The organism is Pseudonocardia parietis, from assembly GCF_017876315.1.
Lineage (GTDB): Bacteria > Actinomycetota > Actinomycetes > Mycobacteriales > Pseudonocardiaceae > Pseudonocardia > Pseudonocardia parietis.
Map to the genome: position 1 here is coordinate 1475828 of NZ_JAGINU010000001.1, position 229686 is coordinate 1705513.

Below are 229686 nucleotides of genomic sequence, written 5' to 3' on the forward strand. Positions count from 1 at the left end.
CCTCGGGTGGTGGGCCCCCTCGTCGGGGCTCGTCGGATCGTGTCGTATCCTCGTTCACGCACCGAGCGAGAGCGACGTGCACCCCGGCTGGTTGCCCGAGCGGCCAAAGGGAGCGGACTGTAAATCCGTCGGCGTAGCCTTCCCAGGTTCGAATCCTGGACCAGCCACAGCAGGACAAAGAGACCCCCGACCAGCGGAAACGCTGGGACCGGGGGTCTTTTTCGTTTCGGGTGGTCACCGCTGGGGCAACAGCCTGGGTACGGCGCGGACGTAGATCACCATTCCGAGGAGCTCGACGAGGGTCTGGGTCACCACGACGGCGGCGGTGATGGCGTACGGGGCGGGCAGTGCGAGGGCCAGGGGGAGCACGACCAGCGAGTTGCGAGTGGCACCGCTGAAGATCAGTGCGCGGCCGGTCGGTGGGTCGAGCCGGAACACCCGCGCGGTGGCCAGGCCGACGCCGGCCATGACGAGCAGGAACGCGGCATAGATCGGGATGACCGCGGCGATCTGGCCGAGCTGGTCACCGACCGCGGGAATCTGGCTGGCGACCACCACGAACAGGGTCAGGGCCATCAGCGGCACCATCGCGGCGTGCATGGCCGCGGTGACCTGCCGGCCGGCGCGGTGGCGCGCGGCGACGATCTCGGTGAGCCCGGCCAGCAGCAGTGGCCCCACGATCAGGACCAGGAACGCCTCGAGGAACGGGCCGACCTCGACGATGTCGACCAGCCCGGGCCCGAGGAACGCGAACAGGAGCAGTGGCAGGGCGATGATCTGGATGAGCATCAGCAGCGGTGACGCGGCGACCAGACGTGGGGCGGCGCCGCCGGCCAGGCCGGTGAACACGATGACGTAGTCGATGCAGGGCGTGAGCAGGGTCAGCAGCACCCCGAGCAGCACCGCCCGGCTCAGCGGCAGCCACAGGGTGAGCGCAGCGACGACCGCAGGGACCAGCACGAAGTTCAGCACCAGCGTGGCGGAGAGGAACCGTAGGTCGCGCAGCGCCCGTGCGATCGCGGTGAAGGGAACCTGCAGGAAGGTGGCGTAGAGCAGCGCGGCCAGGAACGGGTAGATGCCCAGCTCGGCCCAGGGCGCCGCGGCAGGCACGGTGAGGCCGACTGCGGCGCCGGTGACCAGGGCGCCGAGGTAGATCACGATCTGGTGGCGTTCGAGCCGGGCCACGGACACGGAGAGCCGTCCTCACAGCTGGAACTCGGGTACCGGGACCGGTGTGCCACCGTCCGCGAGCGATCGGCCGGCGACCACTCCGACCAACGAGGCGGCGACGGCCGGGCGGACCGGCACCAACGGCGGGGCTCCCTCGTCGATGGTCGCGCGAAAGGCCTGCAGGATCCGGACCGTACCCTCGGCATCGGGCTCGATCGTCCGCCCGCCGAGGACGAGACGATCCGGCACACGCACCTCGTCACGGACCGCGCCGGCCGGGCTCGCCCATGGCTCGGTCCGGAACCGGACCGACCACGCGTCATCGCCCTGCGCGCGACGGGACTCGACGAGCCCGTGCGTCCCGCGTACCGAGACCCAGCTCCAGTGGCTGTCCGGCTCGCCCTGCAGGAAGCCGTGCCGGGTGACGGCCACTGCACCGGTGGACAACCGCACGACCATGACGACAGCCGTCGCCCGTTCCTCCGTGCCGATGCCGTGCGCCGTGACCGTCGTCGGACGGGCACCGGTGATCGCGAGCACCGGACTGAGGGTGTGTGTGCAGTACGCGGTCGGTGAGATCCGGTTGCGCCAGTGATCGGGGGCCCCGAGCAGGCTCCGCAGCGCGTCCGGGGCCAGGCCGTGCAGGTACTCGGCCTCGATCAACTCGACGTCGCCGACCTCGCCCGCCGCAACCGCATCGCTGATCATGCGCACGTGGGGCAGCGCGACGTAGTTCTCGGCGAACGAGTAGGTCGCGCTCGAGTCGTCCGCCGCCGCGACGAGCTGCCGCCCCTCTGCCTCGTCGGCACAGGCCGCGGTCTCGGAGAGCACGTGCACGCCCGCCTCGAGGAACGCGACTGCCCGTGGGGCGTGGGTGTCGAAGTCGTCGGCGAGGACCACACCGTCGAGCCCCATGTCGAGCAACTCGGTCCAGTCCCGCGTGTGGCGGGGCAACTCGGTGCTCCCGAGGTCGCGGATGTCGCAGCCCACGACGACCTCGAACCCGAGCTGTTCGGCCCAACGGGCCAGGTGCCTGCCCTGCACGCCGAGCCCGACGACTCCGATCCTCCGCCCCACAAGGGCCACTGTGGTCGCGGACCGGACGCGGTAGCAAACTACTTCTGCACGCGGAAGCGGAGCGTCGTCACGGGACCCGACTGCGTGTTGCTGATCGGTTCGAGGCCGATCCTGCCGAGCCCGGATGCCGAGAACCGCACGCCGTTGCCGAGCAGCACCGGCAGGACGTACACCAGGATCTCGTCGACGAGGCCCCGCTGCAGGCACTGACCGGCCACGTCGGCTCCGAGGATCTCCAGGTTCTTTCCACCCGCGGCGGCACGCGCCGTGGCGACGGCCTCCTCGAGATCGCAGGTGAGGAAGGTGACCCCCGGCTCCGGCTCGTCCGGTGGCCGGTGGGTCAGGACGAACACCGGGCCCCCGTCGTAGTCGGTGCCCTCGGCTTCGTGGTCGGTGCGCTCGGCTGACATCCGCTTGCCGACCTCGTGGGTGTTCCGCCCGACCAGCATGGCGCCGGTGGCCTGCATGACCTCGGTGAACGCAGTCTCGGTCCGGTACTCGAGGACCCCGTCCATCGCGTCGCCGGGGCCGGCGATGAAGCCGTCCAGCGACATCGCCCTGTTCACGACAACCTGGCCCGGGCCGGCATCCGTATCGCTCATACCGGTGCTGACCCGGCGCACGTCACGAATTCATCGCCTACTCGTCCCACACGATCCCGACCGAGTCCAGGCGCGGCTGGTCGAAGCCCCACAGGAACTCCAGCGTCTCGCGTGGATCGTCGTTGTGGATCCGGTGGGGCACCGCCGTCGGGATCCACAGCGTCGAACCGGGCTCGCCGCGGATGACCTCGTCACCGATGGTGAACTGCGCCGACCCCCGGATGATGTAGTACCACTCGTCGGCGTGCGGGTGATGGTGGAGCAGGTGTACCTCGCCGGGGCTCAGCCAGGCGAGACCGACCATCAGTCGCTCGGAGCCCACGAGCTGCTGCGATACGAGTTCGACCAGCCGTCCCCGATCTCGCGGGTCGCCGCCGGCGCTCATCCAGGACTCGTCGGTGGCGTCGCTCTGGTCGACGACCGGCTGGTCCTGCGCCCTGATGTGGAATCTGCTCATCGGTTTCCTCCGCGTGTCGAAACGTGTGGTCGGGCTGCCGTCGCCCGTGCTTGACTCGATCAGCACTCCGGCCGGAAGGACCCGTCCCGTGATCGAGCTGTCCGCAGCCCTCGGTGTCGTCGTGGTCGCGCTCGGGATGGTCCTGACTCCGGGACCGAACATGGTGTACCTGACGTCGCGGGCCATCTCGCAGGGACGGCGGGCCGGCCTCGTCTCGCTGGCCGGTACCGCGGCCGGGTTCCTCTGCTACCTCGTGGCCGCCACCGCCGGGTTGTCCGCCCTGTTCGTCGCCGTCCCCGCCGCGTACACCACGGTGAAGATCGCCGGTGCGCTGTACCTGGCCTGGCTGGCATGGAGCATGGTGCGCCCGGGCGGGCGCTCACCGTTCGAGCGGCGGGAGCTCGCACCGGAGGCGGATGCGCGGCTGTTCGGGATGGGTCTGCTCACCAACCTGCTGAACCCCAAGATCGCGCTGATGTACGCGGCGCTGCTGCCCCAGTTCGTCGACCCGGCCGGCGGCGCGACCTGGAGCCAGCTCCTGCAGCTCGGGGGCGTCCAGATCGCCGTCGCGGTGACGGTGAACGGGCTCATCGTCCTGACCGCCGCGTCGGTGTCGGGGTTCCTGGCAGCACGCCCGCGTGCCATGACGGTCCAGCGGTGGGTCGCAGGCAGCATCCTGGGAGTCTTCGCCGTACGGACCGCGCTCGGCCGGACGCCCGCGACACCCTGAGCCGCGCCGTGAGGATCAGGCGCAGCGTTCGCGCAGCGTCGCCACACCCGGCCCCTCCAGCTCGTCGCAGTACGACGCGCGCCCGGCCAGCGCCGTCACCAGCGCGACCGAGGGACCGCGGACCAGCGGCCCGGAGCCGTGCGCGAACGGTCCGTCGGTGGCCTCCAGCCGCAACCCGGCCGCCGCCGTGCGGCTGTTCACGGTGAAGTCGCGGCGTACGAAGAACTCGGCGACGGCGGTGAGCGCCTCGATCGACGGGGTCCGGTCCAGGCCGAGCGGCCGCCGGACGTCCTGGCCGTGCACGACGACCTCACCCAGCCAGGCCGGGGTGTGACCGGATGCCGCCGTCGTGCTGCCGACGACGGCGCGGAACCGGTCGAGCGTCGCGGTGGGCGTCGCTCCGAGGTGCTCGGCGAGCCGGCGGTCGTTGTGGACGCCGTCGTCGAACCTCGCCGCGAGCATGCTCCGGAGCCAGCGGAACCCGCCGGTGCTCGCGGCGGCCGTCAGGTGCGCGACGACCTGCTCCACGTTCCACCGACCGCACGACGACGGCGTCGCCCACTGCTCGTCGGACAGGCCGGCCAGGTCCTCGGCCAGGGCGGCACGCTCGGTGTGGATCGCGGCCCACAGGTCGTCGCGGGTCTGCAGCGGCACGGTCGGTCCCCTCATCGGTGGATGTCTCCGATCTTCGGACCGGTCGGGGGCCCGGGACTCATCGCTAACCGTCCCCACCGGGACCCAGCGCCGGGTCCGCCTTGAGCGTGACCCCGGACAGCTTCAGCCGGTTCGCCTCGCTCATCAGCAGCGCGAGCGTCGTGGCGGCCGCCGCGTACTCCGTGCCGTGCGGCGGGCGGATGTTGGAGACGCAGTTGCGCTCGGAGTCGCGGCGGCCGCGGCGGGCGTCGTAGGTGAAGTAGGCGCCGAGCGAGTCGACCGAGCTCATGCCCGGTCGCTCCCCGATCAGCACGAGCACGCTGCGGGCACCGACCGCCGTGGCGATCTCGTCGCCCAGCGCCACCCGCGCCTGGGTGGCGACGACGACCGGGGCCACCCGCCACCCGGCGAGCCGCTCCAGGATCTCGGCGATCAGTCCGGTGGCGTGCTCCTGCACCGCGAGCGGGGACAACCCGTCGGCGACCACGAGCACGACGTCGTGCTCGCCCCGCGGGAGCTCCACACCGGACGCCAGGCGGCGGCCGAGGTCCGGGCGGGCCAGGTACTCGGCCCGGTCGCGCGGGGCACCGGCCGCGCGCAGGGTCCGCACCCCGAGCCCGTCGATCCCGGCCACCACGGCGTCGACGTCCAGCGGGGAGTGGACGGCGTCGCGGGCGGCGGCGTGCGCGGCGCGCAGCTCGAGCAGCCGTGCGGTCGGCAGCGCGTCCCCGGCCCGGCCGAGGGCGACCCGGGCCCGGGTGGAGGCCCGCAGCAGCTCCAGCGGATCGGTGCTCATCGCACACCTGCCGTGAGCGCCCGCAGCGCCGCCGCGGGCAGCTCCCGGACCCGGCCGTCGTCGCCGAGCATGTCCATCGTCGACAGCCAGGACTCGAACTCCGGAGCGGGGCGCAGTCCCAGCACCTGGCGGGCGTAGAGCGCGTCGTGGAACGACAGCGACTGGTAGTGCAGCATCACGTCGTCCCCGCCGGGCACGCAGATCACGAACGAGCACCCGGCGGCACCGAGCAACGTGAGCAGGGCGTCGGTGTCGTCGGCGTCGGCCTCGGCGTGGTTGGTGTAGCAGACGTCGACGCCCATCGGGACGCCCAGGAGCTTCCCGCAGACGTGGTCCTCCAGCCCGGCCCGGGTGATCTGCTTGCCGTCGTAGAGGTACTCCGGCCCGATGAACCCGACGACCGTGTTGACCAGCAACGGATCGAAGGCCCGGGCGACGCCGTACGCGCGGGCCTCCAGCGTCTGCTGGTCGACGCCGTGGTGGGCGTCCGCCGACAGCGCGCTGCCCTGGCCCGTCTCGAAGTACATGCAGTTCGTACCCACGGTGCCCCGGTCCAGTGACAGCGCGGCCTCGTGCGCCTCGCGCAGCAGCTCGAGGGTGACGCCGAAGCCGGTGTTGGCGGCCTGGGTGCCGGCGATCGACTGGAACACGAGGTCCACCGGCGCGCCCCGCTCCATGATCTCGATCGACGTCGTGATGTGCGTGAGCACGCAGGACTGGGTGGGGATCTCGTAGCGGGTGCGGACCTCGTCGATCAGGTGCAGCAGCTCGGTCGCGCGCTGCGGCGAGTCGGTGGCCGGGTTGATCCCGATGACGGCGTCCCCGCAGCCCAGCAGGAGTCCGTCCACGATCGAGGCCGTCACCCCGCCGGGATCGTCGGTCGGGTGGTTGGGCTGCAGCCGGGTCGCCATCGTGCCCGGCAGCCCGACCGTCGACCGGAACGCCGTCACCACCGGGGTGCGGCGCCCGACCGCGATCAGGTCCTGCAGCCGCATCAGCTTCGTCGTCGCCGCGACCATCTCCGGGGTGAGCCCGGGGGCGAGCGCGGTGGTGCCGGTCGACGGCGTCAGCAGGTGCTCGCGGAGCTCCCCGACCGTCATCGAGGCGATCGGCGCGAACACGTCCGCGTCGTGCGTGTCGATGATCAGCCGGGTGACCTCGTCGTCGTCGTAGGGGACGACCTGCTCGGTCAGGAACGTGATCAGGGGCAGGTCGGCGAGCACCCCCTGCGCGGCGACGCGTTCCTGCTCGGAGGCCGCCGCGACCCCGGCCAGCACGTCCCCCGACCGCGCCGGGGTGGCTGCGGCCAGCAGCGCCGCCAGGTCCGTGAACTCGTAGGTGTGGCCGCCCAGGGTGGTCCGCCGCCGTGTCATGTGAGCTCCTCCTCCGCCTTCGCCAGGGCCGCGAACTCCTCGTCCGGGGCGGCGGCCACCAGGTGATGCCGCGAGTAGAGCGCGAAGTAGAGCATGAACAGGGCGAAGGCTCCCAGCGTCGCGCCCGCGGCGATCGGGTCGACCAGGAACGTCGCGATCACCGCCAGCACCGCGATCACCAGCGCGAAACCGGTCGTCGCGACCCCGCCGGGGGTGCGGTACGGCCGGTGCATCTGCGGGGCCCGGCGGCGCAGCACGATGTGGCTGACCATCATCAGGACGTACGACAGCGCCGCGCCGAACACCGCCATGTTCAGCAGCGTGTCGCCCTGCCCGGTCAGGGACAGCGCGAAGCCGACCGCACCCGGCACCACCAGCGCCAGGGTCGGCGCCTTCCGCCCGTTGGTCACCGACAGCACCCGCGGCAGGTAGCCGGCCCGGGACAGCGCGAACGTCTGCCGGGAGTAGGCGTAGATGATCGAGAAGAAGCTGGCGACCAGCCCGGCCAGCCCGATGTAGTTGACGACGACGCCGGCTCCGGTGGCCCCCAGCGCCTCCACCAGCGGGTTCCCGGACTCCGACAGGGCCTCGGCGCCGAGCGCCCCGGTCGCGAGCACCAGCACCGTCGCCCCCGTGACCAGCAGGACCATCATCGCCGCGAGGATGCCGCGCGGCACGTTCCGCTCCGGGTCGCGCGCCTCCTCGGCGGCCAGCGGGACGCCCTCCAGCGCCAGGAAGAACCAGATGGCGAACGGCACCGCCGCCCACACGCCGAGCCAGCCGTAAGGCAGGAACGGTGAGGCCCCCACCGCGTCGGTCGGCGCGATGTCGACCAGATTGGCCGGGTCGAACATCGGGATCGCGGCGACCGCGAACACCACCAGGCCGGCCAGGGCGATCGCGGTGATCACGAACATCGCCTTGAGCGCCTCACCGACGCCGGTGATGTGGATGCCCACGAACAGCAGGTACGCCGCCAGGTAGACCCACCAGCCGTCGGTGATCCCGAACAGGCCCAGCGACTCGACGTAGGCGCCGATGAAGGTGGCGATCGCGGCCGGGGCGATCGCGTACTCGATGAGGATCGCCGTCCCCGTCGCGAAACCGCCCCACGGGCCCAGCGCGCGGCGGGCGAAGGTGTAGCCACCACCGGCCGTGGGCAGCGCCGAGGACAGCTCCGCCATCCCCAGGACCATCGCGATGTACATCGCGGCGATGACGACGGCGGCGATCAGCAGGCCGCCGAACCCGCCCTCGGCCAGTCCGAAGTTCCAGCCGGAGTAGTCGCCGGAGATGACGTAGCTGACGCCCAGCCCGGCGAGCAGGACCCAGCCCGCAGCGCCGGTCCGGAGCCGGCGCTTCGCCAGGTAGTCGTCGTCGGTGGATCCGCTCATGGCCCTGTCTCCGCTCGCTCGGGTGAGCGGATCGTAGGGACGACACCCGGTCGAGCGGGATAGGCCGATGCGAGGGATCTGTGTCGGCGTTCGGTGTCGTCGCCACCCGCCCGTGTCCACGCGACAGGATGACGTGCCGACACCACCGTGGGCGGAGAGATCACCGAGCGTGTTCCGCGGAAAGGATGCGCGTCCGTTCGGGCCCACTGTGGTGACGGTCCGTCGCGGGCTGCGGCCGCACGCGACGTTCCCGCGAAGATCGGGATGCCGGAAGAGAGCAGTATCCTCGCGGAAAGTAATGCCTGTGGTCCGATAGTGGTAAGGAATTCGTTGAATCGAGGGTCGACCGGATAACGTTCTGTGCATCGGCGGGGCTCCCGAACCCGCGCCGAACACGCCGGTCCACAACGGGCCCGTACACAACGGAGAAGTAACTGTGCTGAAGAAGGCTGGAATCGTCACCGCCGGTGTCACCGCCGGGCTGCTCGCCATCTCGCCGCTGGCCTTCGCCGGCGACGGCGGCCACGGTCACGAGCACGGCGGCAAGGACGTGAACGCCAAGCAGATCAACAACATCGACGAGAGCAGCTCGGACAAGCAGTCCGGCCTGGTCAACATCGGTGACGTGAACGCGCTGAACAACGCGAACGTGCTGTCCTGCTCGCTGAACAACGCCGACATCGCGGCCAGCGTGCTGGGCGTGCTGGGCGGCCAGGCCACCAACGGCGAGGACGCCCCCTCCGTCTCCGAGTGCTCCCCGGGCTCGACCTCGCAGACCAACATCGACGACTGATCTGCGAAAAGGTCCGCGGACTCCACTGATTCACGGGGCCGTCTCCCCACGAATCAGCGAGTCGCACCTTTCGCGTGAATCCCCCGCTCTCGAACCGGAGCGGGGGATTCACGCATTTCTCGACCGTGCGACACCCGAACGCGGCACGCCCGGCGCATTCTCGTCAGGGATGGTGCGGCAGTACCACGTGCGACGGGTGCTCCGGCCCGTGCAGCACCTCGTAGCGGATCGTCCGCCCGGTGACCGCCGCGGACATGCGCTCGCCGGTCCCGTGGTTGCGGGCGAACCGGGGGAACGCCGCCGCGGCGATCTGGACCCGGAGCCGGTGCCCGGCCCGTACCCGGTAGCCGGTCGGGCTGAGCGCCATCCGGACGACCGTCGTCCCGTCCGGGGCGGTCGCCTCCCGGCCCGGGACGAGCCGGTGCATCGCGTCGGTCACGTTGTGCGATGCCCCGTCGGGTGCCACGTCGCAGACCCGGACGAACACGTCCCCCTCGCCGGAGTCGGTGCGGACGTACACCACCGCCGACACCTGGCCGAGCAGGTCCAGATCGGACTCCTGCGGTGGCCCGGTGTAGACCAGCACGTCGTCGCGGGCCTCGACGGCGCGGTTGTCGTGCTGCTTGGTCGGCGGCTGCAGCATCGGGCCACCGATCGTCGGCGTGGGATCGGCCGGGTCGTAGACGAACGTGTCCGCCGGCGCGGGCGGGGAACCGGCGCCGGGGGACTCGGGCTGGAGCCGCAACCCGGGGCCCAGGTACCACTCGGTCGGCTGCACCTGCGGCGGCGGCCAGCACGGCAGGTCGGTCCACCGGTCGGCGTGCTGGACGTAGGCGCGGACCGGGGCACGGCCGTCGCCGTCCTCGCCGTGCAGGTGCACCCCGAGCCAGTCGACCATCTCGTGCGCGATCGTCGGCAGCGAGTCCCGGTCGCCGTGGTGCCACGGCCCGATCGTGATCCGAGCGGTCGCCCCGCCGCGTTGCAGCGCGGTGAAGTCGACCAGCTGCCGGTCGAGGAACAGGTCCCACCACCCGGTGACCATGCACACCGGGGGCATCGCGGCGGCGTCGAAGCCGTCGTGCTCGGCCGGTGCCCAGAACTCGCGGGGCTGCTCGGCGTGCTCGACGAAGTCCCGCCAGAAGACCACCGGTGCCCCGGTCAGTGCGACGTCCGCGGCCTGCAGCGGCAGCGCCGCCACCGCGCGGCGCTTACGGCGGCTGAAGACCGGGGTCGCGAGGAAGCCGGTGACCGCACCCAGCCGTTCCTGGCGCCCGATCTGGTTCACCCAGCTCGCCAGGTTCAGCAGGCCGGGGGCGCCACCGGGGTAGAAGGTGCTCGTGAACTCCGACGCCGTGATGTCGGCGTTCATCGAGCGGAGCCCGGGATCGGCGTACGGGGCGACGGCCCACTGCGTGTGCCCGACATAGCTCGGGCCGACCATGGAGACGTCGGAGTCGCACCAGTCCTGCTGCCGGACCCACGCCAGGGTGTCGAGCCCGTCCGAGCTCTCGTGCAGGAACGGACGGAACTGCCCGCCGGACCCGAACGTCCCGCGGGTGGACTGCACCAGCACCTGGAACCCCCGGCGGGCCAGCAGCGACCCGATGAGTGAACCGAGGCCGTCACGGCCGTAGGGGGTGCGCATCAGCACGGTGGGGCGGGGCTCACCCGGGCCCGGCCGGCGGTAGAGGTCGGCGAGCAGCACGACGCCGTCGGACATCGGCACGCGCAGATTCCGTTCCCGCACGTACGGCACCGGGGTGCCGCCGAAACCCAGTCGCCGGTCGATCAGCCGCTCCGCGAGCGCGGCCATCGCCACCTCCCCCCTCGCACCCGCTCGCTGCGGGGGCAGGGACAGATCGTAGGAGAACCCGTCGAACCGGTCGGTCCCGCGGCCGGTGACCACGCAACGTGACCGGCCGCACGCGGAGGGCCGCGTGCCCTCCGGAGCCGGGAGCCGGCCCGCGGCGTCGGCGGGAGCGGGACGGCGGCCCGGACGGCCGGAACTGTCGGGGGGCGCGCGTAGCCTGCCCGCGTGCAGGTCGTGCGGATGTCGTGCTGTGGTCGGGAGTGGGTCGGGCCGGACCGGGCGCACTGCTGTGGTCGCTTCGGTGGCTGCGGCGCCGTGTTCGACGACGCGGAGCTCTGGGACACCCATCGCCCGCGCGGGGTGTGCGTCCACGACCCCGGCGAGCTGGGGCTGGTCGCGACCCGCAACGGGATCTGGCTGCGGGCGCCCGCAGCGGCGGGCCGGGCCGGTTAGGCAGGTCGGGCCGCGGCCCGGGTGATCCCGCGGAACACCGCGTCGGTGGATCCGGGGTTGCGCACGGACACCAGGTCGAGCCCGGTGAACCACAGGACCGAACCGGCGCCGAAGATCCGGCTCCCCCCGGCCGAGCAGCAGAGCTCGATCTCCCCCTGATCGACGACGACCAGCGCACCGCGCCAGTCGTCCTCGTCGTGCGGGCGGGCTTCGCCCGGTGTCAGCGTGACCGTCCGTGTGTGGAAGGAGGGTGCGCCCCGCATCGGTCCACCCCCGTCCTGGAATCGGCTGTCACGGGGGAGACCCGCCGGGCCACCGAAAATCATCGAAGATCGCCCGGCGAGGGGTTCGTGACCCGTCCGGGTCAGGCCGCGGCGAGCAGGTCGAGCACCCCGGACACGGTCTCGTAACCGATCCGGGTGGCGCCGCCGACCCGCTCCCGGTCCGTGGTGAGACCACGGACCCCGGCGGACGAATGCGGGGCCAGGGTCATCAGGTGCGCCCCCACCCGGTCCGGGTGCGCGGCGTCGGTGAGGAGCGAGAGGCACTCGCCGTGCCGCGACGCGTCCTGCGCCATCCGGCCGAGCCCGGGGGCGAGCCGGTCCAGCGACCGGGCCCACAGCGGGGTGCGTGCGTCCGAGGGCGGGGTGACCAGCTCGTCGACGGTGCGGGTCATCAGGGCCAGCACGTGGGTGGCACCGCCGCGCAGTGCCCGCGCCACCGGCAGCGGGTCACCGACCGAACCGTCGATCCAGTCGGCGTCGCCCACCCGCACCGGCGGTCCGGCGAGCAGCGGGATCGTCGCGGTCGCCCGCATCGCCGTCTTCCAGGCGTCGCCGTCGGGCAGGTCGGTCAGCACGTGCGGGGCGAGGTCGGCGGCCCGGGTGACCATGACGTGCAGTGGTACCGGGCTGGTCACCAGCGACGACCAGTCGGTCGGCTTCGACTCGACGAGGATGTGGTCGAGCAGGTGGTCCAGCGAGACCATCGGCCGCCGGGTACCGAACCGGCGCGGGTCGATGAACGCGCGGCACGCCATGTCGTCGGTGAAGATCCGGGCCGCGTCCGCGCCGTGCCCCAGCACCAGCGCCGTCCCGACGAAGGCGCCCGCGGAGCTGCCCCACACCTGGTCGAAGCACCCGGCGAGGCCCGCGTCCTCGAGCGCGTGCACCATCCCGCCTGCGTAGGCGCCGCGCATCCCGCCGCCCCCGACGACGAGAGCGACCCGGTGGCCGTCGTGGTGGCCGCCCGCGCCGCGACCCGCTTCCCGCCGCCGCTCCAGCAGCGCCAGGACCTCGGCGTCGCCGTGGGCCCCGGGTGCGAGGGTGTGGCTGCGCATGCGACCCATCATCGCTTCCGGCCCCCGAGCCCCGGCCGACGCCTGGTGGCACCCCGGTACCGGATCCGTTCGCGAGCCACCCGCCGCCGCACCCACGCCGTCCACCGCCCCGCCCGAACCGCGGGGCGACGTCCTGGTGCGGTGGCCGCGAACCTTCACCGGGACCTCGCGCGCCCGGGCCGGCGATCACCCCGGCAACGTTCGTGGCCACCGCACTAGTAGGTTCCGGCGATCAGGGGGGTGACACCGTGACGCAACGACGCCGGTTGCGGTTGGGGGCGATCGAATCGACGTCGCTCCCGGCTGCGTCCGCCCGCGCCCGCGATGCCCGGCGCCGCCGTCCGGTGGCGCGGGATCCGGCGGCCGCGGGCCTTGCCGATGATCTCGATCTGGGTGTCGCACCCGGACGTGCCGACGAGCTCTGCACACTGCTGCGCGGTGCCGTGCTCGACCACTGGGTGCGGGAGTTCGCCACCGCGAACCCGGCCGGGACGGTGGTGGAGCTGGGGCCGGGGCTCGACGCCCGTGCCGGTCGCCTCGGCGCGGACGGCCCGGAACACTGGGTCGATGTCGAGCTGCCCGAGGTCGCGGACCTGCGCCGCGAGCTGCTGCCCGCGACCACGCACCTGGTGGCGGGCTCGGTCCTCGACGAGGACTGGATGGAGCTGGCCCGCGAGCTGCCCGGGCCGTACCTCGTGGTGTCCGACCAGGTGCTCCCGCTGCTGCCCGAGCAGGGGGTGCAGCGGATCGTGTTCACCGTCGCACGGATGCTGCCCGGGGCGATCCTGGCCACCGACGTGCTCTCCCGGGCGGCCGCAGGCCGGCTGGCCGCCGGGCCGTTGAGCGGGCTGGGAACGGACTGGACCTGCGAGGACCCGCGCGAGCTCGAGCCGTGGGGGCTGCGCCTGCTGGACGCCTGCGAGGCCGGTGCCCCGCCCGCTCCCGTCGCCGCACAGCTGCCGCGCGCCACCCGGGCGCTGGCCGCGGTGCTCGGCGTGGCGCCGGCCCTGCGCGGCCACCGGATGGCCCGCTTCGAGGTGTTGCCGGGGTGAGCACGCCGGCCACCAGGGGTACCGGAGCGCAGTTCGATCATCTCGGGACAGCTGTGCTGTGCTCCTCGTGGCCTCCGGGGCCGCGGGTAGGGTCGGCGCGGTGACGGTTCCGAAGATCGAAGTGGACCCGCTCGAGGTCGGTCTCGACCCGGACCGGCTGGCCCGGGTCGACAGCCATTTCCGCCGCTACGTCGACGACGGCAAGCTGCCCGGCGCGACGATCGCGGTGGTACGGGGCGACCGGCTCGCGCACTTCTCGCACCACGGGCTGCGTGACGTCGAGGCCGGGAGCCCGGTCACCGACGACACGATCTGGCGCATCTACTCGATGACCAAGCCGATCACCTCGGTCGCGACCCTGATGCTCTGGGAGCGGGGCGCGCTCGAGCTCACCGACCCGGTCTCGCGCTACATCCCGGCGTTCGCCGAGCAGCGTGTCTACCGCGGCGGCTCCGCGCTGAACCCGGGGACCGACGCGGCGGTCGAACCGGTACGGATCCACCACCTGCTCACCCACACCGCCGGGCTGACCTACGGCTTCCACCACGCGCACCCGGTCGACGAGATGTACCGGGCGAAGGGCTACGAGTTCGGCGCCCCGCAGGGAGTCGACCTGGCGACGGCGGTGGACCGGTTCGCCGAGTTCCCGCTGCTGTTCCAGCCGGGCACCGAATGGAACTACTCGGTGGCCACCGACGTCCTCGGCCGGGTCGTGGAGGTCGCCTCCGGCAAGCGGCTCGACGAGTTCTTCCGCGACGAGATCACCGGGCCGCTGGGCATGACCGACACGACGTTCTCGGTCGGTCCCGACTCGCCGGAGGCCGACCGGCTGGCCGCCCTCTACAACGCCCGGCCCGGTGGCGGCCTCGTGCTCAACAAGGCACTGGCCCGCGGTGCGACGGCCGAGCCGACCTACCTCTCGGGCGGCGGCGGTCTGCTCTCGACCGCCGGGGACTACCTGCGGTTCGCCCGGATGCTGGCCCGCGGCGGCGAGCTCGACGGCGTCCGGATCCTCGGGCCGCGCACGCTCGCCCGGGCCACCCGCAACCACCTGCCCGGCGGCGCCGACCTGGACACGGTCGGCCGGCCGATCTTCTCCGAGTCCGCGTTCGCCGGGGTCGGGTTCGGGCTCGGCTTCTCCGTGGTGATCGACGGGCCGGGCTCCAAGCAGCTCGCCAACGAGGGCACCTTCGCCTGGGGCGGGCTCGCCTCCACCGCGTTCTGGGTGGACCCGGTCGACGACGTCGTCGCGCTGTTCCTCACCCAGCTCGTCCCCTCCAGCACGTACCCGATCCGTTCCCAGCTCCAGACGCTGGTCCAGCAGGCGGTGATCGACTGATGCGGCAGCCGGGTCCTGCGCTCGCGTTCACCGTCCGGACGCTGGTCGTGGCCGCGTCGCTGTGGGTGGCGACGGTCCTCGTGAGCGGCATCGAGCTGCAGAGCGGGTCGACCGGCGCCCGGATCGGGACGCTGCTCGTCGTCGCGCTGCTCTTCGGGGTGGTGAACGCGATCGTCAAGCCGGTCGTGGCGCTGGTCGGCTGCCCGCTCTACATCCTGACGCTCGGCCTGTTCGCCCTGGTCGTGAACGCCCTGATGTTCATGCTGACCGGCTGGCTGTCCGGGTTGCTGAGCCTGCCGTTCGCCGTCGACGGCTTCTGGTCGGCGTTCTGGGGCGCGATCATCGTGGGGATCGTGTCGTTCTTCCTGCACCTGGTGATCCCGGACCGCTACGACGCGCGTTAGCGCACGGGCCACTCCTCCCGGCGGTAGGCGCCGTCCCAGAACATCCACTCGTAGCGCGACGTGGCCGTGAAGTGCTCGCGCATCAGCCCGAGCTCGGTGTCCGACGCGGTGGCGCCGATCCGGTCGGTGGCGTCCAGCACCGCGTCGACGACGGCCCGGAACTCCTCGCCCGCGTACATGTCGATCCAGCGCTGGTACAGCGGGTCCGGCGACCCCGTGCGAACGAGGTGCTCGCCGACCTCCGCGTAGATCCAGTAGCAGGGGAGCACGGCAGCGACACCCTCGGCGTAGGACCCGCCGTAGGCCGTGGCGAGCAGGTAGCTGACGTAGGCGCGGGTGGCCGGGGCGACCGGCAGCGTCCGCGCCTGTTCCGAGGTGAGGCCGAGGCCCCCGAGCAGGTCGGCGTGCAGCTCGCGCTCGGCGGCGATCGCACCGGCGGCGTGCTCGGCGAACATCAGGGTGTCGTCGTCGGTGGGGGCCTTCGCCGCGCACACCGTGAGGGCCTTGGCGTAGCCGCGCAGGTAGTGCGCGTCCTGGACGATGTAGTGCCGGAACACCTCGTGCGGCAGCGAGCCGTCGGTCAGCCCGCCGACGAACGGGTGTGCGAGGACCTGGGCGTAGATGCCCTCGACGTCCGACCAGAGCAGGTCACGCGTGCGATCAGCCATGGTCCAACCGTAGCCGTGCCGGGGCGCCGGGTATCGGGGTGACGCGATGCGGGCGAACCCTGTCGTCAACCGCCGGATGACGCTGAAGTGAGACGCTGCGCACTCCGGGAGGCGAACAGTGGCCGGTCCGTCACGATGGAGGGAGGCGGACGGCTCAGCGCGGAGACCGTGCCGACATCACGTACCCATCGGAGGAGGTGAGGGCATGAGCGCACCCGCGCCCATGGAACACCACGAGAAGATGCGGATGCGGGCCGCCGCGTTCCGGGCCACGCGTCTCTACCCGGGCCCGGTCGGCGAGCTGATCTCCCGGGAGCTGCTCTCGTGGGAGGACTTCGGCTACCGCCTCGGCGGCAACCGGATGATCATGGACCTCGTCCACCACGTCCTCACGTCGCAGCCCGCCGCACAGCAGACGACGAGATCGGACGCCGCCTGACCGTCACCGGTCCAGGCTGCTGACCGCCACGTCGGCGGCCGCGCCGGTCGGCGGGTTGCCGTCGGCCAGCCCGGCCACGGCCGCGGCCAGCACGACCATCGCCGCCAGCGACGTCAGGCTGCCGGCCCGGGCGAGGACGGTGAACGTCCGCGCCGCCGACGGGAACGGCTGCGGCGCGCCGCGGTGCCGGCCCGGCGCCGACCCGGCACGGGGCGGGCCGTGAACCGGCCGGTGCTCCGGGGCCCGGTACCCGCCGTCGCGGTGCCGGTCGCCGGGCGTGACGCGCGGGGCCGGGACGCCGATCCGGTGCCCGGGTCCCGCGAACGGAGCGGTGAGGTCGACGGGGCGGCGGGGGCCGGGGATACGGACGACGGGCGCGGACATGGCGATCACCACGATCTCGGGGAGTCGTTACGGGTTTCGCAGATCCGGTGCGCGCCGCCGGTTCCTGCTTCTGCCCGTGTTGTCGTGTCGGCTACTCACCCTGTTAGCCGGTGACCGCATCCGCCAACCGCCGGAGTGGCTACTCCACCCGTGTGGTGGGCAGGCGCGCCTGGGCATCCGTCGATCGATGACCGTCCGTGGTCACGGTTCACCCGTTCGGCCTGCTTGCTTTCCGCGAGCCGGTGGGCGGGAGATCAGGCGAGCACCGCCTTCCCGCCGTCCGCGGTGAGTGGCAGGCGGGTGATCCCGTTGATGAACATCGACCGCAGCCGGCGGGGCTCACCGGTGGTCGCGACCCGCGGCGCGCGGCGCAGGAGCTCGGTGAACAGCGCGGTCAGCTGCCGGCGGGCGAGGTGCGCGCCCAGGCAGAAGTGCGGCCCCGGCCCGCCGAACCCGAGATGCGGGTTGGGGGAACGGCGGACGTCGAAGGTCTCCGGCGAGTCGAAGACTTCCGGATCCCGGTTCGCCGACCAGTAGAACAGCGCCGTCTTCGCGCCGGCCGGCAGCTCGGTGCCGCCGAGCACCGCCGGCTCGGACAGTGTCCGGCGCATGTAGATCACGGGTGAGGCCCAGCGGACGATCTCCTCGATCGCGGTCGGGGTCACGCCCTCCGGGTCCGCCAGCCAGGCGGCCCGTTGCCCGGGGTGCTCGGTGAGCAGATGCAGGCCCCAGCTGGTGGCGTTGCGCGTGGTCTCGTTGCCTGCGACGACCAGCAGCACGAAGAAGCTGGCCAGCTCGTCCGGGGTGAGGCCCTCCCCGTCGATCTCGGCGTTCACCAGCGCCGAGGTGACGTCGTCGGTCGGCTCGGACCGGCGGGCCTCCCCGAGGTCGCGCATCAGCGCCGCCAGCTCGCCGCCCGCGGTGAGCAGCGCGGTGACGATGTCGGTGCCCTCGGGGACGTACTCCGGGTCCGCGGCGCCGAGGATCACGTTGGACCGGTCGTAGACGAACCGGTGGTGGCTCTCGGGGACGCCCATCATCTCGCAGATGGTCCGGAGCGGGAGCCGGGCCGAGACCGCCTCGACGCCCTCGCACTCCCCGGCGGACAGCAGGTCGTCGACGATCTCCGACGCCGTCCGCTCGAGCGTGCCCTGCAGGCCGGCCAGCCGTCGCGGGGTGAAGCCGCGCGAGACGATCCGGCGCAACCGCGAGTGCCGGGGGTCGTCGGTATTGATCATCGAACCGAAGAACTCGAGGAACGCCGGCGGCATGTCGGCCACCGACGTCGCTCCCGGCCCGGACCGGAAGACCCCGGGGGCGCGGGAGGCCTCGACTACCTCGTCGTAGCGGGTGAGGGCGTAGTAGCCGGGGCCGGGATCGGGGACGTGCGAGAGCGGCTGCTCGAACCAGGGTATGCCGGGTGACTCGCGCAGTGCCGCGAATCCGGCTGCCCGTTCCCGGATCGGCGCGGCCCAGAAGCCGTCCACATCCGAGAGGTCGATCGTGGTGGTCGCGTCCGGCATCGTCGCCGTCCCTCCTGCTGCACCGGTGGGGCCCGCGCCGACCCCGGGCGGAACCGGGGCCGACCTGCGCGGATCCGGGCCCGGGGACCCCCCGCGCGGGGCACCGGAACCTCGGTGTAAAGTTCTAGCAGTCGGTGAGCGGAGAGCGCAGTACAGCTCCGCGGACCGGCGCTGCCGCCCCCTTAGCTCAGTCGGCAGAGCGTCTCCATGGTAAGGAGAAGGTCTACGGTTCGATTCCGTAAGGGGGCTCTGTGAGACTCGCCATCCTCGGCAGTCTCCGCATGGCGGTGTAGCTCAGTCGGTAGAGCAAGCGGCTCATAATCGCTGTGTCGTCGGTTCAAGTCCGGCCACCGCTACCAGACTGGCGAAGTACCCGAATCACCCTGCTGGGAGGCACCCGCGATGGCCAAGGCCACGGATGTGCGGCCGAAGATCACTCTGGCCTGCGAGGAGTGCAAGCACCGCAACTACATCACCAAGAAGAACCGGCGGAACGACCCCGACCGGCTCGAGATCAAGAAGTTCTGCCCGAACTGCCGCACCCACAAGGCTCACCGCGAGACCCGCTGAGGGTGGTCGACCAGTCCTGGGTCGGGCGTTCGCTCGACCCGGCCGGGCCGTACCAGGTCGGTCGCGAGAAGATCCGCGAGTTCGCCGTCGCCATCGGTGACGGCGATCCGCTGTTTCACGACCTGGACGCCGCCCGCGCGGCCGGACATCCCGATCTCGTCGTTCCGCCGACGTTCCCGGTCTGTTTCACGATGCCGGTCATCGAGGCGTTCCTGCGGGACCCCGACGTCGGGTGGGACTACACCCGGATGGTGCACGGGGATCAGCGCATCGCCTATCACCGCCCGATCCGGGCCGGTGACGAGCTGACCACGGTCGTGCACGTCGACGAGCTCCGTACCCGCGCCGGGAACCACATGCTGACCCTGCGGTGCGAGATCTCCGACGCCGCAGGTGAGTCGGTCGCGACCACGCACTCCATGCTCGTCAGCCCGGCGGGGGAGGACACGTGAGCGAGCCGTCGGGCCCGGCCGGACGACTGAGTCCGGAGACCGCGGCGACGGTGCAGAAGGGTGACGCTCTGCCCTCGTTCGAGGTGCGCGTGACCCGCGCCGACCTCGTCCGCTACGCCGGGGCCTCGGGCGACCACAACCCGATCCACTGGAGCGACCGGGTGGCCGGTGTCGCCGGGCTGCCCGGCGTCATCGCGCACGGCATGCTCTCGATGGCGCTCGCCGGCCGGGTGCTGACGGCCTGGACCGGTGACCCCGCCTCGATCGTCTCCTACGGCACCCGGTTCACCCGCCCCGTCGTCGTCCCGGACGACGACACCGGCGCCACCGTCGAGCTCGCCGGCACGGTGGCCGAGGTCCGTGAGGACGGCGACCGGCGGATCGCCGTTGTCGATCTCAAGGCGGTGTTCGAGGGCCGGACCGTCCTCGGGCGGGCTCGCGCCGAGGTCGTCCTGCCGGGGTGACGGACCCCGGGGTAGGGCTCTGCGGGAGCGGGTGCGTACACTCGATTCAGCCGGGCGCACCGGATGATCGGTCGCGCCCGTCCCACCACCCCCAGGGGCGGATCGGGACATAGGGGTGTAGCTCAATTGGCAGAGCAGCGGTCTCCAAAACCGCAGGTTGCAGGTTCAAGTCCTGTCACCCCTGCCACGACGCCGCAGGTCGCCGGGAGTCCGGTGGCGCGGCTGACGGCACGAACGGCGAAGTAGAGCAGGTTCTCCTCAGGCGGAGGACGTGACCGAGGGCGGGCCACACGCCCGCCGCGTGCGGAGGGCTAACGCGTGAGCGACGAGCACGAGTCGGAGCGGCCCGGGCAGGAGCGCCCGAGCAACGCGGCCGACCGTCGTGGGCGGCGGGCTTCGCGGTCCGGCTCCGGCGGTACTCCGGCCAAGGGGCGTGCCACTCCCACCCGCGCGGCGGCGGCGACCCAGGAGCGGAAGGTCTCCCTGTTCGGGCGGCTGACCCGGTTCCTGCGCGAGGTCGTCGCCGAGCTCCGCAAGGTCATCTGGCCGAACCGCTCCCAGATGGTGAAGTACACCATCGCCGTCCTGATCTTCGTGTCGTTCATGGTGGCTTTCGTGTTCCTGCTCGACTCGGCCTTCGCCGAGGGCGTCGCGCTGTTGTTCGGCGACTGACGCGAGCGAGAACCGGACCGACCGGCGACGACCGACATCGATGAAGGAAGCGAGAAGGACGTGACCTCCGACAGCAACGCGTACGTCGAGGCGGCCGATGAGGCCGCGATCGACGCCGTCGCCGAGCACGCGACCGACGAGACGCTTCCCGAGCAGTCCGTCCAGGATGTGGACGCCGAAGCCGCGCACGGTGACGACACCGGCGCCGACGACGAGACCGAGACCGACGGATCCGAGACCGACGACTCCGAGGCAGGCGAGACCGACGACCAGCCGGCCGCCGACGGTGACGAGCCGTCCGAGGCCACCGACGAGACCTCCGAGGCGGTGACCTCCGAGGAGGAGGTCGTCGAGGAGGAGGCCGACCCGGAGGAGGAGATGCGCGCCGCGCTGCGCCGCGCTCCGGGTGACTGGTACGTCGTGCACTCCTACGCCGGCTACGAGAACAAGGTGAAGTCGAACCTCGAGACCCGGGCCCAGACCCTGGATGTCGAGGACTACATCTTCCAGGTCGAGGTGCCCACCGAAGAGGTCACCGAGATCAAGAACGGGCAGCGCAAGAAGGTCCAGCGCAAGGTGCTGCCCGGCTACATCCTGGTCCGGATGGAGCTGAACGACCAGTCCTGGGGCGCGGTGCGCAACACCCCGGGCGTGACCGGCTTCGTCGGTGCCACGTCCAAGCCGTCGCCGCTGACGATCAACGAGGTCGTGAAGTTCCTCCTGCCCAAGACCGAGGCCCCCAAGAAGGACGCCGAGGCGGGCAGGGCGGCTTCCACGGGCGGCGGCGCCGCCGGTGGTGGCGGCCCCGCGGTCGAGGTCGACTTCGAGGTCGGCGAGTCGGTCACCGTCATGGACGGGCCGTTCGCGACGCTCCCGGCGAGCATCAGCGAGGTCAACGTCGACGCCCAGAAGCTCAAGGTGCTGGTTTCGATCTTCGGCCGGGAGACCCCGGTCGAGCTCGGGTTCAACCAGGTCTCCAAGATCTGAGGCACCGCTGAGGATCGCCCGCGGCAAGGCAGGGCCGCGTGGCGCACATCGATCACTGAGGACAAGGCATGCCCCCCAAGAAGCGGAAGCTCTCCGCGATCATCAAGCTCCAGATCCAGGCCGGCGCCGCGACGCCGGCCCCGCCGGTCGGCCCCGCTCTGGGTCAGCACGGCGTGAACATCATGGAGTTCTGCAAGGCGTACAACGCCGCGACCGAGGCCCAGCGCGGCAACGTCGTGCCGGTCGAGATCTCGGTCTTCGAGGACCGTTCGTTCTCGTTCGAGCTCAAGACCCCGCCGGCCGCCAAGCTGCTGCTCAAGGCAGCGGGCGTCGACAAGGGCTCCGGTGAGCCGCACAAGACGAAGGTCGCCACGGTCACGCAGGCCCAGGTCCGCGAGATCGCCGAGACCAAGATGAAGGACCTCAACGCCAACGACCTGGACCAGGCCGCGAAGATCATTTCCGGTACCGCCCGGTCCATGGGCATCAAGGTCGAGGGCTGATACCGACGACGTCGGTGTCGAGCTAGTCAGTCCCGAAGGGCCCGAGCCCATCGGGGTGCGACGGGGGCGGAGTCCCCCGTCTGGTGTGGGAGAGCCGGGCGCGGCTCGTACCACGACCTGACCTCACAGAGGAGACGAGGACAGATGGCACAGCGCAGCAAGGTCTACCGCGAGGCCGTCGCGAAGATCGACGCGGACCGCCTCTACTCGCCGCTCACCGCGGCGAAGCTGGCCCAGGACACCTCCAGCAAGAACACCGACGCGACCGTCGAGGTCGCGCTCCGGCTGGGTGTCGACCCCCGCAAGGCGGACCAGATGGTCCGCGGCACCGTGAACCTGCCGCACGGTACCGGCAAGACCGCCCGGGTGATCGTGTTCGCCACCGGTGACAAGGCCACCGAGGCCGAGGCCGCCGGTGCGGACGCCGTGGGCGCCGAGGACCTGATCGAGCGCATCCAGGGTGGGTGGCTCGACTTCGACGCCGCCATCGCCACCCCGGACCAGATGGCCAAGGTCGGCCGGATCGCCCGCATCCTGGGCCCGCGTGGCCTGATGCCGAACCCGAAGACCGGCACCGTGACCCCGGACGTCACGAAGGCCATCAACGAGATCAAGGGCGGCAAGGTCAACTTCCGGGTGGACAAGCAGGCCAACCTGCACCTGGTCATCGGGAAGGCCTCGTTCGACACCGACAAGCTGGTGGAGAACTACGGCGCCGCCCTGGACGAGATCCTGCGGCTCAAGCCGTCGGCCGCCAAGGGCCGCTACGTCAAGAAGGTCACCGTCTCGACCAACACCGGCCCGGGCATCCAGGTGGACCCGAACCGGACCCGGAACCTGCTGGCTCCGGACACGGAGGAGCAGGTCTGACCTGAGGGTCTCCTACAGCGACGCCCCCGGCTCCGATCACGGAGCCGGGGGCGTCGTCGTGGTGTGGTCAGGACCAGTCGGCGAGAACGGTGTCGGCGTCCTCCGGGCCGGTCCCGCGTGAGGCCGCCTCGGCGCCGGTGCGCGAGAAGCGCGGCGCCGGTGCCGCCTGCGGGACGCCGTCGACGGTGACGATGGTGTTCCGCGCCCTCAGGTGTGCGTCCTCGCGAGCCTCGGCGAAGGAGAGCACCGGTGTCGTGCACGCGTCGGTGCCGGCGAACACGTCGGCCCACTCGTCGCGCGGCTTCGAGACGAACACCTCGGTGAACCGGGCGCGCATCGCGGGCCAGCCCGCGCGGTCGTACTGCGGGCCGAGCTCGGCCTCGGTCAGACCGAGTCCGGCGATCAGCTGGGCGTAGAACTGCGGCTCCAGGGCCCCGACGGCCATGTACCTGCCGTCCGCGCAGGTGTAGGTGTCGTAGAACGGCGCGTGCCCGTCGAGCAGGTTCGAGTCCCGCTCGTCGACCCAGGCGTCGGCGGCGAGGAAGCTCCAGAACATCTGGTTGAGCATGCTGACGCCGTCCACCATGGCGGCGTCGACGACCTGTCCCACCCCGGAGGTCTTGGCCTCCCACGAGGCGGCCAGCACGCCGATCACGAGCAGCATCGAGCCGCCGCCGAAGTCACCGACCAGGTTCAGCGGGGGAACCGGACGCTCGCCGGCGCGGCCGATCGCGTGCAGCGCGCCGGTCAGCGAGATGTAGTTGATGTCGTGCCCGGCCCGCGGCGCCATCGGGCCGTCCTGGCCCCAGCCGGTCATCCGGCCGTAGACCAGGCGTGGGTTGCGGGCGTGGCAGTCCTCCGGCCCGACACCGAGCCGTTCGGTCACCCCCGGGCGGTAGCCCTCCAGCAGCACGTCGGCCTTCTCCACCAGCCGCAGCACGGTCTCCCGGCCGGCCGGGTCCTTCAGGTCCGCGGTGACCGTGCGGCGGCCGCGGGTGGTCGGGTCCGGCACGTCCGCGGCGCCGAGATCCAGACCGCCCGAAGGCCGGTCGACCCGGACGACGTCCGCGCCGAGATCGCCCAGCACCATCGCCGCGTGCGGGCCGGGCCCGATCCCCGCCAGCTCGATCACTTTCAGTCCGGCCAGCGGACCCTTGCCCCGTGTCACCGGCTACCTCCTCGCACTCGATGTACGAGCGACAGTAACCCGGCGCCGGCGCCCTACCCGGCCGCGTGCCGGGACTGTCGTTCGTAGTCCCAGAAGTCCTTGCCCAGTTCCTGCACCGGATGCCCGGTCTCGTCGCGCTCCTGGATGGTGAAGAAGTAGCGGCCGTGCTGCCAGCCGTCGCGCGCGGCGATGCCCAGCAGGACGGCCTCCGCCCAGGCGTGCCACTCGTCGTAGTCGTGTGGCAGCGGGTCCGGCATGTCGCACTCGATCTCGCTGATCGGGTGCAGCGCGCCGCGCAAGGGCTGCCACATGTGTACGTCCAGCCACAGATTGTCCATCGCCGCCTCCGCCGGTCTCGATCATGACGATCGACACGCAGTATCGGAGGCGGCATCGCTATGCACCCGACAGGACGCCGGTGTACAGCCGATCGGATGAAGATCAGGCCTTGAGCAGGTCGTCCCGATTCTCGGCCTGCAGCTTCGCCTGGTACGGCTTGAACAGCTGCTTCGCCATCGGCAGCAGCGTGAGCAGCTTCGAGACCGGGCCCTTCGCGCGGACGTCGCCCTTGGCCATCGCGACGGGCAGGATCACCTTGCCCAGCCAGAACCGGTTGCCGGTGTCGGCGCTCATGAACAGTTCGATGTTCGGGTCCGGGCCGTTGCCGGCTCCGGTGTGCAGCTGCGAGTTCGGCATGTCGACGGTGATGACCGCTGCCGGATCGGTGTAGGTGATCCGCAGGACGACGCCGGACGACTGCAGCTTGGCCACCAGGTCCGGGTCCTCCAGACCGATCCGGAAAACCCCGCCCAGGTACTCGTAGACCTCGGCCTCGTCGGCGAACACGGCCATCAGCGCCTCCTCGCGAGATGTCGTGGCGGGCACGGACGTGCCGCCACCGGGTGCGAGTCTCGCGGCTGCGACCCGGACGGCCCAGCCGATGACCGGGCCAGCTCTGGCCCGCCCGGGCCGCGCGCGCGGGAGCGGGAGCGACGCCCGGGTCAGCGCCGGTCGGCGGGGTCCTCGTCGAGCAGGCCGCAGCGTCCGGCCAGGGCGGCCGCCTCGATCCGGTTGGCGGCACCCAGCTTGTGCAGCAGCGAGGCGATCATGCGCTTGGCGGTCCGCTCGCTGACCAGCATCGGCCGGGCGATGTCGGCGGTCTCCAGCCCGCGGGCGAGCAGGATCCACAGCTCGACGTCGCGCTCGTTCAGCCGGTCGAGCAGCCCGTCGGCCGTCCGGTCGGACGCGGTGAGCAGTGCGTCGAGCAGCTCGCCGCGCAGCACCCGGACCCCGGCCACGATCGCGAGCAGCGGGGCGACCAGCACCTCGGGGTCCGCGGACTTGCCGAGGTAGCCGTCCGCTCCGGCGCGCAGCGCGGCGGCGGCCAGATCGAGGTCCTCGGTCCCGGACAGCGCCAGCACCCGGGTCGCGGGGTAGGCGGCCTTGATCCGCCGGATCGTCTCCACCCCGCCCAGCGGGGGCAGGGCCAGGTCCACGATCGCGATACCCGCCCGGTGCCTGCCGACAAGTGCGACGGCCTCCTCGCCGGCCGTCGTCGACCCGGCGATCCGGAACGTCTCACCGGCCCGGGACTCGAGCAGGAGTGCGAGCCCCTGGGAGAACAGGTTGTGGTCGTCCACGATGACGACGACGTGCGGCTCGGCTGGCACGGCCGCGAGCCTAGTGTGGACGCTCCGGTGGGCCCCGGACGCCTACCGCACCCGACCGTCCGACCCCGGAGAGCGACCACCGCCATGAGCACCCCCAGCATCCCCGCCGTGCCGGGCCACCGGCGGCGGGAGGAGCTCCCGGAGCGCACCACGGAGGAGCGCACCGCCGTCGTCCTCCGGCTGTGCGTCGTCGTCGCCGCCGCGGTGCTGGTCGCGGTCCGCCCGGACAGCGCCGCAGGCGGGCTCACGGCGGCGGTGGCGTTGATCGCCGCGGCGACGGTGTACGCGCTGGCCCTCGCCGCGGCCGCCGTGTGGCGGGGTGCTCTGCCGGTCCGGCCCGCCGTGCTGACCGGCGTCGACGGGGTGCTCGCCGTCGTCGCGTGCGGGCTCACCGGCGGTGTGCGGAGCCCACTCGTCGCGGCCCTGCCACTGGTCGTCATCGCGATCGCGCTGCGCGGCGGGTCCGGGGTCGGGCGGATCGCCGCGGTCGTGCTCGGCACCGGCTTCACCGCGGCCGGCCTGCTCGGGACCGATCCCGCCGTCGCGGTGGCCGACCGGATCGTGGCCGGCGTGTGGTGGACCGGGTTCCTGCTCGCGACGGCGGTGCTGGTCGGGGTCCTGGTGCGGCTGCTGGAACGCCAGCTCGTCGACATCGCGACCACCCGGGCCCGCGCGGAGGGCGAACACGAGCGCTACCTGTCCGAGCGGGCACTGCGGGACCGGATCGTGTCGCAGAGCCGGGCCCGGCTCGACGGGGCGCGGGTGGTGCTGCACGAGTTCCGGACCCCGGTCGCCTCGCTGACCGCGCTGTCCGCCGACCTCGCCCAGGAGCGGCTGACCGGCGATGCGGCCCGGACCGCCGCCAGGCTGCTCGCCGACCACGCCGCCCACCTGCAGGACATGCTGGACGGCCTGGCCGATCTCGCCGTCGCCGACGGGAGCCCGCTGGGCCGCGACCGGCCCCGCCGGGTCCCGCTCGCGGACCTCGCCGACGGGGTCCTCGACGCCGCCGGGATCTCCGCGCAGCGGCGCCGCCCGGTCGTCGAACCGGCGGACGGGGCGGTCCACTGCGATCCGCAGCGGTTGCGCCGGCTGCTCACCAATCTCGCGGAGAACGCCGCCCGGCACAGCGGCGACGAGCCGGTCGAGCTGTACCTGGAGCACCGGGGCTCGACACTCACCGCCGAGGTCCGCGACCGCGGTCCCGGGCTCCCGGCAGGCCAGGAGGGGTTGGTGACGGCGAAGGGGGTGGCGCTGGGGGAGCGGCGTGGCACCGCCGGCCTGGGGCTGTGGATCGCCGAGGCGCTGGCGTCCGCGATGGACGGCGAGCTGAGCCTGCTGCCGCGCGACGGCGGCGGCCTCACCGCGCGGTTGACCCTGCCGCTGCCCCCGGCCTGACCGCCCTGGCACCCGGGGGCCAGTGCTGGCGCGGACGGCGGGTGTGGCCGCATCGGCGGACGGGCCAGGATCCTGCGTCATGCGGACGACGGCAGCGGTGCTGTGGGAACCCGGCGGCAAGTGGGAGATCGAGGAGGTCGAGCTCGACCCACCGAACGCCGGCGAGGTGATGGTCGAACTGACGGCTTCCGGGCTGTGTCACTCGGACGAGCACCTGGTCACCGGGGACCTCCCCGCGGTGCTGCCGATGGTCGGCGGCCACGAGGGCGCGGGCCGCGTGATCGAGGTCGGCCCGGGCGTCACCGACCTGGCGGTAGGGGATCCGGTCGTGATGACCTTCCTGCCGGCCTGCGGGCGCTGCCCGTACTGCTCCAAGGGCCAGCCGAACCTGTGCAACGACGGCTACGCCGCCACGCTCGGCCCGCAGCTCGACGGCTCCTACCGGTTCCACGCCCGCGGCGAGGACATCGGCCAGATGTGTCTGCTCGGGACGTTCGCGAAGCACACCGTCGTCCCGGTGAAGTCCGTCGTGAAGATCGACGAGGGCTTCCCGCTGGACCTGGCCGCGCTGGTCGGCTGCGGTGTCACCACCGGCTTCGGATCGGCGGTGCGCACCGCCGAGCTCCAGGCCGGTGACACCGCCGTGGTGGTCGGCGTGGGCGGGATCGGCGCGAACGCCGTGCAGGGCGCCCAGGCGGCGGGCTGCCGGTACGTCGTCGCCGTGGACCCGGTGGAGTACAAGCGGGAGAGCGCCCTGGGATTGGGCGCCACGCACGTCGCGGCGAGCATCGACGAGGCCTGGGAGATCGTCAGCGAGCTGACCCGCGGCCAGCTCGCCGACGCCGCGATCCTCTGCACCGGCGTGGCGCGGGGAGCCGACCTGCAGCCGCTGCTGCAGCTGGTCGGCAAGCGGGGCCGGGTCGTGGTCACCGCGCTGGCGAACGCAGTCGAGGAGACGGCGACGCTCTCGCTGCTGGACCTCACGCTCTACGAGAAGCAGATCCGTGGCGCGCTGTTCGGCAGTTCCGCCGCCCAGCACGACATCCCGCGGCTGCTCGAGATGCACAACCTCGGCCGGCTCAAGCTGCGCGAGCTGATCACCAAGGAGTATTCGCTCGACCAGGTCAACGAGGGTTACGAGGACATGCGCGCCGGGCGCAACATCAGGGGTCTCATCCGCTACCAGTAGCGCACGACGACGGCAAAGGAGCCGCATGTTGAGCACCACGAGCACGAGCACCACGGCCACCCGCACGATCGAGCACGGGAAGCGGGACGGGTTCGCCAGCCTGTCCGCCGGACGGCTGCGAGCCGACTCGTTCCCGATGCGGCTGTTCAGCAAGGGCAACGCGAAGCACTGGGACCCGTCGTCGATCGACTTCACGCAGGACGCCGCGGACTTCGCCGCGATGACCGACGACGAGCGCTGGCAGACCTGCGCGCTGGCCGCGCAGTTCCTGGCAGGGGAGGAGTCGGTGACCCAGGATCTGCAGCCGTTCGTGGCGGCGATGGCCGCCGAGGGCCGGCTGGCCGACGAGATGTACCTGACCCAGTTCGTGTACGAGGAGGCCAAGCACACCCAGGCCTTCCGGCTGTGGTTCGACGCCGTCGGCATGACCGGTGATCTGCACGAGTACATCGAGCACAACGAGCACTACCTGGAGATCTTCACCCGCGCCCTGCCGGAGAGCCTGTACGCGCTGGGCGACGACCCGTCCCCGGCGAACCAGATCCGGGCGTCGGTCACCTACAACCACGTCGTCGAGGGCACGCTCGCGCTCACCGGGTACTTCGCCTGGCACAAGATCTGCGCGGAGCGCGGGATCCTCCCCGGCATGCAGAAGGTGATCAAGCACATCGGCGACGACGAGCGCAGGCACATGGCCTGGGGCACCTTCACCTGCCGCCGGCACGTGGCCGGCGACGACTCGCTCTGGGACGTCGTCGACGGCCGGATGCAGGAGCTGATGGTCCCGGCGATGGGCGTCGTCACCGGCACCGTCGACCGGTGGCCGGAGGGGCAGGCCCCGTTCGGCATCGACATCGGCGAGCTGGCCGAGTACGCGATGGACAAGGTCGGACGCCGGCTGGGCGCGATCGAGTCGGCCCGCGGTGCGGACCTGCGCACGATCGACGCCGACGCCGAGCCGGAGAAGCTCGAGGAGCGCTTCCACGCCGAGGACCAGCGCATCCTCGCCGCCGCGGCCGCCACGGTCAGCTCCTAGCCGAAGGTGACCGGCAGCCGCTTGATGCCGTTGATGAAGTTGCCCGCGAGCCACTCGGGCTCGCCGACGGACAGGTTCGGCACCCGGGCCAGCAGCTCGCCGAACAGCGAGCGCAGCTGGGTCCGCGCCAGGTGGCTGCCCAGGCAGAAGTGCGGACCACCGCCCCCGAACCCGACGTGCGGGTTCGGGGAGCGGGTGATGTCGAAGACGTGCGGGTCGGCGAAGACCGACTCGTCGCGGTTGCCGGAGTGGTAGAACATCACGACCCGCTCGCCCTCGGCGATCCGCTGCCCGCGGATCTCGGTGTCCCGGGTCGCGGTGCGCCGGAACGTCAGCACCGGGCTGGCCCAGCGGATGAACTCCTCGACGGCGGGCTCGATCCGCTCGTCGAACTCCGCGGCCAGCACGCGGCGCTGCGCGGGGTTGCGGTCGAGCGCCAGGATCGCGTGGCTCGTGGTCTGCCGGGTGGTGTCGTTGCCCGCCACGCACAGCAGTACGAAGAAGGCCGCGATCTCCTCGTCGGTGAGCGCGTCACCGTCCACCTCCGCACCCACGAGCGCAGTCAGCAGGTCGTCGGCCGGTTCCGCCCGGCGGGCCGCGGACAGCTCGAAGCACGTGGTGTGCAGTGTCATCAGGCTGTTCAGCAGCACGGCCATCGGGTCGGCGTCCCCGATGTGGTCGGGGTCGTTCCAGCCGACGAGCGCGTTCGCGGCGTCGGCGACCTCCTGGCGCTTCCCCTCGGGGATCCCGAGCATCTCCGAGACCGTCCACATCGGGAGCCGCGCGGACACCGCGGACACGAAGTCGGCCTCACCGGGCAGCGCCAGCAGGTCGTCCACGATCCGCCGGGCCTGGTCGGCGATCTGCCCCTCGATCCGCTGCACCCGGCGCGGGGTGAACACCGAGCTGATCACCTTGCGCAGCCGGTTGTGCCGCGGGGCGTCCATCGCGAGGATCGAGTGGGCACTCTCCAGCACGTCCTCCGGGGCGTCCTCGAGCATCACCCCGCCGTACTGCTGGCCGGAGGCGAACGTCGCGGCGTCCCGGCTCACGGCGGTGATGTCGGCGTGGGTGACCAGCGCCCAGAACCCGGGGGCGTCCGGGTCGGGCAGCAGTTCGGTCTCCGCAGGCGGGTGCCAGGAGAGCGGGCGCTCGCGCCGCAGCAGCGCGAAGGACTCCTCGCGGACGTCCGGGGGCCGGGCCCAGAACGCCTGGGTCGAGATGTCGACGGGGTCGTAGGTCCGCTTCTCGGTGGTGGTCACGTCTGCCGCCTCCTGTGGTCGCTTCGTCGGAACCCGTGCGGGTGATCAGCCGGTGATCAGCAGGTCGTCGCGGCCGTCGGCCTTCAGCCGGTCGACGTAGACCGGGAAGAGCTTCTTCGACAGCGGCGCGAGCTGGAGCAGCTTGGTGACGGTGCCGTCGACCTTCACCTGCCCCTTGGCCATGGCGAACGTCAGGTTGACCTTGCCCTGCCAGTAGGCGTTGGCGGTCTCGGTCGACATGGTCATCGTGGCGTGGGCCGCCGGGGCGCCGTGCTCGGCGCCCTTCCAGACCGTGCCGCCTGCCAGGTCGATGACCAGCGCGGACTCCGGATCGGTGCACTGCTGGCGCAGCACCAGGCCGGTGCCGCGGAGCTTCGCTTCGAGCTCGGGGTCGTACAGGGCGGCCTCGAAGATGCCTCCGATGTAGCGGTACAGCTCGTCCTCGTCGGCGAATCCGGGCAACGGAACCTCCACGTCGTCGTGCGAAACGGTGCCTGGAGCCGAAACATAACGTAGATTACGTTACTGTCAACCGGTGTCGGACGCCCGTGAGGGCATCGGGGTGCCACCGCCTCCGGACAGGAGGTTCGCGAGCCCCACCCGACGGCCGGGGTGCGGCGGCCCCTCGCCGTGGCACCCTGAGCCGGCGCAGGCACGACGGCGAGTGGAAGCGGGGCGGCACGAGGTGGCCAGGAGAGCGGGCCGGCAGATCGCCGCCGAGCAGTACTTCGAGTCGGCGATGACGATCCTCGGGCGGGACGGGGCGGCCGGTCTGAAGATCGGGCCGTTGTGCCGCTCGCTCGGCGTGACCAGCGGCTCCTTCTATCACCACTTCGGCGGCTGGGCCGGGTTCGTGCGCGGTCTGCTGCAGTACTGGGAGTCGCAGCAGACCGACCGCGTCGTCGAGCTCGCCCGGGCCACCGCCGATCCGATCGAGCGGGTGCTCGTCGTCAGGCGACTGACCGTCGAGCTGCGCCACGACGCCGAGGCCGCGATCCGCGCATGGGCGCAGATCGATCCCGAGGTCGGCCGCGCGCAGGCGCGGGTGGACGGTCAGCGGCGGATCGCACTGGAGCAGGTGGTCGGCGACGTGGTCGAGAGCACGGAGATCGCCCACCGGCTGGCGATCTTCGGCTACTCGTTGCTCGTCGGGTTCCAGCAGACCTGCGACCCGCGGGACCGGGACCTGCTGCAGCGGCTGCTCGGCGACTACCAGGACCTGATCCTCGCCCACGCCGCGCCGCATCTGCGGCCGGTGACGCCGCCGATCAGGTGATCCTTCGGGTGGGTGTCGTGCGGTGCCCCTGCGTGGAGGCGCAGGCCTCCGGCGGCCGTTCGGAGTAGCGTCGCTGCGCATCCGGGGCCCCTGGTCACCCAGGGTTCGCCATCGCCCGGTGTGGTCCGGAACGCACGGTAAGCATAACGTTGATTACGTTACGGTCCGCTTTCACCGGACCGAATACCACCCAGTAACCCCTCGCCTCCCGGCTCGTTGACCCGTTCAGCACTGCAGAGTGGCCGGCGCTCCCCGCTTTCCCGGCCCCCGGTGCAGATCGAGTGGTCGATGCGCGAGGAGGCGACACGTGACCGGTGTCGAGGTGAAGGTCGAGGGGCTGACGAAGTCCTTCGGCCGGGCCAACATCTGGTCGGACGTGACACTGACGCTGCCTCCGGGAGAGGTGTCGGTGTTGCTGGGCCCGTCGGGTACCGGCAAGTCGGTGTTCCTCAAGTGCCTGATCGGGCTGTTGAAACCGGAGCAGGGCTCGATCGTGATCGACGGTGTCGATCTGGTGCGGTGCTCGGAGTCGAAGCTCTACGAAATCCGGAAGCTGTTCGGGGTGCTGTTCCAGGACGGTGCGCTGTTCGGGTCGATGAACCTGTTCGACAACATCGCGTTCCCGCTGCGTGAGCACACCCGCAAGTCGGAGACGGCGATCCGCGACATCGTCCTGGAGAAGGTCGAGATGGTCGGCCTGATGGGTGCCGAGGGCAAGCTGCCCGGTGAGATCTCCGGCGGGATGCGCAAGCGGGCCGGCCTGGCGCGGGCGTTGGTGCTGGATCCGCAGATCGTGCTGTTCGACGAGCCGGACTCGGGCCTGGACCCGGTGCGCACCGCGTACCTGAACCAGCTGATCATCGATCTGAACGCGCAGACCGACTCGACGTTCCTGATCGTCACCCACGACATCAACTCGGCGCAGACGGTGCCGGACAACATGGGGCTGCTCTACCGCAAGCACCTGGCGATGTTCGGCCCGCGGGAGGTGCTGCTGACCAACGACGAGCCGGTGGTGGCGCAGTTCCTCAACGGTCGCCGTGAGGGCCCGATCGGGATGTCGGAGGAGAAGGACGCCGCGCAGGCGGCCCGGGAGATGGAGGCGGCCGGCGAGCTGCAGGGCCTGCCCCCGATGAAGCCCCAGCTCGAGGCCTCGCCCGGGATGCCGGACCGCCAGGCGGTGCACCGGCGCCGGGAGCGGGTGCTGGCGATGCTGCACGAGTTGCCCGCGCCGGCCCAGCACGCGATCCGCGAGTCCTACGGGCAGGCCCCGGCCTCGGAGTGGGGCCCGTCCCAGGACGGCACGACGCACGCGGTCGCCCGGGACGGCGGTGTCGCCGCCGGCCAGGGCCCGGACACCGACGACCGGCCCACCGACATCCACCCGCGGATCACCGACGACCCGGCCCAGCCCGGTCGTCACCAGCTCGCGGGCGGCGACGAGTGACCGCGCCCAACCCCGTGGCCCGGGTGCTCGGCCCGGTCGGGAGGTTCATCGGGCTCGGCGCCGAGATCGGCAGGCAGGCGATGCGGCGGCCGTTCCAGCTGCGCGAGCTGGTCGAGCAGACGTGGTTCGTCACCAAGGTCTCGGCCCTGCCGACGGCGCTGTTCACGATCCCGTTCGGCGCGACGATCGCGCTGCTGCTCGGTGAGCTGACCCGCCAGTTCGGTGCCCAGTCGCAGACCGGTGCCGGGGCGGTGCTCGCGATCGTGCAGCAGGCCGCGCCGATCGTCACCGCGCTGCTCATCTCCGGCGCGGGCGGGAGCGCCGTCTGTGCCGACCTGGGGGCGCGGACGATCCGCGAGGAGATCGCGGCGATGGAGGTGCTCGGCATCTCGCCGATCCAGCGCCTGGTCGTGCCGCGGGTGCTCGCCATGGGCATCACCGCGGTCGTGCTGAACGGCCTGGCGACCTGCGTCGGCGTGGCCGGCGGCTACTTCTTCAACGTGATCATCCAGGGCGGCTCGCCGGGCGCGTACATCAACAGCTTCTCGGCGATCGCGCAGGTCTCGGACATCGTCGTCTCGGAGCTGAAGGCGTTCCTGTTCGGCATCGTCGCCGGGGTCGTCGCCGCCTTCCGCGGTCTCAACCCGCCGCCCGGCGCGAAGGGCGTCGGGGACGCGGTCAACCAGGCCGTCGTCATCTCCTTCGTCCTGGTCTTCCTCATCAACCTCGTTCTGACCGCCCTGTACCTCGAGCTCGTCCCGCCGAAGGGCTTCTAGACACATGGCCAGCTTGCAACTGGGCGCGCGGGTCCGCCGGGCCGCGCAGGCGCCGCTGAACCAGCTCGAGGAGCTGGGTGACCAGCTGTCGCTCTACGTACGGTCGATCCTCTGGATCCCGAAGACGCTCACCCGGTACAAGAAGGAGGTCGGCCGGCTGCTGGCCGAGGTCTCCTTCGGCTCCGGCGCGCTGATCGTCATCCTCGGGACCGTCGGCGTGATGGCCTCGCTGGCGCTGTTCGTCGGTTCGCTGGTCGGCCTGCAGGGCTTCCGGGCACTCGACGCGCTCGGCGTCGAGGCGCTCACCGGCTTCATCACCGCCTACTTCAACACGCGCTCGATCGCCCCGCTGGTCGCCGCGTCCGCGCTGACGGCGACGCTCGGCGCCGGCTTCACCGCCCAGCTCGGCGCGATGCGGATCTCCGAGGAGATCGACGCGCTGGAGGTCATGGCGGTGCCCTCGGTGCCCTACCTGGTCACCACCCGGGTGGTCGCCGGGATCGTCGCGATCATCCCGATCTACACGCTCGGCCTGCTCGCCAGCTACGCGGCGGCCCGGTTGAACGTGACGCTGGTCAACGGACTGTCCGGTGGGACCTACGACCACTACTTCAACCTGTTCCTGCCGGTCAGTGACGTGTTGCTGTCCTATCTCAAGGTGATCATCTTTGCGACGGTGATCATCCTGATCCACTGCCACTACGGCTACTCGGCCAAGGGCGGACCTGCGGGTGTCGGCATCGCGGTGGGCCGCGCGGTGCGGTTGTCGATCGTGAGCACGGCGGTGCTGGACTTCTTCCTCACCCTGGTCATGTTCGGGACCTCGACCTCGGTGCGGGTGGCCGGATGAGGTCGACGAAGAGGGTGCTGCAGGGACTTGCGTTCGTCACGGTCATCGCACTGCTGATCGGACTGGCGGTGGGGCAGTACGCCGGACTGTTCTCGTCGGGCGTGCCGGTCACCGTGAACGTGGCCCGGGTCGGGACCCAGATGCAGGAACGTGCTGACGTCAAGGTGCGCGGGCTGATCGTCGGCGAGGTCGACGAGGTCACGACCGACGGCGAGACCACCAGCATCCGGATGTCGATGGACCCGGAGCTGATCGACCAGATCCCGGAGAACGTCGCGGCGCAGCTGTTGCCCAAGACCCTGTTCGGCGAGAAGTTCGTGTCGCTCGTCCCGCCGCAGGCCCCGGCGACGGCGCGGCTCGCCGCCGGCACGGTGATCCCGGAGGACCGCAGCCGGGCCGCGATGGAGGTCGAGCGGGTGCTCGACCAGCTGCTGCCCCTGCTGCAGGCGGTCCGGCCGCAGGACCTCGCCACCACGCTGGGTGCGCTGTCGTCGGCCCTGCAGGGGCGCGGTGACCAGCTCGGCCAGACCCTCGAGCAGCTCAACGAGCTGACCCGCGGCCTGAACCCGGTGGTGCCGGACCTGCAGGAGGACATCCGCCAGCTGGCGACCTTCTCCGACAACCTGAACGTCGCCGCGCCCGACCTGCTCGACGCGGTCGACGACCTGGCGGTCACCAGCCGGACGATCGTGGAGAAGCGCGAGGGGCTGCGGAACCTCTACCGCTCGATCACCGGCGCCTCCGACGACCTGGGAGCGTTCCTCGACGCCAACGGCGACAACATCATCGGGTTGTCCGCGGCCAGCCGCCCGACGCTCGAGAGCCTGGCGCGGTACTCGCCGCAGTTCCCGTGCTTCTTCGGCCAGCTCAACGACCTCATCCCGAAGATCAACAATGCGATCCGGCCGGGAACCGACCGGGTCGGTGTGAACATCACGCTCGAGATCGTCGCGAGCAAGGGCAAGTACCTGCCGAACCAGGACGAGCCCGAGCTGACCGACGACCGCGGGCCGCGCTGCTACCCGATCCCCGTCCCGGACGGGACCCAGTACGCGCCGGACGGCCCGTTCCGGGACGGTTCGGTCCCCGGCCCCGCTCCGAAGGGCCAGCCGATGGGCGACCCGGAGGACTTCGGCGTCGAGACCTACGGAACCTACGACGGCACGAACAGCTTCGGGCTGATCGAGGAGCCGGACGGCCGGAACGGCGCGGGCGTGCTCCCGCCGCTGACCGGTGCACTCGGACAGCTCGGTATCGAGCCCAGCTCGCACGAGGCCGGCTCGCCGGAGGCCCGCTCGCCGGAGAACGCAGTGCACCAGGCCGGCTCGGTGGACATGGGCGTCGCGAACTCGCCCGGTGAGCGGCAGGTCGTCTCGGAGCTGCTGGCGGTCCAGCACGGCACGTCCCCGCAGGCCGTTCCCGCCTGGGGCTCCACGATGGTCGGCCCGCTGCTCCGTGGCGCGGAGGTGACGCTGACATGAGCAGGCTGCCGATCTCCGCACTCGTGAAGTTCCTGGTGTTCGCGCTGGTCACCGCCCTGGGAACCACCGTGCTCGGCCTGACGATCGCGAACGCCCGTGGCGGCTCGGTCACCGAGTACACGGCCCGGTTCTCGGACGCGACCGGCCTGCTGGCCGGTGACGACGTCCGGATCGCCGGGGTCGTCGTCGGCTCGGTGACCGACGTCCGGATCGTCGACCAGCGGGTCGCCGAGGTGGCCTTCGACGTCGACTCGTCCACCCGGCTGCCGGCCTCGGTCACCGCCGGGCTCAAGTACAAGAACCTGATCGGCCAGCGCTACCTCGCGCTCGAGCAGGGGGCCGGACCGACCGGCGAGACGCTCCCGGCGCAGGCCCAGATCCCGCTCGAACGGACCCGTCCGGCGCTGAACCTGACCGTGCTGTTCAACGGGTTCCAGCCGCTGTTCCAGGGACTGGACCCGGAGCAGATCAACAAGCTCTCGATGGAGATCATCCAGGTCCTGCAGGGCGAGGGCGGCACGGTGCAGAGCCTGCTCGCCTCGACGTCGTCGCTGACCAACTCCATCGCCGATCGCGACCAGGTGATCGGGCAGGTCATCGACAACCTCAACGTCACCCTGCAGACGGTCAACGAGAACGACCAGGGTCTCAACGAGCTGATCAGCTCGCTGCGGGCCGTGGTGTCCGGTCTGGCCCGGGACCGCGAGCCGATCGGCGACGCGATCGAGTCGATCGGCACCCTGACCCAGGTCACCGGCTCCTTCGTGGAGGACGCCCGGCCGGCGCTGCGTGACGACATCCGCAACCTCGGCGACCTGGCCACCGAGCTCGACCGGGGCCGCCCGGCGATCGAGCGGTTCCTGGAGTACACGCCGTTCAAGCTGAACCGGATCTCCCGCGTCGGCTCGTACGGAAGCTGGTTCAACTTCTACGTCTGCGGCCTCGACGGGCAGGTCGGTTTCTCCGGGATCGTCGAGCCGGTCTCGCTGGAGGACCTGAATCTCGACTTCCCGCTGCAGAACCCGGCGCGCCGCTGCGGCCCGGACCCGTCGGGGATCGGCGCGGGCAACACCGCGCCGATCGAGGGTTCTCCCGGGGCACACGGCGGGCCGGCGAACGACGAGCCCACCACCAGGTCGCTCGAGCAGCTGGTGGACCCGCTGAGCCGGGGCGGGACCGACCTGGGCGCCGACCCGACGGCCGCACTGCAGCCGGGAGGGAACTGACATGGCACGGGTAGGGGAGAAGCGCCCCGTCCTGACGGCCACGATCGGGCTCGTCGTGATCGCGGCGCTGACCCTGGCGGCGTTCAACTTCGAGGCCCTCTTCTCGGGCGCGACCCGCTACCGGGCCGAGTTCACCGAGGCGGCCGGGCTGCAGGCACAGGACCGGGTCACCGTCGCCGGTGTCGAGGCCGGTCGGGTGCAGAGCGTCGAGCTCGACGGCGACCACGTGCGCGTCGAGTTCACGGTGGACGACGCCTGGGTCGGGAACCGGACCACCGCGTCCATCGAGATCGCGACGCTGCTGGGATCGAAGTACCTGGCGCTCGACCCGCGCGGGGACGCCGAGCAGGACGCCGGCCAGACGATCGGGCGGGAGCGGACGAAGTCCCCGTACGACGTCGTCGACGCCTTCAACGGTCTGTCCGGCACCATCGACGCGCTCGACACCGACCAGCTCGCGGCCGGGCTCACCACCCTCGCCGACACCTTCCGCGACACCCCGCCGGAGATCCGCGGCGCGCTGGACGGCCTCTCCCGGCTGTCGACCACGATCTCCAGCCGGGACGCCGAGCTGAAGCAGCTCCTGGCCAACACCCGGCAGCTCTCGACCACCCTGGCCGACCGGCGCGGTGACGTCGTGAAGCTGATCGAGGACGGCAACCTGCTCCTCGGCGAGCTGCAGCGCCGCAAGGACGCCATCGCGAACCTGCTCGACGGCGTGCAGAAGCTCTCCGTGCAGCTGCGCGGGGTCGTCGCGGACAACCAGGAGCAGCTGCGGCCCGCCCTGGAGACCCTGGACAAGGTGCTCGCGGTGCTGGAGGCCAACCGCGACAACCTCGGCGAGATCCTGGACAAGGAAGCGGTGTTCATCCGCGTGTTCGGCAACGCTCTCGGCAACGGTCGCTGGTTCGACCACTACCCCTGTGGCCTGATCCCGCCGGCCACCACACCGCTCGGGGGTGACTGCTGATGGGGACCTGGGCCAACGACCGGCGCCTGCTGCAGCTCGGCGCGCTGATCGCGGTCGTCGCCGTGCTGGCGGCGAGTGCGATCTGGCTGATCACCTCCGGCGGCGGCCGGCCGATCACCGCGTACTTCATCAGCTCGGCTGCGCTGTTCGAGGACAACGACGTCCGGGTGCTCGGCGTCCCGGTCGGCAAGATCGACAAGATCACACCGGAGGGTGACCGGGTGCGGGTCGACATGACCATCACCGACGACGAGGTCCGGCTCCCGGCCGACGTCAAGGCCGCGGTGATCTCGCCCAGCCTGGTCACCGGCCGCTACGTCCAGCTCACCCCGGTCTGGACCGGTGGACCGGAGTGGACCGGCGAGCCCGTTCCACTGGAGCGCACCGCGTTCCCGCTGGGGGTCGACGACCTGACCCGCACCGCGACCGAGCTGTCCCGGGCACTCGGCCCGCAGGGCGCCAACTCCGAGGGGGCGCTCAACGACGCCCTGAACGTCGGCGCGCAGAACCTGGACGGCAACGGCCGCGCCCTGAACGACACCATCCGCAACCTCGGCGGTCTCTCCGCGACGCTGAACGGGTCGAGCGAGGACCTGTTCGGCACGATCACCGAGCTGCAGAAGTTCACCGCGACCCTGCGGGAGAACGACCCGGGCGTCCGCGAGCTGACCGGCAAGCTGGCCGACGTCACCGGCTTCCTCTCGGGCCAGCGCGGTGAGCTCGGCGGGGCGCTGCACGAGCTTTCCTTCGCACTCGGCGAGGTCGCGGCCTTCGTGCAGGACAACCGCGGCGCGCTGAACTCCAACGTCGACAAGCTCGCCGGGGTGTCCCAGGAGCTCGTCGACCACCAGCGGGCACTGGCCGAGATCGTGGACCTCGCGCCCCCGGCGTTGAGCAACCTGGTCAACATCTACAACGGGTCGTCGGAGACGCTGGACACCCGGGCGAACCTCAACGAGCTCGCCCAGCCGCTCGCGGGGGCGCTCTGCGAGGCCGGTCGCGGCGGCACCGCCAACCTCCAGCCGTTGAGCGACGTCGCGCTCGCACCGCTGTGCGAGCAACTGGTGCCGGTCCTCAACAACGCGCTGCCGATCCCGCCGCTGACCGACGTGGTCGGCGGGCTGTCGGGCGGGCTGCCCGCCCCCGGGGGACTCGCCCCGCCGCCCGGGTCGCCGCTGTCGCTGACCGACCCGGGCTCGCAGCTGCGTGCGCCGGGGACCCCGCCGCCGGCGCCGGCCGAGCCGGGCGCGCCCGCGCCGTCGTCGGGCGCCGAGGCGACGCCGACGCCCGTGCCCGTGCCCGAGCCCGAATCCGAGGAACGCGGCGGTCTGTTCGGCCTGTTCGGAGGTGGACGATGACCGGCCGCGTCACGAAGGTCGCGGCGTTGCTGACCGCCGTCGCGGTCTCCGCGAGCGGTTGCGGGGTGCTCCAGGGCGGTCTGCGCGGGGTCTCGCTGCCCGGTGGCGCGAACCTGGGCGACCAGCCGTACCCGGTCCAGATCGCGTTCGAGGACGTGGTGGACCTCGTCCCGCAGTCGATCGTCCGTGTCGGTGACGTCCCGGTGGGCGCCGTCGAGTCGGTGACGATCGAGCCGACCAGCTGGAACGCCCTGGTCATGGTGCAGGTCAACGGGGACGTCGAGCTACCGGCCAACGCCACCGCCCGCGTCCGCACGACGTCGCTGCTCGGCGAGAAGTTCGTCGAGCTGGCCGCGCCGGACGCCCCGGCCGAGGGCGACCTCGCCGCTGCCGGCCGGATCGACGTGCAGGCCACCGGCCGCGCGGCCGAGGTCGAGGAGGTGCTCGGCGCGCTGTCGATGCTGCTCAACGGCGGCGGTGTCGCGCAGATCCGCACGATCGCCACCGAGCTGAACAACGCGCTGTCCGGGCGCGAGCCGCAGATCCGCGAGCTGCTGGACAACCTCGACCTGCTGGTCGGATCGCTGGACGACAGCAAGGACGACATCAACCGGGCGCTGGACAGCGTGAACCGGCTCTCGGCCACGCTGGCCGAGCGCCGGCCGCAGATCCGGACGGCGCTGACCGAGATCAGCCCCGGGCTGCGCGAGCTGGAGGCACAGCGCGAGCAGCTGGTCGGCATGCTGCGCGCCCTGGACCGGCTCTCCGGCGTCGCGACCGACGTCGTCAACCGCTCCCGCGACGACCTGCTCGCCGACCTGGAGGCGCTGCGGCCGGTGCTGCGGAACCTGGCCGACTCCGGGCAGGACCTGCCCGAGTCGTTGCAGCTCCTGCTGAGCATCCCGTTCACCGACGCGGCCACCGACGCCGTCGCGGGCGACTACGCGAACCTCTACATCACGGTGGACCTGGACCTGAAGTCGCTGCTGGAGAACCTGCTGCGCAGCAACCAGCTCGGCCTGCCGCTCGACCCGACACAGCTGGCCCAGCTGCCGCCGAACGCGCAGCTGCTGACCCCGCTGCTCGACGGCGAACAGCCGATCGTCCCCGGGGCGCCCCCGCTCCCGCTGCTGGGTCCGGAGCAGCCCACCCCGGCACCGGCGCCCGGTACCCCCGAGGGCACGGCCACGACGCCCGCCCCGTCCGGGTCGCCGACCGCGACACCCACCCCGGAGTCCGGGTCCGGTGGCGGCGGCGGCCTGCTCGGCGGACTCTTCGGAGGAGGATCGTGATCACGAAGACCGTCCGGTGGCAGCTCATCGCGCTGGTGATCGTGACGATCGTCGGTGTGGGGTACGCCGGGTTCCGCTACGCCGGCATGGACCGGCTCTTCGGCGCGACGACCTACCCGGTCACCGTGGAGCTCGCCGAGTCCGGCGGCATCTTCTCCGGTGCCGACGTCACCTACCGCGGGGTGAGCGTGGGCCGGGTCGGCCCGCTGACGCTCACCGACTCCGGGGTCGACGTCCAGCTGGACATCGAGAACTCGGCGCCCGAGATCCCGTCCGACGCCCGCGCGGTCGTCGGGAACCTGTCGCCGATCGGTGAGCAGTTCGTGGACCTGCAGCCGACCACCGGCACCGGGGAGACGCTCGCCGCGGGTGCGGTCATCCCCCAGGAGCGCACCCGGACGCCGGTACAGATCGAGACCCTGCTGACGAACCTGGACGAGCTGGTGTCCACCGTCCCGCTGGACTCGCTGCGCACCGTCGTCTCCGAGCTCGGGCAGGGCTTCGAGGGCACCGCGCAGCCACTGCAGCAGCTGCTCGACACCTCCGGTGAGTTCACCCGGGCCGCCACCGAGGCGCTGCCGGCGACCACCGGCCTGATCGAGGACGCCCGGCCGGTGCTGACCACGCAGAACGAGATCGCGCCGCAGTTCCAGGACTTCAGCCGCGGGCTGCGCGAGGTCGCCGAACAGCTGCGGGTCTCCGACCCCGACCTGCGCCGGATCATCGACGACGGCCCGCGGGCCGGCGACGAGCTCAGCGCGCTGCTGCGCGAGAGCGGTCCCGGCCTCGGGGAGTCGGTGGCGAACCTGCGGACGACCGCCGAGCTGCTCGAGCCGCGGCAGGCCGGTCTGCGGCACCTGCTCGTGACCTACCCCGGCCTGACCGCCATCGCGCCGAAGGTGGTGCCCGGCGACGGGACCGCGCACCTCGGTCTGGTCGTCAACATCGCCGACCCGCCGTTGTGCACCCGTGGCTACGAGGGGACGGTCAACCGCCCGGGAGCGGAGGTGGCCGAGACACCGGTCAACTCCGCGGCCCGTTGCGCGGAGCCCCCCGGGAGCCCGACCAGCGTCCGCGGGATGCAGAATGTGCCCAGGGCGGCGACCGCGGTCCCGCCCGCCGACGCGGGGGACACCCCGGCTCCGCCGCCCGCCGCCGGCTCGGACGCGACCGCACAGCGCGTCGCCACTCCGGGCCTCGTCTCCGACGCCGCCCAGATCCTGCTGGGTGGGTGAGCACGACGGCCGTGCCTCCCGGGGCCCGGCCGGCACGACGACCGGGTACGTCGCGGCCCGCCCCGGCGGTCGCGGCCCACGGTCGGCCCCTCGGCCGCGCCCCGCGGCCACCGAGCGGCTGTGCCCCGCAGCCGGGAGGAGGAACGCTCCCCGATGAACGTCGAACTGGACGAACGGCCGTCCGCGCCGGACGATCCGCACGACGACGGCACACCCGCGCCGGGGCGGCTCGCCCGCGCTCTGCCGGTGGCCGCCGTCGTCGCGGCGGTGCTCGCGCTGGTGTTCGGTGCCCTGTGGCTGTTCGCGCTCAACAGCGACTCCGTGCAGGTCGCCCAGGCCCGCGACGAGGCCCTGCGGGACGCCAGGCAGGCCGTGGTCAACCTGAACACGCTGAACCACACCGACGCCCAGGCGGGCCTGGACCTGTGGATCCGGTCGTCGTCGGGCTCGGTCCGCGACGAGTTCGTGAAGAACCGCGACGCCTACGCGAAGCTCGTCACCGAGACGAAGCGGACGACCACCGCGAACGTGGCCGATGCCGCCGTGTCCGAGGTGGATCCGCGGTCCGGCACCGCCCGGGTGCTGGCCGGCGTGGACGTGACCGTGACGCCGGAGGGCGGTGAGCCCACCGTGACCCGGCAGCGACTCGAGCTCGGCATGGTCCGCACCGACGACGGCTGGAAGGTCGACGCGCTGGAACCGCTCCTCACGCCCGGCGCGGGCGGCTGAGCGGGCCGATCGGCCCCCCGACCCCGGCGGCTCCGGCCGCTCCGCTCCCAGGTCGACCATCCCAGGAGGTCACCGCATGTCCACTCCGCGACGCCGCCCCACGGGCGGCATCCGCAGGCCCCAGGTCGCCGGCCGCACCCGCGCCGGGCAGGCCGAGGACGCCGACGAACAGACCCGGCACGGCACCATCGCCGTCGACGAGCGTTCCACCGTGGCCGCCCCGGCCGGCGCCGACGACGAGACGGGTGATGCCGCCGGCACTGCCACCGGGATCGGCACCGGCACCGAGGACGGCACCACCGGCACCGGCACGGCGGGCGGGACCGAGCGGGACCGGAAGGACGCCGGCCAGGAGGACGGGGCCGCGCCCCGGGCCCGCAGGCTCCCGTTGCCCTCGGCCCCGGCCACCGGGAAGGGCACCACGGCACTGCTGGCGGTGACCGTGCTGCTCACCGCGGCGGCGGTGTTCTTCGGTTACCAGTGGTACAGCACCCAGTTCACCGGCTCGGCCGCGAACTCCGCGCTCACCGACGTCGGTGCCACCGCCGAGGTGAGCCAGCAGGTCGGCGATGCGGTCACGAAGATCTACTCGTTCGACCACGCCCGGCTCCAGCAGGCCGAGGCCGATGCCGCCGCGGTGATCACGCCTGCGTTCCGGCCCGAGTTCGACCGGATCTTCGGCAGCGTGCGGGAGCTCGCCCCGCAGCAGCAGGCCGTCGTCACCGCGACGATCCCCAAGTCCGCGGTCGCGAGCATCGAGGGCGACCGGGCGACCGTGTACGTGTTCGTCGACCAGGTCATCCGCCGGCAGGCCGACGGCGGCGCCCCGCAGGAGGGGACGGCGGCGGCCCGGCTGCGGGTCGACGCCGAGTTCCTCGACGGCCGCTGGAAGGTCGCGGCGATGACCCCGGCCTGACAGCGCCGGCCTGACGGCCGGGACGCGTCCGGGCGCCCCGCACCCCGGTGACAGCAGGTGCGGGGCGCAGGCGTATCGTCATCCGCGATCCACCGAAGACCGCAGGTCTGCGTCCGGGCTCGCCCGGGCGTACGAAGGTCCCGGAGTTCCGGGCGGCCCGCGCAGGGAGGACGAGGCGATTCCGGGCGCATGCGCCCGCCGATACTTCTCACGCCCCGTGCCCTGCGCACGGGGCGTTCGTCGTCTCTCGGGGTCCGTGCGGTGGCACCTGCAAGGACCAACCACCCGAGAGGAGGGCAGTTATGGCAGCACCTGACAAGATCGCGGCGGTCGAGGAGATCACCAACCGCTTCCGCGAGGCGCACGCCTCGGTCGTCACCGAGTACCAAGGACTCAGCGTCGCCAAGCTGACCCAGCTGCGTCGGGACCTGGGATCGGACGCGAGCTTCCGCGTCGCGAAGAACACCCTGGTCAAGCGCGCGGCCGAGAACGCAGGGGTGCCGGGTCTGGACGACCTGCTCGCCGGGCCGACCGCGATCACGTTCATCCAGGGCGAGGCCGTCGACGCCGCCAAGGCGCTCAAGAAGTTCGCCAAGGAGAACCCGGGCCTGTCGATCAAGGGCGGGTACATGGACGGGCGCGCCCTGTCCATCGCCGAGATCGAGCAGCTCGCGGACCTCGAGTCCCGCGAGGTGCTGCTGGCCCGGCTGGCCGGCGCGATGAAGGCGAACCTGTCCAAGGCCGCCTCGCTGTTCAACCAGCCGGCCTCCCAGGTCGCCCGGCTCGCCCAGGCCCTGGCCGACAAGAAGGTCGAGGGCGGCGAGTCCGCTCCGGCCGAGGTCGAGGCGGAGTCCGCTCCGGCCGAGGCCACCGCCGACGGCGACTCCGCCGAGAGCTGATCACCCCCCCACCGAACGTCTTTCGTAAGAGAAAGGACCAGCCACCATGGCGAAGCTGTCCACCGACGACCTGCTCGACGCCTTCAAGGAGCTCACCCTCCTGGAGCTCTCGGACTTCGTGAAGAAGTTCGAGGACACCTTCGACGTCACCGCCGCCGCGCCGGTCGCCGTCGCCGCCGCGGGTGCCCCCGCCGCCGGTGGCGCCCCGGTCGAGGAGGAGAAGGACGAGTTCGACGTCGTCCTCGAGGCCGCAGGCGACAAGAAGATCCAGGTCATCAAGGTCGTCCGCGAGGTCGTCTCGGGCCTGGGCCTGAAGGAGGCCAAGGACCTCGTCGAGAGCGCGCCGAAGGCACTGCTCGAGGGCGTTGGCAAGGAGGCCGCCGAGGCCGCCAAGACGAAGCTCGAGGAGGCCGGCGCCAAGATCACCCTCAAGTGATCTGAGCGCTCATGCCCGAAGGGGCGGGACCCGATCCGGGTCCCGCCCCTTCTGCGTGTTCCAGGCCATGTTCTGCACTCGGAACAGCCGCGTACGGGCCAGGGCGACCGGTCGTCTCGGGCATTCGACCGCTCATCGACGTTTGGGGACTTGACTCGGTGCGCCGGGCAGGTCACTCTTGGGCCACGGTGGTTGCCTGGATGCTGAAATCGGCGACCTGTCTCGACAGCTGCGTTCGTAGCAGCTATAGTCATTCTTTGCGCTGCCTGCGTCCACGTTCTGCGCGCTCGCCACCGGGAAGTATCCGGGCCGACATGTCGGCCCTCGGAGAGGGTCCGGCGGATCGGGCGTGGAGATGCTGATCCGCACGGCGGCGCCCGACAACAGACGGCGTACGACGTGGCCGACTGCCGGCTCGTGATCCGGGGGGACCCCGAACGGATCGAGAGAGACGGTAGCGCGCGCCATCGGCGTACGCCAGACGAGAAGCGCAGTTCTCGGAAGGACGCATCTTGGCTGTCTCCCGCGCCGCCGCGACCACCTCGACCCTCTCCGCTTCGGCGAACCCGAACTACCCCGGAGCGCCCACCCGGGTCAGCTTCGCGAAGATCGCAGAGCCGCTGGAGGTCCCGGACCTCCTCGACCTGCAGATCCAGTCCTACGAGTGGCTGGTCGGCAGCGAGGGATGGTTCCAGCGCCGGATCGAGGCCGGTGACGATCTGCCGGTCAGTGGGCTCGAGGAGATCCTCACCGAGATCTCGCCGATCGAGGACTTCTCCGGCTCGATGTCGCTGTCCTTCTCCGACCCCCGCTTCGACGAGGTCAAGGCCTCGGTCGAGGAGTGCCGGGACAAGGACATGACCTACGGCGCCCCGCTGTTCGTCACGGCGGAGTTCACCAACAACACCACCGGTGAGATCAAGTCCCAGACCGTCTTCATGGGTGAGTTCCCCGTGATGACGGACAAGGGCACCTTCATCATCAACGGCACCGAGCGCGTCGTCGTGTCGCAGCTCGTCCGTTCGCCGGGTGTCTACTTCGACCACTCGATCGACAAGACGACCGAGAAGGACGTCTACTCGGTCAAGGTCATCCCGAGCCGGGGTGCGTGGCTGGAGTTCGACGTCGACAAGCGCGACACCGTCGGTGTCCGGATCGACCGCAAGCGCCGTCAGCCGGTCACCGTGCTGCTGAAGGCGCTCGGCTGGAGCGCCGAGCAGATCGGCGAGCGCTTCGGCTTCTCCGAGACGATCATGACCACGCTGGAGAAGGACAACACCGCGGGTCAGGACGAGGCGCTGCTCGACATCTACCGGAAGCTGCGCCCCGGTGAGCCGCCGACGCGCGAGAGCGCCCAGGCCCTCCTGGAGAACCTGTTCTTCAAGGACAAGCGCTACGACATGGCCAAGGTCGGGCGTTACAAGGCCAACAAGAAGCTCGGGCTCGACGTCGACCCCGCGACCGGCACGCTGACCGAGGACGACGTCGCCACCACCATCGAGTACCTCGTCCGGCTGCACGCCGGTGAGACCACGATGACGGTCGGGCAGAACGAGATCCCGGTCGAGACCGACGACATCGACCACTTCGGCAACCGGCGTCTGCGCACCGTCGGTGAGCTGATCCAGAACCAGGTCCGGGTCGGCCTGTCCCGCACCGAGCGGGTCGTCCGCGAGCGGATGACCACCCAGGACGTCGAGGCCATCACGCCGCAGACCCTGATCAACACCCGGCCGATCACGGCCGCGATCCGGGAGTTCTTCGGCACCTCGCAGCTGTCCCAGTTCATGGACCAGCACAACCCGCTGGCCGGGCTGACCCACAAGCGTCGTCTGTCGGCGCTGGGCCCGGGTGGTCTGTCCCGTGAGCGGGCGGGCATGGAGGTCCGTGACGTCCACCCGTCGCACTACGGCCGGATGTGCCCGATCGAGACCCCGGAGGGCCCGAACATCGGCCTGATCGGGTCGCTGTCGTCGTTCGCGCGGGTCAACCCGTTCGGCTTCATCGAGACGCCGTACCGCAAGGTCGTCGAGGGTGTCGTCACCCAGCAGATCGACTACCTGACCGCCGACGAGGAGGACCGCTTCGTCGTCGCCCAGGCGAACGCCCGCCTCAAGGAGGACGGGTCCTTCGCCGAGGACCGCGTGCTGGTCCGCCGCAAGGGCGGCGAGGTCGACCTGATCTCGCCGGCCGGCGTCGACTACATCGACGTCTCGCCGCGCCAGATGGTGTCGGTCGCGACCGCGATGATCCCGTTCCTCGAGCACGACGACGCGAACCGCGCGCTCATGGGCGCGAACATGCAGCGGCAGTCCGTGCCGCTGCTGCGCTCGGAGTCGCCGCTGGTCGGCACCGGCATGGAGCTGCGTGCCGCGGTCGACGCCGGTGACGTCGTGGTGGCCGAGCAGGCCGGTGTGGTCGAGGAGCTGTGCGCCGACTACATCACCGTGATGGACGACGAGGGCCAGCGTCAGACCTACCGTCTGAACAAGTTCCGCCGCTCCAACCAGGGCACCTGCAACAACCAGAAGCCGATCGTCGACGAGGGCGCCCGGGTCGAGGTGGGCCAGGTGCTCGCCGACGGGCCGTGCACCGAGAACGGCGAGATGGCACTGGGCAAGAACCTGCTCGTGGGGATCATGCCCTGGGAGGGGCACAACTATGAGGACGCGATCATCCTCTCGCAGCGCCTGGTGCAGGACGACGTGCTCACGTCGATCCACATCGAGGAGCACGAGGTCGACGCCCGGGACACCAAGCTGGGCGCCGAGGAGATCACCCGGGACATCCCGAACGTCTCCGAGGACGTGCTCGCCGACCTCGACGAGCGCGGCATCATCCGGATCGGTGCCGAGGTCCAGCCCGGCGACATCCTGGTCGGCAAGGTGACGCCGAAGGGCGAGACCGAGCTGACCCCGGAGGAGCGGCTGCTGCGTGCGATCTTCGGGGAGAAGGCGCGCGAGGTGCGCGACACCTCGCTGAAGGTGCCGCACGGCGAGAACGGCAAGGTCATCGGCATCCGGGTCTTCTCCCGCGACGACGACGACGAGCTGGCCCCCGGCGTCAACGAGCTGGTCCGCGTCTACGTGGCCCAGAAGCGCAAGATCTCCGACGGTGACAAGCTCGCCGGCCGGCACGGCAACAAGGGCGTCATCGGCAAGATCCTGCCGGTCGAGGACATGCCGTTCCTCGAGGACGGCACGCCGCTCGACATCATCCTGAACACCCACGGTGTGCCGCGCCGGATGAACATCGGCCAGATCCTGGAGACCCACCTCGGGTGGATCGCCAAGACCGGCTGGGAGATCGAGGGCGAGCCGGACTGGGCGTCCCAGATCCCCGAGGAGCTGTACTCGGTCTCGGCCGACACCAAGACCGCCACCCCGGTGTTCGACGGTGCTCGTGAGAACGAGATCACCGGTCTGCTCGGCAGCACGCTGCCGAACCGGGACGGCGAGCGGATGGTCAAGTCGGACGGCAAGGCACAGCTGCTGGACGGGCGCTCGGGCGAGCCGTACCCGTTCCCGGTCGCGGTCGGCTACATGTACATCCTGAAGCTGGCCCACCTGGTGGACGACAAGATCCACGCCCGGTCGACCGGGCCGTACTCGATGATCACCCAGCAGCCGCTGGGCGGTAAGGCGCAGTTCGGTGGTCAGCGCTTCGGGGAGATGGAGTGCTGGGCCATGCAGGCCTACGGCGCCGCCTACACCCTGCAGGAGCTGCTGACGATCAAGTCCGACGACGTCGTGGGCCGGGTCAAGGTCTACGAGGCGATCGTCAAGGGCGAGAACATCCCGGAGCCGGGGATCCCCGAGTCGTTCAAGGTGCTGCTGAAGGAGCTTCAGTCGCTCTGCCTGAACGTCGAGGTGCTCTCCAGCGACGGTGCAGCGATCGAGATGCGGGACGCCGACGACGAGGACCTCGAGCGTGCCGCGGCGAACCTGGGCATCAACCTGTCCAGCCGCCCGGGCTCGGAGTCGATGACGGTCGACGACGTCGTCAACTGACAGTCGGGGGGCTCCGGCCCCCCGACGACCCCGAAAAGCAACTGCGATAAACCGCTTCGAACGGGATTAGAGGACATACGTGCTCGACGTCAACTTCTTCGACGAACTGCGCATCGGCCTGGCCACCGCCGAGGGCATCCGCCAGTGGTCGCACGGTGAGGTCAAGAAGCCGGAAACCATCAACTACCGCACCCTGAAGCCGGAGAAGGACGGGCTCTTCTGCGAGAAGATCTTCGGTCCGACCCGGGACTGGGAGTGCTACTGCGGCAAGTACAAGCGCGTCCGCTTCAAGGGCATCATCTGCGAGCGCTGTGGCGTGGAGGTCACCCGCGCCAAGGTGCGGCGTGAGCGGATGGGCCACGTCGAGCTGGCCGCCCCGGTCACGCACATCTGGTACTTCAAGGGTGTCCCGAGCCGGCTGGGCTACCTGCTCGACCTGGCTCCCAAGGACCTCGAGAAGATCATCTACTTCGCCGCGTACGTGATCACCTCGGTGAACACCGAGCTGCGGCACAACGACATGTCCACGCTCGAGAACGAGATGAGCGTGGAGCGCCGGCGGGTGGAGCAGACCCGCGACGCCGACCTCGAGGCCCGTGCCCAGAAGCTCGAGGCCGACATCGCCGAGCTCGAGGCCGAGGGTGCGAAGGGCGACGTCCGCCGCAAGGTCAAGGACGGTGGCGAGCGGGAGATGCGCCAGCTCCGCGACCGGGCCCAGCGCGAGCTGGACCGGCTCGACGAGATCTGGACGACCTTCACCAAGCTCGGCGTCCAGCAGCTCATCGCGGACGAGTCGATCTACCGCGAGCTGTACGACCGCTACGGCGACTACTTCACCGGTGCCATGGGCGCCGAGGCGATCCAGACGCTGCTGAAGAACTTCGACATCCCGGCCGAGGCCGAGAAGCTGCGCGAGATCATCCGGTCCGGCAAGGGCCAGAAGAAGCTGCGTGCGCTCAAGCGGCTCAAGGTCGTCGCGGCGTTCCAGACCACCGGCAACTCGCCGATGGGCATGGTGCTCGACTGCGTCCCGGTCATCCCGCCGGACCTGCGCCCGATGGTGCAGCTCGACGGTGGCCGCTTCGCGACCTCGGACCTGAACGACCTGTACCGCCGGGTGATCAACCGGAACAACCGCCTCAAGCGACTGATCGACCTCGGCGCGCCCGAGATCATCGTCAACAACGAGAAGCGGATGCTCCAGGAGTCCGTCGACGCGCTGTTCGACAACGGCCGTCGCGGCCGGCCGGTGACCGGGCCGGGCAACCGCCCGCTCAAGTCGCTGTCCGACCTGCTGAAGGGCAAGCAGGGCCGGTTCCGCCAGAACCTGCTCGGCAAGCGTGTCGACTACTCCGGCCGTTCGGTCATCGTCGTCGGCCCGCAGCTGAAGCTGCACCAGTGCGGTCTGCCCAAGCAGATGGCGCTGGAGCTGTTCAAGCCGTTCGTGATGAAGCGCCTGGTGGACCTCAACCACGCGCAGAACATCAAGTCGGCCAAGCGGATGGTCGAGCGCGGCCGCTCGCAGGTGTGGGACGTGCTCGAGGAGGTCATCTCCGAGCACCCCGTGCTGCTGAACCGGGCGCCCACGCTGCACCGTCTGGGCATCCAGGCCTTCGAGCCGCAGCTGGTGGAGGGCAAGGCCATCCAGCTGCACCCGCTGGTGTGCGAGGCGTTCAACGCGGACTTCGACGGTGACCAGATGGCGGTGCACCTGCCGCTGTCGGCCGAGGCGCAGTCCGAGGCACGCGTGCTGATGCTGTCGTCGAACAACATCCTGTCCCCGGCGTCCGGCCGCCCGCTGGCGATGCCGCGCCTGGACATGGTGACGGGTCTGTTCCACCTGACCCGCCAGCGCGACGAGGCCCAGGGCGCCGGTAACCACTACGGCTCCTCGGCCGAGGCGATCATGGCCTTCGACCTGAAGGTGCTCCACCTGCAGGCGCCGATCAAGATCCGGCTCCCGCAGGTCGAGCCGACCGCCGGTGCCGCGTCCGAGACCGTGACGTCCGAAGGCGTCTGGACCGCCGAGACGACGCTCGGCCGGGTGCTGTTCAACGAGCTGCTCCCGGCGGACTACCCGTTCGTCAACGAGCCGCTGCCGAAGAAGCGCCAGGCCGCGATCGTCAACGACCTGGCCGAGCGCTACTCGATGACCGAGGTCGCGCAGGTCCTGGACCGCCTGAAGGACGCCGGTTTCTACTGGGCGACCCGCTCGGGCGTCACCCTCGCCATCGACGACGTCGTGGTCCCGCCGAACAAGCAGGAGATCCTCGACTCGTACGAGACGAAGGCCGACCAGATCAACAAGCGCTACCAGCGTGGTGCCCTGTCGCACCAGGAGCGCAACGACGAGATGGTCAAGATCTGGTCGCAGGCCTCGGAGGAGGTCGCGAAGTCCATGGAGGAGAACTTCCCCCAGGACAACCCGATCCCGACGATCGTGCAGTCCGGTGCCGCGGGCAACATGGCCCAGGTCCGCCAGCTGGCGGGCATGAAGGGCCTGGTGGCGAACCCGAAGGGCGAGTACATCCCGCGCCCGATCAAGTCGAACTTCCGCGAGGGCCTGTCCGTCCTGGAGTACTTCATCTCCACGCACGGCACCCGGAAGGGTCTGGCGGACACCGCGCTGCGGACCGCCGACTCGGGTTACCTGACCCGTCGTCTGGTCGACGTCTCGCAGGACGTCATCGTCCGTGATGTCGACTGCGGCACCGAGCGCGCGATCACCATGCCGGTCACCGAGGAGACCAGCGACGGGCGGCTCATCCCGCACCGTTACCTGCGCACCTCGGTGTACGCCCGGACGTCCGGTGAGGAGGTCACCGCGCCCGACGGCACGGTGATCATCGGCAAGGGCGACGACCTGGGCGACCCGGCGCTGGACGCGCTGGTCGAGGCCGGTATCCGGCAGATCCGGGTGCGCTCGGCGCTGACCTGCGCCTCGGCCACCGGTATCTGCGGGCGTTGCTACGGCCGCTCGATGGCCACCGGCAAGCTGGTGGACGTCGGCGAGGCCGTCGGCATCGTCGCCGCGCAGTCCATCGGTGAGCCCGGTACCCAGCTGACGATGCGTACCTTCCACATCGGTGGTGTGGCCGGCGACGACATCACGACCGGTCTGCCGCGTGTCACCGAGCTCTTCGAGGCCCGGGTCCCGCGCGGTAAGGCACCGATCGCCGATGTCGACGGCCGGGTCCGCATCGAGGACGGCGACCGTTTCTGGAAGATCACCCTGATCCCGGACGACGGCGGCGAGGAGATCGTCTACGAGAAGCTGTCCAAGCGGCAGTGGCTCGGGATGACCTCGGTCGACGGCGCCGAGCGTCCGCTGGCCGACGGTGACCACGTGACGGTCGGTCAGCTGCTGCTCGAGGGCACGGCGGACCCGCACGAGGTGCTGCGTGTCATGGGCCCGCGCGAGGTGCAGCTGCACCTGGTGCGTGAGGTGCAGAAGGTGTACCGCACGCAGAGCGTGGACATCCACGACAAGCACATCGAGGTCATCGTCCGGCAGATGCTGCGCCGGGTGACGATCATCGACTCGGGCGCGACCGAGTTCCTGCCCGGTGCGCTGGCCGAGCGGGGCGAGTTCGAGTCGGAGAACCGCCGGGTCGTCGCCGAGGGCAACGAGCCGGCCTCCGGCCGCCCGGTGCTGATGGGGATCACCAAGGCCTCGCTGGCGACGGAGTCGTGGCTGTCCGCGGCCTCGTTCCAGGAGACCACCCGGATCCTCACCGATGCCGCGATCAACGGAAAGCGCGACAAGCTCGTCGGGCTCAAGGAGAACGTGATCATCGGCAAGCTGATCCCGGCGGGTACCGGCATCAACCGGTACCGCAACATCCAGGTCCAGCCGACCGAGGAGGCCCGCGCGGCCGCCTACGCGCTGCCGAGCTACGACGACGGCTACTACGGCCCCGACGTGTTCGGCACGGGCACCGGTGCCGCGGTGCCGCTGGACGACTACGACTTCGGGCGCGACTTCCGCTGAGTCGTCACCCCGGGGCCCGCGACGGCGGGTCCCGGGGCCCGGAGAGGTCCCGAACGGGGCCGGACACCGCTCTCCCGTGGCGGTGACCGGCCCCATTCGTGCGTTCCACCCCCGGCCGGCCGATCTGGATGCTGGTCCGAGCCGCCGAGCCGCCGAGCCGCCGAGCCGCCGAGCCGCCGAGCCGCCGAGCTCGGCCGACGGTGGTGGGGGTGATTACCAAGTCGGCCGATCGGTGCCACATCTGGCACCGATCGGCACCGATACGACGACCACCCGCACTGCGGCATCTCGGGCCGAGGGTGCGGCGTCCCGCCCCTCGACCGGAGAACAGCTCTCCCTGGAGGGATCGGGGGTGAGGCGACGGTCGCAGGGGCCGGTGCCCGGACGAGGCGAGGTCAGAGCTCTCCCGCGCCACCGCCGTGGCGCCCGAGCGGGTCGTGCCGGCGGGTGCCGGGGGTCGTCGGACGGATCAGCGGGTGCAGTCGGCCCGCAGGGCGAGGCCGAGGGTGAGCAGAGCGTCGTCCGCCTCGGCGAGCAGGCCGGCCAGGGTCGGGAACGCGTGCCACATGCCCTCGGTGCGCTGGTAGCTGACCGGCGTGCCGGCGGCCCGGGCCCGGTCCACGAGGGTGTCGGAGTCGTCGACGAGTATCTCGTCGGCCCCGGCGACCACGTGCAGTGGCGGCAGGCCGGTCAGGTCGGCGTCGAGCGGGCACAGCTCCGGGGCACCGGCCGGATCCTCGGCGTAGTCGGCGACCGCGCCCGCCAGCCACGCCGGGTCCAGCATCGCGTCGCTGGAGGCGTTGCGCGACAACGCGTCGGCCGTGCAGGTGAGGTCCAGCCACGGTGAGATGAGACCGAGTGCGCCGGGCAGATCCTCGCCGTCGGCGCGTAGCCGCAGCACCAGGGACATGGCCAGGCCGCCGCCCGCCGAGTCACCGGCGACCGCGATGCGCCGGGCGGAGTGGCCCGCGGCGCGCAGCGCGTGCCAGGCGGCGAGTGCGTCGTCCAGGGCGGCCGGGAACGGGTGCTCCGGCGCGAGCCGGTACGCCGGCGCGTGCACCGGGGTACCGGTGGCGTGCGCCAGGCCGGCGATCAGCGAGCGGTGCGAGGAGGGCGATCCGACCGCGTAGGCGCCGCCGTGCAGATACAGCACGCGGTGCGGGCCGAACGGCCCGGGCGGAGCGACGACCTCGGTCCGAACACCGCCGAGCTCGCCCCGGGCCCGGCGGGTGCCGCGGGGGAGCGGCAGGGACGCCCCCACGAGGTCGAGTCCGCGCCGGCGCACCGGTACGGGTAGGCTCGGGGACAACAGCGGCGCGACGAGTGTGCGCGTGGCGAAGCGGTTGACCGCGGTCGGCAGATGCATACCGGACGGTAACCCGAGCCACGCCTGCTGTACCCAGGGCGAACCCGGTGCGCCGCACCGATCGTCCACCACCGACCCGGCCGCGTTGAGCGGCAGACGATCTGCGACGAGCGGGTGAGCCCGCTTGCCAGAGGCCGACTCGTGCGGCATCGTCGGGTCACAACAGGTCTCCGACGGGGTTCCACCCCGCCGGATACGAGGACTTCCGAAGCCCCCGGACAGTCCCGATGCAGGTCCGAGAGGGACCCGCTTTGACCGCCTTCAAGAGGGCCGAGTACTCTTATGCCCTGCGCTCGACTTCGGTCGGGCCAGTCCGCGTGCCCCGTAGCGTCCGGATCCGGGTGGTCTCATCTCCTGGGTCGAGGTAGCGCTCCGGTAACGGGCACGGCGGACGTCCCGAAGCCTCGGCGGGGCCTTTCCGGTTCCGAGCGTGCGCGGGACGACACGCCCGACCTCGGGGTCCGGAGCGACGGTGGCGGAAGCGAGATGCCACACCGGCGCCCGGGTCACGGAACACTCATAACGAGAACAGCGACGAGCGAGACAGTCGAGCCACGTCGACGGGAAGAAGTAGACGGTTCATGCCCACGATCCAGCAGCTGGTCCGTAAGGGCCGCGAGGACAAGGTCGCGAAGACCAAGACCGCCGCGCTGAAGGGGAGCCCCCAGCGCCGCGGGGTCTGCACCCGCGTGTACACCACCACCCCGAAGAAGCCGAACTCCGCGCTGCGCAAGGTCGCCCGCGTGCGGCTCTCGAGCGGTATCGAGGTCACCGCGTACATCCCCGGCGAGGGCCACAACCTGCAGGAGCACTCCATCGTGCTCGTGCGCGGCGGCCGTGTGAAGGACCTCCCGGGCGTGCGCTACAAGGTGATCCGCGGGTCGCTGGACACCCAGGGTGTCAAGAACCGCAAGCAGTCCCGCAGCCGCTACGGCGCGAAGAAGGAGAAGAGCTGATGCCCCGCAAGGGCCCCGCCCCGAAGCGTCCGCTGGTCTCGGACCCCGTCTACGGCTCGCCGCTGGTCACCCAGCTGGTGAACAAGGTCCTCCGGGACGGCAAGCGTTCGCTCGCCGAGCGCATCGTGTACGCCGCCCTCGAGGGCACCAGGGAGAAGACCGGTACCGACCCGGTCGTCACTCTCAAGCGCGCGCTGGACAACGTGAAGCCGGCCCTCGAGGTCCGCAGCCGCCGTGTCGGTGGCGCGACCTACCAGGTCCCGGTCGAGGTCCGTGCCTCCCGGCAGACGACCCTGGGTCTGCGCTGGCTGGTCACCTACTCCGGCCAGCGCCGCGAGAAGACCATGATCGACCGCCTCATGAACGAGCTGCTCGATGCGAGCAACGGTCTCGGCGCGAGCGTCAAGCGGCGTGAGGACATGCACAAGATGGCGGAGTCGAACCGCGCCTTCGCCCACTACCGCTGGTGACCGGCCGACCGTCGGGTGCCATCTCGCGATCGAGGGAGAGCTGAGAAGTGGCAGCACAGGATGTGCTGACGGACCTGACGAAGGTCCGCAACATCGGCATCATGGCCCACATCGACGCCGGGAAGACCACCACCACCGAGCGGATCCTGTATTACACCGGGATCAACTACAAGCTCGGTGAGGTGCACGACGGCGCCGCCACCATGGACTGGATGGAGGAGGAGCAGAAGCGCGGCATCACGATCACGTCGGCCGCGACGACCTGCTTCTGGAAAGACCACCAGATCAACATCATCGACACCCCCGGGCACGTCGACTTCACCGTCGAGGTGGAGCGGAACCTGCGGGTGCTCGACGGCGCGGTCGCGGTCTTCGACGGCAAGGAGGGGGTCGAGCCGCAGTCCGAGCAGGTCTGGCGGCAGGCCTCCAAGTACGACGTCCCCCGCATCTGCTTCGTCAACAAGATGGACAAGCTGGGCGCGGACTTCTACTTCACGGTCCGGACGATCCAGGAGCGGCTGAACGCGAGGCCGCTGGCGCTGCAGCTCCCGATCGGGTCCGAGAGCGACTTCATCGGAGTCGTCGACCTGGTCGAGATGCGTGCGCTGACCTGGCGTGGCGACGTGGTCAAGGGCGAGGACTACGCGGTCGAGGAGATCCCGGCCGACATGGCCGACACGGTCGCCGAGTGGCGCGAGAAGCTGGTCGAGGCCGTGGCCGAGACCGACGACGCGCTCATGGAGGCCTACCTCGGCGGCGAGGAGCTCACCACCGAGCAGATCAAGACCGGCATCCGGAAGATCGTGACCGATCGGGTCGCCTACCCGGTGCTGTGTGGCTCGGCGTTCAAGAACAAGGGCGTGCAGCCCATGCTGGACGCGGTGATCGCCTACCTCCCGTCGCCGTACGACCTTCCCCCGGTCGAGGGCTTCCTGACCGACGGCGAGACCCCGGCCAGCCGCAAGCCGGCCAAGGACGAGCCGTTCGCCGCCCTGGCGTTCAAGATCGCCGCTCACCCGTTCTTCGGCAAGCTGACCTACATCCGGGTCTACTCCGGCCGGGTCGCCTCGGGTGCGCAGCTCCTGAACTCGACCAAGGACCGGAAGGAGCGCATCGGGAAGGTCTTCCAGATGCACTCCAACAAGGAGAACCCGGTCGACGAGGCCATGGCGGGCCACATCTACGCCGTCATCGGCCTGAAGGACACGACCACCGGCGAGACGCTCTGCGACCCGCAGTCGCCGATCGTGCTGGAGTCGATGACCTTCCCGGACCCGGTGATCCAGGTTGCGGTCGAGCCGAAGACCAAGGCGGACCAGGAGAAGCTCTCCACGGCGATCCAGCGGCTCGCCGAGGAGGACCCGACGTTCCAGGTCTCCCTGGACGACGAGACCGGCCAGACCATCCTGGCCGGCATGGGCGAGCTGCACCTCGAGGTGCTGGTCAACCGGATGAAGTCCGACTTCAAGGTCGAGGCCAACATCGGTAAGCCGCAGGTCGCCTACCGGGAGACCATCCGGCAGTCGGTCATCAAGCACGAGTACACGCACAAGAAGCAGACCGGTGGCTCGGGGCAGTTCGCCCGCGTCATCATCAACCTGGAGCCGCTCACCAGCGGTGACGGTGCGCTGTACGAGTTCGAGAACAAGGTCACCGGTGGTCGCATCCCGCGGGAGTACATCCCGTCGGTGGACCAGGGTGTCCAGGACGCCATGCAGTACGGCATCCAGGCCGGCTACCCCGTGGTCGGCGTGCGGTGCACCCTGCTGGACGGGCAGTACCACGAGGTCGACTCCTCGGAGATGGCCTTCAAGGTCGCCGGTTCGATGGCGTTCAAGGAGGCGGCCCGCAAGGCGAGCCCCGCCATCCTGGAGCCGATGATGGCCGTCGAGGTCACCACCCCCGAGGACTACATGGGTGACGTCATCGGCGACCTGAACTCCCGCCGCGGCCAGGTCCAGGCCATGGAGGAGCGGGCAGGCGCCCGCGTCATCAAGGCGCTCGTGCCGCTGTCCGAGATGTTCGGCTACGTCGGCGACCTGCGGTCGCGGACCCAGGGCCGGGCGAACTACACGATGGTCTTCGACTCGTACGCCGAGGTTCCGGCGAACGTGGCCAAGGAGATCATCGCGAAGGTGACGGGCGAGTAACACTCGCAGCGAGGGCCGGCCGGGCTCCAGTCCGACCAGCCTGCGAGGTGCGGTCCGCGGATCTGTAAGGTCCGCGGCCCACACCTCACATCCCACAGACCTGCCGTCAGCATGGCGGAGAAGAAGACACAGTCCAGGAGGACCCAGCAGTGGCGAAGGCGAAGTTCGAGCGGACCAAGCCGCACGTCAACATCGGCACCATCGGTCACATCGACCACGGCAAGACCACGCTGACGGCGGCCATCACCAAGGTTCTGCACGACAAGTTCCCGAAGCTCAACGAGGCTTCGGCGTTCGACATGATCGACAAGGCGCCGGAAGAGCGCCAGCGCGGTATCACGATCTCGATCGCGCACGTCGAGTACCAGACCGAGAAGCGGCACTACGCGCACGTCGACTGCCCCGGGCACGCCGACTACGTGAAGAACATGATCACCGGCGCCGCCCAGATGGACGGCGCGATCCTGGTGGTCGCCGCGACCGACGGCCCGATGCCGCAGACCCGTGAGCACGTGCTGCTCGCGCGTCAGGTCGGCGTGCCGTACATCGTCGTCGCCCTGAACAAGGCGGACATGGTCGACGACGACGAGATCATGGAGCTCGTCGAGATGGAGGTCCGTGAGCTCCTCTCGGACCAGGACTACCCGGGTGACGACCTCCCGATCGTCCGCGTCTCGGCGCTGAAGGCGCTCGAGGGCGACGAGCAGTGGGCGAACGCCATCGTCGAGCTGATGGACGCCGTCGACGACGCGATCCCGGAGCCCGAGCGCGACATCGAGAAGCCCTTCCTGATGCCCGTGGAGGACGTCTTCACGATCACCGGTCGCGGCACCGTCGTGACCGGTCGTGTCGAGCGCGGCATCGTCAAGGTCAACGAGAGCGTCGACATCGTCGGCATCCGTCCGAACAAGACCTCGACCACCGTCACCGGTGTCGAGATGTTCCGGAAGATCCTCGACGAGGGGCGTGCCGGCGAGAACGTCGGTCTGCTGCTCCGCGGCATCAAGCGCGAGGACGTCGAGCGCGGCCAGGTCGTCGTGAAGCCGGGTTCGATCACGCCGCACACCCAGTTCGAGGGCCAGGTGTACATCCTGGGCAAGGACGAGGGCGGCCGTCACACCCCGTTCTTCAACAACTACCGTCCGCAGTTCTACTTCCGGACGACCGACGTGACCGGCGTCGTGACGCTGCCGGCCGGCACCGAGATGGTCATGCCGGGCGACAACACCTCCATGAGCGTTCAGCTGATCCAGCCGATCGCCATGGAGGAGGGCCTGCAGTTCGCCATCCGTGAGGGTGGCCGGACCGTGGGCGCCGGGCAGGTCACCAAGATCAACGAGTGAGGTCGCGGGGCGGCGGTGACACCCTCCGCTCCGCACCCACCCCCCGGTCGAGGGGGCCGCACGACCGTGTGGCATCCTTGACGGGTTGCACGATGAACATGGCGCGTGGAAGCGCCGCCCCTGTTCCCGGTTTCCGGTAGTCCAGGAGTCGCGCCCCACGCGCCATGTTCGTTGTGAGGCTCGGTTTCGTGGCCCTGTTCGCAGGGCCCGTGAGATCGAGGAAGATCCAGCAACATGCCCGCCCCACAGGGGGAGGGACGCGGTGACCCGGGCACAGCCATGAGGATCGAGCGCGACACGCCCGACCTCGTGGACCGGAGAGCCCCGGCAGGACGAGTGCTCCAGGCAACTGGACGCGCGGATCCGGAGCCGACAGACCTGAACAGAGCACGGGCCGCAGCCGGCCGCACCGCAGCACTTGCGGTGGCAGCACGGCGCGAGTTCTGCGGGGCCGACACCGCGACACCCCCGCGGCAGGAAGAAGAGGACGACCGACGACCATGGCGGGACAGAAGATCCGCATCAGGCTCAAGGCCTATGACCACGAGGCAATCGACGCGTCCGCTCGCAAGATCGTGGAGACCGTGACGCGTACCGGTGCCCGGGTCGTCGGCCCCGTGCCGCTGCCCACCGAGAAGAACGTGTACTGCGTCATCCGCTCGCCGCACAAGTACAAGGACTCGCGCGAGCACTTCGAGATGCGCACACACAAGCGGCTGATCGACATTCTCGACCCGACGCCGAAGACAGTCGACGCGCTCATGCGCATCGACCTCCCGGCGAGCGTCGACGTCAACATCCAGTAGGCGTGGGGGCGAAGACGATGACGAAGACGACTGCCACCAAGCAGACGAAGAAGGTCACCGGGCTCCTGGGCACCAAGCTCGGGATGACCCAGGTGTTCGACGAGAACAACCGCGTCGTGCCGGTCACCGTGGTCCAGATCGGGCCGAACGTCGTGACGCAGGTGCGTTCCGTGGAGAGCGACGGCTACACGGCCGTCCAGCTGGCCTACGGGGCCATCGACCCGCGCAAGGTGAACAAGCCGGAGACCGGCCACTTCGCCAAGGCGGGCGCCACCCCGCGCCGGCACCTCCTCGAGCTGCGCACCTCCGACGCCGCGGACTACACCCCGGGCCAGGAGATCACCGCGGAGGCTTTCGCGGAGATCGCCGAGGTCGACGTGGTCGGCGTGACCAAGGGCAAGGGCTTCGCCGGTGTCATGAAGCGTCACGGCTTCTCCGGCCTGGGCGCCTCGCACGGCACCCAGCGCAAGCACCGTTCCCCGGGCTCGATCGGTGGCTGTGCCACCCCGGGCCGCGTGTTCAAGGGCGTGCGGATGGCCGGCCGGATGGGCTCCGACCGCCAGACCACGCAGAACCTGAAGCTCCACCGGGTGGACGCCGAGCGCGGCCTGCTGCTCATCAAGGGCGCCGTTCCCGGTCCCCGCGGTGGGCTCGTCGTGGTGAAGACCCCCGCGAAGGGTGATGGCAAGTGAGCACCGTGCAGATCAAGTCGCCGGAGGGCGCCGCGAGCGGCAGCGTCGAGCTGCCCGACCACGTCTTCGACGTGACGGCCAACATCGCCCTCATGCACCAGGTCGTGACCGCGCAGCTCAATGCGGCGCGTCAGGGCTCGCACGACACCAAGACCCGCGGCGAGGTCCGCGGTGGTGGCAAGAAGCCGTACCGGCAGAAGGGCACCGGTCGCGCCCGTCAGGGTTCGGTCCGCGCCCCGCAGTTCGCCGGTGGCGGCACCGTGCACGGCCCGACGCCGCGGGACTACTCGCAGCGGACCCCGAAGAAGATGAAGGCTGCCGCCCTGCGTGGTGCCCTCTCCGACCGGGCTCGTGCCGGCCGGGTGCACGTCGTGTCCTCGCTGGTCGAGGGCGACGCGCCGTCGACGAAGGCCGCCCGCAAGGCCCTTGGGGCCCTGCTGCCGGAGTCCGGTGCGAGCCGGGTGCTGGCCGTCGTCGAGCGGAGCGCCGAGAACGCGCTGCTGAGCCTGCGCAACCTGCCGCAGGTCCACCTGATCGCGCCGGACCAGCTGAACACCCACGACGTGCTGGTCAACGACGTCGTGCTGTTCACGCAGACGGCGCTGGACGAGTTCCTGTCCGGCCCGATCGCGAAGCCGAAGGCCGCGAGCCGGCGGGTTGCAGCTGAGGAGGCCGACAAGTGATCACGGACCCGCGGGACGTGTTGCTCGCGCCGGTCGTCTCGGAGAAGAGCTACGGGCTGCTCGACGAGCGCCAGTACACCTTCGTCGTCACGCCGGACGCGAACAAGACCCAGATCAAGATCGCCGTGGAGAAGGTGTTCGGGGTCAAGGTGACCAGCGTGAACACGCTGAACCGCCCGGGCAAGCGCAAGCGCTCCCGCACCGGCTACGGCAAGCGCAAGGACACCAAGCGCGCGATCGTCACGCTCTCCGAGGAGAGCAAGGCGATCGACGTGTTCGGTGGCCCGGCGAGCTGAGGGAGCGAGCTGACCCATGGCCATTCGTAAGTACAAGCCGACCACCCCGGGCCGTCGTGGCTCGAGCGTGTCGGACTTCGCCGAGATCACCCGGGACCACCCGGAGAAGTCGCTGCTGCGCCCGCTGCACAACCGTGGCGGCCGCAACGTGCACGGGCGGGTCACCACCCGGCACCAGGGCGGTGGCCACAAGCGGGCCTACCGCCTGATCGACTTCCGTCGCAACGACAAGGACGGCGTCCCGGCGAAGGTCGCGCACATCGAGTACGACCCGAACCGCACCTCGCGGATCGCACTGCTGCACTACGTCGACGGCGAGAAGCGCTACATCATCGCGCCGGCGAAGCTGAAGCAGGGCGACAAGATCGAGAACGGCCCCCGGGCCGACATCAAGGTGGGCAACAACCTGCCGCTGCGCAACATCCCGACGGGCACCGTGGTGCACGCGATCGAGCTCCGCCCCGGTGGCGGCGCCAAGATCGCGCGCTCGGCCGGTGTCGGCGTCCAGCTGGTCGCCAAGGACGGGCCCTACGCGCAGCTGCGGATGCCCTCCGGCGAGATCCGCTACGTCGACGTCCGCTGCCGCGCGACCGTCGGCGAGGTGGGCAACTCGGAGCACGCCAACATCAACTGGGGCAAGGCCGGCCGCATGCGGTGGAAGGGCAAGCGCCCGTCCGTCCGTGGTGTCGCCATGAACCCGGTGGACCACCCGCACGGTGGTGGTGAGGGCAAGACCTCCGGTGGCCGCCACCCGGTGAACCCGGCCGGTACGCCCGAGGGGCGCACCCGCCGGAACAAGCCGTCCGACAAGTTGATCGTCCGCCGGCGCCGTACCGGCAAGAAGCGCTGAGCAGGGAGGTAAGAGATGCCGCGCAGCCTGAAAAAGGGCCCATTCGTCGACGACCACCTGCTCAAGAAGGTGGACGCCCTCAACGAGTCCGGCAAGAAGACCGTGGTCCGTACGTGGTCCCGTCGGTCCACGATCATCCCGGACATGATCGGTCACACCATTGCGGTGCACGACGGCCGCAAGCACGTGCCGGTGTTCGTGTCCGACTCGATGGTCGGGCACAAGCTGGGCGAGTTCGCCCCGACCCGGACCTTCCGGGGTCACATCAAGGACGACCGCAAGGCGCGTCGGCGCTAGAAGCCGGCCCGAGTAGCGACTAGGAGAGGTGGAGAAGATGGCAGAGACCACTGCCGAGGCCACCGGCGCTGCGCTCGAGCCGACTCGTGCGCGGGCCGTGGCACGGTTCGTCCGGAGCTCACCGATGAAGACCCGGCGCGTCGTGGACATGGTCCGCGGCCTGCCGGTGGGCGAGGCGCTGGCGATCCTGCGGTTCTCACCGCAGGCCGCGGCCGAGCCGGTCGCGAAGGTCGTGGCGAGTGCCGCGGCCAACGCGGAGAACAACCTGGACCTGAACCCGGACACCCTCGTGGTGGCCGTGGCGATGGTCGACGAGGGCCCGACGCTCAAGCGCATCCGACCGCGTGCCCAGGGGCGCGCCTACCGGATCCGCAAGCGGACGAGCCACATCACCATCGAGGTCGAGTCGGTTCCGCAGAAGGCCGGCCGTCGTGGTGCGAAGGGGAGGGCCCGCTGATGGGGCAGAAGATCAACCCGCACGGCTTCCGCCTGGGCATCACCACGGACTGGAAGTCGCGCTGGTACGCCGACAAGCAGTACGCCGAGTACGTCAAGGAAGATGTCGAGATCCGCAAGATGCTCTCCAAGGGCATGGAGCGGGCCGGCATCTCCAAGGTCGAGATCGAGCGGACCCGGGACCGGGTGCGGGTGGACATCCACACCGCCCGTCCGGGCATCGTGATCGGCCGCCGCGGCGCGGAGGCCGACCGGATCCGGGGCAACCTGGAGAAGCTGACCAAGAAGCAGGTCCAGCTCAACATCCTCGAGGTCAAGAACTCCGAGTCGGACGCACAGCTCGTCGCGCAGGGCGTGGCGGAGCAGCTGTCGAACCGGGTCGCCTTCCGGCGTGCGATGCGTAAGGCCATCCAGTCGGCCATGCGCAGCCCGCAGGTCAAGGGCATCCGGGTGCAGTGCTCCGGCCGGCTCGGCGGCGCCGAGATGTCGCGGTCGGAGTTCTACCGCGAGGGCCGGGTCCCGCTGCACACGCTGCGTGCGGACATCGACTACGGCCTGTTCGAGGCCCGGACCTCCTTCGGCCGGATCGGCGTGAAGGTCTGGATCTACAAGGGCGACGTCGTCGGTGGCCGCCGTGAGGGCGCGCCCGCCGCCGAGGCGCCGGGCCGCGGCCCCCGCCGCGAGCGTCCGGCCCGTCGTCGCTCGGGTGCCTCGGGCACCACTGCGACCAGCACCGAGGCCGGGCGCGCCGCGCAGAGCGGCGGCCAGGCAGGCGGCGCCGCGACGGCGACCGCCGAGGCCCCTGCCTCCGGTGAGAACCAGAGCAACGGTGGGGAGAGCTGACCGATGCTGATCCCACGCAAGGTCAAGCACCGTAAGCAGCACCGGCCCAAGCGCAAGGGCATGGCCAGCGGCGGCACCGCTGTCACCTTCGGTGACTGGGGCATCCAGGCGCTGGAGCCGGCGTACGTGACCAACCGGCAGATCGAGTCGGCGCGTATCGCGATCAACCGGCACATCCGTCGTGGCGGGAAGATCTGGATCAACATCTTCCCGGACGTCCCGATGACGAAGAAGCCGGCCGAGACCCGCATGGGTTCCGGTAAGGGCTCGCCGGAGAAGTGGGTCACGAACGTGAAGCCCGGCCGGGTGCTGTTCGAGATGACCTTCCCGAACAAGGAGACGGCCCACGAGGCACTGCGCCGGGCCATCCACAAGCTGCCCATGAAATGCCGGATCGTGTCCCGTGAGGGTGGTGACATCTGATGGCGAGCAGCGGCAACACCAAGGCAGCCGAGCTGCGCGAGCTCTCCGACGAGGAGCTGGTCGTGCGGGTGCGTGAGGCCAAGGAGGAGCTGTTCAACCTCCGCTTCCAGATGGCCACCGGGCAGCTGGACAACAACCGGCGGCTGCGGGCCGTCCGTCACGACATCGCGCGCTGCTACACGGTGATGCGCGAGCGTGAGCTCGGCCTGTCCGCCGCCCCGACCGAGAGCGAGGGTGCGGCATGAGCGACAGCGTGAGCGACGACGTCCGCAGCGTGAGCGACGACGCGTCGGCGGCTGCCAAGCCGCACACGGCGCAGCGCAAGCCCGAGGGGCAGCGCGGGGAGCGGAAGGTCCGGGAGGGCCTGGTCGTGTCCGACAAGATGGAGAAGACGATCACCGTCTCCCTCGAGGACCGGGTCAAGCACCCCATGTACGGCAAGGTCATTCGCCGGACCAGCAAGGTCAAGGCGCACGACGAGGGGAACACGGCCGGCATCGGCGACCGTGTCCGCCTCATGGAGACCCGTCCGCTGTCGGCGACCAAGCGCTGGCGGCTGGTGGAGATCCTCGAGAAGGCCAAGTAGGAGTCACAGTGATCCAGCAGGAGTCGCGGCTGCGCGTCGCCGACAACACCGGTGCGAAGGAGATCCTGTGCATCCGGGTGCTGGGCGGCTCCGCGCGGCGCTACGCCGGGATCGGCGACGTGATCGTCGCCACGGTCAAGGATGCCATGCCCGGCGCAGGCGTGAAGCGCGGTGACGTCGTCAAGGCGGTCATCGTGCGCACCAAGAAGGAGAAGCGCCGTCCCGACGGCAGCTACATCCGATTCGACGAGAACGCCGCTGTCCTGATCAAGCCGGACAACGGACCTCGGGGGACCCGAATCTTCGGCCCGGTCGGGCGCGAGCTGCGCGACCGCAAGTTCATGAGGATCATCTCCCTCGCTCCGGAGGTGCTCTGATTCATGAAGGCGAAGATGAAGGTGAAGAAGGGCGACACCGTTCAGGTGATCGCCGGTAAGGACAAGGGCGCCAAGGGCAAGGTCATCGCGGCCTACCCGGAACGCCAGCGAGTGCTGGTCGAGGGTGTGAACCGGATCAAGAAGCACACCCGGATCAGCCAGAACCAGCGCGGCGCCGAGAGTGGCGGCATCGTCACGCAGGAGGCTGCCATCCACGTCTCGAACGTGATGGTCGTCGACTCCGACGGCAAGCCGACCCGTATCGGCAAGAAGATCGTCGAGGGCGAGGACGGCGACAGCCGCCGCGTCCGGGTCTCCAAGCGCAACGGGAAGGAGATCTGAGATGACCGCCGCCACCGAAGCACGGGAGATCCCGCGCCTCAAGCAGCGTTACCGCGAGGAGATCCTCGGAGCGCTGCAGACCGAGTTCAGCTACCGCAACGTCATGCAGATCCCCGGCCTGACCAAGGTCGTGGTGAACATGGGTGTCGGTGACGCCGCCCGGGACTCGAAGCTGATCGACGGCGCGCTGCGCGACCTGGCCATCATCACCGGTCAGAAGCCGCAGCTGCGCCGCGCGACCAAGTCGATCGCGCAGTTCAAGCTGCGCGAGGGGATGCCCATCGGCGCCAAGGTCACCCTGCGCAACGACCGCATGTGGGAGTTCCTGGACCGGCTGCTGACCATCGCGCTGCCGCGTATCCGGGACTTCCGGGGCCTGAACGGCGACCAGTTCGACGGCCGGGGGAACTACACGTTCGGTCTGACCGAGCAGTCGATGTTCCACGAGATCGACCCGGACACCATCGACCGGCCGCGTGGCATGGACATCACCGTCGTGACCACCGCGACCACGAACGCCGAGGGCCGGGCGCTGCTGCGCCACCTGGGCTTCCCGTTCAAGGAGAGCTGAGCGAATGGCGAAGAAGGCGCTCATCAACAAGGCGAACGCGAAGCCCAAGTTCGCGGTTCGTGGTTACACCCGCTGCCAGAAGTGCGGCCGGCCGCGTGCGGTCTTCCGCAAGTTCGGCCTCTGCCGCGTGTGCCTGCGCGACATGGCACACGCCGGCGAGCTGCCGGGTGTGAGCAAGTCCAGCTGGTGATCTGCAGTCCCCGCACCCGCGGGGACCGGATCACACCGATCGCCGAAGGCCAGCGCCGGTGCGGCGTCCCTGAACGGGGGCGCCGCGCCGGGCCGCGAGGAACCACGGCGGGAAAGAGACAGAACCATGACGATGACCGATCCGATCGCAGACATGCTGACCCGTCTGCGGAACGCGAACTCGGCATACCACGACCGCGTCGTGATGCCCCACTCGAAGCTGAAGGTCTCCATCGCGGAGATCCTGCAGAAGCAGGGCTACATCGCGGCACACCACACCGAGGACGCCGAGGTCGGTAAGTCCCTGGTCGTCGAGCTGAAGTACGGCCGCAACCGCGAGCGGAGCGTCGCCGGTCTGCGGCGCGTCTCCAAGCCCGGTCTGCGTGTGTACGCGAAGTCGACGAACCTGCCGCGGGTCCTGGGTGGCCTCGGCGTGGCGATCATCTCGACCTCGCGGGGTCTGATGACCGACCAGCAGGCCTACCGGAGCGGCGTGGGCGGGGAAGTCCTCGCCTACGTCTGGTGAGAGAGGGGTAACGAACGATGTCACGCATCGGAAAGCTGCCCGTCACCGTCCCGTCGGGCGTGGAGATCACCATTGACGGCCGCACGGTTACCGCCAAGGGCCCCAAGGGCACCCTGTCGCACACCGTCATCGAGCCGATCACGATCGAGCGCGACGACGACGGTGCGGTGCTGGTAAACCGCCCGAACGAGGAGCGCGAGGTCCGGGCCTACCACGGCCTGTCCCGCACGCTCGTGAACAACATCGTGGTCGGCGTGAGCGCCGGCTACGAGAAGAAGCTGGAGATCCACGGCGTGGGTTACCGGGTCGTGCTCAAGGGCCAGAACCTGGAGTTCGCCCTGGGCTACTCGCACCCGGTCGTCATCGAGCCGGCCGACGGGATCTCCTTCACCGTCGAGTCGCCGACCCGGTTCTCGGTCTCCGGCATCGACAAGCAGCTGGTCGGCGAGACCGCCGCCAACATCCGGAAGCTGCGCCGCCCCGACCCGTACAAGGGCAAGGGCGTGCGGTACTCCGGCGAGCAGGTCCGCCGCAAGGTCGGAAAGACGGGTAAGTGATGGCTGAGACGAACGAAACGGTGTCGGGTGCGGCCCGGCGGCGGATGGCGTCCCAGGTTGCGCGCAAGCGCCGCGACTCCCGGATCCGTCGGCACGCCCGGCTGCGCAAGAAGATCTCCGGTACGCCGCAGCGTCCCCGGCTGGCGGTCAACCGCTCGTCGCGGCACATCACGGTCCAGCTGATCGACGACCTGGCCGGGCACACGCTGGCCCACGCGTCGAGCCTGGACACCGAGGTGAGCGGCCTCGAGGGTGACAAGAAGGCCAAGGCGGCGAAGGTCGGCGAGCTCATCGCCGCCCGCGCCAAGGAGGCCGGCATCGACTCGGTCGTCTTCGACCGCGGCGGCCTCACCTATCACGGGCGGATCGCGGCTCTGGCCGACGCCGCCCGCGAGGGGGGCCTGGAGTTCTGATGGACCAGTCGAACGATAGCTGTGCAACTGAAGGGATCGTCTGATGCCGGGACGTACGCGGCGTGACGGCGGAGGGCCCGGCGGCGGTAGCAACGACAACCGCAACAGCCGGGACCGCCGGGACGGTGGCCGTGGCGGGGCGGCCCAGGACAAGACCCCGTACATCGAGCGGCTGGTCACGATCAACCGCGTGTCCAAGGTCGTCAAGGGCGGCCGCCGGTTCAGCTTCACCGCGCTGATGATCGTCGGCGACGGTGACGGCCTGGTGGGCGTCGGTTACGGCAAGGCCAAGGAGGTGCCGGCCGCGATCGCCAAGGGCGTGGAGGAGGCGAAGAAGAGCTTCTTCCGCATCCCGCGCATCGGCGGCACGATCGTGCACCAGGTGCAGGGTGAGGCCGCTGCCGGCGTCGTCCTGCTGCGCCCGGCCTCGCCGGGTACCGGAGTCATCGCCGGTGGTCCGGTCCGCGCGGTGCTGGAGTGCGGCGGGATCTCGGACATCCTGTCCAAGTCCCTCGGCTCCGACAACGCGATCAACATCGTGCACGCCACGGTGGCCGCGCTGAAGTCGGTGCAGCGTCCGGAGGAGGTCGCGGCCCGCCGTGGCCTGCCGCTCGAGGACGTCGCCCCGGCCAGCATGATGCGCCAGCGCGCCGAGGCCGAAGCCGCGAGGGTGTGAGCGACATGGCCACTCTGAGGATCACCCAGGTGAAGAGCCGGATCGGGACCAAGCAGAACCAGCGTGACACGCTGCGTTCGCTGGGTCTGCGCAAGATCCGGCAGACGGTGGAGCGCCCGGACGACGCGCAGACCCGCGGGTACGTCCACACGGTGCGCCACCTCGTGACCGTGGAGGAGGTGCAGTCGTGAGCGAGACCGAGAACGGTGTCATCAAGCTCCACGACCTGCGTCCGGCCCCGGGCTCGAAGACCGCCAAGACCCGTGTGGGTCGTGGCGAGGGCTCGAAGGGCAAGACCGCCGGCCGTGGCACCAAGGGCACGAAGGCCCGCAAGACGGTGTCCCCGCGCTTCGAGGGCGGTCAGATGCCGCTGCACATGCGGCTGCCGAAGCTCAAGGGCTTCAAGAACCGCTTCAAGGTCGAGTACCAGGTCGTGAACATCGGCGACCTCGCCACCCTGTTCCCGCAGGGCGGCGAGGTGGGACCGGCCGAGCTGGTGGAGGCGGGCGCGGTTCGCAAGAACCAGCTCGTCAAGGTGCTCGGTGAGGGCGAGCTCTCCGGAGTGACCCTGACCGTGAAGGCCCACAAGTTCTCCGCGTCCGCGCGCGAGAAGATCTCGGCGGCGGGCGGCTCCGTCTCCGAGCTCTGAGGTCCGGCGGTCGAGGGCCGAAGCGATAGCTGAGCCCTCACAGCGACATCCCCGGCGCCGTCCACAGCGCCCGTCACCCGCTCCGGCGGGACGGGCCCGTGGGCGGCGCCGAGGCATGTCCGGGACGCTGTTACAGTCACGTCCGGGCTTTGCGTCCACAGCAAAGGGACAGGCACGCGCTGCCTCCCCGCCGGGAACCGACCCGTCGGTCCCCACCCGGCCCGGGAGGCGCGGATCGCGTCCCCATCCGGCCGGCTCCGTCCGGGGCCGGTGCAGGCGGTGTCGGGCCGCCGATGTCGTAGGAGGATCACCGAGTGCTCAGCGCAGTCCGGTCGGCCCTGACCACACCGGATCTCCGCAAGAAGATCCTCTTCACGCTGGCGATCGTGGCGGTGTACCGGCTCGGGGCGAACGTCCCCTCGCCGGGGGTCTCGTATCCGAACATCCAGGAGTGTGTCCGGCAGGTCGAGGGCGGGGAGAACGCGAGCGTCTACTCGCTGATCAATCTGTTCTCCGGCGGGGCACTGCTCCAGCTATCGATCTTCGCACTGGGCATCATGCCCTACATCACCGCGAGCATCATCGTGCAGCTGCTGCAGGTGGTGATCCCGCGGTTCGAGCAGCTGAAGAAGGAAGGCCAGTCCGGCCAGGCGAAGCTGACGCAGTACACCCGCTACCTGACGATCGGCATCGCCGTCCTGCAGGCGACGGGCTTCGTGGCGCTCGCCGAGCGCGGGCAGCTGTTCCAGGGCTGCGCGCTGCCGATCATCCCGGACTCCTCCATCTTCACCATGATCGTCCTCGTCACCACGATGGTCGCAGGCACCACGCTGGTCATGTGGCTGGGCGAGCAGGTGACCGAGCGCGGCATCGGCAACGGCATGTCGCTGCTGATCTTCGCCTCGATCGCACACCGGATCCCGGCCGAGGGCCGGTTGATCCTGGAGAACTCGGGCGGTCTGGTCTTCGCCGGTCTGTGCGTCTTCGCCCTGGCGATGATCGCGAGCGTGGTCTTCGTCGAGAACGGCCAGCGCCGGATCCCGGTCCAGTATGCCAAGCGCATGGTGGGCCGTCGGATGTACGGCGGCACCTCGACCTACCTGCCGCTGAAGGTCAACCAGGCCGGCGTCATCCCGGTGATCTTCGGTAGCTCGTTGCTGTACCTGCCGGACCTGGTCGCCAGGCTCGCCGGTAGCGAGGGCGGCTGGTTCCAGCAGTTCGTGCAGACCTACCTGGTCGACCAGGCCAATCCGGTGCACATCCTGCTGTTCATGGCGCTGATCATCTTCTTCACGTACTTCTACGTCGGCATCACGTTCAACCCGGACGAGCGCGCCGAGGACATGAAGAAGTACGGCGGCTTCATCCCGGGCATCCGTCCCGGCCGGCCGACCGCCGAGTACCTGAACTTCGTGCTCAGCCGGATCACGCTGCCGGGATCGCTGTACCTCGGCATCGTCTCGGTCATCCCGAACTTCTTCATCGGCATCACCGGGCCCGGCCAGAACCAGAACTTCCCGTTCGGCGGCGTCGCGGTGCTGATCATGGTGACCGTGGGCCTCGACACGCTGAAGCAGATCGAGAGCCAGCTCATGCAGCGGAACTACGAGGGTTTCCTGCGTTAGGCTCCCCGGAGCGTGGCCGTGTGGGAACCCCGGTCGGGGCCCCGGCCCCGGTCCGGTGGCGGCAGGCGCCGCGTGCCGGTGACGCCGCCGGTGCGGAACAGACGAGATTTCAGGAGGTCGGGTTCGCGTGCGACTCGTTCTGGTAGGACCGCCCGGTGCCGGCAAAGGGACTCAGGCTGAGCAGATGGCCAAGCGTCTGGATGTCCCGCACATCTCGACGGGTGACCTGTTCCGCGCGAACCTGCGCGACGAGACCGAGCTCGGTCGCGAGGCCAAGCGGTACATGGACGCCGGGAACCTGGTTCCCGACGAGGTGACCGTCGGGATGGTGAAGGACCGGCTCACCGATGCCGACGCGGCGCAGGGCTTCATCCTGGACGGCTTCCCGCGTAACACCGCGCAGGCCGCGTCGCTGGGCGAGATCCTGGCCGAGAAGGGGCTGGCGCTCGACGCCGTCGTCCAGTTCGACGTCGAGGACGAGGTCGTCGTGCAGCGGCTGCTCGGCCGCGGGCGCAGTGACGACAACGAGGACACCATCCGCAACCGGCAGCGCGTGTACCGCGAGGAGACCGCGCCGCTGCTGGAGCACTACCGCGACAAGCTGGTCACGATCGACGCCGTCGGTGAGATCGACGAGATCACCGAGCGGGTCTTCGCGGCGCTGCAGGACCGCAGCGCCTGAGGGCCCCAGGTCGATCGGCACGGCGAGGAACCGAGGGAACGAATGAACGGTCGGGGCGGCCTTCGTGGCGCGATCGCCCGGTACCGGGGTCGGGACATCGAGCTCAAGACCCGGCGCCAGCTGGAAGCCATGCGGGAGGCGGGGGCCCTGGTGGCCGCCACACTCGCGGCCGTCACCGAGCGCGCCGAGCCGGGGGTGAGCACGGCGGAGCTGGATGCGCTGGCCGAGCGGACCATCCGCGCCGGCGGCGGCGTTCCCTCGTTCCTCGGATACCACGGGTTCCCGGGGAGCATCTGCGCCTCGGTGAACGAGCAGATCGTGCACGGCATCCCGTCACCGGAGCAGGTACTGGCCGACGGCGACCTGCTGTCGGTCGACTGCGGCGCGATCCTGGACGGCTGGCACGGCGACTCCGCCGTCACCATCGCGGTGGGTGATGTGCCGCCTGCGGATCTCGCGCTGTCGGCGGCCTGCCGGGCGGCGATGGAGGCGGGCGTCCGCGCGGTGCAGCCGGGCGCGAGGCTGACCGACGTGTCGTACGCGATCCAGGAGGCCTGCCGGGCGGCGGCGACCGCCGACCGGGCGGACTACGGGATCGTCGCCGACTACGGCGGGCACGGCATCGGGACCTCGATGCACATGGATCCGTTCCTGCCGAACCACGGCGAGCCCGGCCGCGGGCCGAGACTGCGCCCCGGGATGGCCCTCGCCGTCGAGCCGATGCTCGTCGCGGGGGACCCGGACGCGGTCGAGCTGGACGACGGCTGGACGGTCGTCACCGCGTCCGGCGGTCGCGCCGTGCACTGGGAGCACACCGTCGCCGTCACCGATGACGGCCCGTGGCTCCTGACCGCACCCGCGGGAGCACCGGACCGTCCAGGAGTCTGAACGACAGAAGCCGGTACCGGCCGGGATCCCCGACGAACCGGTCGTGATCAAGCTCATGTGAGCGGGCCACAAAGTGGCGTGCGTGGTCTAGGTTCCCCGCATGGGCGATGAGGCCGGGCGGGACGACCCGCAGAAGACGGTCACGGTCGGGGTACCGAAGGAGACACGGGAGGGCGAGCGCCGGGTGGCGCTGGTCCCCAAGGTCATCGGCAAGCTCTCCGGGCGTGGTGCGAAGGTCGTGGTCGAGGCCGGGGCGGGCGAGCGAGCGCTGATCCCGGATGCGGAGTACACCTCCGCCGGTGCAGAGATCGGCGATCCGTGGGGCGCGGACGTGGTCGCGGTGGTCAACCCGCCGACCGCGGAACAGATCGGCAGGCTGCGGGACGGCCAGGTGCTGATCGGCTTCCTGTCCCCGCTGACCAACCCGGACACCGTGCGGAAGCTGCGCGCTGCCGGCGTCCGCGCGTTCGCGATGGAGTCGATCCCGCGGATCTCCCGCGCGCAGGGCATGGACGCGTTGTCGTCGCAGGCGAACGTGGCGGGCTATAAGGCGGTGCTGGCCGCGGCCGAGCACTCGACCCGCTTCTTCCCGATGCTGACGACCGCGGCCGGCACGGTGAAGCCGGCGACGGCGCTGGTGCTCGGCGTCGGCGTGGCCGGGTTGCAGGCGCTGGCGACGGCGAAGCGGCTCGGTGCCCGCACGACCGGCTACGACGTCCGGCCCGAGGTGGCCGACCAGGTCAGGTCGCTGGGTGCCCAGTGGCTCGACCTCGGCATCGAGGCCGCAGGCGAAGGCGGTTACGCCCGCGAGCTCACCGATGAGGAGCGCGCGAAGCAGCAACAGGCGCTCGAGGAGGCCATCACCGGCTTCGACGTCGTCATCACCACCGCGCTGGTGCCGGGCCGGGAGGCGCCGCGGCTGGTGAGCGCGGCGGCCGTCGAGGGCATGCGCCCGGGCAGCGTGGTCGTGGACCTGGCAGGCGAGGCCGGTGGCAACTGTGAGCTGACCGAACCGGGCGAGACGGTCGTGCGCCACGACGTGACGATCGTGTCGCCGTTGAACCTGCCGGCCACGATGCCGGAGCACGCGTCCGAGCTGTACGCGCGCAACGTCACCTCGCTGCTCGAGCTGATGCTCGCCGACGGCGAGCTGTCCCCGGACTTCTCCGACGAGGTCCTGGCCACGTCGTGTGTGACGCGTGAGGAGGAGGGTTCCTGATGGATTCCGGACTGCTGGCGAACATCGCCATTCTGGTGCTGGCCGGGTTCGTGGGCTTCGCGGTGATCTCGAAGGTGCCGAACACGCTGCACACGCCGTTGATGTCGGGGACCAACGCGATCCACGGGATCGTGCTGCTCGGCGCGATCATCGTGCTGGGCCGGGAGGAGGTCGGCGTCGTGGACGCGATCATCCTGGTGGTCGCGATCGTGTTCGGTGTGATCAACGTGGTCGGTGGGTTCCTGGTCACCGACCGGATGTTGGGCATGTTCAAGGGCAAGGCGCCCGGTCGGGCCGCTGCGGAGAAGGACGGGAGCGGCTCGTGAACCTGGCTGCCACGGAGACCATGGCGACCGGCCCGATGGCCGTGATCGTGCCGATCCTCTACATCATCGCGTTCGGGTTGTTCATCTACGGCTTGTCGGGTCTGACCGGTCCGCGTACGGCGGTGCGGGGCAACCTGATCGCTGCGGTCGGGATGGGGCTCGCGGTCGTCGCGACGTTGTTGCTGGTGCAGACGAACTGGATCCTGATCATCGTCGGGCTGGTGGTCGGCACGGTGTTGGGTGTGCCGGCGGCGCGCAACGTGAAGATGACGCAGATGCCGCAGATGGTGGCGTTGTTCAACGGTGTGGGTGGTGGCGCGGTCGCGTTGATCGCGTGGGCGGAGTTCCGGGCGACCGACGGGTTCGTCGACACGGCGTTGTATGTGGTGATCGCGTCGATGTTCGCCGCGATCGTCGGGTCGATCTCGTTCTGGGGGTCGTTGATCGCGTTCGGGAAGCTGCAGGAGATGCTTCCCGGCCGCCCGATCGGTCTGGGCCGGGCGCAGCAGCCGATCAACATGGGGTTGCTGGCGCTGGCGGTGGTCGCGGCGGTGGTCGCCGGGCTCGGCGGGGCGGGCGAGATCTGGGTCATCGCGGTGCTGGTGCTCGCGGCGGTGGTCGGCGTGCTGGTGGTGCTGCCGATCGGTGGTGCGGACATGCCGGTGGTCATCTCGTTGCTCAACGCGATGACCGGGCTGTCGGCGGCGGCGGCGGGTCTGGCGCTGGACAACACGGCGATGATCGTCGCGGGGATGATCGTGGGTGCGTCGGGTTCGATCCTGACCAACCAGATGGCCGTGGCGATGAACCGGACCATCCCGGCCATCGTCGCCGGCGGCTTCGGCGGGACCCAGGCCGCGGCGGCCGACGACGGCGTCGAGCGGACCGTGCGGTCGACCTCGGCGGCGGACGCCGCGATCCAGATGGCCTACGCGGCGCAGGTGATCGTCGTCCCCGGTTACGGGATGGCGGTGGCCCAGGCCCAGCATGCGGTCAAGGACATGGCCAAGCTGCTGGAGAGCAAGGGTGTCGAGGTCAAGTACGCGATCCATCCGGTCGCCGGCCGGATGCCGGGTCACATGAACGTCCTGCTCGCCGAGGCCGACGTCCCCTATGACGCGCTCAAGGAGATGGACGACATCAACGGTGAGTTCTCCCGCACCGACGTGACGCTGGTGATCGGGGCGAACGACGTCACCAACCCCGCGGCCCGCAACGATCCCGGCTCGGCGATCTACGGGATGCCGATCCTCAATGTGGACGAGAGCCGGAACGTCATCGTGCTGAAGCGCTCGATGGGCTCCGGGTTCGCCGGCATCGACAACTCGTTGTTCTTCCAGAACAACACCGCGATGTTGTTCGGCGACGCGAAGTCCTCGGTCGCGCAGGTGACCGAGGAGCTGAAGGCGCTCTGAGACGCCCGCTCCGAGACACCGAGCGTGTCCCGGCCGGTCACGCACCGGCCGGGACACGCTCCGTGCCGGCGACGGCTCGGCCGTCCTGGTAGACCGTGCGCACCCGGTCACCGAGCCCGCGCACGTCCATCGGGTCGCCGTCGACGAGCACCAGATCGGCCCGCTTGCCGGGCTCCAGGGAACCCAGCTCGTCCGCCAGGCCCATCAGGTCGGCCGCGGACAGCGTCGCGGCGTGCAGGGCATCGCCCGGGGTGAGGCCGTGGTCGACCATGAGCTCGAGCTCGGTGAGGTTGCGGCCGTGCGGGTAGAGGGGCGCGTCGGTGCCCATCGCGATCGGGACACCCGCCGCGACGGCTCGCCGCACCGTGTCGTCCGCACCCGGCTTGATCTTCGCGGCGACCTCGTCGGGCAGCACTCCGGCGTCGAGTGCCTCGTGCAGGCCCAGCAACGAGCTCAGGGTGGGCACCAGCCAGGTGCCGCGCTCGGCCATCATGGCCAGTGTCTCGTCGTCGAGGTCGTGGCCGTGCTCGATGGAGCGCACGCCGTTGCGGACGGCGGCCTTGGCGCCGTCCGCGCTGGCGTGCGCCATCACGAACAGGCCGGCGGCGTCCGCCTCGGCGACCATCGTGGCGATCTCGTCGTCGCGGAAGTGCGCCACCCGGGGCCCGGCTCCACCGGACACGATGCCACCGCTGGTGGCCACCTTGATCACGTCCGCGCCCGCGCGGACCAGCTCGCGGATCTTGCGGCGGACCTCGTCCGGCCCGTCCACGATCACCGGCGGGCGGCCGGGGTGCGGCGGCAGCAGATCCAGTACGCAGGTCGACGGCCACCACGGGTCGCCGTGCCCACCGGTCTGGCTGATCATGTTGAGCGACACCTGCATCCGCGGCCCGGGGATCAGGCCACGCTCCTGGGCCACCCGCATGCCCAGATCGGCGCCCGCGGCGTCGCGCACGGTGGTGACACCGGCGGCGAGGGTGAGTGCCATGTTCCGGGCGCCCTCGTAGAACTGCAGCGAGAACGGCTCCTGCGCGGCCCGGAACAGGTCGGTCCCGGTCATCGTCAGGTGCACGTGGCAGTCGATCAGGCCGGGCAGCACTCCGCGGCCGGTGCAGTCGACCTCGACGTCGCCGTCCAGGCCGGACCCGACGTCGACGATCCACCCGTCCTGCACGGCGACGTCGGCGCGGTCGGCGGTGCGGGCGCGCGCGTCGAACAACGTCCCGTTGCGGAACACGGTGCGCGTCATGAGACTCCTTCGTGGCTCGGGGCGCCTGCCGGCACGGCGGTCCGGCGGCGGATCAGTGGAATGCAGGCGAACAGGACGGCGGCCAGCACGATCGCGGCGCCGCCCACGGCGCCGAAGTAGACGGCCGTCGCGCCCGGGTCGTAGAACTTGACCAGCTGCGCGCCGATGCCCTGCCCGGCCGCTCCGGAGGCCAGCCAGAGCCCCATCGTCTGGGTGGCGAACGCGGCCGGGGCCAGGCGCGTGGTCGCGGCCAGGCCGATCGGGGACAGGCACATCTCGCCGACCGTGACCAGGGCGAGGCTGCCGACCAGCCACATCGGGTTGGCCGGGGCTCCGGTCAGCCCAGGGATGACGAGCAGCAGGAACGAGCAGCCGGCCACGGCCAGCGCGACGCTGAACTTGGCCGCGGTGGACGGCGGACGCGCCCCCCGGTCGAGCCGCAGCCACAGCAGCGCGAACAGCGGCGTGAGCACGATCAGCACGAACGAGCCGACGGACTGGAACCAGGTCGGCGCGATGGCGAAACCGAACGCGTCCAGGTCGGTGTTCTCCTGTGCGTACTGGGCGATGACGGTCGCGCCCTGCTCCTGGATCACCCAGAACACGACGGCAGCGGCGAACAGCGGGATGTAGCCCCGCAGCCGGGCCCGCTCGGCGGCGGTGGTGCGCGGACTGCGCAGCATCACCGTGAAGTAGGCGACCGGCAGCGCGATCGCCAGCACGCTGATCGCGTTCACGACGCCGTCGACACCGAGCGTCCCGGTGCCGACGGCCGCGGCCACGGCGACCACGACGAGCACGGCCGCGGCGCCGCCTGCGACGAGGCGGCCCCGCGGGACCTCCCGCAGCACGAGCGGGTTCTTCGGGCGGTTGCTCGCGCTGCTCAGGTGCCGGCCGGTGCGCAGGAACACGACCAGTCCCAGCGCCATCCCGATCGCGGCGAGGCTGAACCCGAGGTGGTAGTCGTAGCGCTGACCGAGGGTGCCCACGATCAGCGGCGCCGCCACCGCCCCGACGCTGATGCCCATGTAGTAGATGCTGAATCCGGCGTCCCGGCGCGGGTCGTCGCGCTCGTAGAGGTCGCCGACCGACGAGGAGATGGTCGGCTTGAGCAGCCCGGTCCCGACCGCGATGAGGACCATCGAGGCGAACAACGCGGTGGCGCCGGCGGGCAGGGCCAGGCAGATGTGTCCGCACATGATCAGCACGCCGCCGTAGAGCGTCGCGCGGCGGTCGCCCAGGATCCGGTCACTGATCCAGCCGCCGAGGATCGCGGCCATGAAGATGGCCGAGCCGTAGGCGGCGACCACCGACTTCGCGGTGTCCGCCGGGATCCCCAGTCCGCCGTTCGAGACCTCGTCGTACATGTAGTACAGCAGCAGCGCGCGCATGCCGTAGTACGAGAAGCGTTCCCAGGCCTCGGTGAAGAACAGACCGCCGAGGGCCCGCGGATGCCCGAAGAACGTGCGGTCGGGGCCCCCGCCCGACGATGAGGGCGGTGTGCTGTGCAGAACCACGTGCCACCTCCGGGCGACCGTCGGTGCGGCCGCCGTTGACCGCTCCCCTGATGGGAGCGGACGGTACAGCCGGATCCGACGCTCAACAAGAGATGATTCGTCGGCGATCTTCGTCGTATGGCGGCGTAATCTCTGTTTCGGAGTCTGATTTCAGATGAATTGATGCCTCCTCGAGAGCTGTCCGGTCTGCGTTACCGTGGCGGCGCCGAAGAGGTCGGAAGGGCGCCGGTGGAACTGGACGAGGTGGACGAACGGCTGGTCGGCGCGTTGCAGCGGGACGGGCGCTCGTCGTACGAGTCGTTGGCCCGGCTGGTCGGGCTGTCCCGTTCCAGCACGCAGGCCAGGGTGCGGCGGCTGCTCGACGAGGCGGGACTGCGGGTGGTCGGGGCGATCCATCCGGCGGTGCTGGGCATGCACCAGCTCGGGCACGTCATCGTGGAGACCGACGGTCCGGCAGGGCCGGTCGCCCAGGCGGTGGCCGCGCTGGAGGAGACGTCGTTCGTGACGACCACGGCCGGCCGGTTCGCACTGACCGCGGAGCTGCGCAGTGCCGACATGGACGCCTACGCCCGTGGGCTCGCGCGGATCCAGGCGGTACCGGGAACGCGCAGCGTGCAGGTGATGACCTATCGGCAGATCTGGAAGGACCCGTACTTCCCGCCGGGTCCGCTGCAGAGCCCCGGTCCGCTGGACGGGCTCGGGCTGGACGGCCCGGACCGGGCGCTGCTGGAACGGCTGCGGGTCGACGGTCGCGCCTCGTTCGCCGACCTGGCCGGGGTGAGCGGACTGTCGTCGGGGGCCACCCGGGCCCGGGTGCTGCGACTGCTGGACGCCGGCGCGGTGCACGTGGGCGCGCTGGTCCGGCTGCATCCGGTCGGCCGCACCCACACGGTGGGTTTCGCGCTCACCGTGCACGGGGCGGTGGAGCCGGTCGCGCAGAAGGTCGTCGAGCTCGACGAGGTGGACTGCTTCGCCACCGGGATGGGCTGGTGCAACGGCATCGGGACGATCCGGGCGGGATCGCCCGCCGAGGCGTTCGACACGCTGGAACGGCTGCGGGCCGAGTCCGGCGTCCGCACCGTGGAGGCGTGGACGCACCTGCGTGCGGTCAAGGAGGAGCACGACCTGGCCCGGCCGATCACCGGCGTGACCGTGGGGGACGGGCCGCTGCCGGTCACGTCGTGAGCGGGTGGGCGATCTCGTCGCGGGGCAGGCGCCACAGCGCGATCGCGGCGAGCGCGAGCACCACCGGCAGCGCACCCGCGACGACGAACGTCGTGGGGATGCCGATGGCCTCGCCGACCGGCCCGGCGAGCGCCATGGAGACCGGCATCAGTGCGAGCGAGACGAAGAAGTCCAGGCTGGAGACCCGGCCGAGCAGGTGGGCGGGCACCCTGCGCTGCAGCAACGTGCCCCAGATGACCATCGCACCGGCGCCGGTCGCGCCGACCAGGAACGACGCGACCGCCATCACCCAGACCCGGGTGGTCAGCCCCAGGATCATCAGCGGCAGGGCGCCGGCGCCCCAGAGCAACAGCATGGTCGACAGGTAGCGGCGGGGGAGTCTGAGGGAGGCGACCGCGATCGACCCGAGCGCCCCGCCGATGCCGTAGGCGGCGAGGACGGCGGCGAACCCGGCCGGGCCGGAGCCCGCCCGGTCCCGCACCGCGAACGGCAGCAGCACCTCGATCGGTCCGATGATCAGCAGCACGTAGAGCATCGCGAACGCCAGGCTGGCGAACAGCCAGCCGGTCCGGACCAGGTAGCCGAAGCCCTCGCGCAGGTCGTGCAGGACCGACCGCCGGCCGTCCGTGCCACCGGGAGCGCCCGGGTCGCCCGCGCCGAGCGGTGGCGGGACCCGCAGGAACAGCAGCGGGACGAGCGCGAGCGCGTAGCCGGCCGTCGCGAGCGCCAGCCCGGCGCCGGGTACGAACGCCCCGACCACCAGCCCGGCCAGCCCCGGCCCCACCGCCTGCATCATCACCGGCCGCAGCGTCTGCTCGACCCCGTTCGCGGCGAGCAGCTCGCCGGAGGGGACCAGTGTGGGCAGCAGTGCCGAGTAGGCCGGGAAGTAGAACGCCTCCGCCGCGCCGATCACGAACGCGATCATCGCGAGGTACTGGATCGTCAGCTGCCCGCTCAGTGCGAGCGCGGTGGCGGTACCGGCGGCGACGATCCGCACGACCTCCACCGCGCGCAGCACCGCGCGGCGCGGCAGCCGGTCCGCGGCGACCCCGCCGATCAGGACGCTGACGAGCAGGCCCGCGCTGGCCGACGCCGTCACCAGGGAGAGGGCCGGCGGTCCACCGCCGAGACCGATCACCTGCCAGACGATCGCCAGCAGCCACACGCCCGACGCGAACAGCGACGACCCCATGGACGCGGCCAGCAACCGGTAGTCGCGGTGGCGGAACGGGCGCAACGCGCGCGGCAACCGGGAACCGCCGGCCCCGGGGATGGCGTCTTCGGTACCGTCGGTCTCGCGGGCGGACTCCGTCACCGCCTCATGCGACCACCTCGGTGGGTGCGCCGTGCAACCGGGCCGCCGGTCGCCGTTTATCACGTCCGCCACCCCCGCGTACATCCACCTCGGATGACCTCCGTACACTGGAACGCCGGTGCGCCCTGTGGCGCCGGTTCCGTCGTGTTTCACACACTCAGGTCCCGAGCCCGTCCGTGCGCACCGTGCCGCCCCCCGGCCGTCCGGCGGGTGGGGCGGAGCAACCGATACCTGTCACGGATAGCGGAGGACATGGCCAAGAAGGACGGGGCGATCGAGGTCGAGGGCCGGGTCGTCGAACCCCTGCCGAACGCGATGTTCCGGGTGGAGCTGGAGAACGGCCACCGGGTTCTCGCGCACATCAGCGGGAAGATGCGCCAGCACTACATCCGAATCCTCCCGGAGGACCGGGTGGTCGTCGAGCTGTCGCCCTACGACCTGAGCCGCGGCCGCATCGTCTACCGCTACAAGTGACTGTCGGTCGCACGACCCAGAAGATCAACGGACAAGGGCAGACGACGTGAAGGTCAAGCCGAGCGTCAAGAAGATCTGCGACAAGTGCCAGGTGATCCGCCGCCACGGTCGGATCATCGTGATCTGCTCGAACCTGCGCCACAAGCAGCGCCAGGGCTGAGCAGAGCGGTACCGGTCGCGATCGTCTGATCGCATCTGAAGCCCCCGGTGCACCTGCCGGGCCACGAGGGCCCGGTAGCACCCCCGGAACCAGGCCGGGGCCCGAAAGCGCAGCGCCTGCGGAACGAGATTCCGCGCAGCGCGGCGACGGAGCGGGACGGACACCGGGCAGACCTGGACCAAGAACAAGGAGAACACGCCGCATGGCACGTGTTGCCGGCGTAGACCTCCCCCGCGAGAAGCGGATGGAGATCGCGCTCACTTACATCTTCGGGGTCGGACGGGCCCGGTCGAAGGAGATCCTCGAGGGCACGGCGATCAGCCCGGACCTCCGGTCGAAGGATCTGACCGACGAGGACGTCACCAAGCTCCGCGACTTCATCGAGGAGCACCTGCGGGTCGAGGGTGACCTGCGCCGTGAGATCCAGGCGGACATCCGCCGGAAGATCGAGATCGGTTCGTACCAGGGCATCCGTCACCGGCGGGGTCTCCCGGTCCGCGGCCAGCGCACGAAGACCAACGCGCGCGGTCGCAAGGGCCCGAAGAAGACCGTTGCCGGTAAGAAGAAGGCAGGTAGGAAGTAATGCCGCCCCGCGCACGCCAGGGCACCGGACCCAAGAAGGTCCGCCGTCGCGAGAAGAAGAATGTCGCGCACGGGCACGCCCACATCAAGTCCACGTTCAACAACACGATCGTGTCGATCACCGACCCGAACGGTGCCGTCATCGCCTGGGCCTCGTCCGGCAACGTCGGCCTGAAGGGCTCGCGGAAGTCGACGCCGTTCGCCGCGCAGCTGGCTGCCGAGAGCGCCGCCCGCAAGGCCATGGATCACGGCATGAAGAAGTGCGATGTCTTCGTGAAGGGCCCGGGTTCGGGTCGTGAGACCGCGATCCGTTCGCTGCAGGCAGCCGGCCTCGAGGTCGGCACCATCAACGACGTCACCCCGCAGCCGCACAACGGCTGCCGTCCGCCCAAGCGGCGCCGGGTCTAAGGGGAAGGGAGAACCACCATGGCTCGCTACACCGGCCCCATGACCCGCAAGTCGCGCCGACTGAAGACCGACCTTGTCGGCGGCGACCAGGCATTCGAGCGTCGTCCCTACCCGCCCGGCCAGCACGGCCGGATCCGGGTCAAGGAGACCGAGTACCTGCTGCAGCTGCAGGAGAAGCAGAAGGCCCGCTTCGCCTACGGCCTGCAGGAGAAGCAGCTGCGCTCCTACTACACGGAGGCGCACCGCCGGGAGGGCAAGACCGGCGACGAGTTGCTGCAGATCCTCGAGTCCCGGCTCGACAACGTCGTGTACCGCGCGGGTCTCGCCCGCACCCGGCGCATGGCCCGCCAGCTGGTGAACCACGGCCACTTCCTGGTCAACGGGAAGAAGGTCGACATCCCCAGCTTCAAGGTGGGGCAGTTCGACATCATCGACGTGCGGGACAAGTCGCGGAACATGGACCCGTTCGTCATCGCCAAGGAGACCCAGGGCGACCGCCCGATCCCGGCGTGGCTGCAGGTCGTTCCGTCGACCCTGCGCATCCTGGTCCACCAGCTGCCCGAGCGCGCTCAGATCGACACCCAGGTCACCGAGCAGCTCATCGTCGAGTACTACTCGAAGTAGCTCGACACCCCCGCCGCCCCGCAGGGAGGGGCGGCGGGTCTCTCACTGCGACTTCAAATAGCGGTTGTCGCAGGTGCGAAGGAGGCACACACCCATGCTGATCTCTCAGCGACCCTCTCTCACCGAGGACGTCGTGACCGAGACCCGGTCGCGGTTCGTCATCGAGCCGCTCGAGCCGGGCTTCGGCTACACGCTCGGGAACTCCCTGCGCCGGACGCTGCTGTCGTCCATCCCCGGTGCCGCCGTCACGTCCATCCGGATCGACGGCGTCCTGCACGAGTTCACCACCGTGCCGGGGGTCAAGGAGGACGTCACCGACATCATCCTGAACCTCAAGGAGCTCGTGGTGAGCTCCGAGGAGGACGAGCCGGTGACCATGTACCTGCGCAAGCAGGGCCCGGGCGCGGTCACCGCCGGCGACATCGTGCCGCCGGCCGGCGTCACCGTGCACAACCCGGACCTGCACATCGCCTCGCTGAACGACAAGGGCCGGCTCGAGGTCGAGCTCGTCGTCGAGCGGGGTCGTGGGTACGTCCCGGCGATGCAGAACAAGGCCACCGGTGCCGAGATCGGCCGGATCCCGGTCGACTCGATCTACTCGCCGGTGCTGAAGGTGACCTACAAGGTCGAGGCCACGCGAGTCGAGCAGCGCACCGACTTCGACAAGCTCGTCCTCGACGTCGAGTCGAAGCCGTCCATCACCCCGCGGGACGCGCTGGCATCGTCCGGCAAGACCCTGGTCGAGCTGTTCGGCCTGGCCCGCGAGCTGAACGTGGACGCCGAGGGCATCGAGATCGGCCCCTCCCCGCAGGAGGCGGACACCATCGCGGCGTTCGCGATGCCGATCGAGGAACTGGACCTCACCGTCCGGTCCTACAACTGCCTCAAGCGTGAGGGCATCCACACGGTCGGCGAGCTCGTCGGTCGCAGCGAGGCGGACCTGCTCGACATCCGCAACTTCGGTGCCAAGTCCATCGACGAGGTCAAGATGAAGCTCGTCGGTCTCGGCCTGGCCCTCAAGGACAGCCCGCCCGGGTTCGACCCGTCGGCGGCAGCGAGCGACTACGGCGCAGACGGTGGCGGGTTCGACCCGGACACCTTCGGTGACGACGGTCAGGACTACGCAGAAACGGAGCAGTTGTAGCCATGCCCCAGCCCACCAAGGGAACCCGCCTCGGCGGGTCACCCGCGCACCAGCGGCTGATCCTGGCCAACCTGGCGACCTCGCTGTTCGAACACGGCCGGATCACGACCACCGAGGCCAAGGCCCGGCGGCTGCGTCCGTACGCGGAGCGGCTGATCACCAAGGCCAAGGCCGGTGATCTGCACAACCGTCGCGAGATCATGAAGGTGATCCGGGACAAGTCGATCGTGCACCGCCTGTGCACCGAGATCGGCCCGTTCTTCGCCGACCGCAGCGGTGGCTACACCCGGATCACCAAGACGATGCCGCGCAAGGGCGACAACGCCCCGATGGCGGTCATCGAACTGGTCCAGCAGAAGACGGTCACCGACGAGGCCAACCGCGCCCGTCGCGCGGCCGCCTCCCAGGCCGCTCCGGCCGCGGAGGTCGCTGCCGAGGAGACCACCGCGGACGAGGTCACCACCGAGGCCACCGCCGCGGAGGAGACCGGTTCCGAGGCCGTCGAGGCGCCGTACGGTGAGGGCAGCCACGCCCCGCTGGCGGACCCCGCGCAGGCCCCGGAGGGCTTCGAGATCAAGGGCAACGAGGACTCGAAGCTCTACCACGTGCCCGGTTCGTCGCACTACGACCGGACCGGCGCCGAGGTCTGGTTCGCCTCCGAGGAGGCTGCCGAGGCCGCCGGTTTCGCGAAGCCGGCCGCCCAGCAGGAGTCCGGCTCCTGAGTCAGCCGCACCACACCACCGGGCCCGCCGTCCCTCCGGACGACGGGCCCGCTGGCGTTCCCGACCCCCTACGCGTCCGGCTGGACATCGCCTACGACGGCACGGACTTCTCCGGGTGGGCCGCGCAGCCGACCCGGCGCACGGTCCAGGGCGTGCTCACCGAGGCGCTGTCCACCGTGCTGCGCACGCCGCTGCGGCTCACCGTCGCCGGGCGCACGGACGCGGGGGTGCACGCGGCCGGGCAGGTCGCGCACGTCGACGTCCCGGCGGAACTGGAGCCGCAGCTGGACGGGTTGACCCGGCGGCTCAACCGGTACCTGCCCGCCGACGTCCGGGTGCGGGCCGTGACCCCGGTCCCCGACGCCTTCGACGCCCGGTTCTCCGCGCTGCGCCGGCACTACCGCTACCGCGTCACCACGGCGGCGTTCGGGGCGGAGCCGCTGCGTGCCCGCGAGACGGTCGCCTGGCCGTACCCGCTGGACCTCGAACCGATGAACGCGGCGTCGTGGCTGCTGCTCGGCGAGCACGACTTCGCCGCCTACTGCAAGCGCCGCGAGGGAGCCACCACTGTGCGGGCCCTGCAACGCCTGGACTGGGCGGCCGCGCCGGGCGAGCCGGGCGTGCTGGTGGCGTCGGTGTCCGCCGACGCGTTCTGTCACTCGATGGTCCGCAGCCTGGTCGGGTCCTTGCTCGAAGTGGGTCGTGGGCGCCGGCCGGTCGAGTGGCCGGCCGGGCTGCTCACCCGATCCGCCCGGGCGTCGGAGGTGACGGTCGCGCCGCCGCACGGGCTGTCGCTGACCGGCGTCGACTACCCCGCCGACGACGAGCTGGCCGCCCGCGCCGAGCGGACCCGCCGGATTCGCGTGCCCGGCACGAGCTGACGAGCCTGCCGGGTCAGCCGGCGTCCGGGGCGCGGCCCCAGGCCGGGTGTCCCGGGCCGGCCGGGCGGCGGGACGGACGGTTGACCAGGACGAGCGCGACTACCAGCCACACCAGCGCTGCGAGCCAGCCCAGCACGGAGAGCATCGCGAGGCCGTGAACCGCGTCGGGGACCGGGGCGTCGCCCTGCCCGAGCAGCACCATGACCGGCGCGTGGGTGCGGACGTCGTCGAAGTCCGGCACGGTCAGGCCGCCGAGGACCAGGAACCCCGCGCACGCGACGAACGGTGCGGCCAGCGATGCCGGGAGCGTCCGGCGGCGCAGCAGGAACAACGACAGCACCGTCGGGATCAGCGGGAACAACGCCCCGACGATCGTGATGATCAGGATGAACAGGAACCATCCCGGCGCGGTGGACCGCAGGTCGACGCAGGCCACCACCGCACCGACCTGCAGTGCCACGTTCCAGCTCGTCCGCATGCCGGCAGTCTCTCCGCTCCGGGGGCGGCGCGGATGGGTACGACTACCGGCCCACCGGACCCTCGCGGATAGATTCGTCGCATGGATCCGAGTTGGTTGGACGTGGCGGTGGCGCAGGCGAGGGCCGGGCTCGCCTCGGGCGGGATCCCGATCGGAGCCGCGCTCCTCGGGCCGGACGGCGAGGTGCTGGGCCGGGGGCACAACCGCCGGATCCAGGACGACGACCCCTCCGTGCACGGCGAGACCGCCGCCTTCCGCGACGCCGGGCGGCAGTGTGACTACCGGGCGACGACCATGGTCACGACCCTCTCCCCGTGCTGGTACTGTTCCGGGCTGATCCGCCAGTTCGGTATCGGCGCCGTGCTGATCGGGGAGGCACGCACGTTCCACGGTGGCCACGACTGGCTCGCCGAGCACGGGGTGCGGGTGACCGTTCTCGACGACGAGCGCTGCGTCGCGATGATGGCCGGGTTCGTCGCCGAGCATCCGGAGCTGTGGAACGAGGACATCGGCGTCGCGGACTGACTCCGGGCCCGTCACGCAGACGGTCTGGAGGTCGGCGAGCAACTCGACCGCGTCCGGGGCGCGTTCCGCGGAACGTTCCGGGTGCCGCGGGACAGGTCGCGCTGCGTTCCGTGGAACGCGCGGTCGGGTTGCGGAAGGGGTCGTGCTGCGTTCCGCGGAACGCTCGGCCGGGCCACGGGTGGGTCACATCGCGTTCCGCGGAACGCTCGGCCGAGCCGCGGGAGGGACCGCACTCCGTTCCTCGGAACGCTCGGTGGGACTGCGGAAGGGGCCGCACTGCGTTCCGCGGAACGCTCGGCGGGGCTACGTGACGGGCTGCACCGCGTTCCGCGGAACGCTCCGCCGGGCGACAGGCCGGGCCGCGTCGCGTTCCGCGGAACGCTCGTGGGCCGCGGGCCCCGCCGCCGCGTTCCGCGGAACGCGCCGGTGGGGACGGCACGGCGGTCCCGGGAGCGGGGGGCGAGGCCGCGGATCGACAGCGCCGGCCCTGTAGGGGAGTGGTTCTACGCGGGGTGGCTCGTTCGTGCCAGACCGAGTGGCTGCGTCCCTATCGTCCGGCCGGTGCCCGCCGATCCCGATCCCGATCCCGCGCGCGTGCAGCGTGCCCCGGCCACCCGTGACCAGGTCGACGCCTACCGCTTCGGCCTGCGCCGGATGGAGGCCGCGCTGGTGCGGGCCGATCCCGTCCCGCTGCACGAGCAGATTCGCGCGCAGCGCCGCGCGGTGTTCGCCGGGGTGCTCGTGGGGCTGCTCGCGCTGGGTGTCGCGGCGCTGCTGGCCCGCGTCGACCCGGCGGCCGACTGGCGGAGCCGGGCGCTGGTGCGGGGGGATCGGTCCGGGGTGCTCTACGCCGTCGCCGCCGACCCGCCGCGGCTGGTCCCGGTCGCGGACCCGATCGCCGGACGGCTGGTGCTCGCCGCGCTGGGGGACCCCGGTGCCGCGACCGCGACCCCGGTCGCGGTGCCCGACCGGGAGCTCGCCACGGCGCCCCGCACACCGCCGGCAGCAGTGCCCGGTGCGGTCGGTGTCGCGCTGGACGGCGCCCCGGTCCCGGCGGCCTGGGCGGTGTGCGACACGGCGGCCCCGGACGGGCAGGGGCCCGGGTCCGCGACGGTGCTGGCCGGATCGCTCGGCGGCACCCCGGACGGGCCGGGACCCGCGCTGTTGCTGGCCACCGAGGGCGGCGCGACCTACCTGGTGCACGACGGTCGCCGGCACCGCCTCGACCCGTCCGACGATGACGCCCGGTCCGCGCTGGGGCTGGACGGGGTACCGGCCCGGCGGATCGGGAGTGGGGCGCTGTCCGCGATACCGGAGGGGCTGCCGCTGCGGGTGCCCGGGCCCGGGCCGGGCGACACGGCCGGTCCTGGGCGGGCCGGCGAGGTGGTCGTCAACCAGCCGCTCGGTGCACCCGCGGCGTTCTTCCTCGTGGTCGACGGCGGCCTCGCTCCGGTGCCGGTCACCCTCGCCGACGCCGTTCTGTCACGGACCGGTCAGGGCAGGCCCGCGACGCTGCCGCAGGGCCGGGTCGCCGCCGCGCCGGCGCGGACCGTTCCCGGCGCCGACGCCTGGCCGGTCGCCCGGGTGGACGTCCGGAACGCGGCCCCGGTGCTGTGCCGGACGTGGCGGGACGGCCGCGGCGGGCTCGTCGCCGCCGATCGGCTTCCGGTGGCGGCCGGTGCCGTGCCGGTGGTGCTCGCCGGAGCCGACGGCCCGGGACCGGGGCTCGACGAGGTGGTGCTCCCGCCGTCCGGTCCGGGCCCGCTGCGCACGGCGCCGCCGGACGCTGCTGCCCAGCCGGACACCGCTGCCCAGCCGGGCACCGCTGCCCAGCCGGGCACCGCTGCGCCGCCGGACGCCGCTGCGGACGGCGGGGGGACGCGATGGGTGCTGACCGCGTCCGGTGCGGTGTACGGGGTCGCCGACGACCCGACCGCCGCCGCGCTCGGGATCGTGGCGCCGGGGAGTGCTCCGGCCGGGATCGTGCGGCTGCTGCCGCGGGCCGGGCTGCTCGACGTCGCCGTGGCCCGGGAGGTCGCGGACGTTCCCGGGTGAGGTGCCGGGCCCGATGTTCCGGCCGCGGGGCGCCTGGGTGCATCCGGCCGCTCGCACCGGTGGGCGCGGTCCGGCGTCATCGCGTCGAGCTCCTCCTGGTGACCAGGTTGCGGGGTGACGCCGCGCGTTGTTGCTGCAGGTGCAGCATGGTTGTCGTCGAGCTGACGTCATCGTCCGGGGCGGCGTCGTAGACCGGCGACGACCGCCGTGAGCGCGCCTCCGGCGGCCGCGGCGGCGCCGATCCCGGCGACCATCGGTAGTTCCGGCGCGCGGGGCGTCGTCCGGGGAAGCGGGGCGCGCTCGGGGATCGGGTAACCGGTACCGGTCCGCGGTCCCGCGGCGACCCCGCCGGCGACCCGGAGGCCGGGGCCGGGGGTGAGCAGCAGCGGCTCCGCGGTGAGTGCGGCGGCCGGGTCCAGGACGCCGTCGCCGACCTGGTCGTCCCGGCCCGCCGCCGGGCGCCGGGCGGTCGCCCGGAGCCGGTCCGAGACCTGGTCGGCGGTGAGCATCGGGAACCGCTCGCGCAGCAGTACCGCGGTTCCCGCCACCAGCGGCGCGGCGTACGACGTCCCGCTGACCACGGCGCCGTCCGGCCCGGCCGGTGCCGGCAGGCCGACCCCCGGCGCGGCCAGGTCCACCCACGGGCCGGGAACCGAGAACGGGGCGGGACGGTCCGCCCCGTCGACCGCCCCGACGGCCAGGACCCCGTCGTAGAGCGCCGGGAGTGGTCGCAGGTCCGGGTCGCCGCTGCAGGTCCCGGACGGGTCGAGGTTCCCGGCCGCGGCGACGACCAGGACGTCCGCGCGACCGGCGACGTCGACGGCGTCGCGCAGCACCGCCCCCGCGTCGTCGAGCAGGGCGGTGGGTACGCAGACGACCTCCGACACGTTGATCACCGAGGCGCCGAGAGCGACCGCCCGTTCGATCGCGGCGGCGAGGGTGCGGATCTCGCCCGCCGGTCGCTCGGCGCCGTCGTCGCCACGGACGACGAAGTGGGAGGAGGACTGGCGCAACGACAGCAGCCCGGCCTGCGGTGCCATCCCGGCGCCGGCCCCGCCGGGGCCTGCCGCGCCGGCGAGCAGGAGCGCGACGCCGGTGCCGTGGCCGTCGCAGTCGTCGAGGCCGTCACCGCCGGCGAGGTAGTCCCCGCCGCCACGCAACCGGCCGGCGAGCCGCGGAACCGGCGCGACCCCGGTGTCGATCACCGCGACCAGCCGGCCGGTTCCGCCGGCGAGGTCGGCCGGGGGACGGGGCACGGAACCGGCCGCCGCGCCCGGGCCGCCCGCGCCGGGCGGGCTGCACGGGCGGGTCTGGCGGAGCCCCTCGGCGGCGACCGGCGGGGTGGGTTCCGCCGCGACCTCGCTCGCGCTCGCGCCCGGGACCGCCGCCAGTACGAGAGCCGCCACCCCGGCGACGACGGCCGCCACCGCCGTCGCCCGCCTCCGGATCACAGCCCACGGACCAGGCCGAACAGGCCCATCGCGGCCAGTGCGGCCGGGATCGCGGCCGCGGTCAGCACGAGCTCGAGGACGTCCAGCGCCCGCCGGGTCGGCGGGGAGGGACGTGCCCTGGCCGTCGCGGCACCGGCGGCCACCGCCAGCAGGAGTCCGGCGGCCACGCCGATCCGCACCGGCGCCTCGACGGTGAGCGCCACCGGGACGGCCACGCTCACGACGGCGACCACCGCCGTCCCCGCCAGTACCCGGGCCGGGACCGGTTCGACGAGGGCGCGGGCGCGCAGCAGGAGCACCGTCGCCGTCACCGCGAGCAGCACGGCACCGGTCCAGCCGCCCGTCGCCGCGGCCACCGCCGCCCCGCCCACGGCGGGCACCGCGGTGCCGGCGAGGGTCCCGGAGTGGAGCCCGCGTGCGAGCCGGGCCCGGGCGGCGAGCACGTCACCGGGCAGGACCTGCTCGGCACCGGGGAGCCCGCCCGCGTCGGCCGGGACGTCCGGCGCCGGGATCCCGGCGAGCCGCAGGGCGAGGCGGGGCAGCAGCGGCCCGGCTGCCAGCGCCGGTGCCGCCAGCCCGGCGGCCACCGCACCGACCGGCGCGTCGAGCAACAGCCGGGCGAGTGCGGCCAGCGCCGTCCCGGTACACGCCATGGCGACCGCCAGCAGTACGGGGGACACGGCGCGGGCGATGGCCTGCCCGGCGGCCGCGGCGCACCCGGCGCCGGCGGCGGCGAGCAGCAGGGCACCCGCTCCCGCGGGCGCGGGCAGGGCGAGGAGCCCGGCGGTGGCCGCGGCGGGGACCGCGCACAGCGCCGCGCCGGTGGCCGTGCGGGCGTCCGCCGCTCCGCCGGACGCGGTGCACCGGCGGGCCACGACCAGGGCGATGAGCGCACCGGCGGCCGCCGTCGCCACCGCGGCGAGCCGGAGTGGCCCGTCCACGGTGGACAGCACGGCGCACGCGCCGGTGGTGCCCAGGACCGCGGCCGCCGGCCCCGCCCACCCGGCGGCCCCGGAGCCCTCGCCCGCCTCCCGGACGGTGTGCGCGACGGCCTCCGCGGCGTCGTCGAGCACCGGCGGTGCGGGGACCGGGCGGGCCGGGCCCAGGTGGAGCAGCTCGCCGTCGTGCACCCGTAGCTCGTCGAGCGTGCGGTCCGGCGGCAGCGGCCCCCCGCCCGAGCCGCTGAACCGCCAGGCCTGCGGCACACCGGTCGTGCCGGCCCGGCCCACCAGCTCGCGCACCATCGGCACCAGCTCGGCGAGCACGACGTCGGCGGGCAGGGCCAGGTCCGCCCGCCCTCGTGGGGTGAGCACGCTGACCCGCACCCGGTGACCGGGCTCCGGATCGGCGGCGGGCAGCGCCGGCGGCGGCAGGACGGCTGTCACGAGCGGCTCCGGGACTTGGTGGAAACGGCCCCGGTGATCCCGGAGCGGCTGCGAGTATTCGCCGGTCCCGGCGGTCGCCGTGGGCGTTCGGGAGAACCGGCGAGCACCCGGGAGGACCGCGGTGGCGGGAACGGTCGGGGTGCGGCGTCCACGCCGGGTGGTGCCGGAGATGCCGGGCGGGGAGCTCGTGCTGGAGCCGCCGCCGGAGCCGGAACGCCCGGTCCCCGGCGGCCTCGCCGCGCGGTTGCTGCCGCTGGTGATGATCGCCGGGTCGCTGCTGTTCGTCGTGTTCGGCAGGGGTGAGGCGAGTTCGTGGTTGTTCGGCGGGATGTTCGCGCTGTCCGCGGTCGGCATGCTGGTGGCCGGTGGCGGGCGCGGCGCAGGCGCCCGCACCGCGACGATGGACGAGGATCGCCGCGACTACCTGCGCTACCTCGACGTCCTCGGTCACCGGGCGGGGGAGATCGCGGCCGCGCAGCGGCACGCGCTCGAGACCGTGCACCCGGAGCCCGGCGCGTGGCCGGACGTGCTCGCGGCAGGTCGCCTGTGGGAGCGCCGTCCGGGTGACGACGACTTCGGCCGGCTCCGCGCCGGGCGTGGCACCCAGCGGCTCGCGACCGCGCTCACCGCCCCGCAGACCGGTCCGCTGGAGACCCTCGAACCGCTCTCCGCGCTGGCGCTGCGCCGCTTCCTGCGGCGGCACTCCACGGTGGACGACCTGCCGGTGGCGGTGGACGTCCGGGCCGCCGCGACGGTCTGGCTGGAGCCCGACCCGGCCGACGGTCCGGCCGAGCCGGTGCTCGACCTCGCGCGGGCGCTGGTCGCCCAGTACGTGCTCTGGCACGGCCCGGACGACGCGCGGCTCGCCGTCGTCGCGCCGGGGCCCGCCGCGGCCCGCTGGGACTGGGCGAAGTGGCTCCCGCACGTCGGGCACCCCGGTAGCCGCGACGCCGTCGGGCCGGTCCGGATGATCACCGACGACCCGGACCGGGTGCGTCGCTGGTGGGTCGACGAGCCGTCGTCCGCGAGCCGGCACCTGCTGGTCGTGCTCGACGGGGCCGCCGACACACCCGGTGCCTGGGCCGGGCTGCCCGGTGTGACGGTGCTGCGGCTCGGACCGGCGGGCGGGCGGCGGCCTGCGGCGTCGGTGCTGCGCCTCGCGGCCGGGGCCGGCACCGGTGGCGAGGCCACGCTGCGACGCGGCGGCCCGGGCGGCGCACCCGTCGGGGTCCCGGACGCCGTCACCGTGGCCGAGGCGCTGGCGCTGGCCCGGCGGCTGGCGCGCTACCGGCCCTACGGCGCGGTGGACGCCGGCCCGGCCGCCGCTCCGGACTCGCCCCCGGCGGGGCTGCCGTCGTTGCTCGGGCTCGGCGCCGTCGACCCGGGGTCGATCGCGGCGCTGCGCCGCCGCCGCGGTCCCGCGGAACGGCTGCGGGTCCCGCTCGGCACCGACCCGGCCGGGCTCCCGGTGCTGCTCGACATCAAGGAGTCGGCGCACGGCGGGGCCGGGCCGCACGGGCTGTGCATCGGTGCCACCGGATCCGGAAAATCGGAACTGTTGCGGAGCGCCGTGCTCGGGCTGGTCGCCACGCACGCCGCGGACGAGCTGAACCTGGTGCTCGTCGACTTCAAGGGCGGCGCGACGTTCCTCGGGCTCGCGGGTCTCCCACACGTCTCCGCGGTGATCACGAACCTGGCCGAGGAGCTGACGCTGGTCGACCGGATGGCCGACGCGCTGGCCGGCGAGATCACCCGGCGGCAGGAGCTGCTGCGGGCAGCGGGGAACCTCGCGTCGGCGGCCGAGTACGACGCCGCCCGGCAGGCCGGAACGGTCACCGAGCCGCTGCCGTCGCTGCTGGTCGTCGTCGACGAGTTCTCCGAGCTGCTGGCCCAGCGCCCGGAGATGATCGACCTCATGGTCACGGTCGGCCGGCTCGGCCGGTCGCTGGGCATCCACCTGCTGCTGGCCTCGCAGCGGCTGGAGGAAGGACGGCTGCGCGGGCTCGAGTCGCACCTGTCGTACCGGATCGCGCTGCGCACGTTCTCCGCCGCCGAGTCCCGTGCCGTGCTGGGCGTGCCGGACGCGCACCTGCTGCCGCCGACCCCCGGCGCCGCCTACCTGTCCGCGGGCACCGACGAGCTGGTGCGGTTCCGGGCCGCCTACGTGTCCGGGCCCGAGGAGACACGACGGGAGGGGCGGCGCCGGATCGGGGCGTCGCGGGAGGCGCTGCCGTTCCGGGCGGGGCCGGTCACCGCGACGGCAGCGCCGGGGCCCGGCAGCTCGGCCGGCTCCGGGACGAGGTCGTCGAGACCGAGCGCCCCCTGGGCGGTACCGCCGCCGCGTGCCGGAGTGCGCCGCCCGGGGCGGGGTGGCGCGTCGCGGCCGGGTGCGCCCCCGCCCGGTGGACCGACGCCGGGTGGACCGACGCCGGGCTCACCGACGCCGGGCTCACCGACGCCCGGCGGACCGGCGCTCGGCTCACCGGCGCTCGACTCTCCGGCGACGGGTGCACCGGCGGCGGGCTTACTGACGACGGGCTCGCCGGCGGCGGGCTCATTGACGTCGGGCTCGCGGACGCCGAGCGCCGGTGAACCCGCGCCGGTGACCGTGCTCGACCGGGTCGTCGACGCCGTCTCCGGCCCCGGGCCGCGGGCGCACCGGGTGTGGCTGCCGCCGCTGACGGAACCGCCGCCGTTGTCCGTGGTGCTCGGCCGGCCCGTCGAGAGGCCCGGGCGTGGCCTGCAGGCCCCCGGGCCGGCCGGACGGCTGGCCGCGCCGATCGGTCTGATCGACCGGCCGTACCTGCAGCGCCGCGACGCACTCGTCGTGGACCTGTCCGGTGCAGCCGGGCACCTCGCGGTCGTCGGCGGGCCCCGCTCGGGCAAGTCGACCGCGCTGCGCACGCTCGTCGTCGCGCTGGCGCTCACCCACACCCCGGCCGAGCTGGGGGTGCACGTGCTCGACCTGGGCGGCGGAGCGCTCGCTCCGCTCGCCGGGCTGCCGCACGTCGGCACGGTCGCCGACCGCAGGCGCGCCGATCTCGTGCGCCGCGTCGTCGCGGAGGCCGTCGCGACGGTGGAGCACCGGGAACGGCTCTTCGCCGCGCACGGGATCAGCTCGGTGGACGACTTCCGGGCGCGGCGGGGCAACGGCGAACTCGCCGGCGAGCCGTGCACCGACCTGCTCCTGGTCGTCGACGGCCACGCCGCACTGCGCTCCGGTTTCGAGGAGCTCGACGAGAAGCTGACCGTGCTGGCGTCGCGCGGGCTCGCCTACGGCGTGCACCTCGCGATGTCCGCGGGACGCTGGGCGGAGTTCCGGCCGGTGCTCAAGGACCAGCTCGGCAGCCGGCTCGAGCTGCGGCTCGGCGACCCGTCCGACTCCGAGGTGGACCGCCGCCGGGCCGCCGCCGTCCCATCCCGGCCCGGGCACGGCCTCGCCCCGGACGGTGAGGCCGCGGTGCTCGCCGCGCCGAGCTGGGAGTCGGGCGCCGACCCCGCCCCGGACATCGCCGCGTCCTGGGCCGGCCCGGCGATGCCCGGCGTCCGGCTGCTGCCGGAACGGATCGCGGTCGAGGAGCTGGCGCCGGGGCCCGGGCGCGGGCCCGCGCTGGGTGTCGACGAGGACCGGCTCGCCACCGTCGAGCTCGACCCGGACGAGCCGCACCTGCTCTGCTTCGCCGACTCCGGTGGCGGGAAGACGAACCTGCTGCGGCTGCTGGCCCGGGGGATCGCGGCGCGGTGGACGCCCGAGCAGGCCCGGATCGTCGTCGTGGACCATCGGCGGACGTTGCTGGGGGAGATCCCGGCGCCGCACCTGCTGGCGCACCCCTCGACCGCGCAGGCGACCGCGGACGCCTGTGCCCAGATCGCCGGGTCGCTGGGCCGGCGGCTGCCCGGCCCGGATGTCACACGCGAGCAGCTGCGCGAACGGTCCTGGTGGAGTGGCCCGGATGTCTGGCTGCTGGTGGACGACTACGACCTCGTCGTCCCGGGCGCGGGAAGCTCGGGCGGCCATCCCCTGCTGCCGCTCGTCGAGTACCTCCCGCAGGCCCGGGACGTCGGGCTGCACGTCGTCGTCGCGCGCCGGAGCGGCGGCGCCGCCCGGGCACTGTTCGACCCGGTGCTGGGCAACGTGCGCGAGCTCGGCGCGCCCGGCCTGGTCGGACCGGGCAGTCCGGACGAGGGCGCGCTGCTGGAGAAGGTGAAGCCGGTACCGGCGCCGCCGGGACGGATGGTGCTGGTCGACCGCCGATCCGGGGCCCGCCGGATGCAGCTGGCCTGGGCCGACCCCGGGTGACCGGGTACGGGGTGGCGGTGCACGCCCGGCCGTACGGGGTGCTGCTCGCCGCGGCCGACGGCGACGGGGTCCGGCTGCTCGCCGCAGCACCGGCCGGGACGGCGCCGGCCGACGCGGTCGGCGGCTTCTTCGGTGACGGGCCGCCGGCCGTCGTCGTGCGGGTCGGTGCGACGCCGGACGGTCCGTTCCCCGGCGAGCCGCGGGTGGTCGCGGTGCCCGTCGCGGTCGCCGTGCTGGCCGTCGGGCCGCAACCGCTCCCCGGACCGGTCCTCGTGGTGGACGTCGGTGGCGGTGCGGTGGCGGCGGCCGTGGTCGAGGACGGCGCGGTCCTGCCGGTCGCGGTGCCCGCCCCGTGGGTGCCCGAAGGCGGCGTGGACGAGGCCGCACCGCCCGGCGACCGGGTGGGGGAGTCCACTGCGGGACACCCGGTCACGGTGGCCCTCGCCGCCGTGGCCCGCCGGGCCGGGGCGGTCGAGATCGTCCTGGCGGGGGAGCCGGTCGCCGACGACCCGGGATGGGGCACGGCGGTCGCCGGTCTCGCGCCCTGCCCCGTGCGGCTCGCCGGGCCGCTGGTGGACGACGATCCGGCGGCCGTCTCCGGGGCGGGACCGGACACCGCAGCCGTCCTCGGTGCCGCGCTCCTGGGGGCGGGCCTGCTCGCACCGGAGGACGGAGGCGGAACCTCCCCCACGCACCGAACGACGACCGGGACGGTCGACGCGGCGCGGGCCGGCGACGCGGCGCGGGCAGACCCCGCCGAGGCGGTCACCGCCGCGCCGTGGGGCGACCGGGACGGCCGGGGCGGGGAGATCGACGGCCCGGACCGGATGCGCCGGCTCCTGCCCGCCGTCGCTCTGCTCGGGGCGGTGCTCGTCGTCGCGGGCTCGGCGGCCGGCGGCGGTGCACCGACGGCGGGCGCGGACGTCGTCGTCCAGTACGGGTACGCCGCCGCGCTGCCCGCGGGCTGGGAGCACACCGGGGGTGATCCGGCCCGCCGTCGCACCCTGCTCACCCCGGCGGATCGTCCGGACGGCACCGACCTGATCGTCGTCGAACGCAGCCCGCTCCCCTACGACGCCGGCCGGGAACCCGAACGGGTCCACCGGGAGCTCGCGGCGCTGCTGGACGGTCGGGACGGTGTCACCCCGCCCGGCCCCCGGGTCGTCGCGGGCCGGCCGGTCCTCGGCTACACCCAGCACCCGGGGGACGGTTCGGTTCTCGACTGGCACGTGCTGCTCGAGAGCGACGACCAGCTCGTCGTCGGCTGCCGGCGGCCGCGGGGAGCGCCCGCCCTCCCGGCCTGCGCCGAGGTCGTCGGCTCGCTGCGCCGGGTGCCCTGAGTTCCCGGTCGCGAACGGTGTCACCGGGAACGCCCGCGCCCGACCGTACGGCCCTGCGACGGTGCCCGGGCCCGGACGGACGACCGCCCGGGCCGGAACACGAACGGGGTGAGGCGCATGGCCGAGGGGTTCGGTACGACGACGCAGGAGATGGTCCGGGCCGCGGGCCGGGTGCAGGAGGTGAGCGCCGCGGTCAACGGTGAGCTGAGCGGGCTGCGCTCGCGGCTCGAGGCGACCCGCGGACAGTGGGCCGGAGCGGCCGCCACGGCGTTCACCGTGCTGATGGCGGAGTGGGACGGCGAGGCCAAGCGGCTGAACGCGGCCCTGGCCGACATCGCCGGGCAGCTGGGCGGGACGGCCACGGCCTACCAGCGGGTCGAGGACGAGAACGCGCGGAACGTCTCCGCGATCACGTCGGCGCTGGGCTGAGGGAGGACCGGGATGGGATCGGAGATCAAGGTCACGTTCGCCGCGATCGAGCAGGCCGCGGCGGACATCGACGCGGCCCGGGCGCGGATCACCGCGCAGCTCGGTGAGCTCCAGTCGCACCTCGCCCCGGTCGTGGCGAGCTGGACCGGGGACGCGGCGGGTAGGTACAACGAGGCCCAGCAGCGCTGGGACCGCTCCGCAACGGACCTGACCGAGACGTTGCACAAGATCAAGGGATTGGTGCTGGGCGCCGGGGCGGGTTACCGGTCCGTCGAGGCCGACAACGCCAAGCGGTTCGCGCTCTGACCACGGCCCGGGAGCGGGAGCGGACCCCCTTGTGCCCGCTCCCGGGACCGGCGGGTATTCTCGACAATCGTTGTGCAGCGGTGGAGACCCGCGGGCGCCGTCCGTCGTTCCTCGAGCAGGTGCGCGAGGCAGTGAGTTCCGGCGGGTATGGCGTCCCTCCGGCGTCCACCAGCGGCACGCTGAGGAACCCCAGACACACCTGTGTGGGCCGGAGTCGAGCGGACGCCCCGCCGGTGCCGCCCACCGAAGCCGAGAACGACGACGAGGTAGATCCGTGCCCACGTACAGCCCCAAGCCCGGCGACATCACCCGCGCCTGGCACGTGATCGACGCCGACGACGTGCGCCTCGGTCGGCTCGCCGTCCAGGCCGCCACGTTGCTCCGCGGTAAGCACAAGCCGACCTACGCGCCGCATGTCGACGGCGGTGACTTCGTGGTCATCGTGAACGCGGAGAAGGTCTCGGTGTCGGGCAACAAGCGCGCCGACAAGTTCGTGTACAACCACTCCGGTTTCCCGGGCGGTCTCCGCAAGCGTTCGGTCGGGGAGATGATCGACAGCCAGCCCGACCGCCTCCTCGAGAAGGCGATCAAGGGGATGCTGCCGAAGAACCGCCTCGGACGCGCGATGGCCAAGAAGCTGAAGGTCTACGCCGGCCCGTCGCACCCGCACGAGGCCCAGCAGCCGCAGCCGTTCGAGATCACCCAGGTCAGCCAGTGACCACCCCGAGCAACGAAGAGGGACAGCCCGTGACCAGCCCCGAGAACGGACCCGACGAGGTCGTCGACGCGGTCGAGACCGAGGGTTCGGCCGCCGAGGCGACCGAGACCGAGCTGACGGAGACCGTCGGCGAGGCCGTCGCCGACGTCGACTACTCCATCGACGAGGAGTCCGGCTTCGACGCCGACACCTTCGAGGTCGAGGCGCCGCTGCAGGGCGACCGGCCCGTGCAGACCGTCGGCCGCCGCAAGGAGGCCATCGTCCGGGTGCGCCTGCTGTCCGGTACCGGCCAGTTCACGCTGAACGGAAAGCCGCTCGAGACCTACTTCCCGAACAAGCTGCACCAGCAGATCGTGAAGGAGCCGCTGGTCACCGTCGAGAAGACCGAGCGGTTCGACATCTTCGCGAACCTGGGCGGTGGCGGCATCGCGGGTCAGGCCGGCGCACTGCGCCTGGCCATCGCCCGCGCGCTGGTCGAGCTGGACTCCGAGGACCGTCCGGCGCTGAAGAAGGCCGGCTTCCTCACCCGGGACGCCCGCGCCGTCGAGCGCAAGAAGTACGGCCTCAAGAAGGCCCGCAAGGCGCCCCAGTACTCCAAGCGCTGATCGTTCACCGGATGCGTCGCCTCTTCGGAACCGACGGCGTCCGGGGCCTGGCCAACGGCGAACTCCTCACTCCGGAGTTCGCCGTTGGTGTCTGTGCCTCGGCTGCGCGCACCCTGTCGAACGGCTCCGGCCAACGGCCCGTCGCAGTCGTCGGCCGCGACCCGCGGGCCAGCGGCGAGATGCTGGAGGCCGCGGTCGTCGCCGGACTGACCTCCGCCGGTGCGGACGCGATCCGGGTGGGCGTGCTGCCCACCCCGGGCGTCGCGCACCTGGTCGCCGAGACCGGTGCCGACCTCGGCGTGATGATCTCCGCCTCGCACAACCCGATGGCGGACAACGGCATCAAGCTGTTCGCCGCAGGCGGCCACAAGCTCCCCGACGACCTCGAGGCCGAGATCGAGCGCGGGATCGGGGCGCCCGTGACCGGCCGCCCCACCGGGGCGGAGATCGGCCGGGTCTGGGACGCGCCGGACGCCACGAGCGTCTACGTCGCGCACCTGCTCGCCGCGGCCCCCGGCTCGCTGTCCGGGCTGCGGGTGGTCGTCGACTGCGCGCACGGGGCCGCGTCGCTCGCCGCCCCGGAGGCCTTCCGGCAGGCCGGTGCCGACGTGATCGCGCTGCACGCCGAGCCGGACGGCCTGAACATCAACGACGGTGTCGGGTCGACCCACCTGGCGCCGTTGCAGGCCGCCGTCGTCGAGCAGGGTGCCGATCTCGGCATCGCCCACGACGGCGACGCCGACCGCTGCCTCGCGGTGGACGGCGCCGGGAACGTCGTCGACGGTGACCAGATCATGGCGGTGCTCGCCCTGGCGATGCGGGAGGCCGGGGAGCTCGCCCACGACACCCTGGTCGCCACCGTGATGAGCAACCTCGGCCTGCACCTCGCCATGCGCGCCGCCGGCATCACCCTGGACACCACCAAGGTCGGTGACCGGTACGTGCTGGAGCGGCTGCGCGAGGGCGGCTTCTCGCTCGGTGGCGAGCAGTCCGGGCACGTCGTGCTGCCGGGACACGCCACCACCGGCGACGGGGTGCTCACCGCGCTGCGGCTGATGTCGCGGATGGCCTCGACCGGGTCCTCGCTGGCCGAGCTCGCGTCCGTCGTGACGCCGCTGCCGCAGGTGCTGCACAACGTCGTGGTCACCGACAAGGACGCCGTCGCGGTGTCCGACGAGGTCGCCGAGGCCATCGTCAAGGCCGAGGCGGAGCTGGGCGAGACCGGCCGGGTGCTGCTGCGCCCGTCGGGCACCGAGCAACTCGTTCGGGTCATGGTCGAGGCACCCACCGAGGCCGAGGCCACCGCTGTCGCCGCACGGCTGGCCGAGGTGGTCGCCGCCGCGAGCTGAGCTCGTCGCATGGTCCGGGACGGGGCCGTCACCCATCGGGGTGGCGGCCCCGTTCCCGTTCCTGGCATGCATGCGTCCCCGGCCAGGCCCGGCCCACCCGGCCCGAACGGTCGCCGGTTCCGGTCCGCCTGCGGATCGCGATGGTGAACGAGGGCGGGAGTGGAGCGGTGCGCCGCGGCCGGGTACCGCAGGCTCGCCGGATGCGACCGGACCTGCACTGGGATCCCGACGTGCTGGACCGTGCCGCGGCCCGGCTCCGCGAGCTGGCGGCGACGCTGCGGGACGACGCGCGGGCCGCGACGGACGGGGACCACGCCGGCGCCGCGACGATCGATGAGCACGGGGCCGCCGCTCGGCGGATCGCCGACGAGCTCGACTCGCTGGCGGGCAGCGCGGCCCGGTCGGCGGCCGCTGCCCGGGACGTGGACGACGTGACGGCGCTCGCCTTCCGCGCCACGGTGCACCGCGGCGAGGGCGATCCGGTGTGACCGGGCTCGACGAGCAGGCCGCGGCGCTGCGTCGCCTCGTGGAACGGCTGGACGACACCGCCGCCGTCCTGGCCGGGGTACGGGAGGCGGTCACCGGGTCCTGGCACGACGCCGCCGGCCGCGAGTGGGACGGCCGCCTGGACCTGGTGCGCCGGGCCGCCGACCGGCTCGCCGGGGACGTGGCGACGGAGGCGGCCGAGCTGGAGCGCCGCGCCGCCGAGGAGGCCGACACCGGGCGGATCGGGGGCGACGACCACGGCGACGACGGCGATCACGGCGGCCACGGCGATCACGGTGGCCACGGCGACCACCGTGGCGACGGCGACCACCGTGGCGACGGCGACCACGGCGATCACGGCGACCACGGGGGCGGCGGCGGATCCGAGCAGGCCGGCGGGAGCGCACAGCCCGGCGAGGGCGCCGGCGGAGGAACCGGGGACGGGGCGACGTCGAACCGCGGCGCCACCCCGGACGCGGCGCCCGGCCTCCCCGGCCTGCGGGTCCCCGGGCACACCGGGACGCGGGTGAGCGACCGGCGCGGCCTCGTCGCCCCGCTGCTGCCCCCGATGGACGGGGGTGCAGGGAGGTGATCACGAATCCGGCACCGGATCGACCGCCTCACGTCCGGAACGGTTCCCGATCCCGGATCATGAGCGTGGCGGGCCCTGTGGGACGCCCGCCCGGGCTCAGCCGCCGATGCCGAGCAGGCCGGACGGGGTCTCGGACTCCTCGTCGCCGGGCTCCGGCAGGTCGACCAGCGGCGCGCCGGGGACGTCGCCCGAGGTCAGCGCGGACACCCGCTTCTCACCCAGCAGTTCCTGCATCAGGAACGCCGTCACCAGCGCCCGGGTGATCTTGCGGGTGCGGTGCTGCGGCCGGTTCTGGAGCAGGAAGCTCGACCAGTGCCTCCCCTCGCAGAAGCCCAGGTGCCCGGCCTTCTCGATGCTGCGGATCGTCACGTCGCCACCGGCGTCGCGCTGCGCGGCCGCGATCTTCTCGGCGTGCCCCTCGGCCGGGGCCATCGAGTCGACGGCGGCGGCCAGGTGCAGGGTGGGCGTGTTCACGGTCGCGGCCGCCGCGATCGCGGAGGGCTTGATCTCGGACGGGGCGAGGGTGATCAGGGCTCCCAGCCGCTCGCGCCGCGCCGCGGCCAGGATCGCGGCGCCGCCGCCCGTGCCGTGCCCGATCAGGGCGGTGCGCCGGGCGTCGACGCTGATGTTCCCGTCCCCGAGCCGGACGCCGACGCAGACGTCGAGGACGGTGTTCAGGTCCGCGGAGAACTGCGACAGGCTCGGGACCGGGCCCCGCTGCGTGTTCGGCGCCGCGGCGACGATGCCCCACGACGCGAGGTGGCGGAGCAGCTCGTGATAGCGGCGGACCGGCTGCAGCCAGGCGTGCCCGAGGACGGCGGCGGGCAGCTGGAAGCCCTCCGCCGGGGTGTAGACGATGCCCGGTAGCCCGACCAGGCCGAGGTCGCCGAACCGGACCGGGTGGGGCCCCGGCCGGGACAGCACGCCGAGGGAGTCCTTTGCCCCCTTCATCGACGGGGGACGGGTCACGCTGGTCCGGGCCACGGACGGCACCGTACCGGTGCAGGTCACGCCGTGCCCGTTGCACGGCACCGCCCGGCGTGGCGCCCGTCGCACCCGGTGCCGCAAGATCGGGAACTGCGCGCCGATACGCTCGGCGACATGTGTGGCATCGTCGGTTACGTCGGTCATCGGGTCGCACTCGACGTGGTGGTCGGCGGTCTGCGCCGACTGGAGTACCGCGGCTACGACTCCGCCGGCATCGCCCTGCCGAGCGGCGGCGACCTGCTGATCGAGCGACGGGCAGGCGCCCTCGCGAACCTGGAGGCGCGGCTCGACGAGGTCGGCCGGGAACGTTTCACCGGCACGTCCGGCATCGGGCACACCCGCTGGGCCACGCACGGTCCGCCCACCGACCGCAACGCGCACCCGCACCGCAGCAGCGACGGGAAGGTCGCGGTCGTCCACAACGGGATCATCGAGAACTTCATGGAGCTGCGCGCCGAGCTGGAGGCGCGTGGCATCTGGGCCGAGTCCGACACCGACACCGAGACCACCGCGCACCTGGTCGCGCTCGCGCACGCCGGTGAGCTGGCGGGAGCCGAGGACGCGAAGGGTGACCTGCCGGCCGCGGTCCGCGCCGTCGTCCGGCGGCTGGAGGGCGCGTTCACCCTGGTCGTGACGCACGCCGACGAGCCCGACCGGATCGTGGCCGCCCGCCGGAACTCACCGCTGGTGCTCGGCCTCGGCGAGGGCGAGACCTTCCTCGCCTCCGATGTCGCCGCCTTCATCGAGTTCACCCGCCACGCGGTGGAGCTGGGCCAGGACCAGATCGTCACGATCACCCGGAGCGGTTACGAGGTCACCGACTTCGCCGGTGAGCCCGTCGTCGCCACCCCGTTCGAGGTCACCTGGGACCTCGCGGCCGCCGAGAAGGGCGGCCACGACTACTTCATGCTCAAGGAGATCGAGGAGCAGCCGACCGCGATCGCCCACACGCTGCGCGGGCACCTGGTCGACGGCCGGATCGTGCTCGACGAGCAGCGCCTGTCCGACCAGGACCTGCGGGACATCGACAAGGTCTTCGTCGTCGCCTGCGGTACCGCCTACCACTCCGGGCTGCTCGCCAAGTACGCGATCGAGCACTGGACCCGGCTGCCGGTGGAGATCGAGTTCGCCTCCGAGTTCCGCTACCGGGACCCGGTGCTGGACCGCTCCACCCTGGTCGTCGCGATCTCCCAGTCCGGCGAGACCGCGGACACCCTGGAGGCGCTGCGGCACGCCAAGGACCAGAAGGCCCGGGTGCTCGCGATCTGCAACACCAACGGCGCGCAGATCCCCCGCGAGTCCGACGCGGTGATCTACACCCACGCCGGCCCGGAGATCGGCGTCGCGGCGACGAAGACGTTCACCGCCCAGATCGCCGCCAACTACCTGGTCGGCCTGGCGCTGGCGCAGGCCCGCGGCACCAAGTACCCGGACGAGGTCGTCCGCGAGTTCGAGCAGCTCGAGGCCACCCCGGCCGCCGTCGCCGAGGTGCTCGAGTCGCTCGGTGAGGCGCGCGCGCTCGGTCAGGAGCTGGCCCCGTCCAAGGCGGTGCTGTTCCTCGGCAGGCACGTCGGCTACCCGGTGGCGCTGGAGGGCGCGCTCAAGCTCAAGGAGCTCGCCTACATGCACGCCGAGGCGTTCGCCGCCGGCGAGCTCAAGCACGGCCCGATCGCGCTGATCGAGGAGGGACTGCCGGTCGTGGTCGTCATGCCCTCGCCCAAGGGCCGGGCGGTGCTGCACTCGAAGCTGCTGTCCAACATCCAGGAGATCAAGGCCCGCGGCGCGCGGACCGTGGTGATCGCCGAGACCGGGGACGAGACCGTTCGGCCGTTCGCCGACCACCTCTTCGAGCTGCCCGCGGTGCCGACCCTGCTCCAGCCGCTGGTGGCGACGATCCCGCTGCAGGTCATCGCGGCCGAGATCGCCCTGGCGCGGGGCTACGACGTGGACAAGCCGCGCAACCTGGCCAAGTCCGTCACCGTCGAGTGATCACCGGTCGTGGAGTGTTGCGTGCGGCAGACGCACGCCGCACTCCACGACGGTCGATCATGGCCCGGTCGCACGAGGCACTAGCCTCGCGACCATGGACGGCGTCTACACCGCGGACCAGGTCCGGGCGGCAGAGGCCGCCATGATGCGCACCGTCGCCGACGGGGTGCTCATGCGCCGCGCCGCGGCCGGGCTCGCCCACCATCTGCGGGGCTTTCTCGGCTCCACCTACGGCCGCCGCGTGGTGCTGCTGGTCGGGGCGGGCGACAACGGTGGCGACGCGCTCTGGGCGGGTGCCGAGCTACGCCGCCGCGGTGCGCACGTCACCGCACTGCTGCTGAACCCGGACCGGGCGCACCCGGCGGGGCTGGCGGCGCTGAAGCGGGCCCGCGGCCGGGTGCTCCCGGTCGGGCCGGGCACTCTCGACGACGCCCGGGCGGCCGTCGTGGCGGCGGACGTGGCGGTCGACGGCATCGTCGGCATCTCCGGCCGGGGCGCCCTGCGTGACCCGGCACCGGAACTGGTGGCGGCCGCGGACGGGGCCGGCGTCCCGATCGTGGCGTGCGACCTGCCGTCCGGGGTGGACACCGACACCGGGAGCACCGGCGGCGCGCACGTACGGGCCGCGTGCACCGTGACCTTCGGCGCCCGCAAACCGGTGCACGCCCTGGCCGCGCCGCTCTGCGGGCCGGTCCGGCTCGTCGACATCGGGCTCGGGCCGTGGCTGCCGGAGCCGCACGCATCGCTGCTCGACGACGCCGATGCGGGCGCCCGCTGGCCGGTACCCGGCCCGGACGACGACAAGTACAGCCAGGGCGTCGTCGGGATCGCCGCCGGCTCGGCCACCTACCCCGGGGCCGCCGTACTGGCAGCGGGCGCCGCCGCGCTCGCCACCTCCGGGATGGTGCGGTTCGCCGGCTCGGCCGCCGACGAGGTCCGCAGGCACTGGCCGGAGATCGTCGCCACCGGTGACCTCACCGACGCCGGGCGCACCCAGGCGTGGGCGGTGGGGCCCGGCATCGGTACCGGATCGGCGGGGCTCGCGGTGCTGGAGGCGGTGCTCGACCGCGAGGTGCCGCTGTGCATCGACGCCGACGGCATCACCCTGCTCGCCCGGCACGCCCACCTGCGCGACCGGATTCACGGCGAGCCCGTCGTGCTCACCCCGCACGCGGGGGAGTTCGCGCGGATCGCCGGCGAGGTGGGCGACGACCGCGTCGCCGCCGCCCGCCGGGCCGCGGCCGGCCTGGGCGTGACGGTGCTGCTCAAGGGCAACGCGACGGTCGTGGCGGCCCCGGACGGGCGGGTGCTGATCGACCCGGCCGGGGACGCCTGGGCGGCGACGGCCGGCTCCGGGGACGTGCTCACCGGCATGATCGGCGCGCTGCTCGCGGCGGGCCTGGACCCGTGGTGGGCCGCCGGCTGCGCCACCCTGGTACACGCCCGCGCCGCGACGGCCGCCGCCCGGGAGCACGGGCTGCCGCCGGTCCCGGCCCCGGCGTCGGCGATGCAGGCGGCGATCCCGGTGGCGTTGCGGGCGGTCCGGGCCGCCGCCGGAGCCGGCTGACCGCGCCGCGCGGGGCGACACCGCCCGACCTGCACGGCGGCGGGGTTGTTAGCGTCTTCGCGTGCCGAAGATCCTGACCAGCCTCCCCGTCGGCGAGCGCGTCGGCATCGCCTTCTCCGGTGGCCTCGACACCTCCGTCGCCGTCGCCTGGATGCGTGAGAACGGCTCCGTCCCGTATGCCTACACGGCCGACCTGGGACAGCCCGACGAGCCCGACCTCGTCGCGGTGCGCGAGCGCGCCCTCGAGTACGGCGCCGAGTCCGCACGTGTCGTCGACTGCCGCCGTGCGCTGGTCGACGAGGGCCTCGCGGCGATCGCCTGCGGCGCGTTCCACATCCGGGCCGGCGGTATGCCGTACTTCAACACCACGCCGATCGGCCGGGCCGTCACCGGCACCCTGCTCGTGCGCGCGATGGCGGAGGACGGCGTCTCGATCTGGGGCGACGGCTCGACGTTCAAGGGCAACGACATCGAGCGCTTCTACCGGTACGGCCTGCTCGCCAACCCGGGCCTGCGGATCTACAAGCCATGGCTGGACGAGGCGTTCGTCGACCAGCTCGGCGGCCGGACCGAGATGAGCCACTGGCTCGGCGACCGGAACCTGCCCTACCGGGCGTCCGCGGAGAAGGCGTACTCGACCGACGCGAACATCTGGGGCGCGACGCACGAGGCCAAGACGCTCGAGCACCTCGACACCTCGCTCGAGATCGTCGAGCCGATCATGGGCGTGCGGTTCTGGGACCCGGCGACGCCGATCGAGTCCGAGGACGTCACCGTCGAGTGGGAGGCCGGGCGCCCGGTCGCGCTCAACGGCGTCCGTTACGACGACCCGGTCGAGCTGGTGAACGAGGCGAACCGGATCGGCGGCCGGCACGGCCTCGGGATGACCGACCAGATCGAGAACCGGATCATCGAGGCGAAGAGCCGTGGCATCTACGAGGCCCCGGCGATGGCGCTGCTGTTCGTCACCTACGAGCGGCTGGTCAGCGCGATCCACAACGAGGACTCGCTGGCCGCGTACGAGACCGAGGGCCGTCGCCTCGGTCGGCTGCTCTACGAGGGCCGCTGGCTGGAGCCGCAGTCGCTGATGCTGCGCGAGTCGCTGACCCGCTGGGTCGGCAACGCGATCACCGGATCGGTGACCGTGCGCCTGCGCCGCGGCAACGACTGGTCGGTGCTCGACACCCGCGGCCCGGCGCTGGCCTACGCCGAGGACCGGCTGTCGATGGAGCGTGTCGAGGACGCCCCGTTCACCCCCGGCGACCGGATCGGCCAGCTCACGCTGCGCAACCTCGACCTGGCCGACTCCCGCGCCAAGCTCGAGCAGTACGCCGCGACCGGGATGCTCGGCGGGTCCTTCCAGGCCTTCGTCGGTGAGATCGAGAGCGGCCGGGCGATCGAGATCACCAAGACCCCGGCTCCGCCGGAGAGCGTCGAACACGCCGAGGAGGCCCTCGACCGCGCCGCCATGGAGACCGGGACCGACTGAGGCCGGGCGGGCACACCGTTGCCGGATGCGATGATCGGGGACGTGTTGCCTGCCATCGAACCCGTGCCCGGCGCGGGGACCGCCGCCCGTGGCGCAGGCGGTCCCCGCGCCGAGGCCGTGATCGACCTGGACGCCGTGCGGCACAACGTCGCGCACCTGTCCGGCCTGGCCTCCCGCTCGGGGGCCGCGACGATGGTCGTGATCAAGGCCGACGGCTACGGCCACGGCGCCCCCGGCGTCGCCCGGGCCGCGCTGTCGGCCGGGGCGACCCGGCTCGGTGTCGCCACGCTCGACGAGGCGCTCGCCGTGCGCGCCGCCGGGATCGACGCCCCGCTGCTCGCCTGGCTGCACCTGCCCGACGAGGACTTCGCCGCGGCCGTCGCTGCAGGGGTGGAGCTGTCGGCGTCCTCGCGGGAGCACCTGGCCGCGGTACTGGCCGGGGCCCGCGCGGCGGGCCGTCCGGTGCGGCTGCACCTCAAGGCCGACACCGGGCTGAACCGCGGCGGCTGCCGCCCGGAGGAGTGGCCGGAGCTGCTCGACGACGCCGCCGCCGCCGTCGCCGAGGGGACCGCCGAGGTGACCGCGGTCTGGTCGCACCTCGCGCGGGCCGACGAACCCGGGGACCCCAGCATCGACGCCCAGGCGGAGCGGCTGCGGGCCGCCGCGGCGCAGGCGCGGGCACGCGGGTTCGCGCCGCTGCTGCACCTGGCCAACTCGGCGGCCACGCTGACCCGCCCCGACCTGCACCTCGACGTCGTCCGGCCGGGTATCGCGGCCTACGGGCTGGACCCGATCGCGCAGCCCGCCGACAGCCCGCTGCGCCCGGCGATGACCGTGCGCGGCCGGATCGCGCTGGTGAAGACGATTCCGGCCGGGGAGGGTGTCTCCTACGGCCACGAGTGGGTCTCGGCGGGGCCGAGGACACTGGCGCTGATCCCGCTCGGCTACGCCGACGGCGTCCCGCGCCGGATGAACAACGGCGGCCGGATGCGGGTGCGGGTCGGCGGCCCGGGCGGCACCGTCCGGCCGGTGGCCGGCCGGGTCTGTATGGACCAGTTCGTCGTCGACTGCGGGGCACCGGGCGAGCTCGACGTCGCGGTCGGTGACCCGGTCGAGCTGTTCGGCACGGGTGCCGGCGGTGGGCCGACGGCCCGGGAGTGGGCCGACGAGATCGGCACGATCCACTACGAGATCGTCACCGGCATGAAGGGCCGGGTGCGCCGGACCGTCACCGGGGAGAACGCGTGAGCCGCAGGGGATGGACCGTCGCCGGGATCGCCGGCGGCATGGTCGGCGCGGCCGGCGCCGTGGCCGGTGCCGGGGTCGCCACGCAGCGCCGCAAGATCGCCGCCGCGCGCCGCAGCCTGGCCACCGAGATGACCGAGCACGGCGGGCAGGAGTCCGCCGGGCGGATCGGTGAGGAGAGCTCCGTGACGGCCGACGACGGCGTCCGGATCGCCTGCGAGGAGGTGGCCCCCGCCGACGGGTCGGAGCCCGCGCTCACCGTCGTGCTCGTGCACGGGTTCGCGCTCGACCGCCGGACCTGGCAGGAGCAGCGCGAGTTCCTGGCCTCGCTGTCCGGCCCGTCGGTCCGGATGGTGCTCTACGACCAGCGCAGCCACGGCCGCTCCGAGCGGGCCCCGCGGGACAGCTGCACGATCGACCAGCTGGGCCACGACCTGGACGCGGTGATCCGCGCACTGGCGCCGGAGGGGCCGCTGGTCCTGGCGGCGCACTCGATGGGCGGCATGACGGTGATGGCGCTCGCCGAGCAGCACCCGGAGCTGTTCCACGAGCGGGTCCTCGGCGTCGCGCTGATGTCGACCTCGGCCGGGGAGATCGCGACGGGCGGGCTGCCGGGCACGTTCCTGTCCCGCCGCAACCCGGTGACCCGCGCGCTCGGCACGCTCGCGGCGTGGCAGCCCGGCCTGGTGGAGACGGGCCGGCGTGCGCTCGGCGACGTCATCTGGGCGATCACCAAGCGGTTCGCCTACGGCGACCGGCAGGTCGACCCGCGGATGGTCGACCTGGTCGACACCATGATCGATTCGAACGCGGTCGGCGCGCTCACCGACTTCGTCGACACCCTGAACACGCACGACCGGCTCGCCGCCCTGGCCGGCCTCTCCGGCTCCGAGGTGCTGGTGCTGGCCGGTGACGCCGACCGGATCATCCCGTACCGGCACTCCGAGGTGATCTCCGAGGCGATCCCGACCGCACGGTTGGTGCGGCTGCCCGGGGTCGGGCACATGCCGATGCTGGAGCAGCCGGACCGGGTCGACGACGAGCTCGGGAACCTGATCGAGCGCAGCATGGAACGCGGTCGCGGCGACCGGTTCCGGCTCACCCGCCCGCAGCGCTCGAGGCGCCGTCCGCAGGCAGGCCCCGCCGCCGACGACGGCCGGCCGGGCCCGACCACCGCCGCGGAGCCTGCTGACCCGGCCACCACCGAGCCCGCCGACCCGGCCGCCGGAGACGAGCGGGCCGCGGCGGGCCGCACGAACGGCGCCGGGCGGCAGCGCGGTGGCGTCCTGCGCGGCGCCGGGCGGACGGCTCGCGTCACCCGCGCGGCGAAGGCCGCGCGCGGATCGCGGGCCCGGAAGGGCCGGTCGTGATCCCCGGCGCCGGTGCCGAGCCGGTGCGCCGCGAGCTGCCCACCGTGGCCGACACCGAGGCGTTCGGCGAGGCGATCGGCCGCGACCTCGCCGCCGGTGACGTGCTGCTGCTCGCCGGGCCACTCGGTGCCGGGAAGACCGCCCTGGTCCGCGGTCTCGCCCGCGGGCTCGGGGTGACCGGCGCCGTCGCGTCGCCGACGTTCGTGATCGCCCGCGAGCACCCGCCGTCCGGGGACGGGCCCGCGCTGGTGCACGTCGACGCCTACCGCCTCGGCGGGCCGGACGGCGCCGTGGACGTCGCCGCCGAGCTCGACGACCTCGACCTGGACACCGAGCTCGACCGGGCCGTCGTCGCGGTCGAGTGGGGGGTCGGGGTCGCCGACCGGCTCGGGGCGAGCGCGGTCGAGGTCGTGCTGGAGCGCCGCGCCGACGACACCCGGGTCGCCACGCTGCGCCGCACCCGGCGCCCGTAGGCTGAACGACCGTGCTGGTACTGGCCCTGGACACCGCGACCCCGGTCGTCACCGCCGGCCTGGTCGACCTGCCCGGCTCCGGCCCCCCGGTCCCGCTGGCGAGCCGGGCGTACGACGGTCGTAAGCACGGCGAGCTCCTCGTGCCCGCCGTCCGCGCACTGTGCGCCGAGGCCGGGCGGCCGTTGCCGTCGGTGGACGCGATCGTCGTCGGTGCCGGCCCCGGACCCTTCACCGGTCTGCGGGTCGGGATCGTCACCGCCGCCGCGCTCGGCCACGCCCTGGACGTGCCGGTGCACGGGGTGTGCTCGCACGACGGTCTCGCACTCACTGCGGCCGGCGTCGGCGAGCCGGGCGCGGAGCGTCCGCAGGCCGGCCCGGGGAACCTGCTGGTCGTGACCGACGCGCGTCGCCGGGAGGTCTACTGGGCGGCCTACGACCCGGCCGCCCGGCGGCTGACCGGCCCCACGGTGGAGCCGCCCGCCGCGCTCGCCGAGCGATTGTCCGAGCTCGCGATCGGGACGGTCGTCGGCGACCCCGCGTTCGCCGGCCCGCTCGGGGTGGAGATCACCGGCCCCGGTACGCCGTCGCCGGTGGGCCTGGCCGGTGTCGCCGCCGGCGCGCTGCGTGCCGGGCGGGCACCCGCCCCCGTCGAACCGCTCTACCTGCGCCGCCCGGACGCGGTCGAACCGACCGGGCGCAAGCGCGTCACCACGTGAGTACGACCGTCACGATCGGCCCGCTCTACCGGGCCGACGCCGAGCGCTGCGCCGAGCTGGAGGAGCTGCTGTTCGGGGGTGACGACCCGTGGAGCCCCCAGGCGTTCCGGGACGCCGTCACCTCCGGTCAGCTCTACCTCGCCGCCCGCGCCGGTTCCGAGCTGGTCGGGTATGCCGGGCTCGCCGTCGTCGCCGGGCCACCGCAGGCCGAGGCCGAGATCCACACGATCGGCGTCGACCCGGCCTGGCAGGGATACGGGATCGGGAGGGCGCTGCTCGCGAAGCTGATCGACGCCGCCGACCAGTTGCACGCGACCGTGTTCCTGGAGGTCCGGACGGACAACGTGCCCGCCCGGACGCTCTACGAGTCGTGCGGCTTCACCGTCGTCGGGCTGCGGAAGCGGTACTACCGGCCCTCCGGGGCGGATGCGCACACCATGCGGCGCGACCGCGCCACCCCCTAGAGGGTCGCCGCGACGTCGTCCAGGCTCGCCCGGGTGGCCTCGGCCAGCAGGTCCAGGTGCTCGGCCGTGATGGTGAGCGGCGGCGAGTAACCGATCGCGGACCCCATCGGCCGGATCAGCACACCCCGCTCCCTGGCCGCGCGGAACACCCGCTGCGGCAGGTCGGGTGTCGCAGCGAGCCGCTCCGGATCGAGGGCGAGCGCACCGAGGACGCCGACACCGCCGCGGGCGTGGTCGACGAGCGGGTGGTCGGCGATGCCCTGCAGGCGCTCGAGCAGCTGCGGTTCGAGCGTGTCCGCCCGCTCCAGCAGGCCGTCACGTTCCATCAGCGCGATCGTCGCCGAGCCGGCGGCGCAGGCGGCCGGGTGGCCGGCGTAGGTCTGGCCGTGCCGGAAGACCCGGCCCGGCTCGTCCCAGAACGGCGCGGCGATCCGCTCCGACGCGACGATCCCGCCGAGCGGCTGGTAGCCCGACGTCACGCCCTTGGCGAAGACGGCGATGTCCGGGCGCACCCCGAACCGCTCGATCCCGAACCAGTTCCCGAGCCGGCCGAACCCGCAGATGACGGCGTCGGCGACGAACAGCACGCCGTGCCGCCGGCAGACCTCGGCGGCCGCCTCGATGTAGCCCTCGGGCGGCGGCAGCACCCCGCCTGCGCCGATGACCGGCTCGCAGAAGAACGCGGCGACCCGCTCCGGACCGACGTCGACGATCGCCTTCTCCAGCCCGGCGGCGTCGTCCCACGGGGTCTGCAGGACGTCCGGTGTGAACGGCCCGCCCAGCCGGTTCCCGGGGATGCCGGCCAGCGAGGTGCCCAGACCGTGGGTGCCGTGGTAGCTGTGCTCGCGGTGCAGCAACACGGTGCGCTCGGGCTCACCGACAGCCGCGAAGTACTCGCGGGCCAGCTTCGCCGCGGTCTCGATCGAGTCGCCACCGCCGCTGGTGAAGAAGACCTTGCCGCCGTCGAGCGGGGCGCGGGCGGCGATCTCGTCGGCGAGGCGCAGTGCGGGTTCGTTGGCGAAGTCGGTGAACGTCGAGTACGCCTCCAGCTCGTACATCTGGGCGGCGACGGCGTCGACGATCTCGCGCCTGCCGTGCCCGACGTTGGCGTACCAGAGGCTCGCCGTGGCGTCGAGGTAGCGGGTGCCGGCGTCGTCGAACACCCAGACGTCCTCGCCACGGGTGATCGTCACCGTCGCGTCGCGGACCGAGTGCATGGCGGCGAAGGGATGCCAGAAGGCGGACATCCGCCCACGGTAGGGCCACGGCGCCCGTCCACGGACCAGTGCATCCACAACTGTGGACGCAGCAGTTGTGTTATCCACAACCTGTGGAGCTGGACGATCTGCTGGACCGCGGTGAGCTCGGGCTCGCGCCGGTCGTGACCGGACGACGGGTGCCGGTGCTCGGGGCGCACGTGGTCGAGATCCCGCAACCGACCCGCTGGGTGCCGCCGGGCTGGGTGCTGCTGACCACCGGGCTGCGGCTCGCCGATCCCGCCGGCTGCCGCGAGCTCGTCGCGGAGCTGGCCGGCGGCGGGGTGGCCGCGCTCGGGTTCGGGGTCGGGATCGTGCACGACGAGGTCCCCGCGGACCTGGTGGACGAGGCCCGGCTCCGGGACCTGCCGCTGTTCGCGGTGCCGGAGGCGACACCCTTCCGGGAGATCGTCCGAGCGGTCGACGCCACCGTGCTGGACCGCGACCTGGACGCGTTCCGCCGGGCCGCGGCGATCACCGACACCCTCACCGCGCTGCTCGGCGGCCCCGATCCCGCGACGGCACTCGTGCACGGCCTGGCCCGGGTGCTGCGGTGCGGGGCCGCCCTGCACCGGCCGGACGGCTCCGTCCTGGTCGCCGACCCGACGTCCGGGACGGGGGGTGCGGCCGAGCGCTGGACGCGGTTCCGCGCGCTGCCCGTCATCGGCCCGCCGGTGGAGGTGGTGGACGCCGACGGGCTGTTCGCCGCTGCCGTGCGACCGGCCGGGGAGCTGCGATCGTGGCTGGTCGCCGGGGTGTCGCGCGGGTCGGTGCCGGTGCCGCTGATCGTGCGGGCGGTGACGCTGGTGTCGCGGCTGCTGGGCGGGCTGGCCGCGGCGGGGGACGACGACCGCGAACGGCAGCGGCAGCTCCGGGCGGACCGGTTGCGGCAGCTGGTCGGCACCGGCACCGGCACCGGCACCGGAGCCGGGTCGGCCGGCGCCGGTCGGGCCGGGGCCGGTCATCCGGCTGTCGGCGCGGAGTCGGGCCACGGGTCTGCCGGGGCCGGTCCGGCCGTTGTTGCGGGGGCGGGCTACGGGCCTGCCGGGACGGGTCCGGCTGTGGATCGGGCCCGGGTGGTCGCGGTCCTGGCGCCCGGGACCGGTGTGCTCGATGCCGAGCGGGTCCTCGACGGTCTGCAGGCGCCGTACCTGCTCGGCGAGCTCGACGGCGCGGTGGTCGCGCTGGCGGAGGGCGTGCCGGAGACGCTGCCGGTCGCGGGCCGCGCGGCCGTGCCAGCGGGCGCGCCCGTCGCCCCCGCGTATCGCAACGCCCGTCTCGCCGCCCGGCGTTCGGCGATCACCGGTGGCGGGCAGGTCCGCGTCGAGGATCTGCCGGTGCTGGACCGGATGGTCCTCGAGCTCGGCGCGGACCGGGTGTCCGAACTGGCCGGGGACGTCCTCGCACCGCTGGACGCCACCCTGGTGGCCACATTGCGCACCTGGCTGTCGCACCGGCAGGACGTGCCCGCGACCGCGCGGGCGCTGCACGTGCACGACAACAGCGTCCGGCACCGGCTCGGGCGGGTGCGGGCGCTGGTCGGCGACCTGCGGGATCCGTCGATGCTGGCGGGGGTTTACCTGGCGCTGCTCACCGACGGGTCAGCACCGCTCACCGGTGGCCGACGGTGACGAGGCCCGTCTCGTACCCGAGCACGACGGCCTGGACCCGGTCGCGCAGGCCGAGCTTCTGCAGGACCCGGCTGACGTGGGTCTTCGTGGTCTGCTCCGCGATGAACAGGCTCGCCGCGATCTCCGTGTTGGTCATGCCGAGGGCGATGAGACGCAGGACCTCACGCTCACGGTCGGTCAGCGCGTTCAGCACGGTCGACGTGGTGTCGGGGTGAGGCTGCGCGGACACGAAGTTCTCGATCAGCCGTCGTGTGACGCTCGGCGACAGCAGCGCCTCACCACCGGCCACCACCCGGACGGCGTGCAGCAGCTCCTCCGGGTCGCTGTCCTTGAGCAGGAACCCGCTCGCCCCGGCCCGCAACGCTGCGTAGATGTAGTCGTCCAGGTCGAACGTGGTCAGCATCAGGACCCGTGGGGGGTGGCCCTCGACCCGGTCCGGTCCGAGCACGGCCTCGGTGGCGGCGAGACCGTCGAGGACCGGCATCCGGACGTCCATCAGGATCAGGTCCGGCAGGGTGCGCCGGTAGAGCTCCACCCCGGCCCGGCCGTCCGCGGCCTCCCCGACGACCGTCATGTCGTCGTCGGACTCGAGGATGGCGCGGATGCCGACACGGATCATCGGCTGGTCGTCCACGATCAGGATCCGGATCATGTCTCGTCCCTCGGCAGTCGTGCGGACACCCGGTACCCGCCGTCGTCGGTCGTTCCGGTCGCGAGCGTGCCGTCGAGGAGGCGCAACCGCTCCCGCATTCCGTGCAGTCCGTGCCCCGCTGGGCCGGCGGGTGGGGGTGGGCGCTCGGGGGCCTCGTTCACCACCTCGATCACCAGCTCGTCCGGGGCGAGGTCCAGCGACACGCGGGCGGGTGCGCCGGGTGCGTGCCGGATGACGTTGCTCAGCGACTCCTGCACGATCCGGTAGGCCGCGGTGCTCACGGGGTCCGGCAGCGTCTGCAGCTCGGGCGGCGGTGGCGCGGCGAGCTGCACGGTCGCCCCGGCCTGCCGCGTCGACTCCACCAGCTCCGCCAGCCGGTCCAGGCCGGGGACCGGGGTGAGCGACGGATCCGCGTCCTCGTCCCGCAGCACCGTCAGGAGCTGGCGCATCTCGCGGATGGTCGACCGGGCGCCCGCGGCGATCCGGACGAACTCGGCCTTGGACCCGGGGTCGATGTCGGAGATCCGGTAGGCCGCCGAGTTGGCCTGCATGTGGATCACCGACATGCCGTGTGCGACCACGTCGTGCAGTTCCCGGGCGATCCGGGTGCGTTCCTCGGCCATGGCGCGCTGGCTCTGCTCCATCGCGACGTCCCGCCGTGCCTCGGCGAGCTGCCGGCGGATGCCGGCCCAGTGGCGCAACGCCAGCACGGCGATGACCAGCGGCAGCGAGACGTTGGTGTAGACGATCACCGTGGTCGCGGCGTCCTCGATCGTCCGGCCACGTGGATCGATCAGGACCAGCAGGACGAGCAGCAGCACGCTGGCCCACCAGATCACCGCCGTCGGGCGCCACGGGTGGCGTGCCGCGATCAGCACGACGAACACCATCAGCGTGAGCAGCCCGGGGACCGTCAGCGGCCAGGTCGGTCCCGCGCCGACCGGAATGGCCAGCGAGAACGCGACGATCCCCGCGAACTGGAGCACGGTGCTGCCTCTCGGGTGGGCCGAGGCCGGCGGAAGCGAGCCCGCCTGCAGGGTCGCGGCGACGAGGGCGACCAGGAGGGGGACGTCGTACGCGGCTGCGGAGACCGGGAACGAGATCGCCAGCAGGATCGCGGCCAGGACGCCCGTGCCGAACCACCAGAGCAGGGTCGGCGACGGTCGTCGTCCGCGGATGGTCACCACGTCCGGACTGTACTCAGGGTCGTCCCGGGGGCGCCTCGCTCCGCGGAGGGATGCCGACCGGTACCGCGGAGCTACCGAGATCGACACCGGAGACCGACGCCGAAGGTCGTGTCCTGCACCGACAGTCGTCGCACGGACTGCTGGTGCACCTGCCCGGGGCGCCGCCGACGATCGAAGGAGACGTTCCCCGTGCGAGTCCTCATCGGAGCCGACACCTACGCACCCGACGTCAACGGTGCCTCGTACTTCGCGCAGCAGCTGGCCGGTGGCCTGGGATCGCGCCACGAGGTGCACGTGGTGACCGCGGCCCGCTCCACCCGGAGGCACACCGTCCGCCGGAACGGCATCGTCGAGCATCGGCTCGGGTCGTTGCCGGTGGTGCGGCGCAGAGGATTCCGCTTCTGTCCGCCGATCGGTCTGGTCGCTGTGGCCGGCCGGATCCTCGATCGCGTCCGACCGGACGTGGTGCACGTGCAGAGCCATCTGTTCGTCGGCCGGGCGTTGCTCGCCGCCGCCCGCGAGCGCGGCCTCCCGGTGGTGGCGACCAACCACTTCATGCCGGAGAACCTGGCGCCCTATCTGCCGGTACGTGGCGTGCTGCGGGACCGGTTGCAGCGCTGGGCGTGGGCCGACGCGGCCCGGGTGTTCTCCCGCGCCGCCGTGGTGACCGCCCCGACCCCGTACGCGGCCGAGCTGCTGGAGTCCGTCGGCGTCCCCGGCCCGGTGCACGCGATCTCGTGCGGTACCGACCTGTCCCGGTTCCGCAGTGCGGCGGCGGCGGACTTCCGGGCCCGCTACGGCGTTCCGCACCGGCCGACCGTCGCGTTCGTCGGGCGGCTCGACCGGGAGAAGAACCTCGACGTCCTGGTGCGCGCCCTGCCCGCGGTCCGCCGCCGGATCCCCGGTGCCCAGCTGCTGCTGGTCGGCACCGGCGACCAGCAGCACCGGCTGGAGTCCCTGGCAGGACGGCTGGACGTGACCGGTGCGGTGTTCTTCACGGGCTTCGTCGACGACGCGGACCTCCCGGCCGCCTACGCCACCGCGGACGTCTTCGCCAACGCGGGTACCGCCGAGCTGCAGAGCCTGGCGACCCTGGAGGCGATGGCGTCCGGTCTGCCGGTCGTCGGAGCCGACTCCTCCGCGCTGCCGCACCTGGTGCGCGACGCCCACAACGGCTACCTCTTCCCGCCCGGCGACGCGACGACGCTCGCCGACCGGCTGGTGACCCTGCTCGCCGATCCGGCGCGGGCCCGCCTGATGGGCCGGCGCAGCCGGGCGCTGGCCGAGCGGCACGACGTCGCGGGCACGGTCGCCGCGTTCGAGACGGTCTACCGCGAGGTCGTCCCGGGGCGCGCCGCAGCTGCGGCGATGGGGAAGGCCGGATGACCGTCGGGGCCGGCGGGTGGTGCCGGCCGGTGCCGACCCGATGACGCTCCTCGGCGCGGCGGGCCTCGGGGTCTGGCCGCACGAGCCGCTCGCCGTGTTGTGGCCGGCCATGCTGCTGGAGGGTCCGGTCGCCACGCTCGTCGCCGGATCTCTGGTGGGGGCCGGTGTGCTCGCGTTCTGGCCGGTGTGGCTCGCGGCGACGGCGGCGGACCTGATCACCGACAGCCTGCTCTTCCTGCTGGGACGGTGCGGGCACGGCTCCCGCGCGAGCCGATTGCTGCGCCGGCTCGGGCTCACCGGATCGCGGTGGCGGAACCTGCGGACCGGCGTGCACACCCAGCTGCCCCGGGTGGTGGTCGGTTCGAAGCTGGTCGACGCCGGAGCGGTGCCGGCCTTTCTCGCCGTCGGGATGGCGGGCGTGTCCTACCGCCGCTTCATGGCATGGAACGCGCCGGTGACAGCGGTCCGGGCCGCCCTGCTGACCGGCGTCGGCATGCTCGTGGGCCATCGGCTCGCCGATGCGTTCACGGCCCGGCCGTGGCTCGCCGTCGTCGGCGGGGTGGCGCTGGGGGCGGCCCTGCTCGCCGTCCAGGCCGTGGCCACCCGGCTCACGGCCCGACGGCGTGGAGACCCGACCGCGAACGAGAAATACACGCGCCGCCTTCTCCGGAACGTTCCATCCGCCACCGAGTCGGTCGTAGCTCTCCAGCGGTATCCAGATGTCACCCGGCAGTAGGGGTCCACAGAGTACTCCCGCTTGATGTGCCAGATCGCGCCACATTCGACACTTTTCGGGTATCCCCGAGGAGGACATTCATGGCCATCGTCCACACAGTGCCGCACCGCACGACACCACCCCGCCCGACCTCGCGTGACGCCGGAATCGACCTGGTCCGCGCCGTGTGCGTGAGCGTCGTCGTGATGCTGCACGCGCTCATGGTCGGGGTCACGGTGGACCGGACGGGTCCGGTGTTCGAGAACGCCGCCGAGAATGCGACGTGGTTCGTGCCGCTCACCTGGGTCGCGCAGGTGATGCCGGTGTTCTTCGTGATCGGCGGATTCGCCGGGCTACACGCCTACCGTCGACTCCGAGAGGGAGGTGGCACCGCCGTCGACTTCGTCACCCGGCGGCTGCACCGGCTCGTGCTGCCGGCGATGCTCTCGATCGCCACCGTCGGAGTCCTACTCGCGATACTCACGATATCGGGAGTTCCGGCCGATCTGGTGCAGATCGCCGGATTCCGCTACAGCCAGCCCCTGTGGTTCCTCGGCGTGTTCCTGCTCTGCCAGTCCCTCCTGCCCACGCTCGTCGCCGCGCACGAGCGCGCACCATTCCTCACCATTCTCGGAATCGTCGCGCTCGCGGTTGTCGTCGACGGGATCCGCGGCGTCAGCGGAATCGAAGCGGTCGGACTCCTCAACCTCGCTTTCGTCTGGCTGGCACTACAGCAGCTCGGGTTCTTCCTCGCCGAGGGACGCATCGACGCACTTCGCCGCCGGACGCGCGGACTGGCCGGCCTGACGGCGGTCGCCATCCTCGCGAGCACCTTCGCCGCAGGCATCTTCTCCCCGGACCTCCTCGTGAACCTCAACCCGGCGACGACCGCCCTGCTGCTGGTCGGAGTGGCACAGACCGCGGTGCTCTCACTGCTGCGCCGCCCGATCACGAACCTCAGCAGGCATCCATGGGCGACGGCGTTCACGGCCTTCGTCACGGCCCGCACCATGACGATCTACCTCTGGCACATGCCGGTGCTGCTGACGATGGCGGGCGTCTGCGCGCTCCTCGCGATGAACGACGTCCTGGCGCTCCCCGAGCCGTCCGGCGTTGCGTGGTGGCTCACCCGGCCGCTGTGGGTCGTCGTCGCTCTCGGCCTCACCGCGGGCACGGCCTGGGCGTTCGCCGGCGGTGAGCGCCGACGGATGCCGGAGTCCACGAGGTCGGCGTACCGGGCCCTGCAGGCGGTGCTGCTCGGACTCGTCGCCGTGGTGGTGTTGCTCGTGGCCGGCACCTCGGTCCTCACCGCTGCGATCGCGGTCAGCACCTTCCTCCTGTCGCTCCGCTGTATCCGCGTCCCGCGCCGCGTCGACGGCTCGCTCGGCCCCGAGGAGATCCCGGATCATCGGGCTGCCCGGTCCCAGTGGGCGACGGAGCGTCGGTGCAGCAGCTCGCGGTACTCGCGGGTGGTGTCGGGGTGCAGCTCGCCGGTACCCCAGTCGACGACGACGCCGTAGCGGCGGACGAGGTCGGCGGTGTCGAGCTCGCCGGCCCGGTAGCGGCGCGCGACGTCCTCGGGGTCGGTCTCCAGCAGGCCACGCCGCTCCGACCGGATCCGGGCGCGGGCTTCCTCGGTGGCGGCGGTGTCGAGTTCGTACCGGTCGAGTTCGGGGTCGATCGCCCGGACCACCACGCCGTAGTCACGCTCGGCGCCGTCGAGGCTCACGTAGCCGTCGATCACGTCCTCGAGCACCGCGGCCGGGTCCCGGGTGAGCGGGTCGCCCATCCCGCCCCCACCGGCCGACGGCCGGGTGAACGTGTCCCCGGGCCCGACCTTCACCCCGGAGAACGTCGCGCCGAGGAACCGCGGATCGTCCGAGTCGCGGTTGAGCCACACCCCGTGCGGGACCGACGGCAGCCCGCCCTCGATGCCCCAGGTCACCGACCGCGCCCGGTCGCAGCAGTAGGACATCACGGTGCCGGCGCAGTCGGTGAGCGTGCCGCCCTTCTCCAGGCCGCATCCGCCGCGGTACCGGCCGGGGCCGCCGGAGTCGGGCACGATCCGGTGCTCGGTGATGATCACGGGGGAGAGCCGCTCCTGCCCCTCGACTGGCTGTACGGCCAGACCGGGCCCGAACACGGGGGCGGTGGCGTTCGGCCCGTCCTTGGTCGCGCGGGCGCCCCAGCCACCGGCCATCCAGTCGTACCACATGAAGAACGGGCGGTCCGCCGTCCGCGCGTCCCGGCCACCGATGAGCAGGTACTCCAGGTTGAACGCGCACGCCATGGCCCGCTCCGGCATGACCCCCGACCACATCTCGAACAGGCCGTTCATCAGCTTCTCGTACGGCCCCGAGCAGAACCCGGTGACGGCGTGCGGCCAGCCCGCGTTCACCACCGTCCCCTCCGGACCGATGTCGGCCTTGACGACCCGGTAGAAGCCGGAGTTGAGCGGTACCTCCGGGAAGAACGTCTTGGTGCCCGCGTAGAGGGCGGAGAACGTCGTCCCGTAGCCGGAGTTGAGGAACGTCGAGACGACCGGTGCGCTGCCGTTCAGGTCGTAGAACACGCCGTCGGCGTCGATCGTCATCCGGATCCGCACCGGGATCAGGCCCTCGCCGGCACCGGGGTCGGCGTCGAGGTGGTCGACGGTCTCCCAGGTCCCGGTCGGCAGCTCGGTCAGGCGGGCGCGCACCAGGCGCTCCACGTAGTCCTGCACGCCGGTCATGGCGGCGACGACGGTGCCGCGGCCGTAGCGCTCCACCAGCCGCAGCACCTCCCGCTCGCACACCGAGGTGGCCTCGGCCTGCGCGTTCAGGTCGCCCATGCTGCTGTATGGCGAGCGGGTGTTGGACACGAGCAGCTGCGCGACGTCGTCGAGCCGGCGGCCGCGGCTCCACACCCGCAGCGGCGGGATCCGGAGTCCCTCGCCGAAGTGCTCGCTCGCGTTGACGTCGAACGAGCCCGGCACCGACCCGCCGATGTCGGCCCAGTGCCCCTTGTTCTGGGCGTAACCGATGACCTCGTCGCCGACGAAGATCGGCCGGATGAAGCTGACGTCGTTGAAGTGGGTGCCGCCCCGGTAGGGGTCGTTGACGGCGAAGACGTCGCCGGGGTGGATGTCGTCGCCGAACTGCTCCAGCACCGCCTTGCACTGGAAGTGCAGGGTGCCGACGTGCACGGCGATGTCCTCGCTGCCCTGCATGACGGTGTTGCCCTCGGCGTCGCACAACGCCGAGGAGAAGTCGCGGGCGTAGATGACGAACGAGTAGCAGGTCCGCATGATCTGCTCGCTCATCAGGTCGACGGCGGTGACGAAGGCGTTCTTGAGCACCTCGAACGTCACCGGGTCGAGCCCGGCCGGGGTCAGGGGTGCCTGCTGGGTGTCGGTCATCGGGTCCCTCCCGCGATCCGGATGCGGATGTTGAGCCACTCGTCGACCTCGGCCCGGCACCCGGGCGGTACGAGCGTGGTCGAGTCGAGCTGTTCCACGACGGCCGGGCCGTCGAACGTGTGCCCCGCCTGCAGCGCGGTCCGGTCGTACACGGCGGTGTCGACCCAGCCGGACCCGGAGAAGTGCACCGGGCGACGGCGGTCCGGCACGGGTTCGCCGTCGACCGGGGGCCGGGGCGGGAACGACGGCTTCGGTGTCGTGCCGATCACCGTGAGCCCCAGCTGGTAGATCTCGACCGGGGTGTCGTCGCGGCGGAACGCGTGCTCACGCTCGTGCTGTTCGTGGAACCGCTCGACGGCCTCGTCGAGCGCGCCGGGGCCGCGCCCGCAGTCGACCTGCAGCGACCGCCACTGGCCGAGGTAACGCATCGAGACCGTCCGTTGCAGGACGACGTCGGCCTCGGCCACGCCCTCGGCCGTCATCCGGGCCGCGGCCTCCTCCTCCAGCCCGCCGAAGGCGTCCTCGAAATCGACGATGTCGATCTCGTCGGCCCGCCCGCCGAACATCGCGGACAGGTCGTGCCGGATGTCGACGAGCAGGCAGCCCAGCGCCGAGGTCACGCCCGGGTTGGGCGGGACGATCACGGTCGGGATGTTCAGCTCGCGGGCGATGTCGGCGCCGTGCAGGCCGCCCGCCCCGCCGAACGCGATCAGGGCGAACTCGCGCGGGTCGTAGCCGCGCCGGATCGAGATCAGCCGGACGGCGTCGGCCATGTTGGCGTTCGCGACCTCCAGTACGGCCTCGGCGGCCCGGTCGACGTCGAGCCCGAGCGGATCGGCGACCGTGGTGCGCAGTGCCTTCTCGGCGAGGTCGCGACGCAGCTGCTTCGCCCCGCCTGCCAGGGAGTCGCCGAGCCGTCCGAGGTACATGTTCGCGTCGGAGTTGGTGGCGAGCTCGCCGCCGCCGTCGTAGCAGGCGGGGCCGGGGTCGGCGCCCGCGGACTGCGGGCCGTTGCGCAGCGAGCCCGCGTCGTCGATGTGGGCGATCGAGCCGCCGCCCGCACCGATCGTCAGCACCTCGATCGACGGGAAGATGATCGGGTGGCCGAACTCGACCGACCACTCCTTGGTCATCCGCAGCGTGCCGCCGTGCACCAGCGACAGGTCGGTGCTGGTCCCGCCCATGTCCAGGCCGATGGCGTCGGCGAACCCGCACTGGGCCGCGACGTGCCGCGCCGCGATGGCACCGGCGGCGATCCCGCTCGCCGCGAGGCGGACCGGGTAGCGCTCGACGGTGCGCGGGGTCATCGACCCGCCGCCGGAGTGCAGCAGCAACAGGTCCTCGGTGTAACCGCCCGCGCGCAGCTCGTCGGCCAGCCGCCCGACGTACCCGCTCACCAGCGGCGCCAGCACGGCGTTCGCGACCGTGGTGGTGAACCGGCCGTGCTCGAAGATCTCCGGGAGGATCTCGGCGCTCGTCGACACCGAGGCCCCGGGCAGCTCCTGCTCCAGGATCTCCCGCATCCGGATCTCGTGCGCGGGGTTGGCGTAGGAGTTCACGAAGCAGACGGCCACGGTGTGGGCCCCGCGCCGGCGCAGCAGCCGGGCGAGGTCGCGGGCCGCGACCTCGTCGAGCGGGGAGACCACCCGGCCGGCGTGGTCGATCCGCTCGGGCACCTCGAAACGGTCCCGGCGCCGGATGTAGGGCGGCGCCACGTCGGCGTAGGCGTCCCAGAGGTCGTCGCGGGTGCCGTCCCGGATCTCGATGACATCGCGGAAGCCGCGGGTGGTCACCATGGCGGCCGGCCGGAAGCTGCGGGTGATGAGCGCGTTCGTGGCGACCGTGGTGCCGTGTGAGAACAGCGAGACCCGGCTCAGGTCGATCCGGCCCCGTGCGACGCCGTCGAGTACCGCACGCATCGGATCGTCCGGTGTGGACGGGACCTTGGTGACCCGCACGTCGTGGTCGTCCTCGTCGAACACGCAGACGTCGGTGAAGGTCCCCCCGACGTCGATCGCGACCCGTTGCCTGCTCATCTGTCCTCCGTCGCTGTCCGGTCGTCGGTGACCGGGACCACTCTGACGAGGCCCCTTCCCGGCCGTCACTGTCGGATCTACAGTGCGGCCCGCGGATCGTTGTTCATCCGGACGAAATGGGGCCGCAGTGTCGGGTGGTCTGACCTTGCGTGAGCTGGTCGCCGAGCCCGGGCTCGGCCTGACGCCGCTCGACGACGCCGAGCTGGACGTCCCGCTGCGGGGCGCGCACTCGATCGAGATCGCCGATGCCGCCCGCTGGCTCCGGCCCGGGAGCGTGATGCTGACGACCGGGCTCCGGCTGGCGACCGCCGGACCGGACGACCCCGGGTGGGACGCGCTCGCGGAGTCGCTGGCCGGGGCCCGGGTCGCGGCCCTGCTGTTCGGGACCGGCGTCGTGTTCGACGAGGTGCCGCCCGGGCTGCGCCGCGCGGCCCGCTCGCACGGCATCCCGCTGGTCGCGGTCGCCCCCGAGGTCCCGTTCGTCCGGATCGAGGAAGCGGTGACCCGCGGTGTCCTCGCCGGTGAGAGCTATCTGCTGCGCCGGACGGTGTGGCTGCAGGACGACCTTCTCGGCGCACTCGTCTCCACCGATCCGACCGGCACGCTGATGGTCCGGCTCGGCGCACTCGCCCGTGGCGCCGCGGCCCTGTTCGACGCCTCCGGGCGCGCCGTGTCCGCCACCGGAGCGGCCCCGTTCCGGCTGATCGCCGACGAGATCACCCACGCCGGCCCGGCCTTCACCGTGGGCCGCTGGGAGGTCCGCCACCGGCCGTTGCGGATCGGCCCGTCCGACTACGACCTGGTGATCGCCTCCCGGGACCCCCGGGTGCTCGACGACCTGGGCGACGACCTGCTCCGGACCGCCGCCCGGGTGCTCGCCGCCGCCAACAGCGTCCGGATGCTGACCGCGGACCAGGAGCGGCTCGAGGCCGGACGGCTGTTGTCGGCGCTGCTCGCGGGGCTGCCGCCGTCGCGGGTCCGGCAGACCTGGGAACGGCTGCGTGCTTTCGGGTTCCGCCCGGGTGAGGCGTTGCGGATGATCCGCTGGGACGCGCCCGAGCCGTCCCGGCCCGGCCACTCCCACCGCTCCGCCGACGCCGTCGAGGATCCGCCGCGGCTGCTCGTCCTGGAGGACCCCGATCCCGGTGTGCCGGGCATCAGCGCGACGGCACTGATCGCCGACGACCGGCCCGGCGCCCGCTGGCTGGACACGGCCGCGGCGACCGGCGCGGCCGGGGCGAGTGGACCGTTCACCGATCTCACCGCCTGCCCGGAGCGGGCCGAGGAGGCCGGAACGGCGCACCGGCTGGCCCGTCGCCGCGGCGGACCGGTCCGGCTCGACGAGATCGACTACGCGACCTGGCTGTCGGCCACCCGCGACGGCGACCCGCGCGCGACGGACCGCTTCGAGCGGCAGTTCGGCGAGCTGGCCCGGTCACCGGACCTGGTGGCGACGGCCGTCACCTACCTGGCCTGCGACCAGGACGTCCGTGCCGCCGGGCGGCGGCTCGTGGTCCACCCGAACACGGTCCGGTACCGGCTGCGGAAGGTCGAAGCGCTGCTCGGGGCCCGGATCGGGGCCGCGGCGACCGTGGCGAACCTGTACCTGGCGTTCCACGAGGAGATCGAGCGGGCCCGCGCCCCTGCGGCCACCGATCGGTAGCCGCCTCAGCTCGTCGCCGACAGGTACGACAGCAGGCGCAGCTCGTCGTCGGTCAGCTCCAGGGTGAGCATCGGCAGCAGCTGCTCGAGCTGCTCGGGTGTGCGTGCGCTCGCGATGGGTGCGGTCACCGACGGTTGCGCGGCCAGCCAGGTCAGCGCGACCGCCGGGACCGGGACGCCGTGCCCGGCGGCGATCTCGTCCAGCCCGGCCAGCACCGCCCGCCCGCGCGAGTCCAGGTACGCCGAGGCCCCCTCGGCCCGCGGTCCCTCCGGGGCGGGGGAGTCGGGCCGGTACTTGCCGGTCAGGAACCCCTTGGCCAGCCCGTAGTACGGGTAGACGGCCAGCTTGGCGGACTCGGCAAGCGGCGCGAGGGCGGCCTCGAAGTCGTCGCGTTCCATCATGTTGTAGTGCGGCTGGATCGCCGAGAACGCCGTCAGATCGTCCCGCTCGGAGACCTCCAGCGCCGAGCGGAGCCGCTCGGCGGAGAAGTTGGACGCGCCGATCTCGCGGACAAGTCCGTCGCGGACCAGGGTGTCGAACGCGTCGAGGGTCTCCTCCTGCGCCGTGGTCTCGTCGTCGCGGTGTGCGTAGTAGAGGTCGATCCGGTCGGTGCCGAGCCGGCGCAGCGAGTCCCGCGCCGCGGCCGCGACGTTCTCGCCGCCGAGACCCTTGCGCCCGGGCAGGGAGCCGACCTTCGTCGCGAGGTGCAGGTCGTCGCGGTTGCCCCGGGCCGCCATCCACTCGCCGAGGATCGTCTCCGACTCACCGCCGGAGTTGCCGGGCGCACGCCACATGTAGGAGTCCGCAGTATCGATCTTCGTTCCGCCGGCGGCGGCGAACGCGTCGAGGATCGCGAACGAGATGTCCCTGTCCGCTGTCCAGCCGAAGACGTTCGCACCGAGAACCAGGTCAGCCACGCTCCGGACGGTACCGGCCACGCCCGCGCACGGTGCTGAATGCGTGCGGCCCCGCGCACGGTGTCGTGTCGCCCGCGTGCGGTCCGGGTAGGTCTGCCGTCGTGGACACCGTCGTGCTGCCGAGATCGATCCTGCTGTGGGACGCCGCCGAGGTGGTCGACCCACCGGCCGGGCCCTGCTGTCTGCGGACGACGGCCGAGGGGGACCGGGCGGTCGTCTACCGGACCGGTCCGGGCGGTGGCGTCGTGGCGCTGGCGGACGCCCTCGCCGACGCCCGCCGCCGTCCGGACGGCGGGTGGTGGGCCCCGGTCGCGGTGCACCGGCTGAGGGTCCCGGTGCCGCGGACGGACCTGCTCGCCGACGATCTGCTCGCGCCGGTCTTCCGGCATCTGCGCGGCCGTCGCCGGCTCCCGGCGGACGCCGCCCGGCGGCTGCTGGAACTGACCGGTACTGATCAGCGCCGACCGGCCGGCCGCCCCGGCGACACGCCGACGGCACGGGAGGGCGAACCGGTTGAGCCCGGGCCCCGCTTCTGGCACTCTCATGAGTAGAGTGCCAATGTGCGCGACGGAGACCTACGCCCCGGCACCCGCGACGGCGGGGTGCAGGTCGTACGCCAGCGCTGCTGACACCGGACAGAACCCCGTGATACCGGATTCACCCCAGGAAGGGGAGGTCATCGTCGTGGCGAACATCAAGCCGCTCGAGGACAAGATCGTCGTGCAGGCCAGTGAGGCGGAGACCACCACCGCCTCCGGCATCGTCATCCCGGACACCGCCAAGGAGAAGCCCCAGGAGGGCAAGGTCCTGGCCGTGGGCCCGGGCCGCGTGGACGACAACGGGAACCGCGTCCCGCTCGACGTGGCCGTGGGCGACGTCGTCATCTACTCGAAGTACGGCGGCACCGAGGTCAAGTACAACGGCGAGGAGTACCTGATCCTCTCCGCCCGCGACGTGCTGGCCGTCGTCAACTGACGCCGATCATCGCGTAACGCGTACCGCCCCGGGCGGTCCACCGGACGGTGGTCCGGCCGGGGCGGTTGCGTTTCACCCCGGTTTCCCCCGAGAGACCCCACGAGAGGCAGCGAGAAGAAGACATGGCGAAGCAGATCAGCTTCGACGAGGACACCCGTCGCGCGCTCGAGCGTGGCGTGAACCAGCTCGCCGACGCCGTCAAGGTGACGCTCGGCCCGCGTGGCCGTCACGTCGTCATCGACAAGAAGTTCGGTGGACCGACCGTCACCAACGACGGCGTGACCATCGCCCGCGAGATCGATCTCGAGGACCCGTTCGAGAACCTCGGCGCCCAGCTGGCGAAGACCGTCGCGACCAAGACCAACGACGTCGCGGGTGACGGCACCACCACCGCCACCGTGCTGGCCCAGGCACTGGTGAAGGAGGGCCTGCGCAACGTGGCCGCCGGTGCGGCCCCGGCCGCGCTCGGCCAGGGCATCGCCGCGGCGGCCGAGAAGGTCTCCGAGATCCTGCTCTCCAAGGCGACCCCGGTCGACGCGGGCAGCCACATCGCGCAGGTCGGCGCCATCGCGTCGCGCGAGCAGGAGATCGGCGACCTGATCGCCCAGGCGATCCAGACCGTCGGCAACGACGGCGTCATCACGGTCGAGGAGGGCTCCACCCTCGCGACCGAGCTGGAGATCACCGAGGGTCTGCAGTTCGACAAGGGATACCTGTCGCCGTACTTCGTCACCGACTCCGAGTCGATGGAGGCGGTGCTGGACGACCCGTACATCCTGCTGCACCGGGACAAGATCGGGAACATCCAGGACCTGCTCCCGCTGCTGGAGAAGGTGCTGGGCGAGGGCCGGCCGCTGCTGATCATCGCCGAGGACGTCGAGGGCGAGGCGCTGTCCACCCTGGTCGTCAACTCGATCCGCAAGACCGTCAAGGTCGTCGCGGTGAAGTCGCCGTTCTTCGGTGACCGCCGCAAGGCCTTCCTGGACGACCTCGCGGTCGCCACCGGCGGTCAGGTGATCAACCCCGAGGTCGGCCTGAAGCTGAACGAGGCCGGGCTGGAGCTGCTGGGCCGGGCCCGCCGGGTCGTGGTGACCAAGGAGAACACCACGGTCGTCGAGGGCTCCGGCGCCAAGGCCGACGTCGACGGCCGCGTCGCGCAGCTCAAGCGCGAGATCGAGGAGTCGGACTCCGACTGGGACCGGGAGAAGCTCCAGGAGCGCCTGGCCAAGCTCTCCGGCGGCGTCGCCGTCATCCGGGCCGGTGCGGCCACCGAGATCGCGCTCAAGGAGCGCAAGCACCGCATCGAGGACGCCGTGTCGGCGACCCGTGCGGCGGTCGAGGAGGGCATCATCCCCGGCGGCGGTTCCGCCCTGGTGCATGCCGCGGCCGAGCTCGACGGCAGCCTGGGGCTGACCGGTGACGCCGCGACCGGTGTCGCCATCGTCCGCAAGGCGCTGTCGGCCCCGCTGTTCTGGATCGCCGAGAACGGTGGCGACGAGGGCTCGATCGTGGTGTCCCGGGTCGCCGAGAAGGGCTGGGGGACCGGGTACAACTCGGCCACCCGCTCCTACAGCGACCTGATCGCCGACGGCGTCATCGACCCGGTCAAGGTGACCCGGTCGGCCGTCGAGAACGCGGCGTCGATCGCCAAGCTGGTGCTCACCACCGAGAGCGCCGTCGTGGACAAGCCGGTTCACGAGGAGCCGGCCGCCGCCGGTGGCCACGGCCACGGGCACTGATCTTCCGGTAGACACGACAACGGCGGGCGACCTGGTGGTCGCCCGCCGTTGTTCGTTGCGGGTCAGGAGTTGCGGGTCAGGAGAGGCCCGCCGAGGCGTCAGGCGGTGTCCAGGGACTTCTGGACGGGCTGGACGTCCGCGTCCCCGGCGACCCGGAGCGTGCGGCGCGGGCCGCGGATGATCGTGTCGCGCTCGGCCTCGGACAGGCCGCCCCAGACGCCGTACGGCTCGTGCACCTTCAGCGCGTGCTCCCGGCACTGCTCCACGACCGGGCACGAGGCACAGACCTGCTTCGCGCGGGACTCGCGGCGGGCCCGGGCAGGGCCGCGCTCGCCCTCGGGATGGAAGAAGAAGGCGCTGTCCATCCCGCGGCAGGCGCCCTCCATCTGCCAGTCGTAGATGTCGGCAACCGGGCCGGGAAGCCTCCTGATGTCCGCCATGTTCGTCACCTGCCTTCGACCTCGGGCCTTGTTGAGGTCCAGATTCCCGGGCTTCGGCGGGCGCAAACCTGATTCGAGATGAACGATTGCGCACGTCCGGACTTCGATCCGGTCGGCCGGCGACACCGGGCTGCTCGGGGGCGGCCCGCGCCCCGCCGCGGGCTCGGCGGTGACCCGGATGCCGGGAACGGTCGACCCCGAACGCGAGACCACACGGCCGATCAGGGGACGGCACCGGCTCCGGACGACGCGGACGCCGGAGCGCGACACGCCGGAGCGTCACGATCCGATACGCGCTGTCGCCAAGCGGATGCGGAGGGTCGCCGACATGCTGTGTTGCACACGGTGAGCGTCATCTATACGCGTTGTGACGGCACCGTGCGGGACCTGCTGCGGGAGTCGTGCTGGAAACCCCGCTCGGAGGATGTACCGTACGGACTACTCCATTCGGCGACTCTTCACCCACATGACGCTGAGACAGGTGGGACGGAGTTCCGAACGGAGGCCACAAATTCGCCCCGACCGTGTCAAGGTGAGAGGGTCACCCGCCGATTCGGAGGGTGAATATCACCCGGCTGCAGGAAGCTGCAGGAAGGAATCGTCGTGACGACGGTACTCATCTGCGACGATCGTCGCAGCGTCCGCGAGGGTCTGACCCGCGTCATGTCCGCGGTCCCCGGGGTCCAGCGCATCGACTGCGTGGCCCACGGGGACGAGCTCCTCGCCCGCTACGCCCGCCAGTCCGTCGATGTCGTGCTGGTCGGTACGCAGCGCGCGGTGCCCACCGGTGTGGAGGCCACCCGGCGCCTGGTCGCGGCCCACCCGCAGGCCAACGTCATCGTCTTCGGTGCCCCCGACGACGCCGGCAGCATCGCCGCCGCCATCGCCGGCGGTGCCCGCGGCTACCTGCGCTGGGACGCCTCCCGTCCCGAGCTGGTCGCCGCGCTGGCGCACACCCTCGCCAGCACCTCGGTGCCGACCCCGCGGGTCCCGACCGACCCGGGCGTCCAGCTCACCGAGCGCGAGCTGCAGGTGCTGCGCGGCATGAGCCAGGGCAAGAGCAACGGCCAGATCGGCCGCGAACTCTACCTCTCCGAGGACACCGTCAAGACCCACGCCCGCCGGCTGTTCCGCAAGCTCGGCGTCCGGGACCGCGCGCAGGCCGTCGCACACGGTTTCCGCCGCGGCCTCGTCTCCTGACGGAGCCTGCGCACCGACGCGGAGCGCGTGGACCCGGGTCCGCCGCGCCCCGCACACCGTCCCGCGACCGTCGACCGCGGGGACGGTGAGATCGACGGGCCGGACCGACCCCCCGCGGTCCCGGCCCGGCATACCGTCCGGCCGGACTGCCGATGGGTCCTGGCGGCACCGACAGCAGCGATGCCGGTCGTGCTCCCCGCGACCGGACCGCCGTACGACCGCGCGGCCCTCGGGCCGGGCCCGGCCCCAGCGCCCGGCCCCAGCGCCCTCCGGCTGCGAGCTCAGTCCCTCCGGCGGCGAGCGGTCGCGCCGGAGCCGGGAACAGTCACCGTGCTGCCCTCGCGCCTCTCGCGCATCCCCTGCCCCGCCATCCACCCGCGGGTCCGGGACCTCGGGCCCGACGGGCGCCGAAGCGGGTGCCCCCCGCGCCAGGCGGTCCCTCGCCGGCTGCGTAGCGGTGACAATCGTCACCGTGATGGTCCGTGGCGCCATCGAGCGCCCCGACCGCGGCCCTGCGAACCGCTTGCCGACCGTGCTCGGCTGATGACCGCCTGCACCCGCCGCGTCGCGCAACCCGACACGCCGCACGATCGTCTGACTCGGTGTGGAGCAACTCCCGCGGGCGTACGGCGCTCGGATACGGTGGATGCGCCGTGGTCCCACCTGCCCTCACGCGGGTTGCCTCCACGATCGGATGACACTGACGCGGTCTCGTAACGCCTGGGCGGTTCCCCACGATGAGTGAATCAAGAGACGTACCCGACGAGTGGATCGAAGCCGCAATGGCCGGCGATCGATCCGCGGTCGAGCGCGTTCTCACAGTGGTTCGGCCTCTCGTCGTGCGCTACTGCCGCGCCCGGCTGAGGACGGACCGAGGCTCCGTCTCGGCGGACGATGTCGCTCAGGAGGTGTGTGTGGCGGTACTCACGGCGTTGCCGGGCTACCGGGTACAGGGCCGCCCGTTCCTCGCGTTCGTCTACGGCATCGCGTCGCACAAGGTGATCGACGCGCACCGGGCGGCGTCCCGGAACCGCTCCGAACCCGTCGCCGACGTGCCGGACCGGATCGAGACGACCGACGGCCCGGAGGCCAAGGCCCTTCAGGTCGAACTGTCCGAGGAGATGTCCACGCTGCTGGAGGTCCTCCCGGAGAAGCATCGGGAGATCATCGTGTTGCGGGTGGTCGTGGGGTTGTCCGCGGAGGAGACCGCGGCAGCCGTCGGCTCCACACCGGGCGCTGTCCGGGTGGCTCAGCACCGGGCGCTGTCCCGGCTGCGGAAGATCATGAATGAGCAGGTGGTGCGGGATGCGTGACCAGGGTCCGCACGGTCCGGGCGTGCCCCCGCCCGCCGACGACGGTGGGGAGCATCCGCCGGCGTCGGTCACCCGCGGTCGTTTCGGCGAGCCGCGTCCGGACCGGCACTCCACCCACGGCTCTTCCGCAGGCCCGGACGACGGCGCGGACGGCGCCGGTCACCCGGCTCGTACCAACGGCCATCCGGCCACGTCGTCGATCGGTCACCGGTTCGACGAGATGGACGGCGACGGCCCGGTCGACCTGGTGGAGCTGCAGGCCGACGACGAGCTGATCAACGCGCTCGCGTCCGGGCTCGGCGTGTCCGGCCCTGGCAACCGGGGTTACGACGTGGACGACCGTCTGGTCGCGCTGCTGTCCTCCTGGAAGGGCGACGTCGACCGGGAACCGATCCCGGATCTCGTCGGGGCCGACGAGGCCGTCGAGATGCTGCAACCCGCGAAGCCCTCGCGGCGGATCTCGTTCCTCCGGCCGCTGGTCGCCGCCGCGGCGGTGGCCGCCTGCGCTCTCGCCGTCGTCTCCATCAGTGCGCACGAGGCCCAGCCGGGTGACACCCTGTGGAGCGTGAGCAAGGTGCTCTACAGCGAGCGTGCCGAGCAGGTCCAGGCAGCGTCCGACCTGCGGGTCGGGATCGAGCGGGTCAACGCCAAGCTCGCCTCGGGCGACACCGCGGGCGCGCGGCAGGAGCTCGCGGAGCTCGGCCCGCTCGTCGACAAGACCGGCCCCGAGCTGCGGGACGAGTTCGCGCAGCAGAACCGGTTCCTGACGGCCAAGGTCGCGGAGACCCCGCCGGGCATCCCGACCGATCCGCAGGCACCGCTGCGGGACGGCACCCCCGCCCCGCCGCCGCCGACCACCGCCGAGGGCACACCGGACCAGCAGCCGTCCTCGCCGCCCCCGCAGCAGCAACAGCCCCAGCCGGGGTCCGGCACGTCCACGCCGGGCGGCACGACCGGTGGGACGACCGGTGGGACGACCGGTGGCGGCACGACCAGCCCTGAGGGCACGTCCCCCGCAGGCGGGGACCCGCAGGTGCTGAGCGGGCCCGGCCCCGGGAGTGGCGATCCGTCGGAGAGCCCGACCACTTCGCCGAACCCGCCGGAGTCCTCGCCACGTCCGCCGGAGCCCTCGCCGAGCACCGAGGGATCCGCGGACCCGACGACGACCACGGGGTCCACGACCCCGACGGCGTCCGGGGAGGGCAGCACCGACCCGGCGGAGCCGACGTCGTCGACCTCGACCGGGGCGGTCAGCAGCACCCCGAACTGAAAACAGCGATGTGAGACAGGCGAAGGGCCCCGGAGGACATCCTCCGGGGCCCTTCGCCTGCTGCTACCGCCGGTTCAAGCGTCGTTGTCGAGAGTCGCGTCGGCGTAGCCGCGGCAGTACTCCCAGGTGACGTAGTCCGCCGGGTCGGGGTCGTAGGCCGGCTCGTGCGGGCGCATCCGGCCCTCGTCGAGAAGCTGCTGGAGGCTGGCACGCAACAGGTTCCACTCGTGGAAGTGCTGCTCGCCGCAGTCGGTGCAGTCCACGACGATGCCGCGGATGCCGCGCCCGGACAGCAGCGCCTGGTAGACGGCCAGGTCGGCGAGATCGGCCAGGATCTCACCCCGCTCGGCCTCGGTCAGCGGGGGAGCGTCGGTCTCACCGGTGTCCGTCCACCGGCTGTCACGGTGGTCGTCCAACGCCTCCATGGAGCGCGCAGGGTCATCCGGGTCTCCGGCGAACGGGTCCGGTGGCAGCGCCTCTGGTGACACGGCGTACACGGTACCCGGACGGGGGGTCGGGCCCCGGCCCACCCCGCGGTGGTGCACGTACGATGTCGTTCTGCGGCGAGCGCCCGCCGCGGTAGCCGCGATTGCAAGAGGAGCCTCGGAAGAGATGACGAGCGAGATCGGCGGCCTGCCGGAGAAGTTCGCGATGCTCGGCCTGACTTTCGACGACGTCCTGCTTCTCCCCGCGGAGTCGGACGTGGTCCCCAGCTCAGCCGACACGTCCAGTCAGGTGACCCGCCGCGTGCGGGTCCAGGTACCCCTCGTGTCCTCACCGATGGACACGGTCACCGAGTCCCGGATGGCCATCGCCATGGCCCGTGCCGGCGGCCTGGGTGTGCTGCACCGCAACCTCGCCCCGGACGCCCAGGCGGCCCAGGCCGAGGTGGTCAAGCGGTCCGAGGCCGGGATGGTGACCGACCCGGTGACGTGCTCGCCGGACGCGTCGCTGGCCGACGTCGACGAGCTGTGCGCCAAGTTCCGGATCTCCGGTGTGCCGGTGACCGACGAGGGCGGCCGGCTGGTCGGGATCATCACCAACCGGGACATGCGCTACGAGATCGGCACCGACCGTCCGGTGTCGGAGGTGATGACCCGCGCGCCACTGGTGACGGCGAAGGTCGGGGTGACGGCGGAGGCGGCCCTGGGCCTGCTGCGCCGGCACAAGCTGGAGAAGCTCCCGATCGTCGACGGCGACGACGTGCTGCGTGGCCTCATCACGATCAAGGACTTCAACAAGACCGAGCAGTACCCGCTCGCCACCAAGGACCCGGACGGCCGTCTCGTCGTCGCCGCCGCGGTCGGTGTCGGCGACGACGCCTACTCGCGTTCCATGCAGCTCGTCGAGGCCGGCGTGGACGTCCTGATGGTCGACACCGCGCACGGGCACTCCCGCCGGGTGCTGGAGACGGTCGCGAAGCTGCGCGCCGAGGTCGGCGACCACGTCGACGTCGTCGGCGGGAACGTGGCCACCTACGAGGGCGCCAAGGCGCTCGTCGACGCGGGTGCGGACGCGGTCAAGGTGGGCGTCGGGCCCGGCTCGATCTGCACCACCCGGGTGGTCGCCGGCGTCGGCGCCCCGCAGATCACCGCGATCTACGAGGCGACCCGGGCGTGTGCCCCGGCCGGCGTCCCGGTGATCGGCGACGGTGGTATCCAGTACTCCGGTGACGTCGCCAAGGCCATCGCGGCCGGCGCGTCCACCGTGATGCTGGGCTCGCTGCTGGCCGGGACCGCGGAGTCGCCGGGCGACGTCGTCCTGGTCGGGGGCAAGCAGTTCAAGACCTACCGCGGGATGGGCTCGCTGGGGGCCATGCAGGGCCGATCCGGGGCGGCCGGCCGGTCGTACTCCAAGGACCGCTACGCCCAGGACGACGTGCTCTCCGAGGACAAGCTGGTCCCGGAGGGCATCGAGGGGCGGATCCCGTTCCGCGGGCCGCTGTCGTCGGTGGTGCACCAGCTCGGTGGCGGGCTCCGCTCCGGCATGGGTTACGTCGGCGCGCAGACCATCGCCGAGCTGCAGCAGGCGAAACTGGTGCGGATCACCGCGGCCGGGCTGAAGGAGAGCCACCCGCACGACATCACCATGACCGTCGAGGCCCCGAACTACGCCGCGCGGTAGGTGGTACCGGCTCGGTACCACCGCTGCGTGGCCATGAACGTGCGCTTCACGGACGAGGAGACCGAACAGCTGCGAGAGCGTGCCCGGGTCGAGGGGCGCTCCATGGGCGAGGTCACGCGGACCGCGGTACGTGAGTACCTGCAACGGCAGGGCCATCGCGACCGGGTCGCCGACGTCCTGGCCGAACTGGCCCCGCGCCGGCGTGATCTGCTCCGCAGGTTGGGCGAGGCCTGACCGAGTACCTCACGCTCGACCCCCTACCGCAGATCGCCGAGGCCGCGATCGACGGTGATGTCCAGGCCCGTGACCACGGTCTGCTGGAACCCGCCGTCGTCCGGCCCGGACCACGGTGTTCGGGTCCGACGCGTACCCGACTCTCGCGGAGAAGGCCGCCGCGCTACTGGAGTCACTGGTGCGCAACCACGCGCTCGTCGACGGGAACAAGCGACTCGGCCGGCTCGCGACGGAGACCTTTCTCGCGCTCAACGACGTGCACGTGAGTGCGGACGACGATGTGCTCTTCAACCTGGTCATCGGTGTGGCCGAGGGGCGGTTTCCCGGGGTGCTCGCGCCGGCCGCCGCCATCGCGGATCTCACCAGCCCGGGGACGGGCCGGTGACGGACCGCGCTCGGCTCGGGGCCTAGGCTGTGCTCCGTGCGTGACCTCGTGGAGATCGGGATGGGCCGAGAGGCCCGGCGTGCGTACGACCTCGACCAGATCGAGATCGTGCCGTCGCGCCGGACCCGCAGTTCCCAGGCGGTGTCGACCGCATGGCAGCTGGATGCCTACCGCTTCGACATCCCGTTGATGACCCATCCGACGGATGCGGTGGTGTCGCCGTCGTCGGCCGTGCGGGTCGGCGAGCTCGGCGGCCTGGGGGTGCTGAACGCCGAAGGCCTGTGGGCCCGGCACGCCGACGCCGAGGGGGCGCTCGCGAAGGTCCTCGAGGCCGCCGCCGGGGACGAGCCCGACTCGGCGCTGGCGATGCTGCAGGAGCTCCACCAGGCCCCCATCCGGGAGGACCTGATCGCCGAGGCACTGCGCCCGCTGCGCGAGGGCTCGCACACGGTCGCCGCCCGGGTGAGCCCGCAGCGCGCCCGGGAACTCACCCCCGCGCTGCTCGCCGCCGGCGTCGAGGTGCTCGTCGTGCAGGGCACGATCATCTCCGCGGAGCACGTCTCGGCCGTGCCCGAGCCGACCCCGGAGCCGCTCAACCTCAAGGACTTCATCGCCGACCTGGACGTTCCGGTCGTCGCCGGGGGGGTCGGTGACTACCGCACCGCGCTGCACCTCATGCGGACCGGAGCGGCCGGCGTCATCGTCGGGTACGGGCAGTCCACCGCCACGACCACCGACGAGGTGCTCGGCGTCGGTGTGCCGATGGCGACCGCGATCGTCGACGCCGCCGCGGCCCGCCGTGACTACCTGGACGAGACCGGCGGCCGCTACGTCCACGTGATCGCCGACGGCGGCATCGGAACGTCCGGCGACATCGCCCGCGCGGTGGCCTGCGGCGCCGACGCCGTGATGCTCGGCGAGCAGCTCGCCGAGGCGGCCGAGTCCCCGGCCGGCGGGCTGTACTGGACCTCGTCCGCGGCGCACCCGTCGCTGCCGCGCTCCGAGATCACCGGCCTGGCGCGTTCCGGCCGCTCCCTGGAGCAGGTGCTGTTCGGGCCGACCGACAGCCCGTACGGGACGACGAACCTGTTCGGCGCGCTGCGCCGGGCGATGGCCAAGACCGGCTACTCCGACCTCAAGGAGTTCCAGCGGGTCGGGCTCAACCTGCGGACCTGACGCCACGCCCTGACCAGCTGTTCCCCGGTCGGGCTCACCTCCTAGCGGGGTGGCATCGAACTCTTGCGGTCGCACTGCGGTCGCATCCCGCAGCCGGGCCTCGTTCTTGTGCTCGGCGGCGACGGCGTCAAGCGCCGCGCCGAGGGCGTCGGTTGCGGCGTGCGCGGCCTCCACGGTGAGGTGGCCGTACAGCTCGGCGGTGGTCGAGAGTTTGCTGTGCCGCAGGATCTTGGACACCAGAGCCAGCGGCACCCCGTTGGTGATCATCAGAGTGGCGGCCAGGTGCCGCAGGTCGTGCAGTCGGACCCGACGCAGGCCGGCCGCCTTCGTCAGTGCGTGGAAGGTGTAGAGGACTCCCTCCGGGCGCAGCGGCTTCCCGTTCTCCCGGGCGAATACCAGGTCGCCGTCCTCGTACGCGTCGGCCCACAGCGCGCGCTCGGCCAGCTGCGCAGCCTGGTGCGCGCGCAGTGCCGCGGTGACCCGGGTCGAGAGGCCCACGCCGGTCGCGGAGCCCTTGGTCTTCGGGGTGCCGAACCGGATGTGCCCGTCGATGTCGGTCATCGTGCGGCGCACGTGCAGGATGCGCCCGTCCAGGTCGACGTCGCACCATCGCAACGCGAGGGCTTCGCCGCGGCGCAGCCCACACCCGATCAGCACCTCGAAGAGCGCGGAGAGGCGGTGGTCGGCCGTGTGGTCGAGGAAGGTGATCGCCTCGGTCGCTGACCAGGGGCTGCGCTCCTCACGGCCCTCCGGCGGTAGCGGGGCGTGCTTGGCGACGTTGTGCGAGAGCCGGCGGGTCTTCACCGCGTGGGTCAGGGCGGAGGACAGTACGGCCACGCACCTACGGACGGTCGGCGCGCCGCGGCCGGCGGCCTCCATGTCGGAGATCAGCCGCGACACGTGGTTGTGGGTCAGCCGCTCGAGCCGGATCGCGCCCAGCGCGGGGATCAGGTCGCCCTCGATGTACTCGGAGTACGTGTGGAGGGTCTTCGGCTTGAGGTCGTGGCGCTTGTCGTGCAGGAACGTCCGGAGCCAGTCCGCGACCAGCTCGGAGTCGTTCACGGTGACGCCCTGGCCGTGCCGGGACCGGACGTCGTCAAGTGCGGCCGTGGCTGCCTTGCGGGTCGACCAACGGTGGCGGCGCATGGTCTTGCGGCGGCCGTCGAGGGACGGCAGGTCGACGGCGAACCCCCACCGTCCGTGCTTGCCGTCCGCGGCGAGCTGCGGGCACCGCTTACCCAGCTCCTTGCCCTGCGCGTCGCGGCAGGGGCATCGGCATGTGGGGGGCACCGCTGAGCAGGGAGTGATACCCGAAGGTCGTCTGGTCGGACACAGGTCGCATGGCCGCGACGGTTCTGTCGCGGCGCGCGCTGCGGGGTGGTGCCAGCCAACCGCAGCGGGTGGCCAGAGTGCTGGCCGACCGCCGCCCCGCGAGCCGGTCGCATAGAGCCGCGGTCACCTCACCACCTAGCCAATGTCCGACGACTACCGCGTGCTGGGGTCGGAGGACTCAGTGCACTGCAGATGACCGGTGGGTTCGACCGCGCTGCCGCACGGTGCGGTGAGACAGCACGAGATCTACTATATCGACGGCGTATGACGTCCACGTGGTTCGCGTCGGACCGGGTGCTCCCCGCTGCGTCGGATTCTCGGTGGTCCGCATCATGCGTCGCACAACGGATCTCGATCGGCTGAACGCCGCATCACCGGCGCCGCCCTGCCCGTCCCAGCGGTCACCGCGCCGATCTCACGCTCCGCGTGCTCGCTTGCCGCTTCGAGGGCCTCCCGATAGAGGGGGAGGTCGTTGCGGGAGAAGCGGCGGCTCGGCACCGCGACACCGATGCCGGCGACCGGCCGGCCCCACGGGTCGCAGACGCATAGAGCGGCGCCACTGGCTCCCTGGATCCCTTCCTCGACGGTCGTCTCAAACCCGTGCTGGCGCACGACCGAGAGCCGCCGTTTCAGCGACCGCAACGAGTTCACGCGGGTGGCCCGCCACGGCGGCAGGCCCGCCACGTGGATGTCGTCTACCCGGCGGTTCGGCAACCGGGCGAGGAGTGCTCGGCCGCTGGCCGTGGCGTGGGCCGGGATCGTCGTCCACCGATCGTGCGCAACGGCGTCCGCCGTGGAACCGGGCAGACCCCACAGCAGGCGGAGCAGCGGACCGTTGCGGAGCCAGAGGTGCACCGTCTCGCCGAGCCGGTCGCCGAGGTCGTCCGCGATCGGGATGAGGATCCCCCGCAGCGCGGCGGGAGTCAGCTCGACGTCGCGGGGCCCGGCCAGCGCGGCACCGGCGTGGTAGCGCCGGTCATGGCCCTGCTCCACGACTCCTTCCACTCGCAGCGTCGCGAGCAGGCGGTGTGCGGTCGCCGCCGTGGTGCCGAGCAGGGCGGCGGCGTCGGCCACCGACAGCTCCCGTCCCGCGGCGACGGCGGCGACCAGTACCAGCGCCCGGTGGACCGACTCCAACGGCGGATCGCTTTGCCGCGGTACCGCGTGCGGCACCGGTTCCCGGTGATAACCCCTGTCCCCGGCCCGGGCCGCGAAGCCGTCGTGGACCAGCGCCGTCAGCAGCCGGTGTGCGGTCGCAGGCGGTACCTCGAGCCGGGTGGCGGCGGCCCGGACCGTGAGCTCGCGGCTCTGGCCCAGTAGGCGCAGCAGCTCACAGGCCCGACGCACTGACAGCAGGAGCTGCCCCGGCGCCGGCTGATCCACGGCGGGCCGGGGACCCGGCAGCGACATCGCTCCCGTCCCGGCGGCGGAAATGGATACCTCGGGGGCGGATGGTCGACAACGCAGCTCCATCGATGGATCCCTCGGTGATGCCGGCGGATCGGCCGGGGCCGCCGGACGCGGCGTGGCTGGGGTGGATACGCGGCGCACCGCCCCGTCCGGCGCGCCGGACGCCGGTCAGCTCACCGCCGCCCGCCGCGCACGGGTCGCCTCCTCGTCGAGGACGCCGTCCGCCGTCACCACCACACCGTAGTGTTGACGGGCTGCGGCGGCGGAGACGTAGCCGTACCGGACCTCCTGCGCCACCCGCTCGGCGGGCCGCTCCCGGGGATCGCCGAATCCGCCACCACCTCCGGCGATCTGCCGGTAGACGGTGCCCGCCCCGATCCCGGTGACGAGTTCCTTGTTCCGGGGGACGTGCGAGCTCCCGTCCGGGTACAGCAGCTCGATCCGGTTGACCGCGCCGGGTCGACCCCCGTTGACCCCCTGCGCCGCACAGGACTCGGAGTCACCGTCGCCGAAGATGCTCGCCTGGATCCCGCTCGCCAGGAACCGGAGGTCCGAATGGACCCCGAGCCCGCCGCGCCATCGGCCGGCGCCTGCCGAGTCGGTGGCGTACTCGAACGTCTCGACCAGGATCGGGGTCATGATCTCGAGCATCTCCGGGTCCTGGGCGCCCAGGGCACCACCGGAGGCGATCAGCCCGACGTGATCGTATCCGTCGGCGCCCCAGGTTCCACCGCCTCCGCCCTTCGACGCGTTGATCAGGATGTCGACGAACGGCTCCGCGGTGCGGTGGTCCCGGCCGTTCACGATGGAGCACAGCAGCGGGTTCCATCCCGCGGTCACCCGCTCCGGCAGTGCCTCGGCGAGCGCCGTCATGATGGCGGTGCACACTTGGTCGGACAGATGGTTACCGAACCCGGTAGCCGCCGGGAACCGGGCGTTCAGGAACGAGCCCTCCGGGACGTCGATGTCGATGCACCTCATGATCCCGTCGTTGTGCGGGATGTCGATGTCCGCCAGCATGAAGAAGGTGATCATGACCGAGGACAGCGTCACGGCGAGCGGGGCGTTGACGTAACCGGGTGACTGCGGGTCGGTCCCGGTGAAGTCGAACGAGATCCGTTCGCCGTCCACCACGATCCGGACGTGCAGAGTCAGGGTCGTGCCCGGGGTGATCCCGTCGTAGTCCACGGTGGCGCTGCCGCGGTACTCGCCGTCGGGGATGCCACGCACGACCTGCCGGGTCATCGCCTCTGCCGAGTCGAGCATGCTGTCGACGATCGATCGGAAGGTCTCGACCGAGTAGCGGTCGATCAGCTCCCGCAGCTCCCGCTCGCCGACCGTGCAGGCTCCGATCATGGCCTGCACGTCGTCCTCGACGGACGGGAGCCGGACGTTGGCGAACACCAGCTCCCAGACGTCCTCCCGGACTCGGCCGCCCTCGACGAGCTTGACCGCCGTGAGCCGCATGGCCTCCTGCCAGATGTCGGTGGCCGCGGGGTTGTAGGACCCGGGGACAGCGCCGCCGACATCGGACTGGTGTGCCGTGATCATCACCCAGGCGACGTGCTCGCCACTATGGAAGACCGGCCGGATGATCTTCCAGTCGGCGGGCTGGTTACCGCCGGTGAAGGGATCGTTGTGCAGGATGATGTCACCATCGAGCACCCGGCCACGGAACTTCGCAGCGACGTGCTGCATCGTCGGGGCGGCGGCGTAGCCGAGGATCGGGATGTACTCGGTCTGCTCGATCAAGCGGCCGCCGGCGTCGTAGATGCCCAGGGAGAAGTCGCGTCCCTCGACCAGCAGTGGCGAGCGGGCGCTGCGTTCCACCACCACACCCATCCGCTCGCCGATCGACTTGATCCGGTTGGCGACGACGGAGACCAGGATCGGGCTCAGCGGCGTGCCCCCGGTTCCGTCCGGTGCCTGCGTGCTCATCGACCGTCCCCCTTTCCGTCGGCTGCCGCGCGGTCGGTTCCCTTGGCGGCCATGACGTAGCTGCCCGACGGGTCGGACACGATGTCGAAGTACTCCGGAACGAAGATCGTCGTGGTGGGCTCCTCGACGATCACGGGCCCCTCGACCAGCACGCCGAGCGGCAGGTCGGCGCCCTCGTACACCGGCACCACGACCTTGCGGCCCGCCGACCGCAGGTACGCCTCGCGGTTCCCCTTCGGCGACGGTGTCCCGGCAGCGACCGGGTCGCCCCCCATGGACGTGCCGTTGTCCTGCCGGTGGCCGACCGCGGAGACCCGCAGACTCATCAGCTCGACCTCCTGGTCCGGCTCGGCGAACCCGTAGAGACTGCGGTGCCGGTCGTGGAAGGCCTCGGCCACTCGCAGCGCCCGCTCCGGGACGGCAGGGTCGAGGTCGGTCGCGTCGATCGTGACGGTGACCTCGTGATGCTGGCCCGGGTAGCGGACATCGGCCGACACGACATGCTCGCGGCGGTCTTGCGCGATCCCTTCCTGGGCGAGGAGTTTCTCTCCTTCGGCCCGCATCTCGGCCACGAGCGCGGCAGCGGTGCCGAGATCGAGCTCGGAGAGCCGACCGTTGCAGCCCCGGACGAAGTCGTGGCGCAGGTCGGCCATCAGCATCCCGGCGGCGCAGAGGACCGAGGAGAGCCGCGGGATCAGCACCGTCGGGATGCCCAGCTCGTGGGCGATCATCCCGGCGTGCACCGGACCCGCACCGCCCGCGACGACCATCGGGAACGAGCGGGGGTCGTGACCGCGCTCGACGGAGACGTTCTTCGTGCCGGCCGCCATCTGCAGGTTGACCAGCTCGTAGATCCCGGCGGCGGCCTCGACGACGTCCAGCCCGAGTGGCTCGGCCACGGTGCGCACGGCCGCCTCGGCGAGGTCGGGGCGCAGGCGCTGCCGCCCACCGAGGAAGTAGTCCGGATCGAGGTAGCCCAGCACCAGGTCCGCATCCGACACGGTGGGCTCGGTCCCGCCGCGCCCGTACGCCGCCGGGCCGGGGACCGCACCGGCACTGCGCGGCCCCACCTGGAGCAGGCCGCCCTCGTCGATCCGGGCGATCGACCCGCCGCCCGAACCGATCGTGTGCACGTGCGTGGTGGGCAGCGCGATCACCTGGCGGTTGATCTCCCCCTCCCGGCTGACCTGCACCTCGCCGTTCAGCACGAGGGAGGCGTCGTAGCTGGTGCCGCCCATGTCGACGACCGTGCAGTCCCGCCGGCCGATGCGCCGGATGAACTCGAGTGCGGCGACCGGACCGGCCGCCGGACCGGACAGGGTGATCGTCGCGGGCAGATGTGCGACGGTCTCGGGCCGGGTGATGCCGCCGTTGGACTGCATCACCATCAGGGTGCCGGTGAACCCGCGCCCGGCGAGCCGGCCGACGATCTCGGACATGTACCGCTGCACGACGGGGCCGAGGTAGGCGTTCATCACGGTCGTGCTGACCCGCGGGTACAGCCGGATCTGCGGAAGGACCTCCGAGGAGAGCGAGAGGAACGCCCCCGGCGCCCGGGCCTGTACCACCTCCCGGGCGCGCAGCTCGTGTTCCGGGTTGGCGTAGGAGTGCGCGAAGCAGACGGCGATCGCCTCGACGCCGGAGTCGACCAGGTCGGACACGGCGCTGCGCAACGACTCCTCGTCGAGTTCCTGGTGGACCTCGCCGGCTGCGGTCATGCGCTCCTGCACCACGACCCGACGGTCCCGCGGGACGAGAGGTTCGGGCGCGACGTACTTGTTGTCGTAGAGGTGCCGGCGGCTGCGGATTCCCCGTCGCATCTCGAGGATGTCGCGCAGCCCTGCCGTGGTCACCAGACCGGTGCGCGCACCGCTGCCGGTGAGCACTGCGTTGGTGGCGACCGTGGTCCCGTGCACGATCAGGTGCACCGATGCCAGGAACTCGGTCTCGCCCATCCCCTCGGCCGCGGCGAGCTCGGACAGCCCGGTGAGGACACCGGCCGCCGGATCGGACGGGACCGAGGGAGTCTTGTGCTGCCGCCGGCGTCCGGTGTCGTCGGTGAGCAGGAAGTCGGTGAAGGTGCCGCCGACGTCGACACCGATGGAGTACCCCATCTCAGCGTCCCCGCTCGATTGGGAGGATGCACTGGTCGTGGGCCGATCCTCGTTCCGGCGGACCTTCCGGCGTCACGATGAAGGTGTCGGCGACGCTCGCACCCACCTCGTGAGCCGCGTCGACCAGGTTGGGATGCAGGGCAAGGACCATGCCGGACGTCAGCCGGGTCTCGTCGCTCGTACCGATCACCGGCACGTCGTGGTCGACACCGACGCCGTGCCCGTGCCAGATCCCGAAGTCGACGCCCAGACCCGCGACCTGCTTCTCCACCGCATGGGCCACGTCGGCGGCGGTGGAGCCGGCCACCACCATGCCCGTCGCAGCTTCGTGCCCGCGCAGGCAGGCGTCCGCGACCGTGCGTCGGCGGTCGCCGATGTCGCCGATCGAGAACAGGCTCGCCTTCTCGACCCAGAAGCCGTTCGGGCCGGAGATCTCCACGTACACCGACACGAGGTCGCCCTCGCGCAGTGGCTCGTCGCGCGGCGGATCGTTGAAGTACTGCCCGCTACTGATCATGACCAGAACCTCGCGGGCACCGCGGGTGCGCACGGCGCGCTGCATCTCGCCCCAGAGCTCCCAGCCGGTGACCCCGACCCCGGCGTAGTCACGGAAGGCGTCCATGCCCACGTCCGCGATGGCACACGAGCGCCGGACTTCTTCGAGCTCCTGGGCGGACTTGACCGCCTTGATCTCGTTGAGGAGGCCGGTCGCGTCGCTCAGCTCGGCCTCCGGCAGCAGTGAGCGGAGCTCCTCGTGATCGCCGGCCGACACGATGTGTCCCAGCCCGACCACGCCGACCCGACCCCGGTCGAGCCGGTGCGCGGTCAATACACCGGTGACGGCCGCGGGCAGGCTGTCCTGGCCGCCCACGACGTCGCCGGTACCGGCGACCCGGATGTCGTCCAGACCGGTGGCCTGCTGCGCATACCACGCGTCGGAGGCGGTGGACATGACCAGCACGGGCGCTCCGTCCCGGCGCACGACGGCGTATGCGAGACGGACGAGCGGGTTGAAGCCGCTGATGTACTCGAAGTACCCGTACTGGGTGAGTAATCCGCGCCCGGCCACGACGAGTGCGTCGTAACCCTGGTCGAGCATGGCGGCCTGGACGGCGTCGAGACGCTCGGCCTGGAGCCGGCTCTTCGCCACGCTCCGACCGGAGGTGAGGATTCCGCGATCCATGTTTCTCCTTCCGCTCCCGGCGGTGCGCACCCGGCCCTCCGAGTGGGGCCAGGCGGGCGGGGCGGCCGGGGACACGGACGCTACGACCGTCATACCAGCGCAAACAGCTCTCTCGTCGACATTCCGCAGGGCGAGACACCTGATCGCCGTGGCCGCGGCGCTGTGGTCACCCCGCTTCGTACAAGCTCCGCACCGGTACCCCCTCGGAGCCCCTGTTGGAGGCGCTACCGGTCTCGGCGGGCCGGCTCCGGCGGGCCCGCTCGATGATCTCCTGCCCGACCGCGGCATAGGCCGACGGATCGAGCGGGCGCAGCCACTCGGCGAACCGCTCGCGCCGGCCCACACCGACCCCGAGGTCGGCCAGGAGCTCGTCGATGTTGTGGATCGAGAACGGCACGACATTGGTGCCGCGGGCGTGCCGGCCCTCGGTGCGCTCGTCCATCCACGCCAGCTTCTCGGCTGTCACGGCCCGCCGCCGCTCCTCGGTGGGAAGCGTGAGGTGCCCGGTGAGGTGCGCGCCGATCCACCAGGCGGCGATCTCGGCGCTGAGCGGGCTGAAGAACGACGAGTTGTACCCGCAGAAGGTCAGCGCGGGCACGTCGTGCGGCAGGATCTGGCTGTAGAGCGCGAAGTTCCCGTGCTCGTCGGTGATCCGATCCTGTAGCTCCGTGTTCAGGAACGGGATCTCCTGGTGCCAGCCGGTGCCGCAGACCACGACGTCGGCGGGCAGCACCGTCCCGTCGGCCAGCTCGGCGGACGGGCGGCCGTCGCGGCCGAGCAGCCGGACGATCCGGGTGTCGCGGTGCAGGCCGATCGTGCCGTCGGCGACCCCGCTGTAGAGCCGGTCGGTTGCCAGGCTGACCGTGCTCCGCGCGATCCGTTCCAGCGGACCGTTCGGGACCAGCCCGAGCTCACGCAGCCGCAGTTGACGCGTGATCAGCGCCTGGATGCTCGCGAGCATCGCGTTGCGGACCGGCCGGCCGGGTCCGTGCAGGACCTTCTCGAACCTGACCGGGCGGAGGTAGCGGAACAGGCCCTCGCCGAGGCGGGTGAGCAGCAGGTACTTGTAGTTGAGGAATCCGCCGAGCTTGCGCGGGATCTTCCACAGCAGCTGGCGGGCGACCAGGTCGACCGAGGCGGCGTCGTCGCTGAACACCGCGGCGGCGTCGCACGCGGACTTGCCGTACCCGACCACGATGACGTGCTTGCCGGCGACCTGGTCGAGGTCGTCGACATCGGACACACTGCAGAGTCGGCCGCCGGCGGCGGCGAACTCGTCGGCACCGGGATAGTCCGGGAGGGACGGGATCGAGAAGATGCCGTTGCCGACGACCAGGTGGTCCACTTCGACATCGTCGAGCTCGGCGCCGGTCGCCTCGTCGCGCAGCTGCAGCGTCCAGCCGGGCCGCTGCTCGTCGAGGGCGGCGTGCACGACCCGGGTCCTGAGCCGCACCACCTCCCACAACGCGAACCGGTCGGCGTAGCTCTCCAGGTACTGCTGCACCTGCTCCCCGGTAGGCCACTCGGGATAGTGTGCGGGCATCGGATGGTCCGACAGCGCGTAGCTGTGCTTGCCGTTCTGCGTCGTCAGCCCGGGATAACGCCGGGTCCTGCTCCAAACACCACCCACGTCGGGAGAGGCGTCGAACACGACGACCTCGAATCCCATGGCGCGGAGCACCTTGGCCGAGCTGAGGCCGGCGAAGCCGGCGCCGATCACACCGACACGATCGGGTCGGGACATGGGTTTCCCCTCTGGTTCGATGACGTGGTCAGGTTGCGCGGGCCGTGCGGTCGGGCAGCACGGTGGTCCGCAACGCCGGGTAGAGCACCGCCGTCGTGACGATGGCGACGGCGAAACCGAGCCTGGTGACGCCGGTCAGGACGAGCGCCTGTGCCAGCACCGACGCGGTGACGAGCGTGAGGACGCCCGCCCAGTTGACGTTCTCGACGACGGACGGATCCGCGGGCCGCCGCCGGCGCACGATGAAGAAGTCGGCGATCACCAGCGTGGCGAGCGAGGTCGTCAGGATGCCGAGTGCGTCGAGCCAGCTCGAGAACGTGTCGAGGATGCCGCCCGCGATCATCGCGAGGGCCACGCCGTTGGCGACGACGAGCATGACCAGACGTCCCGGGCTCCGGCCGGTCAGGCCGTCGACGAGGTTGGTCAGGGACAGACTCGCGGAGTAGGCGTTGATGACCTGTGCCTTGGCCTGGGCCGCGTACACCAGCCCGAAACCGAGCAGCCCGGACAGGACGACGAAGAAGGCGCCGAAGTTGGACGAGACCATGCCCGCGACCTTGTCCTCGATCGAGCCGCCTGCCTGGGTCGCGGCGAGCGCGGGATCGCCGCCGAGACGGGCCCCCACGACGACGCTGCCGGCCTGGACGATCAGCGTCCCGATGACGAGGACCACCAGGTTCACGACGATCGAGCCACCGACGGCCATCACACCGACATCGCGCGAGGTGCGGGCGTAGCGGGCGAAGTCCGCGCCGACGAGGGCGAGCGCACCGGCGATACCGGCGATGAGCGCGAACGCCGCCGCGACCCGGTCGAGCTGGCCGTCGAACCCGAGGGCTCCCGGACCGGACCCGAGGATCGCCCCGACGGAGCGTCCCGACGACGTGACGGCGATCGCCGCGACGACGACGAACAACGCGCCGGACACGACCGTCAGCAGCCCCGACGTGCGCTGCACCAGGGAAAGGCCGAAGGTCGGGAGCACGAGCCAGAGCACGGTGAGCAACCCGAGGATCAGGACGGCGTTCCACGCACTCGGCGACCAGCCGAGCAGGAACAGTGTGCCGTTGTAGAGCATCGCGTTCTCCACGGCCAGGAAGCCGATGATCATGAACGCGAAGATCGACGACGCGAGCGCCGAGCCGCGGGTACCCAGCCCGTAGTAGCGGGTGGTGACCGTGCTCGAGGTACCGGCCACATAGCTGACGTGGCCGACCGCCCAGCCGAGGGCACCACCGAGCACCGCGGTCACCGCGCCGACCAGGAGCCCCCAGCCGACCCCGGCGATGAGGGTGACTCCGGCGCCGACCGAGAGCACGACGAGGGTCGAGCCGACCCCGGCGGTGTTCCACAGCAGGCCCCACCCGCTGCGGCGTTCGGAGTCGGGCACCCGCTCGAGCGCGTGGTCCTCGATGACCGCGCCGAGAGCGGGGCCGTCGGCACCGGATTCCGGTGAGACCGGTGCCGTGGGCGTGCCCGATTGATCAACAGCCATGTTGATCCTCCTGAAAGGTGATGAAGGGGCGATGAGGTAGTGCAGAGGCCGGCCGTACCGGGCCCGGGCCCGGGCGCGCCAGTGCGCCCGGGCTCCGGTGGATCATTCGGCGAGCGTCGGGATGAGGACGTCGGTCCGCTCCGGACCGAGTGCCGAGTAACCGCCGTCGACCGCCAGGTCGGCGCCGGTGATGAAGGAGGCGGCAGGCGAGGCGAGAAACAGCACCGCCGCCGCGACCTCTTCGGGATCGCCGACACGGCCTGTGAGGTGCAGCGGCGCGGCGACCCGGTCTGTTTTGGCCCGGTCGCCGCCGGAGAGCTGGTCCATCACCGCCGACCAGGTCCACCCGGGCCGCACCGAGTTGACCCGGATCCCCTCCGGCGCGAGGTCCAGGGCCATCGTGCGGGTCAGCTGCGCCACCGCCGCCTTGCCTGCCGGGTAGAGCCAGCGGCCCGGCTGGGCGACATTCCCGGAGATCGAGGTGAAGGCGACCACCGACCCGTGCGGCGAGGCCGCCAGCGGCTCCAGGAACGCGGTGGTCACCAGGGCGATACTGGCCACGTTGACGTCCAGGCTGGTCCGCCACTGACCCCGCGTGGAGGCGCGACCGTCGTCCACGTACGAGCAGGCGATGTGGACCAGGGTGTCGACCCGGCCGTGCCGGGTGAGGATCTCGTCCCGCGCCCGCGCGACCGCATCGTCGTCGGTGACGTCGGTCGGGTGGAAGCTGACCTCGTCGCCGTGGGCGTCCTCGAGCGCAGTGCCGTTGTCGCTGTCGATGTCCAGCACCGCGACGCGGGCACCGGCGTCGACGAACGCACGGACCACGGCCTGGCCGATGATCGTCGCTCCACCGGTGACGACCGCGGTGGACCCGGACAGCCCGGCTCCCGGGGAGCCCGCGGTGCTCACAGGGCCACCGTCTCCCTGTCCAGGGACAGCCGGTCGGTGAGCTCGTGCGCCCGCTCGCGCAGGTAGAGCACGAACGATCCGCGGGCGTCGACGACGACGTCGTACTCGTCGAGCACGACGATGCTGGTCGTTCCGAGCTCGATGACGGCGGGACCGGACAGCCGGGCCCCCGGCGCCATCCGATGTCCATCAAGGACCCGGCCGGGCACCATCCTCCGCTGCTGGGGCGACCAGATCGGTCGTTCACCGATCTGCGGGTCGTCGACGAGTTCCGCACCGAGCTCGGCGGTGTCGAGCGCGGGCCGCGGCGTCGCCCCGACCGCCGTCATCCGGATGTTGAGGACCTCGACCTGCTGGCTCTCGTCGCGGTAGCCGAACAGCACGTCGTGCTGGGCGTGGAACAGCTCGGCGAGCTGCTGGCGGTCCGGTGAGGTGATCGAAACCTCGTCGACCGGGACGTTGATCTCGAACCACTGGCCTGCGTAGCGCATGTCCAGCGACGGCTCGTACGAGATCGACGGGTCCCCGATGCCCTCGCCGTGCAGGGTCTCCCGGCCGGAACCGGCCATCTCCCGCCAGATCCGGGTGAGCCGGTCCAGGTCCGCGTCGCCGAGCGTGGTGCTGACGCTCTGCACGTAGTCGTGCTTGAAGTCGCAGACCAGCATCCCGGACGCGCAGAAGATGGACGACTGGCGCGGCGTGACCAGCACCGGGATCTCCAGCTCGGTGGCGATCGCCGCGGCGTGCACCGGGCCGGCCCCACCGGCGACCACGATCGGGAAGTCCCGGGGGTCCAGTCCCCGCCGGACGGTGATCGACTGGACGCCCGCGGCCATGCTGACGTTCACCAGGTCGTAGACACCCGCGGCGGCGGCGGTGACGTCCAGGCCCAGCGGGCGGGCGACGTCGCGCTCCATGGCCTCGTGCGAGGCCGCCGCGTCGAGCGGGACCCCGCCGGCCATGAACGATGACGCGTCGATGTAGCCCAGCAGCACGTCCGCGTCGGTGACCGTCGCCCGATCGCCGCCCCGGCCGTAGCACGCCGGGCCCGGTACGGCACCCGCGCTCTCCGGGCCGACCCGCAGGATCCCGCCGTCGTCGACCCGGGCGATGCTGCCGCCACCGGCGCCGATGGTGTGGATGTCCACCATCGGCAGTGCGATCCGCCAGCGGTCGATCGTGCCGTCGGTCATGACCAGCGGCTGGCCGTCGTTGACCACCGCCGCGTCGAAGCTGGTACCGCCCATGTCCACGGTCAGGCAGCGGTCCCACCCGTGCGGTTCGACCTCCAGCAGACCCGCCGTCGGCCCGGATGCCGGCCCGGACAGCAACGACAGCGCCGCGCGCCGGGCCAGCTCGGCCGGCGTCGCTACCCCGCCGTTGGACTGCATCAGCAGCAGGATCCCGGCGAAACCGGCCTCGGTCAGGGTGTCGGTCAGCCCGGTGAGGTAGCGGCTGATGATCGGTCCCGCGTAGGAGTTGAGTACCGCGGTCGATGTGCGGTCGTAGTAGCGCAGCTGCGGCAGCAGCTCGCTGGAGCGGGTGACGTAGACGTCGGGGAGTGCTTCGGCCAGCGCGGCCGCGGCGGCGTCCTCGTGGGCCGGGTTGGCGTGCGAATGCATGAAGCTGATCGCGACGGCCTCGACCCCCTCCCGGCGGAAGGTCTCGGCGGCGCCCCGGACGTCGTCGAGATCGAGGTCCTCGACGACGTCGCCCTCGTGGTCCAGCCGGCCGTGCACGGGCAGGCGCAGGTACCGCGGTACCAGCGGCTCGGGCGCGGTCAACCGGTTGTTGTAGGCCTCCTCGCGGGTGCCGTCCCGCATCGGCAGCACGTCGCGGAAGCCGTCGGTGGTCAGCAGGCCCGTGGTCGCGCCGCGCCGGGTGAGCAGGGCGTTCGTGGTGACCGTCGTGCCGTGCACGATGGTGCCGGTCTCCGCCAGGAGCTTCTCGACCGACTCGCCGCGCAGGTCGGCGATCTCCCGCAGGCCCTGCACCACCGCCCGCGAAGGGTCGGACGGCACCGAGCTCGTCTTGTGCACCAGGTGGCTGCCGTCCGGGTTGACGACGAGGAAGTCGGTGAACGTCCCCCCGACATCGATCCCGATCCGCATCCCCTGCATCGTCTCGCTCATCGGTTCGTTGCTCCGTTCACGTTCCGCAGGACCGAGGTGGTCTCCTGGTCCACGCGCACGGCCCCGTCCGGGCCGGTGACCACGGCGACGCCGTAGTCGGCGCGCGCCCGTTCCGGGCTCACCAGGCCGTCACGCACCTCGCGCAGGACGAGGTCGACCGGGCGCAGGTGCGGATTGCCGTAGCCGGCTCCGCCGCCGCTCCGTGCGCGCACGACGGCCCCCTGTGGCAGCGGCACCAGTTCCTTGGAGCCCCAGACGTGGGTGGTGCCGTCCGGACGCTCGATCCGGATGTCGTTGCGGCCGGCGTCGAGGCCGCCGAACAGGCCCTTGGCCGCCTCGGCGCCCTCGCTGATGACGTCGTCACCGATCGTGACCCCGATCTCGTCCCGGCCGTAGCAGCGCCATGCCGAGCGAGTGCCGATCCCGCCCCGCCACTGGCCTGCGCCGGCCGAGTCCGACAGGTACTCGTGGTACTCGAGGAAGTGCGGCGAGGTCAGCTCGAACATCTCGGGATCGGGTGAACGCATCTGCCCCGCGGTCCCGGTGAAACCGAACGCGTCCCATCCGTCGGTCCCGCGCATCGCGCCGGGCCCGCTGCGCTGGAACACGGTGAGGGTGACGAACGGGTCGTCGGTGCGCGGGTCGACGCCGTTCAGCGAGGTGCAGATGAACTGGTTCCAGCCCGCGGTCACCCGGTCCGGGAGGGCGTCGGCGAGGGCGTTCATGATCGCCTCGAGCACCTCGTCGCACATCTGGTTGCCGAAGATCGTGGCTGCGGGGAACCGCGGGTTGAGCAGCGATCCCTCGCGAAACACCGTGCTGAGCGGCGCGAACAGTCCCTGGTTGGTCGGGATGACCACGCCGCCGGCGGCGATGAGCATCAGGAACACGATCCGCACCGCGCCCTTGGCCGAGGCGGGCGGCATGTTCGCGATGCCGGGCGACTGGTCGTCGGTTGCGCTGAAGTCGAAGGTGATCTCGTCGCCCTCGATCCGTACCTCGCAGGCGATCCGGTAGCGGGCGCCGGGGTCGACGCCGTCGGACACCATCCAGCTCTCCCCGTGGTAGACGCCGTCCGGCCACTTCGCCACCTCGGCCCGGACCTGCTGCTCAGACCCGTCGAGCACGTAGTCCATGTGCGCCCGGAAGGCCCCCAGCCCGTACCGGTTCAGGACCTGCAACAGCCGGCGCTTGCCGATCGTGCAGGCTCCGACCATCGACTGGATGTCCTGCATCACGAAGTCGATGCGGATGTTGGCACCGACCAGGTCCCAGACGTCCTTGCGGAGCGTGCCCCCGGAGTAGACCTTGACGGGAGTGATGCGCAGGGCCTCCTGCCAGATCTCCCGGGCCTGCGGGTTGTAGCCGCCGAGGGTCATCCCGCCGATGTCGGCCATGTGCCCCTTGGCCGCGGCCCAGGCGACGAGCTCACCGTCGTGGAAGATCGGCAGGTAGATCCCTGTGTCGGCGTTCTGGTTGCCGCCGGTGAACACGTCGTTGTGCAGGATGACGTCGCCGTCGGCGATGTCGTCGCCGAAGTAGTCGATGATGTATTCGAGCGGGGGTTGCGCCCCGAACGCGATGATGGCGGCGAACTCGGCCTGGGCGAGTGCCCGACCCTTCGCGTCGAACAGGACGGTCACCAGGTCACCGATCTCGTTGAAGATCGGCGAACGCGACGACCGCATCAGCATCGTCGCCATCTCCTTGGCGATCGCGTCGACACGGCGCTGCAGGACCGAGGCGAGGATCGGGTCCACGTGCTGTGCTGTTGTGGCCACTTCAGCCTCCTGCGGCGAGTCGGTAGAGCTGAACCGGGTACTCCGACAGAGTTCGGCAGCCCGTGTCGGTGACGACGTGGGTGTCGGCCATGTAGCCCATGGCCGCGGTCTCGGCTTCCCAGAGCATCGGGTGCAGGGCGAGGACCATCCCGGAGTCGAGGGTGCTCACGGCGCCGGCGGAGCTGTCGTCCTGGACGACGTCGAGCCCGATCCAGGGCTCCTCCAGCACGTCCTGGCCCAGCCCGTGGCCGGACCAGTAGGAGGACTTCACCCCTTCGGCCTCCACGGCCGCGATGACCTGCTTCTGCACGTCGCCGGTCGCGATGGCCGGGGTGATCGCCGAAGCGGCGGCAGCCATTCCGGCCTCGACCGCGCGGGCGATCCGTTCGATCGGTTCGGAGGGCGGCGCGAAGGTGACCATCCGGGCCAGCTCGACCCAGTAGCCGGCCTGGCCGACCACCTCGTAGGAGAAGGTGAACACGTCGTGCGGGCGCAGCACGCGGTCGCGCGGCGCGCCGAACGTCGGGCAGGGCCCGGTGGGTTCGTCATCGGCGAACATCGTCAGGAACAGCGGGTCCTCGCCGCCGAGCCGGGCTGCGGTCGCGTACATCTCGGCCGCCACCTCCCGCTCGGTGATGCCGGGACGGGCCACCTCCAGCAGCCGCTCGAAACAGCGGTCGGTGATGTAGGCGGACTCCTCGGCGCCGCGGATCTCCTCGGCGCTCTTCACCGCACGGACGCGCTCGAACATCGGGGAGGCGTCGACGATCTCGGCGTCCGGGCAGGCGTGTGCAATCCGCAGGTAGTCCTCGACCTTCATGATCTGGCCGAGGCCGACGACACCGATCCGGCCGGCCCGCGGCCCGCTCTCGAGGACCTCGACCAGGCCCGCTCCGAGGTCGTGCGGGTAGCGGTAGTCACTCACCCAGCCGGACCTGGGACGTCGCCCGCCGGTCAGGTTCTGCGGCAGAACCATGATCGGCTCGGCTCCGGCGAAGACGACGCTGTAGCCGTAGCGGTGGGCGAGGTTGTAGTCGGCGACGTAGCGCAGGGTCCCCTTGTGGCCCCGGTAGTCGGCGCCGGCGACCACCAGCACCTCCAGGCCCTCCTCGGCCATCGCGGCCTGCAGCCGACTCCAGCGCCGGTCGCGCTCGCTCAGCGAGCCACTCATCCGCTTCTCCTTCCGGTGTGAGGCCATTCACCTCGAATCAGAAGCTATTGAGGTAGGCGGGTGCTCCGGCAGCACTCCGAGGGAGGTAACAACGTCATCCCTCGTGCGAGGGGGGTGGCACCGGCGCGTCGAGAACCACCCTGGTCAGGGCCACCCGCGAGTTGATGTGCAGCTTGCGGTAGATCGCCTTGAGATGCTGCTTGACGGTGTAGCGGCTGAGGAAAACGCGCGCCGCGATCTGGTCGTCCTGCAGGCCGAGTGCCACGAGGCGGGCCACTTCCTGCTCCCGCGGTGACAGCAGCGCCGCCACCGACGGCGGAAGCACGGCCGAGGCGATGCGGGTGTCGTGCGAGCGCAGCACGGTGACCGACGTACCGGAACCTCGGGGGCCCGGTACCGCGCGGATCGACAGGCACCGCCCGGATTCGGACACCGTCGACCAGTGTCCGTCCCCTCCGGTGCTGTCCGGGTGCGCCGCCGCTGCCATGGTGTCCTCCAGCCAGACCTCCGGGTCCGCCGGCGCGACGGAGTCGAGCAGGCGCCGGGCCGCCTCGTTCAGCCGGCGGCGACCGGTCGCGAGGTCGCTGATGACGAGAGCGTCGGTCGCAAGATCCAGCGCGGCGTGCGCGTGATCCCGCTCGTGCGCCAACTCGCTGCGCTCGTTCAACGCGGAGACCGCCGACCCCACGACCCGGCCGAGCGCGGAGACGACGGCGAGGGTGGCGGGGTCGGCGAGGCTGCCCGGGTCCCGGTCGCCGAAGTTCAGCGTGCCGACCGTCCGGGCACCCGCGGTCACCGGTGCCTGGAGCGCCATCCGCATCCGGTGCAGCGCCAGCACCTGCTTGTAGAGGTCGAGTTGTTGCCACTCTTCCTCGGACATGAGTTGGGCACTGTGGACGGCCCGGCCGGTCGTCAGGGCCTGGTCGAGTACCGGGTCGTGGTCGCGCCCGGCGTCCTCGTAGCGCGCGAGGAAGACGTCACTGACGCCTTCCGTGGCGTGAGACAAGGCACGGCTGCGCACCGACGGAAACAGGTAGATGCCGAACGACCGCGCGGGTAGAACCGTGGCGACGATCTCGAGATAGCGCTCCATCACCTCGTCGAGCGTGGTGGCACCGCACAGGGCGTCGGTGGCCCTGACGATCAACTCTGCAACGTCGTGTCCGGCGAGCTCCGCCATCGTCCCGTCTCCCTCGAAGGGTACGAAGCACGTGCCGTCGGGCACGCTCTCGTCACGCCCGGTCGGTGATCAGGTCCTTCAGCGGTGTGTCCGGGTCCGTTCCGGCCTCCGGTGGGATGGTCCGTCGCGCGCCCAGTGCCCGCTTCACCGCCATGAAGTCCTTGGGCCGGTTCACCGACTCGGACGCGATCAGGGCGCCCCCGCGGTAGTAGAGGACCGTCAGGCCGGCGGAGCCGGGGCTCCTGCGGAGCACGTACCGGTCGGCTCCGCCGGAGATGCCCGCGATCTGCAGCTTCAGGTCGCGCTGATCGGACCAGAACCACGGCACGGGCGATGCCGGCGGGGCGACCCCGGCGATGCCGGCTGCGACCGTCCTGGCCTGGTCGTTGGCGTTCTGCACCGACTCCACCCCGATGAGCTCCCCCGGTAGGTGTGGATGGGGCAGCACAGTGCAGTCTCCGGCGGCGTACACACCCGGGTGACTGGTCCGGCCCGCGACGTCGACGACGATGCCACGCCGGACCTTCAGACCGAGCATCTCGGCAAGGGCCGTCCCGGGCACCGCGCCGACACCCACGACGACGAGGTCGGCCGGCAGCGCCCGCCCGTCGGCGAGGCGCACTCCTCGTACCCGCCCGGCGTCACCGTCGATCTCCCGGACCTCGGCGCTGAGCAGGAACCGGACGCCCCACTCCCGGTGCCGGTCGAGCAGGAAGCCCGACAGCGGTGCCGCACTGACCCTGCTCAGCAGTCGGTCCTCGCGTTCGACGACCGTGGTGGCCAAGCCGCGAGCGCTGGTGACCGCGGCAGCCTCCAGCCCGATGTAGCCGGCTCCGAGCACGACCACCTGCTCAGCAGAGGCCAGCCGATCGCGCAGCGCCTCGGCGTCGTGCAGGCTCCGCAAGGTGCAGACCCCGTCGAGGTCGGCGCCGGGCACCGGCAGCGCGCGGGCCCGGGCACCGGTGGCCAGGACGAGGTGTGCGAACTCGACGGCGTGGCCGTCGTCGCACCGCGCGGAGCCGGCGCCGGAGTCGTCGACCTCGACCTCCGTGACCCGCACGCCGGTTCGCACCTCGATGCCGGCCTCGTGGAAGAACTCCGGAGTCCGCAGCACCAGGGCGTCGTGATCCGCTGTCCCGCCGAGGAACGCCTTCGACAGCGGCGGTCGCTGGTAGGGCCGGTGCGGCTCGTCACCGAGCAGCAGGATCGGACGGTCGTAGCCGAGCTCGCGCAGCGAGGTCGCGACACGCACACCGGCCTCACCGGCCCCGACGACGAGCACACCGGTATCGGTGGGAGGGGGCTGTGGATTCGTCATTGCTCGGGAGCCACCGTGACCTCGACGCCGTCGAGGGCATCGGTCATCGGGATCTGGCAGGACAGCCTGCTGGCGTCCGTGCGTTCGGCCGCGGCGTCCTCGAGCATCTCGTCCTCGAAGTCGCCGACCTCGCCGACCGCGTCCCGGAACTGATCGGCGACGTAGACGTGGCAGGTGGCACACGCCAGCGCCCCTCCGCACTCCGCGACGATCCCGGGCACCCCGGACCTGGTTCCTACCTCCATGATCGACGACCCGGTACGGGCCTCGACGACGCGTTGGGATCCGTCGGGACAAGTGAAGACGATCTTGGGCATCCTGTTGCCTTCTCGGGTCGGAGCGCCGGGGCCGGCCGACGAGCGCTCCCGCCGGCCGGCCCCGGGCGATGCACGGGTCTAGAACAGCTCGAAGTACTCGCGGTGCTCCCAGTCGGTGACACCGTTGACGTAGGTGTCGGGGTCCGGGTTCTCCGCGACCCAGGCCTCGTACCGGGTGATCTCACTGCGCTTCATCGTGACCAGGTAGTCGACGAAGGTGCTTCCGAACTGGCTGCGGAAGAACTGGTCGTTCTCCAGCACCGCAACGGCGTCCTTCAAGCTGGTCGGCAGCTGTGGCACATCGGCGGTGTAGGGGTCCTCGCTCAGCGGCCCGGGCGACGTCCGGTTGACGATGCCGTCGATCCCGGCGACCACCTGGGAGGCCATGTACAGGTACGGGTTCGCCGCGGCCTCCCCGACCCGGTTCTCGACGTGCGATGCCTTGTCGCCGAGGGCGCTGATCACGCGCATCATCGCCGCGCGGTTGTCGTGGGCCCAGGTCAGCCGATCGGGCGCCAGCGAGTAGGGGCGCCGGCGCCGGTACCCGTTGATGGTCGGCGTGGTGAACACCGACGCGGCGGCACCGTGCGCCAGCTGCCCGCCCACGTAGTGCCTGCCGAGCTCGGACAGTGCCTCGCCCTCGCCGGGGACCATCAGGTTCTCGCCGCTCGTGGCGTCGGCCACCGAGGTGTGCAGGTGCCAGCCGCTGGCGTAGAAACCGTCGATCGCCGGAGTGCACATGAACGAGGCGAGGTAGCCGTGCCGCTTGGCGGTCTGCTTGACCGCCATCTTGAACAGGCTGGCCGCGTCCGCGGCGGCGATCCCCTCGAGCACGTCGAACGTCGTCTCGACCTGGCTCGGTGCCCACTCGTCGTCGAAGGACCGCAGCGGCAGCCCCATCGCCAGCACCGAGTCTCGGATGGGGATGAGGGCGTCGTCGATCTCGTCGAGATGGTCGACGAGCAGGTAGTTGTAGCCCCGGGCGACCGGAGCGACCTGGGGCGGGTCAGCGGGCGTGCCCGGGGCCCCCAGCGAGCACTTCCCCAGCAGGTCGTCGACGATCCGGGTGAGGTACCACTCCATCTCGATTCCGGCGACGAGCTTGTAGTTGTGCTCGGCCAGCTTCGCCAGCGAGTTCCGCAGGATGGTGCGCGGCGCCAGCGGGAACAGCGACCCGTTGCTCATGTAGAGGTCGGCGAAGACCACCGCGGTCTTCGGCGCCCACGGCAGCAGCTGGAACGTGTCGGGGTCGGGGACCATCGTGATGTTCGGACTGCCGCCCAGGCCCTCGATCTCGAACCCGCCGTCGGCGGTGAACGGGTTGAGCACGATCGCGTTCGCCGGGTCGAAGAAGAACGGTGCCATGGTGATCTCGTTGCCGGACTCGAGCGCCGCGAAGTACGCAGACCGGGTCAGTGCCTTGCCACGCAGCAATCCGTGCTGATCGGGCCAGACGATCCGGATCAGCTCGATGTCGTGCTGCTCGACCAGCTTCTTGGACCGCTCCGCGGCCTCGATCTTCTCTGGTCCGTACAGGCCGTGCCGTTCGATGAACTTGCCGGTGGGGGGCATGATCTCTCTCCTTCGGGCGATCAGTGTCGGGAGCGGTCGGACGGAAGTAGGTCGAACCAGTGGTCGAGAAGGTCCCGGGCGTCCGGGGCGCCGGCGGCGAAGTACCGCTCGGCCTCGGCCTGCATCGCCGCCACGTCGGCGCCGAACCGTTCGAGTTTCGGACCTTCCAGGCCGAGGAGCTCGTTCACCCCGGCCAGGGTCATCTCGGGATGGAACTGGACGGCGAGCGCCGAGCCGAGGGCCCAGGCCTGCACGTAGCGGTCGGACGCGGCGAGCACCTCGGCACTCGCAGGCGGGGTCATCGAGTCGGAGTGGAACGAGAAGAACCGGCCGGCGATCCCGCCCGAGGCGGCGTCGGCGGGCTTCACGTCGATGATCCCGGCCTCCAGCCCGGCGCCGCCGGGATGCGCGGCCCCGCCGAGTGCCCGCGCGAGCACCTGGGAGCCGAGACAGATCGCCAACACGGGAACGTCGGCGCCGACGGCCTCGGACAGGAACCGCTCCTCGTCGGCCAGGTACGGGTGATCCTCGTACGCGGCCTGCGGTCCGCCCAGCGCGACCACGGCACCGACCTCGTCGAGCTCGGAAAGCCGCTCCCCGCGGTACGGCCGCACGATCCGGCACTCGTGGCCGCGCTCGCGCGCCACCTCGTCGACCAGCCCGACGTCGGCCCGGTCCACATGGGTGATCACGGCGATGGTCGTCATGGTTGTGGCCTCGGTTCGATGTCGGTGCCCCAGGGGTTCCAGTGGTCGATTCGGGCGAGCGCGCCCATCAGGGACATCATCTTGGCCCGGTCGACGGCCACCCAGCTGGCATCCGGCGTGATCCCGTAGGGGGTGAAGTCCCAGACCGCCAGATGCTTGGCCTGCTCGATCAGGGGCGTGGTACTGGTCAGTTCCCGCTCGAGACGGTCGACGCGCAGCCGAAGCAGGGCGTTCTCCCGTCGCAGAGCCTCGAGCTCGTTCGGAACCTCGGGTTCGTCGTCGACCATCTCAGAACACCAACGTGAGATTCTCGTGGATCTGGTCGGAGTCGAGCAGGTTGATCTGCTTGAGCTTGATCCGCCATCCGTCCTCGGTCGCCCGCAGAACGTGGCCGTACCAGCCCGGGTAGGTCTTGGTGACCCCCGCACGGAACTCGTGCACCACGACGTTGGAGCGGACCAGCTGCTCCCCGGTCGCGGGGTCGACGGTGGTCTCGACGTTGCCGATCACTCGCCGGGTCCGCGACGCCGGGATCTGGCTGAACGCCAGCCCGGTGCGCAACCAGTAGACCCGGTCGGTGAGGCGGCGCCGGTCGTCGAAGGCGTGCGAGACCTCGACGGCCGGGTCCCCGCCACCGGCGGTGACCGGCACCCAGTAGAGACAGTCGTCGGTGAAGTGCTCGAGCCAGTCGTTGAAGCGGCCCTCGTCGATCAGGCGGGCTTCGCGGGTGAGGAAGGACTGGACCCCCACGATCTCGTCGGTGCCAGCGCTAGGCCAGTCCTCGCGCAGCAGCGCGCACTGGCGGGCCAGCTCGGCGTAGTACTGCTGGTCCACGTGGTACGACCACGACGAGGTGTCGGCGTACTCGGCGGGAATGCGGCTGCTCATCGTGTGCTGTCCTCGCTCATCATCTCCAGCCATGCGGCGTAGTAGCGACGCATGTGCAACTCATCGGTCGCTCGGCTCGACACCACGCCGTCCGGGCCGACCTCCTGCCAGCCGGGTATTCCCAGGCCGCGGTTCATCAGGATCCACTCGGCCTCGGGGGCTGTAAGGCCGCGCTGGACCTCTTCGAAGTTGGCCTGGTCGTCGGGTTCGCCGAAGGACGGGAAGTCCTCCTGAGTGCGCATTCGCATCGTGTTCACCTCGGGCGGCACCCCGCCGATGGCGGTGGCGTGCCAGGTGAGCTGGGTGCGCTCCACCCCGAGTGGCTCGATGACCTGGATCTGGTTCCCGATGATCAGCAGGTTCGGGAAGATGCTCAGGTTGATCTGTGAGCCGATGGCCAGATCGAGCAGCCGGTCGGCGTCGTCGCCGTGCTCGGCGCGGATCTTCTCCTCGAACCGCTCGCGGCCCGGTTGAGGGCGCTGGTTCGCCCAGAAGCTGCCCGGGCCGTCGTAGTTGGGCCGCTGGTCGATCACACTGTGCCCATTGCCGAGCATGTAGGTGCGCATCGGCCCCTCGTCCGGCGAGACGCCGAAGTAGGACATGTCCTTGCTGTCGCCCATCCGGGAGGCCATCTCCAGCAGGGAGCGGTGCGAGAACGCCGGGTGGTAGCCGTCGCCGGCGTTGTCGTAGGCGAGCTTCCAGTTGCCGCGGTAGCCCATCCGGTTCGCTGCGCTGCGGACGATCACCTCGCCCTCAGGCGCGCGGTCGATCCAGTAGTCGAGCCAGCCGGCCGCAGGGCCGAGCCAGTCCACCACCGACGGGGCAGACTCGTTGAGCGTGCCGAAGACGAACCCGCGGTAGGACTCCACCCGGGCCACCTTGTACAGCCCGTGCTCAGAACGGTCGAAGTCCTCGCCGTAGCCCTGGGGCCACGGCGTCCCGACCAGCTCACCGGTGTTGCGGAACGTCCACCCGTGGTACGGGCACTGGAAGCTCTTCGCGATGCCGCTCTCCTCCCGGCACAGCGTCGCCGCCCGGTGGCTACACCGGTTGAACACCGCATGCAGGGCGCCCTTCCTGTCACGGGTGACGATCACGGGGCGCATCCCCATCCGGACCGAGAGGAAGGAGTTCGGTTCCGGCAGCTGCGACTCGTGCGCCAGGTAGACCCACGAGCGCCCGCCGAAGACCTTCACCATCTCCTCGGCGAAGACCGCCGGGTCGGTGTAGAGCGTCCGGTGCACCCGGTCCTCGCGCACCAGCGCCGCGTAGTCGGTGCGGGCCGGCGCCGGGATTCCGGACAGAAAGTCGCGTTGAAGTGTCATCACTCGCTCCGAGACGGGTGGGTAGGGGCGCGTCGGGTACGGCCGCGGCCGCACCTGGCCGACCGTCGGACAGATCGGAACCACGGAGACGTCCGGTACTGCCGGGTTCTGGCTCGGCCGAACGGCGTCGCGGGAACGACGCCCAGCTCCAGGTCCGTAGAACGTCGAGGCCGACCGGGATCCCGTTCCAGATGGGCGGGGTCGAGGCGAACTCCGAGTTCCGTGTTTCGTATACGGTGGAGCATGGCGGACGATCCGAGATCGCGCAAGCACTAGACTCGGTCACGAGCGGTGGAACGCTCTGATGCCGTCCGCAGCGGCGCCGAGGTCGGCCCGCGCCGGCGCAGGACCTGCGACCGGTGACGACGGACGACGGACGTGGAGGTCGTGGCATGGTGCTCCAGCCCATCGGACGCGGGGGGACTCCCGTGGCCGACGAGGCCTACCGCCGCATCAGCGAGGCGATGCTCGCCGGTGACCTCCCCCCGGGATCACGCCTGGTCATGGACGTCCTGGCCGAACGGCTGGAGATCAGCCGCACCCCGGTGCGAGACGCGCTGCGCCGCCTGGAACGAGAGGGTCTGGTCGAGCCGACCGGCCGCAAGGGCTACACGGTGCGCGCCATCGCCGACGCCGACCTGGAGCACCTCTACGAGTCCCGAATCGCGGTCGAGGCCTTCTCCGCGAGGCGGGTGGCCGAACTCGGTGAGCCGGCGGTCCGCATCGTCGAGCAGGCGATCGAGGACGCCGTCAAGGGCGGGGCGCACAGCGCAGCCGAGACATACCACCTGAACCGCATGATCCACCGGTCTGTCGTCGAGGCCTCTGCGAATCCGATTTTGGTCGAGATGTTCGACAGCGTGTGGGACCGCGCCAAGGCGCTGCAGATCTTCGAGCAGTTCCACAAGCTCGCCGACGATGCCGGACGTCTGCTGGCCGAGCACTACGAGCTGACTGACGCGATGCGGGTCGGCCCGGACCACGCCTACGAGGTCATGCACCAGCACATAACCTTCGGGTACAAAGCCCACAAAGACGGCTGACCGCACAGAGCGAATGCCGTAGGTGCCAATCACCGGCCTTCACCGCCCGCACCGTCGGCCAGGGCGCGAACCTCGTCGGTCTGGGCCCCCGGATCGGCGTTGCAGTCGCTGTCCTGGGGTGCCTGAGCGGATCAGGTTGGGGCCCCTCGTGTCCTGTGGACGTCCTCGCTGCGGTCGCAGTGCGGTCGCACACTGCTTCGGACTCGCTGCGTCGGGAGAGGACGGGGCGGACATCACTGGCCTTCTGACCATTGGGAATCCGACTCAGCGCTACGCTTTCCTACGTCAGATCTCTGAAGGAGTTCCAGCGGGTCGGGCTGAACTTGCGGACCTGACCGTCCGGGTGTTCGCCCGTGCCGGGGCGGACGCATGCTGGCGGTGTCCGCTGCCTCGCGGGCCGAACAGGTGCGCGGGATGAACCGCTGCACCGCCCAGAAGATCCACATCGGCCCATGGCCGACGTTTGCCGACCGTCGGGTCGGGCAACCCGTCGTCAGGAGCGTCGCCGGCGTGCGCGACGCGTTCCGGGGCGCGGGCAGGATGCTCCGCCCCGGCCGGAGCCACCCGGAACAGCGGCGGAGACCTGTGCCCGCGACAGGAGAGGAACGTGTCCATGTCTGCCTACGTGACGTCGAACCCGGCGACCGGCCGGACCGAGAAGGAGTTCCCCGAGCTCGACGACGCAGGGGTCACCGACGTCCTGAACCGTTCGCACGGCGCCTACGCCGGCTGGCGCGGGACGCCGGTGAGCGAGCGTGCAGAGATCCTCACCCGGGTCGCCGACGCCTACGAGTCCCGCCGGGACGAGCTGGCCACGCTGATCGCGACCGAGATGGGCAAGCCGATGAAGGAGGCCGCCGGCGAGGTCAAGCTCGCCGGCGCGATCTACCGCTGGTACGCCGAGCACGGACCGGATCTGCTGAAGCAGGAAGTGCTCGATCCGCAGGGGGCGCAGGAGTCCCTGGTCGAGACCGAGGCGATCGGCTCGCTGATCGGGGTGATGCCGTGGAACTTCCCCTACTACCAGGTGGCCCGGTTCGCCGCACCCAACCTCATGGTGGGCAACACGATCATCCTGAAGCACGCCCCGATCTGCGCGGCTTCCTCGCAGGTCATGGCGGAGATCTTCCATGCCGCCGGTGTGCCGGAGGACGCCTACATCAACGTGTTCGCGACCAACGAGCAGATCGCCGACATGATCGCGGATCCGCGTGTGCAGGGGATTTCACTGACCGGTAGCGAGCGCGCCGGCTCCTCGGTGGCCGAGACCGCCGGCCGGAACCTGAAGAAGGCGGTCCTGGAGCTCGGCGGTTCCGACCCCATGATCGTTCTCGACGACGGTGACCTCGAGCGGACCGCCACGGTCGCCGCCAAGGCCCGTCTGATGAACGCCGGCCAGGCCTGCAACTCCCCGAAGCGGATGATCGTGCCGAAGGACAAGGTCGACGACTTCGTCTCGGTCCTCGTCCGGACGTTCGAGTCCGCCCAGGTGGGAGACCCCACGGATCCGGGCACGCAGGTCGGCCCGCTGTCGTCGGTCCGTGCCCGGGACGGGGTGGTCGCGCAGGTCGAGCGCGCCGTCCAGCAGGGCGCCACCCTCCACACCGGGGGCGACGCGATGAGCGGCGACGGGGCCTTCATCCGCCCGGCCGTGCTGACCGGGGTCACCAAGGACATGGACGCCTACTCCGAGGAGATCTTCGGACCGGTCGCCGTGGTCTACGGCGTCGACTCGGTCGACGACGCCGTCACGCTCGCCAACGACGTGAGCTTCGGGCTCAGCGGATCGGTGTGGGGCAGCGACATCGACCGTGCCCAGGAGGTCGCCGACCGGCTCGAGGTGGGCATGGCCTACGTCAACGAGCACGGCACCACGCTTCCCGGCCTGCCCTTCGGCGGCGTCAAGCGGTCCGGCTTCGGCCGTGAACTCGGCCGATGGGGAATGGGCGAGTTCGTCAACACCCGGCTGCGCCGGACCGCCAGGTCGAAGGGCTAGCCGGATCCGGTGACCGTCGCGAGGAAGCCGGCCGCCCGCTCCCGCAGACCCGCTCGGCGCTCGTCGACGGTGACGCCGGGGGTCGGGCGCACCGCGGGCGTCGGCACCGCGCCGACGTGCTGCACGCAGGCCAGGTCGGCACAGATGTAGGTGCCCACGGTGTCGCCCTGGCGCCCGGCCGCACCCCGGCGGGCCGCGGCGAACAGCGCCACCCCGCCGACGGTGTGCGTGGTGCGGCAGAGCGCGCACATCGCGGCGGCCCGGGTGCCGCCGGCCGAGGCCCGCAGCAGAACCCCCACGGGGCCGTCCTCGGTGGGCACCAGCAGCACGCCCCGGCCCGGGGCCTTCGGGTCCCGCCAGCCGTGCACGTCCTCGAGCCCGTCCGGGTCGAGTTCGCGGACCCACGTCGGGACTGTCATGCGGGCCGCCTCGCCGCGTGAGCAGTTGCTCATGCTGCGGCGGATCCGGATCTCGGTCGAGCTGGTCACGTCGGGGCAGGCTAGGCGCCGCGTCGTGTGGCGGTCCACCGGATTCCGTGCGGGTAGGTTCGGTCGTCGACACCGACGTCACGAGAGGAGCGGCCGCCATGAGCCGACCGACGGCCGCAGGCGCGATGGGCGGGGGCCGCGCGTTCGTGGATGCGACCGGCACCCCGGTACCGCTGCGCGGGCCGGTGCGGCAGGTGGTCGCCACCGACGCGACCGTCGGGGCGCTGCTGCTCGAGCTGGGAGCCCGGCTGGTCGGCGTCGCCGGGACCCTGGACGGCGTCGAACAGGTGGGTGACGAGCGCGCCCCGGACCCGGCGGCGGTCGCGGCGGTCCGCCCGGACGTCGTCGTCACCGGCTGCGCGGACGGCGGGTACGACCTGGCCGACCCGAGGCTGCTGGGCCGGTTGCGGGAGATCGCCCCGGTCGTCGCCGTCGATCTGGGGCGGCGCGCCGAGACCAGCGCGGACCTGCGGGCCCTGCTCGGCGCGGTGCAGCCCCCGCCGCTGCGCTCCCGCGGCCGGCACGAGGGCTGAGCCGAGGCCGGTGATCACCGGTCGTGGAGTGGAGCGTTCGCCAGCCGGACGCAACACTCCACGACCGTCGATCACCGGCCGGTGCTCAGATCGTGGCCCCGCGGATCGCGCGGACGCCGACGGTCAGCCCGACCGCCGCCGTCACCACTGCGGCGACGAAGCCCCCGAGCACCGCGGGATCGGCGAAGCTCCCCGCGAACAGCGCCCGCTCCGCGTCCACGATGTAGGTCAGCGGGTTCACCAGCGAGGCGATCTGCATCCACTCCGGTCCGGTCTCCAGCGGCAGCATCATCCCGGAGAGGATCAGCAGCGGGAACAGGAGCGCCTGCTGCACCGCCCAGAAGATCCACTCGGTCCTCCGGGCCGCGATCGCGAGCGCGTAGGACAGCGCCCCGACCCCGACCCCGAAGACGCCGAGCAGCACCAGCCCGACCACGACGTGCAGCGGGTACAGCGCGAAGCCGAACGGGACCGCGATCAGCGTGACGATCGCGGCCTGCACGACCAGCGGCGTCAGCTCCTTGAGCGCCCGCCCGGCCATCAGCGAGGACCGGGACAGCGGTGTCGCAAGCATCCGCTCGAAGGCCCCGGTCATGATCTCGAACTGCAGGTTCGCGCCGGTCATCGACGTCCCGAACATCGTGATCATGACGATCACGCCGGGCAGGAACCACTGCAGCGACGATCCGCCGAACATGGCGCCGTCGCCCGCGAGACCGGACAGCAGCGGTCCGAACAGGCCCAGGAACACCAGTGGCTGGAGCAGGCTGAAGATCAACGAGAACGGGTCCCGGACGATCGTCAGGGTTTCCCGCCACCACACGTTGCGGATGTCGGTGAGGACGCCGGTGGCCCGGGGCACGGCGATACTCATCAGGCCTCTCCCTCGCGCAGGCTGCGACCGGTCAGGTTCAGGAAGACGTCGTCGAGCGTGGGCCGCCGCGGCTCGGCGGCCAGGACGTCGACGTCGGCGTCGCGCAGCCGGCCGAGGATCCGGGGCAGGGCGTGCGTGGCGCCGTCGACGACGATGGTGAGTGCTCGGCCGTCCGGGACGACCCGTTCGCCGACGGACTCGTCCGCGCGGCGCCCGGTGTCCCGCCACGCCCCGGCGGGGCCCGGCTCCGCGCCACCGGGGGTCGCCGGTGGCCCGGCGGGGGCGAGCGCCGGGGTGGTTGCCCCGGCGAGCACCGCGCGCGCCGCCGGGACGTCCGCGGTGCGGACCGTCACGGTCAGCCGGTCGCCCGCCTGGTCGTGCTTGAGCCGCTCCGCGGTGTCGTCGGCGATCACCAGCCCGTGATCGATGATCACCACCCGTTCGGCCATCGCGTCGGCCTCGTCGAGGTAGTGGGTGGTCAGCACGATCGTCGTGCCGTGCTCGGCGCGGATCCGCAGGATGTGGTCCCACAGGTTCGCCCGGTTCTGCGGGTCCATCCCGGTCGAGGGCTCGTCCAGGAACAGCAGCCGCGGCGAGTGGATCAGGCCGAGTGCGATGTCCAGGCGGCGCTTCTGCCCGCCGGACAGCGTGCTGACCTTGCGCATTCCCAGCTTCTCCAGGTCCAGCGTGCGCAGCAGCCGATCGGTGCTCGCGGCCGTCTCGGCCCGGGACAGGCCGTAGAAGCGGCCCTGCATGAGCAGCTCGTCGCGGACCCGGTAGTTGTGCCCCGCACCGTCCTTCTGGCCGATGTAGCCGATCCGCCTCCGCACCTCGGCCGGGTGCCGGGCGACGTCCAGGCCCGCGACCTCGGCGCGCCCGGAGCTGGGCGGCAGCAGGCTGGTGAGCATCCGCAGCGTCGTCGACTTCCCCGCGCCGTTGGGGCCGAGGAAGGCGACCAGCTCGCCTTCGGCGACGTCGAGGTCGACGCCCCGCACCGCCTCGACGGTCTCGCTCCCGACCCGGAAGTGCCGGGTCAGTGATTCGGTGTGGATCAACAAGGTTCCTATCGCCGTACGCCGTACCGAGTGGCGAGGCGATACAGTACGCCGTACGAAAAGAAAGTGCGAGGAGATTTCGTGACCGAACAGGAGCAGTGGGGCACCCCCGAGGGGCAGGCGATGATCGAGCTGCTCTGGGACCCGCCGCCGCCCCCGCGCCGCGGGCCACGCCAGCGGCTGACGCTCGACCGGGTCGTCGAGGCGGGCATGGCGGTCGCGGCCCGCTCGGTCGATGAGCTGTCGATGCGCAAGGTCGCCCAGGAGCTCGGCGTCGGCGCGATGAGCCTCTACACCTACGTTCCCGGCCGTGACGAGCTGTTCGAGCTGATGGTCGACCGCGCCTGGGCGACCCGCACACTGCCGGACGCCGGCCTGCCGTGGCGTGCGCAGGCGGAGTCCCACGCGCACGAGGCCTGGCGGATGTACCGCGAGCACCCGTGGATGATCAGCTCGAACCTCTGGCGGATGCCGCTGGGCCCGCACGTGCTCGATGTCCAGGAGGACCTGTACCGCGCCGTGCTCCTGACCGGGCTCGCCCCGGCGACCGTTGTCCGGTCGGCCGGGCTGATCGAGTCGCACGTGTTCGGTGCCGCCCGTGCGGCGATCACCGACACGTCGCAGGCGTCCCGGACCGGTGTCACCCAGGACGACTACTACTCGGCCCGCGCGGGGTTCTGGGGCACCCACTTCAGCGAGGAGCGGTTCCCGACCATGCTGACGCTCTGGAACGCCGGTGGGTTCGACGACGAGAACCCCGGCGGCGACTGGGAGTTCGGCCTGGGCCTGCTCCTCGACGGGATCGAGCGCCTGGCCGCCGAAGCGTGACGCCGCTCCGCCGGTCGAGACGCAGTGAGCTGTGTCGCGTCGTTACCCTGGACGCGTGCAGACCCCGACCGTCCTCGTCGTGGACTACGGCGCCCAGTACGCGCAGCTCATCGCCCGCCGGGTGCGCGAAGCGGACGTGTACTCCGAGATCGTCCCGGCGTCGACGCCCGTGTCCGAGATCGTCCGCCGTGAACCGGCCGCGGTCGTCCTCTCCGGCGGCCCGGCGAGCGTGTACGCCGAGGGCGCCCCGGCCGTCGACCCGGCCCTGTTCGAGACCGGCATCCCGGTCTTCGGCATGTGCTACGGCTTCCAGGCGATGGCCCGCGCGCTCGGCGGCGAGGTCTCGCCCGACGGCACCCGTGAGTACGGCCGTACCGAGATCGCGCTGTCCGGTACCCCCGGCACGCTGCACGACGGTCTCCCGGCGCGGCACCCGGTCTGGATGAGCCACGGCGACTCGGTGACCGCCGCGCCGCAGGGGTTCACGGTGACCGCGTCGTCGGACCGGGTCGCGGTCGCGGCGTTCGAGGACACCGGCCGCCGCCTCGCCGGCGTCCAGTACCACCCGGAGGTCGGCCACTCCCCGCACGGGCAGGAGGTGCTGCGGCGGTTCCTGCACGACGTCGCGGGCATCACCCCGGGCTGGACGACGGCGTCGATCATCGACGAGACCGTCGAGGCGATCCGGGCCCAGGTCGGCGACGGCCACGCCATCTGCGGGCTGTCCGGCGGGGTCGACTCCGCGGTCGCCGCCGCGCTCGTGCAGCGGGCCATCGGGGACCGGCTGACCTGTGTGTTCGTCGACCACGGGCTGCTGCGGGCCGGGGAGCGCGAGCAGGTGGAGAAGGACTTCGTCGCCGCGACCGGCGCGAAGCTGCACACCGTCGACGCCGCCGACCGGTTCCTCGACGCGCTGGCCGGGGTCACCGACCCCGAGGAGAAGCGCAAGATCATCGGCCGGGAGTTCATCCGGGTCTTCGAGGCGGCGACGGCGGAGGTCGTGGCCGACCACCACGTCGGCTTCCTGGTCCAGGGCACGCTCTACCCCGACGTCGTGGAATCCGGCGGCGGCGACGGCACCGCCACGATCAAGAGCCACCACAACGTGGGCGGCCTGCCCGACGACATCGAGTTCGCCCTGGTCGAGCCGCTGCGCTCGCTGTTCAAGGACGAGGTCCGCACGGTCGGCGCCGAGCTCCGGCTGCCCGAGGTGATCGTGCGCCGGCAGCCGTTCCCGGGCCCCGGACTCGGCATCCGGATCATCGGCGAGGTCACCCACGACCGGCTGGAGACGCTGCGGGCCGCCGACGCGATCGCCCGCGAGGAACTGACCGCGGCCGGCCTGGACCACGAGATCTGGCAGTGCCCGGTCGTCCTGCTCGCGGACGTGCGGAGCGTCGGGGTCCAGGGCGACGGCCGCACCTACGGGCACCCGATCGTGCTGCGCCCGGTCTCCAGTGAGGACGCGATGACCGCGGACTGGACCCGGTTGCCGTACGAGGTGCTGGAGCGGATCTCCACCCGGGTCACGAACGAGGTGGCCGAGGTCAACCGGGTCGTGCTCGACGTGACGAGCAAGCCGCCGGGCACCATCGAGTGGGAGTGACGACGACGAGGTGAACGAAAAGCGGGGCGGGGCCGGTCGAACCGGCCCCGCCCCGTTCCGCCCGGGTCCTGCGCTCCCGACCCCCGTCAGGGGCGCGACCACGCGGGCGGCGCGGGTGTCGGCGACGCTCCCCAGCTCGCCGACGCCCGTGTTGCTTGTTAGTCGTCCGTACTCGCCCGGGAGTTACGCACACTCGCGACGAGGAACACGATCCCGGCGACGACGGCCGTGCCGGCGAGCAACCAGCGGATGTCGACGACCTCCCACGGCCCGGTCCCGGTGATTCCGGCCGCCGCGACCAGCAGGGACAGGATCCCCGCCACCAGCGCGACGACGTCCGGACGACGCTTCTGCGGGTAGTCAGCCACGCTGCACCTCCACTGCTCCCATCTCGGCCCGCAGGTCCAGTTCCAGGACCCGCCCACCGGGCCCGTCCGGCCCGGGATCGGTGACCATCAGGCTCGCGTCCTGCCCGGCCCGGGACTGGCCGTCGACCGCCACGTCGCCGAACCCGGCCGATCCGCGGACCACGAGGTCGGCGTTCTCCGGTACGCGGACGGAGATCGCACCGGCGCCCACCTCGGCCCGGGTGCGGACGGGGCCCTCGGCGCCGGGACCCGTTGCCAGGTCGATCCGGGTCAGGTCCAGGTCGATCGCCCCGGTGCCCCGCCGGTACTCCGGCGCCAGCTGTGCCGCCGTCGCCGGAGCGGCCTCGATCGGGCCGAACCCGCCGCGTACCGCCCAGCCGTCCGGTCCCAGCGCGTCGTTGGCCAGCGACGTCATCCCGGTCACCAGCGCCAGTACCACCGCGAACGGGATCAGCCAGCGCCCGGCCCGCTGGAACGCGCCGATCAGCAGCCCGATCCCGACCACGGCCAGCGCCGCTCCCGGTACCGAGGACGCCGGCAGCACTCCCGGCGCGGCCAGCGCGACGACGCCCACCATGCCGGCGACGACGAGCGCGACCGCGAGCGTCACCGGTGTCAGCTTCGAGCGCGGCGGTGCGGGCGTCGCCGGTTCGGGTCCGGGTTCGGGCAGGTCCCAGGCGAACGGCGCGACCCCGAGCGGGTCCCACGCCGGGGGTGTCCGGGCGGGTTCCGCCTGGGCCCGGACCTGCGCCTGGGCCGGAGCCGGGGTCTGCACCGTCCCGTCCGATGCGATCCACGGCACCGCCGGGGTGGGCGCGACGGCCGCGTCCCGACTGCCGGGCCGCGACCCGCGGGTGAGGTGCAGCGCGACGAGCAGGCCCACCGTCACCCCGGTCGCGACCAGCCGGTCGGCCGCCGTCACCATCGGGATCGCCAGCAGCGCCGCGACCGTCAGCAGGGCGATCGACAGCGCCGACGCCGATCCCGTCCGCGCCGGCGGCGGGGCACCGGGCGGGCCGGCGTCCGGCAGCACGGCGCAGCCCGCCAGGTAGAGCGGCAGGCCCGGGCCGGTGATCGCGGCGACGACGAAACCGACCCGCACCAGCGTCGGGTCCAGCTCGTAGCGGCGGGCGACGGCGGCGGCGACGCCGGCGAGCTTCCGGTCGTCACGCGGCCGCACCGGCCGGGAGTCCCACATGTCCCGCAGGGTGTCCATGCCCTGCACTCCCGTCCGCTGTGTCCCCGGATCCGGCGCCCGCGTTCCGTTCATGGGGATGAGCCTGCCCCGCCGAGCCGCCCCGCCGTCTCGGGGACAACCCCGAGACGACCCCGGAAGAGAACCGGAGGGGGACGGCCGCCGGTCGTGTGACCATGGAGTCGTGAAGAGTCCACATCCGTCCACGCACGGTGTACCGCCCGACGCGCCGGTGGCCGTGCCGGACGACGCCGGTGCGACGACGGTCCCGCTGCGCGCGGAGGATGCCGGCGACCCGGACGCCACGGTCCCGTCCCGCCACGACGACCGTCCCGGTCCGGGCGGCGCCCCGGTCGCGGCCTCCCCGCCGCCCGGCGGCCGCCCGGCCCCCGCGGCCGCGGTCCGTGCCCCGCTCACCCGGCGCCGCTCCGGCCGGCTGCTCGGCGGTGTCGGGGGCGGTGTGGCCGACCACCTGGGCGTCGACGTCCGGTGGGTGCGGGCGGCGTTCGTCCTCCTGACGTTCCTCGGCTGGGCAGGCGTCCTGGCCTACGGCCTGCTGTGGGTGTTCCTCCGGCAGGAGGACGACACCGGGGTCGAGCGCACGGTGACGCGCTCCGAGCGCCTGCAGGCGGCCGGTCTGCTCGCCATCGGCCTCGGGTTGTCGCTCGTCGCGGCCACCTCCGGCTCGACGGTGCTCGGCTGGGTTGCGGGGCCGCTGGGCCTGGCGACGGTGGGTGCCGCGGTCGTCTGGCGGGAGGCGGACGAGGCGCAGCGCCGCCGGTGGGCCCGGGACGCCCGCTCCCGCGTCATCGGTGGCCGGGCGGCCCTGCTGCGGACGTTCCTCGGTGCCGCGCTGGTCATGACCGGGCTGGCGGTGTTCCTGCTCGGGCAGCTCGACCTCGGGCAGGTCCGGTTCGGGATCCTGGCCGCGCTCGCGACGCTGCTCGGTGTCGTGGTGCTGACCGTGCCGTGGTGGATGCGGCTGGTCCGCGACCTCGGCGAGGAGCGGCGGGCCCGTGCGGTCGAGGCGGATCGGATGGAGGTCGCCGCGCACCTGCACGACTCGGTGTTGCAGACTCTCGCGCTGATCCAGCGCCAGGCGGGCGACACCCGCGAGGTGCAGCGGCTGGCCCGCGGCCAGGAACGCGAGCTGCGGGCCTGGCTGTACGGCCCCGACGGGCGGGCGCGCGGCGGCGACGGGCACGGGTCCACGACCGAGACGACGTTGTCCGCGGCCGTCACCCGGGTCGCCGGGGAGGTGGAGGACACCTACGCCGTCGCGGTCGGTCCGGTGCTGGTCGGCGACGCCGAGCTCGACGCCGACCTGCGCGCCCTGGTGCTGGCGGCACGGGAGGCGATGGTCAACTCGGCCAAGCACTCCGGGACGTCCGAGGTGGACGTCTACGTGGAGGTGGAGGGGGCATCCGACGAGGGGCCCGGGACGGCGGAGGTGTTCGTCCGTGACCGCGGCCGTGGCTTCGACCCGGACGCGGTCGACGGTGACCGGCACGGTATCGCCGACTCGATCCACGCCCGGATGCGGCGGCACGGCGGTACGGTCCGGATCCGCACGAATGCGGGCGAGGGTACGGAGGTGCGGTTGTCGATGCCGCTGGCGCAGGGGGAGACGACATGACCGACGAGGCGACGATCCGGGTCTACCTGGTCGACGACCACGCGTTGTTCCGGTCCGGTGTGCGCGCCGAACTGGACCGCGGTGACGGGCGGACACCGGTCGTCGAGGTGATCGGCGAGGCCGGCTCGGTGGACGAAGCGGTCGCCGGCGTCGGGCACCTGGCTCCGGACGTCGTGCTGCTGGACGTGCACCTGCCCGGCGGGGGCGGCGCGGAGATCCTGCGCCGCGCACGGGCGGCGGGCACCGAGTCGGTCTTCCTGGCGCTGTCGGTCTCCGACGCCGCCGAGGACGTCATCAGCGTCATCAGATCCGGCGCCCGCGGCTACGTCACGAAGACCATCTCGGGCCGGGACCTGTCGGACGCGGTGCGCCGGGTGAAGGTGGGGGACGCGGTGTTCTCGCCGCGCCTGGCCGGGTTCGTGCTCGACGCCTTCTCCGACCGTCCGGGCGCCGCGCCGCCGGTGGACCCGGAGGTGGACCAGCTGACCAAGCGGGAGCGGGACGTGCTGCGGTTGCTCGCCCGCGGCTACGCCTACAAGGAGATCGCCGGGGAGCTGTTCATCTCGGTGAAGACCGTGGAGACGCACGTGTCGAGCGTGCTGCGCAAGACACAGACCTCGAACCGGCACGAGCTGTCCCGCTGGGCTTCCGACCGGCGGCTCGTGTAGGGCCCGGCAACTCCGAACGGCGCCGGCCCGGACCCGTGATCGGGTCCGGGCCGGCGCCGGTTCGTGGTGCGGGCGACTCAGCTGTCGTCGCTGCTGCTGCTGCTGCCGCCGCCGTCGCTCTCGCTGCCGCTGTCGTCGCCGGCACTGCTGCTGCTGCTACTGCTGTCGCCGCCACCGCTGCTGCTGTTGTCGGAGCGGCTGTCGCCACCGCCCAGCAGGTTCCCGGCACCCTTCGTGACGCCGCCGAGCAACCCGCCGACCGGCTCGGTCACCTTCGACACCGTTCCGCCGACCGGCTCGGTGACGGTGTTCAGCGTCTTCCCGAGCGGCTTCGTGACGGTGTCCAACGGCTGGTCGGAGGAGGCCTCCGAGGCCTCGGAGCTCGACGAGTCGTCGTCGGACGTCGCCGGCTTCTCCTTGGCCGAGGTGTCGAGCAGCCCGGTGATGGGCTCCGCGGCCTCCAGGATCGGCCCGGTCAGCGGCTCCGTCGCGCCGAGCACCGGCTCGGTGACCGGGGACAGCGCGCCGAGCACGGGCGTCGTGACCGGCTCGAGGGTGTCGGTGAGGGGACGGGTCAACGGCTTGACCCCGTCGGTCACCGGGGAGACGGCGGTGGTGACCGGGGTGAGCACCCCGCCGACCGTCTCGCCGACCGGAGCGGTGGCGTCCGCGACCGGCGAGGCGACCCGGGCCACGGTGGTACCGAGCGGCCGGGCGGTCTCGGTGACGTCCTGGAGCGGACCCGTGCTGGTACCGACCTCGCCGGTGCGGTCGTCCGAGGCGGCAGGCGCGGGCGCGGTGAGCGGGTCGGCGAGGTTGCCGGCGGGTGCCCGGTCCGGGTTGTTGAGGGCCTGAACGACCCCGAGGCCTCCCAGCGGGGAGCCGGTACCGGTGGCGCCGGTCCCGGCGGAGGACGGCCCGGTGAGCTCGGCCACGGACGGCGCCGACGAGCCGGTGGACGGCCCCGTGGTGGACGGCCCCGGCACCGCCGGGATGCGCTGTGCGGGGATCGCGGCGGCCGCACCGGAACCGGTGCCCGTCGAGACCTGTCGCAGGGTGCCCGCGGCCGCGGACTCCTGCGGCTGCTGCGGGAACGCGACGTTCATCCAGTCGGTCGCGCCGGGCGCGGTCACCGGCAGGGCCGGCACGGCAGGCACGTCCGGCAGGGCCGGGAGCGGGGATGCGAGAGCGACGTTCGCCGGCAGGTACTGGCCCGGGAGGGACTCCGGCAGGTCCGCGGCGGCGGGCAGGCCGATGCCGGGGAACAGCCCGTCGGCGGCGGCCTGGGCCTCGGAGTCGTGCGAGGTCGCTCCGTTGTAGATGGCGGCGCCGAGCACCGAGCCCGCGGCCACCAGCGCACCGGCGACGGCACCGGCCCGTCGACGCCCGGAGGTCGGCCGGGCCGGCCACTCCTGGGCACCAGGGGCATCGGCCCGGGGACGCGGCTGCGGCAGGGCGATGTCCGGCCAGTTGCCCGGTGCACCGGAGGCGGGCACGTCGGTCGTGACCGGTGTGCGGCCCTCGCGGCGCAGCAGGTCGCCGACGGACAGCAGTGGGCCGGTCATCGGACCGGCGCCGTGGCGGGCGTCGCGCGGGCCGGCGGCGTGGCGGGCGAGCAGCTCGGCGACGCTCACCAGTTCACCGGGCCCGGTGGCGCCGGGGGAGCCGGGGAGCTGGGCGCCGGTGGGAGTGTCGGTCACAGCCGCACGTCCTCCTTCAGGGTCGTCTCGACCAGGAAAGGTCTACCCGAAGGGTCGTCGATCCCCAAGCGATCACCCTCCGCTCGTCGCGCGTCACCCGATACGGTGACATCCGTTCAACGGGCGTATCCGACCGCTCGCCCTGCTCGTTGACCGGTGAGGCAACCCCTCTGTGGCCGCGGCGGGGCGAAAGTCCCAGGTCGGACATCCGGCCCGTGCGGGTCCGGTCACCGTCTGCGAGCGCCGGTCGAATCGCCGAGCGGTCGCCGTACTTCCGGTGGTCACGGTGCGCGGCAGCCGGTTCAGCTGCGTCCCGCGCGGTGCTCAGCGGCCGCCGAGACGTCCGCGGCCGAGTCGGAGGAGCATCATCGCGAGCTCGCGGCCCTCCGACCCGAGTGCGGCGAACCGGTCGAGCACCGCCATCTCGCGGCTGTAGACGATGCGTGGGCCGCCGGCGGCCATCCGTGCGGCGCCGATCCGTTTCGACACCTCGGTCCGGCGCAGGATCGCGTCCAGGATCTCGGCGTCGAGCCGGTCGATCTCCTGACGGAGCTCGTCGATCTCGGTACTGGCGCTCGTTCCGCCTGCGCTGCTCTCGCCGTCGGCGACGGTGGGCACGGAGTCGCCGGTGGTCGGTGCGGTGTCGACAGCGGGTTCACTCACGGTGGTGGTCTCCTCGTCTCGGTCGTGCGCCGGTGCAGGTGGACCGAGGACGTGCGAACGCCCCGGGTCCTCGGACTCCGGGGCGTGCTGGGTGCTCTGTGCTCTGTGCTCAGACAGCGTGCGCAGCGGGTGCCGGATCCCGGAACCCGTGGCGAAATCGCCCGATGCTGTGCACGTGGGCGAGTGTAGACGACGCGGTGTGGCCCGTCGCCGTCGTTCCACCCGCCGGGGCGGAGGTGTCGGACCCCCCGCGTACCGTGTTCGACACGATGAGTGCGCTGTTCGAACTCCCCGGAACGAGCTCGGTCCCCGAGCCCAGGACCTCGCGCGGCCGTCAGCTGCTCGAGGGTCTGAACGACCGTCAGCGGGAGGCCGTGACCCACGCGGGTTCCCCGCTGCTCATCGTCGCGGGGGCGGGATCGGGCAAGACCCGGGTGCTCACGCACCGGATCGGCTGGCTGCTCGCCGAGCGCGGGGTGCACCCCGGCGAGATCATGTCGATCACCTTCACGAACAAGGCCGCGGCCGAGATGAAGGAGCGGGTCGACGCGCTGGTCGGCCGCCGGTCCGGGCCGATGTGGGTGTCGACCTTCCACTCCATGTGCGTGCGGATCCTGCGCCGGGAGGCCAAGCACCTGGGGGTGCGCAGCGCGTTCTCGGTGTACGACGCGGACGACTCCCGCCGCCTGACCGGCATCGTCGGGCGCGATCTGGATCTCGACCCGAAGAAGTTCGCCCCGCGCGCGCTGGCGGCGCAGATCTCGAACCTCAAGAACGAGCTGATCTCACCGGACGACGCGGCCGATCGCGCCGGTACCGACCACGAGCGCCGCATCGCCGAGGTCTACGGCGTCTACCAGTCCCGCCTGCGCCAGGCGAACGCGTTCGACTTCGACGACCTGATCATGGAGACGGTCTCGCTGCTGCAGCGGCTGCCCGCCGTGGCCGAGTACTACCGCCGCCGGTTCCGGCACGTGCTCGTCGACGAGTACCAGGACACCAACCACGCCCAGTACGAGCTGGTCCGCCAGCTGGTGCTGCCCGCGACCGAGCGGGCCGCCCCCGCCGAGCTGTGCGTGGTCGGCGACTCCGACCAGTCGATCTACGCCTTCCGCGGCGCGAACATCCGCAACATCGTCGAGTTCGAGCAGGACTTCCCGGACTCCCGGACGATCCTGCTGGAGCAGAACTACCGCTCCACCCAGACCGTCCTGTCCGCGGCCAACGCGGTGATCGCCCGCAACACGGAGCGCCGGGACAAGCGGCTGTGGTCCGACGCGGGTGACGGCGAGAAGGTCGTCGGCTACGTCGCGGACAACGAGCACGACGAGGCGTCCTTCATCGCGAAGGAGATCGACCGGCTGGTCGACTCGGGGGAGTGCCGCAACTCCGACATCGCCGTCTTCTACCGGACCAACAACCAGTCCCGGGTCTTCGAGGACGTCTTCCTCCGGGTGGGGCTGCCCTACCGGGTCGTCGGCGGTGTCCGGTTCTACGAGCGCCGGGAGATCCGCGACGCCCTGGCCTACCTGCGGGTGCTGTCGAACCCGGAGGACACGGTCAGCCTGCGCCGCATCCTGAACGTGCCCAAGCGCGGGATCGGCGACCGGGCCGAGGCGGTCGTCGCCGAGTACGCCGAGCGCGAGCGCACCTCGTTCGCCCGGGCGCTGCGCGCCGCCGCCGAGGAGCCGGAGAGGCTTCCGGCGCTGGCCACGCGGTCGCAGCGCAGCATCGCCGGTTTCGTGCGGATGCTCGACGAGCTGCGCGAGCTGGTCGACCGCGGCGACGACACCGCCGAGGTCCTCGAGGCGGTCTACGCCCGCACCGGGTACACCGACGAGCTGCAGGCCTCCGAGGACCCGCAGGACGGCACCCGGATGGACAACCTCGCCGAGCTGGTGACGGTGGCCCGCGAGTTCGCCGGGGACGCGGCCGTGGCCGACCTGGCCGCCCTGAGCACCGACCCGGACGCGGGGGCCGCCGCGATCGGTTCCGGTGCGGCTCCGGCCGAGGACGCCACGGACGGTCCGGGCAACGACGACGACACCGCCGCCGGCGCTCCGGAGCCCGGCTCGCTCGCCGCCTTCCTGGAGCGGGTCGCCCTGGTCGCGGACGCCGACTCCATCCCGGACGACGACTCCGGCCTGGTCACCCTGATGACCCTGCACTCCGCGAAGGGCCTGGAGTTCCCGGTGGTGTTCCTGACCGGCTGGGAGGACGGGATCTTCCCGCACCTGCGCACGCTCGGGGACCCGAAGGAGCTCGCCGAGGAGCGCCGGCTCGCCTACGTCGGAATCACCCGGGCCGAGCAGCGGCTCTACCTGTCGCGGGCGATCGTCCGGTCGGCGTTCGGGCAGCCGAGCACCAACCCCGCGTCGCGGTTCCTGGACGAGGTGCCGGACGAGCTGGTCGAGTGGCGGCGCACCGAGGAGCAGCTGGTGGCCGAGCGGCCGTCCGCGCCGGTGGGCCGGTTCGGGTTCGGCAGGCGTCCGCAGGCGTCGGATCGGGGGGATTGGAAGGTCCCCGAGCGCAGCCTGAACAACACCTCGCTCCAGCTCGACGTCGGCGACCGGGTCAACCACGACAAGTACGGCCTGGGCACGGTGGTCGCCGCGGACGGGGCCGGCCCGCGGGCCACGGTGACGATCGACTTCGGCAGCGGCGGGACCGTCCGGCTGATGCTGATCGGCGGCGTCCCGATGCAGAAGCTGTAGCGCCCCCGGGTCAGTCGTCGTCGTTGTCGTCCGCCGGCTGGGTCGCGGCCTGGGTCCGGGTGAGGATGTCGGTGCTGCCGAAGGCACCGGAGACGTCGACGGTGACCTCCCGGGGCCCCGGCACACTGCAGGCGAGCTCGCACTCGGTCGAGCCGAACACCTTCCACCCGGTCGCGTTGACCCGGACGTCGTCGGGCACGACGACCGTCACGCTGCCGAACAGCACCCCGACATCGACCCGGTCGGTGTTCTCGGCGACGCCGATGGTGCGGCTGCTGAACACGGCGGTGCCGTCGTCGCCCGCGAGCAGGTGCGAGCCACCCCAGAGCACGGCACCGAGCAGTACGACGGTCCCGAGCGCCGACCCGGCGCGGCGGGCCCACTCGGCCGCGAGGTCGCCCGCGCGGGCCCCTGTGGCGAGCTCGGTGGTCCGGGGGGCGTGGGCCACCGCCCCGTCGGGGGGCAGGTCGGCCGTGAGCCCGACGAGGTCCCCGCGGGTGCGCGCGGCCCAGGCACGGGCGGCCCGCTCCTCGTACTCCTCCAGGCTCAGCCGGCCCTCGCCGTGTGCACGCTGCAACCGGGCGTCGACCGCCCGGCGTTCCTCGTCCCCGACCCGGATGCCCCCGTCGTCCGCCACCGGGCCAGTCTCTCCGGTCCGCGGCGGACGGGGAACCCGGTTCGGGCCACGGTCACTCGCAGGTCACCACGACGGTCCTCATCACATCCGGGTACTCCGGTCGCCACGGGACCGTCGTCCTCTCCTGCCGCGTGCCGTGCGCCGGCCGGTCCCGGCCTGACCGGTCCGACGGGCAGCAGACGAACCGCGGGTCAGGCGCCCTGGCCGCCGGTCGCGTTGGTGAGGTCCAGGCCGCGCTCGATCAGCCACGGCAGCGGGTTGGTCTTGCTGCCGTCGGACTCCCAGATCTCCAGATGCAGGTGCGGGCCGGTCGACTGGCCGCGGTTGCCGACCTCGGCGATCTCGTCGCCGGCCCGGACCTGCTGTCCGACCTCGACGAACGCGCGGTTGACGTGGCCGTACACCGAGCTGGTCCCGTCCGGGTGCTCGAGCACCACCCACATCCCGAAACCGCTGGCCGGTCCGGCCTTCTCCACGACGCCGTCGGTGAGCGCGAAGATCGGCGTGCCGATCGGTGCGGCGAGGTCGATGCCGTTGTGCTGCACGCCCCAGCGGGCGCCGAAGCCGGAGGTGAACCGGCCGGCGGTGGGCATGACCAGGGGGTCACCCTCGTAGACGACGGCCTTGGGTGCGCCGTGCGACATCGCACCGGAGATCGCACGATCCACCGTGGCCGCCTGCTCACCGAGCCGTGCGGCCTTGGTGAGGCTGGCGACGTCGACCTCGGTGGTGTCGTCCAGAGCCGGCATGGTCGCCGGCTGGGCGAGCTGCTCACCGCCGATCGCCGAGGTGACCGCGGGCGCGGTCGTGTCGGCGGGGCGGGGCTCGGCGGCCACCGGGAGCATCGCCGAGGCGGCGAGCTTCGCGTAGGACTCCTCGACGGACGACTCGCCGGCGAGGCCGGGGATGCCGAGGGCACCGGCGACCGTCTGCCCGGCCGCGACGAGCGCGCCGCCTGCCGCGGCCGCGACCGTCACCCGGGTCCGCGACACCACCGGCGGTGGCTGCGGCAGCCGGTGGGCACTGCCGGCGGGCACCGCGTGGGTGGCTGCCGGGAGCGACTGCCGACGCCGGTCGGGTGCGGCGGCCGGACGGGCCGGGCGCGAGCGGCGATCCGGGCCGGCGGCGGGTCGTGCGGGATGTGCGGGGCGAGCCGGGCCGGTCGTGGGTCGTGCCGGGTGCGAAGGGCGGTCCGCGCCGGACGCGGGTCGTGCCGGATGCGACGGGCGGTCCGGACCGGAACCGATCCCGGATCGTGCCGGATGTGCGGGGCGGTCCGGACCGGGACTGATCCCGGGGCGCGCCGGCTGCCCGGGGTGGTCCGCACCGGTGGCGATCCCGGGGCGGTAGGGGTGGGCCGGCCCCGACGTGGGCGCGGGGGCCGTGCGCTGTGGGCCGGGCCGTGGGCTGTGGTCCGCGCCGACGGGACGCGGAGCGCGGTCCGCACCGATCGGCCGCGGGCCGCGGGGTGCCCCGGCTGCGGTGGCCGGCGGCTGCGGTGGCTGCTGGGAGCGGCTGGTGGCGGGCGGGACGGCCGGACGGGTTTGCGGCGCCGGGCGGCCCGGTGCGGCGACCGGACGGTCCTGAGGGGACGCGGGCGGCCGCGGTGCCGGGTGGGCATCGACCGTCGGGCGGGCACGCCGGATCGACGGCGGAGGCGCCGTGGTCCGGTGGCCGCTCATGGCGATCGGCACGTCGGGATGCGTGCCGGGCCGGAGCTCCGGTCGGACGGCGCCGCTGGGGGAGCGGTGGCGCGCCAAGACCTGCCCTTCTGGTGTTCAGGGCGTCGCGGGCCGCTCGGCGGTGATCATCGGAGTGGGGGCTCCGTCGGGGGGTTGGCGCCGCTCGGGGGATGGCGCCGATCACCGTGATCGGTCCGTGACGTGGACGACGCGACGGTAACCCGCGCGTCGCGGCGCGGCAACGCTGGGCGACCGGAGCGGTGCGGGCGGTCGAAGATCGTCGACGACCGGTCGGGCAGGAACGGCGGAGGGGGCCTTCCCGCTGCCCGACCGTCGAACGACCGGTGGTGTGCGCCACTCGCCGGGGCTTCTGAATCGAGCCCGGTTCCCGAGGGGTGACAGCTGTCACCGGGCCAGGTCAGGACCGGTGCGGGCAGCGTGGCTAGGCTCCCGGACGCAGCACGACCGACGTCCGCGGCCGCTGCCGCCTTCTGAGTGCGGGCGCCCCGGAGAATCCCGGGCCGCGCGGGTCGCGGCGATAGCGAAGTGGAGCGGGAGAGCCGAGTGGACCTCTACGAATACCAGGCGAAGGACCTCTTCGCCGCGCACGGAGTCCCGGTGCTGCCGGGCAGGACCGTGGACAACGCTGCCGACGCGGCTGCCGTGGCGTCCGAGCTGGGCACTGCCGTCGTGGTCAAGGCCCAGGTCAAGACCGGTGGGCGGGGTAAGGCCGGCGGGGTGAAGCTGGCCAAGAGCGCTGACGAGGCCAAGGAGAAGGCCGAGGCGATCCTCGGGCTCGACATCAAGGGCCACATCGTCCACCAGGTGCTGGTGACCGAGGCCAGTGACATCTCCGAGGAGTACTACTTCTCGTTCCTGCTGGACCGCTCGAACCGCACCTTCTTGGCCATGTGCTCCTCCGAGGGTGGCATGGAGATCGAGCAGCTGGCCGTGGAGCGTCCGGATGCGCTGGCTCGGATCGCGATCGACCCGATCGCCGGTGTGGACAAGGCCAAGGCCGACGAGATCGTGGCGGCGGGCCGGATCCCGGCGGCGGTGGCCGAGGAGGCCGCGCACGTCATCGTGAAGCTGTGGGAGACCTTCGTCTCCGAGGACGCCACGCTGGTCGAGGTCAACCCGTTGGTGCGGGATCCGCAGGACAAGGTGATCGCCCTGGACGGGAAGGTCACCCTGGACACGAACGCGGACTTCCGGCATCCGGCGCACGCCGAGCTGGTCGACGAGCGCACGGAGAACCCGCTCGAGGCCAAGGCGAAGGCCAAGGGGCTGAACTACGTCAAGCTCGACGGTGGTCAGGTCGGGATCATCGGTAACGGTGCGGGTCTGGTCATGTCGACCCTGGACGTCGTGGCGTATGCCGGTGAGGCGCACGGTGGGGTGAAGCCGGCGAACTTCCTCGACATCGGTGGTGGCGCGTCGGCGCAGATCATGGCCGACGGTCTGGACGTCATCCTGGGTGATGACGAGGTCAAGAGCGTGTTCGTCAACGTCTTCGGTGGGATCACCGCGTGTGACGCGGTCGCGAACGGGATCGTCGAGGCGTTGAAGATCCTGGGCGACGACGCGACCAAGCAGCTGGTCGTGCGCCTGGACGGCAACAACGTCGAGGAGGGGCGCCGCATCCTCGAGGAGGCGAACCACCCGCTGGTCACGGTGGTGGGCACGATGGACGACGCGGCCGCCAAGGCCGCTGAGCTGGCGAATGCCGCGGGAGCCTGAGAAAAATGTCGATCTTCCTCAACGAGAACAGCAAGGTCATCGTCCAGGGCATCACCGGCGGTGAGGGGACCAAGCACGCCGCCAAGATGATCGCCGCCGACACCAACATCGTGGGCGGCGTCAACGCCCGCAAGGCCGGCACGACGCACACGGTCGGCGACAAGGACGTCACCGTGTACGGCACGGTCGAGGAGGCGATGAAGGAGACCGGCGCCGACGTCTCGGTGCTGTTCGTCCCGCCGAAGTTCGCCAAGGACGCGGTCATCGAGGCCATCGACGCCGAGATCCCGCTCGCCGTCGTCATCACCGAGGGCATCCCGGTGCACGACTCGGCCTACTTCTGGGCGCACGCCTGCGCCAAGGGCAACAAGACCCGGATCATCGGGCCGAACTGCCCCGGCGTCATCTCCCCCGGCAAGTCCAACGCGGGCATCATCCCGGCGAACATCGCCGGCCCGGGCAAGATCGGTCTGGTGTCGAAGTCGGGCACGCTGACCTACCAGATGATGTTCGAGCTGCGTGAGTTCGGCTTCTCCACCGCCATCGGTATCGGCGGTGACCCGGTCATCGGTACCACGCACATCGACGCCCTCGAGGCGTTCGAGGCCGACCCCGACACCGAGGCCATCGTGATGATCGGTGAGATCGGTGGTGACGCCGAGGAGCGTGCCGCGGACTTCATCAAGGCCAACGTGACCAAGCCGGTCGTCGGCTACGTCGCCGGGTTCACCGCGCCGGAGGGCAAGACGATGGGCCACGCCGGCGCCATCGTGTCCGGCTCGGCGGGCACCGCGCAGGCGAAGAAGGAGGCCCTCGAGGCCGCGGGTGTCAAGGTCGGCAAGACGCCGTCCGAGACCGCCACGCTGATGAAGGAGATCCTCTCCGCCAAGTAGCGGCAGCCGTTCACCGACGCGCGGGTCCTTCCGGGGCCCGCGCGTCGTCGTGTGCGCACCGGCAGGCGTCACCCGGCCGTGGTGCGGTATCGGCTAGCGTGCGGGTCAGGAGTCCTGTCGTCGACGCCCGCTGGAGTAGTCGTCATGTCGAGCAACCAGCCGTCCTCCCCGCCTCCGGCGGGCGCGGACCCGGAGGGCGCGGCCGCACCACCCGCGGGCCCGGTGCGGCTCGCCGTGCTGGGGGGCGCCGGATGTGTGCTGCTCGCGCTGCTCACGAGCTTCTTCGGCCTCGCCGCGGGTGCCGTGCTGGCACTCGCGCTGCTCGTGGCGGGCGGGATCGCCGGTGGGCTGTCGCTCCTGCCGGGAACCGGCCGGACGCTCGTCGCCGGGATCGCGCTCACCGGGACCGGGTTCCTGGTCATGCTCTTCCTCTTCACAGCCAGCAGCAGCCCGGTCGCGGCCGGTGCGGTGGGCTGGGTGGTCCTGGCGTTCGCACTGTTGTCCGTCGCGGCCCTGCTCTACGGCCAGTTGCTGCTGTCCGGCGTGCTGTCCCCGCCGGCACCGCGCGCGCCGCGGGCGGCCCGGCCCACGCACGTCGGTGGCGAGCACCAGTGGGCGACGCCCGGCCTCCCCCAGCAGCCCGGTCGACCGGTCGGCAACTGGTCCGGCCAGCCCGCTCAGCCCGGCCAGCCCGGTCACTACGGCCAGCCCGGCTACGGTCAGCCCGGCTACGGCCAGTACGGCGCCGCGATGCAGGGCCAGCCCGGCGGGTACCCGGGCGCCCCGGCTCCCGACGCCGCGGGCCCGGCCGGTCAGTACCCGCCGCCCGGTGACCGGCCAGGACAGCCGGGAACGCCGTACGGGGCGCCGGCGGCCGGTGCGTACGCCGCGGGGGCACAGCCCGGCCCGGCCCACTCGGGTGGAGCGTTCTCCGGGGTCGCCTACGGCGATCGGGCGGCCGCGTCGGCGGATCCCGCGCATCCGGGTTTCGGAGGTGTCGTGGGCGCGTCCCCGGGGCAGCAGGCTCCGGGGCAGTACGCGCCGCAGCAGGGGTTCGGGCAGCAGGCTCCCGATCACGGCGCTCCCGCCGGGCAGGCTGCCGGTGCGCAGGGCCCCGGTGCACAGGATCCCGCTCATCAGGCCTCGGCGCAGCAGTTCTCAGCGCAGCAGGCTTCGGCGCAGACCTCTGCTCAGCAGGCTTCCGCGCAGCAGGCGTCGGCGCAGCAGGCCTCCGGGCACCAAGCCTCCGGGCAGCAGAGCCCCGGTGCGCAGTTCTCGGATGGTCAGGGCCCCGGTGCGCAGGTTCCGGGTGGCCAGAGCCCTGGTGCGCAGTTCCCGGATGGCCTGAGCCGCGGTGCACAGTTTCCGGATAGCCAGAGCCACGGTGGGCACGTTCCGGGTGGGCAGGGCCCTGATGCGCAGGCCTCTGGCGGGCAGGCCTCCGCCGGGCACGACCCGGGTGCGCAGGACTCGACCGGTCGGCCGGGCGCCGGGCAGTTCCCGGGCCAGACGGCAGGGCAGCACGGCTCGGGGCAGGCACATCTGTCGGGTGGTTCGGCGGTGGACGAGACCGGCCCGGCCGGCGCGGTCGGGCCTGGGCTGACGCACCCCGCCGCCCCGGCATCCTCCGGCGAGCGCGCCGCGCCCGGCCGGGTGTCCGATGGCACGGGAACCGGCGATCAGGCGCCCGGTTCGACCCGGCCCTGGGACGACCCGTCCGCGGAGTCCGACGCCACCCGCGCCTTCCCGGCGAACGGTGGCTCGGCACCCCGGTCCTGACGTACCTCCCGTCCGTCGTGTCCCGGAGGTCGGCACGTCTTTGTGGGCCGGGCCGGCGGCCGGTGGGGCAGGCCACCTGCGGCGTGCCTGCCACGGGCCGCGCACCGGCGCTGCGACCCTGATCGGGTGAGCAACCCGTCCCGATCCACCCGTGGCCGCGCGTCCCGCTCCCGAGCGTCCGGCACCGAGCCACGGCGGTCGCACGGAGCCGGGCCGGGCGGATCGCGCGATGGCGGGAACACCGCCGTCGGCGTGCGAGGGGAGCGTGCCCGCGACGCGGCGCGGCGGGATCGCGCGGGACGGGGTCGTTCCGCCGGCGACAACGGGCTGCACCGTCTGCGGATCCTCCTCGCGTCGACGATGGGTGCGGTGCTGACCGGGTACACGCTGCTCGTGCCTATCGCGGCCCTGGTCGCCGGCAGCGGCGGCGCGCCGGTGACCGCGGACGGGGCGCTCGCCACCGCCGTCCCGATGTGGCTGGCCGCGCACCAGATCCCGATCGCCCTGGACGGCCACGCGCTCGGAGTGCTCCCGCTGCTCCCGACGCTGGTGGTCATCGTCATGGTCGCCTGCTTCTCCCGCTGGGCGGTGCGTCGGCTGGGCGGCCGGGTCCGGCACGACGCCGGCGCCGTCGTCGCCTCCCAGGCCGGCGCGGCGGCCGCGGTCGCCGTCCTCGCCGGTGCCCTGCTGCCGAAGGAGATGGCGGTCACCGCGCCGTGGGCGTCGCTCGCCGGAGCCGGGGCGATCGGCGGGATCGCCGCGGGCGTCGGCGTGATCCACGCCTGCGGGCTGCCCGCGGCGTGGAAGCGGGTGCTCGCCGGGTGGCCGGGCGCGGCACTCGCCGGCGTCCGGGTGGCGGTGACCGGGTTGTTGCTGACCGGAGCCCTGTTGCTGACCGGGGCGCTGCTGCTCGCCGCGCCCGCGGTGACCGACGCGGCGGCCGCGCTCGGCCCGGGAACCGGTGCCGCACTGGGGGTGCTGGCCCTCGTCGTCGGCTACCTGCCGAACGCGCTGGTCGGGGCCCTGTCGTGGGGGACGGGTGCCGGTGTGTCCGTCGGTGTCGCGACCTCTGGCCCGCTGCTGGCGGAGCCGGGGCCGCTGCCGGAGTTCCCGCTCGCCGTGATCCTTCCTGTGACGGCCGTGCCCACCGCGGCGCCGCTGGTGTTCCTGCTCCCGGTGTCGGTCGGGGTCCTGACCGGGCTCGCGTGCCGGCGGACGCTGCGTCCGGACGCGCCCGTCGTGGAGCGGGTCGCGGCTCCGGTGACGGCGGCGGCCGTCGTCGCACTCGGTGCCTCGGTGCTGGCGACGGTGGCCGGAGGGCCGCTCGCCGGCGGTCCGTACGACCCGGTCTCGTTCAACGGAGGCGCTGTTCTCGGCGCCGTGTTGTTGCTGGTGGGCCTGCCCGCCCTGCTGACCTGCGCCGGGCCCGAGCTCGCCCGGCACGTCCCCGTCGGCGGGACCGGTGAGCGATCCGCGCCCCGGGCGGCCGGTGGACGGGCCCGGACGAGCCGGTCGACCACCGTCCGGAGGCCGGCCGAGCGGCGTCGTACGTCCGGTTCCGGTCGGGCGGACCGGGCCGGGGGCGGCGCGGTCCGGGCGCGACGTGGGGACCGGCGAGGCGCTCGCGCCGACGATGCCGCACCGGACGCCGAGGCGCGCGACTCCGATCCGGACGACGACCACGTCGGCCATGTCGAGGACGCCGAGGAGGTCGAGGACGCCGACCGGGACCGGCTCGGCCGGGACGGTCCGGAAGACCCGGGCGCCCACCACCACGACGACGCCCAGGACGACGAGCCGACCGCCGGGGAGCAGCCGCCCGGACAGGACCGGTGTCCACGCGGGTGATTCCGGCCACCGGACCGGGCCGCGTCGGTGTCATCCCGCGCGTCTACGCTGGTCACCGGCTGCGACGGCGGTCGGAGGACAGGGCGTCGGAAGGGGAACGGTGCACGCGCGGGAGCAGGCGGGACCGTTCCGGGTCGTCGTCCTCGTGTCCGGGAGCGGCACCCTCCTGCAGGCGCTGCTCGACGGGGCCGGGGACGACTACCGGGTCGTGGCCGTCGGGGCCGACCGCCCCGGTGCCACCGGACTGGACCGGGCGCGTGCGGCGGCGGTACCCACCTTCGTCGAGCGGCTCGCCGACCATCCCGACCGGGCGGCCTGGGACGACGCCCTCGCCGCCGCCGTCCTCGAGCACCGGCCGGACCTCGTCGTCGGGGCGGGCTTCATGAAGCTCGTCGCACCCGCCTTCCTGGACGCGCTCGGATGCCGGATGCTGAACACGCACCCGGCCCTGCTGCCGGCATTCCCCGGCGCGCACGCCGTCCGCGACGCGCTGGCCGCCGGCGTCGAGGTGACCGGAGCGACCGTGCACGAGGTCGACGCAGGACTGGACTCCGGGCCGGTGCTCGCGCAGGTGGAGGTATCCGTCCTCCCCGATGACGACGAGGCCGTCCTGCACGAGCGGATCAAGACCGAGGAACGACGGCTGCTGGTCGGGACGGTGCGGCATCTCGCCGCCGCCGGTGAGCGCGCCGGGAGAACCACACGAGGTGAACAGTGAGTGAGCGCAGGCCGGTCCGCCGGGCCCTGATCAGCGTCTACGACAAGGCCGGGCTGCTGGACCTGGCGACCGGGCTGCACGCCGCCGGGGTGGAGATCGTCTCGACGGGGTCGACCGCCCAGCGGATCGCCGACGCAGGCGTCCCCGTCACCGCGGTCGAGGAGGTCACCGGCTTTCCGGAGTGCTTCGACGGCCGGGTGAAGACCCTGCACCCGCGGGTGCACGCCGGGCTGCTCGCCGACACCCGCAAGGACGAGCACGTCGCGCAGCTCGAGCAGCTGAACATCGCGCCGTTCGACCTGCTGGTGTCCAACCTGTACCCGTTCCGGGAGACGGTCGCATCCGGCGCGAGCCGCGACGAGGCGGTCGAGCAGATCGACATCGGTGGCCCGGCGATGGTGCGCGCCTCGGCGAAGAACCACGAGAGCGTCGCGGTGATCGTCGACCCGGCCCGCTACGGGTGGGTGCTCGAGCAGGTCGCGGCCGGCGGGTTCGCGGTGGGGGATCGTCGGCGGCTCGCCGCCGACGCGTTCCGGCACACCGCCGCCTACGACGTCTCGGTCGCCACCTGGATGGGCGAGCAGTTCCCGGCCGATGACGCCGGTACGACCCCGGAGTGGTTCGGCGCCACGTGGACCCGCGAGCGCTCGCTGCGCTACGGCGAGAACCCGCACCAGGCCGCCGCGCTGTACTCCGACGGTGGCGCCACCGGTCTCGCGGGCGCCGAGCAGCTGCACGGTAAGGAGATGTCCTACAACAACTACGTCGACGCCGACGCCGCCTGGCGGGCCGCGCACGACCACGGCGACGTCCCGACCGTCGCGGTGATCAAGCACGCGAACCCGTGCGGCATCGCGGTCGGTACGGACGTCGCCGAGGCGCACCGCAAGGCGCACGCCACCGACCCGGTCTCGGCGTTCGGTGGTGTGATCGCGGTCAACCGCGAGGTGTCGGTGGAGGCGGCCGAGCAGATCGCGGAGATCTTCACCGAGGTCGTGGTCGCCCCGTCGTACGCCGACGGTGCGCTGGAGGCGCTGCAGCGCAAGAAGAACGTCCGGGTTCTGCGCATTCCGGGCGAGGTCGCCCGGGGCGGGATCGAGCTGCGGCCGATCTCCGGCGGGCTGCTCGCCCAGCAGCGCGACCTGGTCGACGCCGACGGTGACGACCCCGCCGCCTGGAAGCTCGTCACCGGTGACCCGGTGTCGCCGGAGACCCTCTCCGATCTCGCGTTCGCCTGGCGGGCGTGCCGCGCGGTGAAGTCCAACGCGATCCTGCTGGCGCACGACGGCGCCGCGGTCGGCGTCGGCATGGGGCAGGTCAACCGGGTGGACGCCGCGAAGCTCGCCGTGGAGCGGGCCGGCGACCGGGCGCGCGGCGCGGTCGTGGCCTCGGACGCGTTCTTCCCGTTCCCCGACGGCCTGGAGGTCCTGCTGGAGGCCGGTATCGCGGCCGTCGTGCAGCCGGGTGGCTCGGTGCGTGACGAGCTCGTGGTCGCCGCCTGCGCGAAGGCGGGCGTGCCGATGTACCTGACGGGGACACGGCACTTCGCCCACTGACCCTCTCCTGCCCCCTGAACGGCCCGGATCGCCCCGTGCGGTCCGGGCTGTTCTGCGTTCTGGCCACCGTGTTTCCTGCCGCCGCGCCGGGTCTCGTTCCCCGCCGAGATGCGGCCCAGGGCTCCCAGGAGATCGACAACTCGCCCTGAACCGCATCTCGGCGAGGGTGGAGCTGCCGGCGGGACGGGTGCGTGGCGCTGCGGCCCGGAAACTGTCGGTGGTCCGTGCGACGGTGCTCCGTGTCGGTCCTCCGGCCCCCCGACCGGGGGCTGCGGCGGGGCGGCAGTTGCCCTATAGTTCGAACGTAAGTTCGAGTTGGTGCCGCCTTCCCCGCGGTGCACCGGGCAGGTTCCGACCGGTCGGCAGGCCGGTCGCGGTGCGATGGGGGAGGTCCGTTGAGCAGGGCTGTGGCGGGGAGGCGGGAGCACGGTGCAGGAGAGCCCGGCCCGGGGGAGCGCGGTGCCCGAGAGCGCAGCGCAGGAGAGCGCAGCGCAGGGAAGCGCGGTGCAGGAGAACGCGGTGCAGGAGAACGCGGCGCACGGACGGGCGGGCTCGCCGTCGTCGGGGGAGGAACGGCGGTGGGCCGGGTCGCCGGAGCGGCGCCGGACACGGCAGCGGGCGCGGATCCGGCCGGGGAACCGGACCCGCGGTTCGAGCCGGACAGGGAACCGGCCCCGCGGTTCGGGCCGATCGGGGAACCGGAGCCGGGGTTCGAGCCGGCTGGGGAACCGGAGCCGGGGTTCGAGCCGGCTGGGGAGCCGGATCCGCAGTTCGAGCCGGACGGGGCGTCCGGCCCGGTGATCGGAGCCGGGGTGCGGTGCGCGGGGGCGGACGGGGAGCCCGTCCCCGCGGGCCGTACCGGTTCCGGGGCCGGGCTCGCCGGGCCCCGTGACCCCGAGGGCGGGCGGGAGCCGCTCCAGGGGGCACGGGGCCCGGTTCCGGGGTCGTCCGCACCCGTGCCGGACCGGCTGGCCCGTGCCCGGCAGGTGCTGCACCGGATGGAGACCCGATCCGACGTCGAGCGGGTCCGTCCGGTGGCGGCCGGGCCCGGCTGCGCAGCGACGGCCGTCGAGCCGGGAGCGGCCGGTACCGCCGGGACGATCGCTCCCGGTGGTGGCACCGAGGCGGCACTCCCCGTTCCCGGACCGCTCGCCGCGCTGCTGCCCGGAGGTGGGCTGCGCCGCGGCTCCACGGTCGCGGTGGGCGCCGGGATCGCTGCCGGGTCGTTGCTGTTCGCGCTGCTGTCCACGGCGTCCGCGGAGGGTTCCTGGGTCGGGGTGGTCGGGCGTCCCGGGCTGGGTGCGACGGCTGCAGCCGAGGCGGGGATACGGCTGGACCGGCTCGCACTGGTCCCCGACCCCGGACCTGATCCGGTCGGGGTCACCGCGGGTCTGCTGGACGGGCTGGACCTGGTCGTGGTGGCCGGCCCGGAGCGCTCCGGGTTGCGCGCCGCCGATCGGCAGCGGCTGATGGCCCGGGCCCGTCAGCGCGGGGCGGTACTGCTGGCGCTGGGCCCCTGGCCCGGAGCGGACCTGCGGCTGCACTGCGAGCGGCCCCGCTGGGAGGGGGCCGGGCGTGGTGCCGGGCGGTTGCGGTTCCGGCGGGTCGAGGTGCGGGTGTCCGGCCGGGGGATCGCGCCCGCGGGCCACGGTGCCGAGGTGCTGCTCCCGGGGCCGGGCGGCGCGCTGGCACCGGTTCCGGAGGCCACGGCGGTGGGGCGTCCGCTGCCGGTCACGGCCGGTGCCGGTGCGAGCGCCGGTGCCGGTGCCGGTGTGAGTGCGAGTGCCGGTGCGAGCGCGAGCGCGACTGCGAGCGCCGGTGCTGGTGTGGGCACGGGTGCCGGGATGGATCGTGCGGCCGTGCGGGTGGCCGGATGAGTGCCGGTGTCGATCCGGCCGGGAGGGGTCCGGCCATCGTCGCCACGCCGGAGAGCCGGCCGAGGTCTGCGCGTGCCGGGGAGGGCGTCCGCGGGAGGTGTGGCCCGGCGGAGGAGCCCGGGCCGGCTGCTGCGCCCGGTGCCCTACCACCACCGGGGTCCGGGCACGGGGAACGCGGGGGCCGCCCGGCCCCCGACCCCCGGATCCTGGCGCTCTGGTCCCCGGACTGGCCGGTCACCGCGGCCGCCCGGGCCGCGCACGTCCCGGCGCACCGGCCGGCGGCGGTGTTCTACGCCAACCGGGTACTGGCCTGCTCGGCCCCCGCACGCCGGTACGGGGTGCGGCGCGGGCTGCGCCGGCGCGAGGCGCAGGCCCGCTGCCCGGACCTGGCGGTGCTCGCCCCGGACCCCGGGCGGGACGCGCGGCTGTTCGAACCGGTCGTGGCCGCGGTCGAGGAGCTCGCCCCGGGGGTCGAGGTCGTCCGGCCCGGCCTGCTCGTGCTCCCCGCACGTGGCCCGGTCGGCTGGTTCGGCGGCGAGCAGGAGGCGATCGAGCGGCTGATCGACCAGGTCGCGTTGCGGGCCGCCACCGAGTGTCAGGTCGGGGTCGCGGACGGGATGTTCGCCGCCGAGCTCGCCGCCCGCCGGGGGCGCGGGGTACCGCCCGGCCGGTCCGCGGAGTTCCTGGCCCCGCTGGAGGTCACCGAGCTGGACCGTGACCCGGAGGTCGACCGCTCCGCGCTGATCGATCTGTTGCGTCGGCTCGGGCTGCGCTCGCTGGGAGCGTTCGCGTCGCTGCCGGAGGCCGACGTGGCGTCCCGGTTCGGTGCCGACGCGGTGGCCGCACACCGGCTGGCCCGGGGGCTCGATCCGCGCCCTCCGGTGCGCCGGGTCCCGCCGGAGGAGCTGGCCGCGGCGATCGAGCTGGACCCGCCGGTGGATCGGGTGGACGCGGCCGCGTTCGCCGCGCGCGGGCTGGCGACCCGGCTGCACGAGGCACTCGCCGGGCACGGCCTGGCCTGTACCCGGCTGGGGGTGCATGCGCGTACCGACGGAGGGGAGGAGCTGCTCAGGGTCTGGCGGTGCGCCGAGCCGTTGACGCCGTCCGGCACCGTCGACCGGGTGCGCTGGCAGCTGGACTCGTGGCTCGGTCGCGGTGGCTCCGGGACGCTGGTCGCGCTGCGCCTCACCCCGGAGGACACGGTCGTGGCCGGCGCTCTGCAGCGCGGGCTGTGGGGCGATGTCGGGGAGAACGACGAGCGCGCCGGTCGTGCGCTCGTGCGGGTGCAGGCGCTGCTCGGGCCGGAGGCGGTGGTCACCGCGGTGTCCGCCGGTGGCCGGGATCCCGGGGAGCGGGTCCGGCTGGTGCCCTGGGGAGAGGAACGGGACGTGGAGGAGACGGCCGTACCCCCGGGCACCGAGCATGCGGCCTGCTCCGGGCAGCCGTCTCGGCGGCAGGAGGACCCCGCACACGTCCGTCGAGCTCCGGGGCGGCGCCCACCGAAGGACCCGCCGGCGTCGTGGCCGGGCCGGTTGCCGGCGCCGTCCCCGGCGACGGTCCCGCCGGAGCCGATACCGGTCCGGCTGTGCGACGCGGCCGGTGCCGAGGTGGGTCTCGCGGCCCCCGACCTGCTCGACGGCGTTCCGCACCGGATCAGCGGTGCCGGTGGCCCGGATCGCGAGGTCATCGCCTGGGCCGGGCCCTGGCCGGTGCACGCCCGCTGGTGGGCCCCCGAGGGGCCCGGTCCCGCGGCGAGGTTGCAGGCCGTGCTCGCCGACGGGACGGCGCTGCTGCTCGTCCACCGCGGGGTGCGCTGGGAGGTGACCGGTGTCTACGACTGAACGGCCGGGCGTGGGTCCCGGGCCGGTACACGGACGTGCCCGGCCCGGGGCCCGGCTACCGGGCGGGGACGCCCGTCAGGTCCACCGCGAACCGGCCGACCGCCGAGCCCATCGCCGTGAGGTTCCGGTCGAGCGCGGTGCGGTCGATGTTGGTGAGCCGGTCGCACGGCGTGTGGTAGCAGGAGTCGTACGACTGGCCCGCCGTTCCGCCCCACTTCTGGGCCTGCTCCGGTGTCTTCAGCTCCTCGGCGCCGGTGAACAGACCACCGGCCGGGATGCCCGCCTCGATGAACGGTCCGTAGTCCGAGCGGCCGTCGAAGGCGGTCGTCTCCGGCCCCGGCACGCCCGCCGCGGCGAGCGCCTCGGTCAGCACCCGCTCCGCGGTCTCCGACCCCGGCGGGCCGGCCTGGCCGCCGAGACCGTCGGAGTTGTCGCCGTCGTACACCAGGTACCCCGCGTTCGGCGACCCGACCATGTCGAAGTTCAGGTAGAGCGCGAGCGCCGCACGGTCCTGTTCGGACAGCGACTCGACGTAACGCGTCGCTCCGACCAGGCCGATCTCCTCCGCTCCCCACCAGGCGAAACGCACCTTCTGCCCGGCAGGAGGTGCCGCTCCCAGCTTCTGTGCCACCTCCAGCAGTGCCGCGCTGCCGCTGCCGTTGTCGTTGATGCCGGCGCCCTCGGGCACCGAGTCGAGGTGTGCACCGGCCATCACGACCCGGTTCGGGTCCCCGGTGGTGGTCTCGGCGATCACGTTGCGCGAGGTCTGCTGCTGGATCGTGGTGTCCAGGACGAGGGTGGCCTGCTGCCCGTCGCGCAGCGCCGCACCGGCGGTCTTCTGGACGGCCGCGGTCGGCACCACATCCGGGGTCTCACCGAGGGTGGCCGGCAGCGCCGCGTCCTCCGTGTTCACCACGATCATCGCCGCGGCCCCGGCCGCCCCGGCCAGCTGCGACTTCTGCCCGAACGGGCAGACCCCGCGCTCGACGACGGCGATCGCCCCCGCCGGGATGCCGGCGTAGTCCGCGGCCTCGCAGCCCGGCGTCGGGTCCTGCGGCGTCCGCGGCCGGACCGACAGCGGCGCGGTCAGCCCGCCGGGTGGGGTGGCGGGCGAGAAGCTCAGCACCTCGGTGGGCACCGGCGCGTCCGCCACCGTCAGCCGGGCGGCGTTCGCGGTGAACGAGCGGACATCGAAGGACGGCGTCCGCACCTCGTACCCGGCCTCGCGGAGCTTGCCCGAGACGTAGTCGACGCTCGCGTCGTAACCGGGGGTGCCGACCGCCCGGTCGCCGCCGTGCGCGTCGGCGATCCGCTCCAGCTCCTGGAGGTGCGCGTAGGCGGCGTCACCGCTCACCGCCGCGGCGAGCCGATCCGGGAGCCCGGGATCGACCTGCGCGGCGGGTACCGCGGGTGCGGCGGGTCCCGTTGCCGTGCCGAGCGCCGCCGGGCCCGGCCCGGCCGGCACGTTCGCGCAGGCTGCCAGCGCGGTGACGGCCACACCGGCAGCCAGCACCGGCAGCAGCCGGCGCATCCCGCGCTGCGACCGGCCGTGCCGCTGCGCCCGCGCGTCACCGGCCGCCCGTCGCCGGGCCCGGCCGCCCGGTCCCGTTCCCGTCCATCGCGACCTCATGGCGCCACCCCCGCTGTCCGGCCCTGTCCCGGGCGTCGTCCGCACCGGACCACCGGTGCCTGTCCTGGAACGCGACCGGACCGGGCCCGGGCGTCGCAGCGTCGGACCAGCATCCGTCATCGGGTGTCTTCGTGCCGTGAACCGGCGATCACGACACGGCATCTCGATCGGGCGGGATCCATGGTCGATCCACGGACTCGTCTCAGCACTTCCACAGGTTCGGCTGGTGAACTCGTTCTTGTCGGCGGAACGCCCCTCGCGGGTGGTCCACCGACACCCGACAGGGTCGTCCGAGTGGCCCTGCGGCCCGGCGCTGGGGAGCGGCCGGTGCCGCGGAGGAACTCGGTGCAGCCGTGCGGGGCCGACCGGCGCTGGGGAGCTCCCGGCCGGTCCCCGCACGGCACGCCCGGCCCAGCGCGGCCCACATCCCGGCCCGGCTCAGCACTCAGCCCCGCCCCTCCGCCCCCGCGCGCACCCGATCGATCGACCGAACCTTGCCGTCCGATGGCCCGTCGAACTGGTGTTCGACTATGCTCGGCGTGTGGGCTGGCAGAATCCGGACGTTCCCTGGTCCGAGCTGGAGAACGCACTCTCCGGCCGGCCGGTGCGCGACGGTTCGAGCCTGCGCGGTGGCCCGGAGGCCGACAGCGGCGACGCCCCGGCCTGGTCCGCTCATCGGGGCCCGTACGAGCCCCCGGAGACCCTGCGGCCGGCGCAGGCCGGTGTTCCCTACGCGGAGCTGCACTGCCACTCGCACTTCAGCTTCCTCGACGGCGTGAGCGCCCCCGAGGAACTCGTCGAGCGGGCGGTCGAACTGGGTCTGGAGGCGATCGCGCTCACCGACCACGACGGTATGTACGGCGTGGTCCGGTTCGCCGAGGCGGCCCGGGAGCTGGGGGTGCGCACCGTTTTCGGGGCCGAGCTGAGCCTGGGTCTGAGCGCCCCGCAGAACGGTGTCGCCGACCCGGAGGGCGAGCACCTGCTCCTGCTCGCCCGCGGCCCGCAGGGCTACCGCGCGCTGTGCCGCACGATCTCCACCGCACAGATGCGGGGCGGGGAGAAGGGGCGCCCGGTCTACGACCTCGACGAGGTGGTCGCCGATACCGCAGGCAAGGTCGTCGTGCTCACCGGCTGCCGCAAGGGCGCGGTGCGGCGCGCACTGGAGCGGCACGGCCGGGCCGCGGCGGCCGCCGAGCTGGAGCGGCTGGCGGACAGGTTCGGCCGGGAGCACGTCCGCGTCGAGCTGACCGCGCACGGCGACCCGTGCGACACCGAACGGAACGATGCGCTGGCGGCCCTGGCGGCGGCGGCCGGCGTCGCGACCGTCGCCACCACCGCCGCGCACTACGCCACCCCGGATCGCGCCCCCCTTGCGGCCACCGCGGCCGCGGTGCGGGCCCGGCGCAGCCTGGACGAGATCGACCCCTGGCTCCCCGCGGCCGGGGCCGCGCACCTGCGATCGGGGCAGCAGATGGCACTGCGCTTCGAGGACCGGTACCCGGGTGCGGTGGCGCGGGCCGCGGAGCTGGGCCGGGAGCTGGCGTTCGAGCTGCACCTGGTGGCGCCCGACCTGCCGCCGTTCGACGTCCCGGCGGGGGAGACCGAGGCGAGCTGGCTGCGTGCGCTCACCGAACGGGGCCGGATGGCGCGCTACGGCAGCCACAGCGAGAACCCGTTCGCCGCACACACGGTCGAGCGTGAGCTGGCGATCATCGAGAAGAAGAACTTCCCCGGCTACTTCCTGATCGTCCACGACATCGTCGACTTCTGCCGCCGGGAGAACATCTTCTGCCAGGGCCGGGGCTCCGCGGCGAACTCGGCCGTCTGCTACGCGCTGGGCATCACCGCGGTCGACGCCGTCCGGCACGGACTGTTGTTCGAGCGGTTCCTGTCCCCGGACCGTGACGGCTATCCCGACATCGACCTGGACATCGAGTCCGGGCGCCGGGAGGAGGCCATCCAGTACGTCTACCGCCGCTACGGCCGGTTGTTCGCCGCGCAGGTCGCCAACGTCATCACCTACCGGCCGCGCTCTGCGGTCCGCGACACCGCACGCGCACTCGGGTTCTCACCCGGCCAGCAGGACGCCTGGAGCAAGCGGGTCGAGCGGTGGCACGCGCTGCAGGCCGCCGAACTCCCGCAGGAGATGCCGCTGCAGCTGCTCGACCTCGCCGGGCAGCTCATGGGCGCGCCCCGGCATCTCGGCATCCACTCCGGCGGCATGGTCATCTGCGACCGGCCGGTGTCCGAGGTCGTCCCGGTGGAGTGGGCGCGGATGGCGGACCGGACCGTCGTCCAGTGGGACAAGGAGGACTGCGCCGCGGCCGGGCTGGTCAAGTTCGACCTGCTCGGCCTGGGGATGCTCACCGCGCTGCACCTGATGGTGGACCTGGTCGAGCAGCACGAGGGCACCCGGATCGAGCTGCACGAGATCGGCGAGTCCGATCCGGAGGTCTACGCGATGCTCTCCCGGGCCGACTCGGTCGGGGTGTTCCAGGTGGAGTCCCGCGCCCAGATGGCGACGTTGCCGCGGCTGCGCCCGCGGGAGTTCTACGACCTGGTCGTCGAGGTCGCGCTCATCCGGCCCGGCCCCATCCAGGGCGGCTCGGTGCACCCCTACATCCGTCGCCGCAACAAGATCGACCGGTGGGAGCACGACCATCCGCTGCTGAAACCGGCGCTGGACAAAACCCTGGGTATCCCGCTGTTCCAGGAACAGATGATGCAGATCGCCGTCGACGTCGCCGGGTTCTCCGCCGCCGAGGCGGACGAGCTGCGCCGCGCGATGGGGGCCAAGCGCTCCACCGAGAAGATGGAACGGCTGCGCGGGCGGTTCTTCGACGGGATGGCGGCGAACGGAATCACCGGAGAGCTCGCCGAGAAGATCTTCACCAAGCTGCTGGCGTTCGCGAACTTCGGCTTCCCGGAGAGTCACTCGATCAGCTTCGCCGCGCTCGTCTACTACTCGGCGTGGTTCAAGCTCTACCACCCGGCGGCGTTCTGCGCGGCCCTGCTCAACGCCCAGCCGATGGGCTTCTACTCCCCGCAGTCGCTGGTCGCCGACGCCCGCCGGCACGGGGTACGGGTCCGCCGCCCGGACGTGAACGACGGCGGTGCCGACGCGATCCTGCAACCCGATCCGGACAGCACCGGCGGATGGTCGATCCGGCTCGGGCTCTCCGGGATCCGCACGATCGGCACCGACCTCGCCGAGACGACCGAGGCCGAGCGGGCCGCGACCGGCCGGTTCGCCGACCTGGCGGACCTCGCCCGCCGGGTCCGGCTGACCGGGCCGCAGGCCGAGGCACTGGCCACGGCGGGTGCGTTCGGCTGCTTCGGTGTGGAGCGGCGGGAGGCGCTGTGGGCGGCGGGCGTCGTCGCGGGGATGCGGCCGGAGCATCTTCCGGGGGCCGCGGTCGGGCTCGAGGCGCCGGCCCTGCCCGGGATGACCGATGCGGAGCTGACGATCTCCGACGTGTGGGCCACCGGCGTCTCCCCGGACGGCCACCCGGTGCAGCACCTGCGGGAGAAGCTGGACGTGCTCGGCGCGGTCCGGATCGACCGGCTCGACGCCGTCGGCCGCCGGGCCGGTCCGGATGCGCCGCCCCGCGTGCTCGTCGGCGGTCTGGTCACCCACCGCCAGCGCCCGGCCACCGCGGGCGGGGTGACGTTCGTGAACCTGGAGGACGAGTCCGGGATGCTCAACGTGACGTGCTCGCAGGGGTTGTGGGCGCGCTACCGGTCGGTGGCGCTGGGCAGCGCCGCGCTGCTGGTGCGCGGACGGCTGGAACGCAGCCCGGAGGGCGTCCTCAACCTACTGGCCGACCGGCTGCAGCGGATGCCGCTGGCCGTCACCGTGACGTCCCGTGACTTCCGCTGAGCCGGACCGGTCAGGACTTGACGAGCGGCCCGCCCATGGCCATCGGGCGACCGCCCAGGGTCTGGCCGAACGCGTCGAACATGATGTAGGCGAACACCAGGCAGAACCCGAAGGTCGTGATCCCGGCGATCGGGAACAGCGCGGCGTTGCCTGCGGTCACGGCCAGGTAGGCGAGCACGAAGGTGACGTCGACCAGCACGAAGCCGACCGTGAACATCAGCGGCAGGCGCAGCGTCGCCAGCGTCAGCAGGATGAAGGCCAGGGTGAACGACAGCAGGTAGGTCGACTGGATCGACCCGATCTGATCGGTCGACAGCGGCCCGCCGGTGCCTGCGTCGACGATCCAGCCGTTGTTCAGGGCCATCAGCAGCACACCGAAGCTGATCCAGAACGCGGAGAAGACGCCGAAGATCGCGGCGGTGACGCTGTCCCCGGCCCGTAGCGATGCGGCGGTGGCCAGGAACAGGAACAGGCCTGCGGAGAAGGTGAGGATCGGGATCATGCCGCCGGGGAGTGCCGCGGTGTGGAGGTAACCGACGAACCACAGGCCCAGGGTGATGCCCGAGGGCAGGAAGCAGATCAGGCCCATCAGGGCGGGGTTGGCGGTCGGCGGCGCGGTCGCGGTGGGCGGGTTGTCGACCTGCGCACCAACGGTCTCGCTGTCCACGCTCATGGAGAACTCCTGTCGGGTAGGGCGGTCCGGCACACGCTGGTGTGATTTTGCTCTCGGTGAGATCGCCGGCGGCCCCTCCTAAGGGCCGGGCCGCGGCCCCTTCTCCGATGGCACGCGCCCGGGCCGTCGTCGCAGCTCGGAGCGTTGGCGTGCCCTACTCGCGCGGTGAGTGCACGACGTTCGGTCAGGGTCCGCGTCCCGTCCGGCACCTGCGAGTGCGCCGCGTGCAACGTGGCGCAACGGCCGGTACCGGGGCGTCAGCTGAGCTCGGCGAAGCGCTCGGTGTCCGCCGTCCTGCCGGCCACGATGAGCAGGTCGCCGCGCTGGACCACGGTCTCGGAGGAGGCGTAGGTGAAGCCCTCGCCGCGACGTTTGATGCTCACCACGGTGACGCCGTACCTGTGGCGCAGCTGCGACTGTCCGAGCGGCCGGCCGACGGCCTCCTCCGGGGCCAGGGTCTTGACCATGGCGTAGTCGTCCTCGAACTCGATGTAGTCGAGCATGCGGCCCATGACCAGGTGAGCGACCCGCTCGCCCATGTCGTGCTCGGGGAGCACCACGTGGTGTGCGCCGACCCGCTCGAGGATCCGGGCATGCTGGCGGGACAGGGCCTTCGCCCAGATCCGGGGGACGCCGAACTCGGCGAGGATCGACGTCGCGAGGATGCTCGACTCCAGCTCGGCCCCGATGGCCACCACCGCGCGCGGGAAGTTGTGCACGTCGAGCTGGCGCAGGGCCTGCTCGTCGGTGCAGTCGACGACCGCTGCATGGGTGAGCCGGTCCGCCCACTCGTTGACCACCTTCTCCCGATGGTCCAGGGCGAGGACCTCCGTCCTCCCGGTGACCAGTTCGAGAGCCAGCGAGCCACCGAACCGGCCGAGCCCGATGACGACCGCCCGGTTGCCGCCGTTGTGCCGCCTGCTGGCCGACCGCCTGCTGGCCGACCGCCTGCTAACCGACAACGAGTCGCTCCTCCGGTAGTTCGTAGCGGCGCCGCCGCTCGCGCAGCGCCAGCGCGGTCGCCGCCGTGATCGACCCCAGTCGTCCCACGATCATCAGCACGACGAGGACGAGCTCCCCCGCCACCGGCAGGTCCCCGGTGATCCCGGTCGACAGGCCGACCGTGCCGAAGGCCGAGGTGACCTCGAACAGGACCCGGTCCAGAGGATGCTCGGTCAGCGTCAGCAGCACCATCGTCGCGCCCATCACCAGGCCCACGCTGAGCAGCGCGATGGTCAGGGCCTGCCGCTGGACCGCGGCGGAGAGCCTCCGGCCCAGCACGTGCACCGTCGGCTCGCCGCGCACCTCGGCCAGGATGGCGAAGGCCAGCACCGCGAACGTCGTCACCTTGATGCCACCCGCGGTGCTCGCGCTGCCGCCCCCGATGAACATCATGATCTCGAAGAGCACCATGGTCTCCGGGCGCAGGCCCGAGACGTCGAACAGGGTCAGCCCGACCGACCGCAGCATCGTGCCGCTGAAGAAGGCGCCGAGCAGCTTCTCGCCCACACCCATCGGGCCGAGCGAAGCCGGGTTGCTCCACTCGCCGACGAGGACGAACACGAACGTGATGCCGAGCAGCACGAGACTCACGAGCAGGGTCAGCTTGGTGTGCAGCGTCCACTGCCGCGGACGGTGGTGGCGCCGGGCGATCTCGAACAGGACGGGGAAGCCGATCCCGGCGACGAACCCGACCACGCCGACCGGCAGCACGACCCAGGCGTCACCGGAGTACGCCGACAGACTCTGCGAGTACAGCGAGAACCCGGCGCCGGCGAACGCGGAGACGGCGTGGAAGACGCCCGAGTACACGGCCTCGCCGAGCGGCTGCCCGTAGCCCGCGACGAACCTGACGGCCAGCACCACCGCGAGGGCCGTCTCGATCGCGATGCTGAGTACGGCGATCCGGCGGACGACCCGGCGGACGTCGCGGGACCCGATGCCGCGCTGCTCCGCCTGCATGCTCGACTGCATGCCCATGCTGAACCGGCGCGAGACCAGCAGGCCCAGTAGCGACGCGACGGTGATGATGCCGATACCGCCCACCTGGATCAGGACCAGCAGGACGGCCTGCCCGAACCCCGACCAGTAGTGCTCGGTGTCGACGACGACCAACCCGGTGACGCAGGCGGCGGAGGTCGCGGTGAACAACGCGGTCGGGAAGTCCGCGACCTCGCCCGAGCTCGTCGCCACGGGCAGCATCAGCACGAGGGCACCGGCCAGGATGAACAGCGAGAACCCGATGAGCACCGAACGGGCCGGGTGCCGTCCGCCGGGCGAGACCACGCCGACCACCCGGACGGTGAGCCCGGCCAGAACCTGCCGGGCCGGTGAGGGACTCCCCGGGAGCTTCCGGAAGACCACCGGCGCAGACTAGTCCAGGCCCGCGGAAGGCCCGTGGACCGTCCGTGTGGGCGCTCGGCGTGGTGGCCGTGGGCTGCGGTTCCGCGCTCCTCGGTCGGTGCGGCACCCCCTGCCGGCGCCTGGGAGGATGGCCGCGTGAGTGCAACGGTCATGGACGGTAAGGCGACGCTGGCGGAGCTTCTCGAGGACCTGCGGGCGCGCATCGAGAAGCTGACGGCGGCCGGAGCGACGCCCGGGCTGGGGACGGTGCTCGTCGGGGACGACCCGGGGTCGCACGCCTACGTCCGCGCCAAGCACCGCGACTGCGCCAAGGTCGGGATCACCTCCTTCCAGCGCGAGCTGCCGGCCGACGCGAGCCAGGCCCAGGTCGAGGACACCATCGACGAGCTGAACGCCGACCCGGCCTGCACCGGCTACATCGTCCAGCTGCCGCTGCCGGCCGGGCTGGACTCCGGCGCCGCGCTGGAGCGCGTCGACCCGGCCAAGGACGCCGACGGCCTGCACCCGACCAACCTGGGCCGTCTGGTGCTCGGGGAGCCCGGCCCGCTGCCCTGCACGCCCCGCGGGATCGTCGAGCTGTGCCGTCGCTTCGGTGTCGAGCTGGCCGGTGCGAACGTCGTGGTCGTCGGGCGTGGTGTCACCGTCGGGCGCCCGCTCGGCCTGCTGCTGACCCGCCGGACCGAGAACGCGACCGTGACGCTGTGTCACACCGGCACGAAGGACCTCGGCGCGCACCTGCGCGGCGCCGACATCGTCGTCGCTGCGGCCGGAAAGCCCGGGCTGATCACCGCGGACCAGATCCGGCCGGGCGCGACGGTGCTGGACGTCGGTGTCACCCGGACCGACCTCGGGCTGGTCGGCGATGTCGCACCGGAGGTCGCGGAGGTGGCCGGCCGGCTGGCGCCGATGCCGGGTGGCGTCGGCCCGATGACCCGCGGGATGCTGCTGACGAACGTGGTCGAGGCAGCCGAACGGAGCTTGCCGGAGTGAGAGTTGGCACCGAACGGAGCTTGCCGGAGTGAGAGTCAGCACCGAACGGAGCTTGCCGGAGTGAGAATCAGGACCGAACGCGGTGTGTTCGCGTGAGCGCCGCGACCGCGGCGCTGCCGGTCGGCTGAGCGGAGGAGGCTCGATGGCCACCACGCGGAGCGGGTACGGGCTGCGTGCCCGGCTGCGTACCCACTGGCCGTTGCTCGCGGTGCTCGCGATCGCCCTGGTCGGGCTGCAGCGGGTGGTGACCGAGCACTGGCGGGAAGGTTCGGCGGCCTTCGGGGTGGCGATGCTGCTCGCCGCCGGCCTGCGGGTCGCGTTGCCGCAAGACCGGGTGGGCCTGCTCGCGGTCCGGGGCCGGCACGCCGATGCCCTGATCTACGGCGGGTTCGGTCTCGCCGTCCTGCTGCTCGCCCTGACGATCACCCGGGGCTCGCTGACGGTCGGCTGAGCGGCCGGTGCTCAGCCCCGGCCGTCGCCGGGGGTGGCCGGAGTGGCCGGACGCCGGGTCGGGGGCCGGCGCGGACCGGCGGGGCGCTTGCTGCCGGGGCGGCCGGGTCCGGTGCTGGTGGCCCGCGGGCCGGGCACCGGACGGCCGGAGGGCCGGTGCGCGCGGCGGGTCGGCCGGGCGGGGCCGGGGGCCTCGGGCGGCACGGTCGTCGTCGGCTTGATAATGATCATCGCTAACAACATTCTACCGATGGGTACGTACGCTCGGTCACGGGGAGGGGTCCGAAGGGGGTCGTGATCGTCCCGGGAGCCCGCCGATGATCACCCGAAGATCGTAACGATGATCGTTCGTACCCCCGGGGGTGTGGCGGCCACCGACAGCGCCCACCGACAGCGCCCACCGGCCGTGCGTTGGCCGAATCCGGCGGACAGGGGCAGGATCCGGGGTCATGGACGAGCGCAGCGGCCGGATCGTCGACATCCTCGTGACGGCGTTCGAGGACCTGATGGCCGCGGATCCGGCGGCCTTCCGGGCCAAGTTCCGGAAGATGGCGGCCGACCCCTTCGCGTTCTACCGCGGCAGCGCGTGCCTGTTCTACGCCGACGCCGCCGAGCGCGACGACCCGTGGGTCGACGACCGGACGAGCCGGGTGTGGATCCAGGGCGACCTGCACGCCGAGAACTTCGGCACCTACATGGACGGCGACGGCGTGCTCGTCTTCGACGTCAACGACTTCGACGAGGCCTACCTCGGGCACTGGACCTGGGACGTCACCCGGTTCGCGGCCAGCCTCTGCCTGCTCGGCCGGCGCAAGGCGATCTCCGACCGAGCCCTGTCCCGGCTCGTCGAGGTCTACTGCCGCAGCTACCTGGAGCAGGTGCGGCACTTCGCCGACACCGACGACGACCGGTTCGCGCTGCGGCTGGACACCACCGACGGGCCGGTGCGCCAGGTGCTGCAGTCTGCCCGCACCCGGACCCGGGTCGGACTGCTCGACGCGATCACCGAGACCGAGGGCTTCGACCGCATCCTGCGGGCGGGCCCGGGCCTGCGCGTCCTCGGCGACGACGAGAAGGCGAAGGTCACGGCGGCCTTCGAGGCCTACGTGCAGACCATCCCGCCCGCCAAACGGCACCGGGGTGTCGCCTACACGGTCAAGGACGTCGCGGGCCGCTCCGGTGTCGGGATCGGCAGTGCGGGGCTGCCGACGTACACGGTGCTGGTCGAGGGCCTCAACCAGGCGCTGGACAACGACATCGTCGTCTCGATGAAGCAGGGCAACGTGGCGGCCCCGTCGCGGGTGGTGACCGACGAACGGGTGGCGGCGTACTTCGAGCACCACGGGCACCGCACCGCGCTGTCGCAGCGGGCGCTGCAGGCGCACGCCGACCCGATGCTGGGCTGGACGGCCCTCGACGGCGTGGGGTTCGTCGTGGCCGAGGTGTCGCCGTACGAGGCCGACCTGAACTGGTCGGAGCTGACCGAGCCACACGAGATCGAACCCGTCGTCGCCGACCTCGGCCGGGCCACCGCGAAGATCCACTGCGTGGCGGACGCGGACGCCGACCACGATCTCGTCGACTTCCGGGTCGAGGAGGCGATCACCGACACCGTCGCCGGCCGGGAGGACGCGTTCATCGCCTGGGTCGTCGCGTTCGCGCACGACTACGCGCGCCGGGTCCGCGCGGACCACGGACTGTTCGTCGACGCCTTCCGGGAGGACCAGATCCCCGGCGTCAGCAGCAGCTGACCGACGCACCTTTGTGTGCGTACTTCCGGGACGATCGACACCCCGGGACCGGGCGCGGCCGGGTCACCACTCGCGCTGCAGTCCGCGGCGCTGTGCAACCTGCTGTCGGCCCCGGTGGCGTCCCGGACCTGATCGGGCCACACGTGCGAGGGCCCGCCTCCCGGGAAATCCCGGGAGGCGGGCCCTCGCCCGTCGTGCGCGCGGGGTGTCAGCCCTTGCCGGCGAACGCGTCGATCGCGGCGTTGAAGGTGCTGCTCGGTCGCATCACCGAGTCGGCCTCGGCACGGTCCACGTAGAAGTAGCCGCCCAGGTCGACCGGCTCACCCTGGACGCCGTTGAGCTCGTCCACGATGGTCTGCTCCTGCTCGGCCAGGGTCGAGGCCAGCGGGGCGAAGACCTTCGCCAGGTCCGGGTCCTCGGTCTGCGCGGCGAGCGCCTGCGCCCAGTAGAGCGCGATGTAGAAGTGGCTGCCCCGGTTGTCCAGCTCCTTCACCTTGCGCGACGGGGACCTGCCGTTCTCCAGCAGCGTGCCGGTGGCGTCGTCGAGCGCCTGGCCCAGCAGCTTCGCGCGCAGCGGGTCGGGCGACTTCGAGGCCAGCATCTCCAGCGAGACGGCCAGCGCCAGGAACTCTCCGAGGGAGTCCCACCGCAGGTGGTTCTCCTTCTGCAGCTGCTGCACGTGCTTGGGCGCCGAGCCGCCGGCACCGGTCTCGAAGAGGCCGCCGCCGTTCATCAGCGGGACGATCGAGAGCATCTTCGCGCTGGTGCCGAGCTCGAGGATCGGGAACAGGTCGGTCAGGTAGTCGCGCAGGACGTTGCCGGTGACCGAGATGGTGTCCTCGCCCTTGCGGGCCCGCTCCAGGGTGTAGCGGGTGGCGTCGGCGACGTTCATGATCTGGATGGTCAGGCCGTCGGTGTCGTGCTCGCCCAGGTACTGCTCGACCTTGGCGATGAGCTGCGCGTCGTGCCCGCGGGAGGCGTCCAGCCAGAACACGGCCGGGGCGCCGGTGGCCCGGGCCCGCTCGACGGCCAGGCCGACCCAGTTGCGGATCGGGGCGTCCTTGGTCTGGCAGGCACGCCAGATGTCACCCTCGGCGACCTCGTGGGACAGCTTCACCTCGCCGGAGCCCGCGTCGACCACGCGGACGGTGCCGGCCGCGGCGACCTCGAACGTCTTGTCGTGCGAGCCGTACTCCTCGGCCTTCTGCGCCATCAGGCCGACGTTCGGGACGGTGCCCATCGTCGTCGGGTCGAACGCCCCGTGCTCCTGGCAGTGCCGCACGGTCTCGTCGTAGAGCGCCGCGTAGGACGAGTCCGGGATGACGAACTTGGTGTCCTGGGTCGTGTCGTCGGCGTTCCACATCTGCCCGGACGACCGGATCGCGGCCGGCATCGAGGCGTCGATGATGACGTCGCTCGGCACGTGCAGGTTGGTGATCCCGCGCGAGGAGTCGACCTGGGCCAGAGCCGGGCCGGTGGAGTACGCGTCGGTGATGGCCTTCTCGATGGCGTCGCGCTTGTCCGCCGGGAGCTCTTCCAGGGCGGAGAGCACCGAGGCGAGCCCGTCGTCCGGGTCGGCACCCACGGAGGCGAGATCGTCGCCGTAGGTGGCGAAGACATCGGCGAAGTAGGCGCGCACCGCGTGCCCGAAGATGATCGGGTCGGAGACCTTCATCATCGTGGCCTTGAGGTGCACGGAGAACAGGACGCCCTGCTCCTTCGCCTCGGCGATCTGCTCGGCGAGGAACGCCCGCAGTGCCTCCTTGCGCATGACGGCGCCGTCGATCACCTCGCCGGCCAGGACCTTCACCGACTCCTTGAGGACGGTGACGGTGCCGTCGGCCGCGACGTGCTCGATCCGCACGGCGCCGTCGGCCGGGGCGGTGAAGGAGGTCTCGGAGTGCCGGAAGTCGCCGTCGGACATCGTCGCGACGTGGCTCGTCGAGTCCGGGCTCCAGGCGCCCATCGAGTGCGGGTGCTTGCGGGCGAAGTTCTTCACCGACGCCGGCGCCCGGCGGTCGGAGTTGCCCTCACGCAGCACCGGGTTGACCGCGGAACCCTTGACCGAGTCGTAGGCGGCGCGGGCGGCGCGTTCCCCGTCGGTCTGCGGGGCCTCCGGGTAGTCCGGGATGTCGTAGCCGGCGCCCTGCAGCTCCTTGATCGCCGCCTTGAGCTGCGGGATCGAGGCACTGATGTTCGGCAGCTTGATGATGTTGGCGTCCGGGGTCTTCGCCAGCTCGCCGAGCTCGGCGAGGGAGTCCGGGACACGCTGGGCGTCGGTCAGCCGGTCCGGGAACTTCGCCAGGATCCGGCCGGCCAGCGAGATGTCGCGGGTCTCCACGTCGACCCCGGCCTGGCCTGCGAACGCCTCGATGACCGGCAGGAAGGAATGCGTCGCGAGCGCCGGCGCTTCGTCGGTGTACGTGTAGATGAGCTTCATCTTGTGTCTGGCCTGCCTCGGGCTCGTCGTCGGATCGGATGCTGCGGCCCCGCCGCTGCGCCGACGACCTGCCCGGAACCGGGCGGGGCCCCGGCGCGGCGGCCCGCTTCCGCGCCACGCTATCCCGTTGACGCCGTCGCACGCGCGCAGGAGTAACCCGTCCGACACCCCGAGCGGTGGATCTGCGCACGCGGCCGGAGCGGCTACGGTGCACCGAGTCGGTGACGAGGGGAGCGACGGGCGTGGCCAAGCTGAAACTCCCGGGCTGGCGGAAGTCCTTCCTGCGCGGATGGCCGCTGGTCGGAGTGATCGCGGTCGTGCTGACCGCGGTGGCGCTGGGATACGGCGGTGCCACCGACCAGTTCGGCGGAGCCGCCTGCACGGTGACGGTGCAGGCCGCCGAGGTGACGGTCCGGGCCGCGCCGAGCCCGTCCGCGCAGCCCGTCGAGACGCTCGCCCGTGGTGCCGAGGTCACGGCCGAGACGATCGTCGACACCGGGTTCCGCAAGCTGACCGGCGGCGACCGGTGGGTGCCGTCGAACAGCGTGGCCGCGACGGCCGGGAGCGTGTGCTGAACCCGTTGCACACCGTGATCGTCCGTGCGGGAGAGTAGGAACGTGGTTCCTCCCGTCCGTGCTCTCGGCGCCGCCAATGTCAACGGCGTGCGGGCAGCCACCGCCAAGGGGATGCTCGACTGGCTCGCCGCGACCGATGCCGACGTGATCTGCCTGCAGGAGGTCCGGGCCCGGCCCGACGAGCTGCCGGCCGCCTTCGTCGAGCTGCTCGACGCCCACGGCTGGCACCTGCGGATGGCGCCCTCGGAGACGATGAAGGGACGCAACGGCGTCGCCGTCCTGAGCCGGGCCGAGCCGGAGGCCGTGCGGATCGGCTTCGGTGATCCCACGACCGACCTCGACGGCCGTTACCTCGAGGTCGACCTGCCGGGCGGGCTCACCGCCGCGTCGCTGTACCTGCCGAAGGGCGTCGCCGGTACCGACAAGCAGGACGCCAAGGACGCGTTCTGCAAGACCTTCGGCGACCACCTGCGCACCGCGTTCGACCGGTGTGCCGCGACCGGCCGCGAGATGGTCGTGGCCGGGGACTGGAACATCGCACCGACCGAGCGGGACCTGCGGAACTGGCGCAACAACCAGCGCAACTCCGGCTTCCTGCCCTACGAGCGGGAGTGGTTCGCCGGGCTGCTGGCACACGGCTGGGCCGACGTCGTGCGGGACCTCCACCCGGACACCGACGGGCCGTACTCCTGGTGGACCTACCGCGGGCGGGCGTTCGACAACGACGTCGGCTGGCGGATCGACCACCTGCTCACCACACCCGGTATCGCGGCGGCGGCGACCGGCGCGGTCGTGCAGCGGGCCCCCTCGCACGACACCCGCTGGTCCGACCACGCCCCGGTGGTCGTCCGGCTGGGAGCCGCCGGGTGATCGAGAGCAGGATCGTCGGGGGCCGCTACCTGCTGTTGGCCGAGCTGGAGCGCCGGGGATTCGGCCCCTCGCACCGCGCCGAGGACCGGATCACCGGCCGGACGGTCGTCGTCACCGAGATCGCGGTACCCGCGGACGGCGGCGCGCGGGAGCGGCTGCTCGCCGAGGTCCGGGCCGCGGGGCGGCTGCGGCACCCGGGCGTCGTCGGCGTGCTGGACCTGATCACCGACCGGGCCACCGACGGCGGGATGCGCGAGTACCTGGTCACCGAGCATCCGGAGACGCGCCCGCTGAGCCACGTCGTGGACGGCGAGCCGCCGCCGGCCCGCCGGGTCGCCGCGATCGGGCGTGACGTGCTGGCCGCACTGCGCGCCGTGCACGCCGCCGGCGGCACGCACGGTGGTCTCGACCCCGACTGCGTGCTGCTCACCCCGGACGGGCGCGGACTGGTCACCGACATCGGGCTGGCCCGGGCGGTCGGGGCGCGGACCGGCGGACGCGGCGGGTTCACCCCGCCCGAACGGGACCGTGAGCGCGGGGACACCCCGGCCGCGGACCTCTGGAGCCTCGGGGCGGTGCTGCACCACACCGCCGGGAGACGGATGACCCACGGCAGCCCGCTGGCGCTGGCGATCACCGGGCTGACCGCGGCCGACCCGGCGGAGCGGATCGGCCCGGACCACGCCGAGGCGCTGCTGGAACGGGCCGCGCGACCCCGCCCGGCAGGCGGAGACCTCGGGCGCAACCGCTGGATCCTGCTGGTCGTGGCCGGTCTGCTGCTGGTCGCGGTCGCCGGGATGGTCCTCTGGGCGGTGCTGTAGGGCGATCGGGCCGTGCGACGGCCGGGCCCGGCACCGCCGGAGATCGACCGGGCCTCGCCCGCCGGGCCCGGCGTACCTACTGTGAGGGCATGGCCGACTCTCCCGCCGCCCCGATCGAGCCCGCCCCCAGCGCCTCGGCCGTCCGCCGTGCGCTGCGCCGGGTCCGGGACGGGTCCATGTTGGACGTCACCGAGGCCGCCGTGCTGCTCGCCGCTCGCGGCTCGGACCTCGACGAGCTGCTCACCCACGCCGGCCGGGTCCGCGACGCCGGGCTGGTCGAGGAGGGCCGCCCCGGTGTCGTCACGTACTCGCGCAACGTCTTCATCCCGCTGACCAGGCTCTGCCGGGACCGCTGCCACTACTGCACGTTCGCGACCGTCCCGCACCGGCTCGAGTCGCCCTTCCTCGAACGCGACGAGGTCGTCGAGATCGCCCGACAGGGCGCCGCGCAGGGATGCAAGGAAGCCCTGTTCACCCTCGGCGACCGCCCGGAGGACCGGTGGCCGCAGGCGCGGGAGTGGCTCTCCGAACGGGGTTACGACTCCACCCTGGACTACGTGCGGGCCTGCGCGATCGCGGTGCTGGAGGAGACCGGGCTGCTGCCGCACCTCAACCCGGGCGTCATGTCGTGGGAGGAGGCCACCCGGCTCAAGCCGGTCGCCGCCAGCATGGGCATGATGCTGGAGACGACCTCGCAGCGGCTGTTCGAGAAGGGCGGCCCGCACTTCGGCAGCCCGGACAAGGAGCCCGCGGTCCGGCTCCGTGCGCTCACCGACGCCGGCCGCGTCGGGGTCCCGTTCACCACCGGGATCCTGATCGGGATCGGGGAGAACCGCACCGAGCGGGCCGAGTCGCTGTTCGCGATCCGCTCCGCGGCCCGGTCGCACGGGCACGTGCAGGAGGTCATCGTCCAGAACTTCCGGGCGAAGCCGGACACCGCGATGGCGAACGACCCGGACGCCGACCTCGACGACCTGGCCGCAACCATCGCCGTCGCCCGGCTGGTGCTCGGCCCGAAGGTACGGCTGCAGGCCCCGCCGAACCTGGTCGGCGGCGAGCAGGCGCTGATGCTGCGTGCCGGGATCGACGACTGGGGCGGGGTGTCGCCGGTGACCGTCGACCACGTCAGCCCGGAGATGCCGTGGCCGGCCGTCGACGAGCTCGCCCGGGTCACCGCCGCGGAGGGCTTCGAGCTGGCCGAACGGCTCACCGCGTACCCGCGCTACATCCGTGCCGGGTCGCCGTGGATCGACACCCGGCTGCACGCCCACATCGCCGCGCTCGCCACGGCCGACGGGCTCGCCGACCCGGACGCGGTCGTGCAGGGCCGGCCCTGGCAGGAGCCCGACGGCGGGTTCGAGTCCTCCGGCCGGATCGACCTCAACGCCACGATCGACACGTCCGGGCGGACCGAGGACCGGCGCAGCGACTTCGGGTCGGTCTACGGCGACTGGGACGAGGTGGCCGCCGAGCTGGCCGCGCAGCGCTCGCACGCCCCGGCCCGCCTCGACGGTGACGTGAAGACCGGGCTGGACCTCGCCGCGTCCGACCCGGCGGCGCTGCTGGACCCGGCCCACGCCGCCGCGGCGATGGCCGTCCTCACCGCCGAGGGCCCGGCGCTGGGGACGTTGGTGTCGCTCGCCGACGACGTCCGCAGGGCGGTGAACGGCGACGACGTCACCTACGTGGTGAACCGCAACATCAACTTCTCGAACGTCTGCTACGTCGGCTGCCGGTTCTGCGCCTTCGCCCAGCGCGAACGCGACGCCGACGCGTTCCGGCTCTCGCTCGACGAGGTCGCCCAGCGCGCCGCCGAGGCCGCCCGCGACGGTGCGACCGAGGTCTGCGTGCAGGGTGGCATCGACCCGCAGCTGCCGGTGTCGTTCTACGCCGATCTGGTCCGTGCTGTGCGTGACGCGGTACCGGGCATGCACGTGCACGCGTTCTCCCCGATGGAGATCGTGTCCGCCGCGGCCAAGGCGGGCGTCTCGATCCGCGAGTGGCTCTCCGAGCTCAAGGCGGCCGGGCTGGGCTCCATCCCGGGCACCGCGGCGGAGATCCTCGACGACGAGGTCCGCTGGGTGCTGACCAAGGGCAAGCTGCCGGCGTCCCAGTGGATCGAGGTCGTCTCGACCGCGCACGAGCTGGGGATCCCGTCGTCGTCGACGATGATGTACGGCCACGTCGACGAGCCCCGGCACTGGCTCGGCCACCTGCGCACCCTCGCCTCGATCCAGGACCGCACGGGAGGGTTCACCGAGTTCGTCCCGCTGCCGTTCGTGCACCACAACGCCCCGATCTACCTGGCCGGGATCGCCCGGCCGGGCCCGACCGAGCGGGACAACCTGGCGGTGCACGCCTTCGCCCGGCTCGCCCTGCACGGCCGGATCGACCACGTGCAGTGCTCCTGGGTGAAGCTCGGCGACGATCTCGCCGCCGGCATCCTGCGCGGCGGCGCCGACGACATGGGCGGCACCCTGATGGAGGAGACGATCAGCCGGATGGCCGGCTCGGAGAACGGCTCCGAGCGCTCGGTGGAGGAGCTCACCGCGATCGCCCGCGCCGCCGGCCGCCCGGTGCGGCAGCGGACCACCACCTACCGCGGCGAGCCGTCGGTACTCACCCCGACCACCCCGCGGAGCCTCCCGCTCACTCCCGCCTGATCGCGGGCCCCGTGAGGGGCACACCAGGGCTGCCGGCACAAGGTCGAACTGCTCGGGTGTGCCCCTCGCGGCACCGCGCCACGGCTCGTGGCGGCGCTACCGTGGGGGTATGGGTGTGCTCGGAGAGATGTTCCCGCGGAAGCGGATCCACGAGGACTCGGATGCCGCGCAGGGCGGTCAGCCGTGGCAGCTGGGGCCGATCGACCTGGACAAGGGTGTGGTGACGGTGGGGCCCGTCGCGGACCCCGAGGCCCCGGAGGAGACCGAGCCCGGCACCGACACCGAGCCCCGCACGGGTACCGGCACCGGGCCGGATCGGCCGTCCTGACACACGTGGCCGGCCGGATCGCGGCGGCGTCCCCCTCCGCGCCGCCACGGCCCCGACCGGCCCCGGCCGGTGGATCGGACCCCCGACGCCGATCCACCCTCCACCGCCCCGGGCCGGAATGCCCGTACCCGGTCGCCTCGGCGCTTCCCCCGTCGCGCCTGGCTTCGATCAGCAGAGTCAGAGCGACGGTACGATCATGGTCGGGCGAGGTCAAGGAGGCGTCGTGCGATCGCAGGAACTCGGTGCCGTCGGGCGCGGCCTCGGTCTGCTCGCGGACACCTGGACCCTGCTGATCCTGCAACGCGCGTTCCTGGGGGTCCGCCGGTACGCGGGGTGGCGGGAGACCCTCAAGATCTCCGACGCCACGCTGTCCGCGCGGTTGCGCTCGATCGTCGACGCCGGCCTGCTGGAGACCCGCTCCTACCGGGAGGGCGGGCGCGAGCGGCGGGAGTACCTGCTCACCGAGCGCGGTGCGGACCTCTGGAAGCTCCTGATCACGATCTGGGACTGGGAGAAGGCCAGGGTTCCGCGCGAGACGCCGCTGCCCGACATCGTGCACCGGGCCTGTGGCGAGCCGGCCCTGCTGCTGCCCAGGTGCGCGTCGTGCGGCGAACCGGTCGGGCCGCGGGAGACCGAGGTGACCCGGGCGCCCGGCTCGCCGGGGTTGGAGACGCTCTCCCGCCAGCACCCGCGCCGGACCCGCGGCCGGCTCCCCGAGGACCCGCTGTCCGTCCTCCCCGGCGCCATGGAGATCATCGGCGACCGGTGGGGCGCGACCGTGCTCGGCGCCGCGCTGACCGGGATCCGGTCGTTCAGCTGTTTCGCCACCGTGCTGGCGATCTCGCCGGAGGTGCTGTCGGACCGGTTGCGCCGCTTCGTCGACCTCGGGGTGCTGTCCCGCACCGGCTCCGGTGAGTACCGGCTCACCGACAAGGGCCGGGCGTCGTTCCCCATCCACGTCAGCCTCGTCGAGTGGTCGCACCGCTGGCTCGGCGGCGACGGCGCACCGATCGACCTGACGATCCGGCACCGGACGTGCGGCGCCGTGCTGCGGCTGAGGCTGGACTGCGACCGGTGCGGGGGGACGTTCGACCGGCGCTCGGTGTCCCCGGTCCGGCCGGGCTGAGCGGGCTGGAACGATGGGGTCATGGTCGACGCCCACCGTCCCCGCGTGCTCTCCGGGATCCAGCCCACCGCCGACTCGTTCCACCTCGGCAACTACCTGGGCGCCTTGCGGCAGTGGGTGGCGCTGCAGGACGACCACGAGGCGTTCTACTGCGTCGTCGACCTGCACGCGATCACCGTGGAGCACGACCCGGCCGAACTGGCGCGGCGCACCCGGGTGGCCGCGGCGCAGCTGCTCGGTCTGGGCCTCGACCCGGACCGGTGCGCGCTGTTCGTGCAGTCGCACGTGCCCGAGCACGCTCGGCTGAGCTGGGTGCTGGAGTGCATCACCGGGTTCGGCGAGGCCGGCCGGATGACCCAGTTCAAGGACAAGTCGGCGAAGCAGGGCACCGACCGGGCCACCGTCGGGCTGTTCACCTACCCGGTCCTGCAGGCCGCGGACATCCTGCTCTACCAGGCCGACCGGGTGCCGGTGGGCGAGGACCAGCGCCAGCACCTGGAGCTGACCCGCAACCTGGCGCAGCGGTTCAACCACCGCTTCGGTGAGACGTTCCGGGTGCCCGAGCCGCACATCCCGCAGGCCACCGCGAAGATCTACGACCTGCAGGAGCCGACGGCCAAGATGAGCAAGTCGGCGTCGTCGCCGTCCGGGATCGTGGAGCTGCTCGACCCGCCGAAGACGTCCGCGAAGAAGATCCGCTCGGCCGTCACCGACAACGAGCGTGAGGTTCGCTACGACCCGGAGAACAAGCCGGGCATCGCGAACCTGCTGACGATCAACGCGGCGATGACCGACCGCAAGGTCGCCGAGGTCGAGGCCGAGTACACGGGCAAGGGGTACGGCGACCTCAAGAAGGATCTCGGCGAGATCGTCGCCGCGTTCGCGGAGCCGTTCGCCGAGAAGGTCAACGGGTACCTGGCCGATCCGGCCGAGCTCGACCGGGTGCTGGCGAAGGGCGCCACCCGGGCGCGCGAGGTGTCCGGCGCGACACTGGCCGCCGTTCACGAGAGGATCGGTTTCCTCCCGCCGGCGGGCTGAGGCACCGGCGGGCGAGGCACGACCGACCCCGGGGGAACCATGGCCGACAACCGTCCGACCACGACGGCGCACCGGTTCGAGGACGACGAGGAGGGCCCGACCTTCCTCGAACGTCAGCGGGAGAAGCACCCGTGGCTCGACCACCTGGTGCGCGCGGGCGCGCGGTACACCGAGAACCATGGCGACCACTACGCCGCGGCGATCACCTACTTCTCGATCCTGGCGCTGGTGCCGCTGCTGATGGTCGCGTTCGCCGCGGCCGGGTTCGTGCTGCGGGGCAACGAGGAGCTGCTGACGTCCCTGAAGGACTCGATCTCCTCGGCGGTTCCCGGCCAGGAGCTGGCGGCCACGATCACCGGGGTGATCGACACGGCGATCTCCCAGGCCGGTGCGATCGGTGCGGTCGGCCTGGTCGGTGCGCTGTACTCCGGGATCGGCTGGATGAGCAACCTGCGCGAGGCGCTCACCGAGCAGTGGGGGCAGCGCGACGAGGCCCCGCCGATGCTCAAGCGGCTGGGATTCGACCTGCTCGCCCTGGTCGGTCTCGGGCTGGCGCTGGTCGCCTCCTTCGCGATCGCCTCGGTCAGCGGTGTGCTCGGTCAGAGCCTGCTGGACCTGGTCGGTCTCGGCGGCGTCGGCTGGGCGCAGACCGTGCTGGTCGTCGTGTCGTTCCTCGTCGGCATCGGGGGGAACTGGCTGGTCTTCCTCTGGGTGATCGCCCGGCTGCCCCGCGAGCCGGTGACCTTCCGCAGCGCGGCCAAGGCGGCACTCATCGGCGCCGTCGGCTTCGCCGTCCTGCAGCGGGTGATGGTGGTGTACCTGGGCACGATCTCCTCGTCCGCGGCCGGTGCCGCGTTCGGGTCGATCCTCGGTCTGCTGATCTTCATCTTCTTCACGTCCCGGTTCCTGCTGTTCGTCACGGCCTGGGCCGCCAGTGCCGAGGAGAACGACCAGGGGCCGCGGGACGTCCCGGCCCCGGCCGTCATCCGCCCGCAGTACGTCGTCCGGGAGGGCCCCGGCGCGCTGGCGTCCGCGGGCCTGTTGACCGCCGGCCTGCTCGGTGGGGCGCTCGGGCTCCGGGCACTGGGCAGGCGCCGACACGGAGGGTGACGATCACCGGCGTACGCGCCTGCGAATGCCGCGGCGTCAGGTCCGATCGGCCGAGTGTGCGGTGAACCGGTAACGGACGGTGCCGGAGTTCCGATCCGACTGATATGCCCGAAACCACCGAGGCGGCGCTGTCGCTCCCGGACCTGATCCCCGCGCCCCGGAAGCCGGAGGGGCCGGGAGCCGGCTCGCCTCGAGCGGATGCGCCGGAGGGGGTGCACGCCTCCCCGGGAGGCGTCCCCGATGCTCCCGGTCCCATCGGAGTCACGGGTCCCCTCGGAGCCGACGCTGCTGACCAGGCTGCCGGGTCTGACCTGGTTGCTGGGGCTGACCTGGTTGCCGGGGCCGGGGCGGCTGGGGGTACCGCCCGGGTGATCATCCGTTCAGTGCCGATCGGTGCCACGGATGGCACCGATCGGCACTCGACCGACGATCACAACCGGCCCGCGGGGGAGCGGCTCGCGTTCCTCTGGACCACGCTCGGCGCCCTGGTGGGATCCGCGGTCGTGGCGGGGCTGTTCCTCGCCTTCCTCGCGCTGCTGCCCTGACCGGGAGCGCCGCGCGAGCCGGGGGCGGTGGCGCCGGGACTCGCCGCAACGTCGCCGAGCCAGCAGTCGATCTGCCCGGCCACCCGGACGGGTGCGACGTTCAGCGCCTGCGCCACCGGAGGCGCGCCACCAGCAGCGCGACCAACCCCACCACCACGGCGACCCCACCGACGACCGCGGCGGCCGGGACACCGGCGTCCGGCGCCGGGGGCACGACACCGGACGGAGACGCCGGATCGTCCAGGGCGCCGGCCCCGCCGGCAGCTCGCTCCGACCGGCCCGGGTCCGAGCGGCCCAGGTCACCCGAGCCCGAGCCACCCGAGCCGTTCGAGCCGGGCCCGGCCGGGCCCGCCCCCATCGCGGCCTGGGGGCCCGTGACCGAACCCGGTTCGACGAGCGTCCCGATCCCGGCGGCCGGGGCGCCGAACCCCCAGTCCAGCAAGGCGCGGGCCTGGTCGACCATCCGCACCGGCCGCGGCTCACCCCGGACCAGCGCGACGACCAGGCGTCGCCCGTCCCGCTCGAGGGCACCGACGAAGGTGTGCCGTGCCGCGTCGGTGAAGCCGTTCTTGCCACCGAGGAAACCGGGGGTGCCGAGCAGCTGGTCGTCGTTGCCGAGCTCGAAACCCGGCCGGTCGGCGAAGCCCGGGAACGGGATGCTCGGCGTCAGCAGGATCGCCGCGACCTGCGGCCGCTCCAGCGCCGCGCGCAGGATCAGGGCCAGGTCGTAGGCCGACGACGACGAGCCCGGCCCGTCCAGCCCGGACGGTGTCGCTGGCCGGGTGTCGAGCGCGCCCAGGTGACGGGCGGTGTCCTGCATCGCGGCGAGCGTCGCGGGTACCCCGCCGAGCTCGCGGGCCAGCGCGTGGGCGGCGTCGTTCCCGGAGGCCATCAGCAGGCCGTGCAGTAGCTGGTCCACCGTGTACCGGCCACCGGGGCCGATCCCGGCGCGGCTGCCGTCGACGCGCCCGTCCTCCACGGTCCCGACGACGACCCGCTCCGGCGGCAGCAGGTCGGACGCGACCATCGCGAGCAGCAGCTTGATCGTCGATGCCGGGCGTTGCCGGGCGTGCGGGGACCGGGCCGCCAGCACGGCGCCCGAGTCCAGGTCGGCGACCACGTAGGACGCGACGCCGACCGGGGGCGGCGGTACCGCGCCGGCGTGCGCCTCGGTGCAGACCGCCAGGCCGCCGACCGCCGGATCCGGTACCGGCAACGGCGCCACGGCCGCGCCCGTCTCCTCCTTCGCCGGGGGCCCGGGCGGAATCTCCTGGCCGGGGCACGGCGCCGCCGGGGTCACCGCCGGGACGGTCGTGGACAGGGACCCGGTGCCCGCCGCGGTCCCGACGGCCCACCCGGACTCGGACCCGGCCCCGACCCCGGTGCCGGCTGCGGACACGGTGCCCTGCGCGGCCCCGGTGCCGGGCGCGAACGCGGCACCCGTCGCGCACAGCAGCGTGGCCACCAGCAGGCCGGGGAGCAGTGGCGTGCGGACGCCACGGCGGCGCACCGGGTGGCCCGTGGTCGTCACCCCGGCAGCATGCCCTACCGGGAACCCTCGACGAGGCCCTTCACCCGCTCCAGGCTGCGCTCCAGCCCGTCACGCATCATGGCCTCCCGGTCCTTGCCGAGGATCCCGCTGCGCTGCACCAGCCGGATCGGCAGCGCGGGCGTACCGACGCTCTCCCGCCAGGCGACGACCCGGGTGGCACCGTCGTCGGAGGGGGTGAGGATCCAGCCCCACGCCGTCCGTGACTCGGTGACGACGAAGGTGAACCGCCGGCCGGGTTCGCACTCGGTGATCCGGCAGTGCGTCGACCAGCGCATCTTTCCGCGCCGGTTCCCGCCGACGAAGCGGGCGCCGACCGCGGGCCCGGTCGCACCGTCGCGCCACCGCCCCCCGACGGCCTCCGGGCTCCACTCGCCGGCCCGGGTGATGTCCGAGACCAGGGCCCACACCGCGTCCGGCGGGGCGTCCACGGTCAGTTCCGCACTGTCCACGACAGCTCCGTCCTCCTCGACGATCACGCAAGAGACACGCCCGGTCAAGATCGTCCGGGTCGGTGGACGGTACCGCCCGTCAACCGCTCGACGATTTCCAGGCGGGATGGTGTCACGACGATGTTGCGACCCTGCCGCTCGGCGCGGTGAGCGGTTACCGTCCCGCGGCAACGTGTGCTGCCGCCCGGTGGCGCCGGAACCGGGGGGAGGACGTCCGTGCGGATCAACCAGCGCATCGGACGGCGGGGCAGGTTCGCGACCGCGGTCGCCATCGCAGCCGTTGCGGCTCTCGCACTGTCGGGTTGTGCCCGGGACACCGGCGGTGGGGGGACCGCCCAGGGCGGGGAGTGCGAACGCGTCGCACCGCCGTCGGTCCCGGCGGCGAGCGCGCAGCCGGAACCGGACAAGCCGAAGGCCGACGCGAGCGCGCTCAAGGTGGGCCTGGCCTACGACATCGGCGGGCGGGGCGACGCGTCGTTCAACGACGCCGCCGCGGCAGGCCTGGACCAGGCCGTCGCCGAGCTCGGCCTGCAGAAGGCCAACGCCCGGGAGGCCACCGCCCAGCAGGGCGAGAGCGAGGACGCCGGGACCACCCGGCTGCGCCAGCTCGCCCAGGGCGGCTTCAATCCGGTCATCGCGGTCGGGTTCAACTACGCCAAGGGCGTGGACACGGTCGCCAGGGAGTTCCCGCAGACGAAGTTCGCGATCGTCGACGACGACACCGTGGACCTGCCGAACGTCACCCCGCTGGTCTTCGCCGAGGAGCAGGGCTCGTTCCTGGTCGGCGTCGCGGCCGCGCTGAAGACCGAGACCTGCAAGGTCGGCTTCATCGGCGGCGTCGACAGCCCGCTGATCCAGAAGTTCGACGTCGGCTACCAGCAGGGTGCCGAGGCCGCCGCGCCGAGCATCGAGGTGGACTCGGACTACATCTCGCCGGCCGGTGACTTCTCCGGCTTCAACGACGCCACCCGCGGTACCGAGATCGCGTCCGGCCAGTACGACGCCGGGTCGGACATCTCGTTCGCCGCGGCGGGCCAGTCGAACCAGGGCGTCTTCGCCGCCGCGAAGGACACCGGACGCCGGGCGATCGGCGTCGACTCCGACCAGTACAACTCGCCGCAGCTGACCGAGGTCCGCGACGTGATCATGACGTCGATGGTCAAGCGGGTCGACGTGGCGGTGTACGACTACATCAACGCGGTGGCCGGCAACACGATCGAGACCCTCCCGGAGCGGTTCGACCTCAAGAACGACGGCGTCGGCTACTCGACCTCCGGTGGGTTCGTCGACGACATCAAGCCCCAGCTCGAGGCCTACAAGGCGGCGATCATCGCCGGCGAGATCCAGGTGTCGTCGACCAAGTGAGCGAGCACGCGGTCGAGCTGCGGGGGATCACCAAGCGGTTTCCCGGTGTCGTCGCGAACGACGGTGTGGACCTCGCCGTGCGGAGCGGGGAGGTCCACGCCCTCTGCGGTGAGAACGGGGCGGGCAAGTCGACCCTGATGAAGATCCTCTACGGGATGCAGGCGCCCGACGAGGGGACCATCGCGGTCGGCGGGGCCCGGACGCACTTCCGGACCCCGGCGGACGCCATCGCCGCCGGGATCGGAATGGTCCACCAGCACTTCATGCTGGCCGACAACCTGACCGTCGCGGAGAACGTCCTGCTCGGGGCGGAGCGGCTGCACGGGATCGGGAGGGCGGCCCGCACCCGGATCGCCGAGCTCGCCGGCACGGTCGGGTTGTCGGCGGTGAGCAGAGCAGGTGCCCGCTCCGCCGATGCCGTCCTCGACCTGCTCGTCGAGCACCTGGGCGTCGCCGACCGGCAGCGCATCGAGATCCTCAAGGTGCTCTACCGCGGCGCGCGCACGGTGATCCTGGACGAGCCGACCGCGGTGCTGGTCCCGCAGGAGGTCGACGAGCTGTTCGCCACCGTCCGGACGATGCAGGGCGACGGCTACACGTTCCTGTTCATCTCGCACAAGCTCGACGAGGTGCGCGCGATCGCCGACCGGATCACGGTGCTCCGGCGCGGCCGCACGGTCGGTACGACGGACCCGGCCAGCGTGACCAACTCCGAGCTGGCCGAGATGATGGTCGGCTCCGAGCTGCCGTCGCCCCAGACGCGCGAGTCCACCGTCACCGACCGCGAGGTACTGCGGGTCGAGGCACTCGGCCTGCCCGATCCGGCGGGCGGGCGGGACCTGCTCGACGGCGTCGATCTCGTCGTGCACGCCGGTGAGGTGCTCGGCATCGCCGGCGTCGAGGGCAACGGCCAGACCGAGCTGGTCGAGACGATCATGGGGATGCGCCGGCACGCCCGCGGACGGGTGCTGCTCTCCGGTGAGGACGTCTCAGGACTGTCCACGATGGCCCGCCGCGAGCACGGCGTCGGCTACATCCCGGAGGACCGGTCACGGCACGCGCTGCTCGGCGACCAGCCGTTGTGGGCGAACCGGGTGCTCGGCTTCCAGTCACGGCCGCCGATCGGCAGGCACGGTCTGATCGACCGGGCCGCGGCCCGGGGCGACACCGAGCGGATCGTGGCCGACTTCGACGTCCGCACACCGGGCATCGACGTGATGGCGTCGGCACTGTCCGGCGGCAACCAGCAGAAACTCGTCGTCGGGCGGGAGCTGTCCGGCGAGCCGGCGCTGCTCATCGCCGCGCACCCGACCCGTGGTGTCGACGTCGGCGCCCAGGCCGGGATCTGGGAGGAGCTCCGGCAGGCCCGAGCCGCGGGCCTGGCCGTACTGCTGGTCTCGGCCGACCTGGACGAGCTGATCGGCCTGTCCGACACGCTCGCCGTCATCCTCGACGGGCGGCTGGTCGGCACCGCCGATCCCGCTACCGTCACCCCCGAGGAACTGGGCACGAAGATGACCGGGGCGACGGCATGACGCGGCTGCGGGGCGCGGTCCTGGCGCCCGCACTCGCGATCGCCGTGGCCGCCCTGCTCTGCGCGATCATGCTGCTGATCAGCGGGGCCTCACCGTGGACCGCGCTCACCACCATCCTGTCCCAGCTCGGCAGGGGCACGGTCGCGGTCGACACCGTGAACTCGGCGGCCGTCTACTACATCGCCGCGCTCGCGGTCGCGATCGGCTTCCAGATGCGGCTGTTCAACATCGGGGTCGAGGGGCAGTTCCGGGTCGCCGCCTGCGTGGCGGCGATCGTCGGCGGGACGGTGGTCCTCCCGCCGGTGCTGCACACCCTGCTGATCATGGTGGTGGCGGTGCTGACCGGTGCGGCGTGGATCGCGATCCCGGCACTGCTCAAGGCCTACCGCGGTGTCTCCGAGGTCATCTCGACGATCATGCTGAACGCCATCGCCACCGGCCTGATCGCGTTCCTGATCCGTGCCGAGACCTTCGGTGAGCTGCGCGGCAACAACATCACCACCCCGCCGATCCCGGAGTCCGGCTGGTTCCCGGGGATCCCGGTGGGCAACGGGGCGATCTTCGGGATGGTGTTCGTCGCCGCCGCGCTGGGCGTCGGCTACTGGTTCCTGCTCGGCCGGACCCGGTTCGGGTTCGAGCTGCGCGCCTCCGGCGAGTCGACGACGGCGGCGTCGGCCGGCGGGGTGAACGCGCGGCGGACGATCGTCGTCGCGCTGCTGCTCTCCGGCGCGATCGCCGGTCTGATCGGGCTGCCCGAGCTGCTCGGCCGCGACCACGCCTACACGCTCAGCTCGCCGCAGGGCTACGGCTTCACCGGCATCGCGATCGCGCTGCTGGGCCGCAACCACCCGGTCGGGATCGCGCTGGGTGCGCTGCTGTGGGCGTTCCTGGACAAGTCCGCGGTCGGGCTCGACGTCGTCGGCATCCCACGGGAGATCGTGCTGATCATGCAGGGGCTGATCGTGCTGTCGGTGGTCGTCGCGTACGAGCTGGTGAGCCGGGTGGAGCGGCGCGCCGAGCAGCGGCGGGTCGCGGCCGGTGTCCCGGAACCGGCGGGGGCTCCGTCATGACCGCCGTGACCGCCGTTCTCGATCGTGCCGGGAAGCTTCCCGGCTGGGCCCGCTCGGCTCTGATCGCGGCCGGCCTCGTGCTCGTCCTGTCGATCACGGTGACGCTGACCGGGCAGCTCCAGCTCACCTCGTCGGGGACCTCGGAGGCCGCCGTCCGGCTCGGGTTGCCGATCCTGTTCGCCGCGCTCGGCGGCCTGTGGTCCGAACGCGCGGGCATCATCAACATCGGCCTCGAGGGCATGATGGTGCTCGGCACCTGGGGCGCCGCCTGGGCCGGTTACCTGGGGGGCCCGTGGGCCGCGGTGCTCGGTGGGCTGGCGTTCGGCGCGCTCGGCGGGCTGCTGCACGCGATCGCGACGGTCACCTTCAACGTCAACCACATCGTGTCCGGGGTGGCGATCACGCTGCTCGGCACCGGCCTGACCAAGTACCTGGCGTCGCTGGTGTTCACCCCGGTCTCGCAGAACCCGCGCCAGTCGCCGCGGATCGACGGTTTCACCGAGTTCTCGGTCCCCGGTGTCTCGCAAGGGCTGGCCGCGCTCGAGGCCCAGCAACGGGTGTTCGTCTCCGACCTCGCCGGGCTGCTGTCCGGCCTGGTCACCGGCCTGACACCGATCGTGGTCCTCGGGCTCGCGCTGGTGCCGGTGAGCTACTGGATCCTGTGGCGGACCCCGTTCGGCCTGCGGCTGCGCAGCGCCGGCGAGGCTCCGGTGGCGGCCGAGTCGCTGGGTGTGAACGTCGTCCTGCACAAGTACACGGCCGTGATCATCTCCGGCGGGCTGGCCGGGATCGGCGGCGCGGCCCTGGTGCTCAACCCCGGCCAGCTCGGCTACCTGGAGAACCAGGTCGGTGGCCGCGGGTACATCGGCCTGGCCGCGATGATCTTCGGCAACTGGCGGCCCGCCGGGCTGCTCGTCGGGTCGGCGCTGTTCGGCTACGTCGACGGCCTGCAGCTGCGCGCCGGGGGCGAGGCCGTGCACGCCCTGCTCTACGGCGCGACCCTGGTGGCGGTCGCCGTCGCGGTGCTGTGGGCGATCCGCCGCATGTGGACGGCCGCCGCGGTCGCGCTGGGATCGGGCGCGGTGGTCTATGCGCTGTACTGGACGTTCGACACGGTTCCCTCGGAGTTCGCCTCGTACGCCCCGCAGCTGGTCACGCTGATCGTGCTCGCGGCCGCGTCCCAGCGACTACGACCACCCGCGCGGCTCGGGGAGCCGTACCGACGAGGGGAGGGCCGATAGATGGTCGGCGGAGGACCGTCCGGCGCCGGAGCCGGGATGATGGGAACGGGGCAGCCCGCCCCGGACTGGGAAGCCCTGCGATCGGCGGCCGTGACCGTCGCGGCCCGGGCCTACGCGCCGTACTCCGGCCTGCAGGTCGGTGCCGCGGCGCTGGTCGACGACGGCCGCGTGGTCACCGGCTGCAACGTCGAGAACGTCTCCTACGGGCTGGGCGTCTGTGCCGAGGTGACCATGGCCGGGCAGCTGCGGCTCTCCGGCGGCGGCCGGCTGCTCGCGGTCGCCTGCCGGTCGGGCACCGGCGCGCTGCTCATGCCGTGCGGGCGTTGCCGCCAGGTGCTCTACGAGTTCGGCGGCCCGGAGCTGCTGTGCGACACCCGGCGCGGCGTGCTGCCGTTCACCGAGGTGCTACCCGACGGCTTCGGCCCCGCCGACCTGCCGGCAGGCCGAAAGTGAGCACCGCCGACAGCTCGAGGTACAGGGTCCCGCACCGGGCAGGGCGGAAGCGCGCGCCTCGGCGCCCGGGTGCCCCGGCATCGACGGGAGGACGCACGATCGGACGATCGAGCCGCACGTTGTCGCCCCGGGCGGGGCAGATTCGTGCCGCTCACGGCTTCCCTCACCGTCGGGCAGCACGTTGTTGCCCTGCGTGGGGCGAGACCGTGCGGCTCGATCGCCGGGACCGGGACCGGGACCGGGACCGGGACCGGGGCGGTGGCGCGTGAGCCCCACCGAGCCGGCACCGCCGTCGTTCAGCGCGGTGGAGGTGATCGCGGCCAAGCGGGACCGCCGCGGGCTCTCCCGCGAGCAGATCGACTGGGTGCTGGGCGCGTACACCCGCGAGGAGGTCGCCGACGAGCAGATGGCCGCGCTCGCGATGGCGATCCTGCTCAACGGGATGGATGCGGCCGAGACCGCCCACTGGACCCAGGCGATGATCGACTCGGGGGAGGTCCTGGACTTCGGTGACGTCGGGCGGCCGCTGGTCGACAAGCACTCCACCGGCGGGGTCGGGGACAAGATCACGCTCCCGCTGGCGCCGCTCGTCGCCGCGTGCGGGGCCGCCGTCCCGCAGCTGTCCGGGCGCGGGCTCGGGCACACCGGCGGCACGCTGGACAAGCTGGAGGCGATCCCCGGCTGGCGGGCGTCGCTCACGACCGAACAGATCCGTGCGCAGCTGGTGGAGGTCGGCGCGGTCGTCTGCGCGACGACACCGACGCTCGCGCCCGCCGACAGACGGCTCTACGCGCTGCGCGACGTCACCGGGACCGTCGAGTCCGTCCCGCTGATCGCCAGCTCGATCATGAGCAAGAAGCTCGCCGAGGGCACCGGTGGATTGGTGCTCGACGTCAAGGTCGGCTCCGGCGCGTTCATGAAGACCTTCGAGCGCGCCGGTGAGCTGGCCGACGCGATGACCGCGATCGGTGCCGCGCACGGCCTTCCGACCACGGCGCTGCTGACCGACATGTCCCGCCCGCTCGGGCGGTGCGTCGGCAACGCGCTGGAGGTCGCCGAGTCAGTCGATGTGCTGCGCGGCGGCGGACCGGACGACGTCGTGGCACTCACCGTCGCGCTCGCCGGGGAGATGCTCACGCTCGCCGGCCTGCCGGACGCCGACCCGGCCGCGGTGCTCGCCTCGGGCGCGGCGTACGAGGTATGGGAACGGATGATCGCCGCGCAGGGCGGGGACCCGTCCGCGCCGTTGCCGGTCGCCCGGCACGTCGAGACGGTCACCGCCGACCGCTCCGGTGTCTTCGCCGGGGCCGACGCGCTCGCCGTCGGCACCGCGGCCTGGCGACTCGGCGCCGGGCGGGCCCGCAAGGAGGATCCGGTCCAGGCCACGGCCGGGGTGCGGATGCTCGTCGGTCCCGGGGACGAGGTCCGGGCCGGGACCCCGCTGCTGGAGCTGCACACCGACACCCCGGAACGACTCGCGGACGCCCGCCGCCTGCTCACCGGGGCGGCGCTGCCGGTCGACGCCGATCCGCCGCCGGAGCGGGCCCTGGTGCTGGACGTCCGCCGCGCCGGCTGAGAGCGGCTGCCGTGGTCGGGCTCGTGGCGTCCCTGCTCAGCGGGGACGGCTGATGCGGGGCGTTCCGCGCATCGGCGCTGCACCGATACCGCCCGCAGCCGCGGGGTGGTGTCGTACGCTGCCCGGCATGTCGTCCCCCGAGGTGGAGCGCCGTCCGCGGCAGCAGGGCGCCGACGTCGACTCCCTGTACGAGATCAGCTCCCGCATCGAGGGCAAGATCGACCGGCTCGCGGAGAACACGAACGACCGCTTCGATGCCAATGACGCGCGGTTCGACGGCCTGGATGCCCGGTTCGATGCCAATGACGGGCGGTTCGACGGCCTGGATGCCCGGTTCGATGCCAATGACGGGCGGTTCGACGGCCTGGATGCCCGGTTCGATGCCAATGACGGGCGGTTCGACGGCTTGGACGCGCGGTTCGACGCCAACGAGGCCCGGTTCGACGGCCTGGACGCGCGGTTCGACGCCAACGAGGCCCGGTTCGACGGCCTGGATGCCCGGTTCGACGCCAACGAGGCCCGGTTCGACGCCCAGGACGCGCGGTTCGACGCCGTGGACCGATCGAACGAGCAGACCCAGGCGCTCCTCACCCAGATCCTGGAGCGACTCGACCGGGACTGACCGGGGCTCCCGCAGCGGCCCCTCGCGAGCCTCGGCCCGCTTCCCGGGCTGTGTCGCGGGGCCACGTGGCGGTCGTCCTGCCGGCGCCGGACGGGCCTACCGATAGCGACGGCTGCTGCGCAGTCGTCGGCCGTACCAGGCGTTCCATCCCCCGAGCCCGACCAGCACGGTCACGGTGAGTGCCTCGGCGAGCCCGACCGCGACCGGGATCGGGAGCAGGTACACCAGCGGCACCCGGGCGAGCGCCTCGAACAGCAGGCCGATGCCCCAGACCGTGGAGGAGAGCCGGTGTGCGCGGCGGGCCACCGGGCTGGTCGCGTACTCGTGGGCCTCCTCGGCGGCCCGCGACGGGGCGAAGCTCTGCATCGCGGCCAGGGTGAGTGGCCGGCGCCCCCGGGCCGCGGTCACCAGGAACACCACGCCCACCGCGGCTGTGATGAACGAGGTGCGCAGCAGCAGCGTGCGCGGGTCCCCGGTGAACAGCGCCAGCGTGAACCCGATGCCGTACACCAGCAGCATGATCAGGGCGAACGCGTTGAGGGTGCGGCTTCGCAGCGCGGACCAGGCCACACGCACGGCCGCGATCCCGGAGGCGACGAGCAGCGCTGCCCAGTCGCCGGTGCCGAGCAGATGCAGCACGTAGTAGCCGGCTACCGGGAGTCCGACGTCGAGCAGCAACCCACGCAGCATGATCAGCGGCCCGGCTGCGGACTCGCGGTCGGTGGTCGTCATGTACTCGAGAGTTACGTGTTGACTTTGACCTGTCAATACTGACATGACAATTCTGGAATGTGTGGTGTGCGGCGTGTCCCTCCCGCACGCCGTGCTCGACCGGCACGCTTCTTCCCACGGGATCGTCGGAGTCGTGGCCACGATCGGAGGTGTCGCGCTAGCGTTGTGCGCGTCGAGCGGCTCGCTTGTTCCAGAGGTCGACGCCCGGCCTCCTCCGTCGAAGGGCGGCGAGCTCCGGTGGTGTCCAGGAAGCGAGTGACCCCGGTCGCCACCGATCCGCGCGACGTGGGCCCGGCGAACGGCAAGCCCGGGAGCCTGCGACTGGTCCGTACCGCTGCAGTGACGGTCGGCCTGCTCATCACGATCGTGGTGGTGTTCTCGACCATGCGCATCGTCGTCGACTGGCCGAACATCGTCGACGGCACCGTCCCCGACGACGACTTCGCCGAGCGCTACGTCGACAACCCGTGGCGGGCCTACCTGCACATCGGACCGGGTCTGGTCTATCTCGTGGGGGCGCCACTGCAGTTGAGCCGCCGCTTCCGCGCCCGCCACTACACCGTGCACCGCCGGCTCGGTCGCGTGCTGCTCACCTGTGCTCTCGTCAGCGCCGTCTTCGCGCTGCTGTTCGGGATCCCCCTCGCGTGGGGCGGCGCCGGGGAGTCGGTCGCCACGGTCGTGTTCGGTTCGTGGTTCATCGTCTGCCTCGTCCTCGCCTTTCGCGCCATCCGCTGCGACGACGTTCCTCGGCACCGTCGCTGGATGATCCGGGCATTCGCGGTCGGTGTCGGAATCGGCACCATCCGCATCTGGGTGGGCGTCTTCGAGGGGATCGACCG

The 229686-nt window shown here is 72.3% G+C and carries 216 protein-coding genes, 4 tRNA genes and 1 pseudogene (1 of these 221 running past the window's edge); 148 read left to right on the forward strand and 73 right to left on the reverse strand.

Going from position 1 to position 229686, the window contains the following annotated elements:
• Positions 1 to 85 precede the first annotated feature (85 nt).
• Positions 86 to 167, forward strand: a tRNA-Tyr gene (locus JOF36_RS07025).
• A gap of 67 nt (positions 168 to 234) precedes the next feature.
• On the opposite strand, the gene JOF36_RS07030 is transcribed toward JOF36_RS07025, so the two are convergent.
• Genes JOF36_RS07030 through JOF36_RS07045 form a run of 4 tightly spaced genes read right to left on the reverse strand, consistent with a single transcriptional unit; the run spans position 235 to position 3306 of the window.
• A complete protein-coding gene (locus tag JOF36_RS07030; protein ID WP_210025590.1) occupies positions 235 to 1191 on the reverse strand; it encodes an arsenic resistance protein in 957 nt (318 codons plus the stop codon).
• 12 nt (positions 1192 to 1203) lie between these two features.
• Positions 1204 to 2247, reverse strand: a complete 1044-nt coding sequence (locus tag JOF36_RS07035) for a Gfo/Idh/MocA family protein (RefSeq protein ID WP_210025591.1) — start codon at positions 2245 to 2247, stop codon at positions 1204 to 1206.
• A gap of 38 nt (positions 2248 to 2285) precedes the next feature.
• Entirely contained in the window at positions 2286 to 2849 is a 564-nt protein-coding gene (locus JOF36_RS07040) for a dihydrofolate reductase family protein (protein ID WP_210025592.1), read from the reverse strand.
• Positions 2850 to 2886: 37 nt separating this feature from the next.
• Complete coding sequence (locus JOF36_RS07045; protein ID WP_210025593.1) at positions 2887 to 3306, reverse strand: cupin domain-containing protein; 420 nt, start codon at positions 3304 to 3306, stop codon at positions 2887 to 2889.
• An 88-nt stretch (positions 3307 to 3394) separates the two neighbouring features.
• Between JOF36_RS07045 and JOF36_RS07050 the strand changes: the two genes are divergently transcribed.
• Positions 3395 to 4036, forward strand: a complete 642-nt coding sequence (locus tag JOF36_RS07050; protein ID WP_307862254.1) for a LysE family translocator — start codon at positions 3395 to 3397, stop codon at positions 4034 to 4036.
• A gap of 15 nt (positions 4037 to 4051) precedes the next feature.
• Here the strand turns inward: JOF36_RS07050 and JOF36_RS07055 are convergent, their stop codons facing one another.
• The 4 genes from JOF36_RS07055 to eat are packed head-to-tail and all read right to left on the reverse strand — an operon-like array spanning position 4052 to position 8253.
• Complete coding sequence (locus JOF36_RS07055; RefSeq protein WP_210025595.1) at positions 4052 to 4705, reverse strand: maleylpyruvate isomerase family mycothiol-dependent enzyme; 654 nt, start codon at positions 4703 to 4705, stop codon at positions 4052 to 4054.
• Between the two features lie 49 nt (positions 4706 to 4754).
• Positions 4755 to 5486 carry an ethanolamine ammonia-lyase subunit EutC gene (gene eutC / locus JOF36_RS07060; protein WP_210025596.1) on the reverse strand — a complete coding sequence of 244 codons (732 nt, stop codon included), beginning with the start codon at positions 5484 to 5486 and terminating at the stop codon, positions 4755 to 4757.
• Positions 5483 to 6859 (reverse strand): ethanolamine ammonia-lyase subunit EutB, encoded by a 1377-nt coding sequence (locus JOF36_RS07065; protein WP_210025597.1) that lies wholly within the window; start codon positions 6857 to 6859, stop codon positions 5483 to 5485. Before JOF36_RS07065 ends, eutC begins: the two co-directional genes overlap by 4 nt.
• A complete protein-coding gene (gene eat, locus JOF36_RS07070) occupies positions 6856 to 8253 on the reverse strand; it encodes an ethanolamine permease (protein ID WP_210025598.1) in 1398 nt (465 codons plus the stop codon). The genes JOF36_RS07065 and eat overlap by 4 nt, the downstream gene beginning before the upstream one ends.
• A gap of 436 nt (positions 8254 to 8689) precedes the next feature.
• Between eat and JOF36_RS07075 the strand changes: the two genes are divergently transcribed.
• Positions 8690 to 9046, forward strand: a complete 357-nt coding sequence (locus JOF36_RS07075) for a hypothetical protein (protein WP_210036440.1) — start codon at positions 8690 to 8692, stop codon at positions 9044 to 9046.
• A 163-nt stretch (positions 9047 to 9209) separates the two neighbouring features.
• Here the strand turns inward: JOF36_RS07075 and JOF36_RS07080 are convergent, their stop codons facing one another.
• Positions 9210 to 10859, reverse strand: a complete 1650-nt coding sequence (locus JOF36_RS07080; RefSeq protein WP_210025599.1) for a CocE/NonD family hydrolase — start codon at positions 10857 to 10859, stop codon at positions 9210 to 9212.
• A 222-nt stretch (positions 10860 to 11081) separates the two neighbouring features.
• On the opposite strand from JOF36_RS07080, the gene JOF36_RS07085 reads away from it, so the two are divergent.
• Positions 11082 to 11309, forward strand: coding sequence for an FDXHR family putative zinc-binding protein (locus tag JOF36_RS07085; RefSeq protein WP_210025600.1), 228 nt, complete (start codon positions 11082 to 11084; stop codon positions 11307 to 11309).
• Here the strand turns inward: JOF36_RS07085 and JOF36_RS07090 are convergent.
• Both JOF36_RS07090 and JOF36_RS07095 read right to left on the reverse strand, forming a co-directional pair.
• Positions 11306 to 11572 carry a hypothetical protein gene (locus JOF36_RS07090; RefSeq protein WP_210025601.1) on the reverse strand — a complete coding sequence of 89 codons (267 nt, stop codon included), beginning with the start codon at positions 11570 to 11572 and terminating at the stop codon, positions 11306 to 11308. The genes JOF36_RS07085 and JOF36_RS07090 overlap by 4 nt on opposite strands.
• 101 nt (positions 11573 to 11673) lie before the next feature.
• On the reverse strand, positions 11674 to 12648 hold the full coding sequence (locus JOF36_RS07095; RefSeq protein ID WP_210025602.1) for a patatin-like phospholipase family protein: 975 nt from the start codon (positions 12646 to 12648) through the stop codon (positions 11674 to 11676).
• 248 nt (positions 12649 to 12896) lie between these two features.
• Here JOF36_RS07095 and JOF36_RS07100 point away from each other — a divergent pair, with 248 nt between their 5' ends.
• From JOF36_RS07100 to JOF36_RS07110, 3 genes are all read left to right on the forward strand, one after another.
• A complete protein-coding gene (locus JOF36_RS07100) occupies positions 12897 to 13700 on the forward strand; it encodes a class I SAM-dependent methyltransferase (RefSeq protein WP_210025603.1) in 804 nt (267 codons plus the stop codon).
• 100 nt (positions 13701 to 13800) lie between these two features.
• Positions 13801 to 15039 carry a serine hydrolase domain-containing protein gene (locus JOF36_RS07105; protein ID WP_210025604.1) on the forward strand — a complete coding sequence of 413 codons (1239 nt, stop codon included), beginning with the start codon at positions 13801 to 13803 and terminating at the stop codon, positions 15037 to 15039.
• Entirely contained in the window at positions 15039 to 15443 is a 405-nt protein-coding gene (locus tag JOF36_RS07110; protein ID WP_210025605.1) for a phage holin family protein, read from the forward strand. The genes JOF36_RS07105 and JOF36_RS07110 overlap by 1 nt, the downstream gene beginning before the upstream one ends.
• Here JOF36_RS07110 and tenA read toward each other — a convergent pair.
• The gene (gene tenA, locus JOF36_RS07115) at positions 15440 to 16111 is read right to left on the reverse strand and encodes a thiaminase II (RefSeq protein WP_210025606.1); all 672 of its coding nucleotides are present in this window, start codon (positions 16109 to 16111) and stop codon (positions 15440 to 15442) included. The two genes, JOF36_RS07110 and tenA, sit on opposite strands and share 4 nt — an antisense overlap.
• Before the next feature lie 205 nt (positions 16112 to 16316).
• Between tenA and JOF36_RS07120 the strand changes: the two genes are divergently transcribed.
• Positions 16317 to 16550: a hypothetical protein gene (locus JOF36_RS07120; RefSeq protein ID WP_245350709.1), complete on the forward strand. Its 234-nt coding sequence runs from the start codon at positions 16317 to 16319 to the stop codon at positions 16548 to 16550.
• Between the two features lie 3 nt (positions 16551 to 16553).
• Here the strand turns inward: JOF36_RS07120 and JOF36_RS07125 are convergent, their stop codons facing one another.
• Positions 16554 to 16934 (reverse strand): hypothetical protein, encoded by a 381-nt coding sequence (locus JOF36_RS07125; RefSeq protein ID WP_210025607.1) that lies wholly within the window; start codon positions 16932 to 16934, stop codon positions 16554 to 16556.
• A 254-nt stretch (positions 16935 to 17188) separates the two neighbouring features.
• Positions 17189 to 18457 carry a cytochrome P450 gene (locus JOF36_RS07130; RefSeq protein WP_210025608.1) on the reverse strand — a complete coding sequence of 423 codons (1269 nt, stop codon included), beginning with the start codon at positions 18455 to 18457 and terminating at the stop codon, positions 17189 to 17191.
• Between the two features lie 176 nt (positions 18458 to 18633).
• Between JOF36_RS07130 and JOF36_RS07135 the strand changes: the two genes are divergently transcribed.
• The 10 genes from JOF36_RS07135 (at position 18634) to rplA (ending at position 22975) form a co-directional block, all read left to right on the forward strand.
• Positions 18634 to 18706, forward strand: a tRNA-Thr gene (locus tag JOF36_RS07135).
• Between the two features lie 34 nt (positions 18707 to 18740).
• A tRNA-Met gene (locus tag JOF36_RS07140) sits at positions 18741 to 18816 on the forward strand.
• A 43-nt stretch (positions 18817 to 18859) separates the two neighbouring features.
• Positions 18860 to 19027, forward strand: a complete 168-nt coding sequence (gene rpmG, locus JOF36_RS07145; protein ID WP_210025609.1) for a 50S ribosomal protein L33 — start codon at positions 18860 to 18862, stop codon at positions 19025 to 19027.
• A 2-nt stretch (positions 19028 to 19029) separates the two neighbouring features.
• Positions 19030 to 19479: a MaoC family dehydratase N-terminal domain-containing protein gene (locus JOF36_RS07150; RefSeq protein ID WP_210025610.1), complete on the forward strand. Its 450-nt coding sequence runs from the start codon at positions 19030 to 19032 to the stop codon at positions 19477 to 19479.
• The gene (locus tag JOF36_RS07155; RefSeq protein ID WP_372447368.1) at positions 19476 to 19943 is read left to right on the forward strand and encodes a MaoC/PaaZ C-terminal domain-containing protein; all 468 of its coding nucleotides are present in this window, start codon (positions 19476 to 19478) and stop codon (positions 19941 to 19943) included. Before JOF36_RS07150 ends, JOF36_RS07155 begins: the two co-directional genes overlap by 4 nt.
• 111 nt (positions 19944 to 20054) lie before the next feature.
• A tRNA-Trp gene (locus JOF36_RS07160) sits at positions 20055 to 20130 on the forward strand.
• Positions 20131 to 20261: 131 nt separating this feature from the next.
• Entirely contained in the window at positions 20262 to 20615 is a 354-nt protein-coding gene (gene secE / locus JOF36_RS07165) for a preprotein translocase subunit SecE (RefSeq protein WP_210025611.1), read from the forward strand.
• Between the two features lie 108 nt (positions 20616 to 20723).
• Positions 20724 to 21602, forward strand: coding sequence for a transcription termination/antitermination protein NusG (nusG, locus tag JOF36_RS07170; RefSeq protein ID WP_210035231.1), 879 nt, complete (start codon positions 20724 to 20726; stop codon positions 21600 to 21602).
• 68 nt (positions 21603 to 21670) lie between these two features.
• Entirely contained in the window at positions 21671 to 22105 is a 435-nt protein-coding gene (rplK, locus tag JOF36_RS07175) for a 50S ribosomal protein L11 (RefSeq protein WP_210025612.1), read from the forward strand.
• 144 nt (positions 22106 to 22249) lie between these two features.
• The gene (gene rplA / locus JOF36_RS07180) at positions 22250 to 22975 is read left to right on the forward strand and encodes a 50S ribosomal protein L1 (RefSeq protein ID WP_210025613.1); all 726 of its coding nucleotides are present in this window, start codon (positions 22250 to 22252) and stop codon (positions 22973 to 22975) included.
• Between the two features lie 67 nt (positions 22976 to 23042).
• On the opposite strand, the gene JOF36_RS07185 is transcribed toward rplA, so the two are convergent.
• From JOF36_RS07185 to JOF36_RS07200, 4 genes are all read right to left on the reverse strand, one after another.
• On the reverse strand, positions 23043 to 24143 hold the full coding sequence (locus tag JOF36_RS07185) for a CaiB/BaiF CoA transferase family protein (RefSeq protein ID WP_210025614.1): 1101 nt from the start codon (positions 24141 to 24143) through the stop codon (positions 23043 to 23045).
• A gap of 53 nt (positions 24144 to 24196) precedes the next feature.
• Positions 24197 to 24481, reverse strand: coding sequence for a hypothetical protein (locus JOF36_RS07190; RefSeq protein WP_210025615.1), 285 nt, complete (start codon positions 24479 to 24481; stop codon positions 24197 to 24199).
• A 103-nt stretch (positions 24482 to 24584) separates the two neighbouring features.
• On the reverse strand, positions 24585 to 24995 hold the full coding sequence (locus JOF36_RS07195) for a sterol carrier protein (protein ID WP_210025616.1): 411 nt from the start codon (positions 24993 to 24995) through the stop codon (positions 24585 to 24587).
• A gap of 149 nt (positions 24996 to 25144) precedes the next feature.
• Positions 25145 to 25813 (reverse strand): response regulator, encoded by a 669-nt coding sequence (locus JOF36_RS07200; protein ID WP_210025617.1) that lies wholly within the window; start codon positions 25811 to 25813, stop codon positions 25145 to 25147.
• An 84-nt stretch (positions 25814 to 25897) separates the two neighbouring features.
• On the opposite strand from JOF36_RS07200, the gene JOF36_RS07205 reads away from it, so the two are divergent.
• The 3 genes from JOF36_RS07205 to JOF36_RS07215 all read left to right on the forward strand — a co-directional run bounded on the left by JOF36_RS07205 (position 25898) and on the right by JOF36_RS07215 (position 29436).
• Entirely contained in the window at positions 25898 to 27211 is a 1314-nt protein-coding gene (locus tag JOF36_RS07205) for a sensor histidine kinase (protein ID WP_210025618.1), read from the forward strand.
• A gap of 79 nt (positions 27212 to 27290) precedes the next feature.
• Positions 27291 to 28400 (forward strand): NDMA-dependent alcohol dehydrogenase, encoded by a 1110-nt coding sequence (locus JOF36_RS07210; RefSeq protein ID WP_210025619.1) that lies wholly within the window; start codon positions 27291 to 27293, stop codon positions 28398 to 28400.
• A 25-nt stretch (positions 28401 to 28425) separates the two neighbouring features.
• The gene (locus tag JOF36_RS07215) at positions 28426 to 29436 is read left to right on the forward strand and encodes a R2-like ligand-binding oxidase (RefSeq protein ID WP_210025620.1); all 1011 of its coding nucleotides are present in this window, start codon (positions 28426 to 28428) and stop codon (positions 29434 to 29436) included.
• On the opposite strand, the gene JOF36_RS40765 is transcribed toward JOF36_RS07215, so the two are convergent.
• Together JOF36_RS40765 and JOF36_RS07225 are read right to left on the reverse strand one after the other, a co-directional pair.
• Positions 29433 to 30698 (reverse strand): cytochrome P450, encoded by a 1266-nt coding sequence (locus JOF36_RS40765; RefSeq protein WP_210025621.1) that lies wholly within the window; start codon positions 30696 to 30698, stop codon positions 29433 to 29435. The genes JOF36_RS07215 and JOF36_RS40765 overlap by 4 nt on opposite strands.
• A gap of 45 nt (positions 30699 to 30743) precedes the next feature.
• Complete coding sequence (locus JOF36_RS07225; protein ID WP_210025622.1) at positions 30744 to 31160, reverse strand: SCP2 sterol-binding domain-containing protein; 417 nt, start codon at positions 31158 to 31160, stop codon at positions 30744 to 30746.
• Positions 31161 to 31383: 223 nt separating this feature from the next.
• Here JOF36_RS07225 and JOF36_RS07230 point away from each other — a divergent pair, with 223 nt between their 5' ends.
• From JOF36_RS07230 to JOF36_RS07305, 16 genes are all read left to right on the forward strand, one after another.
• Complete coding sequence (locus JOF36_RS07230) at positions 31384 to 31974, forward strand: TetR/AcrR family transcriptional regulator (RefSeq protein ID WP_210025623.1); 591 nt, start codon at positions 31384 to 31386, stop codon at positions 31972 to 31974.
• Positions 31975 to 32281: 307 nt separating this feature from the next.
• Complete coding sequence (locus tag JOF36_RS07235) at positions 32282 to 33421, forward strand: ABC transporter ATP-binding protein (protein ID WP_210025624.1); 1140 nt, start codon at positions 32282 to 32284, stop codon at positions 33419 to 33421.
• Positions 33418 to 34197 (forward strand): MlaE family ABC transporter permease, encoded by a 780-nt coding sequence (locus tag JOF36_RS07240; RefSeq protein ID WP_210025625.1) that lies wholly within the window; start codon positions 33418 to 33420, stop codon positions 34195 to 34197. Before JOF36_RS07235 ends, JOF36_RS07240 begins: the two co-directional genes overlap by 4 nt.
• A gap of 4 nt (positions 34198 to 34201) precedes the next feature.
• Positions 34202 to 35047: an MlaE family ABC transporter permease gene (locus tag JOF36_RS07245; RefSeq protein ID WP_210025626.1), complete on the forward strand. Its 846-nt coding sequence runs from the start codon at positions 34202 to 34204 to the stop codon at positions 35045 to 35047.
• Positions 35044 to 36528 (forward strand): MCE family protein, encoded by a 1485-nt coding sequence (locus JOF36_RS07250; RefSeq protein ID WP_210025627.1) that lies wholly within the window; start codon positions 35044 to 35046, stop codon positions 36526 to 36528. The genes JOF36_RS07245 and JOF36_RS07250 overlap by 4 nt, the downstream gene beginning before the upstream one ends.
• Positions 36525 to 37754, forward strand: a complete 1230-nt coding sequence (locus JOF36_RS07255; RefSeq protein WP_210025628.1) for an MCE family protein — start codon at positions 36525 to 36527, stop codon at positions 37752 to 37754. The genes JOF36_RS07250 and JOF36_RS07255 overlap by 4 nt, the downstream gene beginning before the upstream one ends.
• A gap of 1 nt (position 37755) precedes the next feature.
• Positions 37756 to 38724, forward strand: a complete 969-nt coding sequence (locus tag JOF36_RS07260; RefSeq protein WP_210025629.1) for an MCE family protein — start codon at positions 37756 to 37758, stop codon at positions 38722 to 38724.
• A complete protein-coding gene (locus tag JOF36_RS07265; protein WP_245350711.1) occupies positions 38724 to 40082 on the forward strand; it encodes an MCE family protein in 1359 nt (452 codons plus the stop codon). Before JOF36_RS07260 ends, JOF36_RS07265 begins: the two co-directional genes overlap by 1 nt.
• Positions 40079 to 41374 carry an MCE family protein gene (locus tag JOF36_RS07270; protein ID WP_210025630.1) on the forward strand — a complete coding sequence of 432 codons (1296 nt, stop codon included), beginning with the start codon at positions 40079 to 40081 and terminating at the stop codon, positions 41372 to 41374. Before JOF36_RS07265 ends, JOF36_RS07270 begins: the two co-directional genes overlap by 4 nt.
• Positions 41371 to 42609, forward strand: a complete 1239-nt coding sequence (locus tag JOF36_RS07275) for an MCE family protein (RefSeq protein ID WP_210025631.1) — start codon at positions 41371 to 41373, stop codon at positions 42607 to 42609. Before JOF36_RS07270 ends, JOF36_RS07275 begins: the two co-directional genes overlap by 4 nt.
• Positions 42610 to 42762: 153 nt before the next feature.
• Complete coding sequence (locus tag JOF36_RS07280) at positions 42763 to 43338, forward strand: Rv1363c family protein (RefSeq protein ID WP_210025632.1); 576 nt, start codon at positions 42763 to 42765, stop codon at positions 43336 to 43338.
• Between the two features lie 76 nt (positions 43339 to 43414).
• Entirely contained in the window at positions 43415 to 44254 is an 840-nt protein-coding gene (locus JOF36_RS07285) for a hypothetical protein (RefSeq protein WP_210025633.1), read from the forward strand.
• A 302-nt stretch (positions 44255 to 44556) separates the two neighbouring features.
• The gene (rplJ, locus tag JOF36_RS07290; RefSeq protein WP_210025634.1) at positions 44557 to 45153 is read left to right on the forward strand and encodes a 50S ribosomal protein L10; all 597 of its coding nucleotides are present in this window, start codon (positions 44557 to 44559) and stop codon (positions 45151 to 45153) included.
• A 46-nt stretch (positions 45154 to 45199) separates the two neighbouring features.
• Entirely contained in the window at positions 45200 to 45589 is a 390-nt protein-coding gene (gene rplL / locus JOF36_RS07295) for a 50S ribosomal protein L7/L12 (RefSeq protein ID WP_210025635.1), read from the forward strand.
• 512 nt (positions 45590 to 46101) lie between these two features.
• Positions 46102 to 49599: a DNA-directed RNA polymerase subunit beta gene (gene rpoB, locus JOF36_RS07300; RefSeq protein WP_210025636.1), complete on the forward strand. Its 3498-nt coding sequence runs from the start codon at positions 46102 to 46104 to the stop codon at positions 49597 to 49599.
• Positions 49600 to 49678: 79 nt separating this feature from the next.
• A complete protein-coding gene (locus JOF36_RS07305; protein ID WP_210025637.1) occupies positions 49679 to 53590 on the forward strand; it encodes a DNA-directed RNA polymerase subunit beta' in 3912 nt (1303 codons plus the stop codon).
• A 469-nt stretch (positions 53591 to 54059) separates the two neighbouring features.
• Here JOF36_RS07305 and JOF36_RS07310 read toward each other — a convergent pair whose 3' ends face one another.
• Entirely contained in the window at positions 54060 to 54956 is an 897-nt protein-coding gene (locus tag JOF36_RS07310) for an alpha/beta hydrolase (RefSeq protein ID WP_210025638.1), read from the reverse strand.
• A gap of 581 nt (positions 54957 to 55537) precedes the next feature.
• Here JOF36_RS07310 and rpsL point away from each other — a divergent pair.
• The 31 genes from rpsL (at position 55538) to JOF36_RS07465 (ending at position 76262) form a co-directional block, all read left to right on the forward strand.
• Positions 55538 to 55912, forward strand: a complete 375-nt coding sequence (gene rpsL, locus JOF36_RS07315; RefSeq protein ID WP_010232377.1) for a 30S ribosomal protein S12 — start codon at positions 55538 to 55540, stop codon at positions 55910 to 55912.
• The gene (gene rpsG, locus JOF36_RS07320; RefSeq protein WP_210025639.1) at positions 55912 to 56382 is read left to right on the forward strand and encodes a 30S ribosomal protein S7; all 471 of its coding nucleotides are present in this window, start codon (positions 55912 to 55914) and stop codon (positions 56380 to 56382) included. The genes rpsL and rpsG overlap by 1 nt, the downstream gene beginning before the upstream one ends.
• Before the next feature lie 47 nt (positions 56383 to 56429).
• The gene (gene fusA, locus JOF36_RS07325) at positions 56430 to 58532 is read left to right on the forward strand and encodes an elongation factor G (RefSeq protein WP_210025640.1); all 2103 of its coding nucleotides are present in this window, start codon (positions 56430 to 56432) and stop codon (positions 58530 to 58532) included.
• 149 nt (positions 58533 to 58681) lie between these two features.
• A complete protein-coding gene (tuf, locus tag JOF36_RS07330; protein WP_210025641.1) occupies positions 58682 to 59875 on the forward strand; it encodes an elongation factor Tu in 1194 nt (397 codons plus the stop codon).
• 500 nt (positions 59876 to 60375) lie between these two features.
• On the forward strand, positions 60376 to 60681 hold the full coding sequence (gene rpsJ / locus JOF36_RS07335) for a 30S ribosomal protein S10 (protein WP_003938093.1): 306 nt from the start codon (positions 60376 to 60378) through the stop codon (positions 60679 to 60681).
• A 17-nt stretch (positions 60682 to 60698) separates the two neighbouring features.
• Positions 60699 to 61373, forward strand: coding sequence for a 50S ribosomal protein L3 (rplC, locus tag JOF36_RS07340; RefSeq protein WP_210025642.1), 675 nt, complete (start codon positions 60699 to 60701; stop codon positions 61371 to 61373).
• Positions 61370 to 62056 (forward strand): 50S ribosomal protein L4, encoded by a 687-nt coding sequence (gene rplD / locus JOF36_RS07345; RefSeq protein ID WP_210025643.1) that lies wholly within the window; start codon positions 61370 to 61372, stop codon positions 62054 to 62056. Before rplC ends, rplD begins: the two co-directional genes overlap by 4 nt.
• Complete coding sequence (gene rplW / locus JOF36_RS07350) at positions 62053 to 62352, forward strand: 50S ribosomal protein L23 (protein WP_210025644.1); 300 nt, start codon at positions 62053 to 62055, stop codon at positions 62350 to 62352. Before rplD ends, rplW begins: the two co-directional genes overlap by 4 nt.
• A 16-nt stretch (positions 62353 to 62368) precedes the next feature.
• Entirely contained in the window at positions 62369 to 63202 is an 834-nt protein-coding gene (rplB, locus tag JOF36_RS07355; protein ID WP_210025645.1) for a 50S ribosomal protein L2, read from the forward strand.
• 15 nt (positions 63203 to 63217) lie between these two features.
• On the forward strand, positions 63218 to 63499 hold the full coding sequence (gene rpsS / locus JOF36_RS07360; RefSeq protein WP_210025646.1) for a 30S ribosomal protein S19: 282 nt from the start codon (positions 63218 to 63220) through the stop codon (positions 63497 to 63499).
• Between the two features lie 37 nt (positions 63500 to 63536).
• Positions 63537 to 63956: a 50S ribosomal protein L22 gene (gene rplV / locus JOF36_RS07365; protein WP_210025647.1), complete on the forward strand. Its 420-nt coding sequence runs from the start codon at positions 63537 to 63539 to the stop codon at positions 63954 to 63956.
• Positions 63956 to 64798: a 30S ribosomal protein S3 gene (rpsC, locus tag JOF36_RS07370; protein ID WP_210025648.1), complete on the forward strand. Its 843-nt coding sequence runs from the start codon at positions 63956 to 63958 to the stop codon at positions 64796 to 64798. The genes rplV and rpsC overlap by 1 nt, the downstream gene beginning before the upstream one ends.
• Before the next feature lie 3 nt (positions 64799 to 64801).
• Positions 64802 to 65221, forward strand: coding sequence for a 50S ribosomal protein L16 (gene rplP, locus JOF36_RS07375; protein WP_210025649.1), 420 nt, complete (start codon positions 64802 to 64804; stop codon positions 65219 to 65221).
• Positions 65221 to 65466 carry a 50S ribosomal protein L29 gene (gene rpmC / locus JOF36_RS07380; protein WP_020622931.1) on the forward strand — a complete coding sequence of 82 codons (246 nt, stop codon included), beginning with the start codon at positions 65221 to 65223 and terminating at the stop codon, positions 65464 to 65466. The genes rplP and rpmC overlap by 1 nt, the downstream gene beginning before the upstream one ends.
• A complete protein-coding gene (rpsQ, locus tag JOF36_RS07385; RefSeq protein WP_210025650.1) occupies positions 65463 to 65807 on the forward strand; it encodes a 30S ribosomal protein S17 in 345 nt (114 codons plus the stop codon). The genes rpmC and rpsQ overlap by 4 nt, the downstream gene beginning before the upstream one ends.
• An 8-nt stretch (positions 65808 to 65815) precedes the next feature.
• Positions 65816 to 66184, forward strand: coding sequence for a 50S ribosomal protein L14 (rplN, locus tag JOF36_RS07390; protein WP_210025651.1), 369 nt, complete (start codon positions 65816 to 65818; stop codon positions 66182 to 66184).
• Between the two features lie 15 nt (positions 66185 to 66199).
• Entirely contained in the window at positions 66200 to 66526 is a 327-nt protein-coding gene (rplX, locus tag JOF36_RS07395; RefSeq protein ID WP_210035232.1) for a 50S ribosomal protein L24, read from the forward strand.
• A 1-nt stretch (position 66527) separates the two neighbouring features.
• Positions 66528 to 67097: a 50S ribosomal protein L5 gene (gene rplE / locus JOF36_RS07400; RefSeq protein ID WP_210025652.1), complete on the forward strand. Its 570-nt coding sequence runs from the start codon at positions 66528 to 66530 to the stop codon at positions 67095 to 67097.
• A gap of 4 nt (positions 67098 to 67101) precedes the next feature.
• The gene (locus JOF36_RS07405) at positions 67102 to 67287 is read left to right on the forward strand and encodes a type Z 30S ribosomal protein S14 (RefSeq protein WP_186357676.1); all 186 of its coding nucleotides are present in this window, start codon (positions 67102 to 67104) and stop codon (positions 67285 to 67287) included.
• Between the two features lie 126 nt (positions 67288 to 67413).
• Positions 67414 to 67812 (forward strand): 30S ribosomal protein S8, encoded by a 399-nt coding sequence (gene rpsH, locus JOF36_RS07410; protein ID WP_210025653.1) that lies wholly within the window; start codon positions 67414 to 67416, stop codon positions 67810 to 67812.
• Between the two features lie 17 nt (positions 67813 to 67829).
• Complete coding sequence (gene rplF, locus JOF36_RS07415; RefSeq protein ID WP_210025654.1) at positions 67830 to 68369, forward strand: 50S ribosomal protein L6; 540 nt, start codon at positions 67830 to 67832, stop codon at positions 68367 to 68369.
• 44 nt (positions 68370 to 68413) lie between these two features.
• Positions 68414 to 68782: a 50S ribosomal protein L18 gene (gene rplR / locus JOF36_RS07420; protein ID WP_210035234.1), complete on the forward strand. Its 369-nt coding sequence runs from the start codon at positions 68414 to 68416 to the stop codon at positions 68780 to 68782.
• A gap of 43 nt (positions 68783 to 68825) precedes the next feature.
• Positions 68826 to 69458 carry a 30S ribosomal protein S5 gene (rpsE, locus tag JOF36_RS07425; protein ID WP_210025655.1) on the forward strand — a complete coding sequence of 211 codons (633 nt, stop codon included), beginning with the start codon at positions 68826 to 68828 and terminating at the stop codon, positions 69456 to 69458.
• A 5-nt stretch (positions 69459 to 69463) separates the two neighbouring features.
• On the forward strand, positions 69464 to 69649 hold the full coding sequence (rpmD, locus tag JOF36_RS07430; RefSeq protein WP_210025656.1) for a 50S ribosomal protein L30: 186 nt from the start codon (positions 69464 to 69466) through the stop codon (positions 69647 to 69649).
• Positions 69646 to 70107, forward strand: a complete 462-nt coding sequence (gene rplO / locus JOF36_RS07435; protein WP_210025657.1) for a 50S ribosomal protein L15 — start codon at positions 69646 to 69648, stop codon at positions 70105 to 70107. Before rpmD ends, rplO begins: the two co-directional genes overlap by 4 nt.
• 314 nt (positions 70108 to 70421) lie before the next feature.
• On the forward strand, positions 70422 to 71732 hold the full coding sequence (gene secY / locus JOF36_RS07440; RefSeq protein WP_210025658.1) for a preprotein translocase subunit SecY: 1311 nt from the start codon (positions 70422 to 70424) through the stop codon (positions 71730 to 71732).
• Positions 71733 to 71859: 127 nt separating this feature from the next.
• Entirely contained in the window at positions 71860 to 72414 is a 555-nt protein-coding gene (locus tag JOF36_RS07445; protein ID WP_210025659.1) for an adenylate kinase, read from the forward strand.
• A 42-nt stretch (positions 72415 to 72456) separates the two neighbouring features.
• Entirely contained in the window at positions 72457 to 73302 is an 846-nt protein-coding gene (gene map / locus JOF36_RS07450; protein ID WP_210025660.1) for a type I methionyl aminopeptidase, read from the forward strand.
• 100 nt (positions 73303 to 73402) lie between these two features.
• Positions 73403 to 74521 carry a Re/Si-specific NAD(P)(+) transhydrogenase subunit alpha gene (locus JOF36_RS07455; protein ID WP_210025661.1) on the forward strand — a complete coding sequence of 373 codons (1119 nt, stop codon included), beginning with the start codon at positions 73403 to 73405 and terminating at the stop codon, positions 74519 to 74521.
• Positions 74521 to 74847 (forward strand): NAD(P) transhydrogenase subunit alpha part 2, encoded by a 327-nt coding sequence (locus tag JOF36_RS07460; protein WP_210025662.1) that lies wholly within the window; start codon positions 74521 to 74523, stop codon positions 74845 to 74847. The genes JOF36_RS07455 and JOF36_RS07460 overlap by 1 nt, the downstream gene beginning before the upstream one ends.
• Before the next feature lie 35 nt (positions 74848 to 74882).
• Positions 74883 to 76262 carry an NAD(P)(+) transhydrogenase (Re/Si-specific) subunit beta gene (locus tag JOF36_RS07465; RefSeq protein WP_210035237.1) on the forward strand — a complete coding sequence of 460 codons (1380 nt, stop codon included), beginning with the start codon at positions 74883 to 74885 and terminating at the stop codon, positions 76260 to 76262.
• Positions 76263 to 76299: 37 nt separating this feature from the next.
• Here the strand turns inward: JOF36_RS07465 and JOF36_RS07470 are convergent, their stop codons facing one another.
• The gene (locus JOF36_RS07470; RefSeq protein WP_210025663.1) at positions 76300 to 77514 is read right to left on the reverse strand and encodes a metal-dependent hydrolase family protein; all 1215 of its coding nucleotides are present in this window, start codon (positions 77512 to 77514) and stop codon (positions 76300 to 76302) included.
• Positions 77511 to 79031: a peptide MFS transporter gene (locus tag JOF36_RS07475; RefSeq protein WP_307862256.1), complete on the reverse strand. Its 1521-nt coding sequence runs from the start codon at positions 79029 to 79031 to the stop codon at positions 77511 to 77513. Before JOF36_RS07475 ends, JOF36_RS07470 begins: the two co-directional genes overlap by 4 nt.
• A gap of 228 nt (positions 79032 to 79259) precedes the next feature.
• Here JOF36_RS07475 and JOF36_RS07480 point away from each other — a divergent pair, with 228 nt between their 5' ends.
• A complete protein-coding gene (locus JOF36_RS07480; protein WP_307862257.1) occupies positions 79260 to 80216 on the forward strand; it encodes an Lrp/AsnC family transcriptional regulator in 957 nt (318 codons plus the stop codon).
• Here JOF36_RS07480 and JOF36_RS07485 read toward each other — a convergent pair.
• Positions 80206 to 81531, reverse strand: a complete 1326-nt coding sequence (locus tag JOF36_RS07485; protein WP_307862258.1) for an MFS transporter — start codon at positions 81529 to 81531, stop codon at positions 80206 to 80208. The genes JOF36_RS07480 and JOF36_RS07485 overlap by 11 nt on opposite strands.
• A 252-nt stretch (positions 81532 to 81783) precedes the next feature.
• On the opposite strand from JOF36_RS07485, the gene infA reads away from it, so the two are divergent.
• From infA to truA, 8 genes are all read left to right on the forward strand, one after another.
• Positions 81784 to 82005: a translation initiation factor IF-1 gene (gene infA / locus JOF36_RS07490; RefSeq protein WP_010228514.1), complete on the forward strand. Its 222-nt coding sequence runs from the start codon at positions 81784 to 81786 to the stop codon at positions 82003 to 82005.
• Positions 82006 to 82051: 46 nt separating this feature from the next.
• Positions 82052 to 82165 carry a 50S ribosomal protein L36 gene (rpmJ, locus tag JOF36_RS07495; RefSeq protein ID WP_020622917.1) on the forward strand — a complete coding sequence of 38 codons (114 nt, stop codon included), beginning with the start codon at positions 82052 to 82054 and terminating at the stop codon, positions 82163 to 82165.
• A gap of 202 nt (positions 82166 to 82367) precedes the next feature.
• Positions 82368 to 82748 carry a 30S ribosomal protein S13 gene (gene rpsM / locus JOF36_RS07500; protein WP_210025666.1) on the forward strand — a complete coding sequence of 127 codons (381 nt, stop codon included), beginning with the start codon at positions 82368 to 82370 and terminating at the stop codon, positions 82746 to 82748.
• Positions 82748 to 83155, forward strand: a complete 408-nt coding sequence (gene rpsK / locus JOF36_RS07505; RefSeq protein ID WP_210025667.1) for a 30S ribosomal protein S11 — start codon at positions 82748 to 82750, stop codon at positions 83153 to 83155. The genes rpsM and rpsK overlap by 1 nt, the downstream gene beginning before the upstream one ends.
• Before the next feature lie 18 nt (positions 83156 to 83173).
• Complete coding sequence (gene rpsD / locus JOF36_RS07510) at positions 83174 to 83779, forward strand: 30S ribosomal protein S4 (RefSeq protein ID WP_210025668.1); 606 nt, start codon at positions 83174 to 83176, stop codon at positions 83777 to 83779.
• A gap of 94 nt (positions 83780 to 83873) precedes the next feature.
• The gene (locus JOF36_RS07515; protein ID WP_210025669.1) at positions 83874 to 84923 is read left to right on the forward strand and encodes a DNA-directed RNA polymerase subunit alpha; all 1050 of its coding nucleotides are present in this window, start codon (positions 83874 to 83876) and stop codon (positions 84921 to 84923) included.
• A gap of 2 nt (positions 84924 to 84925) precedes the next feature.
• The gene (gene rplQ / locus JOF36_RS07520; RefSeq protein WP_210025670.1) at positions 84926 to 85645 is read left to right on the forward strand and encodes a 50S ribosomal protein L17, sunset domain variant; all 720 of its coding nucleotides are present in this window, start codon (positions 84926 to 84928) and stop codon (positions 85643 to 85645) included.
• An 80-nt stretch (positions 85646 to 85725) separates the two neighbouring features.
• Complete coding sequence (gene truA, locus JOF36_RS07525) at positions 85726 to 86526, forward strand: tRNA pseudouridine(38-40) synthase TruA (RefSeq protein WP_210035242.1); 801 nt, start codon at positions 85726 to 85728, stop codon at positions 86524 to 86526.
• Between the two features lie 13 nt (positions 86527 to 86539).
• On the opposite strand, the gene JOF36_RS07530 is transcribed toward truA, so the two are convergent.
• Positions 86540 to 87004, reverse strand: coding sequence for a hypothetical protein (locus JOF36_RS07530; protein WP_210025671.1), 465 nt, complete (start codon positions 87002 to 87004; stop codon positions 86540 to 86542).
• Between the two features lie 81 nt (positions 87005 to 87085).
• Here JOF36_RS07530 and JOF36_RS07535 point away from each other — a divergent pair, with 81 nt between their 5' ends.
• Positions 87086 to 87529 carry a nucleoside deaminase gene (locus JOF36_RS07535; RefSeq protein ID WP_210025672.1) on the forward strand — a complete coding sequence of 148 codons (444 nt, stop codon included), beginning with the start codon at positions 87086 to 87088 and terminating at the stop codon, positions 87527 to 87529.
• Positions 87530 to 88090: 561 nt separating this feature from the next.
• Complete coding sequence (gene eccB / locus JOF36_RS07540) at positions 88091 to 89584, forward strand: type VII secretion protein EccB (protein WP_210025673.1); 1494 nt, start codon at positions 88091 to 88093, stop codon at positions 89582 to 89584.
• 167 nt (positions 89585 to 89751) lie between these two features.
• Here the strand turns inward: eccB and mycP are convergent, their stop codons facing one another.
• Both mycP and eccD read right to left on the reverse strand, forming a co-directional pair.
• Positions 89752 to 91011, reverse strand: coding sequence for a type VII secretion-associated serine protease mycosin (gene mycP, locus JOF36_RS07545; protein ID WP_210025674.1), 1260 nt, complete (start codon positions 91009 to 91011; stop codon positions 89752 to 89754).
• Positions 91012 to 91031: 20 nt separating this feature from the next.
• The gene (eccD, locus tag JOF36_RS07550; protein ID WP_210025675.1) at positions 91032 to 92420 is read right to left on the reverse strand and encodes a type VII secretion integral membrane protein EccD; all 1389 of its coding nucleotides are present in this window, start codon (positions 92418 to 92420) and stop codon (positions 91032 to 91034) included.
• Between the two features lie 121 nt (positions 92421 to 92541).
• Here eccD and eccCa point away from each other — a divergent pair, with 121 nt between their 5' ends.
• The 9 genes from eccCa to JOF36_RS07595 all read left to right on the forward strand — a co-directional run bounded on the left by eccCa (position 92542) and on the right by JOF36_RS07595 (position 102545).
• Complete coding sequence (gene eccCa / locus JOF36_RS38700; RefSeq protein ID WP_307862259.1) at positions 92542 to 96720, forward strand: type VII secretion protein EccCa; 4179 nt, start codon at positions 92542 to 92544, stop codon at positions 96718 to 96720.
• A complete protein-coding gene (locus tag JOF36_RS40770) occupies positions 96717 to 98060 on the forward strand; it encodes a type VII secretion-associated protein (protein WP_210025676.1) in 1344 nt (447 codons plus the stop codon). Before eccCa ends, JOF36_RS40770 begins: the two co-directional genes overlap by 4 nt.
• A gap of 117 nt (positions 98061 to 98177) precedes the next feature.
• Positions 98178 to 98489, forward strand: coding sequence for a WXG100 family type VII secretion target (locus tag JOF36_RS07565; protein ID WP_210025677.1), 312 nt, complete (start codon positions 98178 to 98180; stop codon positions 98487 to 98489).
• 12 nt (positions 98490 to 98501) lie between these two features.
• Positions 98502 to 98795, forward strand: a complete 294-nt coding sequence (locus tag JOF36_RS07570) for a WXG100 family type VII secretion target (RefSeq protein ID WP_210025678.1) — start codon at positions 98502 to 98504, stop codon at positions 98793 to 98795.
• Positions 98796 to 99069: 274 nt separating this feature from the next.
• Positions 99070 to 99513: a 50S ribosomal protein L13 gene (gene rplM / locus JOF36_RS07575; protein WP_210025679.1), complete on the forward strand. Its 444-nt coding sequence runs from the start codon at positions 99070 to 99072 to the stop codon at positions 99511 to 99513.
• The gene (rpsI, locus tag JOF36_RS07580) at positions 99510 to 100118 is read left to right on the forward strand and encodes a 30S ribosomal protein S9 (RefSeq protein WP_372447369.1); all 609 of its coding nucleotides are present in this window, start codon (positions 99510 to 99512) and stop codon (positions 100116 to 100118) included. The genes rplM and rpsI overlap by 4 nt, the downstream gene beginning before the upstream one ends.
• Before the next feature lie 11 nt (positions 100119 to 100129).
• Positions 100130 to 101467, forward strand: a complete 1338-nt coding sequence (glmM, locus tag JOF36_RS07585) for a phosphoglucosamine mutase (protein ID WP_210025680.1) — start codon at positions 100130 to 100132, stop codon at positions 101465 to 101467.
• 200 nt (positions 101468 to 101667) lie between these two features.
• Positions 101668 to 101955, forward strand: a complete 288-nt coding sequence (locus JOF36_RS07590; RefSeq protein ID WP_210025681.1) for a hypothetical protein — start codon at positions 101668 to 101670, stop codon at positions 101953 to 101955.
• Positions 101952 to 102545 (forward strand): hypothetical protein, encoded by a 594-nt coding sequence (locus JOF36_RS07595; protein WP_210025682.1) that lies wholly within the window; start codon positions 101952 to 101954, stop codon positions 102543 to 102545. The genes JOF36_RS07590 and JOF36_RS07595 overlap by 4 nt, the downstream gene beginning before the upstream one ends.
• A gap of 96 nt (positions 102546 to 102641) precedes the next feature.
• Here JOF36_RS07595 and JOF36_RS07600 read toward each other — a convergent pair whose 3' ends face one another.
• Positions 102642 to 103496, reverse strand: coding sequence for a dienelactone hydrolase family protein (locus JOF36_RS07600; protein ID WP_245351534.1), 855 nt, complete (start codon positions 103494 to 103496; stop codon positions 102642 to 102644).
• A gap of 150 nt (positions 103497 to 103646) precedes the next feature.
• Between JOF36_RS07600 and glmS the strand changes: the two genes are divergently transcribed.
• The 8 genes from glmS to rimI all read left to right on the forward strand — a co-directional run bounded on the left by glmS (position 103647) and on the right by rimI (position 112845).
• Positions 103647 to 105521 (forward strand): glutamine--fructose-6-phosphate transaminase (isomerizing), encoded by a 1875-nt coding sequence (glmS, locus tag JOF36_RS07605; protein ID WP_210025683.1) that lies wholly within the window; start codon positions 103647 to 103649, stop codon positions 105519 to 105521.
• Between the two features lie 94 nt (positions 105522 to 105615).
• Entirely contained in the window at positions 105616 to 107088 is a 1473-nt protein-coding gene (locus JOF36_RS07610; protein WP_210025684.1) for an NAD(P)H-hydrate dehydratase, read from the forward strand.
• A gap of 61 nt (positions 107089 to 107149) precedes the next feature.
• Positions 107150 to 108577, forward strand: coding sequence for an argininosuccinate synthase (argG, locus tag JOF36_RS07615; RefSeq protein WP_210025685.1), 1428 nt, complete (start codon positions 107150 to 107152; stop codon positions 108575 to 108577).
• Positions 108578 to 108607: 30 nt separating this feature from the next.
• The gene (gene alr, locus JOF36_RS07620; protein WP_210025686.1) at positions 108608 to 109825 is read left to right on the forward strand and encodes an alanine racemase; all 1218 of its coding nucleotides are present in this window, start codon (positions 108608 to 108610) and stop codon (positions 109823 to 109825) included.
• Positions 109822 to 111192: an alpha/beta fold hydrolase gene (locus JOF36_RS07625; protein ID WP_307862262.1), complete on the forward strand. Its 1371-nt coding sequence runs from the start codon at positions 109822 to 109824 to the stop codon at positions 111190 to 111192. The genes alr and JOF36_RS07625 overlap by 4 nt, the downstream gene beginning before the upstream one ends.
• Positions 111189 to 111665: a tRNA (adenosine(37)-N6)-threonylcarbamoyltransferase complex ATPase subunit type 1 TsaE gene (gene tsaE / locus JOF36_RS07630; protein ID WP_307862263.1), complete on the forward strand. Its 477-nt coding sequence runs from the start codon at positions 111189 to 111191 to the stop codon at positions 111663 to 111665. Before JOF36_RS07625 ends, tsaE begins: the two co-directional genes overlap by 4 nt.
• Before the next feature lie 11 nt (positions 111666 to 111676).
• Positions 111677 to 112381 (forward strand): tRNA (adenosine(37)-N6)-threonylcarbamoyltransferase complex dimerization subunit type 1 TsaB, encoded by a 705-nt coding sequence (tsaB, locus tag JOF36_RS07635; protein ID WP_210025687.1) that lies wholly within the window; start codon positions 111677 to 111679, stop codon positions 112379 to 112381.
• Positions 112378 to 112845: a ribosomal protein S18-alanine N-acetyltransferase gene (gene rimI / locus JOF36_RS07640; RefSeq protein ID WP_210025688.1), complete on the forward strand. Its 468-nt coding sequence runs from the start codon at positions 112378 to 112380 to the stop codon at positions 112843 to 112845. Before tsaB ends, rimI begins: the two co-directional genes overlap by 4 nt.
• On the opposite strand, the gene JOF36_RS07645 is transcribed toward rimI, so the two are convergent.
• Positions 112842 to 114092, reverse strand: a complete 1251-nt coding sequence (locus JOF36_RS07645; protein WP_210025689.1) for an aminotransferase family protein — start codon at positions 114090 to 114092, stop codon at positions 112842 to 112844. The two genes, rimI and JOF36_RS07645, sit on opposite strands and share 4 nt — an antisense overlap.
• A gap of 83 nt (positions 114093 to 114175) precedes the next feature.
• Between JOF36_RS07645 and JOF36_RS07650 the strand changes: the two genes are divergently transcribed.
• Positions 114176 to 115732, forward strand: a complete 1557-nt coding sequence (locus JOF36_RS07650; protein WP_210025690.1) for a PucR family transcriptional regulator — start codon at positions 114176 to 114178, stop codon at positions 115730 to 115732.
• Here JOF36_RS07650 and JOF36_RS07655 read toward each other — a convergent pair.
• Positions 115713 to 116384, reverse strand: a complete 672-nt coding sequence (locus JOF36_RS07655) for a response regulator (protein ID WP_210025691.1) — start codon at positions 116382 to 116384, stop codon at positions 115713 to 115715. The two genes, JOF36_RS07650 and JOF36_RS07655, sit on opposite strands and share 20 nt — an antisense overlap.
• The gene (locus JOF36_RS40775; protein ID WP_210025692.1) at positions 116381 to 117571 is read right to left on the reverse strand and encodes a histidine kinase; all 1191 of its coding nucleotides are present in this window, start codon (positions 117569 to 117571) and stop codon (positions 116381 to 116383) included. The genes JOF36_RS07655 and JOF36_RS40775 overlap by 4 nt, the downstream gene beginning before the upstream one ends.
• 189 nt (positions 117572 to 117760) lie before the next feature.
• Between JOF36_RS40775 and JOF36_RS07665 the strand changes: the two genes are divergently transcribed.
• The 3 genes from JOF36_RS07665 to JOF36_RS07675 all read left to right on the forward strand — a co-directional run bounded on the left by JOF36_RS07665 (position 117761) and on the right by JOF36_RS07675 (position 121192).
• Positions 117761 to 118957 (forward strand): glycosyltransferase, encoded by a 1197-nt coding sequence (locus JOF36_RS07665; RefSeq protein ID WP_210025693.1) that lies wholly within the window; start codon positions 117761 to 117763, stop codon positions 118955 to 118957.
• Between the two features lie 40 nt (positions 118958 to 118997).
• Positions 118998 to 119693 (forward strand): DedA family protein, encoded by a 696-nt coding sequence (locus tag JOF36_RS07670; protein WP_210025694.1) that lies wholly within the window; start codon positions 118998 to 119000, stop codon positions 119691 to 119693.
• 80 nt (positions 119694 to 119773) lie between these two features.
• Positions 119774 to 121192: an acyltransferase family protein gene (locus JOF36_RS07675; protein ID WP_210025695.1), complete on the forward strand. Its 1419-nt coding sequence runs from the start codon at positions 119774 to 119776 to the stop codon at positions 121190 to 121192.
• On the opposite strand, the gene JOF36_RS07680 is transcribed toward JOF36_RS07675, so the two are convergent.
• Together JOF36_RS07680 and JOF36_RS07685 are read right to left on the reverse strand one after the other, a co-directional pair.
• A complete protein-coding gene (locus tag JOF36_RS07680) occupies positions 121078 to 123069 on the reverse strand; it encodes a hydantoinase B/oxoprolinase family protein (RefSeq protein ID WP_210025696.1) in 1992 nt (663 codons plus the stop codon). The two genes, JOF36_RS07675 and JOF36_RS07680, sit on opposite strands and share 115 nt — an antisense overlap.
• Complete coding sequence (locus JOF36_RS07685; protein ID WP_210025697.1) at positions 123066 to 125105, reverse strand: hydantoinase/oxoprolinase family protein; 2040 nt, start codon at positions 125103 to 125105, stop codon at positions 123066 to 123068. The genes JOF36_RS07680 and JOF36_RS07685 overlap by 4 nt, the downstream gene beginning before the upstream one ends.
• A 145-nt stretch (positions 125106 to 125250) precedes the next feature.
• Between JOF36_RS07685 and JOF36_RS07690 the strand changes: the two genes are divergently transcribed.
• On the forward strand, positions 125251 to 126768 hold the full coding sequence (locus JOF36_RS07690) for a PucR family transcriptional regulator (protein ID WP_210025698.1): 1518 nt from the start codon (positions 125251 to 125253) through the stop codon (positions 126766 to 126768).
• A 5-nt stretch (positions 126769 to 126773) separates the two neighbouring features.
• On the opposite strand, the gene JOF36_RS07695 is transcribed toward JOF36_RS07690, so the two are convergent.
• A complete protein-coding gene (locus JOF36_RS07695) occupies positions 126774 to 127685 on the reverse strand; it encodes an aldo/keto reductase (protein ID WP_210025699.1) in 912 nt (303 codons plus the stop codon).
• 101 nt (positions 127686 to 127786) lie between these two features.
• Between JOF36_RS07695 and JOF36_RS07700 the strand changes: the two genes are divergently transcribed.
• The 3 genes from JOF36_RS07700 to groL all read left to right on the forward strand — a co-directional run bounded on the left by JOF36_RS07700 (position 127787) and on the right by groL (position 130399).
• Positions 127787 to 128236 carry a hypothetical protein gene (locus tag JOF36_RS07700; protein WP_210025700.1) on the forward strand — a complete coding sequence of 150 codons (450 nt, stop codon included), beginning with the start codon at positions 127787 to 127789 and terminating at the stop codon, positions 128234 to 128236.
• A gap of 133 nt (positions 128237 to 128369) precedes the next feature.
• Positions 128370 to 128660 carry a co-chaperone GroES gene (gene groES / locus JOF36_RS07705; protein WP_010225616.1) on the forward strand — a complete coding sequence of 97 codons (291 nt, stop codon included), beginning with the start codon at positions 128370 to 128372 and terminating at the stop codon, positions 128658 to 128660.
• Between the two features lie 122 nt (positions 128661 to 128782).
• Positions 128783 to 130399 carry a chaperonin GroEL gene (gene groL, locus JOF36_RS07710; RefSeq protein ID WP_210025701.1) on the forward strand — a complete coding sequence of 539 codons (1617 nt, stop codon included), beginning with the start codon at positions 128783 to 128785 and terminating at the stop codon, positions 130397 to 130399.
• Positions 130400 to 130497: 98 nt separating this feature from the next.
• Here the strand turns inward: groL and JOF36_RS07715 are convergent, their stop codons facing one another.
• A complete protein-coding gene (locus tag JOF36_RS07715; protein WP_210025702.1) occupies positions 130498 to 130839 on the reverse strand; it encodes a WhiB family transcriptional regulator in 342 nt (113 codons plus the stop codon).
• A 603-nt stretch (positions 130840 to 131442) separates the two neighbouring features.
• Here JOF36_RS07715 and JOF36_RS07720 point away from each other — a divergent pair.
• The 3 genes from JOF36_RS07720 to JOF36_RS07730 all read left to right on the forward strand — a co-directional run bounded on the left by JOF36_RS07720 (position 131443) and on the right by JOF36_RS07730 (position 134622).
• A complete protein-coding gene (locus JOF36_RS07720) occupies positions 131443 to 132039 on the forward strand; it encodes a response regulator transcription factor (protein ID WP_010225624.1) in 597 nt (198 codons plus the stop codon).
• A 737-nt stretch (positions 132040 to 132776) separates the two neighbouring features.
• On the forward strand, positions 132777 to 133352 hold the full coding sequence (locus tag JOF36_RS07725; RefSeq protein WP_210025703.1) for a sigma-70 family RNA polymerase sigma factor: 576 nt from the start codon (positions 132777 to 132779) through the stop codon (positions 133350 to 133352).
• The gene (locus JOF36_RS07730; RefSeq protein WP_210025704.1) at positions 133345 to 134622 is read left to right on the forward strand and encodes an anti-sigma-D factor RsdA; all 1278 of its coding nucleotides are present in this window, start codon (positions 133345 to 133347) and stop codon (positions 134620 to 134622) included. The genes JOF36_RS07725 and JOF36_RS07730 overlap by 8 nt, the downstream gene beginning before the upstream one ends.
• A gap of 74 nt (positions 134623 to 134696) precedes the next feature.
• Here the strand turns inward: JOF36_RS07730 and JOF36_RS07735 are convergent, their stop codons facing one another.
• On the reverse strand, positions 134697 to 135119 hold the full coding sequence (locus JOF36_RS07735; RefSeq protein WP_210025705.1) for a DUF5319 domain-containing protein: 423 nt from the start codon (positions 135117 to 135119) through the stop codon (positions 134697 to 134699).
• A 115-nt stretch (positions 135120 to 135234) separates the two neighbouring features.
• On the opposite strand from JOF36_RS07735, the gene guaB reads away from it, so the two are divergent.
• From guaB to JOF36_RS07755, 4 genes are all read left to right on the forward strand, one after another.
• Positions 135235 to 136746, forward strand: a complete 1512-nt coding sequence (gene guaB / locus JOF36_RS07740) for an IMP dehydrogenase (protein ID WP_210025706.1) — start codon at positions 135235 to 135237, stop codon at positions 136744 to 136746.
• A gap of 33 nt (positions 136747 to 136779) precedes the next feature.
• A complete protein-coding gene (locus JOF36_RS07745; protein WP_245351546.1) occupies positions 136780 to 136980 on the forward strand; it encodes a ribbon-helix-helix protein, CopG family in 201 nt (66 codons plus the stop codon).
• A gap of 115 nt (positions 136981 to 137095) precedes the next feature.
• Positions 137096 to 137365, forward strand: coding sequence for a type II toxin-antitoxin system death-on-curing family toxin (locus JOF36_RS38715; RefSeq protein WP_307862264.1), 270 nt, complete (start codon positions 137096 to 137098; stop codon positions 137363 to 137365).
• Positions 137366 to 137401: 36 nt separating this feature from the next.
• Positions 137402 to 138541, forward strand: coding sequence for a GuaB3 family IMP dehydrogenase-related protein (locus JOF36_RS07755; RefSeq protein ID WP_210025708.1), 1140 nt, complete (start codon positions 137402 to 137404; stop codon positions 138539 to 138541).
• A 234-nt stretch (positions 138542 to 138775) separates the two neighbouring features.
• On the opposite strand, the pseudogene JOF36_RS41345 reads toward JOF36_RS07755, so the two are convergent.
• The 19 genes and pseudogenes from JOF36_RS41345 to JOF36_RS07855 form a co-directional block, all read right to left on the reverse strand.
• A pseudogene (locus JOF36_RS41345) lies at positions 138776 to 139687 on the reverse strand (site-specific integrase); the annotation flags it as partial.
• 516 nt (positions 139688 to 140203) lie between these two features.
• On the reverse strand, positions 140204 to 141256 hold the full coding sequence (locus tag JOF36_RS07770) for an IclR family transcriptional regulator (RefSeq protein ID WP_210025709.1): 1053 nt from the start codon (positions 141254 to 141256) through the stop codon (positions 140204 to 140206).
• A 195-nt stretch (positions 141257 to 141451) separates the two neighbouring features.
• Positions 141452 to 143221: a hydantoinase B/oxoprolinase family protein gene (locus JOF36_RS07775; RefSeq protein WP_210025710.1), complete on the reverse strand. Its 1770-nt coding sequence runs from the start codon at positions 143219 to 143221 to the stop codon at positions 141452 to 141454.
• On the reverse strand, positions 143218 to 145335 hold the full coding sequence (locus tag JOF36_RS07780; protein ID WP_210025711.1) for a hydantoinase/oxoprolinase family protein: 2118 nt from the start codon (positions 145333 to 145335) through the stop codon (positions 143218 to 143220). Before JOF36_RS07780 ends, JOF36_RS07775 begins: the two co-directional genes overlap by 4 nt.
• A 1-nt stretch (position 145336) precedes the next feature.
• Positions 145337 to 146518, reverse strand: a complete 1182-nt coding sequence (locus JOF36_RS07785; RefSeq protein ID WP_210025712.1) for a M24 family metallopeptidase — start codon at positions 146516 to 146518, stop codon at positions 145337 to 145339.
• A gap of 166 nt (positions 146519 to 146684) precedes the next feature.
• On the reverse strand, positions 146685 to 148262 hold the full coding sequence (locus tag JOF36_RS07790) for a flavin-containing monooxygenase (protein WP_210025713.1): 1578 nt from the start codon (positions 148260 to 148262) through the stop codon (positions 146685 to 146687).
• A gap of 28 nt (positions 148263 to 148290) precedes the next feature.
• The gene (locus JOF36_RS07795; protein ID WP_210025714.1) at positions 148291 to 149757 is read right to left on the reverse strand and encodes a purine-cytosine permease family protein; all 1467 of its coding nucleotides are present in this window, start codon (positions 149755 to 149757) and stop codon (positions 148291 to 148293) included.
• A gap of 102 nt (positions 149758 to 149859) precedes the next feature.
• Positions 149860 to 150669 (reverse strand): SDR family oxidoreductase, encoded by an 810-nt coding sequence (locus tag JOF36_RS07800; RefSeq protein WP_210025715.1) that lies wholly within the window; start codon positions 150667 to 150669, stop codon positions 149860 to 149862.
• On the reverse strand, positions 150666 to 152801 hold the full coding sequence (locus JOF36_RS07805) for a hydantoinase/oxoprolinase family protein (protein ID WP_210025716.1): 2136 nt from the start codon (positions 152799 to 152801) through the stop codon (positions 150666 to 150668). The genes JOF36_RS07800 and JOF36_RS07805 overlap by 4 nt, the downstream gene beginning before the upstream one ends.
• Complete coding sequence (locus JOF36_RS07810) at positions 152798 to 154582, reverse strand: hydantoinase B/oxoprolinase family protein (RefSeq protein WP_210025718.1); 1785 nt, start codon at positions 154580 to 154582, stop codon at positions 152798 to 152800. Before JOF36_RS07810 ends, JOF36_RS07805 begins: the two co-directional genes overlap by 4 nt.
• Before the next feature lies 1 nt (position 154583).
• Positions 154584 to 155753 carry a M24 family metallopeptidase gene (locus JOF36_RS07815; RefSeq protein ID WP_210025720.1) on the reverse strand — a complete coding sequence of 390 codons (1170 nt, stop codon included), beginning with the start codon at positions 155751 to 155753 and terminating at the stop codon, positions 154584 to 154586.
• Between the two features lie 94 nt (positions 155754 to 155847).
• Positions 155848 to 156933, reverse strand: a complete 1086-nt coding sequence (locus tag JOF36_RS07820) for a LuxR C-terminal-related transcriptional regulator (protein WP_210025722.1) — start codon at positions 156931 to 156933, stop codon at positions 155848 to 155850.
• A 52-nt stretch (positions 156934 to 156985) separates the two neighbouring features.
• The gene (locus tag JOF36_RS07825) at positions 156986 to 158251 is read right to left on the reverse strand and encodes an NAD(P)/FAD-dependent oxidoreductase (RefSeq protein WP_210025725.1); all 1266 of its coding nucleotides are present in this window, start codon (positions 158249 to 158251) and stop codon (positions 156986 to 156988) included.
• Entirely contained in the window at positions 158248 to 158568 is a 321-nt protein-coding gene (locus JOF36_RS07830; protein WP_210025726.1) for a 2Fe-2S iron-sulfur cluster-binding protein, read from the reverse strand. The genes JOF36_RS07825 and JOF36_RS07830 overlap by 4 nt, the downstream gene beginning before the upstream one ends.
• 78 nt (positions 158569 to 158646) lie before the next feature.
• Complete coding sequence (locus JOF36_RS07835) at positions 158647 to 160140, reverse strand: glutamine synthetase family protein (protein WP_210025728.1); 1494 nt, start codon at positions 160138 to 160140, stop codon at positions 158647 to 158649.
• Positions 160141 to 160160: 20 nt separating this feature from the next.
• The gene (locus JOF36_RS07840) at positions 160161 to 160847 is read right to left on the reverse strand and encodes a type 1 glutamine amidotransferase (protein ID WP_210025730.1); all 687 of its coding nucleotides are present in this window, start codon (positions 160845 to 160847) and stop codon (positions 160161 to 160163) included.
• Positions 160844 to 161134 (reverse strand): hypothetical protein, encoded by a 291-nt coding sequence (locus JOF36_RS07845; RefSeq protein ID WP_210025732.1) that lies wholly within the window; start codon positions 161132 to 161134, stop codon positions 160844 to 160846. Before JOF36_RS07845 ends, JOF36_RS07840 begins: the two co-directional genes overlap by 4 nt.
• A 1-nt stretch (position 161135) precedes the next feature.
• Positions 161136 to 161735 carry an aromatic-ring-hydroxylating dioxygenase subunit beta gene (locus tag JOF36_RS07850; protein WP_210025734.1) on the reverse strand — a complete coding sequence of 200 codons (600 nt, stop codon included), beginning with the start codon at positions 161733 to 161735 and terminating at the stop codon, positions 161136 to 161138.
• Positions 161732 to 163060 carry an aromatic ring-hydroxylating oxygenase subunit alpha gene (locus JOF36_RS07855; RefSeq protein WP_210025735.1) on the reverse strand — a complete coding sequence of 443 codons (1329 nt, stop codon included), beginning with the start codon at positions 163058 to 163060 and terminating at the stop codon, positions 161732 to 161734. Before JOF36_RS07855 ends, JOF36_RS07850 begins: the two co-directional genes overlap by 4 nt.
• Before the next feature lie 392 nt (positions 163061 to 163452).
• On the opposite strand from JOF36_RS07855, the gene JOF36_RS07860 reads away from it, so the two are divergent.
• Both JOF36_RS07860 and JOF36_RS07865 read left to right on the forward strand, forming a co-directional pair.
• Complete coding sequence (locus JOF36_RS07860; protein ID WP_210025737.1) at positions 163453 to 164103, forward strand: GntR family transcriptional regulator; 651 nt, start codon at positions 163453 to 163455, stop codon at positions 164101 to 164103.
• Between the two features lie 613 nt (positions 164104 to 164716).
• The gene (locus tag JOF36_RS07865) at positions 164717 to 166099 is read left to right on the forward strand and encodes an NAD-dependent succinate-semialdehyde dehydrogenase (protein WP_245350719.1); all 1383 of its coding nucleotides are present in this window, start codon (positions 164717 to 164719) and stop codon (positions 166097 to 166099) included.
• On the opposite strand, the gene JOF36_RS07870 is transcribed toward JOF36_RS07865, so the two are convergent.
• Positions 166096 to 166587: an FBP domain-containing protein gene (locus tag JOF36_RS07870; RefSeq protein WP_210025739.1), complete on the reverse strand. Its 492-nt coding sequence runs from the start codon at positions 166585 to 166587 to the stop codon at positions 166096 to 166098. The two genes, JOF36_RS07865 and JOF36_RS07870, sit on opposite strands and share 4 nt — an antisense overlap.
• 98 nt (positions 166588 to 166685) lie before the next feature.
• Between JOF36_RS07870 and JOF36_RS07875 the strand changes: the two genes are divergently transcribed.
• Positions 166686 to 167120 carry a substrate-binding domain-containing protein gene (locus tag JOF36_RS07875; protein WP_210025741.1) on the forward strand — a complete coding sequence of 145 codons (435 nt, stop codon included), beginning with the start codon at positions 166686 to 166688 and terminating at the stop codon, positions 167118 to 167120.
• 85 nt (positions 167121 to 167205) lie between these two features.
• On the opposite strand, the gene JOF36_RS07880 is transcribed toward JOF36_RS07875, so the two are convergent.
• Together JOF36_RS07880 and JOF36_RS07885 are read right to left on the reverse strand one after the other, a co-directional pair.
• Positions 167206 to 167994 (reverse strand): ABC transporter permease, encoded by a 789-nt coding sequence (locus JOF36_RS07880; protein ID WP_210025743.1) that lies wholly within the window; start codon positions 167992 to 167994, stop codon positions 167206 to 167208.
• Positions 167994 to 169049, reverse strand: coding sequence for an ABC transporter ATP-binding protein (locus JOF36_RS07885; RefSeq protein ID WP_210025745.1), 1056 nt, complete (start codon positions 169047 to 169049; stop codon positions 167994 to 167996). The genes JOF36_RS07880 and JOF36_RS07885 overlap by 1 nt, the downstream gene beginning before the upstream one ends.
• Before the next feature lie 81 nt (positions 169050 to 169130).
• Here JOF36_RS07885 and JOF36_RS07890 point away from each other — a divergent pair, with 81 nt between their 5' ends.
• Both JOF36_RS07890 and guaA read left to right on the forward strand, forming a co-directional pair.
• On the forward strand, positions 169131 to 169877 hold the full coding sequence (locus JOF36_RS07890) for a TetR/AcrR family transcriptional regulator (RefSeq protein ID WP_307862265.1): 747 nt from the start codon (positions 169131 to 169133) through the stop codon (positions 169875 to 169877).
• Between the two features lie 55 nt (positions 169878 to 169932).
• Positions 169933 to 171483: a glutamine-hydrolyzing GMP synthase gene (gene guaA, locus JOF36_RS07895; protein WP_210025747.1), complete on the forward strand. Its 1551-nt coding sequence runs from the start codon at positions 169933 to 169935 to the stop codon at positions 171481 to 171483.
• Between the two features lie 158 nt (positions 171484 to 171641).
• Here the strand turns inward: guaA and JOF36_RS07900 are convergent, their stop codons facing one another.
• Positions 171642 to 171851 (reverse strand): hypothetical protein, encoded by a 210-nt coding sequence (locus JOF36_RS07900; protein WP_210025749.1) that lies wholly within the window; start codon positions 171849 to 171851, stop codon positions 171642 to 171644.
• On the reverse strand, positions 171844 to 173121 hold the full coding sequence (locus JOF36_RS07905; RefSeq protein WP_210025751.1) for a PspC domain-containing protein: 1278 nt from the start codon (positions 173119 to 173121) through the stop codon (positions 171844 to 171846). The genes JOF36_RS07900 and JOF36_RS07905 overlap by 8 nt, the downstream gene beginning before the upstream one ends.
• A gap of 109 nt (positions 173122 to 173230) precedes the next feature.
• On the opposite strand from JOF36_RS07905, the gene JOF36_RS07910 reads away from it, so the two are divergent.
• Positions 173231 to 174682 carry a PspC domain-containing protein gene (locus JOF36_RS07910; protein WP_307862266.1) on the forward strand — a complete coding sequence of 484 codons (1452 nt, stop codon included), beginning with the start codon at positions 173231 to 173233 and terminating at the stop codon, positions 174680 to 174682.
• Entirely contained in the window at positions 174679 to 175350 is a 672-nt protein-coding gene (locus tag JOF36_RS07915; RefSeq protein WP_210025755.1) for a LuxR C-terminal-related transcriptional regulator, read from the forward strand. The genes JOF36_RS07910 and JOF36_RS07915 overlap by 4 nt, the downstream gene beginning before the upstream one ends.
• Positions 175351 to 175427: 77 nt before the next feature.
• On the opposite strand, the gene JOF36_RS07920 is transcribed toward JOF36_RS07915, so the two are convergent.
• On the reverse strand, positions 175428 to 177050 hold the full coding sequence (locus JOF36_RS07920) for a hypothetical protein (protein WP_210025757.1): 1623 nt from the start codon (positions 177048 to 177050) through the stop codon (positions 175428 to 175430).
• A 324-nt stretch (positions 177051 to 177374) separates the two neighbouring features.
• The gene (locus tag JOF36_RS07925) at positions 177375 to 177668 is read right to left on the reverse strand and encodes a chorismate mutase (protein WP_307862743.1); all 294 of its coding nucleotides are present in this window, start codon (positions 177666 to 177668) and stop codon (positions 177375 to 177377) included.
• Between the two features lie 314 nt (positions 177669 to 177982).
• Here JOF36_RS07925 and JOF36_RS07930 point away from each other — a divergent pair, with 314 nt between their 5' ends.
• The gene (locus JOF36_RS07930; RefSeq protein ID WP_210025761.1) at positions 177983 to 180427 is read left to right on the forward strand and encodes a UvrD-helicase domain-containing protein; all 2445 of its coding nucleotides are present in this window, start codon (positions 177983 to 177985) and stop codon (positions 180425 to 180427) included.
• Between the two features lie 10 nt (positions 180428 to 180437).
• Here JOF36_RS07930 and JOF36_RS07935 read toward each other — a convergent pair whose 3' ends face one another.
• Positions 180438 to 181064 (reverse strand): DUF1707 SHOCT-like domain-containing protein, encoded by a 627-nt coding sequence (locus JOF36_RS07935; protein ID WP_210025762.1) that lies wholly within the window; start codon positions 181062 to 181064, stop codon positions 180438 to 180440.
• A 191-nt stretch (positions 181065 to 181255) separates the two neighbouring features.
• Positions 181256 to 182101, reverse strand: coding sequence for a M23 family metallopeptidase (locus tag JOF36_RS38725; protein ID WP_307862267.1), 846 nt, complete (start codon positions 182099 to 182101; stop codon positions 181256 to 181258).
• Positions 182102 to 183292: 1191 nt separating this feature from the next.
• Between JOF36_RS38725 and sucC the strand changes: the two genes are divergently transcribed.
• From sucC to JOF36_RS07980, 8 genes are all read left to right on the forward strand, one after another.
• Positions 183293 to 184486, forward strand: coding sequence for an ADP-forming succinate--CoA ligase subunit beta (gene sucC / locus JOF36_RS07945; RefSeq protein ID WP_307862268.1), 1194 nt, complete (start codon positions 183293 to 183295; stop codon positions 184484 to 184486).
• A gap of 5 nt (positions 184487 to 184491) precedes the next feature.
• On the forward strand, positions 184492 to 185379 hold the full coding sequence (gene sucD / locus JOF36_RS07950; protein ID WP_210025768.1) for a succinate--CoA ligase subunit alpha: 888 nt from the start codon (positions 184492 to 184494) through the stop codon (positions 185377 to 185379).
• Between the two features lie 144 nt (positions 185380 to 185523).
• Complete coding sequence (locus JOF36_RS07955) at positions 185524 to 187158, forward strand: DUF5336 domain-containing protein (RefSeq protein ID WP_210025770.1); 1635 nt, start codon at positions 185524 to 185526, stop codon at positions 187156 to 187158.
• A 252-nt stretch (positions 187159 to 187410) separates the two neighbouring features.
• Positions 187411 to 189006 (forward strand): cell division protein PerM, encoded by a 1596-nt coding sequence (locus tag JOF36_RS07960; RefSeq protein ID WP_210025771.1) that lies wholly within the window; start codon positions 187411 to 187413, stop codon positions 189004 to 189006.
• Between the two features lie 100 nt (positions 189007 to 189106).
• Positions 189107 to 189724: a phosphoribosylglycinamide formyltransferase gene (gene purN, locus JOF36_RS07965; RefSeq protein WP_210025773.1), complete on the forward strand. Its 618-nt coding sequence runs from the start codon at positions 189107 to 189109 to the stop codon at positions 189722 to 189724.
• Positions 189721 to 191280, forward strand: a complete 1560-nt coding sequence (gene purH, locus JOF36_RS07970) for a bifunctional phosphoribosylaminoimidazolecarboxamide formyltransferase/IMP cyclohydrolase (protein WP_210025775.1) — start codon at positions 189721 to 189723, stop codon at positions 191278 to 191280. Before purN ends, purH begins: the two co-directional genes overlap by 4 nt.
• 578 nt (positions 191281 to 191858) lie before the next feature.
• Positions 191859 to 193157: a DnaE2-dependent mutagenesis accessory factor ImuA' gene (imuA', locus tag JOF36_RS07975; RefSeq protein ID WP_210025777.1), complete on the forward strand. Its 1299-nt coding sequence runs from the start codon at positions 191859 to 191861 to the stop codon at positions 193155 to 193157.
• On the forward strand, positions 193154 to 194998 hold the full coding sequence (locus JOF36_RS07980) for a DNA polymerase Y family protein (protein WP_210025779.1): 1845 nt from the start codon (positions 193154 to 193156) through the stop codon (positions 194996 to 194998). Before imuA' ends, JOF36_RS07980 begins: the two co-directional genes overlap by 4 nt.
• Before the next feature lie 55 nt (positions 194999 to 195053).
• Here the strand turns inward: JOF36_RS07980 and JOF36_RS07985 are convergent, their stop codons facing one another.
• Positions 195054 to 196628, reverse strand: coding sequence for a M28 family metallopeptidase (locus tag JOF36_RS07985; RefSeq protein WP_210025781.1), 1575 nt, complete (start codon positions 196626 to 196628; stop codon positions 195054 to 195056).
• 541 nt (positions 196629 to 197169) lie between these two features.
• Here JOF36_RS07985 and JOF36_RS07990 point away from each other — a divergent pair.
• Positions 197170 to 200508, forward strand: a complete 3339-nt coding sequence (locus JOF36_RS07990; RefSeq protein WP_307862269.1) for an error-prone DNA polymerase — start codon at positions 197170 to 197172, stop codon at positions 200506 to 200508.
• 10 nt (positions 200509 to 200518) lie between these two features.
• On the opposite strand, the gene JOF36_RS07995 is transcribed toward JOF36_RS07990, so the two are convergent.
• The 3 genes from JOF36_RS07995 to JOF36_RS08005 all read right to left on the reverse strand — a co-directional run bounded on the left by JOF36_RS07995 (position 200519) and on the right by JOF36_RS08005 (position 203545).
• Positions 200519 to 201181, reverse strand: coding sequence for a GPR1/FUN34/YaaH family transporter (locus JOF36_RS07995; RefSeq protein ID WP_210025785.1), 663 nt, complete (start codon positions 201179 to 201181; stop codon positions 200519 to 200521).
• A gap of 257 nt (positions 201182 to 201438) precedes the next feature.
• A complete protein-coding gene (locus tag JOF36_RS08000) occupies positions 201439 to 202068 on the reverse strand; it encodes a potassium channel family protein (RefSeq protein ID WP_307862744.1) in 630 nt (209 codons plus the stop codon).
• A 64-nt stretch (positions 202069 to 202132) separates the two neighbouring features.
• Positions 202133 to 203545, reverse strand: coding sequence for a TrkH family potassium uptake protein (locus JOF36_RS08005; RefSeq protein ID WP_307862270.1), 1413 nt, complete (start codon positions 203543 to 203545; stop codon positions 202133 to 202135).
• A 135-nt stretch (positions 203546 to 203680) separates the two neighbouring features.
• Here JOF36_RS08005 and JOF36_RS08010 point away from each other — a divergent pair, with 135 nt between their 5' ends.
• A complete protein-coding gene (locus tag JOF36_RS08010; protein ID WP_210025789.1) occupies positions 203681 to 204535 on the forward strand; it encodes a bifunctional methylenetetrahydrofolate dehydrogenase/methenyltetrahydrofolate cyclohydrolase in 855 nt (284 codons plus the stop codon).
• A 142-nt stretch (positions 204536 to 204677) separates the two neighbouring features.
• The gene (locus tag JOF36_RS08015; RefSeq protein ID WP_210025791.1) at positions 204678 to 204986 is read left to right on the forward strand and encodes a DUF3017 domain-containing protein; all 309 of its coding nucleotides are present in this window, start codon (positions 204678 to 204680) and stop codon (positions 204984 to 204986) included.
• A gap of 11 nt (positions 204987 to 204997) precedes the next feature.
• Here the strand turns inward: JOF36_RS08015 and JOF36_RS08020 are convergent, their stop codons facing one another.
• On the reverse strand, positions 204998 to 205216 hold the full coding sequence (locus JOF36_RS08020; protein ID WP_210025792.1) for a hypothetical protein: 219 nt from the start codon (positions 205214 to 205216) through the stop codon (positions 204998 to 205000).
• A 218-nt stretch (positions 205217 to 205434) separates the two neighbouring features.
• Between JOF36_RS08020 and JOF36_RS08025 the strand changes: the two genes are divergently transcribed.
• Positions 205435 to 206736 (forward strand): DUF2252 domain-containing protein, encoded by a 1302-nt coding sequence (locus JOF36_RS08025; protein WP_210025794.1) that lies wholly within the window; start codon positions 205435 to 205437, stop codon positions 206734 to 206736.
• Between the two features lie 208 nt (positions 206737 to 206944).
• On the opposite strand, the gene JOF36_RS08030 is transcribed toward JOF36_RS08025, so the two are convergent.
• On the reverse strand, positions 206945 to 209176 hold the full coding sequence (locus JOF36_RS08030; RefSeq protein WP_210025796.1) for an NADP-dependent isocitrate dehydrogenase: 2232 nt from the start codon (positions 209174 to 209176) through the stop codon (positions 206945 to 206947).
• A 242-nt stretch (positions 209177 to 209418) separates the two neighbouring features.
• Between JOF36_RS08030 and JOF36_RS08035 the strand changes: the two genes are divergently transcribed.
• The 9 genes from JOF36_RS08035 (at position 209419) to JOF36_RS08075 (ending at position 218252) form a co-directional block, all read left to right on the forward strand.
• Entirely contained in the window at positions 209419 to 209751 is a 333-nt protein-coding gene (locus JOF36_RS08035) for a hypothetical protein (protein WP_210025798.1), read from the forward strand.
• Between the two features lie 42 nt (positions 209752 to 209793).
• Entirely contained in the window at positions 209794 to 210621 is an 828-nt protein-coding gene (locus JOF36_RS08040; protein WP_210025800.1) for an exodeoxyribonuclease III, read from the forward strand.
• On the forward strand, positions 210618 to 211442 hold the full coding sequence (locus JOF36_RS08045) for a protein kinase domain-containing protein (protein ID WP_210025802.1): 825 nt from the start codon (positions 210618 to 210620) through the stop codon (positions 211440 to 211442). Before JOF36_RS08040 ends, JOF36_RS08045 begins: the two co-directional genes overlap by 4 nt.
• An 89-nt stretch (positions 211443 to 211531) precedes the next feature.
• Entirely contained in the window at positions 211532 to 214105 is a 2574-nt protein-coding gene (locus JOF36_RS08050; protein ID WP_210025803.1) for a bifunctional FO biosynthesis protein CofGH, read from the forward strand.
• A gap of 109 nt (positions 214106 to 214214) precedes the next feature.
• Complete coding sequence (locus JOF36_RS08055; RefSeq protein ID WP_210025805.1) at positions 214215 to 214433, forward strand: hypothetical protein; 219 nt, start codon at positions 214215 to 214217, stop codon at positions 214431 to 214433.
• 223 nt (positions 214434 to 214656) lie between these two features.
• Positions 214657 to 215559: a winged helix-turn-helix transcriptional regulator gene (locus JOF36_RS08060; protein WP_210025807.1), complete on the forward strand. Its 903-nt coding sequence runs from the start codon at positions 214657 to 214659 to the stop codon at positions 215557 to 215559.
• A 21-nt stretch (positions 215560 to 215580) separates the two neighbouring features.
• On the forward strand, positions 215581 to 216597 hold the full coding sequence (gene trpS / locus JOF36_RS08065) for a tryptophan--tRNA ligase (protein ID WP_210025809.1): 1017 nt from the start codon (positions 215581 to 215583) through the stop codon (positions 216595 to 216597).
• A gap of 39 nt (positions 216598 to 216636) precedes the next feature.
• Complete coding sequence (yhjD, locus tag JOF36_RS08070; RefSeq protein ID WP_210025811.1) at positions 216637 to 217707, forward strand: inner membrane protein YhjD; 1071 nt, start codon at positions 216637 to 216639, stop codon at positions 217705 to 217707.
• A 383-nt stretch (positions 217708 to 218090) separates the two neighbouring features.
• Positions 218091 to 218252, forward strand: coding sequence for a hypothetical protein (locus tag JOF36_RS08075; RefSeq protein WP_210025813.1), 162 nt, complete (start codon positions 218091 to 218093; stop codon positions 218250 to 218252).
• A gap of 100 nt (positions 218253 to 218352) precedes the next feature.
• Here JOF36_RS08075 and JOF36_RS08080 read toward each other — a convergent pair whose 3' ends face one another.
• Both JOF36_RS08080 and JOF36_RS08085 read right to left on the reverse strand, forming a co-directional pair.
• Positions 218353 to 219783 (reverse strand): D-alanyl-D-alanine carboxypeptidase family protein, encoded by a 1431-nt coding sequence (locus JOF36_RS08080; protein WP_307862271.1) that lies wholly within the window; start codon positions 219781 to 219783, stop codon positions 218353 to 218355.
• 14 nt (positions 219784 to 219797) lie between these two features.
• On the reverse strand, positions 219798 to 220253 hold the full coding sequence (locus JOF36_RS08085) for an SRPBCC family protein (RefSeq protein ID WP_210025815.1): 456 nt from the start codon (positions 220251 to 220253) through the stop codon (positions 219798 to 219800).
• Positions 220254 to 220469: 216 nt separating this feature from the next.
• On the opposite strand from JOF36_RS08085, the gene JOF36_RS08090 reads away from it, so the two are divergent.
• The 7 genes from JOF36_RS08090 (at position 220470) to JOF36_RS08120 (ending at position 228115) form a co-directional block, all read left to right on the forward strand.
• Positions 220470 to 221618 carry a BMP family lipoprotein gene (locus JOF36_RS08090; protein ID WP_210025817.1) on the forward strand — a complete coding sequence of 383 codons (1149 nt, stop codon included), beginning with the start codon at positions 220470 to 220472 and terminating at the stop codon, positions 221616 to 221618.
• A complete protein-coding gene (locus JOF36_RS08095; protein WP_210025819.1) occupies positions 221615 to 223153 on the forward strand; it encodes an ABC transporter ATP-binding protein in 1539 nt (512 codons plus the stop codon). Before JOF36_RS08090 ends, JOF36_RS08095 begins: the two co-directional genes overlap by 4 nt.
• Complete coding sequence (locus tag JOF36_RS08100; RefSeq protein WP_210025821.1) at positions 223150 to 224223, forward strand: ABC transporter permease; 1074 nt, start codon at positions 223150 to 223152, stop codon at positions 224221 to 224223. Before JOF36_RS08095 ends, JOF36_RS08100 begins: the two co-directional genes overlap by 4 nt.
• Positions 224220 to 225464, forward strand: a complete 1245-nt coding sequence (locus JOF36_RS08105; RefSeq protein WP_210025823.1) for an ABC transporter permease — start codon at positions 224220 to 224222, stop codon at positions 225462 to 225464. The genes JOF36_RS08100 and JOF36_RS08105 overlap by 4 nt, the downstream gene beginning before the upstream one ends.
• Before the next feature lie 36 nt (positions 225465 to 225500).
• Positions 225501 to 225917, forward strand: coding sequence for a cytidine deaminase (locus JOF36_RS08110; protein WP_245350723.1), 417 nt, complete (start codon positions 225501 to 225503; stop codon positions 225915 to 225917).
• A gap of 265 nt (positions 225918 to 226182) precedes the next feature.
• Positions 226183 to 227493 (forward strand): thymidine phosphorylase, encoded by a 1311-nt coding sequence (locus JOF36_RS08115; protein ID WP_210025828.1) that lies wholly within the window; start codon positions 226183 to 226185, stop codon positions 227491 to 227493.
• Between the two features lie 52 nt (positions 227494 to 227545).
• Entirely contained in the window at positions 227546 to 228115 is a 570-nt protein-coding gene (locus tag JOF36_RS08120) for a hypothetical protein (protein ID WP_210025830.1), read from the forward strand.
• 96 nt (positions 228116 to 228211) lie between these two features.
• Here the strand turns inward: JOF36_RS08120 and JOF36_RS08125 are convergent, their stop codons facing one another.
• Positions 228212 to 228847 carry a VC0807 family protein gene (locus JOF36_RS08125; RefSeq protein WP_210025832.1) on the reverse strand — a complete coding sequence of 212 codons (636 nt, stop codon included), beginning with the start codon at positions 228845 to 228847 and terminating at the stop codon, positions 228212 to 228214.
• A gap of 255 nt (positions 228848 to 229102) precedes the next feature.
• Between JOF36_RS08125 and JOF36_RS08130 the strand changes: the two genes are divergently transcribed.
• Positions 229103 to 229686, forward strand: partial view of a DUF2306 domain-containing protein gene (locus tag JOF36_RS08130; protein WP_210025833.1) — the 5' portion only. The gene runs 133 nt beyond the window's last position; the window shows 584 of its 717 coding nt (coding positions 1–584); the start codon lies at positions 229103 to 229105; its stop codon lies beyond the right edge, outside the window.

Excerpts from the sequence above, each read along its gene's own strand:
- JOF36_RS07040 (WP_210025592.1), bottom strand. The coding sequence starts at position 2,849 with ATGAGCGATACGGATGCCGGCCCGGGCCAGGTTGTCGTGAACAGGGCG.
- JOF36_RS07045 (WP_210025593.1), bottom strand. The coding sequence starts at position 3,306 with ATGAGCAGATTCCACATCAGGGCGCAGGACCAGCCGGTCGTCGACCAG.
- JOF36_RS07055 (WP_210025595.1), bottom strand. The coding sequence starts at position 4,705 with ATGAGGGGACCGACCGTGCCGCTGCAGACCCGCGACGACCTGTGGGCC.
- eutC (WP_210025596.1), bottom strand. The coding sequence starts at position 5,486 with ATGAGCACCGATCCGCTGGAGCTGCTGCGGGCCTCCACCCGGGCCCGG.
- JOF36_RS07065 (WP_210025597.1), bottom strand. The coding sequence starts at position 6,859 with ATGACACGGCGGCGGACCACCCTGGGCGGCCACACCTACGAGTTCACG.
- eat (WP_210025598.1), bottom strand. The coding sequence starts at position 8,253 with ATGAGCGGATCCACCGACGACGACTACCTGGCGAAGCGCCGGCTCCGG.
- JOF36_RS07080 (WP_210025599.1), bottom strand. The coding sequence starts at position 10,859 with ATGGCCGCGCTCGCGGAGCGGCTGATCGACCGGCGACTGGGTTTCGGC.
- JOF36_RS07090 (WP_210025601.1), bottom strand. The coding sequence starts at position 11,572 with ATGCGGGGCGCACCCTCCTTCCACACACGGACGGTCACGCTGACACCG.
- JOF36_RS07095 (WP_210025602.1), bottom strand. The coding sequence starts at position 12,648 with ATGCGCAGCCACACCCTCGCACCCGGGGCCCACGGCGACGCCGAGGTC.
- JOF36_RS07110 (WP_210025605.1), top strand. The coding sequence starts at position 15,039 with ATGCGGCAGCCGGGTCCTGCGCTCGCGTTCACCGTCCGGACGCTGGTC.
- tenA (WP_210025606.1), bottom strand. The coding sequence starts at position 16,111 with ATGGCTGATCGCACGCGTGACCTGCTCTGGTCGGACGTCGAGGGCATC.
- JOF36_RS07120 (WP_245350709.1), top strand. The coding sequence starts at position 16,317 with ATGAGCGCACCCGCGCCCATGGAACACCACGAGAAGATGCGGATGCGG.
- JOF36_RS07125 (WP_210025607.1), bottom strand. The coding sequence starts at position 16,934 with ATGTCCGCGCCCGTCGTCCGTATCCCCGGCCCCCGCCGCCCCGTCGAC.
- JOF36_RS07130 (WP_210025608.1), bottom strand. The coding sequence starts at position 18,457 with ATGCCGGACGCGACCACCACGATCGACCTCTCGGATGTGGACGGCTTC.
- rpmG (WP_210025609.1), top strand. The coding sequence starts at position 18,860 with ATGGCCAAGGCCACGGATGTGCGGCCGAAGATCACTCTGGCCTGCGAG.
- rplK (WP_210025612.1), top strand. The coding sequence starts at position 21,671 with ATGCCCCCCAAGAAGCGGAAGCTCTCCGCGATCATCAAGCTCCAGATC.
- rplA (WP_210025613.1), top strand. The coding sequence starts at position 22,250 with ATGGCACAGCGCAGCAAGGTCTACCGCGAGGCCGTCGCGAAGATCGAC.
- JOF36_RS07190 (WP_210025615.1), bottom strand. The coding sequence starts at position 24,481 with ATGGACAATCTGTGGCTGGACGTACACATGTGGCAGCCCTTGCGCGGC.
- JOF36_RS07195 (WP_210025616.1), bottom strand. The coding sequence starts at position 24,995 with ATGGCCGTGTTCGCCGACGAGGCCGAGGTCTACGAGTACCTGGGCGGG.
- JOF36_RS07205 (WP_210025618.1), top strand. The coding sequence starts at position 25,898 with ATGAGCACCCCCAGCATCCCCGCCGTGCCGGGCCACCGGCGGCGGGAG.
- JOF36_RS07210 (WP_210025619.1), top strand. The coding sequence starts at position 27,291 with ATGCGGACGACGGCAGCGGTGCTGTGGGAACCCGGCGGCAAGTGGGAG.
- JOF36_RS07215 (WP_210025620.1), top strand. The coding sequence starts at position 28,426 with ATGTTGAGCACCACGAGCACGAGCACCACGGCCACCCGCACGATCGAG.
- JOF36_RS07245 (WP_210025626.1), top strand. The coding sequence starts at position 34,202 with ATGGCCAGCTTGCAACTGGGCGCGCGGGTCCGCCGGGCCGCGCAGGCG.
- JOF36_RS07250 (WP_210025627.1), top strand. The coding sequence starts at position 35,044 with ATGAGGTCGACGAAGAGGGTGCTGCAGGGACTTGCGTTCGTCACGGTC.
- JOF36_RS07255 (WP_210025628.1), top strand. The coding sequence starts at position 36,525 with ATGAGCAGGCTGCCGATCTCCGCACTCGTGAAGTTCCTGGTGTTCGCG.
- JOF36_RS07260 (WP_210025629.1), top strand. The coding sequence starts at position 37,756 with ATGGCACGGGTAGGGGAGAAGCGCCCCGTCCTGACGGCCACGATCGGG.
- JOF36_RS07265 (WP_245350711.1), top strand. The coding sequence starts at position 38,724 with ATGGGGACCTGGGCCAACGACCGGCGCCTGCTGCAGCTCGGCGCGCTG.
- JOF36_RS07270 (WP_210025630.1), top strand. The coding sequence starts at position 40,079 with ATGACCGGCCGCGTCACGAAGGTCGCGGCGTTGCTGACCGCCGTCGCG.
- JOF36_RS07280 (WP_210025632.1), top strand. The coding sequence starts at position 42,763 with ATGAACGTCGAACTGGACGAACGGCCGTCCGCGCCGGACGATCCGCAC.
- JOF36_RS07285 (WP_210025633.1), top strand. The coding sequence starts at position 43,415 with ATGTCCACTCCGCGACGCCGCCCCACGGGCGGCATCCGCAGGCCCCAG.
- rplJ (WP_210025634.1), top strand. The coding sequence starts at position 44,557 with ATGGCAGCACCTGACAAGATCGCGGCGGTCGAGGAGATCACCAACCGC.
- rplL (WP_210025635.1), top strand. The coding sequence starts at position 45,200 with ATGGCGAAGCTGTCCACCGACGACCTGCTCGACGCCTTCAAGGAGCTC.
- JOF36_RS07310 (WP_210025638.1), bottom strand. The coding sequence starts at position 54,956 with ATGCATCTGCCGACCGCGGTCAACCGCTTCGCCACGCGCACACTCGTC.
- rpsL (WP_010232377.1), top strand. The coding sequence starts at position 55,538 with ATGCCCACGATCCAGCAGCTGGTCCGTAAGGGCCGCGAGGACAAGGTC.
- rpsG (WP_210025639.1), top strand. The coding sequence starts at position 55,912 with ATGCCCCGCAAGGGCCCCGCCCCGAAGCGTCCGCTGGTCTCGGACCCC.
- rpsJ (WP_003938093.1), top strand. The coding sequence starts at position 60,376 with ATGGCGGGACAGAAGATCCGCATCAGGCTCAAGGCCTATGACCACGAG.
- rplC (WP_210025642.1), top strand. The coding sequence starts at position 60,699 with ATGACGAAGACGACTGCCACCAAGCAGACGAAGAAGGTCACCGGGCTC.
- rplB (WP_210025645.1), top strand. The coding sequence starts at position 62,369 with ATGGCCATTCGTAAGTACAAGCCGACCACCCCGGGCCGTCGTGGCTCG.
- rpsS (WP_210025646.1), top strand. The coding sequence starts at position 63,218 with ATGCCGCGCAGCCTGAAAAAGGGCCCATTCGTCGACGACCACCTGCTC.
- rplV (WP_210025647.1), top strand. The coding sequence starts at position 63,537 with ATGGCAGAGACCACTGCCGAGGCCACCGGCGCTGCGCTCGAGCCGACT.
- rpsC (WP_210025648.1), top strand. The coding sequence starts at position 63,956 with ATGGGGCAGAAGATCAACCCGCACGGCTTCCGCCTGGGCATCACCACG.
- rplP (WP_210025649.1), top strand. The coding sequence starts at position 64,802 with ATGCTGATCCCACGCAAGGTCAAGCACCGTAAGCAGCACCGGCCCAAG.
- rpmC (WP_020622931.1), top strand. The coding sequence starts at position 65,221 with ATGGCGAGCAGCGGCAACACCAAGGCAGCCGAGCTGCGCGAGCTCTCC.
- rpsQ (WP_210025650.1), top strand. The coding sequence starts at position 65,463 with ATGAGCGACAGCGTGAGCGACGACGTCCGCAGCGTGAGCGACGACGCG.
- rplX (WP_210035232.1), top strand. The coding sequence starts at position 66,200 with ATGAAGGTGAAGAAGGGCGACACCGTTCAGGTGATCGCCGGTAAGGAC.
- rplE (WP_210025652.1), top strand. The coding sequence starts at position 66,528 with ATGACCGCCGCCACCGAAGCACGGGAGATCCCGCGCCTCAAGCAGCGT.
- JOF36_RS07405 (WP_186357676.1), top strand. The coding sequence starts at position 67,102 with ATGGCGAAGAAGGCGCTCATCAACAAGGCGAACGCGAAGCCCAAGTTC.
- rpsH (WP_210025653.1), top strand. The coding sequence starts at position 67,414 with ATGACGATGACCGATCCGATCGCAGACATGCTGACCCGTCTGCGGAAC.
- rplF (WP_210025654.1), top strand. The coding sequence starts at position 67,830 with ATGTCACGCATCGGAAAGCTGCCCGTCACCGTCCCGTCGGGCGTGGAG.
- rplR (WP_210035234.1), top strand. The coding sequence starts at position 68,414 with ATGGCGTCCCAGGTTGCGCGCAAGCGCCGCGACTCCCGGATCCGTCGG.
- rpsE (WP_210025655.1), top strand. The coding sequence starts at position 68,826 with ATGCCGGGACGTACGCGGCGTGACGGCGGAGGGCCCGGCGGCGGTAGC.
- rpmD (WP_210025656.1), top strand. The coding sequence starts at position 69,464 with ATGGCCACTCTGAGGATCACCCAGGTGAAGAGCCGGATCGGGACCAAG.
- map (WP_210025660.1), top strand. The coding sequence starts at position 72,457 with ATGAACGGTCGGGGCGGCCTTCGTGGCGCGATCGCCCGGTACCGGGGT.
- JOF36_RS07455 (WP_210025661.1), top strand. The coding sequence starts at position 73,403 with ATGGGCGATGAGGCCGGGCGGGACGACCCGCAGAAGACGGTCACGGTC.
- JOF36_RS07460 (WP_210025662.1), top strand. The coding sequence starts at position 74,521 with ATGGATTCCGGACTGCTGGCGAACATCGCCATTCTGGTGCTGGCCGGG.
- JOF36_RS07465 (WP_210035237.1), top strand. The coding sequence starts at position 74,883 with ATGGCCGTGATCGTGCCGATCCTCTACATCATCGCGTTCGGGTTGTTC.
- JOF36_RS07470 (WP_210025663.1), bottom strand. The coding sequence starts at position 77,514 with ATGACGCGCACCGTGTTCCGCAACGGGACGTTGTTCGACGCGCGCGCC.
- infA (WP_010228514.1), top strand. The coding sequence starts at position 81,784 with ATGGCCAAGAAGGACGGGGCGATCGAGGTCGAGGGCCGGGTCGTCGAA.
- rpsM (WP_210025666.1), top strand. The coding sequence starts at position 82,368 with ATGGCACGTGTTGCCGGCGTAGACCTCCCCCGCGAGAAGCGGATGGAG.
- rpsK (WP_210025667.1), top strand. The coding sequence starts at position 82,748 with ATGCCGCCCCGCGCACGCCAGGGCACCGGACCCAAGAAGGTCCGCCGT.
- rpsD (WP_210025668.1), top strand. The coding sequence starts at position 83,174 with ATGGCTCGCTACACCGGCCCCATGACCCGCAAGTCGCGCCGACTGAAG.
- JOF36_RS07515 (WP_210025669.1), top strand. The coding sequence starts at position 83,874 with ATGCTGATCTCTCAGCGACCCTCTCTCACCGAGGACGTCGTGACCGAG.
- rplQ (WP_210025670.1), top strand. The coding sequence starts at position 84,926 with ATGCCCCAGCCCACCAAGGGAACCCGCCTCGGCGGGTCACCCGCGCAC.
- JOF36_RS07530 (WP_210025671.1), bottom strand. The coding sequence starts at position 87,004 with ATGCGGACGAGCTGGAACGTGGCACTGCAGGTCGGTGCGGTGGTGGCC.
- JOF36_RS07535 (WP_210025672.1), top strand. The coding sequence starts at position 87,086 with ATGGATCCGAGTTGGTTGGACGTGGCGGTGGCGCAGGCGAGGGCCGGG.
- JOF36_RS07565 (WP_210025677.1), top strand. The coding sequence starts at position 98,178 with ATGGCCGAGGGGTTCGGTACGACGACGCAGGAGATGGTCCGGGCCGCG.
- JOF36_RS07570 (WP_210025678.1), top strand. The coding sequence starts at position 98,502 with ATGGGATCGGAGATCAAGGTCACGTTCGCCGCGATCGAGCAGGCCGCG.
- glmM (WP_210025680.1), top strand. The coding sequence starts at position 100,130 with ATGCGTCGCCTCTTCGGAACCGACGGCGTCCGGGGCCTGGCCAACGGC.
- JOF36_RS07590 (WP_210025681.1), top strand. The coding sequence starts at position 101,668 with ATGCGACCGGACCTGCACTGGGATCCCGACGTGCTGGACCGTGCCGCG.
- JOF36_RS07600 (WP_245351534.1), bottom strand. The coding sequence starts at position 103,496 with ATGAAGGGGGCAAAGGACTCCCTCGGCGTGCTGTCCCGGCCGGGGCCC.
- glmS (WP_210025683.1), top strand. The coding sequence starts at position 103,647 with ATGTGTGGCATCGTCGGTTACGTCGGTCATCGGGTCGCACTCGACGTG.
- JOF36_RS07610 (WP_210025684.1), top strand. The coding sequence starts at position 105,616 with ATGGACGGCGTCTACACCGCGGACCAGGTCCGGGCGGCAGAGGCCGCC.
- alr (WP_210025686.1), top strand. The coding sequence starts at position 108,608 with ATGATCGGGGACGTGTTGCCTGCCATCGAACCCGTGCCCGGCGCGGGG.
- JOF36_RS07645 (WP_210025689.1), bottom strand. The coding sequence starts at position 114,092 with ATGTCCGCCTTCTGGCATCCCTTCGCCGCCATGCACTCGGTCCGCGAC.
- JOF36_RS07655 (WP_210025691.1), bottom strand. The coding sequence starts at position 116,384 with ATGATCCGGATCCTGATCGTGGACGACCAGCCGATGATCCGTGTCGGC.
- JOF36_RS07670 (WP_210025694.1), top strand. The coding sequence starts at position 118,998 with ATGACGCTCCTCGGCGCGGCGGGCCTCGGGGTCTGGCCGCACGAGCCG.
- JOF36_RS07675 (WP_210025695.1), top strand. The coding sequence starts at position 119,774 with ATGGCCATCGTCCACACAGTGCCGCACCGCACGACACCACCCCGCCCG.
- JOF36_RS07680 (WP_210025696.1), bottom strand. The coding sequence starts at position 123,069 with ATGACCGACACCCAGCAGGCACCCCTGACCCCGGCCGGGCTCGACCCG.
- JOF36_RS07685 (WP_210025697.1), bottom strand. The coding sequence starts at position 125,105 with ATGAGCAGGCAACGGGTCGCGATCGACGTCGGGGGGACCTTCACCGAC.
- groL (WP_210025701.1), top strand. The coding sequence starts at position 128,783 with ATGGCGAAGCAGATCAGCTTCGACGAGGACACCCGTCGCGCGCTCGAG.
- JOF36_RS07715 (WP_210025702.1), bottom strand. The coding sequence starts at position 130,839 with ATGGCGGACATCAGGAGGCTTCCCGGCCCGGTTGCCGACATCTACGAC.
- JOF36_RS07725 (WP_210025703.1), top strand. The coding sequence starts at position 132,777 with ATGAGTGAATCAAGAGACGTACCCGACGAGTGGATCGAAGCCGCAATG.
- JOF36_RS07730 (WP_210025704.1), top strand. The coding sequence starts at position 133,345 with ATGCGTGACCAGGGTCCGCACGGTCCGGGCGTGCCCCCGCCCGCCGAC.
- guaB (WP_210025706.1), top strand. The coding sequence starts at position 135,235 with ATGACGAGCGAGATCGGCGGCCTGCCGGAGAAGTTCGCGATGCTCGGC.
- JOF36_RS07745 (WP_245351546.1), top strand. The coding sequence starts at position 136,780 with ATGAACGTGCGCTTCACGGACGAGGAGACCGAACAGCTGCGAGAGCGT.
- JOF36_RS07775 (WP_210025710.1), bottom strand. The coding sequence starts at position 143,221 with ATGAGCACGCAGGCACCGGACGGAACCGGGGGCACGCCGCTGAGCCCG.
- JOF36_RS07780 (WP_210025711.1), bottom strand. The coding sequence starts at position 145,335 with ATGGGGTACTCCATCGGTGTCGACGTCGGCGGCACCTTCACCGACTTC.
- JOF36_RS07785 (WP_210025712.1), bottom strand. The coding sequence starts at position 146,518 with ATGGATCGCGGAATCCTCACCTCCGGTCGGAGCGTGGCGAAGAGCCGG.
- JOF36_RS07790 (WP_210025713.1), bottom strand. The coding sequence starts at position 148,262 with ATGTCCCGACCCGATCGTGTCGGTGTGATCGGCGCCGGCTTCGCCGGC.
- JOF36_RS07795 (WP_210025714.1), bottom strand. The coding sequence starts at position 149,757 with ATGGCTGTTGATCAATCGGGCACGCCCACGGCACCGGTCTCACCGGAA.
- JOF36_RS07805 (WP_210025716.1), bottom strand. The coding sequence starts at position 152,801 with ATGAGCGAGACGATGCAGGGGATGCGGATCGGGATCGATGTCGGGGGG.
- JOF36_RS07815 (WP_210025720.1), bottom strand. The coding sequence starts at position 155,753 with ATGAGTGGCTCGCTGAGCGAGCGCGACCGGCGCTGGAGTCGGCTGCAG.
- JOF36_RS07820 (WP_210025722.1), bottom strand. The coding sequence starts at position 156,933 with ATGGCGGAGCTCGCCGGACACGACGTTGCAGAGTTGATCGTCAGGGCC.
- JOF36_RS07825 (WP_210025725.1), bottom strand. The coding sequence starts at position 158,251 with ATGACGAATCCACAGCCCCCTCCCACCGATACCGGTGTGCTCGTCGTC.
- JOF36_RS07830 (WP_210025726.1), bottom strand. The coding sequence starts at position 158,568 with ATGCCCAAGATCGTCTTCACTTGTCCCGACGGATCCCAACGCGTCGTC.
- JOF36_RS07835 (WP_210025728.1), bottom strand. The coding sequence starts at position 160,140 with ATGCCCCCCACCGGCAAGTTCATCGAACGGCACGGCCTGTACGGACCA.
- JOF36_RS07840 (WP_210025730.1), bottom strand. The coding sequence starts at position 160,847 with ATGACGACCATCGCCGTGATCACCCATGTGGACCGGGCCGACGTCGGG.
- JOF36_RS07845 (WP_210025732.1), bottom strand. The coding sequence starts at position 161,134 with ATGGTCGACGACGAACCCGAGGTTCCGAACGAGCTCGAGGCTCTGCGA.
- JOF36_RS07850 (WP_210025734.1), bottom strand. The coding sequence starts at position 161,735 with ATGAGCAGCCGCATTCCCGCCGAGTACGCCGACACCTCGTCGTGGTCG.
- JOF36_RS07855 (WP_210025735.1), bottom strand. The coding sequence starts at position 163,060 with ATGACACTTCAACGCGACTTTCTGTCCGGAATCCCGGCGCCGGCCCGC.
- JOF36_RS07860 (WP_210025737.1), top strand. The coding sequence starts at position 163,453 with ATGGTGCTCCAGCCCATCGGACGCGGGGGGACTCCCGTGGCCGACGAG.
- JOF36_RS07865 (WP_245350719.1), top strand. The coding sequence starts at position 164,717 with ATGTCTGCCTACGTGACGTCGAACCCGGCGACCGGCCGGACCGAGAAG.
- JOF36_RS07875 (WP_210025741.1), top strand. The coding sequence starts at position 166,686 with ATGAGCCGACCGACGGCCGCAGGCGCGATGGGCGGGGGCCGCGCGTTC.
- JOF36_RS07880 (WP_210025743.1), bottom strand. The coding sequence starts at position 167,994 with ATGAGTATCGCCGTGCCCCGGGCCACCGGCGTCCTCACCGACATCCGC.
- JOF36_RS07905 (WP_210025751.1), bottom strand. The coding sequence starts at position 173,121 with ATGAACGGAACGCGGGCGCCGGATCCGGGGACACAGCGGACGGGAGTG.
- JOF36_RS07915 (WP_210025755.1), top strand. The coding sequence starts at position 174,679 with ATGACCGACGAGGCGACGATCCGGGTCTACCTGGTCGACGACCACGCG.
- JOF36_RS07930 (WP_210025761.1), top strand. The coding sequence starts at position 177,983 with ATGAGTGCGCTGTTCGAACTCCCCGGAACGAGCTCGGTCCCCGAGCCC.
- sucD (WP_210025768.1), top strand. The coding sequence starts at position 184,492 with ATGTCGATCTTCCTCAACGAGAACAGCAAGGTCATCGTCCAGGGCATC.
- JOF36_RS07955 (WP_210025770.1), top strand. The coding sequence starts at position 185,524 with ATGTCGAGCAACCAGCCGTCCTCCCCGCCTCCGGCGGGCGCGGACCCG.
- JOF36_RS07980 (WP_210025779.1), top strand. The coding sequence starts at position 193,154 with ATGAGTGCCGGTGTCGATCCGGCCGGGAGGGGTCCGGCCATCGTCGCC.
- JOF36_RS07985 (WP_210025781.1), bottom strand. The coding sequence starts at position 196,628 with ATGAGGTCGCGATGGACGGGAACGGGACCGGGCGGCCGGGCCCGGCGA.
- JOF36_RS07995 (WP_210025785.1), bottom strand. The coding sequence starts at position 201,181 with ATGAGCGTGGACAGCGAGACCGTTGGTGCGCAGGTCGACAACCCGCCC.
- JOF36_RS08015 (WP_210025791.1), top strand. The coding sequence starts at position 204,678 with ATGGCCACCACGCGGAGCGGGTACGGGCTGCGTGCCCGGCTGCGTACC.
- JOF36_RS08020 (WP_210025792.1), bottom strand. The coding sequence starts at position 205,216 with ATGATCATTATCAAGCCGACGACGACCGTGCCGCCCGAGGCCCCCGGC.
- JOF36_RS08025 (WP_210025794.1), top strand. The coding sequence starts at position 205,435 with ATGGACGAGCGCAGCGGCCGGATCGTCGACATCCTCGTGACGGCGTTC.
- JOF36_RS08030 (WP_210025796.1), bottom strand. The coding sequence starts at position 209,176 with ATGAAGCTCATCTACACGTACACCGACGAAGCGCCGGCGCTCGCGACG.
- JOF36_RS08050 (WP_210025803.1), top strand. The coding sequence starts at position 211,532 with ATGGCCGACTCTCCCGCCGCCCCGATCGAGCCCGCCCCCAGCGCCTCG.
- JOF36_RS08055 (WP_210025805.1), top strand. The coding sequence starts at position 214,215 with ATGGGTGTGCTCGGAGAGATGTTCCCGCGGAAGCGGATCCACGAGGAC.
- trpS (WP_210025809.1), top strand. The coding sequence starts at position 215,581 with ATGGTCGACGCCCACCGTCCCCGCGTGCTCTCCGGGATCCAGCCCACC.
- yhjD (WP_210025811.1), top strand. The coding sequence starts at position 216,637 with ATGGCCGACAACCGTCCGACCACGACGGCGCACCGGTTCGAGGACGAC.
- JOF36_RS08100 (WP_210025821.1), top strand. The coding sequence starts at position 223,150 with ATGACGCGGCTGCGGGGCGCGGTCCTGGCGCCCGCACTCGCGATCGCC.
- JOF36_RS08105 (WP_210025823.1), top strand. The coding sequence starts at position 224,220 with ATGACCGCCGTGACCGCCGTTCTCGATCGTGCCGGGAAGCTTCCCGGC.
- JOF36_RS08110 (WP_245350723.1), top strand. The coding sequence starts at position 225,501 with ATGATGGGAACGGGGCAGCCCGCCCCGGACTGGGAAGCCCTGCGATCG.
- JOF36_RS08120 (WP_210025830.1), top strand. The coding sequence starts at position 227,546 with ATGCGGGGCGTTCCGCGCATCGGCGCTGCACCGATACCGCCCGCAGCC.
- JOF36_RS08125 (WP_210025832.1), bottom strand. The coding sequence starts at position 228,847 with ATGACGACCACCGACCGCGAGTCCGCAGCCGGGCCGCTGATCATGCTG.